This is a genomic window from Bacillus sp. G1(2015b) (genome assembly GCF_001482475.1).
Lineage (GTDB): Bacteria > Bacillota > Bacilli > Bacillales > Bacillaceae > Bacillus > Bacillus safensis.
In genome coordinates, this window is the sequence record NZ_LKIC01000001.1 from 173,015 (window position 1) to 403,700 (window position 230,686).

General features: G+C 42.4%; 185 protein-coding genes, 7 tRNA genes and 3 riboswitches (2 of these 195 cut by a window edge). Of the genes, 138 read left to right on the top strand and 54 right to left on the bottom strand.

Annotation, left to right across the window (positions count from 1 at the left end; translation table 11 throughout):
• Positions 1 to 544: the 5' portion of a carbon-nitrogen family hydrolase gene (locus tag AMR95_RS00875; protein ID WP_058837289.1), read on the bottom strand. Its footprint begins 242 nt before the window's first position; the window shows 544 of its 786 coding nt (coding positions 1-544); the start codon lies at positions 542 to 544; its stop codon lies beyond the left edge, outside the window.
• A gap of 249 nt (positions 545 to 793) precedes the next feature.
• Between AMR95_RS00875 and AMR95_RS00880 the strand changes: the two genes are divergently transcribed.
• Positions 794 to 1,750: an acetylxylan esterase gene (locus AMR95_RS00880; RefSeq protein WP_058837290.1), complete on the top strand. Its 957-nt coding sequence runs from the start codon at positions 794 to 796 to the stop codon at positions 1,748 to 1,750.
• Between the two features lie 35 nt (positions 1,751 to 1,785).
• Here AMR95_RS00880 and AMR95_RS00885 read toward each other — a convergent pair whose 3' ends face one another.
• Positions 1,786 to 2,100 (bottom strand): hypothetical protein, encoded by a 315-nt coding sequence (locus AMR95_RS00885; protein WP_024424319.1) that lies wholly within the window; start codon positions 2,098 to 2,100, stop codon positions 1,786 to 1,788.
• Positions 2,101 to 2,192: 92 nt separating this feature from the next.
• On the opposite strand from AMR95_RS00885, the gene AMR95_RS00890 reads away from it, so the two are divergent.
• From AMR95_RS00890 to AMR95_RS00910, 5 genes are all read left to right on the top strand, one after another.
• Positions 2,193 to 2,963: a nucleotidyltransferase domain-containing protein gene (locus tag AMR95_RS00890; RefSeq protein WP_058837291.1), complete on the top strand. Its 771-nt coding sequence runs from the start codon at positions 2,193 to 2,195 to the stop codon at positions 2,961 to 2,963.
• Between the two features lie 161 nt (positions 2,964 to 3,124).
• A complete protein-coding gene (locus tag AMR95_RS00895) occupies positions 3,125 to 4,042 on the top strand; it encodes a proline dehydrogenase family protein (RefSeq protein ID WP_058837292.1) in 918 nt (305 codons plus the stop codon).
• Positions 4,043 to 4,065: 23 nt separating this feature from the next.
• Entirely contained in the window at positions 4,066 to 5,613 is a 1,548-nt protein-coding gene (pruA, locus tag AMR95_RS00900) for an L-glutamate gamma-semialdehyde dehydrogenase (RefSeq protein WP_058837293.1), read from the top strand.
• Positions 5,614 to 5,739: 126 nt separating this feature from the next.
• Positions 5,740 to 6,972: a PucR family transcriptional regulator gene (locus AMR95_RS00905; protein ID WP_058837294.1), complete on the top strand. Its 1,233-nt coding sequence runs from the start codon at positions 5,740 to 5,742 to the stop codon at positions 6,970 to 6,972.
• A gap of 133 nt (positions 6,973 to 7,105) precedes the next feature.
• A complete protein-coding gene (locus tag AMR95_RS00910; RefSeq protein WP_039176390.1) occupies positions 7,106 to 8,404 on the top strand; it encodes an arsenic transporter in 1,299 nt (432 codons plus the stop codon).
• 119 nt (positions 8,405 to 8,523) lie between these two features.
• On the opposite strand, the gene AMR95_RS00915 is transcribed toward AMR95_RS00910, so the two are convergent.
• Positions 8,524 to 9,201, bottom strand: coding sequence for an amino acid ABC transporter permease (locus AMR95_RS00915; RefSeq protein WP_047203935.1), 678 nt, complete (start codon positions 9,199 to 9,201; stop codon positions 8,524 to 8,526).
• Between the two features lie 12 nt (positions 9,202 to 9,213).
• A complete protein-coding gene (locus AMR95_RS00920) occupies positions 9,214 to 10,020 on the bottom strand; it encodes a transporter substrate-binding domain-containing protein (protein ID WP_372556208.1) in 807 nt (268 codons plus the stop codon).
• Positions 10,021 to 10,267: 247 nt separating this feature from the next.
• Here AMR95_RS00920 and AMR95_RS00925 point away from each other — a divergent pair, with 247 nt between their 5' ends.
• A complete protein-coding gene (locus AMR95_RS00925; RefSeq protein WP_039182972.1) occupies positions 10,268 to 10,597 on the top strand; it encodes a YckD family protein in 330 nt (109 codons plus the stop codon).
• 42 nt (positions 10,598 to 10,639) lie between these two features.
• Here AMR95_RS00925 and AMR95_RS00930 read toward each other — a convergent pair whose 3' ends face one another.
• A complete protein-coding gene (locus AMR95_RS00930; protein WP_058837296.1) occupies positions 10,640 to 11,404 on the bottom strand; it encodes an MBL fold metallo-hydrolase in 765 nt (254 codons plus the stop codon).
• Positions 11,405 to 11,519: 115 nt separating this feature from the next.
• Here AMR95_RS00930 and AMR95_RS00935 point away from each other — a divergent pair, with 115 nt between their 5' ends.
• Positions 11,520 to 11,936 carry an Lrp/AsnC family transcriptional regulator gene (locus AMR95_RS00935; protein ID WP_039176401.1) on the top strand — a complete coding sequence of 139 codons (417 nt, stop codon included), beginning with the start codon at positions 11,520 to 11,522 and terminating at the stop codon, positions 11,934 to 11,936.
• A gap of 28 nt (positions 11,937 to 11,964) precedes the next feature.
• On the top strand, positions 11,965 to 12,771 hold the full coding sequence (locus tag AMR95_RS00940) for an aminoglycoside N(3)-acetyltransferase (protein WP_058837297.1): 807 nt from the start codon (positions 11,965 to 11,967) through the stop codon (positions 12,769 to 12,771).
• A 1-nt stretch (position 12,772) separates the two neighbouring features.
• On the opposite strand, the gene AMR95_RS00945 is transcribed toward AMR95_RS00940, so the two are convergent.
• The 3 genes from AMR95_RS00945 to AMR95_RS00955 all read right to left on the bottom strand — a co-directional run bounded on the left by AMR95_RS00945 (position 12,773) and on the right by AMR95_RS00955 (position 15,533).
• A complete protein-coding gene (locus AMR95_RS00945) occupies positions 12,773 to 13,159 on the bottom strand; it encodes a competence protein ComJ (RefSeq protein WP_058837298.1) in 387 nt (128 codons plus the stop codon).
• Positions 13,160 to 13,279: 120 nt separating this feature from the next.
• Positions 13,280 to 14,977, bottom strand: coding sequence for a methyl-accepting chemotaxis protein (locus AMR95_RS00950; RefSeq protein ID WP_058837299.1), 1,698 nt, complete (start codon positions 14,975 to 14,977; stop codon positions 13,280 to 13,282).
• Positions 14,978 to 15,104: 127 nt separating this feature from the next.
• Entirely contained in the window at positions 15,105 to 15,533 is a 429-nt protein-coding gene (locus tag AMR95_RS00955; RefSeq protein ID WP_039176411.1) for a NucA/NucB deoxyribonuclease domain-containing protein, read from the bottom strand.
• Between the two features lie 367 nt (positions 15,534 to 15,900).
• Between AMR95_RS00955 and AMR95_RS00965 the strand changes: the two genes are divergently transcribed.
• The 12 genes from AMR95_RS00965 to AMR95_RS01020 all read left to right on the top strand — a co-directional run bounded on the left by AMR95_RS00965 (position 15,901) and on the right by AMR95_RS01020 (position 68,864).
• Positions 15,901 to 17,970 carry a hydantoinase/oxoprolinase family protein gene (locus AMR95_RS00965; protein ID WP_058837300.1) on the top strand — a complete coding sequence of 690 codons (2,070 nt, stop codon included), beginning with the start codon at positions 15,901 to 15,903 and terminating at the stop codon, positions 17,968 to 17,970.
• Positions 17,960 to 19,948 carry a hydantoinase B/oxoprolinase family protein gene (locus tag AMR95_RS00970; RefSeq protein ID WP_058837301.1) on the top strand — a complete coding sequence of 663 codons (1,989 nt, stop codon included), beginning with the start codon at positions 17,960 to 17,962 and terminating at the stop codon, positions 19,946 to 19,948. The genes AMR95_RS00965 and AMR95_RS00970 overlap by 11 nt, the downstream gene beginning before the upstream one ends.
• Entirely contained in the window at positions 19,945 to 21,030 is a 1,086-nt protein-coding gene (locus AMR95_RS00975) for an ABC transporter substrate-binding protein (RefSeq protein WP_058837302.1), read from the top strand. Before AMR95_RS00970 ends, AMR95_RS00975 begins: the two co-directional genes overlap by 4 nt.
• 8 nt (positions 21,031 to 21,038) lie before the next feature.
• Positions 21,039 to 22,130, top strand: coding sequence for an ABC transporter ATP-binding protein (locus AMR95_RS00980; RefSeq protein ID WP_058837303.1), 1,092 nt, complete (start codon positions 21,039 to 21,041; stop codon positions 22,128 to 22,130).
• Complete coding sequence (locus tag AMR95_RS00985; protein WP_039176427.1) at positions 22,130 to 22,999, top strand: ABC transporter permease; 870 nt, start codon at positions 22,130 to 22,132, stop codon at positions 22,997 to 22,999. The genes AMR95_RS00980 and AMR95_RS00985 overlap by 1 nt, the downstream gene beginning before the upstream one ends.
• Positions 22,992 to 23,795, top strand: coding sequence for an ABC transporter permease (locus tag AMR95_RS00990; protein ID WP_024424298.1), 804 nt, complete (start codon positions 22,992 to 22,994; stop codon positions 23,793 to 23,795). Before AMR95_RS00985 ends, AMR95_RS00990 begins: the two co-directional genes overlap by 8 nt.
• Positions 23,796 to 24,163: 368 nt before the next feature.
• A riboswitch (cyclic di-GMP riboswitch) is annotated at positions 24,164 to 24,257 on the top strand.
• Positions 24,258 to 24,402: 145 nt separating this feature from the next.
• Positions 24,403 to 35,115 (top strand): non-ribosomal peptide synthetase, encoded by a 10,713-nt coding sequence (locus AMR95_RS00995; RefSeq protein WP_058837434.1) that lies wholly within the window; start codon positions 24,403 to 24,405, stop codon positions 35,113 to 35,115.
• Between the two features lie 21 nt (positions 35,116 to 35,136).
• Complete coding sequence (locus AMR95_RS01000; protein WP_058837304.1) at positions 35,137 to 45,831, top strand: non-ribosomal peptide synthetase; 10,695 nt, start codon at positions 35,137 to 35,139, stop codon at positions 45,829 to 45,831.
• Positions 45,832 to 45,877: 46 nt separating this feature from the next.
• Complete coding sequence (locus AMR95_RS01005; RefSeq protein WP_058837305.1) at positions 45,878 to 49,711, top strand: non-ribosomal peptide synthetase; 3,834 nt, start codon at positions 45,878 to 45,880, stop codon at positions 49,709 to 49,711.
• 63 nt (positions 49,712 to 49,774) lie between these two features.
• Positions 49,775 to 59,908, top strand: a complete 10,134-nt coding sequence (locus AMR95_RS01010) for a non-ribosomal peptide synthetase (RefSeq protein WP_058837306.1) — start codon at positions 49,775 to 49,777, stop codon at positions 59,906 to 59,908.
• A gap of 13 nt (positions 59,909 to 59,921) precedes the next feature.
• Positions 59,922 to 68,117, top strand: coding sequence for a non-ribosomal peptide synthetase (locus AMR95_RS01015; protein WP_058837307.1), 8,196 nt, complete (start codon positions 59,922 to 59,924; stop codon positions 68,115 to 68,117).
• A 6-nt stretch (positions 68,118 to 68,123) separates the two neighbouring features.
• Positions 68,124 to 68,864 (top strand): thioesterase II family protein, encoded by a 741-nt coding sequence (locus AMR95_RS01020; RefSeq protein ID WP_058837308.1) that lies wholly within the window; start codon positions 68,124 to 68,126, stop codon positions 68,862 to 68,864.
• 37 nt (positions 68,865 to 68,901) lie between these two features.
• Here AMR95_RS01020 and AMR95_RS01025 read toward each other — a convergent pair whose 3' ends face one another.
• Positions 68,902 to 69,816, bottom strand: coding sequence for a DMT family transporter (locus AMR95_RS01025; RefSeq protein WP_058837309.1), 915 nt, complete (start codon positions 69,814 to 69,816; stop codon positions 68,902 to 68,904).
• A 130-nt stretch (positions 69,817 to 69,946) separates the two neighbouring features.
• On the opposite strand from AMR95_RS01025, the gene AMR95_RS01030 reads away from it, so the two are divergent.
• Positions 69,947 to 71,284, top strand: a complete 1,338-nt coding sequence (locus AMR95_RS01030; RefSeq protein ID WP_058837310.1) for an aminotransferase-like domain-containing protein — start codon at positions 69,947 to 69,949, stop codon at positions 71,282 to 71,284.
• On the opposite strand, the gene AMR95_RS01035 is transcribed toward AMR95_RS01030, so the two are convergent.
• From AMR95_RS01035 to AMR95_RS01045, 3 genes are all read right to left on the bottom strand, one after another.
• Complete coding sequence (locus tag AMR95_RS01035) at positions 71,281 to 71,973, bottom strand: 4'-phosphopantetheinyl transferase family protein (protein ID WP_058837311.1); 693 nt, start codon at positions 71,971 to 71,973, stop codon at positions 71,281 to 71,283. The genes AMR95_RS01030 and AMR95_RS01035 overlap by 4 nt on opposite strands.
• 94 nt (positions 71,974 to 72,067) lie before the next feature.
• Complete coding sequence (locus AMR95_RS01040) at positions 72,068 to 72,658, bottom strand: hypothetical protein (RefSeq protein WP_058837312.1); 591 nt, start codon at positions 72,656 to 72,658, stop codon at positions 72,068 to 72,070.
• A gap of 84 nt (positions 72,659 to 72,742) precedes the next feature.
• A complete protein-coding gene (locus AMR95_RS01045; RefSeq protein WP_041089049.1) occupies positions 72,743 to 73,387 on the bottom strand; it encodes a YczE/YyaS/YitT family protein in 645 nt (214 codons plus the stop codon).
• Between the two features lie 534 nt (positions 73,388 to 73,921).
• On the opposite strand from AMR95_RS01045, the gene AMR95_RS01050 reads away from it, so the two are divergent.
• The 3 genes from AMR95_RS01050 to AMR95_RS01060 all read left to right on the top strand — a co-directional run bounded on the left by AMR95_RS01050 (position 73,922) and on the right by AMR95_RS01060 (position 78,927).
• On the top strand, positions 73,922 to 77,977 hold the full coding sequence (locus tag AMR95_RS01050; protein ID WP_058837313.1) for an isopeptide-forming domain-containing fimbrial protein: 4,056 nt from the start codon (positions 73,922 to 73,924) through the stop codon (positions 77,975 to 77,977).
• 6 nt (positions 77,978 to 77,983) lie between these two features.
• A complete protein-coding gene (locus AMR95_RS01055) occupies positions 77,984 to 78,544 on the top strand; it encodes a class D sortase (RefSeq protein WP_058837314.1) in 561 nt (186 codons plus the stop codon).
• A 98-nt stretch (positions 78,545 to 78,642) separates the two neighbouring features.
• Positions 78,643 to 78,927 (top strand): AbrB/MazE/SpoVT family DNA-binding domain-containing protein, encoded by a 285-nt coding sequence (locus AMR95_RS01060; protein WP_039176465.1) that lies wholly within the window; start codon positions 78,643 to 78,645, stop codon positions 78,925 to 78,927.
• A 40-nt stretch (positions 78,928 to 78,967) separates the two neighbouring features.
• Here AMR95_RS01060 and AMR95_RS01065 read toward each other — a convergent pair whose 3' ends face one another.
• Genes AMR95_RS01065 through tcyA form a run of 3 tightly spaced genes read right to left on the bottom strand, consistent with a single transcriptional unit; the run spans position 78,968 to position 81,218 of the window.
• A complete protein-coding gene (locus AMR95_RS01065) occupies positions 78,968 to 79,711 on the bottom strand; it encodes an amino acid ABC transporter ATP-binding protein (RefSeq protein ID WP_041089051.1) in 744 nt (247 codons plus the stop codon).
• 12 nt (positions 79,712 to 79,723) lie between these two features.
• Positions 79,724 to 80,416, bottom strand: coding sequence for an amino acid ABC transporter permease (locus tag AMR95_RS01070; protein WP_024424286.1), 693 nt, complete (start codon positions 80,414 to 80,416; stop codon positions 79,724 to 79,726).
• Positions 80,403 to 81,218 carry a cystine ABC transporter substrate-binding lipoprotein TcyA gene (gene tcyA / locus AMR95_RS01075; protein WP_039176473.1) on the bottom strand — a complete coding sequence of 272 codons (816 nt, stop codon included), beginning with the start codon at positions 81,216 to 81,218 and terminating at the stop codon, positions 80,403 to 80,405. The genes AMR95_RS01070 and tcyA overlap by 14 nt, the downstream gene beginning before the upstream one ends.
• A 314-nt stretch (positions 81,219 to 81,532) precedes the next feature.
• Between tcyA and AMR95_RS01080 the strand changes: the two genes are divergently transcribed.
• Positions 81,533 to 82,966, top strand: coding sequence for an amino acid permease (locus AMR95_RS01080; RefSeq protein WP_039176475.1), 1,434 nt, complete (start codon positions 81,533 to 81,535; stop codon positions 82,964 to 82,966).
• Between the two features lie 143 nt (positions 82,967 to 83,109).
• On the opposite strand, the gene AMR95_RS01085 is transcribed toward AMR95_RS01080, so the two are convergent.
• From AMR95_RS01085 to AMR95_RS01100, 4 genes are all read right to left on the bottom strand, one after another.
• The gene (locus AMR95_RS01085) at positions 83,110 to 84,663 is read right to left on the bottom strand and encodes an MFS transporter (protein WP_058837315.1); all 1,554 of its coding nucleotides are present in this window, start codon (positions 84,661 to 84,663) and stop codon (positions 83,110 to 83,112) included.
• A gap of 84 nt (positions 84,664 to 84,747) precedes the next feature.
• A complete protein-coding gene (locus AMR95_RS01090) occupies positions 84,748 to 85,602 on the bottom strand; it encodes an SDR family oxidoreductase (RefSeq protein WP_126682201.1) in 855 nt (284 codons plus the stop codon).
• Positions 85,603 to 85,625: 23 nt separating this feature from the next.
• On the bottom strand, positions 85,626 to 86,693 hold the full coding sequence (gene uxuA / locus AMR95_RS01095; protein ID WP_039176484.1) for a mannonate dehydratase: 1,068 nt from the start codon (positions 86,691 to 86,693) through the stop codon (positions 85,626 to 85,628).
• 37 nt (positions 86,694 to 86,730) lie between these two features.
• Positions 86,731 to 87,408, bottom strand: coding sequence for a GntR family transcriptional regulator (locus AMR95_RS01100; RefSeq protein ID WP_039176486.1), 678 nt, complete (start codon positions 87,406 to 87,408; stop codon positions 86,731 to 86,733).
• Positions 87,409 to 87,763: 355 nt separating this feature from the next.
• Between AMR95_RS01100 and AMR95_RS01105 the strand changes: the two genes are divergently transcribed.
• The 3 genes from AMR95_RS01105 (at position 87,764) to uxaC (ending at position 91,620) form a co-directional block, all read left to right on the top strand.
• Positions 87,764 to 88,930 carry a Gfo/Idh/MocA family protein gene (locus AMR95_RS01105; protein ID WP_058837317.1) on the top strand — a complete coding sequence of 389 codons (1,167 nt, stop codon included), beginning with the start codon at positions 87,764 to 87,766 and terminating at the stop codon, positions 88,928 to 88,930.
• A gap of 58 nt (positions 88,931 to 88,988) precedes the next feature.
• On the top strand, positions 88,989 to 90,086 hold the full coding sequence (locus tag AMR95_RS01110) for a Gfo/Idh/MocA family protein (RefSeq protein WP_039176497.1): 1,098 nt from the start codon (positions 88,989 to 88,991) through the stop codon (positions 90,084 to 90,086).
• 82 nt (positions 90,087 to 90,168) lie between these two features.
• The gene (gene uxaC, locus AMR95_RS01115) at positions 90,169 to 91,620 is read left to right on the top strand and encodes a glucuronate isomerase (protein ID WP_058837318.1); all 1,452 of its coding nucleotides are present in this window, start codon (positions 90,169 to 90,171) and stop codon (positions 91,618 to 91,620) included.
• Positions 91,621 to 91,691: 71 nt separating this feature from the next.
• On the opposite strand, the gene AMR95_RS01120 is transcribed toward uxaC, so the two are convergent.
• A complete protein-coding gene (locus tag AMR95_RS01120) occupies positions 91,692 to 93,185 on the bottom strand; it encodes a peptide MFS transporter (protein WP_058837319.1) in 1,494 nt (497 codons plus the stop codon).
• A gap of 263 nt (positions 93,186 to 93,448) precedes the next feature.
• Here AMR95_RS01120 and AMR95_RS01125 point away from each other — a divergent pair, with 263 nt between their 5' ends.
• The 10 genes from AMR95_RS01125 to AMR95_RS01170 all read left to right on the top strand — a co-directional run bounded on the left by AMR95_RS01125 (position 93,449) and on the right by AMR95_RS01170 (position 104,718).
• Positions 93,449 to 95,236 carry a right-handed parallel beta-helix repeat-containing protein gene (locus AMR95_RS01125; RefSeq protein WP_058837320.1) on the top strand — a complete coding sequence of 596 codons (1,788 nt, stop codon included), beginning with the start codon at positions 93,449 to 93,451 and terminating at the stop codon, positions 95,234 to 95,236.
• Positions 95,237 to 95,434: 198 nt separating this feature from the next.
• Positions 95,435 to 96,760 (top strand): LLM class flavin-dependent oxidoreductase, encoded by a 1,326-nt coding sequence (locus AMR95_RS01130; RefSeq protein ID WP_058837321.1) that lies wholly within the window; start codon positions 95,435 to 95,437, stop codon positions 96,758 to 96,760.
• Between the two features lie 16 nt (positions 96,761 to 96,776).
• Positions 96,777 to 97,280, top strand: coding sequence for a GNAT family N-acetyltransferase (locus AMR95_RS01135; RefSeq protein ID WP_058837322.1), 504 nt, complete (start codon positions 96,777 to 96,779; stop codon positions 97,278 to 97,280).
• A 22-nt stretch (positions 97,281 to 97,302) separates the two neighbouring features.
• On the top strand, positions 97,303 to 98,097 hold the full coding sequence (locus AMR95_RS01140) for an amino acid ABC transporter substrate-binding protein (RefSeq protein ID WP_058837323.1): 795 nt from the start codon (positions 97,303 to 97,305) through the stop codon (positions 98,095 to 98,097).
• A 24-nt stretch (positions 98,098 to 98,121) separates the two neighbouring features.
• Complete coding sequence (locus AMR95_RS01145) at positions 98,122 to 98,796, top strand: amino acid ABC transporter permease (protein WP_024427305.1); 675 nt, start codon at positions 98,122 to 98,124, stop codon at positions 98,794 to 98,796.
• Positions 98,797 to 98,808: 12 nt separating this feature from the next.
• On the top strand, positions 98,809 to 99,555 hold the full coding sequence (locus AMR95_RS01150; protein WP_039176505.1) for an amino acid ABC transporter ATP-binding protein: 747 nt from the start codon (positions 98,809 to 98,811) through the stop codon (positions 99,553 to 99,555).
• Between the two features lie 33 nt (positions 99,556 to 99,588).
• Positions 99,589 to 100,746, top strand: coding sequence for an amidohydrolase (locus AMR95_RS01155; RefSeq protein ID WP_058837324.1), 1,158 nt, complete (start codon positions 99,589 to 99,591; stop codon positions 100,744 to 100,746).
• Positions 100,737 to 102,071, top strand: a complete 1,335-nt coding sequence (locus AMR95_RS01160) for an MmgE/PrpD family protein (protein ID WP_058837325.1) — start codon at positions 100,737 to 100,739, stop codon at positions 102,069 to 102,071. Before AMR95_RS01155 ends, AMR95_RS01160 begins: the two co-directional genes overlap by 10 nt.
• Positions 102,072 to 102,608: 537 nt before the next feature.
• Positions 102,609 to 103,301 carry a response regulator transcription factor gene (locus tag AMR95_RS01165; protein ID WP_058837326.1) on the top strand — a complete coding sequence of 231 codons (693 nt, stop codon included), beginning with the start codon at positions 102,609 to 102,611 and terminating at the stop codon, positions 103,299 to 103,301.
• Positions 103,291 to 104,718, top strand: a complete 1,428-nt coding sequence (locus tag AMR95_RS01170) for a sensor histidine kinase (protein WP_058837327.1) — start codon at positions 103,291 to 103,293, stop codon at positions 104,716 to 104,718. The genes AMR95_RS01165 and AMR95_RS01170 overlap by 11 nt, the downstream gene beginning before the upstream one ends.
• Before the next feature lie 38 nt (positions 104,719 to 104,756).
• Here the strand turns inward: AMR95_RS01170 and AMR95_RS01175 are convergent, their stop codons facing one another.
• From AMR95_RS01175 to AMR95_RS01195, 5 genes are all read right to left on the bottom strand, one after another.
• Positions 104,757 to 105,602, bottom strand: coding sequence for a GAF domain-containing protein (locus AMR95_RS01175; protein WP_039176521.1), 846 nt, complete (start codon positions 105,600 to 105,602; stop codon positions 104,757 to 104,759).
• A gap of 164 nt (positions 105,603 to 105,766) precedes the next feature.
• Positions 105,767 to 107,143 (bottom strand): aspartate kinase, encoded by a 1,377-nt coding sequence (locus AMR95_RS01180; RefSeq protein WP_058837328.1) that lies wholly within the window; start codon positions 107,141 to 107,143, stop codon positions 105,767 to 105,769.
• A gap of 174 nt (positions 107,144 to 107,317) precedes the next feature.
• Entirely contained in the window at positions 107,318 to 108,751 is a 1,434-nt protein-coding gene (locus AMR95_RS01185) for an MDR family MFS transporter (RefSeq protein WP_039176526.1), read from the bottom strand.
• Between the two features lie 16 nt (positions 108,752 to 108,767).
• The gene (locus tag AMR95_RS01190; protein ID WP_228280305.1) at positions 108,768 to 109,634 is read right to left on the bottom strand and encodes a TetR/AcrR family transcriptional regulator; all 867 of its coding nucleotides are present in this window, start codon (positions 109,632 to 109,634) and stop codon (positions 108,768 to 108,770) included.
• Between the two features lie 138 nt (positions 109,635 to 109,772).
• The gene (locus tag AMR95_RS01195) at positions 109,773 to 110,150 is read right to left on the bottom strand and encodes a hypothetical protein (protein ID WP_039176531.1); all 378 of its coding nucleotides are present in this window, start codon (positions 110,148 to 110,150) and stop codon (positions 109,773 to 109,775) included.
• Between the two features lie 137 nt (positions 110,151 to 110,287).
• Here AMR95_RS01195 and AMR95_RS01200 point away from each other — a divergent pair, with 137 nt between their 5' ends.
• Positions 110,288 to 110,599 (top strand): ArsR/SmtB family transcription factor, encoded by a 312-nt coding sequence (locus AMR95_RS01200; protein ID WP_047202727.1) that lies wholly within the window; start codon positions 110,288 to 110,290, stop codon positions 110,597 to 110,599.
• Between the two features lie 31 nt (positions 110,600 to 110,630).
• On the opposite strand, the gene gabR is transcribed toward AMR95_RS01200, so the two are convergent.
• Positions 110,631 to 112,055, bottom strand: a complete 1,425-nt coding sequence (gene gabR, locus AMR95_RS01205) for a MocR-like transcriptional regulator GabR (RefSeq protein WP_058837330.1) — start codon at positions 112,053 to 112,055, stop codon at positions 110,631 to 110,633.
• Between the two features lie 109 nt (positions 112,056 to 112,164).
• Between gabR and gabT the strand changes: the two genes are divergently transcribed.
• The 3 genes from gabT to AMR95_RS01220 are packed head-to-tail and all read left to right on the top strand — an operon-like array spanning position 112,165 to position 116,260.
• Positions 112,165 to 113,481: a 4-aminobutyrate--2-oxoglutarate transaminase gene (gene gabT / locus AMR95_RS01210; RefSeq protein WP_058837331.1), complete on the top strand. Its 1,317-nt coding sequence runs from the start codon at positions 112,165 to 112,167 to the stop codon at positions 113,479 to 113,481.
• A 21-nt stretch (positions 113,482 to 113,502) separates the two neighbouring features.
• On the top strand, positions 113,503 to 114,891 hold the full coding sequence (locus AMR95_RS01215; protein ID WP_058837332.1) for an APC family permease: 1,389 nt from the start codon (positions 113,503 to 113,505) through the stop codon (positions 114,889 to 114,891).
• Positions 114,866 to 116,260: an NAD-dependent succinate-semialdehyde dehydrogenase gene (locus tag AMR95_RS01220; RefSeq protein WP_058837333.1), complete on the top strand. Its 1,395-nt coding sequence runs from the start codon at positions 114,866 to 114,868 to the stop codon at positions 116,258 to 116,260. The genes AMR95_RS01215 and AMR95_RS01220 overlap by 26 nt, the downstream gene beginning before the upstream one ends.
• A 44-nt stretch (positions 116,261 to 116,304) precedes the next feature.
• Here AMR95_RS01220 and AMR95_RS01225 read toward each other — a convergent pair whose 3' ends face one another.
• From AMR95_RS01225 to AMR95_RS01235, 3 genes are all read right to left on the bottom strand, one after another.
• Positions 116,305 to 116,901 carry an NAD(P)H-dependent oxidoreductase gene (locus AMR95_RS01225; RefSeq protein ID WP_058837334.1) on the bottom strand — a complete coding sequence of 199 codons (597 nt, stop codon included), beginning with the start codon at positions 116,899 to 116,901 and terminating at the stop codon, positions 116,305 to 116,307.
• Positions 116,902 to 117,066: 165 nt separating this feature from the next.
• The gene (locus AMR95_RS01230) at positions 117,067 to 117,681 is read right to left on the bottom strand and encodes a YcnI family copper-binding membrane protein (protein WP_041089100.1); all 615 of its coding nucleotides are present in this window, start codon (positions 117,679 to 117,681) and stop codon (positions 117,067 to 117,069) included.
• Between the two features lie 16 nt (positions 117,682 to 117,697).
• The gene (locus tag AMR95_RS01235) at positions 117,698 to 119,332 is read right to left on the bottom strand and encodes a copper resistance CopC/CopD family protein (protein WP_058837335.1); all 1,635 of its coding nucleotides are present in this window, start codon (positions 119,330 to 119,332) and stop codon (positions 117,698 to 117,700) included.
• A 507-nt stretch (positions 119,333 to 119,839) separates the two neighbouring features.
• Here AMR95_RS01235 and AMR95_RS01240 point away from each other — a divergent pair.
• From AMR95_RS01240 to AMR95_RS01260, 5 genes are all read left to right on the top strand, one after another.
• Positions 119,840 to 121,282, top strand: a complete 1,443-nt coding sequence (locus tag AMR95_RS01240; RefSeq protein ID WP_039176553.1) for a PTS mannitol transporter subunit IICB — start codon at positions 119,840 to 119,842, stop codon at positions 121,280 to 121,282.
• A 93-nt stretch (positions 121,283 to 121,375) separates the two neighbouring features.
• Positions 121,376 to 121,810, top strand: coding sequence for a PTS sugar transporter subunit IIA (locus tag AMR95_RS01245; RefSeq protein ID WP_012008933.1), 435 nt, complete (start codon positions 121,376 to 121,378; stop codon positions 121,808 to 121,810).
• Position 121,811: 1 nt separating this feature from the next.
• Positions 121,812 to 122,933: a mannitol-1-phosphate 5-dehydrogenase gene (locus AMR95_RS01250; protein ID WP_058837336.1), complete on the top strand. Its 1,122-nt coding sequence runs from the start codon at positions 121,812 to 121,814 to the stop codon at positions 122,931 to 122,933.
• A 101-nt stretch (positions 122,934 to 123,034) separates the two neighbouring features.
• Positions 123,035 to 124,783 (top strand): methyl-accepting chemotaxis protein, encoded by a 1,749-nt coding sequence (locus AMR95_RS01255; RefSeq protein ID WP_058837337.1) that lies wholly within the window; start codon positions 123,035 to 123,037, stop codon positions 124,781 to 124,783.
• A gap of 215 nt (positions 124,784 to 124,998) precedes the next feature.
• Entirely contained in the window at positions 124,999 to 125,391 is a 393-nt protein-coding gene (locus AMR95_RS01260; RefSeq protein WP_039176565.1) for a RidA family protein, read from the top strand.
• A 31-nt stretch (positions 125,392 to 125,422) separates the two neighbouring features.
• Here AMR95_RS01260 and AMR95_RS01265 read toward each other — a convergent pair whose 3' ends face one another.
• Genes AMR95_RS01265 through AMR95_RS01275 form a run of 3 tightly spaced genes read right to left on the bottom strand, consistent with a single transcriptional unit; the run spans position 125,423 to position 126,378 of the window.
• Positions 125,423 to 125,656, bottom strand: coding sequence for a DUF2651 family protein (locus AMR95_RS01265; protein ID WP_039176568.1), 234 nt, complete (start codon positions 125,654 to 125,656; stop codon positions 125,423 to 125,425).
• A gap of 25 nt (positions 125,657 to 125,681) precedes the next feature.
• A complete protein-coding gene (locus tag AMR95_RS01270) occupies positions 125,682 to 125,975 on the bottom strand; it encodes a DUF5316 family protein (protein ID WP_058837338.1) in 294 nt (97 codons plus the stop codon).
• Positions 125,976 to 126,000: 25 nt separating this feature from the next.
• Complete coding sequence (locus tag AMR95_RS01275) at positions 126,001 to 126,378, bottom strand: VOC family protein (RefSeq protein ID WP_041089114.1); 378 nt, start codon at positions 126,376 to 126,378, stop codon at positions 126,001 to 126,003.
• Positions 126,379 to 126,562: 184 nt separating this feature from the next.
• Between AMR95_RS01275 and AMR95_RS01280 the strand changes: the two genes are divergently transcribed.
• The 8 genes from AMR95_RS01280 to AMR95_RS01315 all read left to right on the top strand — a co-directional run bounded on the left by AMR95_RS01280 (position 126,563) and on the right by AMR95_RS01315 (position 133,261).
• On the top strand, positions 126,563 to 126,832 hold the full coding sequence (locus AMR95_RS01280; protein ID WP_080769491.1) for an excalibur calcium-binding domain-containing protein: 270 nt from the start codon (positions 126,563 to 126,565) through the stop codon (positions 126,830 to 126,832).
• A 127-nt stretch (positions 126,833 to 126,959) separates the two neighbouring features.
• Positions 126,960 to 127,715, top strand: coding sequence for a Cof-type HAD-IIB family hydrolase (locus AMR95_RS01285; RefSeq protein ID WP_082672183.1), 756 nt, complete (start codon positions 126,960 to 126,962; stop codon positions 127,713 to 127,715).
• 181 nt (positions 127,716 to 127,896) lie between these two features.
• Entirely contained in the window at positions 127,897 to 128,655 is a 759-nt protein-coding gene (locus tag AMR95_RS01290; RefSeq protein WP_058837339.1) for a LamB/YcsF family protein, read from the top strand.
• Between the two features lie 26 nt (positions 128,656 to 128,681).
• Positions 128,682 to 129,899 carry an NRAMP family divalent metal transporter gene (locus AMR95_RS01295; protein ID WP_058837340.1) on the top strand — a complete coding sequence of 406 codons (1,218 nt, stop codon included), beginning with the start codon at positions 128,682 to 128,684 and terminating at the stop codon, positions 129,897 to 129,899.
• Between the two features lie 5 nt (positions 129,900 to 129,904).
• Positions 129,905 to 130,696 (top strand): putative hydro-lyase, encoded by a 792-nt coding sequence (locus AMR95_RS01300; RefSeq protein ID WP_058837341.1) that lies wholly within the window; start codon positions 129,905 to 129,907, stop codon positions 130,694 to 130,696.
• Between the two features lie 18 nt (positions 130,697 to 130,714).
• Positions 130,715 to 131,461, top strand: coding sequence for a 5-oxoprolinase subunit PxpB (gene pxpB, locus AMR95_RS01305; protein ID WP_058837342.1), 747 nt, complete (start codon positions 130,715 to 130,717; stop codon positions 131,459 to 131,461).
• Positions 131,458 to 132,504, top strand: coding sequence for a biotin-dependent carboxyltransferase family protein (locus AMR95_RS01310; RefSeq protein WP_058837343.1), 1,047 nt, complete (start codon positions 131,458 to 131,460; stop codon positions 132,502 to 132,504). Before pxpB ends, AMR95_RS01310 begins: the two co-directional genes overlap by 4 nt.
• Positions 132,488 to 133,261 (top strand): IclR family transcriptional regulator, encoded by a 774-nt coding sequence (locus AMR95_RS01315; protein WP_058837344.1) that lies wholly within the window; start codon positions 132,488 to 132,490, stop codon positions 133,259 to 133,261. Before AMR95_RS01310 ends, AMR95_RS01315 begins: the two co-directional genes overlap by 17 nt.
• Before the next feature lie 34 nt (positions 133,262 to 133,295).
• Here the strand turns inward: AMR95_RS01315 and AMR95_RS01320 are convergent, their stop codons facing one another.
• On the bottom strand, positions 133,296 to 133,931 hold the full coding sequence (locus AMR95_RS01320) for an FMN-dependent NADH-azoreductase (RefSeq protein WP_024720223.1): 636 nt from the start codon (positions 133,929 to 133,931) through the stop codon (positions 133,296 to 133,298).
• A 406-nt stretch (positions 133,932 to 134,337) separates the two neighbouring features.
• On the opposite strand from AMR95_RS01320, the gene AMR95_RS01325 reads away from it, so the two are divergent.
• The 3 genes from AMR95_RS01325 to AMR95_RS01335 all read left to right on the top strand — a co-directional run bounded on the left by AMR95_RS01325 (position 134,338) and on the right by AMR95_RS01335 (position 138,359).
• Positions 134,338 to 134,970 (top strand): GDSL-type esterase/lipase family protein, encoded by a 633-nt coding sequence (locus AMR95_RS01325; protein WP_058837345.1) that lies wholly within the window; start codon positions 134,338 to 134,340, stop codon positions 134,968 to 134,970.
• 89 nt (positions 134,971 to 135,059) lie between these two features.
• The gene (locus AMR95_RS01330) at positions 135,060 to 136,142 is read left to right on the top strand and encodes a C45 family autoproteolytic acyltransferase/hydolase (RefSeq protein WP_058837346.1); all 1,083 of its coding nucleotides are present in this window, start codon (positions 135,060 to 135,062) and stop codon (positions 136,140 to 136,142) included.
• Between the two features lie 129 nt (positions 136,143 to 136,271).
• Positions 136,272 to 138,359, top strand: a complete 2,088-nt coding sequence (locus AMR95_RS01335; protein ID WP_058837347.1) for a BglG family transcription antiterminator — start codon at positions 136,272 to 136,274, stop codon at positions 138,357 to 138,359.
• Between the two features lie 16 nt (positions 138,360 to 138,375).
• Here AMR95_RS01335 and AMR95_RS01340 read toward each other — a convergent pair whose 3' ends face one another.
• Positions 138,376 to 138,987 carry a class I SAM-dependent methyltransferase gene (locus AMR95_RS01340; RefSeq protein WP_058837348.1) on the bottom strand — a complete coding sequence of 204 codons (612 nt, stop codon included), beginning with the start codon at positions 138,985 to 138,987 and terminating at the stop codon, positions 138,376 to 138,378.
• Between the two features lie 155 nt (positions 138,988 to 139,142).
• Here AMR95_RS01340 and AMR95_RS01345 point away from each other — a divergent pair, with 155 nt between their 5' ends.
• On the top strand, positions 139,143 to 140,012 hold the full coding sequence (locus AMR95_RS01345) for an SDR family oxidoreductase (RefSeq protein WP_058837349.1): 870 nt from the start codon (positions 139,143 to 139,145) through the stop codon (positions 140,010 to 140,012).
• 293 nt (positions 140,013 to 140,305) lie between these two features.
• Positions 140,306 to 140,728, top strand: a complete 423-nt coding sequence (locus tag AMR95_RS01350; protein WP_058837350.1) for a pyridoxamine 5'-phosphate oxidase family protein — start codon at positions 140,306 to 140,308, stop codon at positions 140,726 to 140,728.
• A 620-nt stretch (positions 140,729 to 141,348) separates the two neighbouring features.
• On the opposite strand, the gene AMR95_RS01360 is transcribed toward AMR95_RS01350, so the two are convergent.
• Together AMR95_RS01360 and AMR95_RS01365 are read right to left on the bottom strand one after the other, a co-directional pair.
• Entirely contained in the window at positions 141,349 to 141,531 is a 183-nt protein-coding gene (locus AMR95_RS01360; RefSeq protein WP_058837352.1) for a hypothetical protein, read from the bottom strand.
• Between the two features lie 13 nt (positions 141,532 to 141,544).
• Entirely contained in the window at positions 141,545 to 141,763 is a 219-nt protein-coding gene (locus tag AMR95_RS01365; RefSeq protein ID WP_058837353.1) for a hypothetical protein, read from the bottom strand.
• Positions 141,764 to 141,921: 158 nt separating this feature from the next.
• On the opposite strand from AMR95_RS01365, the gene AMR95_RS01370 reads away from it, so the two are divergent.
• A complete protein-coding gene (locus AMR95_RS01370) occupies positions 141,922 to 144,171 on the top strand; it encodes a hypothetical protein (protein WP_231746858.1) in 2,250 nt (749 codons plus the stop codon).
• A gap of 229 nt (positions 144,172 to 144,400) precedes the next feature.
• Here AMR95_RS01370 and AMR95_RS01375 read toward each other — a convergent pair whose 3' ends face one another.
• Both AMR95_RS01375 and AMR95_RS01380 read right to left on the bottom strand, forming a co-directional pair.
• Positions 144,401 to 144,697 (bottom strand): DUF3817 domain-containing protein, encoded by a 297-nt coding sequence (locus AMR95_RS01375; RefSeq protein WP_008347156.1) that lies wholly within the window; start codon positions 144,695 to 144,697, stop codon positions 144,401 to 144,403.
• 129 nt (positions 144,698 to 144,826) lie between these two features.
• Entirely contained in the window at positions 144,827 to 145,501 is a 675-nt protein-coding gene (locus AMR95_RS01380) for a GntR family transcriptional regulator (RefSeq protein ID WP_039182989.1), read from the bottom strand.
• A 154-nt stretch (positions 145,502 to 145,655) separates the two neighbouring features.
• Here AMR95_RS01380 and AMR95_RS01385 point away from each other — a divergent pair, with 154 nt between their 5' ends.
• The 16 genes from AMR95_RS01385 (at position 145,656) to AMR95_RS01460 (ending at position 166,304) form a co-directional block, all read left to right on the top strand.
• Positions 145,656 to 146,483 (top strand): AraC family ligand binding domain-containing protein, encoded by an 828-nt coding sequence (locus tag AMR95_RS01385; protein ID WP_058837355.1) that lies wholly within the window; start codon positions 145,656 to 145,658, stop codon positions 146,481 to 146,483.
• Entirely contained in the window at positions 146,480 to 147,412 is a 933-nt protein-coding gene (locus AMR95_RS01390) for a DMT family transporter (RefSeq protein ID WP_058837356.1), read from the top strand. Before AMR95_RS01385 ends, AMR95_RS01390 begins: the two co-directional genes overlap by 4 nt.
• Positions 147,413 to 147,509: 97 nt before the next feature.
• Positions 147,510 to 148,565, top strand: a complete 1,056-nt coding sequence (locus AMR95_RS01395; protein ID WP_058837357.1) for a tartrate dehydrogenase — start codon at positions 147,510 to 147,512, stop codon at positions 148,563 to 148,565.
• A gap of 72 nt (positions 148,566 to 148,637) precedes the next feature.
• Complete coding sequence (locus AMR95_RS01400; protein WP_039176652.1) at positions 148,638 to 150,824, top strand: DNA topoisomerase III; 2,187 nt, start codon at positions 148,638 to 148,640, stop codon at positions 150,822 to 150,824.
• Between the two features lie 196 nt (positions 150,825 to 151,020).
• The gene (locus AMR95_RS01405; RefSeq protein WP_058837358.1) at positions 151,021 to 152,103 is read left to right on the top strand and encodes a glycosyl hydrolase family 8; all 1,083 of its coding nucleotides are present in this window, start codon (positions 151,021 to 151,023) and stop codon (positions 152,101 to 152,103) included.
• Entirely contained in the window at positions 152,084 to 152,935 is an 852-nt protein-coding gene (locus AMR95_RS01410) for a GGDEF domain-containing protein (RefSeq protein ID WP_058837359.1), read from the top strand. The genes AMR95_RS01405 and AMR95_RS01410 overlap by 20 nt, the downstream gene beginning before the upstream one ends.
• Positions 152,925 to 154,637 (top strand): DUF2334 domain-containing protein, encoded by a 1,713-nt coding sequence (locus AMR95_RS01415; protein ID WP_058837360.1) that lies wholly within the window; start codon positions 152,925 to 152,927, stop codon positions 154,635 to 154,637. Before AMR95_RS01410 ends, AMR95_RS01415 begins: the two co-directional genes overlap by 11 nt.
• Positions 154,638 to 154,674: 37 nt before the next feature.
• Entirely contained in the window at positions 154,675 to 155,898 is a 1,224-nt protein-coding gene (locus AMR95_RS01420) for a glycosyltransferase family 2 protein (RefSeq protein WP_253293333.1), read from the top strand.
• 4 nt (positions 155,899 to 155,902) lie between these two features.
• On the top strand, positions 155,903 to 157,993 hold the full coding sequence (locus AMR95_RS01425) for a cellulose biosynthesis cyclic di-GMP-binding regulatory protein BcsB (protein WP_058837362.1): 2,091 nt from the start codon (positions 155,903 to 155,905) through the stop codon (positions 157,991 to 157,993).
• Positions 157,994 to 158,059: 66 nt separating this feature from the next.
• Positions 158,060 to 158,204, top strand: a riboswitch (cyclic di-AMP (ydaO/yuaA leader).
• Between the two features lie 112 nt (positions 158,205 to 158,316).
• Complete coding sequence (locus tag AMR95_RS01430; protein ID WP_039176669.1) at positions 158,317 to 160,143, top strand: APC family permease; 1,827 nt, start codon at positions 158,317 to 158,319, stop codon at positions 160,141 to 160,143.
• Between the two features lie 67 nt (positions 160,144 to 160,210).
• Complete coding sequence (locus AMR95_RS01435; RefSeq protein ID WP_058837363.1) at positions 160,211 to 161,932, top strand: pyruvate oxidase; 1,722 nt, start codon at positions 160,211 to 160,213, stop codon at positions 161,930 to 161,932.
• 192 nt (positions 161,933 to 162,124) lie between these two features.
• Positions 162,125 to 163,882 carry a T7SS effector LXG polymorphic toxin gene (locus tag AMR95_RS01440; RefSeq protein WP_082672186.1) on the top strand — a complete coding sequence of 586 codons (1,758 nt, stop codon included), beginning with the start codon at positions 162,125 to 162,127 and terminating at the stop codon, positions 163,880 to 163,882.
• Positions 163,883 to 163,901: 19 nt separating this feature from the next.
• Positions 163,902 to 164,447, top strand: coding sequence for a T6SS immunity protein Tdi1 domain-containing protein (locus tag AMR95_RS01445; protein ID WP_058837364.1), 546 nt, complete (start codon positions 163,902 to 163,904; stop codon positions 164,445 to 164,447).
• Between the two features lie 293 nt (positions 164,448 to 164,740).
• A complete protein-coding gene (locus tag AMR95_RS01450; RefSeq protein ID WP_058837365.1) occupies positions 164,741 to 165,250 on the top strand; it encodes a hypothetical protein in 510 nt (169 codons plus the stop codon).
• 294 nt (positions 165,251 to 165,544) lie between these two features.
• Positions 165,545 to 165,991 carry a toxin-antitoxin system YwqK family antitoxin gene (locus AMR95_RS01455; protein WP_058837366.1) on the top strand — a complete coding sequence of 149 codons (447 nt, stop codon included), beginning with the start codon at positions 165,545 to 165,547 and terminating at the stop codon, positions 165,989 to 165,991.
• Between the two features lie 88 nt (positions 165,992 to 166,079).
• On the top strand, positions 166,080 to 166,304 hold the full coding sequence (locus AMR95_RS01460; protein WP_039176676.1) for a hypothetical protein: 225 nt from the start codon (positions 166,080 to 166,082) through the stop codon (positions 166,302 to 166,304).
• Positions 166,305 to 166,343: 39 nt separating this feature from the next.
• Here AMR95_RS01460 and AMR95_RS01465 read toward each other — a convergent pair whose 3' ends face one another.
• The 4 genes from AMR95_RS01465 to AMR95_RS01480 all read right to left on the bottom strand — a co-directional run bounded on the left by AMR95_RS01465 (position 166,344) and on the right by AMR95_RS01480 (position 169,106).
• Positions 166,344 to 166,607 carry a hypothetical protein gene (locus AMR95_RS01465; RefSeq protein ID WP_058837367.1) on the bottom strand — a complete coding sequence of 88 codons (264 nt, stop codon included), beginning with the start codon at positions 166,605 to 166,607 and terminating at the stop codon, positions 166,344 to 166,346.
• 98 nt (positions 166,608 to 166,705) lie between these two features.
• Positions 166,706 to 167,275 carry a GNAT family N-acetyltransferase gene (locus tag AMR95_RS01470; RefSeq protein ID WP_039176679.1) on the bottom strand — a complete coding sequence of 190 codons (570 nt, stop codon included), beginning with the start codon at positions 167,273 to 167,275 and terminating at the stop codon, positions 166,706 to 166,708.
• Between the two features lie 71 nt (positions 167,276 to 167,346).
• A complete protein-coding gene (locus tag AMR95_RS01475; protein WP_058837368.1) occupies positions 167,347 to 168,624 on the bottom strand; it encodes an Nramp family divalent metal transporter in 1,278 nt (425 codons plus the stop codon).
• Between the two features lie 221 nt (positions 168,625 to 168,845).
• Positions 168,846 to 169,106: a GlsB/YeaQ/YmgE family stress response membrane protein gene (locus tag AMR95_RS01480; protein ID WP_039176683.1), complete on the bottom strand. Its 261-nt coding sequence runs from the start codon at positions 169,104 to 169,106 to the stop codon at positions 168,846 to 168,848.
• A gap of 156 nt (positions 169,107 to 169,262) precedes the next feature.
• On the opposite strand from AMR95_RS01480, the gene AMR95_RS01485 reads away from it, so the two are divergent.
• Positions 169,263 to 170,093, top strand: coding sequence for an EcsC family protein (locus AMR95_RS01485; protein WP_041089179.1), 831 nt, complete (start codon positions 169,263 to 169,265; stop codon positions 170,091 to 170,093).
• Between the two features lie 26 nt (positions 170,094 to 170,119).
• Here the strand turns inward: AMR95_RS01485 and AMR95_RS01490 are convergent, their stop codons facing one another.
• Positions 170,120 to 171,217 carry a TRAP transporter substrate-binding protein gene (locus AMR95_RS01490; protein WP_058837369.1) on the bottom strand — a complete coding sequence of 366 codons (1,098 nt, stop codon included), beginning with the start codon at positions 171,215 to 171,217 and terminating at the stop codon, positions 170,120 to 170,122.
• A gap of 67 nt (positions 171,218 to 171,284) precedes the next feature.
• Here AMR95_RS01490 and AMR95_RS01495 point away from each other — a divergent pair, with 67 nt between their 5' ends.
• From AMR95_RS01495 to AMR95_RS01530, 8 genes are all read left to right on the top strand, one after another.
• On the top strand, positions 171,285 to 172,904 hold the full coding sequence (locus AMR95_RS01495) for an ATP-binding protein (RefSeq protein WP_039182991.1): 1,620 nt from the start codon (positions 171,285 to 171,287) through the stop codon (positions 172,902 to 172,904).
• Positions 172,901 to 173,584, top strand: a complete 684-nt coding sequence (locus tag AMR95_RS01500) for a response regulator (RefSeq protein ID WP_008361849.1) — start codon at positions 172,901 to 172,903, stop codon at positions 173,582 to 173,584. Before AMR95_RS01495 ends, AMR95_RS01500 begins: the two co-directional genes overlap by 4 nt.
• Before the next feature lie 124 nt (positions 173,585 to 173,708).
• The gene (gene dctP, locus AMR95_RS01505) at positions 173,709 to 174,977 is read left to right on the top strand and encodes a C4-dicarboxylate transporter DctP (RefSeq protein ID WP_039176689.1); all 1,269 of its coding nucleotides are present in this window, start codon (positions 173,709 to 173,711) and stop codon (positions 174,975 to 174,977) included.
• Positions 174,978 to 175,175: 198 nt separating this feature from the next.
• Positions 175,176 to 176,198 carry an AI-2E family transporter gene (locus AMR95_RS01510; protein WP_039176691.1) on the top strand — a complete coding sequence of 341 codons (1,023 nt, stop codon included), beginning with the start codon at positions 175,176 to 175,178 and terminating at the stop codon, positions 176,196 to 176,198.
• A gap of 63 nt (positions 176,199 to 176,261) precedes the next feature.
• A riboswitch (cyclic di-AMP (ydaO/yuaA leader) is annotated at positions 176,262 to 176,395 on the top strand.
• A gap of 76 nt (positions 176,396 to 176,471) precedes the next feature.
• Positions 176,472 to 177,713 carry a dicarboxylate/amino acid:cation symporter gene (locus AMR95_RS01515; protein WP_058837370.1) on the top strand — a complete coding sequence of 414 codons (1,242 nt, stop codon included), beginning with the start codon at positions 176,472 to 176,474 and terminating at the stop codon, positions 177,711 to 177,713.
• Positions 177,714 to 177,840: 127 nt separating this feature from the next.
• The gene (locus tag AMR95_RS01520) at positions 177,841 to 178,767 is read left to right on the top strand and encodes an ABC transporter ATP-binding protein (RefSeq protein WP_058837371.1); all 927 of its coding nucleotides are present in this window, start codon (positions 177,841 to 177,843) and stop codon (positions 178,765 to 178,767) included.
• Positions 178,745 to 179,512, top strand: coding sequence for an ABC transporter permease (locus tag AMR95_RS01525; RefSeq protein ID WP_039176696.1), 768 nt, complete (start codon positions 178,745 to 178,747; stop codon positions 179,510 to 179,512). Before AMR95_RS01520 ends, AMR95_RS01525 begins: the two co-directional genes overlap by 23 nt.
• A gap of 117 nt (positions 179,513 to 179,629) precedes the next feature.
• Positions 179,630 to 179,965 carry a hypothetical protein gene (locus AMR95_RS01530; RefSeq protein WP_008359528.1) on the top strand — a complete coding sequence of 112 codons (336 nt, stop codon included), beginning with the start codon at positions 179,630 to 179,632 and terminating at the stop codon, positions 179,963 to 179,965.
• A 97-nt stretch (positions 179,966 to 180,062) separates the two neighbouring features.
• Here AMR95_RS01530 and fbpB read toward each other — a convergent pair whose 3' ends face one another.
• Positions 180,063 to 180,212: a Fur-regulated basic protein FbpB gene (gene fbpB / locus AMR95_RS18690; protein ID WP_064498175.1), complete on the bottom strand. Its 150-nt coding sequence runs from the start codon at positions 180,210 to 180,212 to the stop codon at positions 180,063 to 180,065.
• 308 nt (positions 180,213 to 180,520) lie between these two features.
• Positions 180,521 to 180,841, bottom strand: a complete 321-nt coding sequence (locus AMR95_RS01535; protein WP_012008983.1) for a thioredoxin family protein — start codon at positions 180,839 to 180,841, stop codon at positions 180,521 to 180,523.
• Positions 180,842 to 181,025: 184 nt separating this feature from the next.
• On the opposite strand from AMR95_RS01535, the gene AMR95_RS01540 reads away from it, so the two are divergent.
• The 7 genes from AMR95_RS01540 to AMR95_RS01570 all read left to right on the top strand — a co-directional run bounded on the left by AMR95_RS01540 (position 181,026) and on the right by AMR95_RS01570 (position 188,473).
• Entirely contained in the window at positions 181,026 to 182,108 is a 1,083-nt protein-coding gene (locus tag AMR95_RS01540; RefSeq protein WP_039176698.1) for a D-alanine--D-alanine ligase, read from the top strand.
• An 80-nt stretch (positions 182,109 to 182,188) separates the two neighbouring features.
• Entirely contained in the window at positions 182,189 to 183,553 is a 1,365-nt protein-coding gene (locus AMR95_RS01545; RefSeq protein ID WP_039176700.1) for a UDP-N-acetylmuramoyl-tripeptide--D-alanyl-D-alanine ligase, read from the top strand.
• A gap of 18 nt (positions 183,554 to 183,571) precedes the next feature.
• Positions 183,572 to 184,264, top strand: coding sequence for an alpha/beta hydrolase (locus AMR95_RS01550; protein ID WP_058837372.1), 693 nt, complete (start codon positions 183,572 to 183,574; stop codon positions 184,262 to 184,264).
• A gap of 127 nt (positions 184,265 to 184,391) precedes the next feature.
• Positions 184,392 to 184,730 (top strand): hypothetical protein, encoded by a 339-nt coding sequence (locus AMR95_RS01555; RefSeq protein ID WP_058837373.1) that lies wholly within the window; start codon positions 184,392 to 184,394, stop codon positions 184,728 to 184,730.
• 165 nt (positions 184,731 to 184,895) lie between these two features.
• Positions 184,896 to 186,395, top strand: a complete 1,500-nt coding sequence (gene cshA / locus AMR95_RS01560; protein WP_024427371.1) for a degradosome RNA helicase CshA — start codon at positions 184,896 to 184,898, stop codon at positions 186,393 to 186,395.
• Positions 186,396 to 186,507: 112 nt separating this feature from the next.
• Positions 186,508 to 186,987 (top strand): PH domain-containing protein, encoded by a 480-nt coding sequence (locus tag AMR95_RS01565; RefSeq protein WP_058837374.1) that lies wholly within the window; start codon positions 186,508 to 186,510, stop codon positions 186,985 to 186,987.
• The gene (locus AMR95_RS01570; RefSeq protein ID WP_039176705.1) at positions 186,977 to 188,473 is read left to right on the top strand and encodes a PH domain-containing protein; all 1,497 of its coding nucleotides are present in this window, start codon (positions 186,977 to 186,979) and stop codon (positions 188,471 to 188,473) included. The genes AMR95_RS01565 and AMR95_RS01570 overlap by 11 nt, the downstream gene beginning before the upstream one ends.
• 54 nt (positions 188,474 to 188,527) lie before the next feature.
• Here the strand turns inward: AMR95_RS01570 and AMR95_RS01575 are convergent, their stop codons facing one another.
• Entirely contained in the window at positions 188,528 to 189,133 is a 606-nt protein-coding gene (locus tag AMR95_RS01575; protein WP_058837375.1) for a rhomboid family intramembrane serine protease, read from the bottom strand.
• 95 nt (positions 189,134 to 189,228) lie between these two features.
• Here AMR95_RS01575 and acpS point away from each other — a divergent pair, with 95 nt between their 5' ends.
• From acpS to AMR95_RS01645, 14 genes are all read left to right on the top strand, one after another.
• On the top strand, positions 189,229 to 189,594 hold the full coding sequence (gene acpS / locus AMR95_RS01580) for a holo-ACP synthase (RefSeq protein ID WP_047202005.1): 366 nt from the start codon (positions 189,229 to 189,231) through the stop codon (positions 189,592 to 189,594).
• A 160-nt stretch (positions 189,595 to 189,754) separates the two neighbouring features.
• Positions 189,755 to 190,771 carry an outer membrane lipoprotein-sorting protein gene (locus AMR95_RS01585; protein ID WP_156414526.1) on the top strand — a complete coding sequence of 339 codons (1,017 nt, stop codon included), beginning with the start codon at positions 189,755 to 189,757 and terminating at the stop codon, positions 190,769 to 190,771.
• Between the two features lie 140 nt (positions 190,772 to 190,911).
• Positions 190,912 to 192,093, top strand: a complete 1,182-nt coding sequence (alr, locus tag AMR95_RS01590) for an alanine racemase (protein WP_058837377.1) — start codon at positions 190,912 to 190,914, stop codon at positions 192,091 to 192,093.
• Positions 192,094 to 192,387: 294 nt separating this feature from the next.
• Positions 192,388 to 192,669 carry a hypothetical protein gene (locus AMR95_RS01595; protein ID WP_003214273.1) on the top strand — a complete coding sequence of 94 codons (282 nt, stop codon included), beginning with the start codon at positions 192,388 to 192,390 and terminating at the stop codon, positions 192,667 to 192,669.
• Between the two features lie 4 nt (positions 192,670 to 192,673).
• A complete protein-coding gene (gene ndoA / locus AMR95_RS01600; RefSeq protein ID WP_024425388.1) occupies positions 192,674 to 193,024 on the top strand; it encodes a type II toxin-antitoxin system endoribonuclease NdoA in 351 nt (116 codons plus the stop codon).
• Between the two features lie 116 nt (positions 193,025 to 193,140).
• Positions 193,141 to 193,971, top strand: a complete 831-nt coding sequence (locus AMR95_RS01605) for an RsbT co-antagonist protein RsbRA (RefSeq protein WP_039176712.1) — start codon at positions 193,141 to 193,143, stop codon at positions 193,969 to 193,971.
• Positions 193,972 to 193,975: 4 nt separating this feature from the next.
• Positions 193,976 to 194,344: an RsbT antagonist protein RsbS gene (gene rsbS, locus AMR95_RS01610; RefSeq protein ID WP_003214235.1), complete on the top strand. Its 369-nt coding sequence runs from the start codon at positions 193,976 to 193,978 to the stop codon at positions 194,342 to 194,344.
• Between the two features lie 2 nt (positions 194,345 to 194,346).
• Complete coding sequence (locus AMR95_RS01615) at positions 194,347 to 194,748, top strand: anti-sigma regulatory factor (RefSeq protein ID WP_024425390.1); 402 nt, start codon at positions 194,347 to 194,349, stop codon at positions 194,746 to 194,748.
• Positions 194,749 to 194,758: 10 nt separating this feature from the next.
• Complete coding sequence (locus AMR95_RS01620; protein WP_047202007.1) at positions 194,759 to 195,766, top strand: PP2C family protein-serine/threonine phosphatase; 1,008 nt, start codon at positions 194,759 to 194,761, stop codon at positions 195,764 to 195,766.
• Positions 195,767 to 195,825: 59 nt separating this feature from the next.
• The gene (locus AMR95_RS01625; RefSeq protein WP_017358393.1) at positions 195,826 to 196,155 is read left to right on the top strand and encodes an anti-sigma factor antagonist; all 330 of its coding nucleotides are present in this window, start codon (positions 195,826 to 195,828) and stop codon (positions 196,153 to 196,155) included.
• Positions 196,152 to 196,640, top strand: coding sequence for an anti-sigma B factor RsbW (gene rsbW / locus AMR95_RS01630; RefSeq protein ID WP_003214356.1), 489 nt, complete (start codon positions 196,152 to 196,154; stop codon positions 196,638 to 196,640). Before AMR95_RS01625 ends, rsbW begins: the two co-directional genes overlap by 4 nt.
• Complete coding sequence (sigB, locus tag AMR95_RS01635) at positions 196,606 to 197,394, top strand: RNA polymerase sigma factor SigB (protein ID WP_024427378.1); 789 nt, start codon at positions 196,606 to 196,608, stop codon at positions 197,392 to 197,394. The genes rsbW and sigB overlap by 35 nt, the downstream gene beginning before the upstream one ends.
• Entirely contained in the window at positions 197,394 to 197,993 is a 600-nt protein-coding gene (locus tag AMR95_RS01640) for a PP2C family serine/threonine-protein phosphatase (RefSeq protein WP_039176718.1), read from the top strand. The genes sigB and AMR95_RS01640 overlap by 1 nt, the downstream gene beginning before the upstream one ends.
• A gap of 76 nt (positions 197,994 to 198,069) precedes the next feature.
• A complete protein-coding gene (locus tag AMR95_RS01645; protein WP_058837378.1) occupies positions 198,070 to 200,229 on the top strand; it encodes a Tex family protein in 2,160 nt (719 codons plus the stop codon).
• A 19-nt stretch (positions 200,230 to 200,248) separates the two neighbouring features.
• Here the strand turns inward: AMR95_RS01645 and cmpA are convergent, their stop codons facing one another.
• Positions 200,249 to 200,383 (bottom strand): cortex morphogenetic protein CmpA, encoded by a 135-nt coding sequence (gene cmpA, locus AMR95_RS19080; protein ID WP_008346893.1) that lies wholly within the window; start codon positions 200,381 to 200,383, stop codon positions 200,249 to 200,251.
• A 99-nt stretch (positions 200,384 to 200,482) separates the two neighbouring features.
• Here cmpA and AMR95_RS01650 point away from each other — a divergent pair, with 99 nt between their 5' ends.
• From AMR95_RS01650 to AMR95_RS01750, 21 genes are all read left to right on the top strand, one after another.
• The gene (locus AMR95_RS01650) at positions 200,483 to 200,956 is read left to right on the top strand and encodes a SprT family protein (protein ID WP_058837379.1); all 474 of its coding nucleotides are present in this window, start codon (positions 200,483 to 200,485) and stop codon (positions 200,954 to 200,956) included.
• A gap of 200 nt (positions 200,957 to 201,156) precedes the next feature.
• Complete coding sequence (locus tag AMR95_RS01655; protein ID WP_058837380.1) at positions 201,157 to 202,134, top strand: thiamine pyrophosphate-dependent dehydrogenase E1 component subunit alpha; 978 nt, start codon at positions 201,157 to 201,159, stop codon at positions 202,132 to 202,134.
• Positions 202,135 to 202,154: 20 nt separating this feature from the next.
• Positions 202,155 to 203,192 carry an alpha-ketoacid dehydrogenase subunit beta gene (locus AMR95_RS01660; RefSeq protein ID WP_008346887.1) on the top strand — a complete coding sequence of 346 codons (1,038 nt, stop codon included), beginning with the start codon at positions 202,155 to 202,157 and terminating at the stop codon, positions 203,190 to 203,192.
• A 17-nt stretch (positions 203,193 to 203,209) separates the two neighbouring features.
• On the top strand, positions 203,210 to 204,349 hold the full coding sequence (locus tag AMR95_RS01665) for a dihydrolipoamide acetyltransferase family protein (protein WP_058837381.1): 1,140 nt from the start codon (positions 203,210 to 203,212) through the stop codon (positions 204,347 to 204,349).
• A gap of 16 nt (positions 204,350 to 204,365) precedes the next feature.
• Complete coding sequence (lpdA, locus tag AMR95_RS01670; RefSeq protein WP_058837382.1) at positions 204,366 to 205,745, top strand: dihydrolipoyl dehydrogenase; 1,380 nt, start codon at positions 204,366 to 204,368, stop codon at positions 205,743 to 205,745.
• 103 nt (positions 205,746 to 205,848) lie between these two features.
• Positions 205,849 to 207,696, top strand: a complete 1,848-nt coding sequence (locus tag AMR95_RS01675; protein ID WP_058837383.1) for a sigma-54-dependent Fis family transcriptional regulator — start codon at positions 205,849 to 205,851, stop codon at positions 207,694 to 207,696.
• A 223-nt stretch (positions 207,697 to 207,919) separates the two neighbouring features.
• A tRNA-Asn gene (locus AMR95_RS01680) sits at positions 207,920 to 207,994 on the top strand.
• A 4-nt stretch (positions 207,995 to 207,998) separates the two neighbouring features.
• A tRNA-Ser gene (locus AMR95_RS01685) sits at positions 207,999 to 208,089 on the top strand.
• 9 nt (positions 208,090 to 208,098) lie between these two features.
• A tRNA-Glu gene (locus tag AMR95_RS01690) sits at positions 208,099 to 208,170 on the top strand.
• A 20-nt stretch (positions 208,171 to 208,190) separates the two neighbouring features.
• Positions 208,191 to 208,265, top strand: a tRNA-Gln gene (locus tag AMR95_RS01695).
• A gap of 31 nt (positions 208,266 to 208,296) precedes the next feature.
• Positions 208,297 to 208,372: transfer RNA gene (locus AMR95_RS01700), tRNA-Lys, on the top strand.
• A gap of 7 nt (positions 208,373 to 208,379) precedes the next feature.
• Positions 208,380 to 208,462: transfer RNA gene (locus AMR95_RS01705), tRNA-Leu, on the top strand.
• A 48-nt stretch (positions 208,463 to 208,510) separates the two neighbouring features.
• Positions 208,511 to 208,594 (top strand) — tRNA-Leu (locus AMR95_RS01710).
• A gap of 316 nt (positions 208,595 to 208,910) precedes the next feature.
• Entirely contained in the window at positions 208,911 to 209,216 is a 306-nt protein-coding gene (locus AMR95_RS01715) for a response regulator aspartate phosphatase (protein WP_058837384.1), read from the top strand.
• Between the two features lie 321 nt (positions 209,217 to 209,537).
• Positions 209,538 to 209,915, top strand: a complete 378-nt coding sequence (locus AMR95_RS01725) for a tetratricopeptide repeat protein (RefSeq protein WP_082672187.1) — start codon at positions 209,538 to 209,540, stop codon at positions 209,913 to 209,915.
• Positions 209,916 to 209,944: 29 nt separating this feature from the next.
• The gene (locus AMR95_RS19085) at positions 209,945 to 210,082 is read left to right on the top strand and encodes a hypothetical protein (RefSeq protein ID WP_156414527.1); all 138 of its coding nucleotides are present in this window, start codon (positions 209,945 to 209,947) and stop codon (positions 210,080 to 210,082) included.
• A gap of 89 nt (positions 210,083 to 210,171) precedes the next feature.
• Positions 210,172 to 210,552, top strand: coding sequence for a cystatin-like fold lipoprotein (locus AMR95_RS01730; RefSeq protein WP_058837387.1), 381 nt, complete (start codon positions 210,172 to 210,174; stop codon positions 210,550 to 210,552).
• A 103-nt stretch (positions 210,553 to 210,655) separates the two neighbouring features.
• Positions 210,656 to 211,486 carry a hypothetical protein gene (locus AMR95_RS01735; protein ID WP_058837388.1) on the top strand — a complete coding sequence of 277 codons (831 nt, stop codon included), beginning with the start codon at positions 210,656 to 210,658 and terminating at the stop codon, positions 211,484 to 211,486.
• A gap of 439 nt (positions 211,487 to 211,925) precedes the next feature.
• The gene (locus tag AMR95_RS01740; RefSeq protein ID WP_058837389.1) at positions 211,926 to 212,720 is read left to right on the top strand and encodes an alpha/beta fold hydrolase; all 795 of its coding nucleotides are present in this window, start codon (positions 211,926 to 211,928) and stop codon (positions 212,718 to 212,720) included.
• Positions 212,721 to 212,979: 259 nt separating this feature from the next.
• Positions 212,980 to 213,183, top strand: a complete 204-nt coding sequence (gene cspC / locus AMR95_RS01745; protein ID WP_008346765.1) for a cold shock protein CspC — start codon at positions 212,980 to 212,982, stop codon at positions 213,181 to 213,183.
• Positions 213,184 to 213,466: 283 nt separating this feature from the next.
• Positions 213,467 to 213,850, top strand: coding sequence for a hypothetical protein (locus AMR95_RS01750; RefSeq protein ID WP_058837390.1), 384 nt, complete (start codon positions 213,467 to 213,469; stop codon positions 213,848 to 213,850).
• Positions 213,851 to 213,971: 121 nt separating this feature from the next.
• On the opposite strand, the gene AMR95_RS01755 is transcribed toward AMR95_RS01750, so the two are convergent.
• Positions 213,972 to 215,021, bottom strand: coding sequence for an NAD(P)-dependent alcohol dehydrogenase (locus AMR95_RS01755; RefSeq protein WP_058837391.1), 1,050 nt, complete (start codon positions 215,019 to 215,021; stop codon positions 213,972 to 213,974).
• Positions 215,022 to 215,228: 207 nt separating this feature from the next.
• Between AMR95_RS01755 and AMR95_RS01760 the strand changes: the two genes are divergently transcribed.
• Positions 215,229 to 215,630, top strand: coding sequence for a MerR family transcriptional regulator (locus AMR95_RS01760; protein WP_058837392.1), 402 nt, complete (start codon positions 215,229 to 215,231; stop codon positions 215,628 to 215,630).
• Positions 215,631 to 215,673: 43 nt separating this feature from the next.
• On the opposite strand, the gene bglS is transcribed toward AMR95_RS01760, so the two are convergent.
• On the bottom strand, positions 215,674 to 216,402 hold the full coding sequence (gene bglS / locus AMR95_RS01765) for a beta-glucanase (protein ID WP_041089240.1): 729 nt from the start codon (positions 216,400 to 216,402) through the stop codon (positions 215,674 to 215,676).
• A 259-nt stretch (positions 216,403 to 216,661) separates the two neighbouring features.
• Here bglS and AMR95_RS01770 point away from each other — a divergent pair, with 259 nt between their 5' ends.
• Positions 216,662 to 217,234, top strand: coding sequence for a TetR/AcrR family transcriptional regulator (locus AMR95_RS01770; RefSeq protein ID WP_058837393.1), 573 nt, complete (start codon positions 216,662 to 216,664; stop codon positions 217,232 to 217,234).
• A gap of 79 nt (positions 217,235 to 217,313) precedes the next feature.
• Positions 217,314 to 218,753, top strand: a complete 1,440-nt coding sequence (locus AMR95_RS01775; RefSeq protein ID WP_058837394.1) for a DHA2 family efflux MFS transporter permease subunit — start codon at positions 217,314 to 217,316, stop codon at positions 218,751 to 218,753.
• A gap of 139 nt (positions 218,754 to 218,892) precedes the next feature.
• On the opposite strand, the gene AMR95_RS01780 is transcribed toward AMR95_RS01775, so the two are convergent.
• The 3 genes from AMR95_RS01780 to AMR95_RS01790 all read right to left on the bottom strand — a co-directional run bounded on the left by AMR95_RS01780 (position 218,893) and on the right by AMR95_RS01790 (position 222,740).
• A complete protein-coding gene (locus tag AMR95_RS01780; RefSeq protein ID WP_058837395.1) occupies positions 218,893 to 220,200 on the bottom strand; it encodes an aspartate aminotransferase family protein in 1,308 nt (435 codons plus the stop codon).
• 251 nt (positions 220,201 to 220,451) lie between these two features.
• On the bottom strand, positions 220,452 to 221,585 hold the full coding sequence (locus tag AMR95_RS01785) for an aminotransferase (RefSeq protein ID WP_058837396.1): 1,134 nt from the start codon (positions 221,583 to 221,585) through the stop codon (positions 220,452 to 220,454).
• Between the two features lie 99 nt (positions 221,586 to 221,684).
• Positions 221,685 to 222,740, bottom strand: coding sequence for an ornithine cyclodeaminase family protein (locus AMR95_RS01790; protein WP_058837397.1), 1,056 nt, complete (start codon positions 222,738 to 222,740; stop codon positions 221,685 to 221,687).
• A gap of 394 nt (positions 222,741 to 223,134) precedes the next feature.
• Here AMR95_RS01790 and AMR95_RS01795 point away from each other — a divergent pair, with 394 nt between their 5' ends.
• The 5 genes from AMR95_RS01795 (at position 223,135) to AMR95_RS01820 (ending at position 228,518) form a co-directional block, all read left to right on the top strand.
• Entirely contained in the window at positions 223,135 to 224,016 is an 882-nt protein-coding gene (locus tag AMR95_RS01795) for a LysR family transcriptional regulator (RefSeq protein ID WP_058837398.1), read from the top strand.
• Between the two features lie 283 nt (positions 224,017 to 224,299).
• Complete coding sequence (locus tag AMR95_RS01800) at positions 224,300 to 225,193, top strand: alpha/beta hydrolase (protein WP_058837399.1); 894 nt, start codon at positions 224,300 to 224,302, stop codon at positions 225,191 to 225,193.
• 140 nt (positions 225,194 to 225,333) lie between these two features.
• Positions 225,334 to 225,711: an MmcQ/YjbR family DNA-binding protein gene (locus tag AMR95_RS01805; RefSeq protein WP_058837436.1), complete on the top strand. Its 378-nt coding sequence runs from the start codon at positions 225,334 to 225,336 to the stop codon at positions 225,709 to 225,711.
• Positions 225,712 to 225,823: 112 nt separating this feature from the next.
• Positions 225,824 to 226,585 (top strand): SDR family NAD(P)-dependent oxidoreductase, encoded by a 762-nt coding sequence (locus AMR95_RS01810; RefSeq protein ID WP_058837400.1) that lies wholly within the window; start codon positions 225,824 to 225,826, stop codon positions 226,583 to 226,585.
• 784 nt (positions 226,586 to 227,369) lie between these two features.
• On the top strand, positions 227,370 to 228,518 hold the full coding sequence (locus AMR95_RS01820) for a type II asparaginase (protein WP_058837402.1): 1,149 nt from the start codon (positions 227,370 to 227,372) through the stop codon (positions 228,516 to 228,518).
• Between the two features lie 35 nt (positions 228,519 to 228,553).
• On the opposite strand, the gene AMR95_RS01825 is transcribed toward AMR95_RS01820, so the two are convergent.
• Complete coding sequence (locus AMR95_RS01825; RefSeq protein ID WP_058837403.1) at positions 228,554 to 229,447, bottom strand: alpha/beta fold hydrolase; 894 nt, start codon at positions 229,445 to 229,447, stop codon at positions 228,554 to 228,556.
• Between the two features lie 56 nt (positions 229,448 to 229,503).
• Complete coding sequence (locus AMR95_RS01830; RefSeq protein WP_058837404.1) at positions 229,504 to 229,956, bottom strand: MarR family winged helix-turn-helix transcriptional regulator; 453 nt, start codon at positions 229,954 to 229,956, stop codon at positions 229,504 to 229,506.
• Between the two features lie 309 nt (positions 229,957 to 230,265).
• On the opposite strand from AMR95_RS01830, the gene AMR95_RS01835 reads away from it, so the two are divergent.
• A protein-coding gene (locus AMR95_RS01835; RefSeq protein WP_058837405.1) for a TetR/AcrR family transcriptional regulator crosses the window boundary here: on the top strand, positions 230,266 to 230,686 show its 5' portion. Its footprint extends 185 nt past the window's final position; 421 of the gene's 606 nt are visible here — the first part of the coding sequence; the start codon lies at positions 230,266 to 230,268; the stop codon falls past the right edge of the window.

Here is a 230,686-nt window from a genome sequence, read left to right on the forward strand (position 1 = left end):
GCCAATGATCCACTCTGGCTGACGGCCATTGCGCTGTATTGACGAGGATCTTCGCCCCTTTGTTCACAAGTGTTCTAGAAAGCTGCGGGAAGCGGAGGTCATAGCAGATCATCGCGCCAATTTTCACATCTTCACTATAGTCAAATAAACCAAGCTGATCACCAGCGGTTAAATAGTTGTGCTCATCCATTAGACGGAACAAGTGAATTTTATCATAATCTAACAGAAGCTCACCTTGGCGGTTAAAGACATACATCGTGTTGGTGATGTTTTCATCTTCTGTTCGCTTATTTAAGACACTGCCTGCGATGAGATGTACTTGGTGCTTGCGGGCAAAGGAAGAGAAAAGTTGTTTTGTGCGTTCACCGTTTACATCCGCAAGTTGATCGGCTTGTTCAAGGGCGTAGCCGGTATTCCACATTTCAGGTAAAATGATCAGGTCAGGCTGCTCGTGAATTGCTTCTTCTAAGAAAGCTTCTGCTTTTTTAAAGTTCAATTCAGGTTCTCCAATTTGTACATCCATTTGGATAAGGGCGACTTTCATAGGGATTCCTCCTTTTTTCGCTATATGTCATGTGAAAATTCATGAACGATCGATCATCTTCATGAATATATTGTAAAGGATGATTCTGTCTGAGAACATCTAGTCTTTATGGTCAGTTTCTTTATCATAAAGGTTTCCATCATCTTTGCCAATAGAAATGTCAGAAGGTTTTGTTAAATGACTTTCTCAATCAAGAAATGAGTGGTATGATATATATATAACTAATAAAACAAAGGGGAATAGTAGGATATGCAATTGTTCGATTTATCATTAGAAGATCTAAAAAAATATAAACCAAAGAAAACAGCACGTCCTGATTTCTCAGACTTTTGGAAGGCATCGCTTGAAGAACTGCGTCAAGTGAAGGCAGATCCAGCGCTTGAACCTTATGACTATCCAGTGAAAGGCGTCAAAGTGTACCGCCTGACATATCAAAGCTTTGGCCATTCTAAAATTGAAGGCTTTTATGCTGTGCCTGATCAAACTGGTCCGCATCCAGCGCTCGTTCGTTTTCATGGCTATAATGCCAGCTATGATGGCGGCATTCACGACATCGTCAACTGGGCGCTGCACGGCTATGCAACATTTGGTATGCTCGTCCGCGGTCAAGGCGGCAGTGAAGATCAGGCAGTGACACCAGGCGGTCACGCTTTGGGATGGATGACAAAAGGCATTTTATCAAAGGAAACCTACTATTATCGAGGTGTTTATTTAGATACGGTTCGTGCACTCGAAGTCATTCAGTCCTTCCCAGAAGTGGATAAACAACGGATCGGCGTGATTGGTGGAAGCCAAGGGGGTGCATTAGCGGTAGCCGCTGCAGCCCTTTCAGACATTCCGAAGGTCGTCGTGGCAGATTACCCTTATTTATCAAACTTCGAGCGTGCAGTGGATGTGGCATTGGAGCAGCCTTATTTAGAAATCAATTCATACTTTCGAAGAAATAGTGATCCAAAAGTGGAAGAAAAGGCATTTGAGACATTAAGCTATTTTGATTTAATCAATTTAGCTGGATGGGTCAAACAGCCAACATTGATGGCGATCGGTCTGATTGACAAAATAACCCCGCCATCTACTGTGTTTGCGGCATACAACCATTTAGAAGCAGAAAAAGACCTGAAGATATATCGCTATTTTGGACACGAGTTTATCCCGGCTTTTCAAACAGAGAAGCTCGCCTTCTTACAAAAGCACTTGCTCAAATAAAAAAACAAAGAGGCCGCTCTAGGAGGGCCTCTTTTTTAATAACTCGTATTCTGCCTCGTTTTTTCATCAGGCACTAACGCTGTGATGATCAGGGCAAGAGCTGTGATGATATGCAGGATGAATCCGAGTATCGGAATCCAGGCGAGGCAGGATGTGATAATCCCAATGATGCTGCCAATCATTGGTCCTTGGTCTCGCTTCGATAAGACGAGTGTGATAATATGCAGAATAAGCATGACCATGAGCGGTGAATAGCCATTGCTAATAATAAATAGTCCTCCGATGACAGGGATGGCAAGACAGGCTTCAAAAATCCCGGTGATCCATTTCATGATGCGAGATATAGACATGAGATCCAACTCCTTTTTCATATATGTCTTATTCGTATTTTACCAAATCGTGATGAAGTCATGCAGATTTCTATAGAAAGAGTTGATGGTTGATGAGAGAGAGAATCAAGGCAGAGCTGAAAATCATCGAAGAAACGTATGACGTCAAGATTTGCCTCGCGGTCGAATCAGGCAGCAGAGCATGGGGATTCCCTTCGACTGATAGTGACTACGATGTTCGTTTTTTATATGTGCCTCGAAAAGAATGGTATTGGGCGATGGAAGAGCATCGTGATGTCATTGAACGGCCGATTGATGACATGCTTGATATCAGCGGCTGGGAGATTAGAAAGGCACTTCGCTTATTCAATAAATCGAATCCGTCCATCATGGAATGGCTGTCTTCTGACATCATCTATGCTGAATCCTTCTCTTTGGCAAAGCAGCTAAGAGAATTAAAGGATCGAGCGTTTTATCCCGCAGCATTGATGTATCATTACCTCAATATGGCGAAGCGGAATGAAAGCAGGCATTTACGAGGAGAGCAGGTGCGAATCAAGAAGTATTTCTATGTGCTTCGTCCGCTACTTGCCTGTCAGTGGATTGAACGCTACCGGACGGTTCCGCCGATGGACTTTCATGAACTGCTCGAGGAACTAGTGGAGGAAGGACCGCTTTTAGCGGAAATCCATGAGCTGCTCAAACGTAAAATGGACGGCGAAGAAATGGATGTAGAAAACCGCCTCGCTTATGTCCATCCATTTATCGACAAAGAGATCGAGCGATTTGATGAATTGGTGAAAAGCTACAATCAGCCGAAAGACAACCTGATGCAAGAATTAAATGAGCTGCTGCAGTCTACCCTTGATGAGGTGTGGGCGTAGGCAGGGAAGAGCCAGCCGGATCGCGGCAGGCTCTTTTTTATCTGTTATTGTGATAAAACCACAAAAAAAGTCAGAATTTTTGTCATCTTCAAATATTGTAGCGGACAGCTTATGAGCCTTACAATAAAGACATAGCTTACAAAGAGTGGGAGGTGCCCTTTATGGAGTCGGTCACAAGAAATTTCTTCTTGTTTTTGTCAAAGAGCAGTCTCTTGAACCATATTGCTCGTAATTGGGGAAGTGCTGTTGCATCTAAGAAAATCATCGGAGGGAAGGACTTTGAGAGTGCCATCCCTGTGATTAAGCGATTAAATGACCAAGGAATGGCTGTGACAGTTGATCACCTTGGTGAGTTTGTCACAAAGGCAGAGATTGCAAATGAACGGACGACTGAGTGTATTCAAACCATTCAGCGGATTGCAGAGGCGGGACTCAATTCTCACGTGTCACTCAAAATGACATCACTTGGCCTGGATATTGACGATGACCTTGTGTATCGCAATATGAAAAGGATTTTAGATACGGCAGAGAAGCACCGTATCATGGTGACAATCGATATGGAGGATGAACAGCGCTGTCAAAAAACGCTGGACATTTTTAAAGAGATGAAATCTCAATATGAGTATGTCAGTACGGTCTTGCAGGCGTATTTGTACAGAACAGAAAAGGATCTTGATGACCTAAATAAGCTGCAGCCATTTTTAAGACTGGTAAAGGGTGCCTATAAGGAATCCGCCGAAGTGGCGTATCCAAACAAAAAAGACGTCGATCAGAATTATCAAAAGCTGATCGAAAAGCAATTGCTCTCAGGGAACTATACAGCCATTGCGACACATGACGATCGAATGATTGAGTTCACGAAAAATATTGTGAAAAAACACAATATACAGACAAGTCAGTTCGAATTTCAAATGCTGTACGGCATGAGATCAGAAACGCAGCAAGCACTTGTGAAAGAAGGCTATCAAATGAGGGTCTATACTCCGTATGGACGAGAGTGGTATGGCTACTACATGAGACGTCTTGCAGAACGGCCGGCAAACATTGCCTTTGCTTTAAAAGGAATGACGAAAAAATAATTTGAAACGGGAGCGTGACAAAAATGACAACACCTTACAAGCATGAACCATTCACGGATTTTAGCCAGGAAGAAAACCGCAAAGCGTTTGAACAAGCATTAGCTAAAGTAACAGAATCACTTGGTCAAACCTATCCGCTCGTGATTAATGGAGAAAGAATTGAAACGAAGGACAAGATTGTTTCAATCAATCCAGCGAAAAAGGATGAAGTGGTTGGAACTGTATCAAAGGCCGGGAAGGAAGAGGCAGAACAAGCGGTTCAAGCAGCTGCGAAAGCATTTGAAACATGGCGTTATACGTCTCCTGAAGATAGAGCAGGCGTATTATTCCGTGCTGCGGCAAGCATTCGCCGTAAAAAGCATGAATATTCAGCCCTTCTTGTAAAAGAAGCAGGTAAGCCTTGGAATGAAGCGGATGCAGATACAGCAGAAGCAATTGACTTCCTAGAGTATTACGCTCGTCAAATGCTGGAGCTGGCGAAAGGCAAACCAGTGAACAGCCGCGAAGGGGAGCGCAATCAATATGTGTACACACCAACTGGCGTGACACTCGTCATTCCGCCGTGGAACTTCTTATTTGCCATCATGGCAGGAACAACAGTAGCGCCAATCGTCACTGGGAATACAGTTGTTTTAAAACCAGCAAGTGCGACGCCTGTCATTGCAGCCCGTTTTGTGGAAGAGCTTGAGCAAGCAGGACTTCCAAAGGGTGTTGTCAACTTTGTACCAGGAAGCGGAGCAGAGGTTGGGGATTACTTAGTAGATCATCCGAAAACAAGTCTGATTACATTCACTGGATCAAGAGAAGTAGGGACTCGTATCTTTGAACGCGCGGCAAAAGTGCAACCGGGCCAGCAGCATTTAAAACGTGTCATTGCTGAAATGGGCGGTAAGGATACAGTAGTTGTTGATGCGGATGCAGATGTTGAATTAGCGGCTAATGCCATTTTCACATCAGCCTTCGGGTTTTCAGGTCAAAAATGTTCAGCTGGATCGCGGGCAGTCGTCCACGAGAAGCTGTATGACCAAGTGGTTGAGCGAGTGAAGGAAATCACAGAAACGAAAACAACAGCCAATCCGCTTTCTGCGGATGTTTACATGGGACCTGTCATTGATCAAGCGTCCTTTGACAAGATCACGGATTATATCGAGGTTGGCAAACAGGAAGGCCGCTTAGTCACTGGCGGAACGAGTGATGATTCGGAAGGATACTTTATCCACCCGACCATTTTTGCAGATCTTGAGCCGACTTCCCGTTTAATGCAAGAAGAAATCTTTGGACCAGTGTTGGCTTTCTCGAAAGTCTCAAGCTTTGATGAAGCACTTGAGGTAGCCAATAACACAGAATACGGTTTAACAGGTGCTGTCATTACGAATAATCGTGATCACATCAACCGTGCGAAGCAGGAGTTCCATGTGGGGAACCTTTACTTTAACCGTAACTGCACAGGTGCCATCGTTGGTTACCACCCATTCGGCGGCTTCAAAATGTCAGGAACGGATTCAAAAGCAGGCGGTCCAGATTACCTAGCTCTGCACATGCAGGCAAAAACGATTAGTGAAATGTTTTAATATGGAAAAAGCATGAACCTGCACTGATGGGGTCATGCTTTTTTTGCCTGTCTGCGACTTGTTTCTATACAAATCTGACTGGAAAGAAGTATGATAAATGTATCACTTAATCAGGGAGCAATCGGGATGGAAGAGATATTAGAAAAGCTTCATACATTTTTTGATGTCGATAAATTAATTGCATTTATTAGCGGGTATTTAAAGAAGCCAGTCATTTTAGAAAGCACAGAGTGTCAGCTCCTTGCTTATAATTCTTACAGCATTCAGCAGTTTGACCCAGTCAATCAGCAAACGATTTTCTCCAAGGAATGTCCGGGGTCTGTGGTCGATTGGTTAAAGAAAACAGGGGTAATCGAGCGGCTTTTCGCGGAATCAAAGCCTTTTTATGTGAGCGGTCATGACGAGCTCGGATTTAATCGGCGGGTGGCTGTGAGTGCCAAGCATAAACAAGAGGTAGTAGGCTTTATTTGGGTGCAGGACATTGAGGATTCCCTTACTCAGGAAGAGCTGCAATTTTTACACGAAGCTTCCTTTCAGGTTGGAAAAGTGATATATAAGAATAAGAAACAGCTTGAGAAAAAGGAAGGCAAGATTGAAGAGTTTTTCAAAAAGGTCATGGATGATCATTTTTATACAGAAGAAGAGCTGAAATGGGAGGCTGAGAACTTAAGCATTCCACTGCCAGCCGTATTTACCGTCATGGTCGTGCACGCTGCCGATAACAAAAGTGAGACGGCAGAAGATGTGAAGGATGTCATTCGAACGTATTTGCAGCTAGAGGATAAAGTGAATCACGTCTATTCGGTTCAAGCAGATATCGTTGTTATATTAGGCAGCCTGTCAGATCGGCACTCACCGAAAGCGACTGCCGCTGATGTCATCGCACATCTGCAATCGAAAACGCATGCGCATCCCTCCCCTTTGTATATCGGAATGGGAAGAGAGTATCGTGATGTCATGAAAATGAGTACAAGTCGATTTGAAGCGATAGAGGTCGTCAAGGCAGTGAAAATTGTTGGAGGACAAGAACTGATTCCATACGATTATGAGAATTTAGGGGTCTTCCGGTTTTTAGACTCCATTTACAGTCATCAAAAAAAGAAAAACGACTTCAATCCAGATTTGTTACGTTTGAAGGAAAAAGACCGCGAAAGTCAAACTTCGTTTTTAAAAACGCTTGAAGTCTACTTATTGAATAACTGCAAGCTAAAGCCAGCAGCGGAGCAGTTGTTTATTCATCAAAATACATTAAACTATCGAATGAAACAAATTTTTGACATGACGTCGATCGACTTAAGTCATTTTAGCCAGCGGTGTGAGTTATTTATTGAATTGATGCTGATGAAAAAAGATCAATAATATATGATGGAATCCGCAGGTGCACGGGATCACCTGCGGATTTTCATGTGAAATGCGAAAATGGCATACAACTGATGTATTTCGTTGTATGATAGATAAAGATTTTATGAGAAAAATGAAAGGGGGGCCACCTTTGGGTTCAGTCACCTTAGCCATTTTGATTTTCATCATGACCCTCGTCCTTGTCATTTGGCAGCCAGGACGTGTCACCATAGGATGGTCAGCATGTGGGGGCGCCATTCTTGCGCTTGCCTTTGGCGTCGTTCATCTGGGCGATGTGTGGGAAGTTACGCAAATTGTATGGAACGCCACCTTTGCTTTTATTGGTATTATTATCATTTCGTTAATTTTAGATGAGATCGGCTTTTTTGAATGGGCTGCACTGCATATGGCAAAAGCCGCAAGAGGCAACGGTGTCCGCATGTTTATTTATTTAACATTGCTCGGCGCTGTTGTGGCTGCTTTTTTTGCCAACGATGGAGCGGCACTGATTTTGACCCCAATCGTCTTATCTGTCGTGAGAGCGTTGAAGCTGGATGAGCGCATGGTGCTACCTTTTGTGATGGCAAGCGGCTTTATTGCAGATACAACCTCCTTGCCATTTGTCATTAGTAACCTGGTCAATATCGTATCAGCCGACTATTTTCATATTGGTTTTCTAGAATATACAGCGAATATGTTCGTGCCAAACCTTGTGTCGCTTGGGGCGAGCATGCTGGTTCTGTATGTGTTTTACCGAAAGCTTATCCCAAAAACCTACGATCTGTCACAGGCGAAAGAGCCGGCATCAGCTATTCGAGATATCCGTATGTTCCGTTTGTCTTGGTATGTGCTCGGCTGTCTGCTTGTTGGTTATTTTGCGGGCGAGCTGATCGGTGTTCCAGTGTCCATTATTGTAGGCGGGATTGCCCTTGCTTTCTTGTGGCTGGCGAGAAGAAGTCCGCAAGTGGCGACAAAGCGAGTGATCAAAGAAGCGCCGTGGTCCATTGTATTTTTCTCGATCGGTATGTATGTCGTCGTATATGGACTGAAAAATGTTGGCCTTACTGAAATATTGGCGGCATGGATCGAGCAAGGGGCATCACATGGCTTGCTTGCAGGAACGATGTTTATGGGTGTACTTGCCGCAGTGCTGTCCTCTGTGATGAACAATCTGCCGACCGTTTTAATTGATGCGATTGCCATTGGACATACAGATACAGCAGGTGTCATGAGAGACGGACTGATTTATGCCAATGTTATCGGCTCCAACCTTGGACCGAAAATGACCCCAATCGGCTCATTGGCGACATTGCTGTGGCTTCATGTCTTAAAGAAAAAAGGCGTTCATATCTCTTGGGGGGCTTACATGAAAGCCGGAATCATCCTGACCATCCCAACCTTGATCCTCACTTTACTCGGATTATATGTGTGGTTATGGCTTATTCATTAATTATCGTGTATAACAAACCCTCGCATTCGCCCGCAGGTCTGCGCTCCGGTGCTTAGGGCTGCAAAGGTTTTCTATCATGCTGAAAAAGAGCAGATCCATGAGATCTGCTCTTTTTTTTGCTACAGATATTTCGCATAGCGTTTTTCTAAAAAGTCCTGAAGCAATGAGACGACACTGCAAATGCCCCAGTAAATGAGTGCGACCAAAATATACATGGTCATATAATCAAATTCTCGTCCGCCTACAATTTTTGCTTGCTGGAAGAGCTCTGGTACAGTAATCATCGCTGCCAGTGAGGAAGCTTTGATTAAATCAAGCATGACATTGGTCAATGGCGGCAAGGCGATGCGGACGGATTGAGGCAAAATGACACCGCGCATCGTTTGCCAATAGCTGAGACCTAATGATTTAGCCGCTTCCACCTGTCCACTTGGAACAGAGGAGAGGGCCGCCCGATTAATTTCTGCAATATAGGCAGCACTATTGAAGCTGAACCCAATAATGGCGGCAGTGACTGCTGTAAACTCAATGCCGATATAAGGGAACCCAAAATAAAGAATAAACAAAATCACCAGAATGGGCACGCCTCGCATGAATGAGATATACAGCCGTGCAGGCAGCTTAAGAATCCATGAATTCGCCATCCTGGCAAGAGCGATAAAAAAACCAAGAATGGTACCAAAAAACATGCTCACAAAGGAAATGAGCAGCGTCAGCCAGATGCCTTTCATGACAAACGGAAATGACGCCTTTGCCAGTGCAGGATTAAATATATATTCTAAATGAATATCTCCCACGATTGCGGCTCCTTATTTGGAAATGTCGACATCTTCGACATCAGCATCAATTTTCTTTGAGACGTCTGCATGATTAAAGAATTTCTCAGAAATCTTTTTCATTGTTCCGTCTTTTTTCATGTCGCTTAATACACGATTCAATTCTTTTTGAAGCTCTTTGTTGTCCTTCTTCATGACAAAACCTTGTTCATTCGGCATGTATTTCAAGTCAGGGTGAATCGTAATATTTAATTTAGGAAATGCAGCAAGAGCCAGTGTCTGCAAGTAATAATCATTTAAAATGACATCTGTTCGGCCGTTTGCAACATCCTTTAAGTATTGCTCGTTTGTCGCATTATCATAAATGACTTCCTTTGCACCGTACTTACGAGCGACATCCATGTAAATCGTCGTGGCAGCACCTGCTGCTTTCTTTCCTTTTAAATCTTTTAAAGTTTTAATGCCAGATAAATCATCTTTCCGTACGATAGCCGTTCCGTAGGAATACTTATAAGGGGTTGAAAAGGCAAACTTGTCTTTTCTGTCATCTGTGATGTCGATATCATTTGCAGCGGCATCCACTTGACCAGAATTAATGGCGCTCAGCATCCCGTCATAACCCATTTCTTTAAATTCTACTTTCACATCAAGACGTTTAAACGCTTCTTTGACAACTTCTACTTCATAGCCAGTTAATCGATCCTTGCCATTAGAAGTATCATGATAAGAAGTTGGATAAAGGGTGCCTGAAGTTGCAACCACGATTTTTCCTTTCTTTTTAATCTCATCCCACTTTGTGTCTCCAGATTGAGATGAGCCTGATTGGCTGCAAGCAGACATGATAAAGATGCAAGCAGATACAACAAGCATGATCCATATAGATTTTTTATGATAAAAACGACTCATTTAAGAATCCTCCTCTATTTTTGATACAAAACAAAACATAGCACGCTTTTTCTGATAGGACAACGTTTTCAGAAGAAAAGTGAAAAAGTAAGAATATTATAAGCAATTTGCGTGTTGAAATAATGTATAAAAAAGGAAAGTGAGCGCAAAATAAAGGCGAATAAAGGAGGGAACAACAATGATGAAAAAAATAAGCGGTTTGATCATCTTGTCGATGATGCTGTTATTTGGTTTTCAGATAGAAACGGCTCATGGAGAAACACCTCAAATGGAAAAGCGCCCGGTGACACACCAAGTGAAATTAACAGCAGAACAACAAAAACAAATTGAAATCCTTGAGCAGCAAATTCTTTCTAAACGAAAAGCAGTCATTGAGAAATATGTACAGTATGGCGTGTTAACAAAGGAACAAGGCACACACATCACGAAACGAATGGATGAGCATTACAATCATTTGAAAAAGAACGGATTTGTTCCATTGCTGAAAAAACCACAGCACCATCGCCCATAATAATGATAAAACCGGCAGCGAGGTGCCGGTTTTTTATTGTGATCAGAAGGTGAGACTTTCCCCATCTTGAGGGACAAAAATGGCTTGATCTGCATGATGCTCTTGAATGTAAGCTTCCAAAGCAGCTCTTGTTAACAAGCAATGATTCACAGCTTCAAGATGACAGGCGACAATTTGAGCTTTTGGCTGAGAACGGTGAATGTCTAAAATTTCTTCCTTAGTCATGGTAATCGGATCGCCTTCTAAAAATTGAGCAGCTCCGCTATTGACCACAATGACGTCTGGCTTGCATGTATTCACAACCTCTTTCGGTTCATCACACCAAATGGTATCACCTGCAATATAAAGGGTAGGTTCATCAGGGTGAGAGAAAACAAAACCGCTCACCTGCCCCATTCGCTTCGCCGTTTCTCCCGTCCCATGCTGTCCACCTGTACGTTTAATATGAACGCCGCAAATGTCCATTTCATCTTCAATGCATGTGACATGCTGAAATCCAGCTTCTTCAACTTCTTTTCGATCCTTCTCCGATTGAGTATAAATTGGCCCATCTTGAGCTAATTTCCTTTTGGCCTCGTCGTCAAAGTGGTCCACATGTAAATGAGAGAGTAAGACAGCATCTGGGTGTAACAGACTGTCTAAATCTATGTTTACGGGAAGCTCCACAATAGGGTTGTTCAAATGTTGATTGGCTGTATGAGGGAACGGTGGATATGTTCCTTTTGCTGCCAAAAAGGGATCGATTAAAAAAGTTGAATGACCATAGTGAAGGTATAAAGTAGCATTGCGAATGAGTGTAATTTTCATAAAAAGGCCTCCTTTTTTTCTGATTAAGTTTACAGTATATTAAAAGAGTTCTATGTGACAGAGGATCATGAAAGTCTTTTATCGGAAGGGCTTGATTTTTGAAAGAGGTGAGCCAATGCTAGACCAAACAGATATGAATATTTTAAAAGAACTATCAAAGAACAGCCGATTAACGATGAAAGCTCTAGGTGAAAAAGTTCATTTAACCGGCCAAGCTGTTGCAAATCGGGTGTTAAAGCTAGAAGAAGAAGGCGTGATCGAAGCATATACCATTTCAATTGATTGGCAGACGCAAAAGACGATTCAAACATTTTTGCAGCTCTATACCCGGAGTCATCATCATGAACCACTTCTGTCGTTTCTTTATGAAAAGGAAGAAATCAAGAATTTGTTCAAAATAAGTGGTGAGGGCTGTTATATGGCTGAAGGACATTTCTCGAGTCATGATGAGCTTGATCAGTTTTTAACGGAGCTGACAAATTACGCAAATTACAAACTGTCTATTGCGGTTAAACGTCTCATTCATCAATAATCGAAGAGACGCAGGAGGAAAAGGAACGATGCAAAAATTAATCGAAAATCAAGCTGAACCGATGACAAAGGAAACAATCAAAGCAGACTTGGAACAACTTGGTGTGAAAAAGGGCATGATTTTATGTGTTCACTCATCTTTATCATCCATCGGCTGGGTAAACGGAGGCGCTGTAGCCGTCATACAAGCATTGATGGAAACCTTAACAGAAGAGGGGACACTCATTATGCCGGCACAAACGTTAGAGCTTTCTGATCCTGCCGATTGGATTGATCCGCCTGTTCCTTATTCATGGTGGAAATCGATCAAAGAAACTATGCCTGCATTTGATCCAGCTTACACGACGCCAACAGCAATGGGAAAGGTAGCGGAAACATTTTGGAAATACCCAGGCGTGGCGAGAAGCAATCATCCCCATTTTTCATTCACAGCCTGGGGAAAAAGAAAACATGAAATTCTGAAACACCATGCACTTTCCTTTGGATTAGGAGAGCATTCGCCTCTTGGTCGCATGTATGATCTTCATGCTCAAGTGCTGCTGCTTGGTACAACATTTGAAAGCATGACAGCTTTTCATCTAGCTGAATATCGAATCCCCCAGCAGGACCTCATGACAAGAGGAGCCCCTATTTTAGAAAATGGGTGGAGGGTATGGAAAGAGTATCAAGATATCATCACAAGAGAAGAACTATTTGAACAGATTGGCTGCGATTTTCTGCAATCAGGAGGCATCCATCAGCACGATCAAATCGGACTTGCCAGTTCATATTTATTGCCAGTGAGAGAATCGGTAGACTATGCGGAAAAGTGGCTTGATTTATACGATCAGTCGTAATCTACACTGTTTGGAAATTTACATAATAAACGTCTTGATCAGGCTGCTGTGAGGTATAGCAGGTAAGCTGATAGTCTCCTTTTGGAATGGAGAAAGACAGTACATGAGCCATGACGCTTGTGATATAAACTTGATCCCTTGTATGCGTAAAGGGCACTGTTATAGCTCTATCAACTGATACTTGGGGCTCATCGCTATTTAATGTCACAATAATAGACGCCTTTCCATTATTGATTCCTTCAAAGGAAACTCCTTGATCTCCAGTTGCGAATCCTTGAAGAATGTCCTCATCTGTCCAATCAATGATAGGTGGTGTTTCGCTTCCGGTGTATACCGTGATTTGGTGGTAGGAGATAGATAGAGAATAGGTTTGATTTAAGAGATTCATATAAAAAACTCCTTTATTCATGGATTTTCGTTGAAACGTAAATGGTTGAAAGAGTCATTCTTGAGGAGAAAGTTAGGCAGCAAGACGATTGCAGCCGTCTTGCGCTATTTGTTGTGGGATCTAGATGTGAAATTGCGAGACCATTGCTTTTAAATCTCCTGCTAAATGGGCAAGTGCTTCTGATGAAGCTGTTACTTCTTCCATTGCAGCAAATTGTTCTTCTGTTAAACCTGCTACTTGCTGTGAATGTTCACTCGTTCGTTTAACGCCTTCTGTAATAGACGTAAAAGACTGTTTCGCATCGTTAGTATAAGCTGCGATTTTTTGTGATGCACTCGATAAATGCTTAATGCCATCTGCCATTTCTCTCATGGACTGCTGGATATCATGAAAAGATTCTTCTGTATGAGAGATAAGGACAGCCCCTTGAGCTGCTTCTTCTCTTACTTGTTTGATGGCATTCGTCGAATGAGTCATCTCTTTTTGTATTTCAGAAATGAGATGGGAAATCATGTTTGATGATGCTTGAGATTCTTCAGCGAGCTTTCTCACTTCGTCTGCGACAACAGCAAACCCTTTTCCATGCTCACCTGCCCGTGCTGCTTCAATTGCTGCATTAAGAGCTAGCAGGTTTGTCTGGCTGGCGATATCTGTAATGACTTTGGAAATATGATCAATTTCAGCTGAACGTGTTTCCAATGCTTGAATTGCTGTACCGTTTTCTTCAATTGATTTTGCAATAGATGTCATTTGTGAATGAACTTCACCGATATTGTGTACACCTTTTTGGGCAATTTCTTGTGCGAAGTGACTTCTTGAAGCCATTTGTCCGGCATTTTCAGTGATGTTTGCCAGCTCGTTTGATACTTGAATCATCATGTGTTCACTAGCTGTCATTTGAGCGGACTGTTCTTCTGAAGATTGTGCCACTTCTTGGATCGTGTGGGTGATTTTTTCTGATGCTGCACTCGTTTCTTCTGCGCTAGCTGACAGCTGTTCAGAGGATGTGGCCACTAATTCAGACGTGTTCATGACATTTAGAATCGTTTGATTTAGTTTTTCACGCATCTTATTGAAATGTCCAGCCAGATCAGACAATTCATCACCGGCAGTATCCGTCACATTGATGGTTAAATGACCTTCGCCTGCACTCTTAATGGCAGAAGCCAAATGCTTGAGACGTACCTGAATCCGCTTAGTGAAAATAGAAATAATGATGACTGAAACGATCAGACTTAACAAAAGGACGATGACAAATTGTATATAGAATGACTGAAGCATTTGTGAAATCATGCTTTGATTAGCGCCAGTATAAAAAATACCAATTGTTTCGCCTGCTTCATTTTTGATTGGCATATAAGCCGTTTGATAGTCTTTCCCAGCAACATTTGCTGTCCCGTAATAGTTTTCTCCTTTATCTAAAACAGTGGTCTTCACTTCAGGAGAGACTTCTGTACCTACAGCTCGTTTCCCGTTTAACATGACATTCGTAGCAACACGGGTATTTCCTTGAAAAATCGTGATGGTATCACCGGTATATTCGGCTAATTGGTCAACCAATGTGTCATGATCATTGATTTGCGTATTTCCTTTGAATAGCTTGTCTTCTTTAATCTGCCACGGGCCTGACACTTTTTCATTTAGGTAGGCGTAGCCTAGCTTTAAGTCACCTTTTGCTTTTTCAGTTGCCATTTGCTTAATGTTTTCTGTCATTTCGCGATTCACAACATAACCAACAACCGCAGAAAAGATGATGAGGACACTTAAAAAGATCAGCAAAATTTTGGCGCCTAGCCTCAGTTTTCCCTTTTTCTTCATGCTTTTTGACTCCTTTAGGTATAAGGTAGGATATCCCTCCTTAAGGATTATCGGCATGAAAAAAGTGTTTAAAATACCTGCAAGCAGTCATGTGAAAATTTTTTTAATATAGAAAAGGGAAAGGCGGCTAATCGATGATAAATTGAATTCTTGTGCCGTCAGGATCATCCGATAATTGATGACTAACCCACGAGCCTGCGCCTCTATTATCAGAAGGGCGTACATATTTGACAGAAGCTCCACTGCCTCCTTCTTTGCACATCGCCATTGGCCATTCGTCCCGATCATACCCGCGCTTTGTTGGAATGCCATGTAGTGATCGATCTCTCTGCTCATCACTATGTTTACGGTCAATTGTACAAATGGACGAATGACCTTCATCAATGGCTTCTTCTATGTGCTTGGCTGTTTCTGGATAGCGGTCTGATGGAAAATGAATGGTTTTGTCATAAGATGAATTCGCTGTCTCTTGTTTCCCTTGCTCTAGCTGGATATAGCCTGTTGCTACACCAATGACAATCAATAAAAGCAAGAGAATCATTTTAAGAAGTTTCATAGATGCTGGCTCTCTTTCTTGTTTGCGTATTTTGTAAACAGAAGTATAGCAGAATTACTTACCAATTTCTCCTGGTTTTGAAAAAACGTCTTTTAAAATTCAAAAAACAGTTTTTACCTGATTTCTTGCTTTTCATTTTTGTAGAAATTCATAAAAATTTTAATTTTGTGGGTCAGAAAACGAATATGCTCATCCAAAATGGCTTTATCACTGCTTTTTTGGCTAATTTCAAGAATTTAACACACAGAAATTTCAAAAAAATAAAATTGACTAGACCGATCTGCTTTAATAATATGGAGTCAAATATCAAAAAATGTCGTAATTTATCAAAATATGATTCTAATTACATTGCAGGAGGGAAGTACAAATGGCGGATGTCTCATACCGGCTCGGAATAGACATAGGCGGAACATTTACTGATTTATCGCTGATAAATGAAGCAACAGGGGAGCTGACTGAACTCAAAACGCCTACAGTGACTGATGACCCAGCCCAAGGAATTATCAATGGGTTAAATCTTCTAAAAAAAAGAGGTGTTGATTTATCCAACATCCAATACCTCGTTCACGGAATGACAATCGGTCTGAATACATTATTACAGCGAAAAGGAGCAGATTTAGCCCTTTTTGTGACAGAAGGATTTCAAGATATATTGTCACTTCAACGTTTACGACTACCCGTTCCTTATGACTTCAATTCTCGTTTGCCAGAACCATTGATACCACGGAAGCATGTATATCCAATCTCTGAAAGGTTGATACACGATGGTACGATCAAAAAACCTCTCCATCTGCAGCAATTAGATGATGCGGTCCAGCATGTTATATCTAAAAAGCTAGCAGGTATCGTCATTTCATTTTTACATAGTTATCAAAACCCAGTTCATGAATTACAGGCAAAAGCCTATATCAATCATCATTATCCACAGTTAGAAGTCCTTACCTCATCTGAATTATGGCCTCAAATGAGGGAATACGAGCGTACAGTGATGTCTGTTGTTAATTTGTATATTCAGCCAAAGGTGAAACAGTATTTGCAAACATTGAAAAGCCGTTTGAAGGAAGAAGGTGTACCAATTTCTCCATACATTACACAATCAAATGGTGGTTTAATGGATGCAGAAAGTGCGGCAACCTCGCCTGTTAAGACTCTCTTTTCTGGTCCGGCAGCTGGTGTCATCGGTGCGGCGAGAATTGCAGCATCAGCGAGTGAACCCAATCTGATCACTTTTGATGTTGGGGGGACGAGTGCAGATATCTCAATCATTCAAAATGGACAGCCTACAATGGCTCAATCCAATCAGCTTTCAGGCTTCCCAATCATTCTTCCATCTGTTGCGATGTATTCAATAGGAGCAGGAGGAGGTTCGGTAGCATGGATTGATCAGGGCGGACTTCTCAAAGCGGGGCCGGAATCAGTTGGCTCAAACCCGGGACCAGCTTCGTATGGAAAGGGAGAAAAAGCAGCTTTAACTGATGCGTTTCTCATATGCGGTTATCTCAATCAAGAACGTTTTGCCGGAGGACATTTACATTTACAACTATCTGCGGCGAAAAAGGCCTTTCAGCCAATTGCTGATCAGCTCAACAAAACGCTTGAAGAGGCGGCTGACCAGCTCATTCAAGTAGCCGTAGCCAATATGTACACAGAATTAAGCAATGTGATGGAGCAGCAAGGATTTGACCCTAGAGATTTTAGTTTGCTGGCGTTTGGCGGAGCAGGACCGGTTGTGGCGAATTTCCTTGCAAGAGAAATTCATGCGAAAAATGTAGTTGTTCCTCCAAGTCCTGGTACATTATGTGCGTTAGGTGCTTTAACAGCTGATTTTATCCATGATGCGGTGCTGTCGAAGAAAATATGTTTACAAGACTATTCGATCAACCAACTAAAACAAGATTATGAGAAGCTGTCACGAAAAGCGACTGATTGGGTCAGCCAGCAGAACATTCAGCATATCAATCAGACATCCATTCTCTTATTAGCAGACGCACGATATCAAGGGCAGGCATTTGAGATTGAATTGCCATTATCGATTGATTGGTTAAAGCAAGAACAAGACATCCACCAACTTATTGAAGCCTTTCACAAATTGCATCAGCGTCAATATGGTCATAGGGATGATCAGGCAAAAATCGAGTTTACTCATTTACGCGTTCGAGTCATAGGTGAGACGCCTCCGCTGCCTTTTTCACCTGTTCAAGAAAGCATGGGACAGTCTTTGAAACCAAATGAATATAGACGAATTTTTATAGAAGAAAAAGAATACGAAGCATCGGTTTATAATCGGGATACGCTGTCAGTAGGTTCTATTGTAAATGGGCCTGCCGTGATTGAGCAGGATGATACGACAACATTAATTTTGCCAAACTGGACAGGCAGTATTGATCCATCAGGTAACTTAGTGATTTCAAAGGAGGCGGCTTTACATGAGAACTGACCCAGCAAAGCTTGAGATGATGCGCAGTTATTTTAATGCGATTGCATCAGGTATGGGGCATGTCATTGAACGGACGTCGTTTACGACCTTCGTCAAAGAATCTGCTGACTTTGCGACAGCACTAGCCACACCTTCTGGAGATTTCTTTGTTTATCCGAAGACAGTGGGTGTGACGATCTTTTTAGGGCTGAGTCTAAAAAAAGCAATTGAAGAAAGCGGACAGATGCAGCCAGGAGACATTATCATCACTAATGATCCTTATACGACAGATGGTTTGGCGACTCACCTGCCAGATGTCCATATCATTAAGCCGATTTTTGTAGATGGTGAAATCGTAAGCTATGCTTGGTCTTTTGTTCATGTCAGTGATGTGGGTGGCCTTGTGCCTTCTAGTATTTCACCGACAGCAACGGATGTTCATCAAGAAGGATTAAGAATTCCGCCAGTAAAAATTTATGAAGGTGGGAAAGAGAATCAGGTCGTACGTACTTTTTTGAGAGCTAACAGCCGCGCTAGTCATCTAAACGATGGTGATATCAATGCGATGATTGCTGCAGTGAATACAGCAGATATTCGGTTAAAAGAAATGATTGAGAAATTTGGAAAAAACGAAGTGAAACAAGGAATGATAGACTTGCTGAAGCAAGCCGAGGATCGTGCTGGAAAGGTCATTGAAGCTATACCGGATGGAACGAGTGAATTTGCTGATTATTTAGATGATGATATGATTTCAGACGTCCCTATTCGGTTGAAAATCAAGCTAACGATCAAAGGCAAACGGCTGACGCTCGATTTTTCTGAGTGTGACCCGCAAGTAAAAACAGCCTTTAACCTTGTTACCAATGGTCAGAAGCATTCCTTTCTTTATCAAGGGTTGATTAATTACATCATTAGTAAGGATCCTTTTATACCGATTAATGGTGGAATAACGTATCCAATCGATGTGATCTCTCCTAAAGGAACGCTGGTGCATCCAGAATATCCAGCCTCTGTCGGGATTCGTCATTCGATTACGATGAGGCTGTACAATGTCGTGCTAGGTGCGATTGGTAAGCTGCTGCCTGAAGCAGTACCGGCAGCAGGTGCAGGTCAATCTGCCATTGTGGTTCTCTCTGTACCTGATGATCAAACGGGTGGCAGGAAAATGTCCGTTGTCGAACCATTAGGCGGAGGCGGCGGTGCTCAAAATGGTACTGATGGAGTTGACGGTATTGATCATTCGTCAGGCTTTTTGAAGAATACCCCAATTGAGAGTTTGGAACAGCATATTGATATTCATGTTCACCGATATGAGCTTCTGCCGAATACAGGTGGAGCTGGTGAAAATCGAGGCGGACATGCGATTGGTTTGGAATTTGAAATGATGAAGCCTGAATCGATGGTGACAGCACGAGGAATGGAACGGATGAAGTTTCAGCCTTGGGGTTTAATGGGCGGCCGAGCAGGAGCGGTTGGTGAGGTCAAGCTGATCACAGCTAATGGTGAGAAACAAGACCAGCCCAAAATAGATGTTCTGCGACTTGAAAAAGGCGATATCGTTCAATTGATTTCACCAAGTGGAGGCGGCTGGGGGAATCCATTTGCCAGAAAGAAAGAAAAAGTCCTTCAGGAAGTGGAAGCTGGTCTATTAAGTGAAGAAAGAGCGCTGCAGCAATATGGTGTTCAAGTGTATTTAGAGCAAAATGAATGGAAGATTGATGAGGAGCAGACGAGCAAGGTGCGTGAAAAGGCTGGTGATCCTGCAGCTACTGATGTGTGGGATTTCGGAGAACAAAGAGCAGCTTATGAGAAAGTATGGACGGACGAAGCCAGCAGTGAGCTAGCCGTTCAGCTGCGTTCCTATCCGGCTAATGAACGTACGCACTATAAACATGCAGTTCATCAATATTTCAGTCATAGAAATGAGCCGTTAACAAAGGAAGATATTACTCAAGCACTTCGTCAAATGAATGGACAAAAAGGGGGAAATGAATCATGAAAAGAAGATTAATCGCTATTGTTGCAGGTATCCTATCCATCGTTGTACTGCTGACCGCTTGTGGTGGAAATGGAAAGGATCAAGGCAAACAGCAGCAGACTGTGATTGTTGGCGTATATGGAGGCGATTGGGAAAAGAATATCAAACCAATCCTTGAAAAGTTTGAAAAAGATACGGGAATTAAAGTGCAGACCGTCTCTGGAGCGGATTCTGAATGGTTTACAAAATTAAAAGCGTCAAATGGGAAAAATCCACCATATGACTTACTAATCTTACAGCCTGACACGATTCAAAGAGGTATTGCAGCAAACGTTCTTGCGCCTATCGATGAAGATCAAGCGCCGAACGTCAAAAAGCTTTACCGTTCTGTCCAAAAGAAGCTGACTGTGAATGGAAAACAATATGCAGCAGGCTTTAGTATGGGGCAGCTTGGAATTGCTTATAGAAAAGATCTCGTCAAGCAGGAACCAAACAGCTGGACAGACCTATGGAGCAGTCAGTTGAAAGGGAAGGTAGCCATTTCATCTCCGACTTATTCAGCTGGTTTGCAATTTTTCTCTGCACTTGTTCATGCACAAGGGGGGACAGAATCAAATCCTAAGGATATTGATAAAGCATTTAAAAGTCTCGCGCAATTAAAAGGTCATGTCGCTGCTTTTCCGGATAACCCAGGATCGATTCAAACCTTGTTAGAACGTGGGGATGTCGCAGCTGTTCCCTATTGGGACGGGCGAGTATTTGCACTTGAAGAAGAAGGAATGGATATTGGTTTCTCATATCCGAAAGAAGGCGCTGTTGCAGCTGTAGCGAGCTGGGCTTTAACGAAAGGAAGTCAGCACGAAGAAGCGGCATACAAACTATTAAACTACTTGAGTGGAAAAGAAGCTCAGGAGGCTTTCTCGGAAAAATCTTATTATGGCATGTCGAATTCTGATGTGAAGTACAATGACAAGATTAAGGGGAAAGTGAAAGTTGGAGAAAATTATTACAGCAAGCTGACTTGGGTAGATTATGAAACAGCAACCTCTGAGCTTGGCAATTGGACAAATCGATGGAACGAAGTATTAGGCGGAGGAAAATAGGTGATCGCATGAGTGGAATTCATTTAGAACACATCAGTCAGCACTTCGGTGAGCAGATTGCTCTCAACGATGTCAGTCTTACTGTGAATGAGGGAGAGTTTTTCTCCCTTCTCGGTCCTAGCGGCTGCGGGAAATCAACGTTATTAAACATCATTGGCGGTTTTTTAGAACCAACAAAAGGCGTCGTCTATATTGGTGATCAGGATGTGACAGCTTTGCCGCCTTACCAAAGAAAAACAGGTATGGTCTTTCAAAGCTATGCACTCTTTCCGCATCTGACTGTATTTGATAATGTGGCGTACGGGCTTAAGGTTCAAAAGAAAAAGAAGGCGGAAATCAAAGAGAAAGTGATGGAAAGCTTGTCTCTTGTTCAATTAGAGGCATTTGCGAAACGGATGCCCCACCAATTAAGCGGTGGTCAGCAGCAGCGGGTAGCGATAGCAAGAGCGCTGGCGATTCAGCCGTCTGTTCTCCTTCTTGATGAACCGCTCAGCAACCTAGATGCCAAACTAAGAAAAAACATGCAGACAGAGCTGCGAAATATTCAAAGAAATGTTGGGATTACAACCATTCTTGTGACACATGATCAAGAGGAGGCCTTAAGCCTTTCTGATCGAGTTGGAATTTTAGGAGAGGGTAGAATTCAGCAGATTGGGACGCCTTTAGAGGTGTACCGCCAGCCAAACAATCGATTTGTAGCTGAATTCATCGGACAGGTGAATATCTTTGAGGCCGTGTACAATGAAGCTGATGCTGCATTTACGGTTCCGCATGTAACCCATTCAAACGGTCAGCATCTTCAGCTGCAGGCTGCGGCACATCAAGAGAAGAGGGAAAAGCAACTGCTTATGCTGCGTCCTGAAAGAATCAGCATCTCTTCTGAGCAGGAGAAAGTTCAGCCAAACCATGTATCAGGCGTGCTGTCAGATGTGAGTTATATTGGGCATTCATTACGTTTGGTTGTGGGGCTTGATAATAGTGAAATCATTGTCCATGCATCTGATGCTGCATTTCCCGAGCTGCCTGAAGTTGGAGAAACCGTCCATATCCATTGGCAGCCTGAAGATATCGTTTTCTTAGATTCGAAGGTGCATACGTGATGCGAATCAAGAAAAAGAATCAACGATTTCATTGGTTTATGCTGCTGCCAGCCTGTTTGTTTCTTGTTGTATTTTTACTAGCTCCGCTTGTGATGATGCTCGTTCTCAGTTTTCGCGATGTCGATTCGATGATGAATACATTACAAACGTATAGCTTTTCTCAATATATTCATGTGTTCACGACAGATGCATATGTAAAGGCGATTGGAAGTACTGTGTGGGTGGCTTTACAGACAACGGTGATTTGTTTATTGATGGCATACCCAGCAGCATACGTGCTTGTCAAGGCTCCTAATCCGCGTCTGCGGGCATTTTTCTATATCTTACTTGTGTCGCCGCTTTTGACAAGTGTTGTGATTCGGACGTTTGCATGGATTGTTCTTCTTTCGCAAAATGGTCTGATCAATGGCATGTTACTAGATTTACATGTGATTGAGAAGCCGCTCTCGATGCTGTGGAATATGAATGCGGTGATTATTGCCTATGTCCAAGTCATGCTGCCATTTGCAGTACTGCCGATCGCAACAAGTTTAACCGATATGGATCGTCACTTAAAACCGGCTTCTATGAGTCTTGGAGCTGGCCGGATTCGAACCTTTTTTCATGTCACCTTACCACTGACCATTCCTGGCATGGTGACAGGCGCGATCATCGTCTTCTCACTGGCAGCAGGAAGTTATATCACTCCGCTGTTAGTCGGCGGACGGATGCAGCCGCTGCTGCCGCTGTCAATTTATCAGCAGGTGATGCAGGTGTATAACCTGCCTCTTGCTGCAGCTATGTCCTTTACATTATTGGTTTGTGTGCTTGTGGTGGTCAGTCTACTAAGCTATTTATTGAAGCGTTGGGAGGCGAGGATGCATGCGTAAAAAGTCAATAGGTGACCGCTTGCTTTCTATCCTGATTTGGACTGCTGGGTCATTGGTTTATCTTTTTTTAACCATTCCTGTTCTTGTGATCGTCCTATCTGCTTTTAGTCCAAATGCCTTTCCTGAATTTCCACCGACTTCGTTCTCTGTTCGTTGGTTTCATGAGGTCGTGTCAAATCCAGAATGGATGGAATCGCTTCGGATCAGTGTGATTCTGCTATTCATCGTGACGCCTCTCACGGTTCTTTTAGGGACAATGGCTTCGTATGCTTTAGCAAGGCTTTCCTTTAAGGGAAAGGAGGCCGTCCAAGCTTTCATTCTGTCACCTCTCATGATTCCTCAAGTGGTGTTAGGGATTGCTATGCTTTACTTGTTTACGGCTATGGGCTTTACAGGGTCTTTGTGGGCGCTCGTCATTGGTCACGTCATCATTGGTTTTCCCTATGTGGTTCGAACGGTAGGTGTGAGTGTTTCGAATTTAGATCCGCGTCTTGAGCTGGCTTCAATGAATCTTGGCGCAGGACCCATTCGCACGTTTTTTCGAGTCACATTGCCTTTGATTAAGCCGGGAATCATTGCAGGCGGAGTGTTTTCAGCTGTGACGTCATTTGGGGAAATATCGATCAGTTTGTTCGTTTCCTCACCTCAAACCATCACAATTCCGGTCAGGACCTTTAATTACATTGAGCAGACCTTTGATCCAAGTGTCAATGCGATATCTGTCATATTTATTATCATTTCTATCATTGCGCTGCTCATTATTGAGAAAACGATTGGTCTGTCTAAGGTGATGTAAATATAATGAAGAAACAAGGAGTTGTCATTTGAAATGGCAGCTCTTTTTTTTGTTGTTTTTACAGTAAAAAAATTCATTTTTTTAGGGAATGTAGTTCTTAAGATTTAAGAATTTGCGGGAAACGAAAGGAGACCTCTATCCTAGATTTTCGGCCATATTTTCAATATTTAAGGGAAAATATGAAATTTTTGCGGTATTTAGTCGATTATTTTCGGTTGAACGCAACTATTATTAGTTATTTTCGGTAAATATCGTCAATTATCATGCGAACCCTTCGGTATAACGCATGAATCTTTACACCCATTTTTCGGTGAAAAAAACAATATTTTCATATAAAGTGGACGTAAATAGAAAATATCTAAAAGAAAAGAAGAAAAAGGCAAATCTATGGAAACATAGAGACGCAAAGCCATGTCCTAAGGTAAATGATTCTTTTTTTGCTAAGGTCGGCAGGCTACCGAATCAAAATGGGAGTCCCTCCGTTTTATTCGGGGTGGGCTCCTTTTCTGTTAAAGCGTCTATTTTAATGAAATAGACTTGGTTCTTTTGATATAGAGGGTGCAGGGTGAAATTGGTGGAGAAAACATAGAAGAGGCGGAGGATGAGAATGAATACAGTTTATTACCCCTTAACACATGCGCAAAAGCGAGTATTCTACACGGAAAGATTTTATCCAGGTACAAGTATTTCTAATTTGGGTGGATTCGCCAGGTTGAGATCAGCATCAGGTCTCAATCCTTCTTTGGTCGTCGATGTGCTTCAAGCGTATATTCGACAAACTGACTCTCTTCGGCTGAGACTCGTGTATCGAGATGAAGAGGAGGAGCCTGTTCAATATATCAAACCTTATGAAAAACAGCCGATTCGCATGGAGAAGGGCTGGAGTGAAGAGGAAGTAAGGGCTTGGGCGAACGAGCAAATTCGTGAGCCGATGCCATTGATTGACAGCCCCTTGATTGAATTTACGGTATTTCAAATCAATGATCAAGAGTGCTGGCTGTTCTGTAAAGCACATCATATTGTCGCGGATGGGATTTCTATCATTTTAATGGGAAATCGCATTATTGAGTTATATCATGACATGCTGCAAGGAGTAGAAATCTCGCCAGTTGAGGAGATTTCCTTCGTTGATCACATTATGAGTGAGCAGACCTATGAATCTTCTAAACGTTTTCAAAAAGATCAAGCTTTTTGGAATGAGCAATTTGCTCATATTCCAGACTTCGCATCTTTAAAACCGCATAAGGGATATGAGATGAGTTTACATGCGGAGCGATTTTCAGGGGATGTTCCAGATTCTTTAAAGGAGAAGCTTCGTGTCTTTTGTGAAGAACAGAAAGTCAGTATGCTTTCGATGTTTATGTCCACTGTCTATATTTACTTACATCGTTTTAGCGGTATGGAGGATGTTGTTCTTGGAACCTTTATGGGTAACCGGACGAATGCCAAAGAAAAAAAGATGATTGGGATGTTTGTATCGACGATTCCAATGCGTGCATCTGTTCAAGGGTCGCAATCGTTTGTTGATTTCGTAAAGCAGGTCATGGCGGATCAAATGAAGATCTTGCGACACCAAAAATACCCTTACAATCTTCTCATGAATGATTTGCGGGAAAGAGAAGGGTTTACAGGACGCCTTTTTGATATTTCTTTAGAATATCAGGTCATGCAGTGGCAGAAAAAAGAGAACCTGTCGTTCATTACTGAACCGATTTTTAGCGGGAGCGGAATGAATGATATTTCAATACATGTGAAAGACCGCTGGGATACTGATACATTGACCATTGATTTGGATTACCGTACAGATGTATTCACAGAAGAAGAAATGAGTAAGATGTTTGATCGATTCTTGATTTTACTAGAAGCGGCGGTCACTCAGCCTGATCAACTGATCGGGACACTGCCTTTACTTTCAGCAGGTGAACAAAAGGAACTGCTGCAATTATCTGAGGGAGAATCGTTTGAAAGACCAGCAGCAAAACCGGTTCATCACATGTTTGATGAGACAGCCAACAAATATGCAGATCGAACAGCTGTTGTAGCAGAAAATGGAACAATTACTTATGGAGAGCTGCAACAACAGGCAGAAAAGCTTGCACGTTTTCTACAAATGAAAGGTATCTCACGTGATGTGCCTGTTGCTGTTTTGATGGAGCGGAAGGTAGATGCCATGGTAGCAGTCTTCGGCATACTAAAGGCTGGCGGGGCATATGTACCAATTGATCCAGCATTACCTGAGGAGCGCATTCAATTTATTGTGGAGGATTCAGGTGCTTCTATCGTGTTAACGGAGGAATCGTTCATTCAAGAGTACTCAGCCCTCTCGGAAAAATTGATCGTGCAGCAGCAACTATTATTAGATGATGGACGGCTGCCTGAGCTTGTCGATCAGACGGCGCCCGAAGATTTAGCCTACATGATTTATACATCGGGTACGACTGGAAAGCCGAAGGGCGTCATGATTGAGCATCTTCAGCTTCATCATTTGGTCCATGCTTTGCATCATGAGATGTATCAAGGGGCGAATGAGGTTCAAATGGCGCTTCTAGCCCCATTCCATTTCGATGCATCGGTGAAACAAATATTTGCTGCCCTTTTATTTGGACATACGCTTCATATCATCCCTCGAGAAACGACGAGAAATGGCATGCAGCTAGCGGCTTATTACAGAAAACATCAAATTGAAGCGGCAGATGGAACTCCGGCGCATGTGCAGCTTTTACTTGCAGCGGATTTGGACGGTCTGTCATTGACGCACATGCTGATTGGGGGAGAAGCGCTGCCTGCGAAAGCAGCACGTTCACTTATCGAAGCGGTTCGTATGAGTCAGCCTGATTTTACTCTATGGAATGTGTATGGTCCAACTGAGACGTGTGTGGATGCGGCAGTTCATCGCCTGAATCTCAGTGAGCTGAGCGAATCAACTGAACAGCGTTATGTGTCGATTGGAAAACCGCTTGGTCATCATCGTATTTATATTTTAAATGAACATGATCAATTACAGGTGCCAGGGGCTGCAGGAGAACTTTGCATTGCCGGTATAGGTGTTGGGCGAGGCTATGTGAATCAGCCTGAATTGACGAAGAAGGTATTCACGGCAGATCCGTTTTCTCCGCATGAGCGGATGTATCGAACAGGGGATCTAGTCAGATGGCTTCCAGATGGCACGATTGATTATCTTGGCAGAATGGACGATCAAGTGAAAATAAGGGGTTACCGCATAGAAACAGGTGAGATTGAAGCGGTGATGGAGCAGGTAGATGGAATTGATAAGGCTGTCGTGCTAGTAGTTGATGAAGCGGATGGGGAAAAGGCGTTAAGTGCTTACTATCAAGCTCGTCATGATGGCGTGTCTGTTGACATGCTGCAAGCGGCTATCAAACATCAGCTCCCAGCTTACATGATGCCTCTTTATTTCAAAGAGCTCGATGCTTTTCCACTCACAGTCAGCGGCAAAGTCGACCGTCGTGCACTTGCTGCCTTAAAAGGTGATAGAGCGGTTCATGCTGTTTATACGGCACCTAGAAATGATATAGAAACGAAGCTTGTTCATTTGTGGGAAGACATTCTTGATCAAGAACAAATCGGTGTATATGATTCTTTCTTCGATCGAGGCGGGCATTCGCTCAAAGCGATGACCGTACTTACAAAGGTTCAGCGAGACTTTCAAGTGGAGGTGCCGCTCTCTGTTTTATTTGAACAGCAGACGATTGCTGCTCTTGCTACTTATATTGAGCAAGCAGAAAAGTCTACAGCAACGGAGATACCAAAAGCGCCGGCTGTAGATCATTATCCATTATCGCCTCCACAGCAGCGCGTCTATATGGTGAGTCAATTGGAGCAAAGCACTGCCTATCATATGCCTGCTGTTGTGAGGTTAAAAGGAGCTCTGCAGCTTGAGAAGCTGACTGAAGCCTTTGACAGACTGATCTCACGTCATGATATGCTGCGTACTTCTTTTCATACGATAAAAGGTGTCCCTCGTCAGCGGATCGCTTCATCCGTTTTCTTTGAAATAGAACAGCTGACAGGTGGTACGATGGAAGAAAACATGCAGCACTTTGTCAGACCTTTTGATCTTGAGTGTGCGCCACTTCTTCGAATAGGATTGCAGTCATTGCATGATCAGGAGCATTTGCTCTTTTTCGATATGCATCATCTGATTTCAGATGGTCTTTCGATCGATTTAATGCTGCGCGAGCTGTCAGATGCTTACGAGGGATCGGTGAAAGCACCATTAAAGCTTCAATATCAAGATTATGCTGTTTGGCAAGAGCATCAAGGCTTTCAAAAAGAAGAGGCATTCTGGCTGCAAGAATTTTCGGGGGATATCCCTGCTTTACAGCTGCTGACCGATTATCAGCGTCCAGCTGTCCAGTCTTTCGCAGGTGATCGTGTCATCAAAGAAATCGATGAGGCGTTAAAGAATCAATTACAGGAGATTGCAGCAAACCATCACACGACACTGTATACGGTGCTGCTTTCGGCTTACTATACATTGCTTGCGAAATATACGGGTCAAAAGGAATTTGTGGTCGGAACACCGGCAGCAGGGCGTGTGCATACAGATTTGAATGACATGATCGGTATGTTTGTCCAGACACTTGCTTTGCGGTCAGAGGTAGATCCGAATGGAACCATGTCTCAGTTGATTGAGCAAGTAAAGGAAAAGACGATGCATGCATTTGAGCATCAGCAATATCCGTTTGAGCGGCTGCTTGAAAAACTGAATGTGCCAAGAGATTTTAGCCGTCATCCATTGTTTGATACCGTCTTTACACTTGCGCCGGGTCATTCAACAGCCCAGCGTATTGGGGATATGCAGGTCGAGGTTGAAGAAACCAATTTCCATATTGCGAAATTTGATTTAACACTGCAAGCGATGGAGTCAGATCAAGGTTTATCCTTTGTACTCGATTACAGTACGGCGCTATTTAAACGAAGTACAGCAGAGCAGATGCTCAAACATTATGTTTATCTGCTGGAGCAAATGGTTCAAACGCCGCAGGAAGCTATTCAATCCTATCGCTTACTGTCTGAACAAGAAGCAGAAGCTCAGCTAAATAGGTGGAATCCGTTACCTGCGCCTTATCCAGCAGAAGAAACCATTGTGACGCAGTTTGAAGAACAGGTGCAGCAGCATGGTCATCAGCCTGCATTGCAATGTGAAGATGTGGTTCTTTCTTATCAAGGGCTGAATGACCGAGTGAATCAGCTGGCTCATTATTTGCGTGAAAATGGTTTTGAAAAAGGAATGAAAGCAGCCTTATTCTTTGAACGATCCAATGAAATGGTGCTCTCTGTTCTGGCTGTGCTTAAGGCGGGCGGAGTCTATGTACCAATTGATCCCGATTTCCCTGATGAGCGCGTGAAGCACTTTTTAACAGACAGCGGTGCACAATTCTTACTGACACATCAAGTGCTGCGCCATCGCTCGGTGCTCACTGCATTTGAGGGAACCATCATAGAAACAGAAAATCAAGCGATTGCTCAGCAGTCAGACAGCCCAATAGATGCTCATATTTTACCTGAGGACTTGGCGAATTTGACCTATACATCTGGTACAACCGGTAAACCTAAAGGAAATATGGTGACACACCGGAACATTTTGAGAACGGTGAAGCAATCGAATTATCTCACCATTCATCATGAAGATACGGTGATGAGCATCTCAAACTATGTATTTGATGCCTTTATGTTTGATGTGTTTGGTGCTTTATTAAACGGAGCAAAACTCATTGTTCTGCCAAAGGACCATATTTTAAACATGAATGAGCTTTCTGGAGCGATTGAGAAGGAAAAAGTCAGTATTTTAATGATCACTACAGCTCTTTTTCACTTACTCATCGATATGAAAAAAGGCAGCTTGAAGAACGTAAGAAAAGTGCTGTTTGGCGGGGAACGTGCTTCCGTGCCTCATGTGGTGACTGCACTTGAGACAGTGGGGAAAGACAAGCTTGTTCATATGTACGGCCCTTCTGAGAGCACAATTTTCACCACATATTATCCTGTGAACCACATTGAGAAGAAGGCGTTATCCATCCCAATCGGAAAGCCAGTGAGTCAAACGGCTGTTTATATTGTAGATGAATTTGGACATGTACAGCCGCCGGGCGTGGCAGGAGAGCTATGTGTCGCTGGTGATGGACTTGTGAAAGGATATTATAAGCAGCCAGAACTAACGAGCGAAAAGTTTGTCAAAAATCCTTTCCACCCTGGAGAGACCATGTATAAAACGGGCGATCTTGCACGCTGGCTGTCAAATGGAGATATTGAATTCATTGGACGGATCGATCATCAAGTGAAGATTCGCGGACAGCGTATCGAGCTTGGGGAAATTGAACATCAACTGCTGCAGCATCCTCAGGTGAAGGAAGCTGTCGTGATCGCTGCTCCGAATGACACGTTATGTGCGTATTTCACAGCAGAAGGGTCTGTCTCATTAACTGATTTGCGCGAGCAAGCAGGACGTGAACTGCCCGTGTATATGATGCCGGCATTTTTCATGCAATTAGAGGAGCTTCCTTTAACGAATAACGGCAAGGTCGATAGGCGGGCGCTGCCGGCACCTGATCTTAGTGAGCAGGGGGCAAATGAATACACCTCTCCTCAATCAGAAACAGAGCGTCTGCTGGCGAACATTTGGGAGGAAGTTCTTGAAGTACCGCGAATCGGCAAACACGATCATTTCTTTGAATGCGGGGGCCATTCGCTGCGCGGCATGAAAATGCTGAACAGGTTGTATGAAGAAATGCAGGTGGAGCTCACTTTGAAGTCTTTATTTGAATCCCCGACATTAGAAGCGTTCGCGCTTGCGGTAGATCAAGCGGACCAAACGGAGATCAAGCGAGTGGAAGTTGCCAAAGAGGCGGCCTATTATCCAGTGACATCTGCTCAGAAAAGACTGTTTGTTTTGGAGAAAATGACTGATGCGGAGCAAAGCTACCATATGCCGGCGGCCTTAAAGCTAGAAGGCGTCTTTGATGAAAAACGATTTGAAGAGGCAATTGATCAGATAGTCCAACGTCATGAAGCTTTCCGAACGAGCTTTGATTTTGTTCAGAATGAACCTGTTCAACGGATTGAAACAAATGTCTCAATAAACATTGAAAAAATTGAACAGAACGGCCGAGACATACAGCAATTGATGAATGACTTTATCAGGCCATTTGATGTAGAAAAAGCGCCTTTACTCAGAATAGGTCTAGTTTCCGTCTCCGTAAATGTCCATTATTTACTGATTGATATGCACCATATCATTTCAGATGGGGCGTCTGTTGGCATTTTAATTGAGGAGCTTTCAGCCCTGTATCGAGGAGACAAACTAGAGGAATTGCCTGTTCAATATAAGGATTATGCAGTTTGGTCAAAAAGTGAGGCATCTGCTGCGCAAAAAGCAGATGAAGAGGCATTCTGGCTGGATCAATTACAAGGAGAGCTGCCTGTACTGGCACTGCCGGAAGACCTGCCAAGGCCAAAAGTGCAAACATTCGCTGGAGATCGTGTCTCATTTACAATTGAAGGTTCGCTTAAATCAAAATTGGACGAACTCGTTAGAACGCTCAACAGTACGACCTATACAGTCCTGCTTGCTGGCTACAGTATTCTTTTAAGCAAGCTTTCAAGACAAGAGGATATCATCATTGGTTCTCCGGTTGTGGGTAGAACCCATCCTGATATTCAATCTGTGATTGGCATGTTTGTGAACACGCTGGCACTTAGAACAAGACCAGCAGGACATCAGACTGCTGCTGAATTTGCGTCAAATGTTCATCAGCTTGTGTTAGAGGCAAACGAGCATCAGCTGTACCCATTTGAAGAATTGGTAGATCAGGTGCAAACGGTTCGAGACACAAGCCGTCATCCAATTTTTGATGTGGTCTTCTCAATGGAAAATGCGGATATTCGTGATTTATCAATGGATGGGCTTTACGTTGTTCCACAGCCATTCGAGGAGAATATCGCCAAATTTGATTTGACCTTAACTGGAAACGAATCCGCAGATCAAATTGAGCTCGTGTTTGATTTTAATTGTTCTATCTTTCATAAGACGTCAATTGAAAAGTGGAAAGAATATTTCCTTCATTTGCTGGAACAAATGGTGTCAGCGCCAGATCAATCGTTAGATCAAATGAAATTATTGTCACCGCAGCAGCAGCAAAAACAGCTGAACGAATGGTCAGGACCTGTCCTAGACGTCCCGTCAGATCAAACCGTTCATGCCCTGATTGAGGCGAAGGCACAAGAAGCACCGCATCAAAAAGCAGCGACCTTCTGCGGAACGAGCTGGACGTATAAAGAGCTGAATAGCCGGGCGAATGTAGTCGCTTCAAGGCTCATCGCAAACGGCACAAAACCAGGAGACCGCGTCGGCATTTTCACCCGTCCATCTCTTGATATGACAGCTGCTGTCCTTGGTGTCCTCAAGGCAGGTGCGGCATTCGTTCCAATTGATGCGGATTATCCAGCGCAGCGTATTGCGTACATGCTGGAGGACTGCGGCGCAGAGATACTTCTGATGCAGAAAGGACTTACTGCACCATCTTCATTCACAGGTCATGTCCTGTTCATAGAAGATGCGGTAGAGGGAGAAGCTCACGAGATTCAGGTTCATGTGAAGCTGACAGATCTCGCTTATATGATTTACACGTCTGGGACGACGGGACAGCCGAAGGGTGTCATGGTCGAGCACCAGTCTCTTGTGAATCTTGCATTCTGGCATAATGATGCGTTCCAAGTGACGAACAAGGATCGAACTGCGAAATATGCCGGCTTTGGCTTTGACGCCTCCATTTGGGAGATGTTCCCGACGTGGATCGCCGGCGCAGAGCTGCACATTATTGACGAAGCAATTCGCCTCGATATGATCAAGCTCAATGCGTATTTTAATGAAGAAGGCATCTCCATTGCCTTCCTGCCAACGCAGTTATGTGAGCAGTTTATGTCAATGGACAACCATTCTCTACGCTATTTACTAACAGGTGGAGACAAGCTGAAACAGGTGAAGCCAGTACCATATCAACTCGTCAATAACTACGGTCCAACTGAAAATACGGTTGTAGCGACAAGTGGGGTCATCGACCCAGATCAAAGCACGATTCCGATTGGAACAGCGATTGCCAATACTCGTTTTTACATTATGGGTTCGTTATATGACCTATCGCCGGCAGGCGTACCGGGCGAGCTCGTAATTGCAGGAAAAGGACTAGCAAGAGGCTACTGGAATCTTCCAGAGGAAACAGATAAACGATTTGTCCCAGATCCATTTTATCCAGGCGAGCGCATGTACCGCACAGGCGATTTAGTGAAATGGACAGAGGATGGCGAGCTGATCTATCTCGGCAGAATAGACCATCAGGTCAACATCCGCGGCTTCCGTATTGAGCTGTCAGAAATTGAAGCCCAGCTTCTGACGTTGGATTCGGTCAAAGAAGCCGTCGTGACAACAGTCAAAGATGCGAGTGATCAGGATGCCCTTGCCGCTTACGTGATCACGGAGAGCGATACTGATACAGAGGACTTAAAAGAAAGCCTAAAACGAACGTTGCCTGAATACATGGTGCCATCATGGATCATCAAGCTAGACCAATTTCCAATGACGGCAAATGGAAAAGTTGATCTGAAAGCATTGCCAGCTCCTGATATCGAAGCGAACCAAACGATATACGAAGCACCAAGAGACGAAGTTGAAACACTGCTTTGCGGCATTTGGGAAGATGTCCTTGGCGTCAGCCAAGTCGGTATTCACGATCACTTCTTCTTCCTTGGCGGAGATTCGATTAAAGGTATCCAAATGGCAAGCAGACTCACGCAAGCAGGCTGGAAGCTCGATATGAAACTTCTATTCCAGTACCCGACGATTGCGGAACTGCGCCCATATATCGAGGAAGCCGATCTTCTCACAGCCGACCAATCACCTGTCGAAGGAGAAGTCATTTTAACACCGATTCAACGCTGGTTCTTTGAACGAAACTTTACGAATCAGCATCATTGGAACCAATCGGTTATGCTCCAAGCACCAAATGGTTTGGATGAGGAAATCGTTCAGCAAGTACTGGAACAGCTCATGATTCATCATGATGCCTTGCGACTGGTGTATCCGCTCGAAGAAGGGCGCGTCATCCAGCGTCATCGAGGAATCGAGGAAAAGAATGTGGCAATTGACGTGGCGGAAGTAAAAGGAGAGCTGTCGCAGCAAATCAAGCAGGTAGAAAAGCTGGCAAATGAAGTGCAGGTGAGTATATCGCTAGCACAGGGGCCTTTAGTGAGACCTGCTATTTTCCGAACGGATCAAGGGGATCATTTATTGCTTGCTGTACACCATCTTGTCATTGATGGGGTGTCATGGCGCATTTTCCTTGAAGATTTCATGGCTCTTTATGAACAGTCGAAGCGCGGGGAAACTCTTACCCTCCCTGAAAAAACACACTCCTTCCAAGAATATGCCCAGAAGCTGACTGAATACGCTGTGTCAGATGAGCTGCTATCGGAAAGAGCGTATTGGAAAAAGGTACTTGCGCATTCCGTTCCTCCGCTTCAAAAGGATCATGTCACGGAGGATCAACGAATGCTTCATACAGAGACCATTCGTTTTACATTGTCTGAAGAGGAAACGCACAGGCTGCTGACGGATGTACATGAAGCCTACCAAACAGAAATCAATGATATTTTGCTGACGGCATTAGGATTGTCCATGAAAGAGTGGACAGGTGAAGACAGGCACTTTATTCATCTTGAAGGGCACGGGAGAGAGGACATCCTCCCTGCGGTTAACGTGTCACGGACCATCGGCTGGTTTACTAGCATGTATCCTGTGTTACTGGATATGTCGCATGCAGACGATCTTTCTTATCAAATCAAGCATTTAAAAGAGGAACTCAGACACATTCCGAACAAGGGGATCGGCTATGGCGTTTTAAAATACTTAACGCCTGACAAGATGAAGGACGATATTGATTTTCAAGTCACACCAGATATCAGCTTTAACTATCTTGGCCAGTTTGATGAACAGATCGGTGGCGGTGAAATGAGACGCTCTGCATGGCATGCAGGACAATCGCTGAGCCCTGAATCCGAGAAACCTCATGCGCTAGATATTGTTGGTTTCGTAGAACAAGCAATGCTCCATGTGACGATTTCCTATCATCACCTTGAATTCGAAGAACGTACGATGGAACAGTTCAAGGAGCTCTTAGAAAAGAATGTGAAGACATTGATCTCACATTGTCTATCACAGGATGAGAGTCAAATCACACCTAGTGATGTGGGAGATGAGGATCTCACCATGGATGAACTTGAAAAGCTAATGGATCTATTTTAAGCAAAAAGAAGAGGTGGACTTATGAGCAAGCAGAAAATTCAAAAGGTATATCCTTTAACACCAATGCAAGAGGGCATGCTGTATCATGCCATGCTAGACCCTGATTCCTCCTCTTATTTCACACAGCTTGAGCTTGGAATAAGCGGAGATTTTGATCTCGATCTTTTTGAAAAGAGCCTCAATGAGCTCGTACGGACATATGACATTCTGCGTACAGCCTTTGTCTATCAGCAATTACAAAAGCCTCGTCAGGTTGTACTGGCTGAACGTCATTTAGATGTGTATAGAGAGGATCTATCGCATCTGAATGATCAAGAGCAGAAAAAGGTATTGGATCAATATAAAAAGCAAGTGAGAAAGCAAGGATTTCACTTAACGAATGATCTGTTGTTGAAAGTCGCTGTTTTTCAATTAAATGAAACAAACTGGCACCTGATTTGGAGCAACCATCACATCATCATGGATGGTTGGTCCATGGGTGTTTTGATGAAAAAACTGTTTCATTACTATGAATCTTATCGGAACGGCCGAACCCCAGATCGCTCACAAGGTAAGCCTTATGCGGACTATATCCAGTGGCTTGGAAAGCAAAACAAACAAGAAGCGGAAGACTATTGGAAGGAGCGGCTGGATGGTGCTGTTCAGCACCAAGGGCTGCTGCAGCAAAAAGAGGCGAACGGACAATATGACCATCAGGAATGGACGTTTACATGGGATGCACAAACGGTACAAGCCATTCAAGATGCGGCAAGACAATGCCAAGTGACAGCACCGAACCTTTTTCAGGCTGTCTGGTCCGTTCTTTTAAGCACCTATCATGCAGCAGATGATGTCACATTCGGAACAGTCGTATCGGGCAGACCTCCAAGTGTGTCTGGAATTGAGCAAATGGCAGGGCTGTTTATCAATACGATACCTGTTCGGGTGACATTGGATCAGGAACAGACCTTCAAACAGCTGTTTCAAAAGGTTCAGCAGCATGCTCTGGAAGCGGAAAACTATGATTTTATGCCGCTTTATGACATTCAGCAGAAAACAGCTGCTGGAGGAAAGCTCTTTGATCATTTGGTTGGGTTTGAAAACTATCCTTTAGATCAGGAGCTGTCTGGTGACACCATGTCTGCACGTCTCGGTTTTGCCATTGATGTAAAGGACGGATTTGAACAAACGAATTTCGATCTGAATCTTCTTGTCTATCCGGGTGAAACGTGGACATTGAAAATCAAATACAATGCGGTGGCGTTTGAAGAAAAAGTTATTGAAAATATATCGAAACATCTGACCAATCTCATAAAGCAAATCATTCAAAATCCTGACATGTATCTTCATGAAGTGACATGTATCACAGAAGAAGAAAAGCAGCAGATTGCAGCGTGGAATCAGACGGAGAGAGATTATCCGAAGCACCTGTCCATTCCCGAGCTGCTCAATGAGCGTATCAAAGCGCAGCCAAACCACCTGGCATTAGTCGAAGGCGAGCGAACATTCACATACGAAGAGCTTGGACAAGAAATTCGTCGTTTAGCCAGCAGCCTTGTAGAAAACGGCGTTCAGCCGGAGGATGCTGTCGCGGTGTATATGAACCGATCGGCAGATGCGGTGATCGCCATTTTAGCCATTTTACACGCAGGGGCTGCCTATGTGCCGATTGATCCAGCTCAGCCTGAGGAGAGAATCCGTTGGATGCTTGAAGACAGCGGCGCAGCCATTTTGCTCTATGCTGACAGCCAGCCGCCGGTTGATGAAAGCATCAAAGCAATTCATGTGACCGGCATGACTCATCACTCACAAGCGGAGTTATCAGTCGAGACGTCTCCATCTCAATTGGCATATATCATGTTCACATCGGGATCAACTGGACGGCCCAAAGGAGTGCAAATTGAGCATCAGCATATTGTGAGGTTAGCATGCTCTCAGGAGAAATTGGGCTTGAACACGTCGGATCGTATGGCGCATACAGGAGCTGTCAGCTTCGATGCGATTACCCTTGAAATCTTCACTACGCTTCTGAATGGGGCGACGCTTTATCCTGTTGACCGTGATACTTTATTGGATATACACCGATTCGAACAATTTATCCAAACACATCAAATCACGGCGCTCTTTTTAACGACTGGTTTATTTAATCAGCTCGCTCAGCAGCGGCCGCAAATGTTCAAAGGGTTAAAAACATTATTCACCGGCGGTGATGTGATCAATGAGAAAAGTGCGGAGCTTGTGAAAAAGCATCATCCATCACTTACCTTGCTGAATGTCTATGGTCCAACAGAAAATACAACCATCTCGACCATTTACGAAGTAAGAGGAGATGAAACGGGTCCGATCCCAATTGGTCAGCCGATCAATCATACGTCAGCTTATATTTTAGATGACTATCAAAGACTTCAGCCAATTGGAGCGCCAGGAGAGCTGTATGTAGGCGGGGATGGTGTTTCAAGAGGGTACATCAAACGTCCAGATTTGACTGATCAAGTATTCATGGCAGATCCTTTTAAGCCGTCAGGACGGATGTATCGAACAGGTGACTTGGCTAGATATGGTGCGGATGGTCAGATTGAATTCCTTGGCCGTGCAGATGATCAGGTGAAAATTCGAGGCTTCCGTATTGAGCTTGGTGAAATTGAAACGGTGCTTCGCCAAGAAACGGGTATCGATGATGCGGTTGTACTTGTTCAGCAGCTTTCTTCAGAAGAAAAAGAAATCATCGCCTACTTCACAGGAACGCTCACAGAAGAAGAGGTGCGAGATGTATTCAATCAAAAGCTGCCAGTTTATATGGTGCCGCACTATGTGATGAAGCTGGATACCTTTTCGCTGACAACGAACGGGAAATTAGATCGAAAAGCTTTACCAAAGCCGGACGAAGTGCATCGCGAAGAGATCAAAATCATGCCGCCTGAGACCGAGACAGAAAAGGTACTCGCTGACATTTGGGAGGAGCTTCTTGGAAAAACGATTGGGATAGACGAGCATTTCTTCATGGCTGGCGGGCACTCGCTCAAGGCGATGATGATGTCTGCGAAGGTTCAAGAAGCGCTTCAAAAGGAAGTGCCGATTCAAATGATTTTTGAGAAGCCGACGATTCGCTCATTAGCGGCTTACATCGATCAGGATGGTCAAGAAGATGCCGGACTTCCTATTTTACCAGCAGAGCAGGCGGGCGAATATCCGGTATCACCAGCTCAGCGCCGTTTATACATTTTGCAGACACTTGAGCCTGACAGCACGAATTATCATATTCCGATCGTCTTAACGCTTGAAGGAACACTCGAATATGAGCGGCTCAAATCAGCATTTAATCAGTTAATCCAAACGCATGAAATCTTAAGAACGAGTTTTCATATGAATGGAGAAGACATTGTCCAAAGGGTGCATGAATGGTCTGCATTTGACCTTCCTGTTCATGACATCAAGGAAGAAGAGGCTGAGGCATTTCTTGCTGAACGTCAATCGCCATTTGATTTAACAGCGGCACCCCTTTTACGAGCTCAGCTGCTAAAGGTCAGTGAGAATCGTCATCTTCTCGTTTTGGAAGCACATCATCTCATTACAGATGGCAGCTCCATGAAGACGTTCATTCAAGATTTGGCGAAGGCTTATGATGGAGAAGCTCTTGCTGAAAGAGCCATTCATTATAAAGATTACGCTGTCTGGCAGCTAAGTGAAGAAGAAACGGAGAAACTGAAGGAGCATGAAGCATATTGGCTGAAGCAATTTGAAGGAGATTTACCGGTTTTAGAGCTGCCAACTGATTATCCGCGTCCAGCAGAACGTGATTTTTCTGGAGAACGATTCATGTTTGGCTGTGATCAAGCAACGACTCAGCGCATTCATGAACTGCTTCAGAAAACCGATACGACCATGTATATGTTCTTGTTATCCGCCTTTCAAGTGCTGCTTGCCTCCTATAGCGGTCAGGAAGATATCATTGTGGGTTCGCCTGTTGCTGGACGGACACACCCTGATATCCAGGACATGCCGGGGATGTTTATCAACACCATTGCAATGCGCGGAAAACCAGAACAAACCAAAACATTTTTACAGCTGCTTGAAGAAATAAAAGAAACAAGTGTTGACGCTTTTGCACATCAAAGCTATCCACTGGAAGAGTTAATTGCACATCTTCCATTAGACCGTGATACAACTCGGAGCCCGCTTTTTAGCGTGTCATTTAACATGCAGAACATGGAGGTTCCAGCGCTAAAGCTCGGCGATCTGCACATTTCGCCTTATGCCATTCAGCATCACTCGGTCAAATTTGATTTATCTTTAGAAGCATTTGAACGCGAGGGAGCATTAAAACTGAGCTTTGACTATGCAGCGGCGTTATTTAAAGAAGAGACCGTCCGCCGGTTCGGAACTCACCTCCTAGCGATTATTCGTGAGGCGGTTCGCCATCCAGAGGAACAGATCGGCTTGCTCCGAATACTGGATCAGCATGAACAAATAGAGCGTCTGGAGAAAAAAGCCGAAGGGCCAACGAATCGTCATGAGCCATTCCATGTCCAATTTTCACGTCAGGCTAAGGAAACACCGGATGCTATCGCCGTCATGGATGATCAAAGAAAACTCACCTACCGTGAGCTGGAAGATATGTCACATGCACTTAGCTGTGAACTTAAGAAACGAGGCGTAGAGAAAGAAAAAACTGTGGCACTGATTCTTGACCGCTCTGTCTATGTGATCGTCTCCATGCTTGGTGTGATGAAAGCAGGAGGAGCGTTTGTCCCGATTGATCCGGCTTTTCCGGCTGAACGAATCCGCTACACATTAGAGGATTCAGGTGCACAAGTCATCGTAACAAATAGGTCTCTTGCTGATTCCTATCAAAATCGCAAGTCGATTCAAGTGGTTCAGGTTGAACAAGCAGTGCATCAAAGCCATCCGTTAGAATTGCCGGAAGTATCAGTTGATCAGCTTGCTTATGTGATTTACACATCTGGGACAACAGGGAAGCCGAAGGGAGTACAGCTCACGCATCGTAATCTATCACACTATGTCAACTGGCTGACAAATGAGGTGACATTGCAAGAATGTGATCGGACAGCACTGCTTTCTTCTTATGCATATGATCTTGGTTACACAAGCATTTTCCCTGTTTTAAAAGCAGGGGGGACACTCTATGTTCCTCGTGAAGAGGTGTATACAGACCCTGTACGTCTGATGCGTTTGATTGATGAACAAGAGCTGACTTATATCAAAATGACACCATCCTTATTTCATATGATGGCAGATTCTAAGGAACATTCATTTAACGCTTTACGCCTAGTGGTACTTGGAGGAGAACCGATCATTCCTGAGGATGTTGACACATTTATGAAGCAGCATCCATGCGTGGCAGTAATGAACCATTACGGTCCGACTGAGACAACCATTGGTACAGTGACCAAGCTGATCACACCGCAAGAGCTGGACGCTCTGAAGGAACGATCTTTGATCGGGCAGCCAATTGCACACACTAGAGCACTCGTATGCAATCAGCAGCAGCGTCTTGTCCCTTACGGCGCGCCGGGAGAGCTTTATATATCTGGGGAAGGCGTGTCGAGAGGATATTTGAATCAGCCTGAGTTAACAGCGGAACGTTTTCTTGAAAATCCATATGACCCTCAAGAGCGAATGTATCGAACAGGGGATTTGGTCAGACAGCATGCAAATGGAGATATTGAGTTTCTTGGAAGAGTCGATGATCAAGTGAAAATCCGCGGCTATCGCATTGAGAAACAGGAAATTGAGCATGCCGCACGTGCTCTGGCATCTATTCAAGAAGTCCATGTGAAAGTTCTGCACCCGTCCGGTTTGCCGGAGCTTGCACTCTATTACACAGCGCCTGAACACATTGGAACACTGGCGTTTAGAGAAAATCTTGCGGAGACACTGCCGGATTATATGATTCCAACGTACTTTGTGAAAGTCGATCACATTCCACTTACCCAAAATGGAAAGGTGGATGCGAAGTCTTTGCCGCTTCCGCATGAAGTGCATATGAACCGTACGGCGCATGTGGCACCAGAAACGGAACTTGAGCGGACGCTGTGTGACATTTGGTCAGAAGTTCTTGGGGTGGAACAAATGGGTGTTCTTGACCACTTCTTTGAATTAGGAGGTCATTCCCTCAAGGGCATGGTGCTCATTTCGAAGGTGCAAGCAAAGCTGAACAAGCATGTGCCGCTCAAAGTTCTGTTTGAAAAACCAACCATACGAGCGATGGCTGCCTACTTGGACGAAACGGATTCTTCGGTGGTTACATCCATTGAGCCGGCGGAAAAGCAAGATTTCTATCCCGTCTCTTCTGCTCAAAAGCGGATGTATGTACTGCAGCAGCTGCATCCAGATGCAGTCACTTATCATATGCCAGCTGTTTTAATGATGGAAGGCAGCCTTGATGTGAAGCAGCTAGAAGCAGCGCTTCAAGCCTTGATCGACAGACATGAATCGTTGCGGACCGCCTTTGTAGAAATTGACGGCGTACCCGTTCAAAAAGTCTATCGCCAAGTGCCGTTTACATTAGAGGTTGATGAAATCGAGGGCGATCAGGAGCAGTCTGTCATCGAGTCATTCATTACACCATTCTCACTACATCAAGCACCATTAATGAGGGCAAAAGTGGCGAAGCTTTCTGATGAGAAATATGTATTCATGATGGATATGCACCATATCATTGCAGATGGTGTCACACGCAGCCTGCTCATTCAAGAACTGGCAGAGCTGTATGAGAAAAAGACGTTACCGCCAGTTCAGCTGCATTACAAGGATTTTGCGGTATGGCAGCAGGAAGAAAATCAGCAGGCGCTGCTTGAGAAGCAGCGGCAGTATTGGCTGGAGCAATATGCACAGCCGCCAGAAGACTTAGCGCTGCCCCTTGATTTTCCGCGTCCTCAAGTTCAGTCATTTGAAGGAGGGCGAGTCGACAGATGGTTGTCTGCTGAAAAGGTGCAATCTATCAAAACGCTCATGGCGGAAAAAGGTGTGAGCTTGAACATGGTGATGCAAACGGCATTTGCCATTTTCCTTTCCAAATTAACTGGGCAGACAGATATCGTCATAGGCGCTGTAACCGCAGGACGTACGCATGCTTCAATCGAACGGGTTCCAGGCATGTTTGTCAATACGCTGGCTCTTCGAAACGAAGTGCAGCCAGAAGAAACGACAGCACAGCTGCTTGAAAAAATGAAAGATCGCAGCCTATCAGCCTATGAACATCAAGAATTCCCGTTTGAGGAATTGGTGGCTCAGTTAGATCTTCCGAAAGACACAAGCCGCAATCCATTGTTTAGTGTCATGCTGACTACAGATGACCGTGACCTGACGTTACCGGATTTGAATGGACTCAAGCTGTCACAAAAGCAGCAAGATACCGTTCATGCAAAATTTGATATAACGCTTGGTGTATTTGAAGAAAATGATCAAGTGGGCTTGCGCTTTGAGTATGCAGCGGCTCTGTTTAAAAAGAGCACCATTCAGTGCTGGAGCCGATATATTGAAAAAATCATAGACGATATGGTGACTAAGCTGAATCAGCCGATTTCAGCGCTATCTCTCATAACTGAAGAGGAAAAACGAGAGCTGATCAATGAATGGTCAGGACCAGACCTTGATGTTCCATCAGATCAAACCGTTCATGCCCTGATTGAGGCGAAGGCACAAGGAGCACCGCATCAAAAAGCGGCGACATTCTGTGGAAAGAGCTGGACGTATAAAGAGCTGAACAGCCGGGCGAATGTAGTCGCTTCAAGGCTCATCGCAAGCGGCACAAAACCAGGAGACCGCGTCGGCATTCTCACCCGCCCATCTCTTGACATGACAGCTGCTGTCCTTGGCGTTCTCAAGTCAGGTGCGGCATTTGTTCCGATTGATGCAGATTATCCAGCGCAGCGTATTGCATACATGCTGGAAGACTGCGGGGCAGAGGTACTTCTGATGCAGAAAGGACTTACTGCACCACCTTCATTCACAGGTCATATCCTGTTCATAGAAGATGCGGTAGAGGGAGAAGCTCACGAGATTCAGGTTCAGATCAAACCAACGGATCTTGCCTACATGATTTACACGTCTGGGACGACGGGACAGCCGAAGGGTGTCATGGTCGAGCACCAGTCTCTTGTGAATCTTGCATTCTGGCACAATGATGCGTTCCAAGTGACGAACAAGGATCGAACTGCGAAATATGCAGGCTTTGGCTTTGACGCCTCCATTTGGGAGATGTTCCCGACGTGGATCGCTGGCGCAGAGCTGCATATCATCGACGAAGCAATTCGCCTCGATATGATCAAGCTCAATGCGTATTTCAATGAAGAAGGCATCACCATTGCCTTCCTGCCAACACAGCTTTGTGAGCAGTTTATGTCAATGGACAACCATTCTCTACGTTACTTACTAACAGGCGGAGACAAGCTGAAACAGGTGAAGCCAGTTCCATATCAACTCGTCAATAACTACGGTCCAACTGAAAATACGGTCGTAGCGACAAGCGGAATGATCGATCCAGAACAAGGCACGCTTCCGATTGGAACAGCCATTGCCAATACTCGTTTTTACATCATGAGTTCGTTATATGACCTATCGCCGCCAGGCGTACCGGGCGAGCTCGTGATTGCAGGAAAAGGACTGGCAAGAGGCTACTGGAATCTTCCAGAGGAAACAGATAAACGATTTGTCCCAGATCCATTCTATCCAGGCGAGCGCATGTACCGCACAGGCGATTTAGTGAAATGGACAGAGGATGGCGAGCTGATCTATCTCGGCAGAATAGACCATCAGGTCAACATCCGCGGCTTCCGTATTGAGCTGTCAGAAATTGAAGCCCAGCTTCTGACGCTGGATTCGGTGAAAGAAGCCGTCGTGACAACAGTCAAAGATGCGAGTGATCAAGATGCACTTATCGCTTATGTCATCACGGCTGAAGAAACAACAGCCCTGAAAGAAAGCCTAAAACGAACGTTGCCAGAATACATGGTGCCATCATGGATCATCAAGCTAGACCAATTTCCAATGACGGCAAATGGAAAAGTTGATCTGAAAGCATTGCCAGCTCCTGATATCGAAGCGAACCAAACGATATACGAAGCACCAAGAGACGAAGTTGAAACACTGCTTTGCGGCATTTGGGAAGATGTCCTTGGCGTCAGTCAAGTCGGTATTCACGATCACTTCTTCTTCCTTGGCGGAGATTCGATTAAAGGTATCCAAATGGCAAGCAGACTCACGCAAGCAGGCTGGAAGCTCGATATGAAACTTCTATTCCAGTACCCGACGATTGCAGAGCTGCGCCCATATATCGAGGAAGCCGATCTTCTCACAGCCGACCAATCACCTGTCGAAGGAGAAGTCATTTTAACACCGATTCAGCGCTGGTTCTTTGAACGAGCATTCAGCGATCAGCACCATTGGAATCTCTCGATGATGCTTCATGCGCCAAATGGATTTGATCTTTCCATTACAGAACAAGTCATGCAAAAACTACTTTCACATCATGATGCACTGCGTATGGTATACAGGCAGGAACATAGCGGCATCCTGCAATACAACCAGCGGGAGCTACCGGAACCGATAGAGATTATTTCTCATGATGTCTCAAAAGAGCACGATGTGAAAAAGGCAATTTCCACATTTGCCAATGAGTATCAGCGTCAGCTGAACCTCGAAACAGGTCCATTGATGAAAGTGATTTGTTTCCATGCAGAAGATGGCGATCATTTACTCATTGTGACACACCATTTAGTTATTGACGGTGTCTCATGCCGAATTTTACTAGAGGACTTTATGTCTCTATATCAGCAGGCATCTCAGGGACAAGCCCTTGTCCTGCCGCTGAAAACTCATTCCTTTAAAGAATGGGCAGAGGTCATTGAACGTTATGCACAGTCACAGCCATTAAAAAGTCAGCGGGAGTATTGGGCAGAAATTGAAAGCAAACCATTAACCGCACTACCTGTTGATCATGAAGTGACGAAAAGAAGAGTTGCCGAAACCAAATCGGTTCAAATGCAGCTGACAGAAACAGAAACTGAGCATCTTTTGACCGATATTCATCTGCCGTACACAACGGAAATGAACGATATTCTTTTATGTGCTCTTGGTCTTGCTGTTCAAGAGTGGACAGGTGAGTCCCATGTACATGTGCAGCTTGAAGGTCATGGAAGAGAGGATATTTTATCAGGGCTGGATGTCTCTCGCACAATTGGCTGGTTTACGAGTATGTATCCAGTTGTTCTTGAAGCGAAGCCGGATCAGACCATAGCTGATGCTATTAAAGGAACGAAAGAAATGCTGCGCCGTGTGCCAAATAAAGGGATTGGCTATGGGATTTTAAAATACATGACAGCCACTGAACCGTCAGGGCACCATGTACATCCTGAAGTCAGCTTGAACTATCTTGGACAGATTGATCAGGAAGTGACGACAGAACTCTTTGGGCCGTCGAATTATGATATGGGACGACAAGCAAGCCCAGATTCGGAAGCTGTTTATAAGCTGAACCTTAGTGGTCTTGTTCAACACAATCGATTCATTTTGTCTTGCTCCTATTGTGCAAGTGAATATGAAGAACAGACGATACAGCAGTTCATGGCATTGTTGAAGGAAAAAATCCAATCCATCATCACCCATTGCTTAGCGCAGCACGAACGGGAATTTACGCCAAGTGACTTCTCTGCGGCTGACCTTGAAATGGATGAAATGGACGACATTTTTGACATGCTTGAGGAGAAATTGACTTAACAACACACGAGATCAGTCATAAAAATAGGAAGGGAGGATGAAATAGATGAGTCAATTTAAAAGGGATCAAGTTCAAGACATGTATTATCTGTCACCGATGCAAGAAGGAATGCTGTTTCATACCCTCCATCATCAAGAAAAGGGCTTCTATGTAGAGCAAATGGATATGAACGTTAAGGGCACACTGCATCATGACTTACTTGAGAAAAGCATGAATATCATCGTGGAGCGGTACGATATTTTTCGTACCGTGTTTCTCCACGAAAAAGTAAAGCGCCCTGTCCAAGTTGTGCTAAAGGAGCGTCCTTTTACACTTGATGTTGTGGACTTGCAAGATCTTTCTGAAGACGAACAGCTTGAACGTATCGAGAAATTCAAACAACAGGATCAGCTGAGAGGATTTGACCTCTCGAAGGATTCTCTCATGCGGGCATCTGTTTTCCAAACGGGTTCTGCCAGTTATCGCTGGATATGGAGCTATCATCATATCCTTCTGGATGGCTGGTGCTTTGGACTTGTGGTGCAGGAGTTGTTTGCGATTTACCATGCACTTTTACATGACGTTCCTTATAAGCTAGAACCGGTCAAACCATATAAAGAATATATAAAGTGGCTGGAAAAACAAGATAAACAAGCATCACTTCAATATTGGCAGCAATCATTAGCAGGGTTTGATGGACAATCAACCTTTAAAGAACAGCGAAAACAAACGAATGAACATGAATTAGGCGAAATTGAATGGTCCATGAGCAAAGAAGAAACGGCTGCTTTGTCAGAGTTAGCGCTGCAGCAAAATGCGACGTTAAGCAGTGCGCTTCAATCCGTTTGGTCAATTCTGCTGAGCAGGTATCAGCGGTCAAATGATGTGCTGTTTGGAACAGTTGTGTCAGGACGTCCGGCAGACTTGGCTGGCGTTGATAGGATGGTTGGATTGTTCATCAATGTCATCCCAAGAAGAATTCAGCTGACAGAGCACATGACATTTCGTGCACTCCTGTCAGAAACACAGCAGCAGTCTCTTGCAGCCGAGCCGCACCAATATATTCCGATTTATGATATTCAGGCAAAGACAGGTCAGCAGCAGCTCATTGATCATATTGTCGTTTTTGAAAATGTCCCAGCCGCAAAGAAGGACGAGCAAGAGGCACGGTTAGGGTTCACGGTGGAGAACATGAATGTCTATGAAAAATCAAACTATGATCTCAATCTGCTCGCATCGCCTGGAGAAGAATTGCTATTGAAGCTGGCCTTTAACAAAAGAGCGTTTGATCCTCAATTTGTTCACAAGTTAAAGGAACAGCTCAGTCTATTGATAAATGAGGCGGTCAAGCATCCCGATCAATCGGTTCATACACTCCCGCTCGTCACGAAGCAGGAAAAACAGCAGATTCTTGAGGAATGGAATGCACCTGAGCTTGAGCATGACCAGTTGTATTTGTCGAAATGGTTTGAGCATAATGTCCGCAAACAGCCGAACGCAGTGGCACTATCAGCAGAAGAGCAAACGATGACATATGCTGAGCTGAATGAACAAGCCAATCGATTGGCAAGGCATTTGCAAAAAAATGGGGCCGAACATCAAACGGTCATCGCCATTTTAGCTGATCGAACACCTGAACTCATTGTCAGTCTGCTTGCAGTCTTAAAAGCAGGCGCAGCCTATGTGCCAATTGATCCTGATTATCCAGAAAGCCGCATTCAATACATGCTTAAAGACAGCGGAGCGACGCATCTCCTGACTCACTCATCCTTTATTGGTCAGGCGAAGGGACTCGGGTTTACTGGTACGTATCTGTTTGCAGATGATCAGGAAATTTCACTTATGAGCTCAGAGAATCTGCCGCTAGAAGCAGGTTTACACGATACGGCATATATCATGTATACATCAGGTACAACGGGTCAGCCAAAAGGCATCATGACAACCCATTCCAATATTGCCCGGGTGGTCAAAAATACGAACTACTTAACCATTTCAGAAACAGATACACTGCTGTCGCTATCCAACAGCGTATTTGATGGCTTTACCTTTGATGTATATGGTGCGCTTTTAAACGGGGCGAAGCTTGTCTTGCCGAAAAAAGACACCATTTTAGATATGCATGAGCTGACGGAGCTCATTAAAAGAGAAAGCATTTCTGTCATGTTTGTTCCAACTGCTTTATTTCATCTTCTCGTTGATGAAGAAACCGATTGGATGCACAGTGTGCGCAAGGTGTTGTTCGGAGGGGAGCGTGCATCTGTACAGCATGTGAGAAAAGCCTTTGCTGTCATGGGAAAAGGCAGACTAATCAATGTCTACGGCCCAACCGAATCAACCGTTTTTGCCACCTATTATCCTGTAGATGAAGCTCCGCCGATAGAAGCGCATTCTATTCCAATCGGAAAGCCGATTAACCAAACGGGTGCTTATATATTGAGCCAGCAAGGACAGCTTCAGCCGATTGGAATGGTCGGAGAACTTTGTCTCAGCGGCAAAGGGCTTGCGAAGGGGTATTTGAATCGTCCTGATCTGACAAAAGAAGCCTTTATCACACATCCATTTGCTACGGGAGAAAGGCTGTATCGTACGGGAGATTTGGCTTATTTTCGAGCAGACGGTCTGATTGAGTATGCAGGCAGAGTGGACGATCAGGTGAAAATTCGCGGCCACCGAATTGAGCTGACAGAAATTGAAGCCCACCTTCTCATGCATCCAGGCGTAAAGCAAGCTGCCCTTATAACGGATCAGCATGGCTCGCAGCATACAAGACTGCTCGCCTATATGACATGTGAGGAGAAGTGGAAGGACAAAGTTGATGTGATCAAGTCAGGGCTGAAGGAGAAACTTCCGGCTTACATGCAGCCTCATGAGCTGATCAGACTTGAGAAAATGCCGCTGACACCAAATGGAAAAGTTGATAAACGTCAGCTGCCAAAGCCAGAAGCGCCTCAAGGAAACCGCCATGTGAAGCTTCCGGCAAATGAGGTAGAACAAAAGCTGCTTGTCATGTGGCGTGAAGTGCTTGAACGAGATGATATCAGTACAGATGACCATTTCTTTGAGCTTGGAGGACATTCTTTAAAAGCGATGTCGCTTTTATCAAAGGTGTCGAAGGAATTCGATGTTCAGGTGCCTATTCACTTGTTGTTTGAGACGCCTACAATTGAAGCCATCAGCCGTTATATTCAACAGCAGGATCATGAAGCTGCCGGCTATCTTGTATTCAATGAATCTCAAACGCCAACAGTCTTTGCTCTTCCGCCATTACCCGGCTATGGCTTTATCTATCAAGAAGCTGCCAAAACGCTCGATAGTCTTCGTTTGATCGCCTTTGATTTTATTGAAGCTGATCACCGCATGACGCAATACGTTCAGCATATTCAGCACCTTCAGCCTGAAGGGCCGCTGACTTTGATGGGTTACTCTGGCGGGTGCTATCTGGCCTTTGATCTCGTTCAAACGCTTGAACAAGCAGGGCGGACGGTGGAAAAGGTCATCATGATCGATTCCTATAAGAAAATTGGAGAAAGTGATTTAGAAGGACGACCCATCGAGGACGATATCGCAGCGATTGTTCATCAATCAAAGCAAAGTGAACTTGCCCAAGAAGAGCTCGTTCAAGAAGCGCTTGCTCAAAAAACGCGGGCTTATTATGAAACATTTGTTAAGGGGGTGAATCAAGGAAAGATACAAGCAGATATTGATTTCATCCAATCAAAAGAGCAAATTGAGATTCCAGACTGGATGGATCATTGGGAAAAGGCGACGACCGGTGCTTATCGCTATTATCAAGGCTACGGTCAACACGCTGACATGTTCAAAAACAAAGAGTGTGCAGCCCAAAATGCCCAGCTGATCCAAAAGATCGTGAATCAAAAAAATAGAGAAGCCGTTTTGTAAACTTTAGTTCAGGCAGGGGTGCATGTTGGCAGCCCTGCCTGTCAAAAAAGGAAAGGAACTCATATGAAACCATCAATTATAAATAAATCAAATGTACATGAATCAATGGATACGATTTTACAAGATGTACAGAGAACGATTTTACAAACCAACGAAATCGAACGCTTCGCTGTTTTTTCTCATGAAAAAACCATTCGACCGCGGCCATATCACCTCTCTCATTTATTTCTCGACAATCACATGGAGCAGGAGGCCGCAGCTGAATCGATACAGATGCAAATGGCTTCCCCTGCTTTAGCGGACATGCCGCCCGCCCTTTCTTATGGAGGGGATCTAGATGTTAAGGCAGGAGCCCAAACCTTGCAGGACGCCTTAACAGAGGCGGCAAAAACGAAAAATGGGCTGACTTATATCGTCAATAGTGAAAATGAACTCACACAATCCTACGCGCAGTTAAAGGAGGACGCCGAGCGGGTTCTGACAGGTTTGAGGGCTTTAGGACTTGAACCGGGTGATCCTGTATTCTTTCAGTTTTCATCCAATCATGCGATGGTAACAGCCTTTTGGGCGTGTGTGTTGGGAGGATTTGTTCCAACACTAGTGTCCGCTGCACCGACCTATCGGGAAATGAATGCCTCTGTGAAGAAGCTTCATCATGCGTGGAACCTGCTGGAGCATCCGCTCATTTTAACAGATGACTCGCTGGTTGATGAGGTGCAAGGCTTAGCTTTATTGTGGCATACAGACAAGTTACGTGTCGCAGCCGTTGAGCCGATGCTTTCTTTAGAAAGAGATATAGAAGCTTATCCAGCGTCACCGGATGATTCAGTCTTTTTTATCTTAACGTCTGGAAGCACAGGGATGCCCAAATGCGTAGAACATTCTCATCGAAGCGTACTGGCGAATGTCAAAGGAACAGTGGCAGCCAACGGGTTTACACAAAAGGATGTGTCGTTAGACTGGATGCCCTTAGATCATATTGGCGGTATTGTGATGTTTCACCTTGTCAATGTGTACACGGGCTGTGAGCAGGTTCGGGCAAGAACAGATGATTTTATCGCTCAGCCGCTGCGCTGGCTTGACTGGATGGACCGCTACCGTGCAACGAAGACATGGGCGCCTAACTTCGCATTTGCGATGATCAATGATTATGAGAAAGACATCTCGTCAGGATCTTGGGATCTTTCTGCTATGACCTGTATGATCAATGGGGCAGAAGCGGTCGTACCGAAGACGATTCACCGATTTTTACACTTGCTGGCTCCGCACGGCTTAAAGGGAGACGTCATTAGACCAGCATTCGGCATGTCTGAAATCTCTTCAGCCGTTGTCTTCTCTTTTGCGATAGAACGGGGAGATGAAAGCAGCGGGGTCCTAACCTTTGAGGAAACATCACTCACAGAGCAGCTAAGACCAGCGGAGGCACGTGAGACAGGAACCGTCAGCTTTACAGAGCTGGGAAGACCAATTCCGGGTATTACGATTCGTATCGTTAACCATCAGCATGAGCTTCTTCCCGAAGATCATATTGGGAGTGTGCAAATTAAAGGGCCGACGACAATGAAGGGCTATTACAAGAATGACGAAGCGGATCAAGAAGTTTTTCAAACAGACGGCTGGTTCCACACGGGGGATTTAGGTTTCCTGCACGAAGGAAGGCTGACATTAACCGGTAGAGAAAAAGACATGATCATCATCAACGGGAAAAATTATCACAACTATGAAATTGAAGTCATTGCAGAAGAAGTACCCGGCGTCGAAACGAGCTTTGTAGCCGCTTGTTCCGCTCGGATGGAAGCATCTGCATCCGACGAGCTGATTCTCTTTTTTACACCGAAGCTGTATGAACCTTCTTATATCATGAGGGCAAGTCAAAATATTAAATCCCAAATTGCAACAAAAATGGGGCTATCTGCATCGCGCGTGATCCCTGTCCAGAAGCATGCCTTTCCGAAAACAAGCTCTGGAAAAATAGAGAGGGCACAGCTCAAGAAGCGATGGCAGGAAGGCGAATTCGATGAAATCATCAAGGAGCTGGACATCAGACTTGAAAATGAACACACCTTGCCTGATTGGAGTTTACAAAAGAAGTGGATACCTGCTCCGCTCCATGAAGCTGAAACACAAACATTAGGGAACACGGTGATCTTTGCAGATACTTTAGGGCTGGCAGATCAATTGAGATCCCTTTCAAGCAATGAACAAACCTTTATTACGGTTGAACCGGGTCAAGCATTCACACAACTCACACATACACACTTCATCATCCACCCGAATCGGCCGTCTGACTACGAACAACTCTTTGAGACGCTCCGTTCGTATGGCGTTTCGGTGAAACAAATCATTCACCTTTGGAACTACACAACTCAAGAAGACACACTTCATGCAGCGTCGGCAAAAGAAGCTCAGAAAACTGGCAGCATGAGTGCATTATATGTAACAAAAGCGATCGCTGTCTATGAGGAACCGGTAGAGATCACCTTTGTCTCTGCTCATGCGATGAATTTACCGGAAGATCAAACACATGATGTGGAGAAAGCAACGACAGCAGGATTGATGACAGCTGTTCAGCATGAATGGCCGTTTATCAAGGTGCGGTGTCTTGATTTTTCTCTAGCAGAATCAGCTGCTGGTCGTTCTCATGCATCATCGATTATGACAGAGCTTACACATGACACAAGCCATCATATCGCCGCTTATCGCGAAGGTGTTCGTTATACTCCTCTTTTAACGCCGCTTCATCTGGAAAAAGAACAAAGGAGGAAGAAGCCGCCGTTTGAATCATCCGGGCTTTACGTGATAACAGGCGGGCTTGGCGGCATTGGGCGGTTGCTGAGTGAGCACCTGCTGACATCCTATCAAGCGCATCTTGTGCTGGTTGGAAGAAAGGCGAGAGAGGCTTTATCTGTGGAGCAGCAAGACGTATTGATTTCACTTGAGAAATTAGCGGAAAAGCGCGGCGGCACAGTTCTTTATGAAAAGGTGGACATCACTGACGCAAAAGCCATAGAAGCCTTGATCTCAAAACAGGAGGCAGCTTTAGGCAAAAGGCTGCATGGCGTCATTCATTTCGCTGGCATCATTCAAGAAGAGCTGCTTCGTGACATGACGTCTGTGTCATTACATGCGATGTACGAAGCGAAGGTATATGGCACGATTGCGCTACATGAAGCAGCTTCTAAACGGCAGAATGTCTTATTCCTTTCTAGCTCGTCAGCTCGAACGTTAAAGGGCGGGATGACCGTTGGCGCTTATTGCGCGGCCAATGAGTTCGTTGAACAATTTGCTCATTATCAGAGGCTCACCTCTACAGTAAAGCCGTATTGCTTTAGCTTTAGTATGTGGGATGAGACGGGAATGAGTGAAGGCTCAATGATCAAAGGCATGCTAAAAGAAAGAGGCTACCTCCCGATTCCAAAGCGGGCAGGCATTCAAACAATGCTGGCATGCTTGATGACAGATACTCCTCTCATTTATATCGGGTTGGATCGATCGAAGCAGGATATTCAAGAAATGATACAGGGGGATATTCAAACAGAACAGGCCGTATATGTCTTTTTCAAGACTGATCAAACAACGGCTATTGAAGAAAGGCTGTATCAGTCCATTTATACGTGTATACAGTCTCGTCTATCTGGGGAATGTTCCGTACATCTCTATCCTGAAGAATACTGGAAAGAAACAGAGGATGGGATGCCGGACGAAGTGCATTTCAATGAATTAATAAAGGAAAGTGGACAGGGTTCAGAGGACAGAGCACCTCAAACTGAGACGGAAAAACTCTTGGCGCGCATTTGGTCCGAACTGCTTGATGTTTCAAACATCAGCTGTGGTGATCATTTCTTTCTACTCGGAGGTCATTCGCTCAAGGCAACGCAAATGCTGTCAACTGTTAGGCAGAAAACGGGATTTGACGTGCCGCTCGCCGTTCTTTTTGAGCATACGAGACTTGGAGAGTTAGCGGACTGGATTGATTCATATGCCAAAGCCGATGAAGCGATTCCGATACGGAAAATAGAAAAGGGTCAGGAGCTTCCGATGTCCTATGCTCAGCAAAGACAGTGGTTTCTCTATCAATTACAGCCCGATCTAGCATTATACAATAATACGATTTCCTTTCGGATGAATGGACCTTTAGATGTAAAGGTGCTTCAGCACAGCCTGCAGCAAATGGTGCAAAGGCATGAATCGCTCAGAACATCCTTTGCGATGAACGGCGATGAACCGGTACAGATCATACATGAGCATATGACTCTTCCAGCGCTTGAGGTGGTAGATGTATCAGAGCTGGCATCACAGGAAGAAAAAGAACAAAAAGCGGCTGAATGGGCGAAAAGAGAAGCGGGCACACCTTTCCGCTTAGAGCAAGATGCACTTTTTCGCGCGAAATTAATTCGGCTGTCAGAAACAGATCATTTGCTGCTGATGTCCATTCACCACATCGTGTCAGATGGCTGGTCGATTGGCATTGCCGCAAGGGAGCTATCCGAATGGTATACAGCGATGATCGAGGGGAGGGAGCCTGATCTCTCACCACTGCCAATTCAATATGCAGATTACGCACTATGGCAGAAGGAGTATTTGACGGGAGAAACACTTCAGAAGCAGCTTTCCTATTGGAAGGAGCAATTTGCGGTACCTGTGGAAGAGTTGATGCTGCCGTATGACTACACGCGTCCGGCCGTTCAATCCTATAGGGGAAAAACGAAAAAATACCGCTTGTCGAAGCCGTTATCAGAACAGCTGGCGGTTCTTTCTAAGAAAACAGATAGCACCCTTTATATGACATTACTTTCGGCTTTCTCTACCTTGCTGCATCGATTGTCTTCACAGGATGAGTTTGTCATTGGATCCGTCATTGCCGGGAGAAATCGGACGGAGATGGAGCAGCTCATCGGATTTTTCGTGAATACGCTGGCACTTCGGATCGATCATAGCGGGAATCCGGCTTTCACAGAGCTATTAGAGCGAGTGAAGGAAACAACAATGGGTGCCTATGCACATCAAGATGTGCCGTTTGAGATGGTCGTAGATGAACTGAATATTGTACGTGAGGCTGGGAAGCAGCCGCTGTTTCAGGTCATGTTCGTTCTGCAAAACCTGCCTCTTGAAGCATCACCGATGGGTGAGGCGACATCCGTTTTAGCCATTGAAGATAACGATACGGCCAAGTTTGATCTATCCCTGTTTGTTTTTGAAGGGGCGGAAGGTCTTCAATTAAAACTAGAGTATGATGCAGACTTATTTTCTGACGACACGATGGAACGGTTGCTTCGTTACTACGAACAGCTGCTTGCGTGTATTTGTGAAAATCCAGCACAGCCGATCAGACAAATGAATTATCTGCCAGAGAAAGAGAAGCAGAAGCTGCTCTATGAATGGAGCGGCAAAACAGAACAACCAGCAGGCCCGCTTCTCATCACAGAAAGGTTTGAAGCACAGGTGAAAAAGACACCTCATGCGATTGCCCTCGAATCTGGGGAAGACCAGTGGACGTATCAGGAGTTACAAGAGAAAGTCAATCGGCTTGCCGCTTATCTGCAGCAGCGAGGAGTGAAGCCGCATGAACCAGTAGGGCTGCTGATCGACAGGTCGCCTGAAATGATTTTTGGGGTGCTGGCGATTGTGAAAGCAGGCGGGGCCTATGTCCCAATTGATCCTGAATATCCAGATGCACGAATTGATTATATGCTGAGGGATACAGGTATTCAGCTGTTACTAACAAAAAATGAATGGCTGAAACAAGTCTCGATCAGTCAAACCGAGCTCATTTGTCTTGATCAGGGATATGAAGAGTTTTTATCGGAGGGAGAACTCCAACCTGCTGCCCTCAAACCTGATGGACTCGCTTATATCAATTACACATCAGGATCAACCGGTCAGCCAAAAGGGGTTTTGATTCCGCATCAAGCGGTCATCCGGCTTGTATGTGAAACAGATTATGTCACCCTTGATGAACATACGCGTATTTTACAAATCGCTAGCTTTTCCTTTGATGCCTTTACGTATGAAATATGGGGAGCCCTGCTCAACGGAGGAAGGCTGATACTGACCGATCGAAATACGATTTTATCAATGGATACGCTGGCTGACACGCTGACATCTTACAAGATCACAACAGGATTTCTGACAGTGCCGCTGTTTAACCGATTAACAGAGGAACATCCAGAAGCTTTATCTGGATTCAATGCCTTATTGGTCGGTGGTGATGCTTTGTCAGCTGCTCATATCCGTAAAGCGCTGCCGTATTTACCTGAAGGCCTTTTAAACGGCTATGGACCAACTGAGAATACGACGTTCTCCTGTGTGCATCACATTCGGGCAGTGGATGAGGGGCAGGTGGCGGTTCCTATCGGTCAGCCAATTGCGTATTCACAAGCTTATGTACTAGACGACCAGCTGCAGCCGGTTCCGCAAGGTGTCATTGGAGAGATCTATGTAGGCGGTACAGGGCTTGCACTCGGTTACCTTGGAGATGAAGAAAAAACATCACAATCATTTATCCCGCATCCTTTCCAAGAAGGAGCGCGTTTATATAAAACAGGCGATATGGGCCGCTGGCTGCCAAACGGCATCATCGACTGCCTAGGAAGAATCGATCATCAGGTGAAAATTCGCGGACACCGCGTCGAATGCGGGGAAATTGAAGCCGCTATGCTGCGCTTTGAAGACATCATAGAATGTGCAGTCATTCCGCATCAGCATGAGAGTGGCCACAAGCGATTGATCGGTTATTTTGTCCAAAAGGGCAGCGTGACCACGCAAGACATTCGCCATCAATTAAAAGAAATACTGCCAGATTATATGGTGCCAAGCCTATTAATAGAGCTGGAGGAACTCCCGCTCACGGCAAATGGCAAGGTAGACCAAAAACGTCTCCCGCCGCCAGAGTGGAGACAGGAAGAAGTGGACAAACCGGCTGACAAGGCACTCAGTGAGGAAGAACGTGTACTGGAAAAAGTGTGGACTCAGCTGCTCGGCGCTCCTTCGATTGGCGTACATGATAACTACTTTGAGCTTGGCGGAGATTCGATTATTGTCATACAAATGGTGGCGCGCTTAGCACAGGAAGGCTACGTCATTCAGCCGAGAGATGTATTTGAAAAACAGACGATTTCACAACTGGCACTTGCTATGAAAAAGTCAGATGCTGCTGCGTTCTATGATCAGTCGCCTGTCACAGGAGCAGTTCGTCTACTTCCGATCCAATCATGGTTCTTTGAGCAATCATTGATAAACCAAGATTACTGGAATTTATCTGCGCATATGGAATTCAAGCAATCCATACAGCTCAAGCAGCTGACACAGGTTCTCTCAAAAATTGTCGATCATCACGATATGCTGAGAGCGATTTATACAAAAGCAGCAGATGGCTCGTGGATTCAAACCACTCGTGCGCCCGGCATCACCCCTTGTGTCACCTTCTTTGATCTGACGAGTGTTTCTCAGGAGGAAGCGCTGGAACAAATCCGCATGGAGACCGCCGCTTGTCAAGGAACGTTGTCATTAGAGCGAGGGGAAGTCATCAAAGCCGTTCTTTTTCACACAAGTGATGGTATGTCTGAACTCTTTATCGCTGCCCATCATCTTGTGATGGATGGAATCTCATGGCGCATCATACAGGAAGACCTATTAAATGGACTGAAGCAGCTTGCGGCAGGGCAGGAAATCGCGCTTGCAAAGAAAACTGCGTCCTATCAGCAGTGGGCAGAGGCTCTTTATGAATATGCACAAACCGATCAATTACAAGAGCAGGTTCCTTTTTGGCAAAATATCATCAGTCAAGAGGAAGAGGGTTCTCCTTTTCAAACACCTGCGCTTTTCAATATAGAAGAACATGCAGAGATCCTGTCTATTCAATTAACGAAGGATCAAACAGATATTTTACTAAGACAGGCATCTCAAGCGTATCGAACAGAGGTAAACGATTTACTTTTATCAGGACTCACGCAAGCCGTTGGAAAGCCGCTGCTTATTACGTTAGAAGGGCACGGACGCGAGGATTTATTTGAACAGATGGATTTGTCACGAACAGTCGGATGGTTTACAAGCTCTTATCCTATTTTTATTCCTTTTATTCAAACCGATGTTGAGAGACAAATCAAAGATGTCAAAGAAACCTTAAGAGCTGTGCCGCAAAAGGGAATAGGCTATGGCTTACTTCAATACATGACAGCATCTCGTTTACTCAAAAAGGCAGCGCCGCAGATGAGCTTTAATTACCTTGGACAGTTAGATCAAATAGACGGTGAGACACACCTTTATATAGCTGATGAACGAAATGGACATGTACATGATCCAAAAGCAGAAAGACAGCATTTGATCGATGTGTACGGATATGTTGTGAACGGTCAGCTTCAGATGAATTTTATGATCAATCGTGAACTGCTTCAGTATGAAGAGGTGCGCCTGTTACCTGAACGATTCAAAGAAAAAATGGAGGATATTCTGACGCATTGTGTAGAAACAAAAGGCGGTTTTACGCCATCTGATTTTCCAATGGTTCAGCTGACGCAAAAGCAAATCGATGATCTCCCAGACAATGTAGTGGATGTGTATCCACTATCTCCAATGCAGCAAGGGATGCTGTTTCATGCTTTATTAGATCAAGCGTCACAGGCGTATTTTGGTCAAGTGCATATGACGCTCGAAGGCTTAACGGACGGTGCAGCCTATGAAAAAGCCTGGAATCTGCTTATGGAACGTCATTCGATTTTGCGGACAACATTTGCTTGGGAAGGGCTAAAGGAGCCTGTTCAGTTGATTCAATCAGAAGGAAGCATTCACCTCACTCAGCACGATGTGCGCCACCTGAGTGAAACGGATCAGAAGGAAGCCATCGAGCAATATTTGCAAACAGATCGTTTAAAGGATTTCAAACTAGAAGATACGGATGAACCGCTGATTCGTATTGCTTTATTCCATCGTGATGAAAACACATGCACGTTTGTTTTTAGCTTTCATCATATTTTAATCGATGGTTGGAGCTTGTTCAGCTTTATTGAAGAATCCTTTTCTTTGTACCGCTCTCTTGTGGATGAACGGGAGGTGGATCTTCCTGCTGTCCGTCCATATAAAGATTTTATCGAGTGGCTGCAAAAGCAGGATCAAGAGAAGGCGCTAGCGTTCTGGAAACATTATATGTCAGGAGTAGAGGAGGCCACGCCACTTCCAGGAGACGATGGGCATGCTTCAGATGAAGATGCAGGTGTTGATCAGCTAAGTATCAAACTAACGCCCGAGATGCAGGAGAAACTCGAAAAGATGACAGGCAAGCAGAAGGTGACAATGAGCACCCTGATTCAGACAGCATGGGGGCTGCTTTTGCATCTTCATTCAGGATCTGATGATGTCGTGTTCGGAGTGACAGTATCAGGACGGCCGGCGGATTTACCACAGGTTGAAAGCATGACAGGGCTCTTTATTAACACATTGCCGCTCCGTTTGCCGATCACGCCAGAGTGGACCATTTCCAAGCTGCTGGCACATACGCAGGACACAGTTTTTCAGATGCGGGAATTCGAATATACCGTACTGCCAGATATTCAGCAGCTGACCCACATCCCGAATGGAGATTCATTGTTTAACAGCATTGTCGTGTTTGAAAACTATCCGATTGAATCTATCGAGCCATACGGAGTGCGTATTGTAGACATTGCGAGTCATGAAGAAACGAACTATGACCTGACCCTTGTGGCAGTTCCGGGAGATACGCTGGAGCTTCGGGTCACATATCGCCTCAATCAATATACAGAAAAGCAAATACAATCGTTGATGCAGCAGCTGATCCACACACTTGAAGCGATGACAGAACAAATGGAGACACCCCTTTCTTCCTTCACAATCGTGACGAATGAAGAAAAAGAGCGGATAATCACCGATTGGGCGAAAAACGCACAAGTCAGTGTGCTGTACCCAGATCAAGAAGAGGTCTATTCAGGTGTGCATGATCCTTCCTGTGAGACGGAAATATATGTCCTGAGCGAAGAGCATCAGCTCATGCCGATAGGATTCCCTGGAGATATTTTTATCGGCGCAAAGGATATCAAAGCACTTTGCGGGGAGCTTGCTGATTGGATGGAGACGCATAAAATTCCGCATCCATTCAAACATCAAACTGGCGAATCCCTCTATCCGACAGGGGATGTCGGCGTTTGGACTGAAAAAAATAAGATTCAGATTTTGGATTGGATGTAGGAGGAGAAGAACGATGTTAGTGAGTAGACGAAAAGGACATGCAGCAAATCATATCGTCAGAATCAACGGAAAACGGATGGATCTCAAAGCATTAGAGCAAGTCATGATGCTTCATTTTCCGCTTAAGGAATGTGCCATCATTCCGAAGAAAAATCAAGAAGGCAGTCTATCGCTTGTGCTATTTGCACAGGCGAAGGACCCTTCGCTGACAAGGGAGGACCTGATGAAAGGTCCACTTCACCCTCATGAAGTACCAGCTGCTCTTGTCTTATTACCTTCTTTGCCAAAGACAAAAAGTGGAGCAGTCGACACAGAGGCACTGCTTTCGATTGAAATCATAGATCAAGAGGAATTAAGAAAGATAGAAGAGCGCACCAAAGCTATAGATGGAGTAGAGGAAGCGGCCGCTTTCATTGAAAGTCAGTCAGAAAAACAAACGCCCTATCACTTAGATGACCTGTTTCCTAATCGACAGCGTACTCAAGGGAACGGAGCGCTTTCGAAAAATGAAGCGAGCGAGACAAAACAATCATCTGTACATGAGAAGCCGCCTGCACTTGTGTATGGCGGAGATGTGATCAAAAAGCCAGGCACACCTGTCACACTGACAGAGGTGCTGATTCGATCAGCTTTTATGTCACCAGACCGCGGGGTGACTTATTTGAAAGAAGACGGGCGTACGTTGACCCAAACCTATCCTGAATTACTAACAAGCGCTGAACGGGTTCTGTCCGGTTTAAGGGCAGCAGGACTGACAAACGGTGATCAAGTGTTACTTCAATTGAAAGATCATCAAGATTTTATCACGGTGTTCTGGGGCTGTATTCTCGGAGGAATCATTCCGACCCCGGTCTCCGTGCCGCCTGTTTATGATGAAATGAATCAAGGTGTGAATAAGCTGAAGGGCGTGTTTCAGCTGCAAAATGAACCTTTCATTATTACGAATGAAGCAAGTGCTGAGGACATTGCTGGGCTGCGTGAGACATTTGAAGCAAAGACCATGCCTATCTTAACAATTGAAGCATTGCTGGCGTATGAACCAGATGAACAGCATTATGAGCCTGAGCCGGATGAGCCTGTGCTGCAGCTGCTGTCTTCAGGAAGTACGGGTGTACCAAAGTGTATCCGTCATCATCATCAAAGCATTTTATCTAGAATTATTGCTTTTGAGCAGGTAAACGGCTTTACACATGAGGATGTGTCGCTTAACTGGATGCCACTTGATCATGTTGGTGGAATTGTCATGTTTCATGTACATGACGTCTACCTTGGCTGCCAGCAGATTAGTCCATCCATCGATCAATTTATCGAGCGGCCGATGGTGTGGCTCGATTGGGTAGAAACATACGGTGTGACAAGAACATGGGCGCCAAACTTTGCTTTTGCCATGATGAATGAATATGAGGAGGACATTCGTAAAGGGAGCTGGGACCTGTCTACTCTGACTTATATCATGAATGCAGCCGAAGCAGTTGTCCCGAAAGTCACACAGCGCTTCATGCACATCATGGGTCAGCACGGATTAAGCCGTCATGCGATGGTACCTGCTTACGGCATGTCAGAAACATCCTCAGCCATTGTTCAGTCAAAGAAATTTATGCGGAACGGTGAACAGGATGGCCAGCTGACGATTGTTCAAAATTCATTAACAAGTGAGATCGAATATGTGACGCACGATCATCCGAACAAGATGACGTTTACAGAAGTCGGCACACCGATTCCGTCTGTATGGATTCGAATTGTAGATGAGCATCACGAGGTGCTGCCAGAAGATCAGGTTGGGCGCTTGCAGGTGAAGAGTCCAACAATTATGATGGGCTACTATCAAAATGAGGAAGCCAATCAAGAAGTATTTGCGGAAAACGGCTGGTTTCACACGGGGGATTTAGGCTTTATTCACGAAGGGCGTCTCGTTCTGACAGGTCGAGAAAAAGACATCATTGTTATCAACGGCGCAAACTATTTAAATTACGAAATTGAAGCGGTTGTAGAAGAGGTGGACGGGGTTGAAGTCACCTTTGCTGCTGCGTACGGCATTTATAATACCGAATCAAGCAACGACACGCTTGCCGTCTTTTTTGTGTCACAAAGGGATTCAATAGAGGAACAAATCACGATGATTCAACAGGTTAGAGAGGCCATCATTCGAAAAATCGGCATAGAGCCTGATCACATCATTCCGGTGAAAAAAGATCAATTTCCGAAAACGGAGAGTGGGAAAATCCAGCGTGCCCAGTTAGGCGCAGCACTAAAAGATGGAGCCTTCCGTGACATTGAACAGGCACTGGATCTTGCTTCTGAAAATGAACAAACACTCCCAGATTGGTTTTTTAAACGCATTTGGGCTAAGGAGAATATCGGTCCAACTCAGTCTTTTGCTGACCATGTCCTCGTTTTCGAGGATGAAAAAGGACTTTATCAATCGCTTTACGTCCAATTTGAGCAAAAGAATCAGCCATATATTTCTGTGAGAAAAGGGCATGAATTTTTGCGTCTGTCTAAAGGGATGTATCAGATAAACCCGAGAATCAAGGGAGATTACGTCAGGCTCATTGCAGCACTTGAAGCAGATGAACTAAAGACCGGGCGCATGCTCCATCTGTGGAATGTGTCAGACAAAGAAGACATCGTTGATCCTGCGCATTTCAAAGAGCTGCATGCCAGCACCAATCAATCCATTTTGTACTTGTATCAAGCATTGAGACAAGCAAATAAAGAGCCCATCCGTTTTGTCGTTGTGACAAAAGGTGGACAATTTGTGCAGCCTGAAGACGATCTTCATGTGGAGAAAACGCCGCTTGTAGGTCTATTAAAAACCATTCCGCAAGAATGGGAAGGAGCAGAGGTGTCTCATCTTGATATTGAAGCGGAGAATGTAGAACAGGATGCCAAGCATATTGCGGATGAATTGTCTGCTATCCATATAAAAGCAGAAGTGTCTTACCGAAATGGGGACAGGTTCGTACCAAAGCTGGAAAAAGTTAATATGATGGAAGCACCTCAAACAGAAGGGTTTTTAGAATATGAAGGTCTTTATTTATTGACTGGAGGACTTGGCGGGATTGGGTTTGAGCTGTCTAAGCAGATGCTCCAATTTGGCTTAAAGCTCGTCTTGATTGGACGGACATCTCTGGAAGGCAGCTTGGAAAAGAAAGAAGCCTTCTCACAGTTAAAAGGTTTTGGTGACGTCATTTATGTCCAAGCGGATGTGACCAACTTATTTGACGTCGAACAGGCGAATTATGAAGCAGAAAAGCATTTTGGACAATCGATCCGAGGTGTGCTGCATTTGGCCGGTGCTGGCAATGTGTCTGAGCATTTTCAGCAGGCGGACAAGTATACACTGGCTCATACGTCAGAAGAGGATTTCACAAAAGAAATGTCAGGGAAAGCAGACGGGGCATGGGTGCTGCAGGAAGCCTTTAAGTATGATCCGACAATACCGCTTGTCTTTTTTGGATCGGTCAATGGCTTTTTTGGCGGCACGACATTTGGGGCATACTCTGCGGCCAACAGCTTTTTAGATGGACTCGCCCACGCTCTCAACTTTCAACAAGGAAGACGAGCGATTTCTTTGAACTTCAGTATGTGGGATAATCTCGGTTTGTCTAAGGGGCATACAGGAGCAGCTCTCACCGTTCGCAAGGGATTTCAATTGATTGGAAAGAAGCAAGGTCTCCATTCATTATGTCTAGGTGTTCGGCTGAATGAAGCGCATCTATTTATCGGACTGGACGGAGCAAACCCAGACATCGCCGGGTACCTTCAGCCAGCTCCAATACCGGTTTTTGAAAAAAAGCTTTTTTACACTGTTCAGCCTGGCAAAGAAGTGCATGTTGAAGAGATCAAGAGCGTCGCAGAAGGCAAATGGGACATTCAGCAAGTACAGGAAATACCGAAAAAACAAGATGGCTCTATTGATCATGAAGCTCTCAAATTGAATCATGACAAAAACGTACTAAGCCTTGAAAAGCAATTGCCAGAAACGAAGACAGAGCAGGTTCTTGCCGCCATCTGGGAGGATATTTTAGATGTAGATCGCGTGTACAAAGAGGATCAATTCTTCGACCTTGGCGGACATTCACTAAAAGCGACTCAAACCATTTCTCGGATCAATCATGAATTTTCAATGAAGGCGCCTTTAAAAATATTATTTGAAAGCACACATTTGGCACATCTGGCGCAAATGATTGATGACATCAAAGGGGCGCCAGCCGTTCAGGAAGCCAAAATTCCAAAGCTTGAAAAGAAAACAAGCTATGAGCTGTCACATGCCCAGAAGCGCATTTGGTTCTTATCCACATTAGAAAAGAGCCATCATTACAATATATTAGGTGCTTGGAAGCTGACAGGATCATTACACATTCAAGCATTAACAAAAGCGATTGGCCTTTTAACAAAGCGGCATGAAGCACTTCGGGCAACATTCGAATCACTTGGCGGCAAGCCGGTCCAACTCATTCGAGAAGACCTTCCGCCATCTGTGACTGTGGCAAATTTCTCGTTATTTAATGAAAAAACAAGAGCGAGAAGACTGAAGCAGCTCATTCAGCAAGAGGCAGAACGCGTCTATGATTTAGAAAGAGGACCTCTTGCGCAGTGGACAATAGTAGATATGGGCAAGGAGGAGTATTATCTTCTTTGCGCGCAGCATCACATCATTTCAGATGCATGGTCACTCAGCCTGCTCATTCAGGAATTAGAAGTGGCATATGACGCACTGCTTGCAGATGAAACGCCGCAGCTCCCAGCCTTAGAAATCGAATGGACAGATTATGTACATTGGGAAAATGAACAATTAAAGCATCATCAAGCAGACAAAACCTATTGGCTCAATACGTTACAAGGTGAACTTCCAGTGCTGGATCTGCCGTTTGACCGCCCTCGTCCGCCGGTTCAAACATTTAACGGTGCTACAGAGCAAATCGTATTGGATGAACCGCTTATCCGCCGCTTGCAGGCTTTGTCTAAGCAGCAGGGCACGACACTGTTCATGACGATGCTGTCTGCGTACTACGTCCTGCTTCACAAGCTGTCCGGACAGACAGATATCATTGTTGGATCGCCTATTGCAGGCCGGGATGCCAAGCAATCAGAGCAGCTCGTTGGGATGTTTGTGAATACACTTGCGCTGAGACAGGAAGTCTCAACAGCAGAGACGTTCGCCGATCTCTTGGAAAACGTGAAAGAGATGACATTGAAAGCGTTTGAACATCAGCATTATCCATTTGATAAGCTTGTCGATGACCTTTCGTTAGATCGAGATTTAAGCCGGTCACCTATTTTTCAGGCGGCCATGGGGTATGTCACCAATTCGCTTGATGTAAACCTAAAAGGGCTGACAAGTGAACATGTGGTGGTCCATCATACAGTATCTAAATTTGATCTCACCCTGCATGTATTTGAACAGGAAGAGCAGCTGTCGATTCATGTGGAATACAATACGGATTTATTTGATCAAGAGACCATCCATCGTTATATGAACTATTATCTCCATGTGCTAGACGGCATGACGGCTCAGCCTGAGCGTACATTTGCTGATTATTGCTTAATGGACAAAGCGGAACAGGCGGCGATGATTATAGGGAAAAATCAAACGGAAACGCCTTATCCAAAGCGTACGCTTCAAGAATTGTTTGAAGAGCAGGTGAAGCGTGATCCGCATCGTATTGCCTTGTCCTATATGGATGAGCATATGACGTATGAAGCCTTAGATAAGAAGGCGACAAAGCTTGCTACTTACTTGCAGTCAAAAGGAATTGGACCAGGCTCCCTTGTCCCGATGCTTTTTGATCGCTCCTTTGACATGATTGTGTCGGTACTAGGAATCATCAAATCTGGTGCTGCATATGTTCCGATGTCACCTGAATATCCTGATGCACGCATCCGTCTCATCGTTCGTGATACGCAAAGCGATGTGATCATCACCCAGTCTCATTTTGCAGACCGTCTAGTGGACTTTACATGTACAAAGATTGTCATGGACAAGCCAATACCAGAAACAAATGCAGTGTATCAAAGAGAATCATCGATCATAGGTGAAGACCAGATAGCCTATGTTAATTACACATCAGGCTCAACAGGTACACCAAAAGGCGTGATGCTTCCTCATGCAGGAGTTGTCCGCTTGGTTAGAGAAACAAATTATATAAAGCTCGGTCCAGATGACAAAATGCTTCAGCTCTCAAACTATGCTTTTGATGCCTTTACATTTGAATTATGGGGAATGCTGCTGAATGGCGGTCAGCTGATTCTGCTCCCAAAATATGCAGCACTGAATATGGACGAATTAACACAGTTCATCAAAACGCATCAAGTAACAGCCAACTGTCTGCCAACCGCTTTATTTAATCGATTGGTGGAGCATGATCCAAAAAGCGTGTCAGGCTACCGCACATTACTCGTTGGCGGGGAAGCCATGTCTAGTGAGCATGCACGAAAGGCACTGCCGCATATGGAAGGTGTGCTCGTCAATGCTTATGGTCCAACAGAAAACACGACCTTAGCCACAACACATCAAGTCACACACGTGCCAGCAGGTGCAAAATCAGTTCCAATTGGTGTGCCGGTGTCGAACTCAACTGTTGTCATACTAGACGATGCGCTCAACCCAGTACCAGCAGGAGTCAAAGGAGAAATTTATATCGGTGGAACTGGCCTTGCTAAAGGCTATCTTCATGATCCAGAACGGACAAAGGAGCGGTTTATTGACAATCCTTTCCCTGAACTAAAGGGAGACAAGCTGTATCGTTCAGGCGACCTTGGTACATGGCGGTCAGATGGCACCATTGAATACCTCGGCCGAAAAGATCATCTAGTGAAAATTAGAGGCTACCGAATTGAATGCGGAGAAATTGAGACAGCACTGCTCAAGCATCCACAAGTCAAAGAATGTACAGTCATCGCCAAAACGTATGGCAGCTCAAAACGGTTGGCAGCCTACCTTGTGACAAACGGAGACAATCCTGTTCCGGGCTGGAAAGCCTTTTTGCAGGAAAGCCTGCCAGGCTATATGATTCCAAGTTACTTTGTCGTACTGGATGAAATGCCGGTGACAACGAACGGGAAGGTTGATCAAAAAGCACTGCCAGAGCCAACAGAAACAATCTCCCTTTCCCAAGATGACGACAAACCGGTCACCGAAACGGAGGAGCGGATTGTCGCAGCTTTCAAGGAAGTGCTTGGTGTGAAGCAAGTTGGTATGCATGACTCCTTCTTTGATCTGGGCGGCGATTCCATTATGAGTATTCAGGCTGTCGCCAAATTAAAAGAAAAAGGTGTTCGTGTTGATCCAAAATGGATTTTTATGCACCCTGCGCCTGCGCAATTAGCCGCACATTTGGACGCAGTACCAGAAGCCGCTGAGAACGTCGAAAGGTCTCCGAAGGACTATGTGATCGAGCTGAAAAAAGGTGATCCAGCCGAACCAAGAATATTCTTTGCACCGCCTGCTGGTGGAACGGTGATGGGCTATATTGATGTTGCTAAGCTCATGACACATCAAGGTGCTGTGTACGCCTTGCAGTCTCCTGGCCTATATGAGGATGAAGAGCCGCAATTTCTCCATTACACGGAGCTTGTGACCCTTTTTATTGAAGCTATTGAAACGTTCTACCGTCCGGGCATTGACTATCTTGCAGGGCATTCAATGGGCGGGCATCTTGCCTACGGAATGAATCAGCGGCTCTCTCATGCAGGAAAAGCACCGAAAGGACTCATCATTTTAGATACGGTGCCAGTGCTAAGAGATGAGGCAGATCAGGCACTTCATGCCGATATGAACGAAGAAGAAGTGAAAATGCTCGCACTTGTCCTTGGAATGGGGAATCTGGTCGGCATTCACCCAGAAGCTTTACAAGGATTGAGCTTCCAGGAAGTGAAGCAGAAAATACTCAAAGAGGCAGAAAAGGATAAAGTTGTTCATCAATTCATGAATGATCAATATTTAGATAAATATTTGCAAATGCAAACGCATAATACGATCATGTCACAAGCCATTGAATTAGAAAAAGAACCATTCCCTGTGCCATTTTATATTGTCCAAAGCAGTGATCACGCAAGCGATTTCCAGAAGAAGTTCGCAGACTGGGAGGCTTATACGAAAGGATCGTGCTCGTATTACCACATCAAAGGAGACCATGTCACCATGATGAAAAGACCGCAGGCAGATGAACTGGCACGGATTCTTCAAACGATTATAAAGGGGTAAAGACGTATGAATCAGTTATTTAAAACCTTTGAAAAAAAATCAGATCTCATTCAGCTTATTTGTTTTCCTTTTGCCGGCGGATATTCCGCCTCATACCGTCCGCTCTTTGAACAGCTAAAAGACAAGGCCGAAGTCACAGCGGCAGAGCCTCCAGGGCACGGCACCAATCTCATGCCGCTTGAATCAAGCATTGACAAGCTGGCAGAGTTGTATAAAGAAGGGCTCACGAACAAATTGAACCGTCCATTTATTCTGTTCGGACATTCAATGGGCGGACTTGTAGTATACAGACTAACCCAGCTGCTAGAAAAGGAAGGGATTTATCCCGCAGCAGTGGTGATCTCAGCCATTCAGCCCCCGCAAACAAAACGGCAGATGCTGACGCATTTATCCAATGACGCATTTGTACAGCATATTGCCGAAATGGGCGGGATTCCAAAGGAATTACTAGAAAACAAACCAATGATGGATTACTTTACACCATCCTTGCGTGCAGACTACAGGGCACTAGAAACCTTTCAGCACACAGATCAATCGATCATCGACACACCTGTTTATTTATTCAATGGAAAGCAAGATGAGAAATGCATGAAGGATGCAAGCGGCTGGCTAAAATGGGCAAAAACCATCGAACGCACCGATTTCGATGGAGGCCACATGTACATCAACACACATCCCGAGCCATTTGCAGAGCAGATGAGACATGTGATTGAACTTGCAGCCAAGCAGCAATTGATCAGACATTAAAAAAGAAAGCGGCTCTCTTTAAAGAGGCCGCTTTTTCTTATGAATTCGGTTTCTTTACCACATTCCCGCCAATCACCCCGCCAATGACCAGCACCCCTCCGAGGAAATGATACCAATCAATCGTTTCGTGTAAAATGAGAACCCCGGCGGCGACTGTGATAAACGCGGATAAATTATTAAAGATGCTGACCTTTGCCGCTTCTAGGTGCGAGAGTGCATAGTTTGATAAATACGCCGTGAGAAGCGATGAAAGAATACCTAAAAAGAGCATAGACCATACAAAGGATGCATCTGTAAATGGACTGAAAAACTCCGGCAATGAGCCATTGATCGAATGCCGGATAAGCGCAGCGGCATTGAAAAAGACAAAGCCAAAGAAGGTCATCACAAAGGTGAGTTCGATCACATGGAATCGTTTTGTAATCACTCTAGCAAACACACTATATGCACTGGATGACAAGGCTGAAAGTAAAATCAGCACATAGCCGATGAAGTGAGAATGCTGGACATCAATTCCCTTCATGACAAAGAGAAGCATCACACCGCACACAGAAAGAAGGGTAAACAGCACTTGTATCCATGTCGCACGTTCCTTTAAAAACCAGGCTGCCAGCAGCATCGTCAAAATGGGAATCGTCGCTTGAATGATGCCAGCCTCTGAAGAAGATGTATACATCAATCCCCACACTTGAAAAGCAAAGAACAAAACAGGATAAAGCAAGGAAAACGGTACGATATAAATGAGATCACGCCATTGAATGGATATGCGATTCTTCTTTCGTAAAAATGGATACAGCAATAGAGCGGCTGCAAAAGAAACAGTAAAGCGGTGTGCCAATAAATCGATTGGGTTTGCTGATTCTAATGCTATTTTGACAAATAAAAAGGAAAAACCAATGATAGAGGCATATGCGATCGCAGCAGCATACGCTTTTTGTTTTGAAATATTCATAACGTGACTCCTTACATGAGCATGCATGCTTCAAATGAATTGACCGGTTCTGTTCTTCTATCGTAATCGGAACATCTAACGTGTACAATAAGAGAACATAATATCTGTACCGGTACAAGGAGGAAAAGGCGTGAGGAAATATGATCAGCTTGTCTTGAGTTTAAAAGAAAAAATGGATTCAGGGGAGTACAGCGCTGGAATGAAAATTCCCTCCATTCGCCACTTAGCGGCTCAATATGCAGTGAGTAAAAGCACTGTCATCAAAGCGCTAGACACATTGGAGCGTGAACATCTGCTGTATTCTGTAGAAAGAAGCGGCTATTATGTCGTGAAAACGAAGCAATCAGTTGGTAAGCAGGATGGCACATGGATTGATTTTGCTTCCTCTGCACCTGATCCCGTGGTGTTTCCGTATGTCGATTTTCAGCACTGCATCAATCAAGCGATCGATTTGTATCAAAACGACTTATTTATTTACGGCACAGCCAACGGTTTACCATCTCTGCTGCCAGTCATTTCAAAGCGATTAATGGATTATCAAGTGTTTGCTCAACCAGAACAGATCGTCATGACCTCTGGTATTCAGCTCGCGTTATCCATTTTAAGCACCATCCCTTTTCCGAATGAAAAACAAACTATACTTGTAGAACAGCCGGGTTATCACTTATATCTCCAATATTTAGAGAAAAACCAATTGCCTGTGCTCGGAATTCAGCGGACGGAAAAAGGGATCGATCTGATCGAATTAGAGCGTATCTTTCGAGAAGAGGAGATTCGTTTTTTCTATACGATGCCACGATTTCAAAACCCGCTTGGAACGAGTTTATCAAAGCAAGAAAAAAGAGCGATAGCAGCCCTTGCTGAGAAATATGATGTCTACATTGTTGAGGATGATTATATAGCAGATTTAGAATTTGATACAAAAAGAGACCCGATTTATTCATACGATCAGGCAGGAAAGGTTATTTATTTGAAAAGCTTTTCGAAAATCATCTTTCCAGGGCTGCGAACAGGAGCGGTCGTCTTACCTGAAGAACTGATTAGACCTTTTAGCGAACACAAACGGCTCATTGATATCGACAGCTCTATGCTGTCCCAGGCAGCTTTAGAAATATATTTAAAAAGCGGGATGTTTGAGCGGCATAGAGACAGAATGCGGGCGAGCTATCGAAATCGCTCTAAGCAGCTCGTAGCAAGTTTAAAAAATGATCAGGGCGCTTATCAGCTGGGAGAACAGGAGCCGGCTACCCATACACATGTACGTGTCGACCGGTCGATTCCCATGAACCAGCTCATTCAGCAGCTGAAAAAGGCATCTGTTTCCATTCAGCCAATTGACCGCCATTACCTGAAGGCCTATCAAAAGGACCCGATTTTTCAGCTAAACATCTGGCAGGTGAAAGAAGAGCAGATCACACGCGGAGTCGATCTATTAAAGACGGTATTTCAGCAAATCACGCGTTATTAAAGGCGGGACAGTACATCACTGCAAGTGAGTCTCTCAACGCTATCAGCCGCAGCAGACTTTCGTGTGCATACCGCCATTTGGTAGGCAGGATCAATTGAATATGTTTGAACAAAGCAAGGCGTTTCATGATCAGGTAATGTCAACGTAGCCTGTCCATCCTCTGAAAGACGGGCTGTAAAGGACGAAAGACCGTAGGATAATCCTTTTCCAGTCAGCTTGATAAAGGCCTCCTTCATTGACCATAGATGAAAGAAATAGGCTTCCTGCCGCTCTGCCGGCTGTGAGAGTAAATCCTGATACTCATCCGCTGAAAAAAATCGCTTGGCAATCGCCAGATCAATAGGTTTGATTTCCTCAATATCAATGCCAACAGGTGCATCATCTACTGCGCAAACGACCCAATCGCCAGAATGAGAAAGATTAAAATGAAAAGAAGGAAGCTGCCGGACAACAGGCTTGCCATTGCCCTCAGTTTCAAAAACGATCTGATCCATAGGCAGATCGTACATATCATGGATCGTTTGACGAACCAGCACCTCACCTAACAAGGTTCTTCTGGCATCGATCAAAAAACGAAAGCGATCAGCCGCAGCACGCTTTTCAGATGACACAAAGGACTTCAAACGCTCTATTTGTTGTTGTGCATTGATTTCATCTAAGTGTTGTAATTGGATAGCAAATATCTTCATAACGAACCTCTAATTTTTTACATTCATTGTACCATTGGAGAGTGACGTGCAAAAGGGTCCATTAATGTAAAAAGGACAGCGAGCCTCGCTGCTTTTATGTCTGTTTCATAATGTGTACACCATTCGGATCAATTGTCTCCATTTTATCAATATCCGTCATGACCACATCAAGCAGGGAAAGGCGTTCTCCTTTTTGCCAGTGAATGGGCTGATTCAAAGGTGATAGCAGCTGATCCACTTTAGGTGTCTGTGACAAATCAGGAATAGCAATTGTCATAGCATGCAGCGCATCGTTTCCAGTTTCAATGACATCTGTACGCCGCTGTAATTCAAGCCTTAAACGAAGAGGTGTCGAAAGAAACGTTCTCCGTTCCCCTTCTTGGACAGGCCAGTTTAATTCCTTAGCTTGTGCAAGCAGCTGATCATATTCTTCGTTTGAGACAAGAAAGCCGATGTGATCAAACAAGACTTTTTTACTATATCCGAATGTGATATTGATCTGACCTTTTCTCATTTCGATGATTCGAAAAGTCGGCTGCTTATATCTAAAATCATCCCATGTGAGCGGGGGATGAAAGGAACCATCCTTTGTGAAACGTCCTTTTACCTCAAAGCCCAGCGAACGATACGCTTGTTCTGTCTCTTCAACAAATGGTGTCCAGTAATGATAGTGGAAAAGCTGCATGAGATCTCCAACTCCTATGTGTGAATATTCTGTTTTTTTATTTTAACACAAGAAAAGCCATTCTGATTATAGAATGGCTTGTTCTCATCTAGTAAGGGTTTGAACAGGTTTTTCTGCTGTTTTTGTAATGAGCAGCTGCAGGAGTCGTGTCGATTGCGGCAAGGAAAAACGAAGGACAAGACCTGTGAAGATCGCAGTCAAAATCGTTCCAATGCCAATCGGTCCGCCGAGCATCCATGCAAATAAAAGCACTGTTAACTCAATGCCATTTCGAACCCACTGTACGTTCAGTCCCGTTTTCGCTGAGATGAGCAGCATTAATGAATCCCTTGGCCCAGCGCCAAGATTGGCTGAGACATAAATGCCAACACCGTATCCAGAAACTACAACACCCGTAATAAATACATATAAAGCCGGTAAATACCCATGTGGTGCAGGTAATATCGCATTAAAGAAATCAATAAACACACCAATCAGCACCATATTCAGTAAAGCGCCGATCTTTGGAAATGATTTCGTGAAAATAGAAGTCAGTGTCACAATAAGTGCACCAATGATAATGGACCATTGTCCAATTGTGAGTCCAAAATGCTGAAACAGTCCGTAGTGGAAAGCGTCCCAGGGACCAATCCCAAGGATCTTCCCTTTCACTGTCAGCGATAGTCCAAAAGCTAGTACGATCAATCCAACAAAATAAAAAAACCAACGTAAAAGATGTTCCCGCTTCAAAAGCATTCCCTTCTTTCTTAAACACTCGATTTCCATCGTAACATACTCTCACACCCCTTTAAATGGCTTTGCTCAATTGTAATCGCTTACTCCAAAAAGAATTTTTTTGATTTGTAAAGGTCAAAACATCAAAACAAACAGCAAGACTTTCGAATTGTTTTTTTTACCAAACCAAGCCATTAATTCCCTCCTTTTAAAAGAAAAAGAAAAAAATTCAATATATTTTGACAAAAAAATAATCTAAACCAATTAAAGAATAATTATCTTTAGATAGAAGAGATTGTATGTAAACTGTGTCATTAGACCTGTTGGAAAATACGGAGGTTTACGATAAAAAAAGATCATTTTATTGGAAAAAACATATGCAAATCAAACGTTGAGAGGCACCTGTTACTAAAGGTCTATTTTTGTCGAAATTAGTCATTTAGTCATGTTGTTACTTTTGAAATGTTACTGATATTCTTTACCAAAGTGTGGGAGGTGAACTGGTACATACCATTACGATATAAAGCAAGAAAAAGGGGAGGTCAAAAAATGAATATATTGAAAAGAACGAGTCAATTATTTCTTATATTAATGCTGATTGCTGGAAATTTATTAACAGTTTCACCGGTAGTGACGAAAGCCGCGGGGACGGTTGTTGTGAACAATACGGATTCCTATATGTTTGGGAGTAGACCGCTGGTTCTTCAGCAGCTTGATGGAAATAACCCAACAAACGTAAAAGCTAGTGTACAGGTGAAAGGAATCGATGTAGGTGCAGTGAATGGTGTTGCTGTAAGTGATCGAGAAAATGTTGTATATGCAACTGCAGATAATATCGGTAGCCCTAGTCTATATAAAATAAATGCGACCTCAGGGCAGGCAGAGATCGTAACCAAATTACCTGAAGGTGCTACTAATGCCGTTGTGTATCAAGATAAATATATATATTCTTATGCTTCTAATGGTGAGTATTTCCTTGGAACGTACGATTTAGTTACGGGTAAAAAAACGGCCAAAAAAATCGTAGGCTATGAGATTGGGTCTGGCGTTGGCGGAGACCTTGTCGTTGATAAGGACGGTTATCTTTGGTTCGCATCCAATGGCAGTGGTGCCATTGCACAAATGAACCCTGATACAGCAGAGGTCATTCGTGTCATTCCAATTAAAAATGCGGATGGTAAAACGATTGACGGAGGCGTTCGGGGAATTAGCTTTTTGCCAAATGGACAAATGCTATTACAGTCAGGATTAAATGAATCCATTGGTCATTCCACTCTTTTTACACTTGATGCGAAAACATTAAGTACAACATATATGGGCACTGTAGGTGATACATTATCTTACGACCTAGCTTCACGTGTAAAACCAGAATTTGATCCATATCCGCCAGAGCTTGAATCAGAAAAATCAGTTGTCTTACAGAAAAAAGCAGAGGGCAACACGGATGAGAAGCATCCAGAAGTAGGCGATACCCTTCTTTATACAATTAGAGCCAAAAATACAGTACAATACGGCATTCTTAAAAATCTAATCATTTCAGATCAGCTTCCAAGCAGTTTAAGCTATGTTGCAGGCTCACTTAAGGTAGATGGTGCCAGTGTAACAGATGCAAAAGATCAAGACAAAGGTGATTATACAAACGGCACTGTTGCAGGACAAGTAGGTGACGTGAAAGATACCGATTGGCACACTGTGACATTTGAAGCGACAGTAGGAAAAGGTCAGGCAGGCAAGGATATTAAAAATACTGCCAATGTAAAAGGGGAGAACACACCACCAGGCAATCCAACAACAGATATAGAAATCTATCCTCGAGATCCAAAGCTTGAATCAGAAAAATCGGCGGTCTTGCAGAAAAAAGCAGAGGGCAACACAGATGAGAAGCATCCAGAAGTAGGCGACACATTGCTTTATACCATCCAAGCCCGTAATGCTGTTGAAGATAGCTTCATTGAAGAACTTGTCATTTCTGATAATTTACCTCAAGGATTATCATATGTACCAAATTCACTTCAGGTAGATGGAAATCCAGTCACGGATACAAAAGATGATGACAACGGCGATATAACAGATGGAACTGTTACTGGAACGTTCGGTGAAGTGAAAGATGCGAAGTGGCATACAGTGACGTTCGAAGTGACGGTTAACAAAGGTCAGGCAGGCAAAGACATTCAAAATACAGCGAGTGTCACAGGCGGTAACACACCACCAGAGAAACCGACAACAAAAACAGAAATCTATCCTCGTGACCCGAAGCTAACGTCAGAAAAATCAGCCGTCTTACAGAAAAAAGCAGAAGGTAACACAGATGAGAAGCATCCAGAGGTTGGTGACACTCTTCTTTATACAATTAAAACAAAGAATACGAAAGAAGACAGTCTCGTTGAAAACTTAGTGATCTCAGATGAACTGCCGGAAGGATTGGCGTATGTACCGAATTCACTACAGGTGGATGGAGATACAGTCACAGACGCAAAGGATGACGATAACGGAGACTTTACAAACGGAGCCATTTCAGGACAATTTGGCGACATTAAGGATACAGATTGGCATACGGTGACGTTTGAAGTGACGGTTGAAAAAGGACAATCAGGCAAAGACATTCAAAATACAGCGAGTGTCACAGGGGGCAACACACCACCAGAGAAACCGACAACAAAAACAGAAATCTATCCGCGAGATCCAAAGCTTGAATCAGAAAAATCAGCGGTCTTGCAGAAAAAAGCAGAAGGTAACAAAGATGAGAAACATCCAGAAGTAGGCGATACCCTTCTTTATACGATTAAAACAAAGAATACGATAGAAGACAGTTTGATTAAAGATTTAGTCATTTCAGATCAATTACCAAAAGGACTGAAGTATGTCACTGGATCCCTGCAAATTGATGGAGAATCCGTCACGGACGTAAAAGACGATGATAGCGGAGACTACACAGATGGAAAGGTTACAGGATCTTTTGGTGATGTGAAGGATACGGACTGGCACAACGTGACGTTTGAAGTAACAGTTGAAAAGGGACAGGCTGGTCAAGACATTCAAAACACAGCTAGCGTCACAGGCGAAAACACACCGCCAGAAGAGCCATCAACAGAAACAAAAATTTACCCTCGTGACCCAAAACTAACATCAGAAAAATCAGCGGGCATTCAGAAAAAGGCAGAGGGCAACACAGATAAAAAGACACCACAGGTAGGCGATACCCTTCTTTATACGATCAAAACAAAGAATCTTGAAGAAGACAGCATCGTCAACAATCTCGTGATTTCTGATGAATTGCCAGAAGGTCTTCAATATGTCGAAGGTTCACTAAAAGTAGATGGACAAGCCGCAACAGATGCAAAAGATGACGATAACGGAGACTACACAAAAGGCACAGTAACCGGTCAATTTGGCGATATCAAAGATACAGACTGGCATACAGTGACCTTTGAAGCGAAAGTTGCAAAAGGCCAATCAGGTAAAAGCATTCAAAACACAGCGAAAGTAACAGGCGAAAACACGCCGCCAGAAGAGCCATCAACAGAAACAAAAATTGATCCAAGAGATCCAAAGCTTGAATCAGAAAAAACATCTGAAATCTCTCAAAAAGCAGAAGGCAATACAGATGAAAAACAAGTACAGACAGGCGACACGCTCCTTTACACCATCAAAACAAAAAATAGTGTAGAAGATAGTGTCATCAAAGATCTAGTCATCGCAGATAAACTGCCAGAAGGTCTTGAATATGTAGAAGGTTCACTAAAAGTAGATGGACAAGCCGCAACAGATGCAAAAGATGACGATAACGGAGACTATACAAAAGGCACAGTAACCGGTCAATTTGGCGATATCAAAGATACGGACTGGCATACAGTGACCTTTGAAGCGAAAGTCGCAAAAGGCCAATCAGGTAAAAGTATTCAAAACACAGCAAAAGTAACAGGCGAAAACACGCCGCCAGAAGAGCCATCAACCGAAACAGAAATTGATCCAAGAGATCCAAAGCTTGAATCAGAAAAAACATCTGAGATCTCTCAAAAAGCAAAAGGCAATACAGATGAAAAACAAGCACAGGCAGGCGACACGCTCCTTTACACCATCAAAACAAAAAATAGTGTAGAAGACAGTGTCATCAAAGATCTAGTCATCGCAGATAAACTGCCAGAAGGTCTTCAATATGTCGAAGGTTCGTTAAAAGTAGATGGACAAGCGGCCACAGATGCAAAAGATGATGACAATGGAGACTACACAAAAGGCACAGTAACCGGTCAATTTGGCGATATCAAAGATACGGACTGGCATACAGTCACATTTGAGGCGAAGGTTGCCAAAGGATCTGAAGGGAAAACCATTCAAAATATCGCAGTCGTAAGTGGTGAGAATGTAGACGATCCAGACAACCCTGAAAACTCAACAACTGTAGAACCACCGCATAAGCCAGAGGTGCCAGCAAATCCAGATACGCCTACTAATTCAGATACGCCTTCTAGTTCAGAAACGGAGACACCTGGTCATCATCTTCCGAATACTGCAACTGCGATGTACAACCTTTTACTAGCAGGTTTTGCACTCGTATTAATAGGTGCAGCTCTTATCGTCTGGAACAGAAGAAAAAGAAACGGATAACCGGTCATGTTTCAAAAATTCATCTCAGCGATATTGATCATAGCAGGGCTTTGTCTTGCGATTGTAGGATATTTGAATATCGTTGATGGGCAAAAAGAAGTAGATCAGTCATTTCAGTCTGCACAAGCAGCCATTCAGCAAAAGGGGAAAACAGATTCCCCTTTTGCGCCGCAGACTGGTGAAGCGATTGGGCTTTTGCACATCCCAAAGCTAAAAGCTGAGTTACCGATTGTAGAAGGAACAGATGCAGATGATTTAGCAAAAGGCGTTGGTCACTTTCACGAGAGTTATTTTCCAAACGAGCACGGACAAATCGTTTTATCAGGGCACCGTGATACGGTGTTTAGACGAACAGGAGAACTTGTGAAGGGAGATCAATTGATTATCGAGCTTTCATATGGACGTTTTGTCTATGAAATCGAGAAAACAAAGATAGTGAAGAAAGATGATCAAACAATTATTACGTTACAACAGGAAAAGGAAGAACTTATCCTCACCACATGTTACCCTTTTTCCTATATTGGTCCTGCACCAAACAGATATATCATATATGGGAAGCGTATTTAGTCACTGGAACAGCCTGCAGATTAACCGATTTGATCGCTTAATCCCTTCATATAGAGGGAATTGTCTATATCATATCTAGTGATGCAGGAGGGGGCAATTTGTTAAATAACGATTATGTTAAATATATAGATAAATTTGGGAGAATTGTTCTTCCGACAGAGATGAGAAAACGGTTGAACATTCATCCGCAAGATTTTATGGAGATTTATCGAGAAGAAGATCAAATAGTGATGAAGCCGTATTGGCAGGACAAACCTTGTATCGTAACAGGGCAAGTGACGTGTTCCAATAAGGTGCTATCCGGCGGTGTGGTCATCAGTCCAGAGGGAGCAAGGCTGCTCCTGCAAGATTTACTGGCGCTTCGCCTGCAAAAAGAGATATAAAAAAAGGCTGTCCTCACCACGTGAGAACAGCCTTTTTTCATCATACTGGATTCAAAATCCGGTTTAAGAATTGTTTTGTTCGTTCTTCCTTTGGTCGTTTGAAGATTTCTTCCGGAGGACCTTGTTCGACGATGACGCCGCCATCAATAAAAATCACTTCGTCTGCTACTTCTTGGGCAAACTTGATTTCATGTGTGACAACCGCCATGGTCCAGCCTTCCTTCGCTAGATCCTTCATGACCTTTAAAACTTCCCCGACAAGCTCAGGATCAAGTGCAGAGGTTGGTTCATCAAAAAGCATAAGCTCTGGCTGAATGGCAAGTGCACGGGCAATCCCGACACGCTGCTTTTGACCGCCTGAGAGCTGAAATGGATACAGGTCTTTTTTATCCTCAAGACCGACCTTTTGCAAGAGCTGAATGGCTTCTTTTCGAACCATTTCCTTTGGACGGCGCTGCACCTGGACAGGACCTTCCATGACATTTTCAAGCACTGTACGGTGAGGAAACAGGTGATAATCCTGAAACACCATTCCTGATTTCCGGCGTAGCTTCAGCAGATCAGCTGATTTATTTTTTTTCGAAAAATCAATCGAGAAATCATCGAAGGTAAAGGAGCCGCCATTTGGTATTTCAAGTGCATTTAAACAGCGAAGCATCGTTGTTTTCCCAGATCCAGATGGACCGAGAATGGCCACAACCTGCCCTTTGTTGATCGAAAAATCAATCGACTTTAAAATCTCATTTTCACCAAAGGATTTCTTTAAGCCTTTGACTGTTAGCATGTCGTTCCCTCCTTACCTTGCGACATATCGATCAAGTCGTTTTTCAATTTGATGCTGAACGAGCGATAGAATGAAGCAGAATACCCAATAGATGAGGGCTGCTTCCATATAAATAAACAAGATCTGATCCAAGTTCGCCGCAGCAATTTCCTGTGATTTACGGAACATCTCTGCCACGAGAATTTGGGAGGCAAGGGATGTATCCTTCACTAAGCTAATGAATGAATTAGACAGCGGTGGAATTGATACACGCACAGCCTGCGGTAAAATGACGCGGACGAGCGTTTTGCGATGTGTCATCCCAATGGAATAACCTGCTTCCCATTGTCCTTTTGGAACAGACAGGACGGATGCACGGATAATTTCCGACGCATACGCACCTACGTTTAAAGAAAAAGCAATAATGGCACTTGGATATGGATCCAGTGTGATATTAAATGTCGGAAAGAAATAGAAAATAATAAACAATTGCACAAAAAGCGGCGTTCCGCGAACGGCCGACACATAGATGGAGAAAATCCATCTGAGGGCTTTAATTTTAGACATTCTAGCAAGAGCTGTCACAAGCGCGATAAAAATACCAATAATAAAGGCAATGATGGCGAGGGGAATTGTATAATAAATCCCCTGCATCACCATTGGCCAAAAAGATTGCTGAAGAAGATCCCAAGGAATGACGACTCCTAGGATGTTATTTTGTAACATCTTCACCAAACCATTTCTTAGAAATCTTAGCGAGTGTACCGTCTTTTTTCATTTCTTTTAATGCGCCATTCACTTTGTCAACGACTTCGCCGCTGCCTTTTCTGAATGCGAAATAAGTTTCTTGAGGATCTCCTGTTTCAAATGCAACTTTTAGGTTTTTGTTACCGCTTGTTTTCAAGTAATTCAATACAGCCAATTTGTCATTGAACGTCAGATCAGCACGTCCTTGCTGAATCAATTGAATGGATTGTGCAAGACCTTCGACGCCTTCGATCTTAGCACCAGCATCTGTTGCTAGTTTGTTGTAGTTACTTGTTAACGATTGTGCTGCTTTTTTGCCTTTAACATCAGATAGTTTCTTGATGTCATTGTTATCTGATTTTGTCACAACAATAGCTTGAGATGTCGTGTATTTATCAGAGAAATCGTATTGATTTTCACGGCCAGTTTTCCCAACTTGGTTCGCTACCACGTCAAAACGTTTTGCATTCAGTCCAGCAAACATACTGTCCCATTGTGTTTCTTTGAATTCAGGTTTTAAGTCAAGGCGTTTTGCTACTTCAGTGATGACTTCTACATCGTAGCCAGTTAATTTATCTGTCTTTTTGTCATGGAAAGTGAAAGGAGCATAAGTACCCTCAGTTCCGATGGTTAATACACCTTTATCCTGAATGGATTTCCAAAGGTCTCCTGATTCCTTAGACCCAGATTGTTTATTCGCGTTGTCGCTTGCACCAGATCCACATGCCGTGATCAATGCAACACAAGCGCCTAAAATAATGGCAAAGAACATTTTTTTCATTTTATTCCCCACTTTTCTTGTTGGTATTTACAACATATGATCTTACAGAGAAGCAACCTAAAAGTAAAGCATTTGAAACTAGCTTGAGCGAATCTCACCAACTTTATGCCCGCAACCCATTTCTTTCAAACCTAAAAAGTCATTCAGTTTATTTGTGCGAACATTACTAAAATAAAGACTTTGAGACAGTGACCATAGAAGGAAGCATATTTATTATAAAAGATGTATAATTAGTAGGTTGTTTTGAAAATGGAATGAATCACATGGAGACATGTTTTAATAACAGAGCATCTTAGAAGAAGGAGGGCATCATTGTGGATGTTGGACAAAATCAGCCTGAACAATTGAAAAGGGCGATGACCTCCCGCCATTTATTTATGATTTCACTTGGCGGTGTCATTGGGACAGGCTTTTTCTTAGGAACGGGCTATACGATTGGACAAGCAGGGCCAGTCGGAGCCGTTCTTTCATATATTGTGGGCGGATTGATCATGTATTTAACCATGCTGTGTCTTGGGGAGCTGTCGGTTGCACTTCCTGTGTCGGGGTCGTTTCATACGTATGCGACGAAATTTGTCAGCCCGGCAGCGGGTTTTGCTGTCGGCTGGATTTATTGGCTCGGCTGGGCGGCAACGGTCGCCCTTGAGTTCTTATCAGCAGGACAGCTGATGAGGCGCTGGCTGCCGCAAGTAGATGTGTGGATTTGGTGTCTCATATTCGGACTCTGTCTTTTCTTATTAAATGCCCGGTCAGCAAAAGCGTTCGGGGAGTCGGAATTTTTCTTTTCTACCATTAAAATTATTGCAATTTTACTCTTTATTGGCGTAGGCGGAGCGGCGATGTTTGGGTTTATTGATACAACGAGCGGTGAACCCGCCCCTTACTTCAGCCATTTTGTGAATGATGGGCTGTTTCCAAATGGCCTGCTTGCCGTTGTGGTCACGATGATTACGGTGAATTTTTCGTTTCAGGGAACAGAGCTGATCGGTATTGCGGCAGGAGAAAGTGAAAACCCCGAGAAAACCGTTCCTCGTTCGATTCATCAAACCGTATGGCGTACACTTGTCTTTTTCGTCTTATCTATTTTCGTCTTAGCCGGTATGGTGCCTTGGAAGGAAGCCAGTGTGCTGCAAAGTCCATTTGTTACTGTGTTTGAGAGAACGGGCATTCCTTTTGCGGCAGACATCATGAACTTTGTCATTATTATTGCTTTATTATCTGTTGCGAACTCTGGCTTGTATGCATCGACGAGAATGCTGTATTCCTTATCGAAGGAAGGAATGGCAGGAAAAGCATTTAGACGCGTCAATCAGCGCGGCATACCGATGAATGCCTTACTGCTCACTTTCCTGTTTACAGGGATTTCGCTGTTATCCGGTTTTTTTGCAGAGAAAACGGTATTTGCCTGGATCGTGTCCATTGCCGGAATGAGTGCCCAGACAGGCTGGATCACGATTACATTATCACAGCTTCTTTTCCGTAGAAAATATTTGAAAGCAGGCGGAAAACTGGAAAACTTAAAATTTAAAACGCCTCTTTATCCGGTGCTGCCAATCATTGCGATTACACTGAATACCATCGTGTTGGTCAGCCTTGCCTTTGATCAAGAGCAGCGCATCGGGCTATATGTCGGCGTACCGCTCATGATCATTGGATATGTTGTCTACCATCGCTATGTGAAAAAGCATCAGGCACAAAGTGAGCCGCTGAAGCTGCAAATCCATGGAGATGATGAGATTCGGTTTTAAAATCAAAAAACACTAAATTTAAGAAATTTAAAAACACCTCTGATATCAATCTGAAGGTGTTTTTTTTTGAAGTGATTCTGGAACTTCTCATATCAATAGAAGTACTATTTAACTGAGCTGTAGTTCTCAACTAACAACAAAAGTTAGTTCATATCCTGCTGTTTAAAATCTTGTTGTTCAAAATTTTGGAGCTTATTCTGATATCCTACGTTATTATTACCCCAAAGCTTCTCGTAATCCCATACTGTTAGCGCTTTCAAAACACTTCTTGTTTCATCATCAGCCTGTTCCATTGAACCATTATTCTTTAACCTATTAATTTCATTAATCATAATGGAATGAGTTTTCTTAGATAATTTAAATTTAAATGAAATAACTAAACTAATCCCGACTAGCCCTACAGTTCCGAAAAACAGAATACCTACAATCCCATTTATTGCTGTCGTAGACTGTGTCGTCGCACTTGCAACGAATCCACTTTCCTGTAAAATAACTCCTACCAAGAATGTGGCTAAAGCTGTAGTACTCTTGCGTGTAAAAGTCATAATACCTGCAAATATTCCTTCTCTTCTTTTACGAGTGACCATTTCATCTACATCAGGAATGAAAGTGTAAATATTCCATGGTATATAATATAATCCACTCTTTCCGATGCCTAAAATAACAGAGAAAGCATACAGCGCTATAATCATATAAGTTGGTTGTGTGAAGTATAAAAATATATAACCACTGATACATGTAATAATAGCAGTATAAGATATTTTCAAAGATGGCGCAGGACCTATTTTAATCACGAGCCAACCAAACAATATGGTACATACCATTTGAAGTAATGAACCAATAGATAATAAATCGGCTGCGAGCACTGCATCTTTATTTAAAGAAAACACAACAAAGTAGACAAAGACAGCGTTTAAAATATCCATGGCAGTAAACGAACAAATATACATCGTGAGGTGCTGACGGAAACTTCTAATTCTAAAAGTAGATGTTAAGTCAATGATGACTTTTTTTATGGATTCTATAGCAGGTACTTTTTCTACACCATCAGGTTCTATCATGTCTTCTTCTATTTTACGTTCCCATGTTGTTCTATGTGTAATTAATAATGCAGCCATAAAAATAAAGGTGAAGATAATTCCATTGTAAAGAAAAACTTGAGGTGAATCTTTTCCGAATATTTCGAATAATCTGCCTGGAATAAAGGTAGCTAAAAATGTTCCTAGTCCTGAGTAGATTAATCTTATTGTTGAGAGCTTGGTCCGTGCATTAAAATCATTCGTCATTTCAGCTCCAAGTGTTTCAAATGGAATTAATACCATTGCTGCAAGGAATTCTAACAAAATATAAACCGTTAAATAGTACCAGTAATTCATATCAGAAATCCAAAGAAGAGAATAAATAACCATCAAAGGGCTTCCAATTAGTAAAAAGAACCTGCGTCGTCCAAATTTTTTCCCAAGTTTTGTACGACCAAAATTGTCAGTGATATGGCCCATAATTGGGCTTGCTATCGCATCAATAATACGAGCAATTGCAATAATAGATCCTGCTTCAACAGGGGTAAGACCACAGTATGTAATAAAAAAATATAACATCCATGCGCCTATGATAGCGAATGCTCCCCCTCCAAATAAATCCATTGTTCCATAACCAATATAATTTTTGAGTGTTAGTTTCCTGTTCTCAGTCTGCATTCTTATTTCTCCTTTCCAAGCCTACTTATAAATTTAAAAAAACATATAAAATAAAGATGTATGACAAGGAAAAAAATAAAAATATTAAACACCTGAATACGCCATAAAACCTCCATCAACAGGAATGGTCACGCCGGTAACAAATGCTGACATATGATCATCAACAAGCCATAATAGGGTACCAAGAAGATCTTCTGGCGTACCAAACCTTCTCATTGGTGTGTTCGAAATAATCTTATGAGACCTCTCTGTATAATCTCCTTCTTCAGTTAGGAGAAGGTTTTTATTTTGTGAGGTTAAAAAGAAGCCCGGTGCTATGGCATTTACTCTAATTCCTGCCTCGGCCATATGAACAGCTAACCATTTGGTGAAATTTTCAATTGCTGCTTTTGCCGCGCTATAAGCAGGCACTTTGGTCATTGGAGAAGGGGCACTCATAGATGACATGTTGATGACAACTGCTCCCTTTCGATGAACCATATTTTTAGTGAAAATTTGTGTAGGAATAAAAGTCCCCATAAAATTTAAATCAAATACATTTTGTACACTATCTGTACTTAAATGAAAAAAAGTATTTACCTTAGGATTAGTAAGGTCTTCTGTTTGAAATATTTCATTGGTTGTATTTGCACTGGAGTGGTTACCACCAGCTCCATTTATCAATATTGTACAATTGCCTAATTCCTCTGTTACAATTTTCTCGGCTTGTTCAACACTCTCTTTATTCAGAACATCACATTTAATCGCAATCGCTTTCCCGCCCATAAGGTTAATTTCTTCGGCTACCTTTTCACCTTTTTCGACTGTTCTATTTAAAATGGCCACAGACACGCCATGTCTAGCAAGTTCCTTTGCCATGGCGCTGCAAAGTACTCCACTTCCTCCTGTTATGACAGCTACTTTACCAGCTAAATTTTTATTTTCTTGTATGTTTACCATGTAGCTTCCTCCTTTGCTTCTTTTCATACAGAATGTTTATTTTGTAAAGCATCCCAAGCTCCCCACAAATACATAATTCCAAGTGCTCTATCATAAAGACCATATCCAGGCCTGCATTGTTCATCCCATATGTGTCTTCCATGATCGGGTCTACAATAACCTTTGAATCCGCTTTCATAATAAGCGTGTATAATAGCTGAAACATCTACTGATCCATCTTTTGATCGATGCGATGTTTCAACAAAGTCCCCGTTATCATATACACGTACATTTCTTATATGAGTAAATGGGATTCTATCAATAAATTCGTGAATCATAGAAACTAAATCATTTTCTAAGTTTGCTCCTAAAGATCCTGTACAGAGCGTTATACAATGATGTGGGCTATTATTTAGTTGTAAAATTTTTCTGATGTTTTTTTGGTTAGTTACTATTCGCGGTAGACCAAAGACAGGCCAAGGTGGATCGTCAGGATGAATAGCCATTTTAATATCATGAAGTTCTGCAATTGGAATAACCTGATCTAAAAAATATTTCAAGTTGTCCCATAAATCATCGTCTGTTACATTTCTGTAGGCTTCAAAAAGGTGGTGGAGGTGATTTAACCGCTCTGGTTCCCAACCTGGCATGGTTAAACTGGAGTTCTCACTAATTTTATTTACTAAGTCTTTCGGATCAATATCTTTAATTCGACTATGTTCATAAAATAGAGCTGTAGAGCCATCAGGAAGTGTTTTATTTAAGTCTGTACGGATCCAATCAAATACAGGCATAAAGTTATAACATATGACTTTAACACCGACCTTTGCTAGCTTCTGAATTGTTTTCTTATAATTTTCTATGTATCGATCTCTAGTTGGAAGTCCGAGCTTAATGTCTTCATGAACATTCACGCTTTCAACCACTTCAATATGAAGGTTATGTTTATCAGCTAATTTTTTCATTTCTACAATTCTTTCTAGTGGCCACTCTTCTCCTGCGGGCACATCATGCAGTGCCCAAACAATTCCTTCCACTCCTGGAATCTGCTTTATTTGTTCCAGTGTGATTGTGTCGTTTCCTTCGCCAAACCATCTAAATGTCATCCTCATCTACCATCACCCCTAAAATATAAGTAACAACCTATTTTTATTTAAAATAATTTGGATATTCTTTCTTCAATAATTCTTTATCAACAAGTGCAATTTTCAAATGCTCTTCCATGATTGTTTCAGCTTTATCAGCATCTTGATCTTGTATTGCTTTGAAGATATTTACATGTTGAGAAAAAATATTATCCCAATTATAATCTGTTACTAGCCTTAACATGCGACTCCTATTAAAGTGTACATTCATCTGTTGAATAACTAACCATGTTTTTTCTTTTTTACACCGCTTGAAAATAGTTCTATGAAACTCCTCATCTAATTCAAACATTTTTTTATAATCTTTTTTCTTAACGCAAATTTTTTGCATACTTAAATTCATATCTAAATCATTAATCAACTCTTCAGAAGGTTCCTGACAGGCTAGTCTAATCACTGCCTTCTCGAGATGTTCTCGCATAAACCGTGCTTCCTCCACAAGGTTCAAATCAATTAAAGAAACAAATGTACCTCGTTGAGGGTAGATACTTAATAATCCTTCTTGAGATAATTTTAAAAAGCTTTCTCTTACAGGAGTTCGACTAACATTAAATTGAATGGATATTTCTTTTTCAGAAATATTTGTCCCAGGTGGAAGCTTCAGGCTTAATATTTGATCTTTTAGCATATTGTAAACTTGTTCCCTCGTAGAGAGGTTTTGGTTTTTAAAATCAATATTCATTATTCTAATCTCCTTTCTCTAACATACTACCATACAAGTGCATTAGAATGGTAGACACTAATTTAATTTTTCTGAATATTACCCTGTGAGCATTTATAACTCTTGATGATTCTAACTATGTAAGCCATGATCAATCATAAAAGTGAGGGATATTAAAAAGAAAATTCAAAAAACTATACAAAATTCAAAAAGATTGAGTTATAATGTTTTTGAGCTACCATACTAGTATAACTAGAATATTAATAGAACGAACGGTACTCTGATCTATCAGTTAGGTGAATCATTCAGTTTTTTGAAAGCGCTATCTCATTATTAGAAGTGAAAATTTATCTTCTTGCAGAAGGGAAAGATTGATATGACCAACATCGCAATTATAGGAACTGGATCTATTGCAACTGCCCATATCGAGGCTTATCTTGCAATGCCTGAAATCAGTAAAATTGTAGCTTTAGCTGATATTTATCCTGAAAAAGCAATGTCTGCAGCAACAAAATATAACCTAGAAGCACGAGTTGTCGCTAACTACCAAGAGTTATTGAATGATCCTACGATTGATGCCGTTTCCATTTGTACACCTCCTTATATGCACGCAACCATTGCCATCGATTTTCTTAAAGCAGGCAAACATGTCTTAGTAGAAAAACCTATGGCTTCTTCTCTAAAAGAATGTGACGAAATGATAAAAGCATCTATTGAAAGCCAAAAGCTTTTATCCGTTGTTGCTCAAAACAGGTTTATGACGCCCATTATGAGATTAAAACATGTCCTTGATCAAAACCTCATTGGAAAAATCGCTCATACTCAAGTTGATTCTTTTTGGTGGCGTGGTCATAGTTACTATGATTTATGGTGGCGCGGTACATGGGAAAAAGAAGGTGGAGGTTGTACACTTAATCATGCTGTCCATCATATTGATATGTTGCAATGGATGTTAGGATTGCCGACTGACATTTTTGCAGCAACTAGTAATACCTTGCATGATAATGCAGAGGTTGAAGACCTTTCGATTGCTGTACTTCGCTATGGAAATGGCAGCTTAGCTCAAGTAACCAGTTCTGTTGTTCATCATGGAGAAGAACAACAATTGATTTTTCAAGGTGAAAAAGCTAGAGTATCTGTCCCATGGAAAGTAAATGCTCAAATAGCTAAAGAAAATGGGTTTCCTCAAGAGAAAAATGATGAGGATTTAGAAAATCGTATTCAGGAAGCTTTTAATCAATATCCGGAATTACTATTTGAAGGGCATAAAGGACAAATAAATAATTTTTTAATGGCTATCAAGGGTAACCAGAAGCTTTTAATTGATGGAACAGAAGGAAGAAAAACACTAGAACTTATTACAGCCATCTATAAATCTGCAAACCAAGGTGTTCATGTGAAGCTTCCTCTTTTAGCAGACGATCCTTTTTACACACGTGAAGGCATGCTCGCGAACGTTAAGCATTTTTATGAAAAACAAAGCAGTGTAGAAAATTTTTCAGACGATACGATAACCGTTGGAGGAAATTACGAGAAACTATGAGTCTAACGTTATAAATTATTAAAAATAAACTGGAAGCTAGCTAGAGGAGGAACAAATCATGCAGAAAAGTGATGGAATGAATTATGCTCCTAAGGGAAAAAGTGCCCCTGTTGTTACAGAAGGACAATTCGTAATAGCAGCTATAGGTCTTGATCATGGACACATCTATGCAATGTGCAATGGATTAACTGAGGCTGGGGCTACATTAAAATGGGTGTATGATCATGATCAGAAAAAAGTACAAGAATTTTGTAAAGCATATCCGGAGGTACAGGCAGCCAAAAGTGAGAAAGAAGTTCTCGAAGATCCTGATGTAAGGCTCGTGGCAGGCGCAGCCATTACATCTAAACGCTGTGATTTAGGGCTGCGTGTTTTAGATCATGGTAAGCATTACTTTACGGATAAATCACCTTTTACAACGTTAGAACAATTGGAGCTTGCTCGTAAAAAAACAGCTGAAACGGGGCTTAAATGGGCTGTTTATTATAGTGAACGTTTGCACGTGGAGAGTGCCGTATTTGCTGGTCAATTGATTGAACAAGGAGCCATTGGAAAAGTGGTACAAGTTCTTGGGACTGGCCCACATCGTAGTAATGTAGAAAGCAGACCAAGCTGGTTTTTTGAAAAGGAGTATTATGGAGGTATTCTATGTGATATTGGTAGTCACCAAATTGAACAATTCCTTTACTATTCTGGCGCAAAAGATGCAAAAGTTGTACATAGTAAAGTGGGCAATTATAAACATCATCAGTATCCAGAATTGGAAGACTTCGGCGATGCTACTTTAATTGCGGATAATGGGGCTACAAACTATTTTAGAGTAGACTGGCTGACTCCTGATGGCCTTAGCACTTGGGGGGATGGGCGTACATTCATTCTTGGAACAGATGGGTATATTGAAATTCGCAAATACGTAGACATAGCAAGGGATAAAACAGGAGACCATTTATACTTAGTAAATCAACAGACAGAGCAACATTTTTCTCTAAATGGAGAAGTAGGATTCCCTTACTTTGGTGAACTTATTTTAGATTGTTTAAACGATACTGAAAATGCTATGACTCAAGAGCATACTTTTAAAGCCGCAGAACTATGCTTAATTGCACAACGAGACGCAATCTATGTAAATACGGAGATTGAATTAAGTAAGATCTAAAAAAGTGAGGTGTTATTTTTGTTAATAACACCTTATTTCATTTAATTGAGATTTTCTAAACATAAGTATAGAGGTGACTATATTGTCTACATTCCTAAGCGAAGATATGATGCTTAATCACGAAAGTTCAAAAGTTCTTTATCATGATTACGCGAAAAATATGCCAATCTATGATTTTCATACGCATTTAATGGCTGATGACATTGCTGCTAACAAAAAATATGAAAATATGACTGATATTTGGCTTAATGGAGACCACTATAAATGGAGGGCTATGCGGTGGTTTGGTGTAGAAGAAAGATTGATCACGGGGAATGCAAGTGACAAGGAAAAATTCTTAGCTTGGGCCCAAACGGTTCCATATACAATAGGAAACCCTCTTTATCATTGGTCACATTTAGAATTAAGTCGTTATTTCAATATAAATGAGTTGTTCTCAGAAAAAAATGCACATAAAGTTTGGGATATCTGTAATGAGAGATTAAATGAAAGGAACATGTCCACAAATGGAATTTTAGAAAAATTTAATGTAAAAGTTGTATGTACGACTGATGATCCAATCGATACTTTAAAAATTCATCAAATCATACGTAAAGATGTAGGAATTACTACTAGGGTCCTACCTACATTTAGACCGGATCAAGCTTTAAATATTGAACAATCAAATTTTGTGAATTATATAGAAAAATTAGGTGAGTCAATCAACGGCGTTGTTTTAACATATGAAAACTTTATCGCTTCATTACATTCACGAATTGATTATTTTCACGCGAATGGATGCAGAATGTCTGATCATGGTTTTGAAATATTTCCATTTTCACCAGCTACTGAACAAGAAGTATCTTCTATATTTGTACGTGCGCTGCAAGGAAAAACACTATCCCAAGAGGATATCAATAAATTTAAAACAAACACTCTTCTTCACCTGAGTAAAAAATATCATTCTCTTCATTGGACCATGCAATTACACATAGGTGCTTTAAGGAATAATAACACACGAATGTTCAAGTTAACGGGAAAAGATAGTGGGTACGACTCTATGTCTGACTTCCACCTAGCAAGACATTTAAATGGTTTTTTGAATGAATTAGACAAAGATAACCTTTTACCTAAAACCATTATCTATAATTTAAATCCCGTTCATAATGCGATTGTGGCCTCTACTATAGGGAATTTTCAATCTTCTGATGCCAGAGCAAAAATTCAATTTGGATCTGGGTGGTGGTTTAATGATCAAAAAGACGGCATGCTAGATCAAATGAAAACATTATCTAATATAGGTTTGCTTAGCACTTTCGTAGGTATGCTTACAGACTCCAGAAGCTTTTTATCGTTCCCTCGCCATGAATATTTCAGAAGAATTTTATGTAATTTATTTGGGACTTGGATAGAAAATGGTGAGCTTCCAAGGGATTACGAATTTATAGGAAAAATAGTCAAAGATATTTGTTATCACAATGCCGTGAATTATTTTAACATCGAAATAAATGAGACAGTACCAATGAAAACGAATGAATCATGCAGTAAGATATAAAATTTCTATATGAAGACTGATCATCAATAAAGTGAAAAACTGGACATGATGTACTCATGTCCAGTTTTTTATTAATGAACGCCTTTCATCGCTTTCTTAATCACTGGTGTCAGTAATAGCATTACAACGCATAAAACGATGGCCAGCAATCCGATGATACCGAAATAGACGGTTTCTGGCACTTTATCAAACAGTTTGACTACTTGCGCATTGATCGCCTGTGCCATCGCATTTGAAAGGAACCAAAGGCTCATCGTTTGCGCTGAGAAGGCAGCAGGTGCCAGCTTTGTTGTCGCTGACAGTCCAACTGGTGATAAGCAGAGCTCTCCGATCACAACGAGGAAGAAGCTCAGAACGAGCCATAATGGGCTCACAAGTGTGTTCGGACCGGACATGTATGCAGGAATGATCATGATGATGAAGGATAACCCCGCAAACAGAAGGCCGAGTGAGAATTTAATCGGGGTAGACGGCTGTTTCTTCCCAAGTCTGACCCATAACCAAGCAAACACTGGAGACAGCAGCACAATAAAGATTGGGTTCAATGATTGGAACCATGAAGACGCTAGTGTCATCCCAAGAAAATTCAAGTTTGTTCGTTGATCTGCATATGTCGCTAAAATGTTTGAGCCTTGTTCTTGAATCGCCCAGAACATCACGGCAGCAAGGAACAATGGAATATAAGCGAGAACCCTGGATTGCTCCACTGCACTCGTCTTTTTACTGAAATACATGACAATGAAATAAACAATCGGAATGAGTAAACCAAGGGCACTGACAAACCAAGTGAATAGATTAATTGTGAGTGCGCCTGTTTGAATGCCAATGACAGCAAAAACTGCGAGCAAAATCACAACCAATGATCCGTAAATTTTGAAGTTCTTACGCTCGGCAGCTGATAATGGATTTGTCACATAAGTGCCGGCAAGACCAAGGTTCGGTTTTTTTGTGACCACAAATGTAATGAGTCCAACAAGCATCCCAACGGCAGCGAGTGAGAACCCGAGGTGGAAATTCACTTTTTGACCGAGTGTTCCGACAATTAATGGGGAGATAAAGCCACCCATGTTGATCCCCATGTAGAAAATACTAAATCCAGAGTCCCTGCGCGGGTCTGTTTTTGTATACAGGTCGCCAACAATGTTTGAAACGTTTGGCTTAAGAAGACCTGTCCCAATAATAATCAGTCCCATACTAATAAAGAGCGCTGTTGCTCCGCTTGGCAAAGCCAAAATCACGTGGCCAAGCATAATGAAAACTCCGCCATAAAACACCGTACTGGACGAACCAAATACCCGGTCGGCGAGCCATCCGCCAATAACTCCTGACATATAGACAAGCGCACCGTAGACCGACATGATCGAATTGGCTGTCGTCTGGTCAAAGCCTAGACCGCCTTTTGTCACCTCTGTGTACATATAATAAATAAGCAGTGCACGCATGCCATAATAGGAGAAACGCTCCCAAAATTCAGTGAAAAACAGTGTGTAAAGTCCTTTAGGATGTCCAAAAAACCCTTTTTGAGGAACACTTTTAACAATTTTATCGTGGTCAATTGTAGACATGGCATAGATCCTTTCTTAAAAAAAGAGATATGAGAAAAATGATATTCTTGTATAGTTCTTGTGTCAATATAAAACTATTCTAAAACAGGAAAATGTTAGTTCAATAGGCTTAAAGACTCAAAAAAATGAAAAATTCATTGAAGTAAAAATTATCGGAAAGTTATTCCGGAAGAATTTATTTAAAATTTGAATCAATGTACAAGCAAACCTTTACCACATGCATAGAATGACGAGAGAACATGTGTGAAAAGGAGTGATTTAGGTTGGGGGAATTGAATGAAGCTGATCTAAAAAAACCTGTTGTCAATGTACTAGATTTTGGCGTGATTGCTGACGGGAAAACGGATTGCACAGCCAAGCTCAATGAATGTTTAGAATGGACAAAAGCACAAGGGTATTCCCATGTCTGGCTGCCGAGCGGCACATATTTAATAGATGCGGTGTACAGAGGTGATTCATTTTTTCCTTTCCGAGGTGCAGGTATACGGGTGCCAAGTCATATATGCATTGAGATGGCTTCAGACGCTGTGATAAAGGTAAAACCAAATGATTCATGGGGGTATGCAGCCTTTTATATAGGAAAGGTTCAGAATGTGACCATCCGAGGCGGACGTATTGAAGGGGATCGTCATGAGCATGTATACAAGCCGCTACCCTCTGAACGAAAAACCCATGAATGGGGCTTTGGGGTGTGCATTGAAGGTGCCTCCCATGTCGAGGTGAATCATGTCCAAATAAAAAATTGTATGGGAGACGGCATTATTGTCAGTCCCCATGGTTTATTGACAGAGGGGGAACCGTACTCGCCTGCTGCATCTATTGATATTTCCGGCTGCACCATCACCGATTCGAGACGCAACAATATTTCGATTACAGGCTGTGATGGGGTCATTGTGGAGGACTGTCTCTTGGAAAGAGCAGGAGTAAATGGGGTCGAGCCGAGAATGGGCATTGATATTGAAGGCTATGGAGAAAATGCCGTTAATATGGAAGAACCGCTGAATATTCAGATTCGAAACAACATCGTCAGAGGAGGTGCTGCAAGCTCCATCTATAACTTTAATGGCTATGGTGTGATCATTGAAGGCAACCATACAGATAGCAGTATCTCCTATGGCTTCTCCACCGAAACGATCATTGCCAACAATATGATTCGTGCAGTGGGAGGAGGTGTTACAAAAGCAGGGATTACGAGCTTAGGCGTCTCACTTGGTCAAACGGAAAACAATGTGATTATTATTGGCAATATGATTGAGGGGTTTGAAAAAGGGATTGATGTGAGGGGAGACAGTGTTCACATTACAGGTAATAAAATTAGTCTTTTTGAAGATGCGGCTGTGTCCGTTTATATGGCGAATCGTATTCTAATAGAAGGAAACCATATTGAATCAGGAACGAGTACCGGAAAAAGGAGCGCCTCCCTGCGTATCTATCAATCGGATAGTGTCGTCTTTTCAAACAATACGGTCTATTCTGTTATCGATGCGGCCGTGGTGAGAGGAACGAATATCCTTATTCAGCACAATCAATTCAAAGAATTCAGCAGAGGAATCTGGGTGCAGGAAGGGGAAACAGGGATCAACGGCAACCACTTTATTCAAGAAGGACACCCGGAGCTAGATTCTTCCTATACGATCAGTGTCACCGAAAATGCAAAGGCTTTCATCTGGCAGAATCGCTTTAAAAACTATCAAAACTACGCTGTATACAGTAGCACGACAGGGGCATTAGAAATTAAAGACAATTCCTTTGAAGAAACATCCTTATATGTGGTGATGTATATTAAAAATGGTTCACCACAAATTGGAGATAACCGCTTCTATTTAAATCGATCGATCGGACAGCCGACAGCGATCTTTATTGACCAGGCTTCCTCAGCTCGTGTGCTGCGCAATAACATCATCAATCTATCTCCTCAAAAAGCGATTGCCGTCCGCACCGCAAATTCCACTCATTCTGTCATCGCTCACAACATGCTGGAGCGCAGTCAATTGTTGACACATACCACAGACCGGCTCATCGGAAATATTGAGATTGATACGCCATCATGAGCGTTTAAAATCCCTTATTTTGGAGGTTCAGAAGGCGGTTGACAATCCTGTAAAAAGGGCATATAGTAATAATTATTTTTCATTTTTCGCAACATTTGCCCTTTTTTTATTAATAAAACCGATTAATTCAATCAGAAAAATGTATCTTCTAAGGACTTCAGTTTGATACATGTAGGATATAGAAAGGATGAAGAACAAGTGTCACAGCCGAAAAGGAAGCTCAAGCTAGGCGTATTCATCGCAGGAACTGGACATCACGTTGCCTCTTGGAGACATCCGAATGCAGTACCAGACGCAGCCATGAACCTAGATTATTTTAAACAATTAGCGAAAAAGGCAGAGGAAGGAAAGCTGGATTTGCTCTTTTTAGCTGACAGTTTATCCATTAATCAAACCTCTCATCCGAACGTATTAACGAGATTTGAACCGCTCACGCTGCTTTCATCGATTGCTGAGTCTACTTCAACGATTGGTTTAGCAGCAACAGCTTCCACTACATACAGTGAGCCTTTCCATATTGCAAGACAGTTTGCCTCCCTTGATCATTTATCAGGCGGAAGAGCGGCATGGAATGTGGTCACATCTTCTATTGAAGAAACAGCGAAAAATTTTAGCGGAGAAGAGCATTTAGCACACCATAAACGTTATGAACGGGCAGAAGAGTTCGTCGAAGTCGTCAAAGGTCTCTGGGATTCTTGGGAGGAAGACGCCCTTGTCAGAAACAAGGAAACAGGAGAATTCTTCGAATCTAGTAAGCTTCATGAGCTCCAGCATAAAGGTGAGTTCTTCTCAGTCAGGGGGCCTCTCAACGTATCACGCACGCCGCAAGGGCAGCCCGTGATCATTCAAGCAGGATCTTCCGAAGATGGTCAAAAGCTTGCAGCAAAAACAGCAGAGCTCATTTTCACTGCACAAAACGATCTCGAAAAAGCGAAGGGATTTTATCAAAGCTTGAAGGGGAAAGTAGAGGCTGCTGGCCGTGCTAGAGAGGACGTCAGCATCATGCCGGGTATCTTCCCGATCATTGCTGAGACAGAGGAAGAAGCCCGAGCAAAATATGAAGAATTACAGGAGCTGATTGTTCCTGAGATTGGACTGAGCATTCTGCAAAATTACTTAGGCGGGATTGATCTGTCTCAGTATCCGTTAGACGGACCGCTTCCAGAGATTGATCCGAGCACGTCAAATGCTGTGAAAAGCCGTTTTGATCTCGTGATGAATATGGCGAGAAAGGATAACCTGACCATTCGCCAGCTCTATCAATCAGTTGCCGGCTCACGCGGTCATAATATTTTCATTGGAACGCCGGAGCAGCTGGCAGACGTGATGGAAACATGGCTGAATGAAGAAGCAGCAGACGGCTTTAATGTCATGCCGCCGCTCTTGCCAGAAGGGCTGGATGTGTTTGTAGACCGCGTCGTCCCAATCCTTCAGGAACGAGGCTTATTCAAAACCGATTACACAGGACAAACCTTACGAGAAAATCTCGGACTAACAGAGCCAAAAAATCGCTACACGACATAAGGTGAGGTGACTAACGTTGGGATACACGTTTCGTCTGGCAACAGAGGCAGATATAGAGGCGCTGCTTGAACTAACAACAAGAGCCTATGAGCCAATTCGTGAGCTCGGCATCCAGTTCCAAGCAGCACATGCCGATTTCGCTCTCGTTCAGAATAATGTACAAAAGAATCTTTGCTATGTGATGGAAGAGGACGGAGAGCTTCTATCCACCTTATCACTCCGTATGCCTTGGGGAGAGCAGCCAGGACCGTTCGGCGTCCCTCACATCTGGTGGTTTGCCTCAGAACCAGCCGCCAAAAAAGGGACAGGCTCTGCCTTGCTGGAATGGGTTGAAACCGAAGTACTAAGGGATACACTAAAGGTACCGTACGTGTCACTCGGTACAGCTGATAAGCACCCGTGGCTCGTAGAAATGTATGAGCGCAAAGGCTATGTCAGAGCAGGAGAAAAGGATTTAGGTAAAGGTCATATCACGATTTATTTTAAAAAACAATTAAGATCAGATATCACACAACCATAAGACGAAAGAAGGGTTTTCGAACATGAAAAACAAAAAGTGGCTAGTCGTTCTTTTTGCAGCAATGCTAGCAGTTTTAGCAGCTTGCGGTGGTAACAATCAGAGTGAAGGCAAAGACGAAAAAGTATTAAAAGTAGGCGCTACTGGACAAAGCTATCCATTTGCTTATAAAGACGATGGCAAGCTTGTCGGATTCGATGTTGAAGTAACAGAAGCCATTGCGAAAAAGCTTGGTTACAAACTAGACTGGCAGCTGAGCGAATTCAGCGGACTAATGGGACAGCTGACATCTGGTAAGCTCGATACGGTGTCAAACCAAGTTGCCATTACAGACGAGCGTAAACAAACATTTAACTTTACAGATACGTACGCATACGCAGGAACACAAATCATCGTGAAAAAAGATAACAACGACATCAAAGGTCTTGATGATTTAAAAGGAAAAACAGTGGCGGCGGTTCTTGGCTCTAACCATGCTAAAAACTTAGAGAGCAAAGACCCAGATAAGAAAATTAAGATTAAAACATATGAAACGCAAGACGGCGTATTAAATGAAGTGGCAAATGGCCGCGTAGATGCTTATGTCAACGGACGCAGTGTATTACTTGCTCAAATTGAAAAAACAGGTCTGCCGCTGAAAATCGTAGGCAACCCAATTGTGTATGAAGAAGTAGGCTACCCATTTGCGAAAGATAAAAAGCATGACAAACTAAGAGAAGAATTTAACAAAGCCATCAAAGAATTAAGAGAAGACGGGACACTTAAGAAATTGTCTGAGAAATATTTCAAAGACGATGTCACAGTGCCAATTAAAAAATAACAACAGCGGCGGTGAAGAGCAGACATGAACAAAATTGATTGGCAGTATATGGTGACGGTTTTTCCGACACTGCTTCAATACTTGCCGATAACGATCTTCATGGCGATTGTCTCCATGGTATTTGCCATTATCATTGGTGTGGTATTCGCTCTTATTACGAAAAACCGAATACCTGTTTTATACCAATTTGCCAAGCTGTATATTTCTTTCTTCAGAGCGGTTCCAACCTTGGTTCAGCTCTTTCTCATTTATTTTGGTCTCCCGCAGCTATTCCCTGCGATGACCTCAATGGATGCTTTAACAGCGGTCATTATCGGATTAAGTATTAAAAACTCAGCATACTTAGCAGAAATTTTCAGAGCGGCTCTGAACTCAGTGGATGAAGGGCAGCTTGAGGCATGCTTATCTGTCGGTATGACAAGATGGCAGTCTTACGTCAGAATTATTTTCCCGCAGGCCATCAGAAATGCGATTCCAGCGACGGGGAATACCTTTATTGGTCTTTTAAAAGAAACATCTCTTGCCTTTACGATTGGTGTGGCAGAAATGTTTGCACAAGGGAAGATGATTGCATCGGCGAACTATAAATACTTTGAAACCTATTTAGCCGTAGGGATTGTATATTGGGTGATGACGATTATTTATAGCTTCCTGCAGGACCTATTTGAACGAAAAATCAGCAAACCTTACCGGAATTAAGGAGGTGTGGACATGATCAAGCTCACCAATTTGAAGAAATCATTCGGCGACCTTGTCGTCTTAGACGGAATCAATCTCGACGTGCAAAAAGGGCAGGTTGTGGCCATTATCGGACCTTCTGGCTCCGGTAAATCCACCTTGCTGCGCTGCTTAAATTTATTAGAAACACCAGATGAAGGCACGATTGAAATTGGCGATGCGAAGCTCGATGCGTCTAAATATTCACGTAAAGAAGCCCATCACCTGCGTCAACAAACGGCCATGGTGTTTCAAAACTATAATTTATTTAAAAACAAGACAGCGCTACAAAACATTACAGAATCATTGCTTGTGACGAAAAAAATGACAAAGCAGCAGGCGAATGAAATCGGTATGAAACTGCTGAAGCAGGTAGGGTTAGAGCAAAAGGCTGACAGCTATCCAGTCACATTATCTGGCGGGCAGCAGCAGCGGATTGGGATTGCCCGCGCGTTAGCGGTTGATCCACATGCGATTTTGCTGGATGAACCAACGTCAGCGCTTGATCCAGAGCTTGTTTCAGGTGTGCTTCAAGTCATTAAATCCATTGCGATTCAAGAAACAACGATGATCATCGTTACACATGAAATGGCGTTTGCAAGAGAAGTGGCAGACCATGTGATTTTCATGGCAGATGGTCATATTATTGAGCAGGGCACGCCAACTGAGTTATTTGATGAAACGAAGAATGAACGGACGAAACGATTTATCCAAAAAGAAGCAGCGGCTGAAGAAGCATAAGCTGCTTTTTATTCTTTAGAGGGGTGATTGACAGTGAAATCATTAGGAAATGAAGCTTTAAACAAACGTTTAATCAACATTCGCCGAGCGCTTCATGAGCATCCAGAGCTGGCGTTTGAAGAATATGAAACGACAAAGAAACTGCGCCGCTGGTTAGAAGAGGAAGGGATCACTGTACTTGATATCCCAGCCCTGCAAACAGGCGTTGTCTGTGAAATCAAAGGAGAACAAGAAGGACCGGTGATTGCTCTGAGAGCTGATATTGACGCACTTCCGATTGAAGAAGCATCTGGCGAACCATTTTCTTCAAAGGTACCGGGCAAAATGCATGCATGCGGTCATGATTTCCATACAGCTTCTATTTTTGGGGCGGCTCTTTTATTAAAGGAGCGGAAACACGAAATCAAAGGAACGGTCCGAATTTTGTTCCAGCCGGCTGAGGAAGTTGCTCAAGGAGCGAAGCACGTTATAGAGGCAGGCGTTTTAGATGGAGTCGATGCGATTTTCGGTATGCACAACAAACCTGACCTGCCAGTCGGCACGATTGGCATTAGAGAAAAAGCATTGATGGCGAGTGTGGATCGGTTTGAAATCGATATTAAAGGAACGGGAGGTCATGCCGGAATTCCAAATCACACGGTGGACCCCATTGCCATCAGCGGGCAGATCACAAGTGCCCTTCAGCAAATCGTCAGCCGCCGCATCAGCTCCTTGCATCATGCGGTTGTCAGCATCACACGCATTCAAGGCGGTACATCATGGAATGTCATACCCGACCGTGTCGAGATGGAAGGAACGGTGCGGACGTTTGAGCCTGAAGTAAGAGCAATGATTCCAGAGCTCATGAAACAAATCGTCAACGGAATTGCAGAAGGATTTGGAGCAGAGGCTGAAGTGAGATGGCATCCTTATTTGCCTTCTGTCATGAATGATGAGCGTCTGACAAAGGTGGTAGAAGAAACGGCGGGCTCGCTTGACTTACGTGTCGTGCAGGCAGAGCAGTCACCGGGCGGAGAAGATTTTGCCCTTTATCAAGAACGCATTCCAGGCTTTTTTGTATGGATGGGGACCAGTGGTACGAAGGAATGGCATCACCCTGCGTTTACATTAAATGAAGACGCACTTCCGGTTGCTGCTGCTTTCTTTGCTGAGCTTGCCGTTCGGGCATTGGAGTCTCGATCATGGAATTAACAAAACAACTGGCAGAGGCAGTGCTTTCTGCTGATCCGCTGCAAGATGAACGGGCCATTCAAATGGCTAGAAATGGCCTGTTAGATGCTGCGGCATCAGCGCTTGCTGCGAAAGAGGATGAAGGGATTCAGAAGCTGATGCAGCTTGTTGAACAGGAAGGCGGAGCCGCTCAGATTCCTGTCATGGGACAAGGGAGGAAGGTGAGCCGCCAATCCGCAGCGATGCTGAACGGCTACCTCATCCATGCTCTTGATTATGATGATGTCCATTCAGATGTGAGAGGACACCCAAGTGCCGTCATCATTCCAGCGCTGCTTTCACAGCTGACAGACGGCAAAGGGTATGGCGAACGGTTTTTAGCTGCCTACATCATAGGTGTTGAAGTGATGGCAAGACTTGGCGAATCCATCGGCAAGGCGCATTATGAGCGGGGCTGGCATAATACGGGGACACTCGGTGCCATTGCGGCAGTATGTGCGATTGGCTATTTGAAGCAGGTCACACGAGAAGAACTGACGAAAGCAATCGGCTTTGCCGGAGCGCAATCAGCTGGAATGCGAAAGCAGTTTGGCTCTGATATGAAACCATTACAAGCCGGCTTAGCTGCTAAAACAGCCGTTTGGTCTATGGATTTAGCTTGTTCAGGTTTTGGCGGGAATGACTCGGCTCTTGATGGCGCACTCGGTTTCTTTTCACTCTATGGAGATCAGGAGCGTGCGGAAAGCCGTTTGCTAGAAGGCTATGGTTCTACATGGCGTATCGTTTCACCTGGGCTGTGGTTCAAAGTATATCCATTCTGCTCAGCAGCCCACCATGCAGCAGATGCGATCCAATCCTTAATGAAAGAGCGGTCTTTCTTGCCGGAGCAGGTAAAACAGGTCGATGTCATATTCCCGCCAGGCGGAGATGCAGCGCTTATTGAGCGAACACCTTTGACTGGGGAAGAAGGACGATTCAGTGTCGAATATGTCATCGCACTTGCAGTGTTTGGACAGACGCTTACGCTGGATGCCTTTACGAAAAAAAATATTCCATCAGACATGCGGATATGGATGAAACGGGTGAGCAGAGGATATGATCAAACGATAGAGCCCCATCCCGATGCTGTTCCAAAAGGACGCTTTACGATTGTGAAGCTCACCTTATCTGACGGCACCACTATCAGCAAACGAGTTGATGTACCTCAGGGAGCACCAGGCTGTGCGTTATCGAAAGAAGATATCATACAAAAGTTAAGCAGCGTCACAAGCGCATCACAAGCACAGCAGATTTTACAGGCGGTTGAAGAGGGAAACGACGCTGCGTATTTGAAGTTGCTGGCATGATAAAAAAGCTCATCGATAGAGATGAGCTTTCAGCGTGTAGACAAACCCTCGCATTCGGTGTCAGTTTTGCGCTCCGGTGCTCGCCCTTCCTAGACTGCAAAGGTTTTCTATCACGCTGAAAGGAAGACAAAGGGCTAAAATAAAGATCATTTTAGCCCTTTGTCAACAATCTGAAAGCTCATCAATAGAGATGAGCTTTTTTAAATAGATCTATCATAAACTGTCAGGAAGTTCTTTATCTAAATATATGAGAATTCCTCATGAGTTAAAGAACCATAAATGACAATGTCCTCATCTTGATATGTTGTAAAGTAATGTTGAATCATAACTCAACTAACATCTTGACCATCTTCTGCAATTCCATCATCAAAAAACTCAGGTGATTCACCGCAGTATTAGTTCTTTCAAAAAGTATGAATAAAAGATGACCAAACGATGATAAGTTCATGAAAACAGTGGAATCCAATTGAGATTTGAGAGGGAAGATGTAAAATAAAGCTACATAAAGAAAAACAATGGCAGCAGCGGAGGCTGATGATGAAAATATTAATGATTGAAGATAATCAGAGTGTTTGTACAATGACGGATATGTTTTTTCAACGAGAGGGATTTCAAGCTGAATTCGTTCATGATGGATTAGAAGGACTGAATCGCTTTCAGCAAGAGGAGAATTGGGATCTGCTCATCTTAGATGTCATGCTTCCTTCGATGGATGGTCTGACCATTTGTCAAAAGGTGCGTCAGATCAGTGATGTTCCGATTATCATGCTGACAGCAAAGGAAACCGAATCTGATCAAGTGCTTGGTTTTGATCTTGGGGCAGATGATTATGTGACCAAGCCCTTTAGCCCACTCACCTTGATGGCAAGAATTAGAGCGGTGAAACGACGCTTTGCTCATACAACGACTCAAGAAAAGGTGAATGAGGGTGAACGGCTGGAGACAGCACATTTTCAGTTGGATAAGAAAACGAGGGAAGTTTTCCTGGATGGAGAGCGAATAGAGAACCTCACACCGAAGGAATACGATCTGTTGTGCTTTTTTATTCAGCATCCTCGGCAAGTATTTTCACGAGAACAATTGCTTGAGCAAATTTGGGGATATCAATTTTATGGAGATGAACGAACGGTAGATGTCCATATTAAACGGCTGCGCCAAAAAATTGGGGACGGTCCTAAGCCCTTTTTGTATACAGTATGGGGCGTAGGGTATAAGTTCGATGAAGATTAAATATTTTTATCAGCTGCTGATCAGTCATCTTGGGTTATTGCTCATCGCCATTGTCATTATCAGCACCCTTTTATCTCATTTTGTGAAAGATATTGCCTATCAAAACAGAGTGAATGAAATGAGCTCCTATGGGAATGAAATCTTGCAAGATTATAAACGACTCCCTAAAAGCGAGATGACCTTTCGTCTGCGTCCATTTGAAGATATTCTTTCGACGAGGCAAATTCGTTTTTTCGTGTTTGATGAAAAAGGAGATATTCTGTCTCAGCAGCAAGAGATGCCGCCGCATGAAGTATTATTGACAAAGGATTTATGGGCCAAACTCTCAAAAGGAGAGCAAATCATTGACAAGCGAAGTGATTCACGCCGCCTTGATCAAGAGGCATCACTTGTGGCACTCCCTGTCATGGAGGATGGAAAGCTAAAGGGTGGAGTCGTCCTTATTGCCCCGATTCAAGGCGCTGAACAGCTCATCGCCCAAATGAATCGTTATCTGTATATCATCGTATTTGTGGCACTGACGATCACCTTTATTCTCAGCCTGTTCTTGTCTAAATTTCATGTGAACCGCATCAAAAAGTTGAGAGAGGCGACTGGAAAGATTGCGCAAGGTGATTACAACATCAAGCTTGAAAACAAACACCTTGATGAAATTGGCACACTTGGTGAGGATTTTAATATGATGACCAAGCGTCTTCAGCAATCAAGAGAGGAAATTGACCGGCTCGAAAAGCGCAGACGCCAATTCATCGCAGATGTGTCTCACGAATTGAAAACTCCGCTGACCACCATTCGAGGACTGGTGGAATGGCTGAACACAGCGGATGTGTCAGCAGAAGAGAAAGAGAAATGCTATTCCTTAATTACTGACGAGACAAAACGTATGCTGCGCCTCGTCAATGAAAATATGGATTATGAGAAAATTAGATCGAATCAAATTACCCTTCAGAAATTTCACTATCCACTCATTGACACATTTGAAGTGATGAAAGAGCAGCTGAGCCGAATCGCCGAAGAGAAAAACAATCAGCTGATCGTGGATGTTGATCCCAAGCTAAAGGTTTATGCGGATTATGACAGGCTCATTCAAATGCTTGTCAATATCACAAAGAACGCGATTCAATTCACAGAAGGCGGTCGTATTTATTTAAGAGGAAAACAAGGAAATCAAGAGACGATCATTGAAGTGGAAGACACAGGCATTGGCATTGCGCCAGATGAAGTCAAACACATATGGGAACGTTTTTATAAAGCGGATATCTCAAGAACGAATACACCGTATGGAGAATACGGATTGGGCTTGTCCATCGTGAAGCAGCTTGTGGACTTACATGAAGGGCATATTGATATGAAAAGTGAAAAAAACAATGGAACGACATTTACCATTCGACTGCCGTTTCCAGAAGAAAAGGGCTAAAATGAAGTTCATTTTAGCCCTTTTTGGTGAATCACCACTTATTCATTTTTGGTAAACGTTAACCCAATATGAGCAAGTGCCTGCGGTAAATCTTTTCGGATGGTGATGTCTTTAAACGATATATTGGATTGAATCGCACTTAAAGCAAGGTCTTGTTTAATGCCTGTTAAAACTGCCGAAATTCCTAAAAGTCTCAGCGTTTGTGCGTAGCTGACCAAATATTGAATGCTCTGTTCATTCAGGCTTTTTGTTCCCGATACATCAATAACCAAATGAGAGAGCGACAGCCTGTAGCTTTCCTGTAAAATGGTTTCCAAAATATGCTGAGCACGTGTCTCTTCAATATCACCAAGCAGAGGAAGCACGGCGACACCGTCAACAACTGGTACGATCGGTACAGACAATTGCTGAATCTGCCTGTTGGCACGGTCTAGCTCGAGAACGTAGCTTAATAAAGAAGCCATCGTTTCAAACATATACACATGCTCTTCTGTGAAATGATTTGGTCTCACATCAAGTCCGCAAATCGTTCCGTAGTTCGTCCCATCTGTGAAATCAATGGGAACCCCAATGAACGAGCCGCCTTGAAGATTTTTCGTGACCTCTAAGTATTTAAAACGGTCATCTTTCGAAATGTCAGGGATCACAAGTGTAGCCTGATGGTCGACCGCCAGCTTGCAAAATGTCTTTTCATAAGGAAGTTCTTCCCCTTCTTCAAGAAGCTGCTCGTCATGATTTAACACTTTTACAATTTGATTGGTGTTTTGATCATTTTTAGCGATAAACAGTGTATTCACACCAATGAATTGACTCATCATGTTTAAAATACTAGTAGAAGCATCATGAAAATTGCGAAACTGTTTTAATAGTTGTTGACGAGGCATTGTTTTAGGACTCCTTGTAGCTCCGATCATAGGTCGGAACGGATAGTTGATTTGTATCTATCATACAAAATCAAACGAGAAATAGATACACTTTAATGCGCAGAGAACTCGAATCGGTGAGAGGAAAAAAGACTGCCGGATCTTAAGATCTGGCAGCCTGCTGATTAAAGGGAGACAGGGACAGTAGACATAGAGAAAAATTCCTCATATAAGGCTTGAACAGCTTCTTTTTCTTGAGCCGCTTTGACGCCAAACATCATGCTGACCTCTGAAGAACCTTGATTGATCATTTCAATATTGACCTTCGCTTTTGACAGCGCTTTTGCCGCTCTTGCTGTTGTGCCAACATTATGACGCATCGCTTCTCCTACAACCATAATCAGCGAGAGATTCCGCTCTAAAACGACCTCATCTGCATCAAGCACGAGCTTTAAGCGGTCTAGCAGCTCTTCTTCAATATGCTGCTCCTCCAGCTGATCCTGCCGTAAAATAATGGTCATATCGTCAATGCCAGAAGGAACATGCTCATACGTAAGCCCATATTCCTCTAGTGTTTGCAGCACCTTACGTCCAAAACCGACTTCTCTGTTCATCAAATATTTACTAATGTAAATACTGCAAAATCCATTGTCTGAAGCGATTCCAACAACAGGTCCATTTGTATGGTCCCGCTGATTCACGATTTTTGTACCCTTTGCCGACGGGTTATTGGTGTTTTTAATCTGAACTGGAATGCCTGCACGGAAGGCCGGAATAAGTGCTTCATCATGGAACACAGAAAAACCAGCATAAGACAGCTCGCGCATTTCCCGATACGTCAGCTCTGTAATCTCTTTTGGATCATGAACAATCGTTGGATTAACAGCGTAGACAGCATCCACATCTGTAAAGTTTTCATACACGTCTGCCTTTAGACCGTTTGCCAAAATGGAACCGGTAATATCGGAGCCGCTTCGCGAAAAGGTAACGATGTCTCCTGCTAGGCTAAAGCCAAAAAAGCCAGGGAATATAATAATGCCAGAGCGCTCTCTTAATTTGTACAAATGATCATATGACTCCGGCAGGACTTGCGCTTGGCCAGGCTCATCGCTCACAAACAAACCAGCTTCCTTTGGATTCACATAATGAGCTTCCACACCCTGGTGGCGGAAATAGGCGGCAATGAGCTTAGCGTTATTGTCTTCACCGCTTGCTTTAATGGCATCAAGATAGCACTCAGGGCGAGATGAATCAGCCTGTAATAATGCGTCTAGATCTTGCCTGATGGTGTCGATAATGTCTTGACCTAATCCGAGTTCATCCGCTATTGAGGCATACCTCTCGATGACGGCTTCCTTTAAATCATGTGCTTCGCCTAAACGTAAATATTGTTCACCACAGCTAATTAATAGATCGGTGACCTTCGTATCCGTTGAATGCCGTTTTCCTGGTGCGGAAACAACGACTGCTTTTCGAGCTGGATCTGCTGTTACAATGTCAAATACCTTTTGCAGCTGCTTGCCAGATGCAAGTGAACTGCCACCAAATTTCACGACCTTCAATGCATACATCTCCTATAGTAAAAATTTTCTCACAAATTGAATAGTTCCTATTATCAACTCTTTTCCTTAAATTATCAAGGTTTTTCTTTGCTGAAAACACAAATGTATTTACAGAGAGGACGGTGTTGTATGATGATATGAAAAAAGAGCCGGCCATATGCCGAGCTCTTTTTCTTATGAAGAAGAGGAGGAGGAAGATATCTCCTGCTTCATCACTTTGTTATCACGTTTTGCCTTTAAGAAAAAGGAGAGAATGAGTCCAATGACTGCAATCAGACCAGAAATGAAAAATGACGTATTCATTCCATGAACGGCTGATTTTAATGGATTGGCCAATTCTGCATTTGCAGCAGAGCTGCTCATGATGGAAACAAGCACAGCCGTTCCAATGGAACCGCCTACTTGTCTCATCGTGTTATTCATCGCTGTCCCATGCGGGATCAAATGAGGCGGTAATGCGTTAATACCTGCCGTTGTCAGCGGCATCATGATCATCCCAACCCCGATTAAGCGAAGCGTATAGGCGACCGTAATGAGAGCGATCGATGAATCAAGGGTGAGCAGCATAAATGGCAGGGTGGTAACGGTGAGGATCGTAAATCCGCCTAATGCCAGCCCTCTTCCGCCGACTTTATCAAAAATCCGTCCAATAATCGGTGACAGGAGTCCCATGAAGAGAGCACCCGGCAATAAGATCAGCCCTGTATCAAGTGCAGACAGCCCTCTGACATTCTGCGTATAAAGCGGCAGAATCGTCTCTGTACCAATCAATAAAGCAAAGACAAGCATCCCGAGGAAAGTTGTTAAGCTAAAGATCGCAAATTTAAATACGCCAAACTCAAGCATCGGTCTTGTTAAGTTCGACTGGCGCAGGATAAAGAAGAACAAGCTCACGGCGCCGACAATCAGCGAAATGAGAACAGTTGCACTCGTCCATCCATATGTGCCGACACTAGAAAATCCGTAAAGCAGCCCGCCGAAACCGAAGGACGACAAGATGACAGATAACACATCAATACGTGTCTCTCTTTGCTGCGTCACATTTTTCATTAAGAAGAAAGCAAGAATGAGATCAATGATACCGATTGGCATAACAATATAAAACAGGGCCTTCCAGCTGAAGGAATCGACAATCCAGCCGCCAAGTGTTGGTCCAAGCGCTGGTGCGAACGATATGACAAGTCCGACCATGCCCATTGCCTGCCCACGTTTTTCTTTTGGGAAAATGGTTAAAAAGATCGTTTGCATCAGCGGCATTAAAATCCCTGCACCGGCTGCCTGTACGATACGCGCTGCAAGTAACACCGGGAAATTCGTAGCAAATGAAGCAAGAATTGTACCGGCTGTAAAGATGCTAAGTGCCGTTAAAACTAAAGAACGGCTCGAAAATTTCTCAATTAAGAAAGCCGTAATCGGGATGAGAATCCCGTTTGTCAGCATAAAGGCTGTTGTAAGCCACTGTCCTTTGCTGACCTCAATATTGAAGTCCTCCATGATATGTGGGATCGCTGGAATAAGAAGCGTTTGGTTTAATATCGCGACGAATGCCCCAACGAGAAAAATCCCAACAATCACAGATCGATTGTAAGATGTTGTTGATTGGTTCATGTTATCCCTTCTTTATCTATAAAATGATGCTTTTCAGCTGTGACACGTTTTGTGATAAAACGCTGTTTTTGCCTAAATAATCGAGCAGTGAGCTGATTAAAAAGGTTCTCGGTTGGTCCTTTGATAATTCCTGATTGAGCAGCTCATACGCAGAGAGGAGATCATTTTTTTCTTCTCCGTTTGGCCATGAGTGAAGCTCTTGTTTGATCTTTGTTAAGTACGAATTGACAAGTTTTTCTTCGTCATATTCGTCCTGTGAGGAAAGCAAATAAGAGTTCATCAGCTCGTCTGTTAACACAGGTTCAATGGAACAAGGCTTTTTCGATACACGATCCATCACACCGATGATCATTTCGGCAGCAATTTCTAATTGGATGTTTTTTTGCTCAATCGCCAGCATTAAGATGAATTCTCTCATTAATCCATTGAGAACAATCACTAAATCCCAGACATATGGAGCGACAGATTCACCATATGTACTTAAAATAATGTCTCTGTGCCGCTGCATGATAATGGAGCGTGTTTCACGTAAATGCTTAATGACAATGGGCGAATGCTGAGAAAAAGCTTCAAAGGACAGCATGTTCAAAAATTTATGATTCTCTTTAAACTCTTCAAGCTCAAGCTTGATCTTCTTTGTGAATTTTTCCTTTTTGGACAGCGTCGTTTCTGAATGAATGATGCGGGAAATCTCTCTCATTTTGCGCTGATTGTATTTAATCAGTTCTAATAGAAGAGCTTCCTTTGAATCAAACAGTTTATAAATAGACGCTTTGGATATTTTACAGGCATCGGCAATTGACTGCATGGAGACACTCATATAGCCTTTTTGAGAAAACAATTTCTTCGAAACCCGCAAAATCTCTTCTTGCTTTTCGTTCATCTTCTTAAGTCCTTTCCGAATCGGCAAAACCATATGGTCACAATGGAAACCGAGTGGTCACTTTGGCTATCATAACAAAACCAATGCCTTAAGACAAGAAAATGAACTTAAAAAATACCCGTCTGTATGACAGGTACTTTACCCTTCCGCATGTGCGACATATATTTTTGTTTTGCCGTGAAGTTCAACGACCAAAAGGTCTTCTCTCTCCTTCACAGAGTAAATAGCGGTCCCTTTTTGCAGCCTAGAAGCTGTACCATGTTCAAAATTTTTGGCGGCTGTTTTCTGAATGACACCTACTTGCTGATGTTTTGTGACGTGTAAGGATGTCGTCCAATCTACATTTGTTTCATACACGGTTCCTTCCCATTGAAATAAATCTGCCTGCTGATCCATAGCTAATAACTCTTCCGCACTAGGTGGTTTTGACTGGGAATGATATTGGACTGACTGGCAGGCGCATAAGGAAAACGTGAGCAGCAAGAGCAATAAACTAAACCATATGTTACGTATCAAAAAAGGTTCCTTCCCTTCAATACAGCGTTTCTTAAGTAATGGACGTGAATGAAGTTAAATCGTTACATGCCTAGTCAGTTCATGAGTTTTAGGTGAATGAGATTGTATGTTGGCACAAAATACGATACATTTATCGTATGACGAATCCAAACCATCCAAACAAAGAAGATATGAGACTGATTTCTGTGCTGCACGCATTGGCTGATCCAATCCGGTTAGAAATTGTCCGCTGCTTGGCAGAAGCGGGGGAGAGGACATGCGGCACGTATGAGATGAATATTGCCAAATCCACGCTTTCCCATCACTTCAAAGTGCTGAGGGAGGCAGGCGTTGTGAAAGTGAGAATTGACGGGAAGCACCGTTACTATTCTTTAAGAAAAGAAGACATCGACACCGCTTTTCCTGGACTCATGTCATCGATTCTAGCTGTAGATAAAAAGCGGTGGTAAGCCAGCTGTCTATAAAGAGCAGCTGGCTGTTTTATTTCCCGAAAATGGCATCATACAGCCGTTTCACTGCCGGCTGAATATCCTCTCGCCTCATATGCGAAAAGCCGAGGACGAGCGGGATAAAGCCTGGCTGATGCCCCGGCAATTGCTCATCAAGGGTAAAACGATCCATACCGTACATTTTCAGCTTCCTTTCTTTCGCTCGCTGTAAAATCTCATGCTGCGTCCGATTTGAACGGAACTCTGCGATAAAATGAAGCCCAGCATTTTCTCCAATAATCCGTACATTGTCAGCAAAAACCGTATTGAGCTCTTCAATGAGCTGCTTCCGTTTTTCCTCATATAAACCATTCATGCGTTTAATATGCCGTTGATACGCCCCATCTTTTATAAAATGAAGAAGGGTGTATTGTGTAAAAAGATTAGCAGTTTGAATGAAAAAATGCTGTTCCTCCTTATAGCGTCTCAATAAATGCTGAGGCAGCACCATATAGCTTAGCCGCAAGCCGGGCAGCAATGATTTTGAAAAGGTGCCCATATAAATGACTTTGTCATATCGATCGAGACTTTGCAGCGCTGGAATGCTGTCTGTGCCATATTTAAATTCACTGTCATAATCATCCTCAATGATGTAACGGTCTGGTTGATCAGCTGCCCAGTTTAACAGCTGAATGCGCCGGGAAATCGGCATAATCACCCCTGTTGGAAATTGATGTGAAGGGGTGATGATCAACACATTCGGCTGTTTCTTATAAATGTCGTTCATCCGCACACCTTTTTGATCAATGCCAATCGTTTCAATTTGATGATGATTGTTTTTCAGCATTTGATAGAGCCGGCGGTAGCCAGGGTTTTCTAGCCCATATACTTGATCGGCTGGAAGAATGCTTGATAACGAATGGATCAGTGACTGTGTGCCTGCACTTAAAATAAGCTGTTCTGGATAGCATTTGACTCCTCGCGCAAGTCCGATCAGCCGGGCAATCGTTTCCCTCAGCTCATACACACCTTGTGGATGCGGAAGCTCACCGAAGGCATCTTGGTGGAGATGGATCGCCTTTTGTTCGCTTTTCAGCCAGCTTTTAAATGGAAAGTTCGCTGTATCGACGGAGATATGTGAAAAAGAATACCAGTCGTCTCGTGCAATCGGTTCTTCCTTTAAATCTACAGGAAGAGAAGAGGGTTTTAGCTGACCAGATTCATGAAACGTTTCTAGTGACTCCACGAAAAAACCTTTGCGCTCAACCGAGTATAAATACCCCTCGGCAAGCAGCTGCTGATAGGCGCCATTCACTGAATTAACGCTGACGTTTAATGTATCGGCTAACTCTCGTTTGGACGGTAATTGATCGTGTGGCTGCAAGTTGCGATTTAAGATTTCTTCTTTGATTTTCATATAAATTTGATGATAAATATATCCGTTTTGCCCTGTTTGATCTAGTTGAATTGTCAGCATCTCACCATTCCATCCTCTCTGGTACCATGAAAAAAATGATATTGGTACTTTCTATCATACCAAAAAATATTCAGAATAATAAAAAAGGATATAAAGGGGATGGATGACAATGAGTCAAACGACAACAAACCGTTTTTCAACTGAAGAATGGCAGGGGAAAAGAGATCAATACGTCGCAAGAGGCGTGAGTAATGGCAACCGTCATCTTGCAGCGAAGGGGAAAGGAGCCGAGCTGTTCGATATTGATGGGAAGCGATTTATCGATTTTGCAGGCGCCATTGGCACATTAAACGTAGGACATTCACATCCAAAGGTGGTGGAAGCGGTCAAAGCACAGGCAGAGAGCCTGATTCATCCAGGTTTTAACGTGATGATGTACGAATCGTATATCGAATTGGCAGAGAAGCTTTGCCGCCTCACACCTGGAGACCATGATAAGAAAGCCATTTTCCTTAATTCGGGTGCAGAAGCTGTTGAAAATGCTGTGAAAATTGCACGTAAATATACGAAAAGACAGGCCGTTGTGTCGTTTACAAGAGGTTTTCACGGCAGAACGAATATGACAATGAGCATGACGAGCAAGGTCAAGCCATATAAATTTGGCTTCGGACCATTCGCATCTGAGGTGTACCAAGCACCGTACCCTTATTACTATCAAAAGCCTGAAGGATTAAGCGATGCCGCGTACGATGAGTACATCATTGATCAATTCAATCAATTCTTCGTCGCAGCTGTTGCACCAGAAACCGTTGCTTGTGTGGTCATGGAACCAGTCCAAGGGGAGGGCGGATTCATTGTGCCATCGAAGCGTTTCGTTCAACATGTTGCATCATTCTGTCAGCAGCACGGGATTGTCTTTGTTGCAGATGAAATCCAAACCGGATTTGCGAGAACAGGGAAATACTTTGCGATTGAGCACTTTGATGTGGTGCCGGACTTAATTACTGTGTCAAAATCTCTTGCTGCGGGGTTGCCGCTTAGTGGTGTCGTTGGCAGAAAAGAAATGCTTGATGCGGCAGATCCAGGGGAGCTCGGGGGAACATATGCAGGAAGTCCGTTAGGCTGTGTAGCAGCACTGGCTGTTCTTGATATCATTGAAACAGAACAATTGAATCAACGATCTGAACACATTGGACAAGTCATTGAGGACAAAGCAAATGATTGGAGAACAAAGTATCCGTTCATTGGGGAAGTCCGCCGATTAGGGGCAATGGCGGCGATTGAAATTGTGGAAGATCAAACAACACGTACACCAGATAAGAAAAGAGCCGCAGCGATTGCAGCATATGCAAATGAGCACGGGCTGCTTCTTTTAACGGCAGGGATTAATGGGAATATCATTCGCTTTTTAACACCACTTGTCATCACAGATGAGCTGCTTCACGAAGGACTAGGGATCATCGAGGACGCCTTCAAAGCACGCTAAACAACAAAGGGGGATGGTTGTATGCAAAAACAACAAATGGCAAAAACCATGTCGCAGTCTGACGTACTGTTTTTGTCCATTGGTGCAATGCTTGGCTGGGGCTGGGTTGTACTTTCGGGAGATTGGATTTTAACAGCTGGCTTTTTAGGCAGTGTGATTGCCTTTGTGATAGGAGGCATTCTCGTGATCTTTATTGGACTCACGTATGCCGAGCTTTCATCTGCAATTCCAGAGACAGGAGGAGGGCTCGTTTTTGTCCATCGGGCATTTGGGATGAAAGCAGCGTTCGTCTCAGCATGGGGCGTATTGTTTGGTTATGTGTCCGTGATTACGTTTGAAGCTGTTGCCTTGCCGACCGTCATTGATTATGTGATTCCAACAAAGCATGCTGGCTTTCTATGGAATATTGGTGGATGGGACGTGTATTTCACGTGGGTATTGATTGGATCTGGCGGTGCATTGTTTTTAACAGCACTGAATTACATTGGGGCTAAGCCTGCCGCCATTTTCCAGTCCGTGTTCACTGTGGCAATTATTCTGACAGGTTTTCTCCTTTTAGGCGGCGCAACATTTAATGGAGATTTTGCAAACCTTGAGCCGATGTTTCAAGGCGGGGTTGGCGGTCTCATGGCGGTATTAGTCATGATTCCCTTTTTATTCGTTGGGTTTGATGTCATTCCACAAGTAGCAGCGGAAATTCATGCACCAAAGAAAATCATTGGGAGAATTTTGATTATTTCTATCGTAAGCGCGGTCGTTTTTTATCTGCTTATTGTCTTTGGGGTAGCTGCTGGAATGTCAAAAGGACAGCTTGAAGCCTCTTCATTAGCGACAGCAGATGCCATGGTTCAGCTTCTCGGTCATCAAGCATTTGGAACAGTGCTGGTTATTGGCGGTGTAGCAGGGATTGTGACAAGCTGGAACGCTTTTATCATCGGGGCAAGCCGTATTCTATATGCCATGGCGGAAAGAGGCATGATTTCCAAATGGTTTGCGTATATTCATCCAAAGTATAAAACACCGACAAATGCGATTTTGTTTCTTGGGGCATTGGCCTTTTTTGCTCCATTATTAGGCCGTCCTGCCCTCGTGTGGATTGTGAATGCGGGCGGTGTCGGAATCATCGTTGGGTACTTAATTGTGTCCATCGCCTTTATGAGACTTCGCAAAATAGAACCCGAGCTTGAGCGTCCATACCGCATTAAATATTGGCGGACGACAGGCGTTCTAGCCATTGGACTGAGTCTTCTTTTTCTTGCATTTTACTTTCCAGGAATGCCGGCCTCCTTATCATGGCCAGCTGAATGGATTTTGCTTTTAGGTTGGGTACTCATTGGGTATATACTATATGTAATGAATCCAAGAACGAAGGAGACGGTAGAGCATGACAAACGAACTCAAAGTGTATAATCCTGCAACAGGAGAAGAAGTTGCTTCAGTTGCTCAGCATACAAAAGAACAGATCGAAGACGCAATTTCCCGCTCACACAAAGCATTCAAAGCATGGGCCAAAACATCAGCGCATGAGCGTGCCAATATCATTCGCAAGTGGTTTGATCTGATGATTGAACATAAAGAAAGGCTTGCGAAAATTATTACAGAAGAAAACGGGAAGCCGTATCAAGAAGCATTAGGGGAAATCGTCTATGCGGCTGGTTATATTGAATGGTACGCGGAGGAAGCAAAGCGAATCTATGGAAGAACCATCCCATCACATACGACAAGCAAACGCCTTTTCGTCACAAAACAGCCAGTTGGTCCTGTTGCTGCCATTACTCCGTGGAATTTCCCTGCGGCGATGATTACGAGAAAGGCAGCCCCAGCGCTTGCAGCAGGCTGTACGTTTATTGTCAAACCTGCTGAAGATACACCGCTGACAGCTATTGAACTAGTAAAATTAGGTCATGAAGCTGGTATTCCAGAGGATGCATTGCAATGGGTTGTCGGAGATGGCAAAGAAGTGGGTGAAATCTTCACAGATAGTCCATTGATTCGAAAAATCACGTTTACAGGCTCAACACCCGTCGGAAAGCATTTGATCAAAAACAGTGCCAGCACAGTCAAACATGTATCAATGGAGCTTGGCGGCCATGCCCCGCTTATCGTAGACAAGGACGCAAATCTTGAACTAGCTGTCAAACAAGCAGTGGCATCTAAGTTCCGGAATGCAGGACAAACCTGTGTCTGTGCCAACCGCTTAATTGTGCATGAAGACATTCATGAAGCATTTGCGCAAAGGTTCAGCAAAGAAGTAGAAAAGCTGAAAGTGGGAAATGGCTTTGAAGAAGGCACATCTATCGGTCCAATTATCAACAAGCGCGGCTTTGATAAAATTGTCGGTCAAATTCAAGATGCAGTGGATAAAGGGGCGAAAGTTCTTGTTGGCGGCGATACGCATTTCGACAATGACAAATCATATTATTTTGTTCAGCCAACGGTTCTTACACATGTGGACACTTCAATGAACATTATGCATGAAGAGACCTTTGGTCCAGTGGCGCCGATTACGACATTCAAAACATTAGATGAGGCAATTGAATTAGCCAACGATACACCCTTTGGCCTTGCCGCTTATTTCTTTACAGAAAATTATCGGAACGGGCTCTATATTTCTGAACATCTCGATTATGGAATTATTGGCTGGAATGATGGCGGTCCATCAGCTGTCCAAGCACCTTTTGGCGGTATGAAAGAGAGCGGAATAGGGCGAGAAGGCGGAATCGAAGGAATCGAACCATATTTAGAAACAAAATATGTATCAATTGGTTTAGACGAATAAACTTGAAAAAGACTGTCTGAGGAATCCCAGCAGTCTTTTTTATGTTATACAGCCGGCGGGAAAAGCTGGTCCACCGTTTCTTTCGTTTCTTTCAGAATTTCATGTATGTAATCTGCAGATGCCTGTTCCATACTGCTGAACAAAAGCCGTTCGACAGGCTGAACCCCAATAAGATTAAAGACTTCTGTATCCGTTGTCATGTGATGAGAGGAGGAGAAGCTCATATTGGAATCAAGAAAATTCCTCGGGGCATCGTGCGTGTTGATAATGACCCCTTTTTTGTGCCGAAGTAAATTTTCAATCACTCCATGCTCATTCTTCTGATAAGCAAAGCCCTCAGAAAAGACGCGCTCTACATAGCCCTTTAGCATAGCTGGCAAGCCTGTCCACCATATTGGAAAAATAAACGTCAGCACATCCGCTTGCTGAATCAGCTTCTGCTCTCTTTGAATGTCGATCGGGACATCACCGCATTTGATCGCAGCCTTTTCTGCAATGGTGAGCTCTGGCGGAAAACCTAGCGCATAGACATCACGAACAGTCACTTTATGACCATTGTTCAATAGAGTGCTCACAACAAGATCTAATAAGGTTTGATTTAAGCTTTGCTGGGGATGAGCAAAAATGATTACATGGTTCATCTCATAGCCTCCTATGTGGTCATCTGTCTCATTATGGCATGCGGCTTTATCCTATTCAATCCTATATTGGTAATAACAAGTTGGGAAAATGGAAAATAATTGATTTTAAATGTGTAAAGGAAGAAAAAGCGATCGTTTCTAAGAAAACGATCGCTCATACAGCTTTTATTTTTTTCTAAAAGCAAGTCCAAGTGCAATCAGCGCCACGACTAGAGCAGCAATGGACAGACCAAGGACAAGTGGTGAGGAAGAAGCAGAGGCTGTTTCAGAGGCCTTCTCTTCTTTTGGTTTTTCTTGACCGTGTGAATCCGTTACGGTATTAGATGCGACAATGTTTGTGATGGAATGAGGTTTATCAGCATCTTTATCGCCAGTCCATTCAACGACCGTTCCATCCTTATAATATTGATACGCATCCCATGCAGCTTCACCAGCTTTTTCAGGGTTTTTCGCTACAAAAACGAATTGCTGAAATTGTCCAGCAAGCACACCTTTACCGGTTGCTTCCCAAGTCACTCTTGTCACCTTGCCATCTTTCTCTTCAGTTGACGTTTTCCAGCCAGGTACAGGCTCATATTGCTGGAATTCTACGCCTTTAGGAATTGTCACGACAACCTTAGTCGTTGGACTGTCACTTTCAGAAGGAACCTTTAATGTATAGGTCTCCCAAGCATTTGTCGCAGACGTATCAGGCTTGACTGTTACGTGCGCACTCACAGGAATCGCCAATAAAAATGAAGCGAGAAGCATTGGTAATAAAGCTTTAACGTATTTTTTCATATGTGATGAACTCCTTTTAGTTTCTTCTAATAAAGGTGGTATCGATATTCTCAAAAGAACCAGTTAACGCATGGATTTCAATTTTCCATGTGCCTTTTTCATTTAATAAGAGATTTTCAGCAGAGAAATGACCGTTTTTTAATCGTTTCAGCTGAAATTCACTTGGTGTCTCATCACCGAATAAAGCCACCTTATGAATCTTGGCTGTCACAGATTGAATATCAGTCATCGTTTCACCATTCTTCTTTGTAAATGCCACTTCGAATGAGTTTTTCCCCGGGGCATTCGGGGTAATGCTCAAGGACACAATGTCACGATGCTCGACCTGATTTGCGCCAAAGAAAGGCTCAGGTGCAGGCGGAGGAGGGCTCGGAATATTAGTAAAGACAGCCGTTAATAACAAAATGGCGATCCCGATCATCCATTCAGCTCGTAAGGAAAAGCTGCGTTTCTGCTTTTTTTCCCATCTCAGCATCAAGTAATGCATAAGTCCAAGCAGGCCCATGATGATAAATAAACCAAGCTTGATTAAAAAGGTGCGTCCGTATGCTGATTGGAAAAGAGCGTCAAACGATTGCAAAATAAAGATGGCATTCACAAATCCTGAAAACACAATAAGTCCAACAGAGAGCAGTGCCCAAGGATGAAATGCTGCGAGCGTATTCCGTATGAGCGGCTCATCTTCATTTGGCAGTTTCTTCATCAATAGAAGGACAATGGCTGTTAAACCACCAACCCAAATCGAAGCAGAGACGAGATGGATGAAATCAAGTGATGTTGTGAGTATTTTATTGTCTGTTGCGGCTGGATGTCCGATTTGTGCTTTCAACCAAAGCAGCACTGTGAAGAGAAGCAGTGGAAACAGCCAAACACGAAAAGAAGAGAAGTCCCCTTTTCTCACCGCCACAATTGTCCAGATGGTGAGAAGTACAAATGACGCCATAAGCATCATCCACAGACTACCGCCAGAAGTGGACGCAATCGTTTCTTGTAAAAGCGAAGGCTGAAATGCCCCAAAAAAGGACACGTCTGCCGCTGACTTTGTCTGAATCGGCAGCTGGAACACAAGTGCTCCACCCATCATGATTAATGACAATGTCAAAATCCGCTTCATTCGTTTCGCCAATACAGGTGAAATCGCAGTCTTAAACCAAAGCAGTCCAAACAAAATGGTGCCAAGGAATAAGCTGAATGACGTATAAAGAAAGGCTTTATCAATAGTTGAAGCCACATCAATGGATTCATCCGTCTGACCTTGCTCTAATTGGTCAAAACCGCCAGCCGCTTTTCCAATACTAAACGGAATCATGCCAGAGACAGAGTGTCCATCCGCTGATACCGCATTCCACTGAATGGTGTAAATCCCTTTAGGTAAATTCTTTTTTAAAGCCGCTTCCATGATCTTTTGATCTTTAATGACCGTATCTCCTTTATCCACACGATCACCTTTTGCATTTAGCACCTTAATGGCATGAAACCCGCTTTCAATTCCTTCACTAAATGTGATCGAGACTGAAGGGGGCTGCTGATCCAGCTCTTCATTTGCCGCTGGGTTCGAGCTCACGACATATGCATGAGCAAATGCTTCCTTTGGAATGAAAAAAGCGAACATGACCATAAGAAGCAGAAGCCACTGACTATTTTTAAACAAGGTGAATAACCGCCTTTCTACCTATGAAAATGTCTCATGTATCAGAAAGAAAGCGGCAGTAAATTGTGAGTCACAGAAAAAACCGCTCTTCCTATTGTACCGCCCTCTCTAAAAGGTAAACGAAACAAACAGCAAGATGGTTCACTTTTTCTGTGTCATGTCTGCGCAGACATTTCTTAATTGAATAGGTTTGATCAATTATAAGACTATTCGATTTAAGAAGAGGAAACAAGAAGAGACCATTTGAAAGTTGTGAAATTCCCATGAATTTTGCTTCAAAACAACGGCAGATCAACCTTTTCACTCGTATTGTATTGAGGTCTGAGGGTGATTTCACATCATTTTTCAATTTTGTCACACACTATGTGACAAAGTGACATTTAGTTTCAATTGAAGAGAAAGTGAAAGCGTTTTACGATAGGCATAAGGGCTTCACTGAATCTTGTTCTTATATCTTTTGACCTATAAAGCCCTAAATAAAGGGAGAGAAGAAAGGAGTTTTCATAGATGCAGGAAAAAAGCGGATTTCGCGTAAAAGTACAGCGCTTTGGAAGCTATTTAAGCGGTATGATCATGCCGAATATTGGAGCGTTTATCGCTTGGGGACTCATCACCGCATTGTTCATTCCAAGTGGTTATTTTCCAAATGAACAATTAAATACACTCGTTGGTCCAATGATCAACTACTTGCTGCCGCTCTTAATCGGTTACACAGGCGGGAAGCTCGTATATGACCATCGAGGCGGGGTACTCGGTGCAACTGCTACGATCGGGGTTATTGTCGGTTCGGACATCCCAATGTTTTTAGGTGCGATGATCATGGGACCGCTTGGCGGGTATCTCATTAAGAAAATCGACCAGCTGTTTAAAGACCGAATCAGATCAGGTTTTGAAATGTTGATTAATAATTTTAGTGCAGGTATTCTAGGTGCCATTTTAGTCGCCATTGCTTTCTACGCCATCGGCCCAGTGGTACTAGGTCTGAATAAAGCCCTTGCGGCAGGTGTAGATATCATTGTCAATGCACATTTACTTCCGCTGGCAAGTATCTTCATTGAACCAGCAAAAGTATTGTTCTTAAACAATGCAATTAACCAAGGAATTTTAGGTCCATTAGGGGTGGAGCAAGCGGCGAAGACAGGACAGTCCGTTCTGTTCTTGCTTGAAACTAACCCAGGACCAGGTCTCGGTGTCCTTCTGGCCTACATGTTCTTTGGAAGAGGGACAGCAAAGCAGTCTGCACCGGGTGCGATTGTCATTCAATTCTTAGGGGGAATCCATGAGATTTACTTCCCATACATCTTAATGAAGCCAAAGCTCATTTTAGCGGTAATTGCTGGGGGAGCAAGCGGCGTTTTAACTTTTACACTGTTAAATGCGGGCCTAAAGGCTGTACCGTCACCAGGAAGTATCATCGCTCTTATGCTCATGTCACCAAAAGGCGGCCATCTTGCCGTTCTAGCAGGTGTTGTCGTGGCAGCGGTCGTATCATTCCTTGTCGCTTCTGTCATTTTGAAAGCGTCTAAAGCAGTGGATGAAGACTTAACAGCAGCAACAGAAAAAATGCAAGACATGAAAGGCAAGAAAAGTGCAGCAGCTGCTGCTCTTACAGCACAAAAAGAAGGTGCTGAAGCAAGCGAGCAAGCAGCATCTCCAGATGAAATCAATCCAGATGACGTGAACAAAATCATCTTTGCCTGTGATGCAGGAATGGGCTCAAGTGCGATGGGCGCATCCGTTTTAAAGAATAAAGTCAAAAAGGCAGAACTTGATATTGATGTGACAAATACATCCATCAGCAACATCCCAGATGATGCCGATGTGGTCTTTACTCATAAAGATTTAACAGATAGAGCGAAGGCAAAACTGCCAGGAGCTGTGCATATTTCAGTTGATAATTTCTTAAACAGTCCGAAATACGATGAGCTGATTGAGAAATTAAAAAAATAACATGACGAAACGGGTTGAGTCCAATTTTTCTAATTGAACTCCCCGTTTTGGTTGTTTTCTGATTTTCATTCTAAAAAAGGTGTGTGATCTTTCATGAAACAAGTACTTTCAAAAGACAATATTTTTCTAAACGAACAAGCGGGCTCTAAAGAAGAAGCCATTAAAAAAGCAGGAGAAGTCTTAGTGGCAAACGGTTATGTCACAAGTGATTATGTGGACAAAATGTTTGAAAGAGAAAATATTTCTTCTACATTTATGGGCAACGGAATTGCTATTCCTCATGGAACAGAGGATGCGAAAGCGGCTGTCCTTCATTCAGGGATTTCCATTATCCAAATTCCAGACGGCGTTGAATACGGCGAAGGAAATATTGCCAAAGTCGTATTTGGCATCGCTGGTAAAAACAATGAGCATCTCGATATTCTTTCTCAAATTGCGATTGTGTGTTCAGAAGAAGAAAACGTAGAGCGTATCATTCATGCAAAGGATCAGGATGAACTGATCGCCATCTTTAACGAGGTGAACTAACATGAAGGCACTTCATTTTGGAGCAGGAAATATTGGCAGAGGGTTTATCGGATCTTTGTTAAAAGCATCAGGCTTTGAGCTCGTTTTTACCGATGTAAATGAAGCGGTCATCAACGAGCTGAATGAAAAAGGAGAATACACGGTTGAACTCGCAGCACCAGGGCAGCAGCAAGAAGTAGTCGGTCCTGTGTCAGCCATCAATTCCGCAAAAGATCCAGCTGCTTTAATAGAGGCGATTGCAACAGCTGATCTCATTACAACAGCTGTTGGACCAGCCGTTTTGAACATCATTGCTTCGTCGATTGCTGAAGGTTTAAAACAGAAAAAGCCTGATCATATCATCAACATTGTGGCATGTGAAAATATGATTGGCGGCAGCTCTCATTTAAAGAAAGCCGTTGTCTCTCATTTAACAGCTGATGAACAAGAAGCGCTGTCACAAACAGTAGGTTTTCCAAACGCTGCGGTTGATCGCATTGTCCCAATTCAGCATCATGAGGACATATTGAAAGTATCAGTCGAGCCATTTTTCGAGTGGGTGATTGATGAGACAGGCTTTATTGGAGACGTTCCTCAAATTGACGGAGCGACCTTTGTACAAGATTTGACGCCATTTATTGAACGTAAACTCTTTACTGTCAACACAGGACATGCACTAGCTGCTTATGTCGGGTACGAGAAAGGTGTGCAAACGATTAAAGAAGCTGTCGATACACAAGAGATTCGTCAAGTGGTCGAAGGTGCACTTCACGAAACAGGCAGTTATTTAATCGACACATATGGCTTTCAAAAAGAAGAACATGATGCGTATATTCAAAAAATCATCAAACGATTTGAAAATGCCTTTATCTCTGACGAAGTCACGCGTGTCGCACGCTCTCCACTTAGAAAGCTCGGAGCAGATGACCGTTTAATCGGTCCAGCGAAAAAGATCAAACAGCCACAGTATTTAGTTAAAGGCATCGTGGCAGCTTTGGCTTACGACTTTACTGAAGATGAAGAAGCTGTTCGTCTGCAGGCATTACGAAAAGAAAAAGGCATTGAAGGTGTGCTGGAAGAGGTATGTGGACTCTCGCCAACAGACGATCTTTATCAAGCCATTCTTAAAGAAGCAACTCGATAATTTGAACATCCCTTTCCAACGTGCGAAAGGGATTTTCTTCTATGACTTTTTTTAATACTTTCCCCAGCTTGACGATATATAAAATAAGGGGGAATTTGTTTATGAAAAAGAAAGCGTTTGCGTCAAGAAGTGTCTTTTTTCAATTAATGTCTGCCATTATCGTGATCACGATTTTAACGGGCGGACTTGTTGGAACTACGGGATATTTGTTAGCGAAACATGTATTAATTGATGCAGGGAAAGCAGATTTAAAGCACATCGTCAGCGGAGCAATGGCCACACTTGAACAATTGAATGACCGTGTGGAGAAAAAAGAACTGACGCTTGAGCAGGCGCAAGAACAGGCCCGCCTTTACTTGAGCGGACCCAAAAATGACAACGGGAAGGGATACCAATCTCAAAAATCAGACTTTATGTATAAAAATAAAGGCTATCTGATCGCATATGGCACTGACTACTCAACCCAGGTCCATCCGGTCAACGACATCGGTGTCATTCCAGATAACACGACCAATCGTCAAAAAATGGTCGCTGGCGCCAATGCAAAAGATGAGGATGCACACTATGTGACCTATATGGATAAGGACGATGCAACCGGCGAAGAAAAGGAAAAGCTTGCCTATATGAGCCAGTTTACACCGTGGAATTGGAGTGTAGGCATCGCTGTCTTCCAGGACGAATTTTATAAAGAATTAGAGCAGATGAAGCTCTATATTATTCTCATTACAGCGGGTGTCGCCCTTCTGAGTTTAGGCGTCTTTTATTTAGCTGCCAGAGGAAAAGTCAGATTGCTCAAGCAAGTCACTGCTGCTTCAAAGGAAATTGCAGCGGGGAATATTGAACGCACGAGCTTAAAGGAAACAACGGATGAAATCGGACAGCTGGCAAAAGGCTTTAACCATATGTCAGGAGAGCTTAGAACACTGGTGAGCGGTTTACAGGAAACGAGCAGTCAGCTTGTGGAATCAGCGACAGATTTATCGGCGATATCTGAAGAAACCTCAGCCAGCAGTGAAGAAATTGGACGAGCCATCGGAGACATTTCGACTGGAACACTTCATCAAGCATCTGATCTTGAAGTAGCCAATCAACAAATGACCCAGTTTAATCAATCTATTGAGAATGTGAAAGAACAGAGTGATCAAATTAAACGGATTTCCGACCAATCGAGTCAATCATCACAGCAGGGCCAGCAAATCGTACAGCAATTAAAACAATCGAATGAACAATCGATTCAAGCGTCTCAAGGCATTAGAGCGGGAATCGAGCAGTTAAGTACAAAAGTACAGGATATTTCTCAAATCACAGATACGATTGAAAGCATTTCAAATGAGACCAATTTACTGGCACTGAATGCCAGCATTGAAGCAGCACGTGCAGGAGAGCACGGCAAAGGCTTCTCAGTTGTGGCGAGTGAAGTGCGGAATTTAGCTGAGCAGACAAAACAATCAGCCGTTCAAATTCAGCAAATGATCCAAGGCATTAAAGAAGAAACGACAACAACAGCTGGTATCATGTCTAACACAATGGATCGTTTTGCCGAGCTGGATGAAGCGGTGCATGCAACAGAACACGAATTCAATGCCATCTCTACATTGATTTCACAAACCATCGTTGAAACAAACGCGATGGCAAAAGAGCTGAATACACTGCTGGAGCAAAACGACCTTATCACAAAAGCCATGCACGGCGCAGCACATGTTTCTCAAGAAAACGCAGCGGCGATCGAAGAAATCACTGCATCCACAGACGAACAAGTGACAGCCATCTCTAATGTGGCAAAAGCAGCAGAAAGACTCAATGAACTTAGCATGCGGTTGAATCAGGACATTGCGCGTTATCGTCTATAATTCATTTTGACTATGTGGTACTATGAAGTTAATCAAAACCTTGCTCACGCAAACAAAAGGAGTGTTTCAGTCATGAAAAAGAAGATATTGATGTTCTTACCTTGTGGCTATGGATACTCTACTGCTGTTTTCTTTGAAGGTAGATAGAAATTGGTGAAGTCTGTCTACAAAACGAAGAAACTAGCAGAAAAATAAACGTGAGTGAGGGACATAACATGGAAAAAATCACGAGAAAAAACCCAGAAAGTATGCCGAAACCTGTTGGTAACTACAGTCATATTACAAGGGTGCCAAAGGGTGCGGGATTATTTGTTACATCGGGTCAGGTAGGGACAGATATAGATGGGCAGATCCCATCAAGCTTAAACGACCAAGTAACGAATACGTTTGAAAATATCAAAAAAATCCTTGAATCAGAGGGATTGAATGAAGAACATGTGATCAAGGTCAATATATGGGCAACAGAAGAAATAGACTGGGATCATCTATATCCTCAGTGGGATACGATTTTCAAAACAGCTTACCCATCAATGACGGTTGCGTATGTATCAGCTTTAGGATGGCCTGAGCTAAAAATTGAAATTGAACTATGGTGTGCGGATATATGATTTAAAAAAAGAACAGCGATGCTGTTCTTTTTTACTTGAGCCGCTTTGTAATCCATCCAGCAAAGAATGTAAAGACGGTATAGACAATAACCCAAATGAGAAAAGATTCATTCCCGCCAATATAGGTGAACATGAAGATCATGCTCGCTAACAGCACAATCAAAGTAGGCATCCAAACATTCTTCAAAAGGAGCGTACCGAAAATACCAATCAGCACAGAGATAATGGGGAAGCCAAATACAATGAATAAAATAAAAACAGCCATACGACTAACTCCTTTTAACAAGTGTTTACATCAAAACATAAAAGACCGACGCAGCCATGTGCGGAAGTGCAAAAATGATCAAAAGAAAAGCCGTATCAAGGCGCCACAAGCGGTGTTCTTTTGTTTCAGAATGATAGGCTGCTCGTGTCTCTTCTCCACTTGTCCAAGCACCCATTAGCACCCCAGACATCACGACCCCAATAATAGAGATTCCGCCACTGATAAACCCAATCCATTCAAGGTGCTGCAACAGGATAGCGGCGCTGCAAATCACAATCATTGAGCAAACACCGACGAAAAAAACATGTTTTTTTCTCATTTTGGTTCACTCCCTTCAAAAACAATTAGGAGATCGCATCACATATTTCAATGAAATGACCATCAGGATCAGACACATAAGCGACTGTTTGACCCCATGGTTTTTTTGCAGGTTCCTTGATGATCGGAACCCCTTTATCTTTCATTGAAGCAATTGTTTGATCCACATCATCCACAACAAAGCCAATCTCAAACGTTTGAGACGCTTGATTTGCTTCTGGGACAGGCAATCCGAGTGCCTCTTTGACATCCTGGCGTGAATTAATCGATAACGTCACGTCTCCAGTGTCAAACTCAACATAAGATTCAACCCTCAATTTTATTGGGAAACCAAGAACATGTTGATAGAAATGAATACTTGCCTCAACATCGTTTACATATAGAATGGTATATTTCATTTTCATGTGAAAAACTCCTCTCTTCATATACGTGTCAAAAACGGAAAGGTTTCCCACTCATTGTACCATATAGGATATAAGGTGTATTTCATACCAAAAAAATCAAAATAATTAGCTCAATAGTCTTGAAAAACAAAAAGTGGTGACATATGATAAAAATGTAAAATTAGAAAAAATAGGGGGATTTTACATGTTGAAAAAAATCATGGTAGCTGTCTTGTCTTTAGGTCTTTTACTAAGCTTTACACAAGTTGACACCCACACAGCAGATGCAAAAACGGTCAAGTCTTACAAAAACTGCAAAGCGCTGAACAAAGTATATAAAGGCGGCGTAGCAAAAAGCAAAAACACGAAAAACAAAGGCGGAAAAACAAAGTACAAGCCTTATGTATCAAAAGCACTTTATCAAAAAAATATGCGGCTTGACCGCGATAAAGACGGCATTGCGTGTGAACGCTAAGCACCTGTGAAAAGACCTGTCACAAGGTCTTTTTTCTATGGGATCAAACTCGTCCCTTTGTGCCAGCTTCATCTTTATATTAAAATAAAGATAGTTTCAAAAATCGATACAAAGTGGGGTACTCAATTTGTCAACACAAGCTCATAAGAAAGACATCCGATTGATTGCCATTGATATGGATGGTACGCTGTTAAACAGTGAGCACATCATTCCAGAGGAAAATAAACAAGCGATTAAAGAAGCTGAAGCAAAAGGGGTCCATGTAGTCATTAGCACAGGACGGACACTGATGACATGCCGAGAGCTGGTTGAGCCGCTCAAGTTATCTTCTTACCTTGTGACAGCAAACGGAAGTGAGATCTGGGATTCAAACTTCCAGCTGATCGAACGAGATCTGCTGCATCCTGATCACGTCCAAATGATGTGGGATTTAAAAAATAGGTACGAAACCGATTACTGGGCTTCGACTGTGGATAAGGTGTGGAGAGGTGAATTCCCAGAACGAATTCATGACCATGAATGGCTGAAATTTGGCTTTGATATTCATGATGATGAAGTTCGTGAGGAAGTCCTCAATACATTGAAAACAAATAAGCATCTAGAAATCACAAACTCAAGTCCAACGAATATCGAAGTCAATGCAGCCGGCATTAACAAAGCGGCAGCTCTTGCAAAAGTAGCAGAACGCATTGGCTGTACGATGGATAACGTCATGTCACTTGGCGACAGTCTCAATGATATGGCGATGATTCAAGAGGCCGGATTAGGCATTGCCATGGGAAATGCGCAGGAAGTGGTGAAAGAGGCCGCTGATTGGATTACAGCTCCTAATACAGAACATGGCGTTGCAAAAGCTATCCAACATTGGGTGCTGTCTAAATAGAATGCATTTCATACAAGAAAAAGTGAGAGGACTTTGCCTCTCGCTTTTTTTGTTTTCTCTAGTTCTATTGTTATGTTTTCTGCCAATTTCATGTGCAGTCTATGCAAAGTTGGTATAATCAGTATAAATTCGAATATTCGGACTTTATATTCCGTATTTCGGAACAACAAGGAGGGTTTCTATGTATCAAGTGGATATCAACTGTGATTTGGGAGAAAGCTTTGGTCAATACACAATCGGTGCAGACGAACAAATCTTAGAATATGTCACCTCAGCCAACATTGCTTGCGGTTTTCATGCAGGAGATCCAACGGTTATGAGAAAGACAGTCAGAATGGCACTGGGTAAAGGGGTCAAAATTGGTGCACATCCTGGTTTGCAAGATTTGGCCGGCTTTGGCAGACGTCCAATGGCTATCTCCGCAGAGGAAGCTTATGATCTTGTCATCTATCAAATTGGTGCGCTATCAGCCTTTCTCAAGGCCGAGGGCGGCACAATGCAGCATGTCAAACCACACGGCGCCCTCTACAACATGGCGGCTGAAAATACTGAATTATCTGAATCAATTGCGAAGGCTGTGTATGATGTGGATCCAAACCTTGTGTTATTTGGTCTGTCAGGGAGTGAACTTGCGTTAGCAGGTGAACGGATAGGTCTGCAAGTGGCTCATGAAGTTTTTTCTGATCGGACGTATCAAACAGACGGGACGCTGACATCGCGCCGCGAACCACATGCACTCATTGAAGAGGATGAACGTGCCGTCCAGCAGGTTGTTCGTATGGTGCGAGAAGGCAAGGTTCGTACAGTTCAAGGGGAAGATATCGAGCTCAAAGCAGATACGGTCTGCATTCACGGAGACGGCAGCCATGCGCTTCAATTTGCAAAAACCATTACAGCGAAGCTAAAAGAAGCCGGCATTCATCTCAAGGCCTTTCAATAAAAATCGTCATCAAAGGGGGAAACAGCATGAAAACAGAGAAAGTCAAACACGTGAAGGCACCAAAGGGGAATCGGTCTATGCTGATGGGCGCTGCCTTTTTAATGGCGACGTCCGCGATTGGACCGGGATTTTTAACACAAACGACCGTCTTCACACAGCAACTTGCGGCTAGCTTTGGATTTGTCATTTTGATCTCAATTTTATTAGATATTTTTGCACAAACAAATGTATGGCGCATCATTGCCGTGTCAGAAAAACGAGGTCAGGATATTGCAAATATGGTGCTCCCGGGTCTCGGGTATGTGCTCGCCTTTTTGATTGTCATTGGGGGACTTGCCTTTAACATCGGAAATATCGCTGGGGCTGGTCTTGGTTTTCAAGTGATCTTCGGTGTCGATCCGCGAATTGGCGCAGGGATCAGTGCTGTGATTGCCATTCTCATCTTTGTAATTAAAGAGGCTGGGAAAGCGATGGACCGTTTCACACAGGCAGCAGGCTTTGTCATGATTGGCCTGATGCTGTATGTGGCGATTTCAACAGCGCCGCCAATTGGAGAAGCGGCGGTGAGAACATTTGTCCCAGAGAAGATTGATATTTTATCCATTGTGACACTTGTGGGCGGAACAGTAGGCGGCTATATCGTCTTTGCTGGTGGGCATCGCTTGCTGGATGCAGGTATTAAGGGGAAGGAAGCACTGCCGCAAGTGACGAAAAGCTCTATTTTCGGTGTCTTAATTACTTCTGTCATGCGTGTAGCACTCTTTCTTGCCACATTAGGAGTTGTTTCAAAAGGCTTGCAGATAGATCCATCCAACCCGCCTGCCTCTGTTTTTCAATTAGCTTCAGGAAATATCGGATATAAAATGTTCGGGATTATTATGTGGGCTGCGGCGATTACATCCGTCATTGGAGCAGCATACACATCTGTTTCTTTCTTCAAAACCTTCTCGCCAAAAATTGAGCAAAACCAGCGTGGCATTATCATTGGTTTTATTGCTCTTTCAACCCTTTGTTTTATCACGATCGGAAGACCTGTGAACATCTTGATATTAGTTGGAGCGATCAATGCATTGATTTTGCCGCTCGCCCTTGGCACATTACTTGTTGCGGCTTATAAGAAAGACATTGTCGGAAATTATCGCCATCCTTTCTTTTTGACGGTGTCAGGTGCATTTGTTGTGGTCATCATGGCGATAATGGGCGGTTATACCATCATCAATGAAATCCCGAAACTATGGAGCTGATTCAGATGAATACTTACCAAACATATGAACCTTCACAAATTAGAGAATTGATTCGCGAAAAAAAGATCACAGGACCAACGGCTGGCTTTGCTGAGGGGTTTGCTCAAGCCAATTTAATGATTGTCAAAAAGGAACTTGCCTTTGATTTTCTTTTATTTTGTCAGCGGAATCCAGCTGCATGTCCCTTGCTTGATGTACTGGACCCGGGTGATCCAGTGCCAAGACGGTCGGCGCCTCAAGCGGATATTCGTACGGACTTTCCTAAGTACCGTATTTACCGAAAAGGGATTCTTGAAGAAGAGGTTACAGATATCTCTGCTTATTGGGAGGATGATATGGTTGCCTTTCTCATTGGATGCAGTTTTACGTTTGAGCACGCGCTTATGCTGAATGACATCCCTGTCCGCCATATTGAAGACGGTCATAACGTACCCATGTATCAAACGAATATAGCTTGTGAAAAAGCAGGAGTCTTTCATGGCCCAATGGTGGTCAGCATGAGACCCATTCCGGCGCATCAGGTCACAAGAAGTGTTCAAGTGACATCTCGATTTCCATCAGTCCATGGCGGCCCGATCCATATAGGGGACCCAGCGGTGATTGGTATTTCCGATGTGAACCAGCCTGACTTTGGAGAACCATCTGTGATCAAAGAAGGAGAAGTCCCGGTGTTTTGGGCATGTGGTGTGACGCCGCAAGCCATTGTCATGCATACAAAACCCGACATTGCGATCACTCATGCACCTGGGCATATGTTCATCACAGATCGAAGAGATCAAAAGCTCGGTGTACTGTAGAAAGAGAGGTGTCCTCAAGTGGCTTTTTCAACAATAAAAGATTCCATCACCTACCACCCGCTGGGAGATGCAGCGATCGTCATCCAAGCTGGAGCTGACATACATGAAGAGATTCATGCACGTGTTGAGCAGCTGTTTGCATGTATTGAACAGCACCCATTTGAAGGTTATGTAGAAGCGGTTCAAGCCTTTACAAACGTGACTGTTTTTTACGAGCCTTATACCGTTCATCAATCGGCCCAGCTTCAAACACAAGATCTGTCTCCGTACGAATGGGTCAAAGGCTATATTGAACAACTTCTTGAAGACAAATGGCAGGAGGGAGTTCAGGTAAAGCGCCGCATTGTGGACATTCCAGTCTGTTACGGAGGAGCGCTGGGCCCTGATTTAGAAGAGGTTGCCCGTATCAATGGTTTAACGCCAGAGGAAGTCGTACGTATTCACACTGCCGGGACGTATCTTGTCTATATGATTGGATTTGCCCCCGGGTTTCCGTTTTTAGGCGGGCTGTCTGAAAAGATCGCGGCACCACGCAGAGAAACACCAAGGATGTCCATTCCAAAAGGCTCTGTTGGTATTGCAGGAAAGCAGACAGGCGTTTATCCAATTTCCACACCCGGGGGCTGGCAGCTCATTGGACAAACCCCGCTGCCGCTTTTTCGCCCAGACGAGGAAATTCCGAGTCTATTGAAAGCAGGGGACGAGGTCAGATTTGTCCAAATGTCTGAAAAGGAATTTTTCAGCATGAAGGAGGCAGAACGTTGAGTATTCATGTCATCAAGCCAGGGATGTACACAACCATTCAAGATAAAGGGCGGCAAGGCTATCAAAAGTATGGCGTCTTAACGAGCGGCGGCATGGACCCGCTCTCACTTAGAATCGCCAACATTCTCACTGGCAACCAAGAAAACGAAGCCGTGCTGGAAGTCACGTTGATGGGGCCGGGTCCTGTGCTCACATGTGAGAAGGATCAGCTCATTGCAGTCACTGGTGCTGATGTAGAGATTGATATTGACGGAGAGCGGGCACCTTTATGGAAGCCGCTCTTTGTCCGATCAGGAAGCACGATCACCTTTGGTCTTTGTAAGAGAGGCTGCCGCGTTTACCTTGCTGTGGCAGGTGGATTTGATGTAGAGCCAGTCATGCAGAGCAAAAGCACCTATGTAAGAGCAGGGATCGGTGGACTGAAAGGGCGTCCTCTTGAAAAAGGCGACGTTCTACCCATTGGAGAGCCGTCTCTCGTAGCGGATCATTTGTTTGATAGGCTAAAATATAAAGTGAATCAGTCGGGATACGGCGCACCAGATTGGACAGTGAGTCACGATTATTTTTTGCCGCTGCGGAAATCGCCAGTGATTCGTGTGCTGGCAGGGAGGCATCTTTCTCATTTTCAAGAAACATCTCAAACCGCATTTTTTGAGCAGCCTTATCAGGTCACACCCCAATCAGATCGTATGGGCTGCCGGCTGAAGGGGGAGCCGGTTCATTTAAAAGAAAAGCTGGAATTGATCTCAGAAGCGGTCGCCTTTGGATCCATTCAAATTCCTCCCGATGGTCAGCCGATTATTCTGCTGGCAGATCGGCAAACGACAGGCGGATACCCGCGTATTGGAGAAGTAGCGACTGTAGATTTGCCGCTTATTGCACAGGCGATGCCTGGGGCAAAGCTGTATTTTGAACAAATAGATCGTCGGGATGCAGAGCAGGCATTATTTAAGCAAGAAGCAGAACTGAGAGAGCTTACCGCAAGAATCAAGCTGGAAGCATTCTCGTTTAGAAAAGGTGAAGAAGATGCAAAACACAAATAAAACGGTTGTGAAATCTATGGAGATTTTGCGGCTGTTTATCGCTCACGATCAATTAACATTAAATGAAATGATCGAGCTTTCCGGTATGCCGAAAACATCTGTCCATCGCATGGCGACCTCTTTAGCCGATATGGGGCTGTTAGAAAAGCAAGAAACAGGTGCTTATCGATTAGGCTTGATGTTCCTTGAATATGGTCAGCTTGTGGCGGACCGTCTTGATATTCGGAGGATTGCGAGACCATTTATGGAAAGCTTACGTGATGAAGTAGGAGAAGCTGTACAGCTCATTGTTCGCGAGGGTGACGAAGCCATTTACGTGGAAAAGATAGAAGGTACGCAGCCTGTTCGTCTCTACACCGCCGTCGGTAGACGTTCCCCCCTATATGCGGGTGCCTGTGCGAGAAGTATTCTTTCCTTTTTGCCAGAGAGCGAAAGACTTGCCTATATTGACTCAATTGAGCTGGGGAAGATCGGAATTGGGACTATTACAGACAAAGAGGTTCTAAGAAACATGCTGGAAGAATCAAATGCGCGGGGATATACGTTAAGTTATTCTGAGCTTGAAAACTATACAGCGGCCATTGGAGCTCCTATTTTCAATCATCTGGGGGAAGTGGCAGCAGGTATTAGCATTGCAGGATTTGAAGCGGGCTATCAAAAAGAACGCCTGCCTTACTTAATTCAACAGGTGAAAAAAGCCGCCAGTGATATTTCGAGAGAATTAGGCTTTTCATCCGAACAAATAAAAAGCCAATGACCGTCAAGATCATTGGCTTTTTCGCGTGCAGTTATTAGAAAGTTTTTCCTAAAGCTTTTGCACGTTCGATTGCATCTGCTTTAATTTGCTCTGCTTTCGCAGGCTCAGCATTGTGACCTTCAACGATAAGACCTTCGAAAGAAGGAATTCCGAAGAAGTTCGCAATTGTACCAAGGTAACGGTGACCTGCTTCAAGTTCAGCAGCAGGACCTTCAGTGTAGTATCCACCACGTGCTTGGATGTGAAGAGCTTTTTTGTCTGTTAATAAACCAACAGGACCTTGCTCAGTGTATTTGAATGTTTTACCAGCTACAGCAACAGAGTCGATGTATGCTTTAAGAACTGGTGGGAATGAGAAGTTCCAAAGTGGTGAAACAAATACATATTTGTCAGCAGAAACGAATTGATCACTTAATTCGTTTAGGCGAGCAACTTTTGCTTGCTCTTCAGCTGAAAGTGTATCGAAGCCAGCACCAGATTGAAGTTTGCCCCAGCCAGCAAATACATCTGCATCAATGTGAGGAATGTTTTCTTTGTACAAATCGATATGTACAACCTCGTCACTTGGGTTTGCTTCCTTATAAGATTCGATAAATGCCTTAGCAGTAGCCATACTGTAAGAAACTGTTTCATCATGCGGATGTGCAGTGATGTATAAAACTTTTGCCATGTTCATTCAATCCTTTCTGTTTCGGTTATTTTTTTAGCGTATCCCAAAGGTACGCTGAATATGTGGCATCTTTAATCATATTGGAATGCTATGAAAAAGATGTAACAAGCACAGTTACATAAAAACTGATATTTTCATTGTAATCACATTGTAGTTTGAAGTCAAGATATAAAGTCTCGAAATCAAGATAAAAAGTTTGTAAATTTTTCTGGAACGCATAAACACGCAGATTTCAGCGCAAAAAACCTACTCTTATTGAACAAAAAATCGTTCAATACCGCAAGTAAAGAGTTTGTAAAGGCGCTCCAGCTCAAAAAAAGATGGATGCCCCTAAGTCATCTGCTACAAGCATCTGTTCTCCAAATTCGTATATATAAGAGAAGGCAGGAGAGAGTGAGGGATAAGAGTGGGACGATCCTATGTTGCGATTGGAGATTCCTTAACAGTTGGGGTGGGGGCACGTTTATTTGGCGGAGGATTTACTCAGCGGTTTCGATGGCTGCTTGAAAAAAAGACGCATGCACCGGTCGAGCTGTCTGTATTTGCAAAGTCAGGGTTAACGACCGATGAGATTTTACAGCTCTTTAAACGGTCTGAGGTGAGATGTGCCATTGCAGCTGCTGACATCATCACCATTACAGGCTGTGGAAATGACCTTGTTCAAACTGTTCAGCAGTATGAAGAAGGTGAAGATGAAAAGAAACTGCTGCAAGCGGTCATGCATTGCCAGGCGAATTTTAGCAAGATGATTCAAGAAATTGCTCAGATCAAAAGAGGGCAGCATGAGCCCTATTGCGTATATCTCATGAATTTATATAATCCTTTTCCACAAATACCAATAGCCGGGCGGTGGCTTCAGCAATATAATCAACAACTTCGTTTGCTTGCTGCGAATCCACATGTAGAAGTTGTGGATGTATACAAAGCGTTTGAAGGGCATGAAAGAGCTTACTTATCGATTGATCAATTTCACCCGAATCCTAAGGGGTATGATGCAATGGCAGAAGCATTGTATCAACAATACTGTAAACAGCTGTAATCCGGTGGGATTGCAGTTTTTTTCATCCTTTTCAATAAATGACGGTTTCGATATGATAAAAGAAACGAAGGCGAAAGAGGTGTGCAGGCATGGAGGAGATCAATGCGTTTTTTCAAAAGATGACAGGAACGGCGTATGAAGTAGGAAAACAGCAGGCTCTCTGGTTGAAGGAGAACCAGCAACTGCAGACACAATATATTCGAACAGAACCGGTAACACAACAGGCTGTGAAGGAAACGAAGCAGCTGATCCGTCCTTTTCTTCCTCAATTAGATGAAGAGATTGCTGGGTTTTGTGATGAAATGCAATTAGATGAGCGTTATTTGACCTTTTTCTATTCATCACATCTTCAGCCAGGCTGTTCCCATTGTGTGAGGCAGGGGAATATGGCAGCCGGTCAACAAACGGTCATGCTTCGTAACTATGATTTCTCCCCGATTTTTGATGATATGCGTCTTGTGACGACACATGTGAAAGGCTTGGCATGTCATACAGGTTCGTCGCTGCTCTTGTTTGGCAGATCTGATGGAATGAATGAGCATGGTCTTGCTGTGACTTTCTCCGCTTGCGGTCCGCCGGTTGGCAATGAACCCGGTTTAAAGCCTCCAGCAGTCGCCGGTTTGCAGGTGTATCATGTGATTCGCTCTGTTCTGGAATCCTGTCAAACGGTCGAGGAAGCCATTCACTCAATCCAGGAAATGCCCGTTGCTTCAAATGTTCATATCATGCTTGCGGATCGAAAAGGAGAGGCGGCTGTGATTGAAATCATCGATGGTCAAAAAAGGGTGAGAAGACCGGAGACAGGTTATATTGCCGCAACGAATCATCCGGTAGCTGATCAAACAGCAAAAGGGATGACCAAACATCATTCTATTGTCAGATACGATATGTTAATGGAGGCTTTAAAAGAACAACGATCAAATGATTCTCTTGTGAAGCTGTTCCAGACAGAATATCCTGATGGTCTAACTGTGCACAATTATGAAGAGCTGTTTGGAACGATGCGAACCGTCATGTTCCGTCCGGAAGAAGGCACAATCGATTATTGCTTTGGCTCTCCAGTGTACAATCCGACTTATTCTTTAAAAGCCGGGGGTTCACTGCCTTTTCATGAACAAAAGGTACAATTTCATCAAAAGGATTATGGACCGTCATTTTGGAGGAGTGTCTAATGATCCCTTGTTTATATTTTGTCACAGCCGCTGTGCCAAATTCAGATCAACTTAAGATTGCATCGCTCGTTGAAAGCGTTTTATATTAAGGTGTGACAATAGACCTATTTATACAGAAGGAGGCATTTCATGTACATAACGGCACGAGAACAGAAAGTCATTAAATACATCATTCAGCAAAATCGTTATGTCACCATTCGTGAGATAGCCGATTCTGTTCAGGTGAGTACAAGAACGATCCATAGAGAACTAAAATCTATTAAACCAATTTTGAAAGATTATCATCTTTCATTAGATAAACAGCCGGGAAAAGGCTTAAAGGCAGTTGGCGAACAGGAGGATAAACAGCGGCTTCTTGCTCATATGTCAAGTGAGGATCAAATTGAATATAGCTCGGATGAACGAAAGCTCTTAATCCTATGTGCGCTGCTTGAAGCGAAGGAACCGGTGAAATTATACACACTCGCAGCTGACTTGCAGGTAACAAATGCGACGATCAGCTATGATTTAGATGAACTGACGGAGTGGATTGCTCCATACGGTTTGCAGCTTATCCGCAAGCGCGGGTACGGCATTGAATTAAAAGGGCCGGAGGAAGCAAAACGGAAAATTGTCGGCAATCTCATTGTTGACCGGCTCGACATTCAATTGTTTTTAGAAACGATTGAAATGAATATCAAACATCGAACGAAAGCAACGGAAAAGGTGTTTGGCGTTGTCAGCAGAGGTCAGCTGCTCAAGGTAGAAAGACTGCTCTTTCATTTGAAGGATCGGCTGTCACTTTCCTTATCTGATAGTGCCTATATCGCACTTGTTGTTCACTTAACCTATGCTATTGAACGTATTCAGCTTGGGGAAACCATTCGAATGGAAGAGGAAGAGCTGCTGGAATTAAAGCGGACGAAGGAGTTTGAATCATCACTCCGAATGGCAAGAGCGCTTGAACGCATGTTTAATGTGGAGATCCCTGAAGCGGAGGTCGGATATATGACCATCCACCTTCGCAGTGCAAATCGCAGCTTTGGGGCAGAATACCGTATTGATGAAATCGAGCTGGATATCGCGCTGAGAACGAAAAAGCTCATTGATTTTATTTCAAATAAAACCGGCTATCATCTTAATGAAAATGATTCATTGTATGAGGGACTCGTATCTCATCTCGAACCTGCCATGAACCGTCTAAAGGAAAAGATGAGAATCTATAATCCGCTCACACAACAAATTAAAAAAGACTACTTTTTGCTGTTTATGGCGATTGAAGAAGGAGTCGAGCGCTTCTTTCCTGAGATTGAATTTCCAGAGGATGAAATTGCCTTTATTGTGCTTCACTTTGGCTCAGTGCTTGAAATCAAAAAAGAAGAAACAAAAATTCATGCGCTTGTTGTTTGCTCAAGCGGAATCGGTTCCTCAAAAATGCTCGCCTCCCGGTTGAAAAAAGAATTGCCGGAGATCGCCAAATTCGATCTATCCTCCTTGATAGAGCTAAAGGAAATCGATGCATCGAGCTATGACATGATTGTTTCGACCGTTCCGATACCATATGAGCATATCGATTACATTATGGTCAGTCCCCTCCTAAACGAGGATGATGCCATGCGTGTGAAGGCTCATATTAAACGGAAGATTCCTTATATCATCGAGAAAAAAAGAACAAAAGAATCTCCTAAAGAATTGGTGCAAGAAACCGTTAATATGATGACGGTTGCAGAGCAGGTGACGAATTATATGTTTGTGATTCGCAGCATCCTGTCCCGTTTTACCATTGAAAAAAGAAAGACGATGCCGAAGCATGATGAAACCATCAGGCAGCTGCTTCGTCAGCTTGAAGAGGAAGGGCTTATCACACATGCGGATGATGTAGCGAGCGGCCTTTTGGAACGTGAACAGCAAGGCGGCTTAGGCATACCTGGTACTGAATTTGCTCTTTATCATTTAAAGCATGCATTCATCAAGGAACCAATCTTTCATATTTATGATCTTGATCAAGCATACGAGGTTAAAAGCATGGATGGCGGGCAGCAGCAGATGTCACGAATGCTCATGATGCTGGCGCCGCAAGAGCTTGGCAAGGAAGGGTCAGAAATGTTTAGTCTGATCAGTTCATCCATCATTGAAAGTGAAGAAAGCATGGCGCTTTATGGACAAGGGACAAAGGAACACATTGAACAGAAATTACATCAGCTTTTCTATCAATTTGTCAAAGAGGCAAAGTGGTAAGAAAAAGGCCGAGAGCTTAGTCGCTTCTCGGCTTTTTTGCTGTGACACAGACAGCAAGGGTAGGACGAATTTCTTCATACTCAATAGAAAATGGGTCAAACCCTGCAAACTGCATGTCATTTAATATGCTTTCACCCATCTCTTTTGTCCGGTTGGCGTCAGCTCCTTTTTCTCTTGGCTGCATGACAATAACGAGTGTTCCGCCTGGTTTCAAGGTGTGGTAAAGATTGAGTAAGCCCGTCTTTGGATCATCCCAAATTGTAAAATTGTTAACAGACAGCACTTTGTCATACTGCTCTCCGGGAAGGCGTGTTTTCTCGATTTTTCCGACATACAATCGGACCTGTTTGTTTTTTGCTCGTTTGCTGACGCGGGACTGTGCTTGCTCCTGCATGGTTGAAGAAGCATCCAGCCCATCAATGTGAAGATCTTGATAATGCTTGAGCATATGTTTGATGCTGTAGCCGGGTCCATAGCCAATCTCCAAAATGTTTTCACCATCAGTCAGATCTAAGTGGCGGATGGCCCACTGATTCAATGCTTTATTTTCATTTGCCATAATGAATCCAGCGATGCTTCCGAGCCAGCCTTTTGGTCTGCTAAAGGTTTTTGAAAGGGTAGACAGCATGTGCGAACGCTCCTTTTTGATGATCATGTAACCGATTTTTCTTCTCTTCAAACATGCTGATTTTCGGAACACATCTGTACAGCTTCATGATGTTTGAGTGGAAAAATGAGGTGGTAATGAAAGGATACATCAACAAATCAAGGAGGAGCTTACACATGGATTTACGTGAATATTTAACAAATGGCATTCCGCGCCAAACGCAGGATCAGCAGCCAGGCAGTGAAAGAGAAATGAATCCAGCGCCGATCTTTGAGGATGAATCATATCAAGGTTCTGGCAAGCTAAAAGGAAAAGTGGCACTGGTTACAGGCGGAGATAGTGGAATCGGACGGGCAGTATCTGTTGCCTATGCAAAAGAAGGAGCACATGTCGCCATTGTGTATTTAAATGAACATGAGGATGCAGAAGATACGCAAAAACGTGTAGAACAGGAAGGCGTCAAATGCTTAACGATTGCAGGAGATGTCGGTGACGAAGCCTTTTGCGAGAAAGCAGTAGAAAAAACAGTTGAAGCCTTCGGGCAATTAGATATTTTAGTAAATAATGCGGCTGAACAGCATCCGCAAGAACGTATTCAAGATATTTCAAGTGAACAGCTTCACCAAACCTTTAGAACCAACTTCTATTCCTATTTCTATTTTACGAAAAAGGCACTGGATTATTTAAAACCGGGAAGCTCCATTATTAACACAACATCAATTAACCCATATAGAGGTAACCCAGTGCTAATTGATTATACGGCGACAAAAGGAGCCATTAACGGCTTTACGCGTTCTATGGCACAATCGCTTGTGAAAGATGGGATTCGGGTAAACGGTGTAGCGCCAGGTCCAATTTGGACGCCGCTCATTCCATCTACATTTGATGAAGACAGCGTGGAAAGCTTCGGGGCAGAAACCCCGATGGGAAGACCAGGACAGCCTGTTGAGCATGTCGGCTGCTTTGTGCTGCTGGCTTCTGACGAATCGTCTTATATGACAGGACAGACACTTCACGTCAATGGCGGTTCTTTTATGAATACATGATCTACGCGGCACCGCCCAGCTTTGATTGGGCGGTGTTTTTAGTATTTCTTGCGATTTTTCTGCACAGATGTGACAGACCATACGATAATGCCCACAACAACTGCAGCAATGACAAGTGAACTCAAATGGAACAACGTTTCATGATGCATGTTCAACTTCTCCCTTCATTGAACCTGTTTTCTATAGCATCAGCCAGAAAGTATCTTTTTATGAAAAACACATTTCTTTGTTTAATGAATGGGCTGTCGTGGAAACCTACGAATACGGATGAAATTTTGAAGGAGTGAAACGATATGTATCAAGAAGAATTAAAACAAAAGGTATTAAACCTATTAGATGAACAAAAGGTCGGAACATTGGCGACTGTTGAACAGGATAAGCCGCATACTCGCTACATGACGTTTTTCCATGAAGGTCTAACGTTATATACACCAACGAGTAAAGAAACACATAAAGCAGATGAAATTGAAAAAAATCCGAATGTGCATATTCTCATTGGATATTCAGGCGAAGGATTCGGTGATACTTATGCAGAAATTGCAGGCACCGCAACATTAACCGATGATCCGGAATTGATCGACCGCCTTTGGTCTGATGAGATGGAGAAATGGTTTAAAGGAAAAGATGACCCGAATCTAGTGATTCTGAAGATTGACCCAACCTCCATTCGTTATATGAATGAAGGAAGCCGTACACCAGCAGAATTATCACTTTAACACTTGCGTAAGCAGGGGGAATGTGTTATAGTTTGATATTAAGTGTTGAAATAAGCAAATAAATAAAGAAAGTAAACTTTCTTTTTTCTATAACATAATGAGAAGCAATAGAGCTTCTACTTGATAAGAACGAGACGCTGTCAAAGCGAACAAACTTATTCTTTTCCTTCTGCACCCGCCCCCCTATATAAGCGGAAGAATGGAAAAAAGACGTTTTGATTTACAATTCACACTGGCGCGGCTTCGGAGCCGTAAGGACGAATGAGAGGTAGGGCTTTCGTTGTCTTGTTATCCAGAACTTCCATGGCGTTTACTTTCAAACGTAGGTTCACTCGGAACACATATGACACACTGATATGATCGAATCTTAATTCATACACTCCGTAACGGAGATTAAACATTGATTATTTATTTGCATGAAAAGAGTAAGCAACAGGCTGCCATCTATTTGGCAGCCTTTTTCATTTGGTCAAACAAGAGGACCCCAAAACCAACGAGCCCAAGAAAAGGGAAGATGAAGATACAAACCAATCGCATAGCGTCCGCTCCAAAAGGGTTCGATACTAGCAGCAGACCGATGAATGCACAGATGATCAGAGTGAATAAAGCGGGCTTCATGATCATTTTCTTTGCCCTTTCTTCTGATACTGCCAAATCCGTTCAATAAAAAAGAACATCACTGCAAACAAGATAGAAAACATGAACATATCCAGCAGTGTCACGCCTCGATTTGGGTGAACAAGACCAAACCAAACGAATTGCAGAACAAAAGAGATCGCAAAATATAGAATTAATTTTTTCATCTTTTTCCTCTTTTCACTTATTTTTTTGACCCTTAAGCCACATCAGCCAAATGATGAAAGAACCAATCACACATGAGAGCAAAGTGCTAGGCGGCAAGGTGTGCCAGCTAGTCAGCCCCTTTACAAAACACATATAAAAAAAGAAAATGGAAATGGATACGAGTACCCATTGCTTGAGCCAGCGAGGGACACGCAGCCACGCCGCTAGAATGATTGATGATAGCTTATCCAATGAGAGAACTCCTTTTTTGAATCTGATTGGATTTTATCGTAAACAACAAAGTTTGTAAAATATGGATTTCAAAGGCTTTGATGGTATTCTTCTAGCGTGAAACATTTTCGCTGTACTGACGTATAAGTGAAAGGAACCTCATGAAAGGAAGCGATCAAGTGAAAAGAATACCAGTCATCTTCCTCAGATATATTGTCTTCTTTATTCCAGCAATCATTCTTAGTTTCTTGGTGTGGAACCATTACCAAGATGATTTGTCAGCAGGGAAAGTAACAGAGAATAACGTCAAAGGAATGTTCACATTTGATGAAGGCAAACGAGTGGTGAGTGCTGTATCAAAAGACCAGCAGCTCCATTTTGCAATGGTTGATCCTCAATCAGGGAAAAGAATGAGTGAATGGACCACAGAAAGTGATTCGTTTAATGAAATGCTGCCATCCATTCAAGGAAACAATCTCTTGCTTGCTTTAAAGAATAAAGACGGGCAGCTGATGATTGAGAAATTAACACCAAGCGGAGAAAAGAAAGAGCTCGTTCAAAATAACCTGCAGATTCCCTCATTTTTAAAAACGAATACATACCAATGGAATGGACGGCTCGTATTTACAGGAGAAATGGACGGTGCCGCTGCAGTCATCGGTGAGCTAAAGAACGGTCAGTTTCATGTGCACAATCTGAACGAGCTAAAGTTGCCGGCAAGGCCTGTCTCCATGGATGTTGTCATGAATTCCTTTAGAGGGCAGACGCCGATTCCTATATTTGAAGTAGCCTTGAAAAATGATCAAAAGGCTTATGTCAGCGGCATTTCAAACGAGAAGCATCAGCTTGGGGTTTATGTCTCCAAAAACGCTGAACCGTTTAGCCTCATTGACGATAAAGTGGAGAAGCAGCTGGAGAAAACAATCGGGACATCACAAAACTTTGCAGTTGCTGTCGAATCTAACTATCCAAAAAGGGCAAGGAAAGTGAATGCAGAAGGAAGGCTTGGGGAAGTCGTTCCAACGCCAAAGCCAATATACCAAACGTATGTGTACCAGCTTAATGAGGAAGAAGTGCTGATTGCAGGCTCTACAGCAAAGGATGAAGCAAAAGGTAAGCTGACGGGTTATATTTATAACCATCGCACGAATAAGGCGGTGTCTGCTAGCAAGCTGTTTCAATCATTGTCTTATGAATCTTTACAAAAAGAAGGGATCTCTTTCAATAAAAATGTGAAGAGCGATTGGCTCTATTATTCATTTGACAATCAATTAACGGGTGCATTTGAGACGAAAAGCAAAGAGCTAAAGGAATTTCCTTTGCAAAAGGTCATCTCAATTGAAAACGCCAGTCCAGCCCACCAAACGTCTGTTGATACCTTTATGCAATATGTAATGAAGGGCGGACCGCTCATTCTTAACTGGGCGATATGGATCTTGATCCCGCTGTTATTATTTGTACTAGCGATCTTCCTGCCGCCGATTTTGAGACTGGTGAGAAGAAACAAGATAAAGGACAGTGTCACATTACAAGCCTATATTGTGTCCGTGAAAGAAACGGGCACCTATATCAACGAACAGCCAGTTGTCAGCATGCGGCTTCAATTTGAATATGAAGGGCAAAGTATAGAAAAGACGGTTAAAACGGTTGTATCCTACATCCAGATACCACAGCCAGGCCAGTCTATTGTCATTCACTATGATCCGAAGAAGCAAAAGGCAATGCTTTTAAAAGAGGGTGACTTCTCGCAGCCAAGTGAGCCAAAGTTCATCAAAGGCGCTGTTTTAAGAAATATAGAATCATATGGAACCGTAGGACGGGGCACCGTCTTATCACTCACATTTGAATTAGATCAGAAAACGTATATCATTCCGATGATTCAAGCCGCTGGTTTTGAATTTAGAACAGGAGAAAAAGCCGATCTCGTCGACATCAATGGCCAGCTGAAAATGGCTGCCTATGGCTATGAAGTTCGGAATCGATCGGGGAAAGATATGACGTTAACTGGAACCATCCAGCGTGTGAAGCAATATCCAATTGCCATCCATGAACAAAAGCCTATTCAGCTGGATGTGACAGTGTCAAACGGAGATCAGTCCATTACCAAAACGGTCAGCCAGTTTATCCCTGATCATATGCAGGTCGCAGTGGGCACTCAAATCACGATCCAGACAAAGAAAGAAGAGCTGGATAGAGAAATGAGCCTTATGCAAGAGAAACAAGGAAGTGCAAAAGTGACCAATGTCGAATTTGCTGGCGTCATCGGCAATCTGCCGTTAGCAATCATTCAAGTTGAGAGAAATGGCATGATGTATGAAGTGAAACAGCCAATCGATCCAATCACCAGTGTCTTGCCTGGTGATGAATTATGGGTGGCATATCACGATATGACGCGTCAAGCAGCCATTGTGAAATATGCATCAATATAAAAAAGCGTTCCTTTTAGGAACGCTTCAGCGTGTAGACAAACCCTCGCATTCGTTGTCAGGTCTGCGCTTCGGTGCTCACGAATGTCAAATTTGCTCCGCAAAGGTAGCCGTCCTTCCTAGACTGCAAAGGTTTTCTATCACGCTGAAAAGAAGACAAAGGGCTAAAATCAAAATCATTTTAGCCCTTTGTCAACAATCTGAAGCGTTCCTTTAAGGAACGCTTTTTCTATTAAGCTTTTGTATCATATTGGCGGAGCACCTTATCGTAGGCGAAATTGCCGAAAGGAATGAATGCCGCAAAAAAACCGGCGATGGACCATTTCAAATGCCAGCGAACTTTAAATGTCACATATGCCAAAATGAGCATATAGATGACAAACAATGCGCCGTGAAGAGAGCCTACAATGGTGACTGCCATCGGAATATCCGCAAAATATTTTAGAGGCATGGCAATTAAAAGAAGGGTTAAAAGAGACATACCCTCAATAAAACCCGCCTGTCGCAGACGGCTAATACTTGTATGCATATACAAATCCTCCTGTATAAAAGCTAGTTTCTCATCTTCTAATATAAACGAAAGATCGTCTGGACATGCTGAAATCTACGAAAAATTCAAAATATGTTCATGGATTGCTTAAAAAATGGGAAAAGTCCTTTACTGTTTGTTTGTTTCAGAGAGTACTTGCTTTAAGTGCATCACATCATGTAATAAATGCTCAGTCATTGCTTGAACCGCTTCTGTGGAGCGGCGCTTTTTTATTTCAGAATAGATCGCTGCATGCTCTCTTTGAATGGTTTCAGCACGAGCTCCGCCGCTAAAATGGAAAATGCGGCAATAGTGAATGAGTGCATTCACGTGATTCAATTGTTTGGATAAACGGTCATTGTGACTCGCCAAAATGATTTTTTGATGAAAGGATTCATGTAACTGGACGATCTCTTTAGATGGCAGCTCCTGCTTGATCGCTTCGTCCGCCTCCGTGAGAACCTGCTCAATTTCATCCATTTCTCTTTGCGTGGCTTCCTTACAGGCAAGCTCAACAGCAAGTGTTTCTAAGGCCACCCGAATTTGATAGAGCTCCTCGACATCTTTTTCTGTTAACGTATAGACTGAATAGCCTGATCGATGATCCGCGATTAAAAGCTCGTCTTTTTCTAACAGCCTCATCGCCTCTCTTACAGGTGAACGGCTTACGCCAAATTGCTTGGCAAGCTGTGTTTCATTGATGCGCTCTCCTGGCTGAAACTGGCCATCAAAAATCATTTGCTTCAGCTGTTCATAAAATTGCATGTGATACGGTGTTGGTCTTTCCATCTCGAATGAATTCATCCCATCATTCCCTCTTTTGTACATCATCTTTTGTCTCATGTTATCCAAGTTTTTCCCTCTAGGCAAGCCTGCATCGAAAAGTCAATATCGTACAATCCAAGAGAAAAAGGGTGTGCTACACTAATGATGAGTTCAGTGAAAAGAGGGGATCGACATGAGAACATTAGAGGAACGAACAGTCCATTTTGACCAGGACTTGCAAATAGAGGCGTATCGCTTTCATGCCATCATCAAAAAGTTCCCAAAACATTTTCATACATACTATGTGATTGGATTTATTGAAGGCGGTCAAAGACGTATGTTCTGCCAAAATCAAGAATACATCATTGGAAAAGGAGATATCCTTCTTTTCAATCCGTACGATAATCACGGATGTGAACAATTTGATCACAAGCCGCTAGATTATCGCAGCTTAAATATTGAACCAGAGTTGCTGGAGAAGATCTTTCAGCACAAGCCGCATTTTAAAGCCCCTGTGGTTTCACAAAGTGAACTAGCAAAGCAATTATATGATCTTCATCAAATGATCACAGAAGAAGCTCCTGCTTTGAATAAACAGGAAGCCTTTTACTTTTTGATGAAGCAGTTGATCGAAACCTATTCTGATATACCAGAGGAAAAAGCATCAGCAGCCAATGCCAATGCCAATGAACAAAAAGTCCAAGACGTACAGCAATATATTGAAACACATCTCACGGAAAATATATCGTTAGATGACTTAGGTGAGCTCGTGTCCATGAACAAATATTCATTGCTGCGTGCTTTTACAAAGTTCAGAGGAATTACGCCGTATCGTTATTTACAGACAATCAGGGTGAACTATGCGAAGGAACTACTCGCCCAAGGAATGAAGCCAATAGATGTAGCTGCTGCCGCTGGATTTTCTGATCAAAGTCATTTGACTCATTTCTTTTCGGAATTTATTGGGCTTACGCCAGGGCAGTATCAGCAAATTTTTGAAAAGCAGGTAACAGCAAAATGAAAAATAAACAGCTTCTTGGTCATCTAGCAGCCATGTTCACCATTTTTTTATGGGGATCTACCTTTATATCAACCAAAATATTATTAACGGCTTTTTCTCCAACAGAGATTTTATTTTTTCGTTTTTTCCTTGGGTACCTTACCCTGATGATCATTTATCCAGTCACCATGAAGGTACAGCGTAGAAAGCATGAAGGGATGTTTGCGCTCGCAGGGTTATGCGGTGTGGTCTTATACTATTTTTTGGAAAATGTTGCACTTACCTATACGTTCGCTTCGAATGCAGGTGTCATCAGCTCCGTTGTCCCATTTTTCTCTTTTCTATTGTCTTATTTTTTATTAAAAGATGAGCCGCTGCACAGCCGCTTTTTTATAGGCTTTTTCATCGCGATGATAGGAATTGTACTGATTAGCTTTAATGGGATGACGACGTTCCAATTGAATCCGCTCGGTGATGCTTTAGCATTTATGGCTACCATCGTCTGGGCATTTTATTCCATTTTATCGAAAATGATCAATCAATATGGCTACCATATTATTCAGGTGACAAGACGTGTCTTCTTTTACGGGCTGCTATGGATGATTCCGCTGATCTGGCATTTTAAGATTCGTTTAGACTGGGAGCGGTTCACGAATCCATCGTTTGCCTTCCACTTGCTGTTTTTAGGCGTCTTTGCATCAGCTATTTGTTTTCTGACATGGAGCTTTTCCGTGAAGACGATCGGTGTGGTGAAATCAAGTGTGTATATTTATGGAGTGCCCATTATCACGATGATCATTTCAATGATCGTTCTTCACGAGAGTCTGACCTTCATGTCGGCACTAGGAACGGTACTGACCTTAGGAGGTTTGCTGCTTTCAGATAAAAAAGGTGCGGGAAGAAAGAAACAGAAGTCCCCGATACTGGTGCAGGATAAAAAGGCGCTTTGATCAAAAAGCGTCTTTTGTCCATTGTAAGAACAGGCACTCTTTAGTAAACTCAAATTAAACGGTCGACGGTCGACCGATGACAAAGGGGGAAAAATCAATGAAGCATGTTTCAATTGCAGCGATACCAGGAGACGGAGTTGGAAAGGAAGTTGTGCCTGAAGCCATCCGAGTTTTGAAAGCGATATCAGAGGTGCATGGCGGTCTGTCTTTCACCTTTCAGGATTTTCCGTGGAGCTGTGAATATTATTTAGAGCATGGCGAAATGATGCCAAAGGATGGATTGGAACAACTAAAAGCCTTTGACAGCATTTTCTTAGGGGCCGTCGGAGATGCCAATTTAGTGCCGGATCATGTATCACTTTGGGGATTGCTCATTAAAATTAGACGTGAATTTGAGCAGGTGATCAACGTTAGACCTGCAAAACAGCTGAGCGGAATTCGCTCACCGCTTGCTCAGCCAAAGGATTTCGATCTTCTTGTTGTAAGAGAAAACGGTGAAGGTGAATATAGTGAAATTGGGGGCCGTATCTATCAAGGAGAAGATCAGCTTGCCATTCAAAATGCTGTTTTCTCCAGAAAAGGGACAGAGCGAGCCATGCGTTTTGCCTTTCAATTAGCAAAAAAGAGAAGAAAGCATGTGACAAGTGCAACCAAATCGAATGGAATCGTTCATACAATGCCATTTTGGGATGAAGTGTTTCAAGACGTAGCAAAGAATTATCCAGAGGTGACAGCAGACTCACAGCACATTGATGCACTCTCAGCCTTCTTTGTGACAAGACCTGAGAAATTTGATGTGATTGTCGCCAGTAATTTATTTGGTGATATTTTAACTGATCTTGGAGCTGCCATTATGGGAAGTATTGGCGTGGCGCCTGCCGCCAACATCAATGTGAATGGCAAATATCCGTCTATGTTTGAGCCTGTACACGGATCAGCCCCAGACATTGCAGGAAAAGGGATTGCCAACCCAATCGGTCAAATTTGGACGGCTAAACTCATGCTTGATCATTTCGGAGAAGAAGAACTGGGCACACACCTCCTCGAAATCATCGAGTCAGTCACAGCAGACGGCTTTTTAACAGCAGACATCGGCGGAGCCTATCAAACACAAGAAATCACCAACGAAATCATCAAGCGCTTGAAGAAATAATCCGTCATTAGAACCGCATCTCCACGTCTGCTATAATAAAAGGATGGATAGAAGAAAGAGATGTGAAATCTAGTGTCAAAAACAGTTGTATTAGCAGAGAAACCTTCAGTAGGACGTGACTTAGCACGTGTACTGAAGTGTCATAAAAAAGGAAATGGTTTTTTAGAAGGAGATCAATACATTGTGACGTGGGCTCTTGGCCATTTGGTCACACTGGCTGATCCAGAAGGCTACGGAAAAGAATTTCAATCCTGGCGTTTAGAGGATTTGCCGATCATTCCAGAGCCGCTCAAGCTTGTCGTCATGAAAAAGACAGGCAAACAATTTCAAGCAGTGAAAGCGCAGCTTGCAAGAAAAGATGTAAAAGACATTGTCATCGCAACAGATGCTGGACGTGAAGGGGAGCTAGTCGCAAGATGGATTCTTGAAAAAGCGCATGTGAAAAAGCCACTGAAACGACTATGGATCTCATCTGTTACGGACAAAGCCATCCAAGAAGGCTTCAAACGATTAAAAGATGGCAGAGAATATGATAATCTGTATCGCTCGGCTGTTGCACGTGCAGAGGCAGACTGGATTGTAGGGATCAACGCAACAAGAGCGCTGACGACCAAGTTCAATGCACAGCTTTCCTGCGGACGGGTACAAACACCAACGATTGCCATGATCGCCAAACGAGAAGAAGACATTCAGCAATTTCAGCCGAAGCCGTTCTATGGAATGACTGCACAAGTAGATGGGCTTACGTTGACATGGCAGGATGCCAAAACAAAGCAAAACCGCACATTCCAAGAGAATGTCATAAAAGAGCGTTTGGCAGGCTGCAAAGGAAAACCAGCAGTGATCGATGCATTGAAAAAAACAGCGAAAAAAGCTTTTGCTCCAGGGCTGTATGACCTGACTGAATTGCAGCGTGATGCACATAAACGCTACGGCTTCTCAGCAAAAGAAACCTTGTCTACGCTTCAGCGATTGTATGAGCAGCATAAGCTTGTGACATATCCGCGTACAGATTCAAGATTTATTTCAGCGGATATCGTTCCTACATTAAAAGATCGTTTAAAAGGAATGAACGTCAGACCGTACGCACAGCATGTGAACCGCATTTTACAATCAGGCGTGAAAGCGCACAAAGGCTTCGTCAACGATGCAAAAGTGTCAGATCACCATGCGATCATTCCAACCGAGGAAGAGCTGTATCCTGGTGCACTAAGTGATAAAGAGCGTAAATTATATGATCTTATTGCCAAACGATTCCTTGCTGTACTGATGAATCCTTTTGAATACGAGGAAACAACGGTGATTGCCAAGATAGGCAGTGAAACGTTCACGGCAAAAGGAAAAACCGTACAATCAGCCGGCTGGAAAGCCGTGTATGATGATTCCTATGAAGACGAGGAATCAGCCGAAGCAGATCAGCATCTGCCGCTGCTCTCAGAAGGGCAGTCACTTGAAGTACGCCAGCTGAAAGAAACAAATGGAGAAACGAAACCTCCTGCCCGTTTTAATGAAGCAACTCTGCTATCTGCTATGGAGAACCCAGCGGCATTTATGCAAAATCAGGAAAAGGACTTAGTGAAAACCCTCGGTGAAACAGGCGGACTAGGAACAGTGGCCACAAGAGCCGATATCATTGAAAAACTGTTCAACAGCTTCTTAATCGAGAAAAAGGGCAAAGACATTTTCATCACATCGAAAGGGAAACAGCTGCTTTCCTTAGTGCCTGAAGACTTAAAGTCTCCTGCGTTAACAGCGGAATGGGAACAAAAGCTTTCTAAAATCGCAAAAGGACAGCTGAAGGCTTCTCAATTCATGAGTGAAATGAAGTCCTATGCAAAACAAGCCGTATCTGAAATCAAACAAACGAATCAAACCTTTAAGCATGACAATGTCACTGGCACCCATTGTCCTGACTGCGGAAAACTTATGCTGAAAGTGAACGGAAAACATGGCACAATGCTCGTGTGCCAAGACCGAGAATGCGGCCACCGTAAAAATGTAGCGAAGAAAACAAACGCACGCTGCCCGAACTGTCATAAAAAGCTCGAGCTGCGCGGAGAAGGTGATGGCAAAATCTTTGCTTGTGTGTGCGGCCATAGAGAAAAACTGTCTGTTTTCGAAAAACGCAAATCACAATCCAATCAAAAGAAAGCCAGTAAGCACGATGTGTCAAAATATATGAAGAAACAAAAGAAAGTGGAAGAACCAATCAATAACGCACTGGCTGAGCAATTAAAGAAATTAAAATTAGATCAATAGTAGTATATAAACCCATGCTGAAATGCATGGGTTTTTCTGTGCAATCAAGTATATCGGCATATGGTTTTTCTGAAAATGGGAATATGTATGCAAAAAGACTCGTAATTTGGTATAAAATATTTATTTAAATTTTAACAAAAACACTCTATAATAAATCGTTGGATGCTAAGAGAACGGGAGTTGAAAGGGGACACGAATGGTTACAGCCATACATCGCACGGCTATTGTTTTACTCATTGTTTTTTTATTAGGCGGATGTACCTGGGAACAGCAGAAGGAATCAGCTGATCCAGTATCTCCACAGCCTGTATTGCCTGGAGAATATTTTATCACTCATCACCTCATGACAGATCAAGGCATGATTCGCACTTCATTAGCAGAGCAGCACATCTACTTATCTGAGTCGCTTGGACTTTGGATGGATTATCTTGTTCGAAAAAAAGATCAAAATTCTTTTGACCAACAATTTGGTGTCCTGCAAGATGAATTTTTACTAGATGATCACCTTCTCAGCTGGCAAATCGAATCTGATCAAAAAAGTAAAGCCAATGCTCTAGTTGATGACTTACGGGTAGTGGCGGCACTTCAAAAGGCAGATCGTTTATGGAAGAATGCAGCGTATCAAACCACAGCAAAAGAAATCGCACAAGCGTTAAAAGACAAGAATATGTATAGAGGCATCTTGTCCGATTATTATGATGCGTCAACAAACCGAACTTCACACACAATCACACTCTCATATTTAGACCCAAAAGCAATCAAAGAATTGGAATCCCTCAAAATATTCACGAAACAAATGACGAGTAACCAATTGACCATTCTAAAACAAGCACCGAGAAAAAAAGGATTCTTTCCTAAATCCTATGATATAAAGAAAAAAGCCTATTCATTTGATCGAGAAATCAATATGATTGATCAACTCTATACGGCTCTACATGCCGATCGTGCAAAGGTGAGTACGTCTGCGATCATGAAATGGCTGAAAACGACTTTTAAAAAAGAAGGAAAGCTGTACGGTAGATATAAACTGAGCACATTGCAGCCATCGGTGACGTATGAATCGCCTTCTGTATATGCACTGGTCATCTTGTATGCTCTTAAACGAAACGAACCGGAATTCGCAAAAGAGGTTTATGACCGCATGAAAGAATTACAAATTCAAGATCCTCTCAAGGATTATTATGGAGGATACATGAACGAAAAAGACACACACTCATTTGACAACTTATTGCCTCTCATTGCAGAAAGGGAGCTTTTTAATGAATCGGTTATTCAGTAATACGTATCGTTTATATTATTCTCTGCTCCTCACGTTTGCAGGTCTTATTTTGTTTATGAGCTACCTTGGCTTGCATGATGCAGAGAGCTTTTTGATGATCACACTGACTTTTGTCGTGTTAGGATGCGGGATTTTATTTGGCATCTTACCAGCATTAATTTTTACCTTGCTGATGTTGTTCTTTATTGGAAGTACTATGTTCTTTACAGAGCTTGGTCACACAAATCCTTTCTTTTCCAATCGAACATTGCAGGATGTGGTGGTATGGGGCGTAGCCCTTCTCTTTTTCGCGATTTCAGCAGGAAGCTTGCATGAGCGGATCAAGACGATGCGTCACACCATTGAACAACAAAAGCAGGCGATGAAACAATTTGTGGCGATTGACTCGACAACTGGATTTGACAATGCAGATCGGATGAAGCTGGAATTATCCGAGGAAATGAAACGGGCAGAACGTTACAAACAGCCATTCGTTTTTATCCTTCTTCATATCCATTATGCAGCGGAATTCAAATCGTTATATGGAGAAAAAGAAATGCAGCACCTATTTCAGCAATTAAGTATCAAGATTCGCGAAAGTGTCAGAGAAACGGATAAGAAATTTCGATTATCCGAAGAAAGAATAGGCTTGCTGCTTACTCACACACCAGAAGAGAATGTCTCTGTCGTCCTTGAGAAGCTAAAAGATAAATTGCAAAAGCATGTGCTGTTAAACGGTCGTGAAGTCACCCTGACTTTTCATGTCTGTCATTTAACAAGCAGTTCGGATTATCGTACGCCAGAGCAATTTTTAGAAGAACTAGAAAAAGAGATGATGATGAATGAACTTTAATTCTTTGATGAAATGCTGTTTGCTGCTTGCTCTTTTTTTGATTCTTTCTTTTAAATACATGGCTTCAGCCGACGCACTTGCCAAGCCAGATACCCTGATCGTTTATTCGACAGAATCGGGGGAAGCGACACCAGCAGTGCATATGCTGGATCTACTCGCCGGACATTTTTCCAAACAGCTGACGATTGTATCTGATGAACATTTGGCTGAAAAGAAGATCAGTGAATTTCAGCAAGTCATCTACCTAGGGGAAATAAAGAGAACCTTACCGAAGCAGACCGTTCGTATGATGAATGAAGCACAGAAGGTAATAGCCATTGGATACAATGCGGAACAGCTTCGCCCATTCTCCAATCTTACTTTTCACAAACAAGATCACACGAGTCAAATCAAATATACAGATGATCAATCTTACCGTCAGCTAGAGAAAAGTATCAGTGCGTTAACGGTTCAAGGGGCCGACTTGCAAAGTGAATTTTTATTGAAGAAGCATGAAGCTGATCTTCCATTTGTGATCCAAACAAAGGAAGGTGCCGACTATATTGGAATTTTAAATGTCGTGCAGCAGAACGAGCTGCTTGCAGAAGTGCTGGAAAAACGCCTGTCTTCTTCTCATCAGCTGACCACAAAGTACTTAAGGTTTGGGAACATCAGTCCTGTCTCTGACGAGAAGAAGCTGCTTGAGCTTGGACAATACGTATCCACTCGGCATATTCCGTTTCTGTTAGCGGTAACCCCTGTATGGGTGGATCGAACAACAGGTGATGAAGTGACACTGAGTGACCGCCCGCAGCTCGTAAAAGTGTTAAAACAATTGCAAAGCAATGGAGCCAGCATCATTCTTCATGGATTTAGCCGTACGTACCGAACGGAGGATTCTGGTCAGGACTTTGAGTTCTGGGATGCAAAGAATGATCAGTCCATTACATCAAATGACCCAAAAAAAGCCGAGAAGAAGCAAAGTGAAAGCCATTTTTCGAATGAAAAAGACTTCCATGCTTATACGAGATCGAATCAGCAGCAAGAAATCATCTATACAGAAGAAAAAATCACAAAGGGCATTGACCTTCTTGCGCAGCAAGGTCTATATCCACTGGCATTCGAAGTACCGCGTGATGCCATATCCCAACAAGGCTACGAAGTGATATCTAGGCATATGTCCAGTCTGTTTGGACAGGTACAGTTGTCGGATCATACGTGGAAAACAGCCGGTGCTCCGCCGCTGGTGACGAAGCCCGCTATGCTTCACGGCATGACCTTATATCCTCAGCAATCAGTAGAGCCAGCATCTGACCAAGAAGGTTCAAATATTTTAACAGAGCAAAAGATTCAATCCATCCAGCATCTTCAATCAGCCGCAATCGGGCTGTCCTATGATGTGGAATCAGGAATAGATGGACTGCAAAATCTGATGACGCAGATGGATGCAATTCCTTCTAGTGAATGGCTGGATTTAAAGAAAACAAAACAGACGGTCCAAACATCACATGTGCAGATCAAAACATCAGGGAATGGACATATTCAAGTAGAACAATCCAATAGAGCAGAAACCAAAACAGTCAAACGAAGCGGCATGGAAAATATGCTGCGAATTCTCACAGTCGTGGTGATGCTGTTTATTGCGGCATTTGCTTTTTACACATTGTATTTAAGACTGACAATGAAAAAACGAATTTTTAAGGAGAGAAAATTAGGTGGCTGATGTCTTATTTTATCTTTCATTAATATTGATTTGGATCATGCTCCTATACCACATGTTTCTCATGCAGGGCGGCTTTCAGCACTACCTGACATACGAAAAAGTGCTGCCTGAATGGACGAAACAGGGGAAAGAGCTGCCGACCGTCAGCATTCTAATTCCTGCTCATAATGAAGAAGTTGTCATCCGACAAACGCTAAAAGCAATGGTCCAGCTATCCTACCCTAAACATCTCCTTGAAATCATTGTGATTAATGACAATTCCTCTGATGGCACAGGGGACATCGTGAGGTCATTCAGTGAGCAATATGATCATGTCCATATGATTGAAACAAAGCCGCCATTTGCCGGAAAGGGAAAATCCACTGCATTGAATGAAGGCTTAAAGGCTTCAACAGGAGAAGTCATCTGCGTATACGATGCAGATAACATGCCTGAACAAAAGGCTGTCTATCACTTGGTTCTTGGTTTATTGAACGACCCAAAGGCAGGCGCTGTTGTCGGGAAATTCAGGGTCATCAATGCAGCCAAAAATCTCCTGACCAAATTTATTAATATTGAGACCATCTGCTTCCAATGGATGGCGCAGGGCGGAAGATGGAAGTGGTTTGGCATTGCGACAATACCAGGCACCAACTTCGCCATCCGCCGGCACATTTTAGAAGAACTTGGCGGCTGGGATGTTCATGCGCTGGCTGAGGACACCGAATTAACGATTCGTGTCTATAACCTTGGCTATGTCATTCGATTTTTCCCGGCAGCGATCACTTGGGAACAAGAGCCTGAGACGTGGAAAGTCTGGTGGCGGCAAAGAACACGCTGGGCACGAGGCAATCAATATGTTGTACTCAAATTTTTAAAGCAGTTTATGAAGCTGAAACGAAAACGAATGATTTTCGATTTGTTTTATTTCTTCTTTACGTATTTCTTATTTTTCTTCGGTGTCCTGCTCTCAAATGGGATCTTTATCGTGAACCTATTTGTTGACCTTCACTTATCTGTAGGAGCTGTTGCACTGATCCTGTGGGGATTGGCCTTCTTCCTCTTTCTAACAGAAGTGATGATTACATTAAGCATTGAGAAAACAGAGCTCACCAAACAAAATATACTCATTGTGGCGCTCATGTACTTCACTTATTCTCAAGTATGGATTGCGCTAGTCGTGTACTCTTTATTTGTAGAGACAAAGAGCCGTTTATTCAAACAAGAAGTAAAATGGTACAAAACCGAGCGTTACGATCAACAACAAAAGAAAAGCGGGTGACAAATTGAAATCGGTAAAATGGATGATTTTTATATTGGTGATATCCCTTGCCATTCAGCCTTTTTTCATGGCGGGGCAAGCACTGGCGCAATCAAATCGAGTACAAGTGAAAGATGACTGGATTCGCTCATCAAAAGGAAGTCAAACAGAAACGCAAGCATTATCAGAAGATGTAGTGACCTTGTATGGACAAGAAGACCGCACTGAATTTTCCTATCAAATAGAGAAAGAAAAAGTAGAGTCTAGCACCCTTACATTGAATATAGAGGCATCACCATTACTCATTTCGCCATCATCGTTCACAGTCATGATTGATGGAGAGATTGAAAAGACCATTCCCGTATCAGGGAAAAACCAAAAGAAATCGATTCAAATCAAATTGAACAAATCGCAATTGAAAAAAGGTTCTCATCGGATTCAGCTCGCATTTTATGGCGTGTTAAAAGAAGGTGTGTGTATCAACCAAGAGACACCTGCCAATTGGCTGAAAGTATATCCTGAAAGTGAGCTGGATTTCAAAGGAACTCAAACGACAGACGTGACGTTAGACAGCTTCCCTTCACCTTTCATTCAAACAGGTGATCAGAAAGAACAAACAGATATTGTGATTCCAAATTCACCGGAAGCAGCTGAATTAGAAGCGGCTGTGAAAGTATACCGTACGTTGAAAAACAAAGACCGCCAAGCAGACCTCAAAATCGTCCAAGAAAAGGACCTCAAGCAAATCGCGCATCCAACGATTGCTGTTGGAGCGAAAGGAAATTGGGAGGGACGAGTGAAATCGATCGAGCAAGCTGCGAAAATGAAAACAGCAAGCAACCAGCTTACGTTAGCAGTGAGAACACTGACTGGGAAGAAAAAAGAACAGCCCATTTTATTTGTCACTGCTGAACAGCCAAAGACAATTGCTGAAAAAATCAATGTCCTGACTCAACCAGAACTGACCGATCAGCTCACTGGGACAGATTTGCTGCTTCAAAAGGTTACTGCTAAAGCATCAAAACCATCTCATCAAATTCGTTTAAAAGATTTTGGTGGTGATGATGTAACGGTTGGAACCAAAAAGACGGCCTCGGATCATTACTATTATCCGAAAGCATTGATCGCTAATCAAAAATCTGGTGCAAAGTTAAATCTATCATTTAAAAAAACTGATACAGCGAACAAAGCGGAACGCTTAACAGTCATGATTAATAATGAACCACACGATGTACCGTTAACAAAACTAGGAAACAAAGATGAGAATGGATTCTATCATGTGTCAATTCCAGTAGATTCACAAGTGCTCCAAAAGAATGAATATATTGATTTGCAATTTGTCACTACAGGCTTTAAAAACATGGAGTCCTGCAGACATACGGATGAAGAAAGCTGGATTTACATTGATAAGAATAGCTCTCTTCAAATACCAGAAGGGACAGCTAGTGATACACCGGATTTAGCTGCATGGCCGCTTCCTTTCACATCAAAAACACAGCAAGGAAAAACATTGATCATCATGCCAAATCAAATCAAGCAAGAAACGATCAATCAAATGGCGATGCTGACAGAATCATTTAGTCAGCCGGAAGCTGCTCAATATCAATTGATCAAAGCTTCAAATGTGACAAATGATCAATTGAAAAATCACTCTCTTATTTTCATCGGGGGCATTCAAACGTTCTCTCTTTTAAAAGAAAAAGCAGACGATCTCATCGTTCCAGTGACAAAGGATCAGTATGATGTATCCTCCTTTGATATGATCAACGAAACGACTGCTCGTATTGTATGGACGCAGCCATCTGTATGGAATAAAGAACAAACAATGACCGTCTTTTCAGGAATGAAAGCAGCTGACGCTGATCTTTCACATGAAGTGCTTCATTTCCTGCAAACAAATACGGAAACGGCAACAGTTGCCATCGAGAGCAAAAACAAAGACATGTTCTCTAATTATCAAACGGTCAGCAGCACAACAAATGATCTCAAAAAAGGTGAAAAGCAAGGCGTCGGTGATTCTTGGATTTATTTTGCATGTATCGCTGTGCTAATTATTTTTGTGGTCGGAATGATTATTTATTTCGTACGAAAAAACCGCAAAAAGACTGATAGATAAACGATCAAAAGACCTTGAAAAAATGTCTTTACTTTGGTGTCAAACGGGAGTATGATCTCTTTTATAAAAGACCAATCGCTGAATCATTTCGATGAGCGGGGGAACCATTAGTGGTGCAGGACACCACGTGGGGTGAATCCTTTTTAGGTAGGGCAAAGTCTCATGCGCCCGAATCCGTCAGCTAACCTCGTAAGCGTTAAAGAGAGCAAAGACCAACCTGTGATCTAAACAATAGACGCAGGGGCATTCTATTGCCTCTGTGTCTTTTTGGCGATCCATCTTTTGTAACTTAAATCGTTTGACACTAAAGGAGCGGGCATCACATGTACAGTTTGATGAAGCGTATTTTAATTGGGAAACCATTAAAATCACAGGCAGCAGGAGAACAAAAACTATCAAAAATCAAAGCGTTGGCATTATTGTCATCAGACGCATTGTCATCCGTTGCATACGGTACAGAACAAATCTTGATTGTTCTTTCAGTCGTTAGTGCAGCAGCATTTTGGTACTCACTCCCGATTGCAGGTTGTGTATTAATTCTTTTAATGGCGTTAATTCTATCTTACCGCCAGATTATTTATGCTTATCCAGAAGGCGGGGGGGCCTATGTCGTCTCTAGCCGAAACTTAGGTGAAAAGCCAGGACTGATCGCTGGCGGATCATTGCTTGTAGATTATATTTTGACTGTAGCAGTGAGCATATCAGCGGGTACCGATGCCATCACATCAGCTTTTCCGGCACTATATCCATATCATGTGCTGATTTCAATTGTATTGGTCATCTTGATTATGGTGCTCAACCTTCGTGGATTGACAGAATCAGCATCTATTTTGGCTTATCCCGTATACTTGTTTGTCATATCACTCCTTATATTAATTGGAGTCGGGGGCTTTAAATTATTAACAGGAGGCGTTCCTCCAGCACCTGAGCATACTGCAATAGGTACACACGTACCTGGCATTACATTATTTCTTTTATTAAAAGCATTTTCGTCTGGCTGTTCTGCACTGACTGGAGTAGAAGCCATTTCAAATACCATTCCATCCTTTAAAAAACCAGCTGCACAAAATGCAGCGAGAACATTATTGATGATGGGTGGCTTACTAGCTGTATTATTTGTTGGCGTGACATTGCTTGCGTTTGGTTTTGGCATCTCACCAAAGCCAGAAGAAACAGTTGTATCACAAATTGCATCAGATACATTTGGACGTACATTTTTCTATTATGTCATTCAGGCTGTCACAGCTTTAATCTTGATATTAGCGGCAAACACCGGCTTCTCCGCCTTTCCTTTATTGGCGGTCAACTTAGCAAAGGATAAATATATGCCGCGCATGTTTACAGTAAGAGGGGATCGTCTCGGTTACTCTAATGGCATTATCTTTTTAGGTGTAGCTTCCATGCTGCTCATTTGGTTGTTTGATGGGAAAACGGAACACCTTATCCCGCTATATGCTGTCGGTGTATTTATTCCATTTACCTTGTCACAGACAGGTATGTGTGTGAAATGGATTCGTGAAAAACCGCAGGGCTGGAAAACGAAAATGCCTATTAATATAGTCGGAGCACTGATTTCCTTCACGGTTCTCATGATTCTTATTTTGACCAAGTTTCATCTTGTATGGCCAGTATTTGTTTTCATGCCAATTGTGCTATTCATCTTTCATTCCATTAAAAAGCATTACTTGTCTGTCGGAGAACAACTGCGTTTAATGAATGAAGCAGAGCCTGTTGAGATTAAAGGGAATGTGGTCATTGTGCCAATTGCCGGTGTAACACGTGTCGTTGAGCAATCTGTTCAATATGCAAAATCCTTATCAGAGCAAGTCATAGCAGTTCATGTATCCTTTGATAAAGAAAAAGATAAGAAAATTGAAGCGGATTGGGAAAAACTGAACAGCGGTGTGCGGCTTGTGATGCTGCATTCGTCTTATCGAAGCCTTATTCATCCGCTCGATAAATTCCTTGAAACGGTTGAGGCAAAAGCAAATGCGCATCAATATAAAGTGATGGTGCTCGTACCTCAATTTATCCCGAAAAAAAGATGGCACACGATCTTGCATAACCAATCTGCCTTCTTATTAAGATTCCGTCTGTTATGGAAGCGGGATATAGTGGTCGCCACCCTTCCATATCATTTTAAAAAGTAGCAGCAAGTTGAAACGTTTGATCAAAAGGGTGCGGTGGTATGGAGTAAGAAAAAAGGAGTTTTCTCACATGCCGCAAAGAACCGCAGGAAAAGAAGTAACAGCGCTACTGGAAGAGTGGGGCGTAAAACATATTTATGGAATGCCCGGCGACAGCATAAACGAATTGATTGAAGAGCTTAGGCATGAATCAAGCCAAATACAATTTATACAAACGAGACATGAAGAAGTGGCGGCACTTTCAGCGGCGACTGATGCCAAACTAACAGGTAAGCTCGGTGTCTGCTTATCCATCGCTGGACCGGGTGCTGTCCACTTATTAAATGGACTATACGATGCAAAAGCAGATGGCGCACCCGTTTTAGCAATTGCAGGGCAGGTTGCGTCAACTGAAGTAGGGAGAGACGCCTTTCAAGAAATCAAATTAGAGCGGATGTTTGACGACGTTGCTGTCTTTAATCAGCAGGTACAAACAGCAGAAGCTCTGCCTGATTTATTGAATCAAGCCATTAAAGCAGCTTATACTCACAAAGGTGTGGCAGTTCTCACTGTATCGGATGACTTATTTTCTCAAAAAATTAAGCGCAAGCCTGTTTATACATCTCCTCTTTATGTTGAGGGAGAAGTACGGCCAAAGAAAGATCAACTGCTAAAGGCAGCACAGCTAATTAACAATGCGAAGAAGCCAGTCATCTTAGCAGGTAAAGGATTACGAAATGCAAAAGAAGAGCTTCTTTCATTTGCAGAAAAGGCTGCTGCGCCTATTGTCATCACACTTCCTGCAAAAGGTGTTGTGCCAGACAGGCACCCATATTTTTTAGGAAACCTAGGTCAAATCGGAACGAAGCCAGCATATGAAGCGATGGAAGAGTGTGATCTCTTAATTATGCTTGGAACTTCCTTTCCATATAGAGACTACTTACCAGAAGACACAGCTGCCATTCAACTGGATATTAAACCAGATCAAATCGGTAAAAGATATCCGGTAGACGTAGGTATCGTGAGTGACAGCAAGAGTGGTTTGCATGAACTGACCTCCTACATTGAATATAAAGAGCAGCGTGGTTTCCTTGAAGCTTGTACTGAGCATATGATGAAATGGCGAGAAGAAATGGATAAGGAAAAATCCGTTGCCACATCACCGCTTAAACCTCAGCAAGTCATTGCTAGGTTAGAAGAAGCAGTCGAAGACGACGCTATTCTTTCTGTTGATGTAGGGAATGTGACCGTATGGATGGCTCGCCATTTTGAAATGAAACAGCAAGATTTCATCATCTCCAGCTGGCTTGCCACAATGGGTTGTGGTTTGCCTGGTGCTATCTCTGCTAAGTTAAATGAACCGAATCGCCAAGCGATTGCTGTCTGTGGCGATGGTGGCTTCACAATGGTCATGCAAGACTTTGTGACAGCGGTAAAATATAAACTGCCAATCGTTGTTGTGATTTTAAACAACAACAACCTTGGAATGATTGAATATGAACAACAAGTAAAAGGAAACATCAATTATGGTATAGAGCTGGAAGATATTGATTTTGCTAAGTTTGCAGAAGCATGTGGCGGCAAAGGAATCTCCGTGTCATCACATGAAGAACTAGCTCCAGCCTTTGATACAGCTCTTCAATCAGATAAACCTGTCATTATTGATGTTGCTGTCACCAATGAACCGCCGTTACCTGGAAAAATTACGTACACACAAGCAGCCGGTTTTAGTAAGTATTTACTGAAAAAATTCTTCGAAAAAGGCGAGCTGGATATCCCTCCACTCAAGAAAAGTTTAAAACGCTTTTTCTAAACAAAACGTAGTCGGTCCTCTCAAAAGAGGACTGACTTTTTTGTGATGAAAGGAAAAACATTTCAATTATCACTTGTTTTATTTCCTCTATAAATATATGGAAATTATTTTTGTAACTTAAAGCCTATTTTTCCAATTCGCTGAGAAAGGTAAAATAGACTTTATGATCAATAATGGAGGGAGTGACTTCTTCTGGGGAAGATACTTGATGCAAAAGCACTAACCAGTGCCATGGACACAAGGGCAAAACACTATCAGGAACTCCGCGAACAAATGGTAGATTTAAAAAAGGCATTACAAGGTGTTGCCAACCTCGGTGATGATTTTACTGGGAAAGGTGCCGATAACATTAAAAGCTTTTATAAAGAACTAGCGGGTAATGTTGACATGTTTATCAATTTTATTGATAAGCAAAAAGCCTTTCATGAAGGTGTTTCTGGAACACTGGATGATACGAGCTTTGGCGGCGATACCTTTGTAGAGGAACACTTTTTAGACAACGCAGTACATATGGGCATCAAGAATGCCAAAAGCATTGTAAAGGATCAAAAAAAGGCACTCAAAACGATTTTTCAAGACATTGATGATCTCATTTCTCTAGAAGTATTTGATAGTCAAACCTTTGATGAAAAAATAGAAGATGCGGAAGATGAACGAAAAAAGACAGTCAAAGATTTAAGAGAGCTTGATCAAAATTTAAAAGATGAATATGCTTTGTCAGAGACAGAGCAGCAAGCTACAATGGCATTGTACGCTGAAATGATGAATGCGACAAATGATGGAAAAGCGATTTCGCCTATGAATTTTGACAAGAAAGCGTATCACAATAGCGAAATCTACAAGGCAAAAAGCGATATTGAAAAGCAAACTTCTGAATATCTGAAAATCAAAAAAGAACAAGAAGAAGCCCGAGAGATCGCAAAAGAACAAGAAGCCCTCGCCAACCGTCCTTGGTATGAAAAAGCGCTCGATTACGGTGGAAATATCGTCAATGAACTGACAGGTGTGAACGATGCAAAACGTGCCGCAACAGGTGTTGATCCGATCACAGGCGAGGAACTCACCGCAGGTCAGCGAGTCGCGGCAGGAGGCATGGCAGCAGCCGGTTACATCCCAATCGTTGGCTGGGCAGGACGCATTTTCAAAGGCGGAAAGGCTGTCTATAAAACCACCCAAGCCACATCAGCCGCAGTCAGAGCAGTCGACATCTACAAGACATCACAAAAATCCTTTGACGCCCTGAAAACATCTCAAAAAGGTTTATATGGTCTCACCGCAACCAACGGCTTCAGCGAAGCAATCACAGGCCGCGATATGTTTGGAAATAAGGTCTCGAAAGAACAGCAGGAAGCAAGTATGAATGCGGCTCTGGGGATGCTTTTGCCGTTCGGAGTGAAAGGGTTTCATGGTAAGATGGGAGTTAAGAGTTCGGGTAATGTAAAGCATTTAGAAAATGCACCTAGAATAAAAGAAATTGAAGTTAATTTTAAAAGAAATGTTAAGCATGATTCTGAAGAGTTCGCAAGACAATTAAAAGACCAAGAAAAAGGTATGAATGAGTTAACGGTTGACGAGTATCTGAAAAATAGAGATAGATATATTGCTGAAGGAAGAGCGATAGAAGGAAATGCAGCTCAAAAAATGGCTAGACAAGAAGCACTTAAAGATAAAATTGCTGAACTACGAAAACAAGGACTTTCCAGAGCAACTGCGACAAAGCAAGCAACGGAATGGCTGGAAACAAAAGCAGCACTGCATAATCCAGATCAAATAGCTGGAGGAAGAGCAGACATTATTGGAGGTTTAGGGGACAAAAAAGTAAACTCCTCGATAGGTTCACAATGGAAATATAGAATTGATGTTGCTGATGAGCAAATTAGGGGAATTGCTAAGAATATGTCACCAGAACAGTTAAAGAATACTTACTTAAATGTGAAATTAACTCAATAATTAAAGGAGGGTATTTTAATTGGAAACTATATTTAGTGATTATATAAAATATGACACAGTTGATGAAGATGTTATTTTAAAATATAAGAATAAAATTCCTGAAGAATTAATAGAAACGTGGAAAAAATTTGGTTTTGGTAGTTTCGTAAATAACTTTTTAAAAGTTATTAATCCAGACGATTATTTAGATATTTTAGAGAGAAGTTATCTAAGGTATCAGCAGGCGATTCCTATTTTTACTACTGCAATGGGTGATATTATAGTATGGGAAAAAGATAAGTATCTAAATTTATTAAACTTTAGAAAAGGATATGTCCATGTTGTTTCATCAGGATTTGAATTCTTTTTTGATGACTTAAAAGATAATGAATTCATGAACGATGAATTAATGTGGCAGCCTTATCCTGAAGCGATTAGTAAATACAGTGCCCCTGGGTATGACGAGTGCTTTGGATACACCCCTCTATTAAGTTTAGGCGGAGCAGAAAAAGTAGAGAATCTAAAAAAAGTCAAATTGAAGGAACATATTCTTATTATTACTGAATTTATGGGGCCAATTGAGTAAAGTTCAAGATTATGTTACAAAATTAACTATAAGCACTTGATTGCCTTAGGCAACAGGTGTTTTTTATTTCTATAAGCAATTTAAAACTTGGACGATATTGGCTGATTCATGATGGTTGTACTATCATGGAATTAATAAGCGGGACAAGTGAGGGTGTTTGCTAAGCAAGGAATTAAATACGAAGAAGTTATGAAGATAGGAAATTGGGAATTAATATTTAGTAAACCCCGCGGAGACGGATTACTACCTGTAATAAAGCATGCTGTGTATATGCCTTAGAAGGAGACATGATGATGTTAAAAGTAACAGGATACACAGACAGTCAGTCTATAAATATTGAATATGATCTTTATACACCGATTAATATAGAATTTGGTAGTTGGAATATATCAAAAGAGCCAACGATATATTGGCGAACTGGAGATTTCAAGAAATCTTTAATTGAAATAGGTATAGGGAAATATACAGGTAGCCTTCGTTCAATTACACTAACATTAAGTGAAAATGTACACAAAATGGAAAATCTTGAATTGAATAAGAAAAATATAAATGTGATTAAAGGAGTACCAAATTTTCAAGTAGAAGAACATAATGATAAGACCTATATAGATGAGAAAGGTAAATTAGACGTATATATAGGGTTAGATAAGGTTTTAATTTCATTTTCAGAAAATGATACAGTGTCTGTTTTACAAAACGATACAGTAGGATTTGCTTTAGACAAAGATGAGGTAGTATGTGGCATTATCATAAGTGGTATGTTAGAACATGAAAAGAAAACATTAGAAGATGCATTGAATTAGCGAATTATGAAATACAAAAAAACTTGATGGCTAAAAAACTTTCGAGGTTTTTGTGTTTCAGGGGAAAAGTGGATTTAAAACCTTCTGCTATTGATTCTGGTGATACAGTAAATAACATAGTTAAGTTCAATGACAGAACATTTTTCAAAGTGAATCCTTTTTGAAACAGATGCAAATTTTGAATGCAAAAGAAAGTGTTAGGAATGATTTCTTGAGCAGTGGGTAAGGAGATTTCATTTTAGTTAACCTAGATTTTCATTTTGCTGAAAGTTAGAAAACTGAAAGGGTTTTTATATGTTAAATGATATATTGTCAAAGAAGATAGTTATAGAAAGTGGTACTGAGTTTGAAAAATCTCTAGAGTATGGGGGACCCTACGAACTAGCAATTGTGGAATATACTTCAGGAGGGGAAGAACAACTCTTTACTGGACTAGCCTATGATAGGTACGAAAACGGAAATCTTGAAAGTTATTTCTATGTAGAGAAAGGTATTAAACAGGGGAAGTATGTGGAATTTTATCCAAATGGCTTTGTGAAAAAAATAGGGTATATGAGGAAGAACGCTGTGGATGGATATCAAGTCGAGTTTTTTGAGAATGGAAATATAAAGTATGAATGTGAGTGTATTGCTGGTCGAGAGCTGACTTATATAAAATATGATAAAGAAGGTAATGTGACAGAGCTTAAGGAAGAACCTAGTGAATCAGATTTCATTTATGCTGAAAAGTTCAATGATTAATCAATGTTCAAATGAATTTTCAGTTAAAGAAGCTTAAAATGAGAAGAAAGCAGATAAAAACATTTCAAATCGTAAAGGAGTTAAAACCATGCTATGGATTTTCGCACAAAACCAGCAAAGTTTCGTTCATGTCCACGAAGTCTCAGTAACCGGCAAAAAGATTGAAGGAATGATCGCAGGAGGCGATACTTGGGTAAAGACTCTCGGCAAGTATGACTCAAATGATCGAGCGTCAGAGATCCTACAAGACATTGTGAAAACAATTGAATCCAATCAAGATGCCACCGTGACTTACAGAATGCCAAATCAATAAAAAAGAAACCACCTTTCCATTGAAAAAGGTGGTTTTTGTTTATGATGGTGTTTTTGTAAAGGCTAAAAATAAAGGGATGCTTGTGCCGACAAGGGTTGTGGCAAATAGGAACATACCGCAAATGAATAGAAAATGGCTGGCTGAAAAGACAAGTGCCAGAATGAGAAAAACGATGCTGAGTCCTGCCATGCTATATGATGGGACAAAGCGGCGTTTGTAGGTGGCTTTCTTTGTTAAGAATGAGAAGAAAATGCCAAATAATAAAGGGACGATCCATAAGTAAAATAAAATAATAAGAGACATACTTCATACCTCGATTTTTCCTTCTATTTTATCAGATGCTGATCGCAACGGATACCACAAAGCTTCACTTTGTAAAATAATTCATGCAATCGACACAATTAAGTGGGTTGATTCATAGAATGCGTTTTTTCTTTCATATATTCAGGCTGCAAGAGCGCGTATACACAATGATCCGTAAAGCGGTCGCCCAGCCATTCACATTGTCTCAAAATGCCTTCAAGCGAAAAGGATAACCGTTCTGCGATGCGTCTGCTCTTCTGGTTATCGACAGCAGCCCTGATTTCAATGCGGTGCAGTCCACATTCTTCAAATAAATATTGAATGACTGCTTTGCATGCTTTTGTCATGATGCCTTTTCCTTGATAGCCTTCTCCGAGCCAATAGCCAATTGAAACAGTCCTGTTGATCCAATGAATTTGGTGGGTGCCAATGATCCCGACAAGCTCTCCATGTGACCAGATGCCCGCTTGAAAACCGTTGTTCTGCAAGGCTTGCTGCATTGCGCCTTGAATGAATGCCATGCTGTCTTCCTCTGTCTGTGTTGAATCCACCCAAAGCATCCATTCGCGTAAATGCTCTCTTGACCGCTGGATGAGCAAATATAGACTTCTTGCGTCTCTTGGCTCAAGCAGCCGCATGGATATCTCTTGATCTTGATAAAAAAACATGTGCCCACATCCTCTCAGGGGAATTTTACCATAACCATATGAAAAGAAAAAGACAGCATCACGACTGTCTTTTACATAAACGTATCTACAATTAAAAAGAGATTGAGTGTGACAACAAGAGCTGCTATCACCCAAGATATTCCTGTCACCCAGCGGGCATTCGTCAATTCGCCCATAATTCGTTTTTTACTTGTAAATAAAATGAGCGGAATTAAAGCAAAGGCAATACCAAATGATAAGACCACCTGACTCATCACAAGTGCTGATGTCGGATTCACCCCAGATGCAATGATCACAATAGGGGGAATCATGGTAATCAGCCGGCGGACATACAGTGGAATGCGGTATTGAATAAAACCCTGCATAATGATATCGCCTGACAATGTACCGACAGAAGAGCTGGATAGTCCGGCTACAAGCAGGCCTACACCAAATAAGATAGCTGATACAGGACCTGCAAGTGTGCTAAAATGCTGGAACGCAACATCCAGATCTTCAACAAAGAGACCATTTTTATAAAATAGAGCGGCTGCCACAATCAACATACTGGCATTGATGGCTCCAGCAACTAACATCGCAATGAGGATATCGAAAAACTCAAAGCGAAAAATCTGTTTTTTCTCCTTTTCTGTTCTGCCGACGACTCTTCTTTGGGTTAATGCTGAATGTAAATAGATCGCGTGCGGCATCACAGTGGCACCTAAAATTCCAGCTGCAAGCAGTACACTATCTGTGCCATCAAATTTTGGAATGAAAAGCCCGCCTGCGACACTTGCCATATCTGGCTTGGCGACAAAGGTTTGCACGGCGAAAGCGATCACGACAACGAAGAGCATGCCTGTAATGCCAGCTTCTAATGCGCGATATCCCCGTCTTTGCAATTCTAAAATCGCAAATGATCCAATGGCTGCAATAATAGATGCTTCAAGCAAAGGAATCCGAAAGAGCAAGTATAAACCAAGTGCCGCTCCAATAAACTCAGCTAAATCTGTGGCAATAATGACGAGTTCGCCCTGAATCCATAAACCGATGGATACAGGTTTTGGAAACTCTTCACGTGCGATTTCAGGTAAGTTTTTACCTGTCGCTATTCCAAGCTTTGCAGACAAGGATTGGATGAGCAAAGCCATAAGATTTGATATGAGAATGACCCATAAGAGGAGATATCCATATTTGGAGCCAGCGGCAATGTTGGTGGCAAAATTCCCTGGATCAATATATGCAATGGCAGCGATAAAAGCAGGGCCTAGAAAAGGAAGAAGCCTTCTAAATCCTTTGACCTTTCCTTCAAGTGCACGCTCAGCTGCCGCTGACATGTGTGCTTGTGCCTCGATGTATTTGTTTGTCATATGTCATCACCTAGATTCTACAAAGTTTTGCTTGGGCACAAAAAGTTTCCTTCATGCAATTTTTAATCATCATATGCCTATCTTCATGAAAAGTCAACTATCTGAACTAATAGGTTTGTTTATCATATGTAAGTGAAAAAAATAGATACCTTGTCAACGCGCAACATAAAAAACACCGCCCCTTAGACGGTGTCCCTACTGCTTCCTCTGCTATTCGTTTTTTAAGATACCCTTGATCCTACGCTGCGGAAGATCAGGCTTAAAATAATGACAAAGATTGCTGCTCCTAAGATCGCTGGAATGATCGCAAAGCCTGCCAGACTAGGACCCCACGTTCCAAGTAATCCATGACCAATCCAAGCGCCTACAAGCCCGGCAATCATTGAACCGATCCATCCTCCTGGTACACTGCCTCCAGCGAGTGCACTCCCAATGAGACCGATGACAATCGCCACAACCAATGAAATTAGAAATCCTAACATGTTGATCACTCCTCTTTTGTTTGTTTATTAAGCAATAACCGTTTTGAAAAAGATTAAAACCTTTCGGAACCGCTTCAATGTTCTATACGTATGATGGACAAGGATTGTGTATAATAACAGACAAATACTTCAGCGGCATCTAAGGAGGCATATGACATGGAGGAAAGAGAATGGCTAAAGGCACAATTAAAGGAGATTGAAAAGTGGGAGAAAGACCAGCAAAAGGTATGGTTTTGGGAGAAACTCAGCCGTCTTCCATTTCAAATGCTGGACAAGCTGACGCCTGCTTTTATTCAGAAAAAAATCGGTGTACTGCTAGACGAAATGGGCCATTACATTCAATCCGGCGGTGCCTATTTGACATCGGAAAAAGGCATCATTCATCAATTTCAAAAGAAGTGTGCCGATGAATCCATTCAGCGCATAGAGGATATTGGAAAGGCCCCGATCGAAATGATGGATGCCATTAGTGAGCATATGGGGAAAAACAGAACAAATCTCGCGACGGTACAAGGGGCGACAACTGGTGTTGGCGGAATGTTTACACTAGCCGCTGATATTCCTGCGGTACTCGGTCTCTCTCTGAAAACATTACAGGATATTGCCGTCACCTATGGCTATGATCCTAAAAACAAAGAGGAGCGGGTATTCATCATTAAATGCTTGCAGTTGAACTCTGCGGATGTCGTTGGAAAGAAATCGATTCTAAAAGAGCTGAAAAGCTATCATGCATCTGAAGGGAAGCATGAGAACATGATTTCCCAAATCCAAGGGTGGCGTGAGGTTGTCTATAATTACCGAGATTCGTTTGGCTGGAAGAAACTGTTTCAGCTTGTGCCCATCGCTGGGATTTTGTTTGGTGCCGTTTCGAACCGCTCACAATTAAAAGGAATTGCCGAAACAGGCATGATGCAATACCGAAAGCGAAGAATTTTAACAAGATTAGAAGAGCTCACCGAGCAAGAACAGAGTGAGTCCGGCGCATAAAAAAATCCCTTATCAAAGGGATTTTTTTATTTGCTCTCATCCTCTTCCTGAAAAGCATGAATAGGTGAGTGTTCATAACGTGCACGAAGTTCGCGGATCTGTTTGATGAGGGTGGAGCCAATCGTTTTTTCGGCTTCGTCATACAAAGGATCAAGGGCTTTCATCCATTTTTGTCTTTCAGCTGGCGTCAATTCATGAATGGCAATCGGCGATTCATGTTTAATGTCCTCCAGCTGATCTTTGTTCATCTGTTCTGCATGCTTTTCATTCCAAGCTGTTGTTTCTTCCATGGCTTCAAGTAAAATTCGTTTCGTTTCGGGTGTCTGGCGGTCAAAGAAGGATTGATCTGTTAAGACCACATAGCCTAAATACCCGTGATTGCTGATCGTCATATAGTCTTGTATATGATAGAATTTTTTTGAATAAATATTTGAAATGGTATTTTCTTCACCGTCTACTTTTTTGGTTTCTAATAGCTGAAATGTTGAATTAAATGATTCCTGATAGGGCTTTGCACCAAGAAGTTTAAATTGTTTCTCAATCATGTCGCTTTGCATTATGCGGAGAGACTGGTTTTTTAAATCAGCCGGCTGTTTGATGGGTCCTTTATTTGAGGTAATTTGCTTAAAGCCATTTGTCCAATAAGCCATTCCCTTTAATCCATCTTTTTGCAGCGTGCCAAACAACCTTTGTCCAATTGCACCGTGCAGGCCTTCTTGAACCGCGCTGTAATTTGAAAAAGCAAAGGGAAGATCAAGTGCCAGCCACTCAGGGGACAGCATGCCGAGCTTTGAGGTAGACGGAGCGATAAATTGAACTTGATTCTCTTTGAGTGCATTAATTTCTTCAATATCAGAATAAAGGCTCCCGTTGGAGAAAATTTGAATGCTGATCTTTCCATCCGATTTTTCGTGCACAAGCTCAGCAAATTTCTTTGCAGCAAGTCCTTTAGGTGTATTGTCTGCCACGACATGACTGAATTTGAACACAAGCTGGTCCTTCAGTCCGGTTTGTTCATCATCAAAGGTTGTCGCTGATTTTGGCATCATATGATAAAAGCCAAAGTATAAAGCGGTTACAAAACCGATCATGAGTAATAGCGTATAAGCGAGTAAATTCTTCATGCGTCAGATCCCCCTTATGTCAAGCATACTTGACAGAGGAAGAATTCGTAAAGATACAGGTGAAAAAATGATGAGAAATCGATTGAAATTGCAACAATTATCTATTAGATGGAAGCTTACCATCCTCACATATTTCGTTGTCATTTTCGCCCTTTTAATCGGAGGCATTGTCCTTGTCGGGGGAATTCAGCAAACAGAGGAACGGGAGCTTCGAAAGAGACTCATGAACACGGCGAGAACTGTGGCTGAGATGAATGAGGTGAAGCAGGCGTTAGCTGATCAGACAAAGGAACGTGATCGATTACAGCATGCAATCGAAGAAATTCGGATTATTCAAGACGCTGACTACATTGTCGTGATGGATATGGATCATGTGAGATTAACGCATCCAGTAAAAACAAGGATTGGCCAGCGCTCAGAAGGAACAGATGAAGAGCCGGCTTTTGCAGAGCATATTTATTTCTCAGAAGCAGAGGGAGAGCTTGGAACAGCCATCAGAGCTTTTTATCCAGTGAAGGATGATCAATTTAATCAAACAGGGGTTGTGCTTGTAGGAAGAACCCTGCCAAGTATGGCAGATATATTAGGAGAAATGAAGCGGGATATCCTCATGATTCTCCTGCTGACGCTCAGTTTTGGGCTTGTAGGTTCATTTTTGCTCGCCCGCCATATTAAACAGCAAATGTTTAAGCTGGAGCCGCATGAGATTGTTAGAATGCTGGAGGAACGCACTGCAACCTTTCACTCTATTAATGAAGGGGTCATCGCCATAGATAATCAGCACATGATCACCATTTTTAATGAGAAGGCGAAGCAGATTTTTGGCGTGACAGGTGATGTCGTGGGCCAGAATATTTGGGGTGTGCTCTCTGATACACGACTTCCTGAGATCATCGATCGCGCAGAACCCGTCTACAATGAAGAAATTCATATGAGCGGAAAGAGGATCATGAGCAGCCGGATTCCGATTGTGATGAAAAAGAAGATCATCGGAGCGGTCGCCATTTTTCAGGACCGGACGGAAGCGGCAAAATTGGCGGAAGAGCTCACAGGAGTTAAAAACTTTGTGGACGGTTTGCGGGTGCAAAACCATGAGCATATGAATAAGCTTCATACGATTGCTGGGCTGATTCAGCTTGGTAAAGCCGATCAGGCGCTCGATCTAGCCTTTCAAACGACAGAGGAGCAGGAACATGTGACGGACTTTCTTCATCGCGTCATTCAGCATGATGCGGTCGCAGGGTTATTGATGAGCAAAATCAGAAGGGGCAAGGAGCTTGGCATCAAGGTCGAAGTAGATGAACATAGCAGCCTCCGTCATTTCCCTGAGCGGCTTGATCAGCATGATATGACAAAGCTGCTCGGAAATCTCATTGAGAACGCCTTTGCTTCGTATGATACTGTAGAAAGAGACACAAAAGTCATTTCCATTAGCATCGATCAAACGGAGGATGTCCTCGCGATTTTAATTGAAGACAATGGCTCCGGAATCGAAGAGGAATTAATTCCTTATCTTTTCGATAAAGGCTTCACACACGGCAAAGAGGGCGGAACAGGCTATGGCCTGTATATTGTAAAAACGATTATCGACAAAGGGATGGGAAATGTAGAAGTCACATCAAGCATCGGCATTGGTACCACCTTCTCAATCGAATTCCCAATGACCATAGAGGAGAGAGACAGATGACTCAGATTAAGGTGCTGTTAATTGAAGATGACCCGATGGTGCAAGAAGTGAATAAAGAATTCATTATGAGTGTTCCTGGCTTTCAAGTAGCAGCTGTCGCTGGAAATGGGGAGCAGGGCATCCAGCTGATTAAAGAGATTCGTCCAGATCTCGTGGTACTTGATGTGTATATGCCAAAAAAGGATGGCGTCAAAACGCTGCAAGACATCAGAAAACAGAAGATGCAGGTGGATGTGATTGTGATTTCAGCAGCGAAGGACAAAGAGACCATCGGCATCATGCTTCAAAATGGTGCGCGGGATTATATTATTAAACCATTCAAATTTGAACGAATGAAAGAATCTCTTGAAAGCTATAAGGCGTTTAAATCAAAAATTCGAACCGCCGCGGAATTTTCTCAGGAGATGCTCGATGATATCATACGAAAGCCTGCTGTTAAGCAGGAAGATACTTGGCTTCCTAAAGGGTTGAATGTGCATACGATGAACGAAATTAAAGCGTATATGGGCTTGCAGGAAGGCGCGCAATCTGCGGAGGAAGTTGCCAATGCACTTGGCATTGCCCGTGTCACGGCACGCCGGTATTTAGACTTCCTCGTAAAAGAAGGCGAGCTGAAATTAGATATGCAATATGGCGGGGTAGGACGGCCCGTGAATAAATATATCGTACATTCTGACTAAGAGACCAAAAAGACCAAAATGTACGATATGTCCATAAGCTTCACAGTCTTTGATGAAATCGCTATCATTTACCTACAGATAATAGTTAAGCGTTTACATCAAAGGGTGAGGGAGTTGATTTTTTATGAAAAGGCTTTTGAAAAACCTGACATTTCAGGTGATTGCAGCTGTCATCATCGGGATCATTGTCGGGATGGTGTGGCCAAACGTCGGAAAAGAAATGAAGCCGCTTGGTGATACCTTTATCAATGCCGTTAAAATGGTCATTGCACCAATTATTTTCTTAACCATTGTTCTTGGTATTGCCAAGATGGGGGATATGAAAAAGGTTGGAAAAGTTGGGGGAAAAGCATTTATTTATTTTGAAGTCGTCACGACACTTGCTCTGGTCATCGGTCTTTTTGTTGTGAATATCATGAAGCCAGGTGCAGGTCTTGACTATAGCAAGCTTGAAAAAGGGGATGTCTCACAATATACCCAAAATGGGGGACAGGGCATCGACTGGATGGAATTTGTCACACACATCGTGCCATCTAACATGGTTGATGCTTTCGCAAAGGGTGATATTTTACAGGTCTTATTCTTCTCTATTTTATTCGGTGTTGCGCTCGCTGCACTTGGCGAGAAGGGGAAAGGCATCATCGAATGGCTTGATAAGCTGTCACTCGTTTTCTTTAAAATCATTGGATATATCATGCGTGCTGCGCCGCTTGGTGCATTTGGGGCAATGGCCTATACGATCGGACACTTTGGGCTGGCATCGATTAAACCGCTCGCGAGTCTGATGCTCTCCGTTTATATGACGATGTTCATATTCATTTTTGTTGTGCTGAATATCATTTGTAGAATGTATGGTTTTAGTCTGTTCAGCTATCTGCGATTTATCAAGGATGAAATTTTGATTGTTCTTGGCACAAGCTCTTCAGAATCTGTGCTACCAAGAATGATGGATAAAATGGAACGCTACGGCTGCTCTAAATCTGTTGTTGGTCTTGTTATTCCAACAGGCTATTCCTTTAATCTAGACGGAACATCAATCTATTTATCGATGGCCGTCGTCTTCTTGGCACAAGTGTTTGGTGTAGACCTGTCCATCGGTCAGCAGATCACGATTATCCTTGTTCTGATGCTGACATCAAAGGGAGCTGCTGGGGTGACAGGAAGCGGATTTATCGTGCTTGCCTCTACACTTGCAGCACTACAGGTTATTCCGCTTGAAGGGCTTGCACTGCTGCTTGGGGTTGACCGGTTCATGAGCGAAGGAAGAGCCATCACAAACCTCATTGGTAATGGAATCGCAACAATTGTTGTCGCGAAGAGTGAAGGTGAATTTGACGAATCGAAGAGCAAAACAGCACTTCAGGAAATGCGGAATATGAAGCAGGCTGTTTAGTATAAAAACAACCAAAAACCGAAACCTTATGTTCTACATAGGTTCGGTTTTTTCTTGTGTAAAAAATAAAATCAATAAAATGACTACGAATCGTAAGACCTCGTTGACCTTTTATTATATAATTTACAGAAAGATCCGATATAATGTATATCAGATACGATGAAAAATAGACTTTAGTCCTGGCAGGTGTGTAACGTAATGGCGGCATTTTTAAAATTGTTCGAAAAACCCGGTGTTAAGCGGTTTTTAGTATTTGTAGTATTAGCCACAGCATTATATCTATTAAGAGGAATGATGAATTTAATTCTTCTGACCTTCATTTTCACCTTTTTGATGAATCGGTTAGAAGAGGTCATTAGAGGCTTTTTAAATCGCTTCCTGAAAATAGGACAGAAATCGGTCATTACTATTTTGTATATTCTTCTGGCTGGTGGTTTGACATTTGGCGGTTTCGTTTTTGTACCAATCATCGCCAAACAGGTGGAGCAGCTATTCCATTTAGGAAAGAAAATCGCAGATCATCCACAAGATTTACCCTTCTTTGACGTCATCACGAACGTATTTGGTGATTTCAAAATATCAGCTTTCTTTGAGAAAGGGTTTAATTTCCTCTATACATACTTAACTGATTTCAGCACGTTCAGTATCCAGGTCATTATGTCCTTAATATTAAGCATGTTCTTCCTGTTCGAAAAGGAACGCCTCATTCAATTTATGAACAAGTTCAAAACGAGTAAAATCTCCGTGTTCTATCATGAAATTGCCTTCTTTGGACGTAAATTTTCCCGAACGTTTGGAAAAGTACTCGAAGCACAGTTTATTATTGCAACCGTTAATTGTGTGCTAACGACAATTGCGCTGGGCATTATGGGTTTCCCGCAGTTATTTGGCTTAGCGGTCATGGTCTTTTTGCTAGGCTTAATCCCAGTAGCGGGTGTGGTTATCTCTCTTATTCCACTCAGCATCATTGCGTATACACTTGGAGGCGGAATGTATGTCCTCTATATTGTGCTGGTGATCGTGATTATCCATGCCATTGAAGCTTATTTCTTAAATCCGAAGCTCATGTCAGCTAAAACAGAACTCCCTATTTTCTTCACGTTTATTGTGCTGATCTTCTCTGAACACTATATTGGCATTTGGGGACTTATTATCGGTATCCCAATCTTTGTGTTTATTTTAGATATTCTTGAGGTCACAAATAGGGAAGAAAGTAATTAAAAAGTTCATATGAACCTGTTTACAATTTTCTAAAAATAAGGTATAAATGGTATGAAAATATCATATTACCACACGCTTAATCCTTCTAAAGGAATGGGGGACCCATGTTTTTGGGGTGAATTTTTCTTATCTGAGAAAAAAGGACATCTCTTCGTCCTAACCCGTCAGCTAACCTCATCAGCGTGAAGAGAGTAGACAGTGGTACACGTATGGACACGCAGGCCCACGAGAAGACTCTCTCGTGGGCTTTTTGACGAGGAAGGGGAGATTTTATTGAAGCTAGCGACGAAAATTATTATTGCCTTGTTTGTAGGTGCCATCACAGGATTGCTGCTTAACCTTTTTGCTCCAAATGTATTCAAAGTGTTAGATCCGTATTTATTTACACCTCTAGGTCAAATCTTCTTAAATCTGATTAAAATGCTGGTTGTGCCCATTGTATTCTTTTCGATCACGCTTGGTGTAGCAGGCCTTGGTGATCCGAAAAAGCTAGGCAGAATCGGCGCAAAAACCATTACTTACTTCCTGCTCACTACGACTTTTGCCATCATCATTGGCATTTCATTAGCTGTGTTAATCAAGCCGGGAGCCTTCGGCAATTTTGATACAAAAGCAGCTGATTATTCCGCAGAGGAAGCCCCATCAATGGCAGAAACACTACTCAACATTATTCCAACCAATCCAGTCCAATCGTTAGTTGAAGGAGATATGCTTCAAATTATCGTCTTCTGTGTATTTTTAGGTCTTGGCATCGCCATGCTCGGTAAAAAAACGGAAGGCTTGCTAAAGCTGTTTGAACAAGGAAATGAATTAATGATGTATCTTGTCGGTGTTGTGATGAAATTTGCACCATACGGGACATTCGGTTTGATTGCAACCGCCATCGGCAGTCAGGGGCTGGATGCCATGAAAGCGATGGGACTTTACTTCTCGGTCGTGTTAATTGCGCTCATCCTGCATTTCTTCCTGACATATGGTTCAACCGTTGCGATCTTAGCTAAACGAAATCCGATGGAATTCTTTAAAGGATTTTCCCCGGCGATGGTTGTTGCATTTAGTACATCAAGCAGTAACGCAGTGCTGCCGGTTTCAATGGAAACAGCGCAAAAGCGTTTAAAGGTACCAGAGTCGATTTCAAGCTTTGTGCAGCCGCTTGGTGCAACTATTAATATGGATGGAACGGCCATTATGCAAGGTGTTGCGACCATTTTTATCGCTCAAGTATATGGGGTTGAACTGACGCTTGTTCAAATGCTGACGGTTGTGTTAACGGCTGTATTAGCAAGTGTCGGTACAGCAGGCGTGCCAGGGGTAGGGCTCATCATGCTGGCCATGGTTTTAAATTCCGTGAATCTTCCTGTTGAGGGAATAGCGCTGATCCTTGGCATAGACCGCTTATTAGATATGGCAAGGACCGTAGTGAATATTACAGGTGACGCAGCATGTGCGGTGATTGTTTCTGAAACCGAAAAGAAACATGAAAAAGAAGCGCCGACACCTAACTTATCACTGTAATAAGCAAGAAGGGCTGAGTGGATCAGCCCTTTTTTTCATGGATTGATTTGTCTAGCGTGATATACTTTTTACAGGATGAGCGGTCGTAACTGCCGCCATAGGCTTTACATCAGAAGGAGGAACCACTTTGCAGTCTGCTGTTTTAAAAGTAGAGAAAGTCGACAAACAAATTGGCCGGAAAATGATCTTGCAGGATATATCTATGGAAATTGGGCGGGGAGAAATTGTCGGATTACTTGGCCCCAACGGGTCTGGAAAAACAACCTTGATTCGATTGATCGTTGGCTTGATGAAAAAAAACAATGGCCGCATCATGATCAATGGATATTCACAAGATGAGGACTTTCTCCAGGCGATGTCATCTGTTGGTGCAATCATAGAAAACCCAGAATTTTATTCGTATTTAACAGGCTTTGAAAACCTTGAAATGTATGCAGCGATGCACGACGGGGTGACGGAGGAACGCATTCAGGAAGTAGTGGAAAGAGTTCGTCTGGAGGATGCCATTCATCAGAAGGTCAAGACGTATTCGCTAGGGATGAAACAAAGGCTTGGGATTGCACAAGCTATTTTGCATCGGCCGAACCTGCTCATTTTAGACGAACCGACAAATGGGCTAGACCCTGCAGGCATGAAGGAATTCCGGGAGCACTTGCAAATGCTCGTAAAGGAAGAAGGAACCTCCGTATTATTTGCGACGCATTTATTGCATGAGGTAGAGGAGCTATGTGACCGCATGATCATCATTCAAAAGGGACAGATCAAAGCTAGCACTCATCTCCTTGATATGGAAGGGAAAGAGCAGGTGCTGATGAATATTCAGCCAGTAGAAAAGGCGGTTTCATGGCTTGACGCACAGGAGTATACATATGAACGAGACGGAGCGCGTGTACTGCTTCAACTGGACAAAGAACGTGTGCCAGAGCTAAACAAACAGCTTGTGCTGGCGGGGTTTGATGTACTTGAAATGACGCCTCAAAAGCAATCAATTGAAGAGGCGTTTATGAAATGGACGGAAGGCGGGAAGACAGATGCTGAACCTCATCAAAAATGAGCATAAGAAAATTATGAGGAAAAAAATCACATTCATTGCTCTTGGGTTGATCGTTGTATTTCAACTAGCAATGGCTCTCACCTTGAAACGAGTCATATCAAGCTTTGGTGGACAAGACACAGTCGCAAACTATTTTGCTTATTCCACGAATGTCGTGTTTATTTTACAGGTGCTTGCTGTCGTTATTGGCGCGACCTTGATCTCAACAGAGTTTCAGAAAAGGACGATCAAGTTTTTATTGATCAGGCCAAAAACAAGACTGCACATTTTTCTGTCAAAATACATCACACTTCTGCTGACAGTCATTTATTTGTTTGTTTTTTATTATGTGTTAGCTTTTCTATTTGGTCTTATTTTCTTCGGTACTGATTTTGATGAAAGAACGGGGCAATTATTTCAGCATACGTTTGCCGTCATTGGATCTCAGTGGGTGGAAGTGGTCATGATGGCAAGCTTTGCTTTTATGTGTTCCAGTTTGTTTAGAAACAGTCTTGTTGCACTTGTGACCTCGTTTTTTGTTTTATATGCGGCGAAATCACTTGTACCGATCATGTCGCTCTTAGAAAATCAGTGGGGGAAAATCCTTCTTTTTGCGAATACGGACTTTACTCAGTACAGCTTTCAAGGACCGCCGCCTTTTCATGGGATGAGCCTTTTGTTTTCTCTATTTATAGTGGGGGCGCATTTTGTTTTCTTTGTTGGATCGGCTTGGATTCTTTTTTGGAAACGTGATGTAAATGTGTAAAAATTGTGTCAAATAACAAGAAAAATTCGTGACATCTTTGTGAAAACGAGTCTGTATTTCACGATAACCGGCTGATTTTGTCTTATAATAAGAAGGAGTCATGGAGGTGGCACTATCGTGAAAAATTTCATTACGGCTTTACCAATTTTGTTGCTGCTGTCGTTTTCGTTTGTGTCTTTTGCCTTCCAGTTTGATCATCTTGTTTATTTCAGACTAGCGCTGGGGATCTTTTCGTTAGCCGGTCTTTTCTTTCTGTATACACTTAAAAGAAACATGAAATGGTTCATGGTTTATTTATATGCGAGCTGGATCATTCTTGCTGCCGTTACAACATTTGAGGAACCAGTCTTTTCTCAATTTTTCTTCGGTGGTTTAACGATGACAATGGGTTATCTCACATATATGCTCATTTATTTAGGAATGAAGCAGGACCGTGTAGCGAAATCACATTAAAACAAAAGCCGATAAAATCGAATAACAGATTTTATCGGCTTTTTTATTTTATTGAAGCAGACAAAAGAGCAGCCAGTGATGACTGCTCCTCTTGTAGTTATGATTCACGCCCAGCAGCTGTAAGCTGCTTCTGGTGTTTTTTGTCGATGGTTTCGTATATACTTTCCATCATTTGAGGATCGCGCATGATCGCCTTTTTGTTCTCTTCAATCAATTGCTGATAGGTTTTGATCTTCTTCTTAGACATGTGACTCATCGCTCCTTTATTAGAATGACCGTCTATAGGATTTCACATAGATGAAATTGATAATCATTTTCAATTAGCAACTCCATTATACAAAGACAAATGTCATAAGTAAAGATTCAATTCAGAAAATTCACGTAACCGACATATTCCAAGCTGTATCGACGCTGCATTCTTTCCCAGGAAATAATTTTGTCATGACTTGTCGTAAGGGAAAACATCAATTTGAAACGTTTTGGCTGCGAAGCTCGTCTTATGAAGAGATTAAAAAAGAAAAAAGACACCAGCAAAAGTTTGCTGATGTCCTTCAATTAAGAAACGTGCTCTTGAAGAAACTCTGTCACTTCTTCAGGCGATTTTGCGTTTGCACTGTGTAAATGCCCTGTTTTTTCACCATTTTTGAAAATTAACAAGCTTGGAATACCCATTACCTGATACGTTTCCGCTAATTCAGGGAAATCATCTTTATTTATTTCAAACCATTCATGGTGAGCATAAGCTTCTAGGATGTCTGGAATGAACATGTCCATTCTTGTGCAGTCAGGACACCATGTTGCAAAGAATTTAACGATGACTTCTTTGTCTGATTGAATTATTTCATTGAATTGTTCAGTACTTGTGATTTTTTTCAATTTGTCACAACTCCTTTTCAATGTCATTTTAATATAAAATAAAGGCGAATGACATACAAATGCTCGGGAGGCGCTTACAACCTTTACAAATCATTTCAATTACGTAACAACAAAAATTAATTAGAGCATTTTTGCTTGAAAGTGATAAGATAGTAAAGATGAATTTTAGTGGGGGGAGTATCCATTGAAAATAAGTTTAGGATTGATTTACGGCGGAAAGTCAGCCGAACATAATGTATCACTGCAAACAGCCCTTGCAGTTACAAAAGCACTTAACACTGAGAAGTTCGATATACATCCAATTTATATTACAGAAGAGGGTGAATGGTTAAGAGGAGAAAAACTCACTGAACCAGTATCAAACGTCAAAATGCTTCAATTTGAACAGAACGCAAAGACGTTTTTACCAACTTCTTTAAATGAAAGCATGTTTCCACAGCCTGCAACGGTTGATGAGAAAATTGATGTTGTCTTCCCGTTGCTGCACGGACCTAATGGAGAAGATGGCACAATGCAAGGATTACTTGAACTGTTAAATATCCCGTATGTCGGCAACGGCGTTCTTGCGTCTGCTGCGGGTATGGATAAAGTCATGATGAAAGATGTTTTTGCACAAGCAGGACTTGCACAAGCAAAGCACCTTTCCTTCAATAAAAAAGACTTTGAGAAAGCGACAACAGAAAGCTTAGAACAAGTGGAACAAGTACTTGGCTATCCATGCTTTGTGAAACCTGCCAATATGGGATCAAGTGTTGGAATTAGCAAATGCCGCAGCAAAGAAGAGCTGCAGACTGCATTCGACCTCGCTTTCCAATATGATCGTCGTGTGGTCGTAGAAGAAGGCGTTGTTGGAAGAGAAATTGAGATTGGTGTATTAGGCAATGATGAGCCAAAATGCTCTGTCGTTGGTGAGATTGCACCTAAAACAGATTTTTATGATTACAAAGCAAAATATGAAGATGGCGATACAGATTTGATCATTCCTGCGAGTGTGTCAGAGGATGAATATAAGACGATTCATGACATGGCAATTAAGGCATTTAAAGCCCTTGATGGATCTGGTCTCGTACGTGCAGACTTCTTCCTTACAGAAAAAGGTGAAGTGTTGATCAATGAAGTGAATACAATGCCTGGATTCACACCTTTTAGTATGTTCCCATTACTTTGGAAGCACACTGGTGTAGAGTATCCAGAGTTGATTGAAAAGCTGGTGTCACTTGCAATTGAACGCCATCAAGAAAAACAAACCATTAAAACAACTTTTTAATGTGAGCAGCAAGCAGACACTATCCTTAGGTAGTGTCTCTTTTCCTTCAAACGTGAAATGAGAAAGAGAGGCGAAAAATCATGATCAAACGTACAGTGAAACAAATCGCCCAAATGGCTGGTGGAACCCTATCTAATCAAGCTTTTGGCGAAGAGCAGATTCACGGAGTGACAACAGATACACGAAAAGTATCAGACGGCGCACTGTTTATCCCGCTTATTGGAGAACATTTTAACGGTCACACATTTGCTTCAAAAGCAGTAGAGCTTGGAGCATCAGCTGTTCTATGGAATCAAAAAGAAGCCAATCCGCCAGAAGGCGTTCCTGTTATTCTTGTAGAGGATACACTAGCTGCGCTTCAACAGCTGGCGAAATCATACTTAAAAGAAGAAAATCCTCGTGTTGTCGGTATTACAGGAAGTAATGGGAAAACCACAACAAAAGACATGATTCATTCCGTCTTGCAAACAGCGTATCAAGTTCATAAAACAGACGGTAACTTTAATAATCATATCGGTCTTCCGCTCACCATTCTTGCAATGCCAGAAGGAACCGATATTGCGGTTTTGGAGATGGGTATGAGTGCAAAAGGCGAAATCGAATTTTTATCAGACCTCGCTGAGCCGGATGCAGCAGTCATCACAAATATCGGGGAATCTCATATGCAAGATTTAGGATCAAGAGAAGCCATTGCCGATGCAAAATATGAGATCGTAAAAGGCTTAAAAGAAGACGGCGTCTTTTATTACCTAGGTGATGAGCCATTGCTTCGAGAAAGATCAAGTTCACTTTCTCAGCGTGTAAAAACCTTTGGAGAAGCAGAGGACTGTGATATCAAGGTAACGCACATCAACCAGCTTGCAGAAGGAACAGAATTTCAAGTAGAAGGGTATGCCCAGGGTTTTCTCATTCCTGTATTAGGGAAACATAATGTGAAGAATGCACTTGCTGCTATTGCAATAGGTCAGCATTTTGGGCTGAATGAAAGACAAATTGCCCAAGGACTGATGCAAACGAAGTTGACAGGGATGCGGCTTGAGCTGTTTAAAACAGACAAGGGAATCACCGTCATCAATGATGCGTATAATGCAAGTCCGACTTCAATGAAAGCGGCCATTGATCTTGTGGGGGATATGGACGGCTTTGCCAACCGTATTCTTGTACTTGGAGATATGCTCGAAATGGGCAGCGAAGAAGAAACGTATCATTATGAACTTGGCCGTTACATCAAGCCAGAATTTATTGATCATGTCATGACGTATGGCCGCCTAGGTGCATTTATTGCTGAAGGAGCGAAAAAATCATTCGGGGCTGAGCACGTATTCTCCTTTATGGACAAAGAGGACCTGAAGAAAAAACTAGCTGAAGTGGCAGGGCCTGACGATGTTGTGCTTGTCAAAGCCTCACGCGGTATGAGATTGGAAGAAGTCATTACTGCACTATAAAAGTGAGAAGGTGACAGAATGATTGGCTGTTTATGTATTCACGGTTTTACTGGTGCCCCTTATGAAGTAGAACCGCTGGCGCAATATTTAAAACAGGCGGCAGATTGGAATGTGCAGTCTGTCACGCTTCCAGGGCATGGGGATGAGCTGCAGTTAAAAGGCATTCTTTATCAAGAATGGATAGCGACAGCTGAACTCGAACTTCTATCCCTTTACCGGACTTGTGACACCGTGTATTTGGTCGGCTTTTCTATGGGCGGAATGATTGCTTCTTACTTAGCGGCGAAGTACCCAGTTGCCCGCCTTGTCCTTTTAAGTGCTGCGGCCAAATATGTGAACCCAAAACAAATGATGCAAGACACACGGCAGATGGTAAAGGAGTCCCTGTCAGGGATCGTTGATACAAACCCTTTATATGATCGATATCGCCATAAGCTCACAAGCACGCCGCTGTCAGCTGCGATAGAATTTATGAAGCTGGTAAAGCAAACGAAGAATTCGCTTGAGAAGCTTCATCTGCCTGTGTTAATTGTTCAAGGTGAAAGCGACGGGATTGTGCCTGCTTCAAGTGCAGAATTTATTTATCATAAAGTCCCGTCTCGCCAGAAAGAAATGTTTTATTTGCCGGATTGTAAACATCATGTTTGCCATGAGCCATGTGCCCAGCAATTGTTTGAGAAAGTAGAACATTTTCTAAAAAAAGCAATTTAATATATAGAAAAGCTAAAATGTGGCTAAACTAATATAAATTGAATCCCACTTGTTAAAATTTGCATCATTTTTGTCGAATGAGTGACAGGTCTATGGTACAATAGGAAAGAAAAGGTGGTTGATTCGGTTGTTTCAATATGATGGAAAAACCTTTATCCCGCAGTCTAATTCGAGTAACGGAGAAGTATCAGCAGGAACCATATTTCAATATCGTCAGGACGGGAATATATTAACGGGCACATATCAAGGCGGCAGTATTGTATCTGGCGTACTTGTAGGAACTGTGAATGAGGATGGAACACTTCATTTTAGATACCACCATGTAAGCAAGGACGGCAGCATGAGAAGCGGGTCTTGCGACTCCACTCCTAAGCACTTGGATAACGGAAAAATCCAACTGTTTGAAAAGTGGAAATGGATGGACGGAGATCAAAGTGAAGGTGAATCTGTCATTGTCGAGCAGTAGATATATCCATTTCTGTCTTGTTGAAAAACAAATAGTGTAATGGTAAGATATAAGGTAGGGTAATTCGGGCTTTGTATATAATGGACCTGTCCTTTCAGAAAAGGGCAGTTTTTAATGATCATTCACGAGATTACTGAAACAGCAATTAGAAGGAGTTTGAATAAATTGACTATAACGTTTCAAGATTTTCAATTAAGCGAAAGTCTCATGAAGGCTATTAACCGCATGGGATTTGAAGAAGCAACACCGATTCAAGCAGAAACGATTCCTCTCGGTCTTCAAAATAAAGATGTCATCGGACAAGCACAAACAGGTACAGGAAAAACTGCAGCATTTGGTATTCCTCTGGTTGAAAAAATCGACCCAGCGTCTCCAAATATCCAAGCGATTATCATTGCGCCAACAAGAGAATTAGCGATTCAAGTATCCGAAGAGCTATATAAAATCGGCCAAGACAAGCGTGCACGCGTACTTCCGATTTACGGTGGACAAGATATCGGCCGTCAAATCCGTTCGCTCAAGAAAAATCCTCATATCATCGTAGGGACTCCAGGACGTTTACTCGATCACATTAACCGTCGTACAATGCGTCTTCAAAATGTTGAAACAGTCGTGCTAGATGAAGCAGACGAAATGCTAAACATGGGTTTCATCGAAGACATTGAAGCGATCCTTTCAAATGTACCAAGTGAACACCAAACACTTTTATTCTCTGCGACAATGCCTGCACCAATTAAGCGCATTGCAGAGCGTTTCATGACAAACCCAGAACACGTAAAAGTAAAAGCGAAAGAAATGACTGTATCTAACATCCAACAGTTCTATTTGGATATTCACGAACGTAAGAAGTTTGATACATTGACTCGTCTTCTTGACATTCAATCACCTGAGCTTTCAATTGTCTTCGGCCGTACGAAACGCCGTGTTGACGAATTGACTGAAGCACTTAACCTAAGAGGTTATACAGCTGAAGGAATTCATGGTGACCTGACTCAAGCAAAACGTATGGTTGCGCTTCGTAAATTCAAAGAAGGTTCAATCGATGTGCTTGTCGCAACAGACGTTGCAGCACGTGGACTTGATATCTCAGGCGTCACACACGTGTATAACTTCGACGTGCCGCAAGATCCAGAAAGCTATGTACACCGTATTGGACGTACTGGACGTGCTGGACGTACAGGTATGGCGATGACATTCATCACACCACGTGAAAAAGATATGCTTCGTGCGATTGAGCAAACGACTAAACGTAAAATGGATCGTATGAAAGAACCTACACTTGATGAGGCAATTGAAGGACAACAGCAAGTAACAGTTGACCGTCTACGCACGATCATCAGTGAAAACAACTTGAACTTCTACATGACAGCTGCTGCTGAATTGCTGGAAGATCATGATTCTGTAACAGTGGTTGCGGCTGCCATCAAAATGATGACAAAAGAGCCGGATGCAACGCCTGTTCGTTTGACAGATGAAGCACCAATGATTTCAAAACGTCATCGTAACAACCGCAGCTCTTCTAAACGCAGAGACGGCGGCGGTGGCGGAGGCTACCGTGGAAAAGGCAAGAACAGCCGTTCATCTTATGGTGATAAAAAGCGTTCTTCAAATGACCGCAATCGTTCTTCTAACGATCGTCGTCAAAAGAAATCTTATAACAACTAATACAAGAGCGAATCCTTTGCAGGGTTCGCTTTTTTTAACAGGCTAAAATTGAAACTTTTTAGGCTTTGTTACGTAATATATTGATAGAAAAGTAAGAGAATGGGGGAAGAATGTGAGAAAACAGCCGCAACGTCAAATTAGTCTAAATGGTTTAAAGGTATGGCGTCTTCAAAATGGAATTATCTCATTGATTTTCTTACTCATCATCATTGGGGTATTTGTTACTAGCTACTATTTACAATGGCCATATTGGATTGGAGCGATCCTTTCTGGTTTATGGGTCTTACAGGTCATCTTTGGCATTTGGCTCATACCAAAAATCCGCCATCACATCTGGCGCTACGAAGTATTCGAAAATGAAATTGAAATACAGCATGGACTCATTCGTGTCACACGTGTCATTGTGCCGATGGTTCGTGTACAGCATGTTGATACATCACAAGGACCGCTCTTAAGGCGCTACCGTTTAGCCTCTGTTCAAATTTCGACTGCTGCCACAGTTCATGATATACCGGCGCTAGAATTAGAAGAGGCAGATGAGCTTCGTGATTACATATCTCGTTTAGCAAGGGTGACGGAAGATGATGTCTGAACCAAAACGTGTACATCCTATCTCGATGTTCATTGATTTTATATCAGATGCTGTATCCATGATTAAAAACTTCATTATCCCTTTTTTCGTATTGATTTTTGTGAACTCGAATTCGAGCATCCGCTTTTATGCATTTATCATTCTTGGTGTGCTTCTTTTATGGAAAGCCGTTTATACCATTTTAGAATGGAGACGATTCACCTACCGGATGGAAGACGATGAATTTCGTGTGGAATCGGGCGTAATTACGAAAAAGAAAAAATATATCTCATTAGAACGAATTCAAACAGTCAATACAAGTGAAGGCATTTTCCAGCGGATTTTTGGTTTAGTACGGGTTCAAATCGAAACGGCAGGCGGTACGGATGGTCCAGAAGTGAGCCTGACCGCGATTACAAAAGCAGAAGCGGAACAATTAAAGCAGTCGATTTTCAACCGGAAGAAAAGCTTGCAGGAAGAAGAAATGACGGATGAAGCAGGAGATCTGCATGGCCATTTGGCTGCCCAGAAACCTGTGCAGGAAGAAATCAATGTCTCCTATCGTATGGGTGTGCCAGAATTGCTTTTGGCTGCGACCACTTCAAGCGGTATCGGGGTCATTATATCTGGGTGTCTTGCCATCTACACGCAAATAGATGAAATTCTCCCTTTGGACGGGTTCTTCAAGAAGTTCTCTTTTTTAAGTCATGCGAGCGTTGAAATTTATGCGATTTTGATATTTCTTGCCGTATTGATCGCGTGGATCCTGAGTGTTGGGGTAACAGCGCTTCAGTATGCGAATTTTGCTGCAAAACGAAAAGGGAATGACATCATCATTACAAGAGGACTCATCGAGAGACATCAAATGACCATTCCACTTGCGAGAATTCAAGCAGTGAAGATCAAAGAGAATATTATCCGTGAGCCTTTTGGCTTTGCGACAGTGATGCTTGTTAGTGCAGGAGGTTCGATTACAGAGAAAGAAACCTCTTCCGTCTTATTTCCGCTCATTCGGAAGAAAAAAATAAATGAATTGCTGTCCCAATTCACGGATCATTATCATGTTGCACCAGAAACAGAGCTGAAAAAGGTGCCAAAGCGTTCACTCAAACGCTACCTGATCTCATATGGCTTTGTGCCGTTACTTGTAGGTGTTATCCTGTCGGTGCGCTTTCCGCCATGGGGGTATTTAGGACTCATTCCGTTACCACTTGCTCTATTCTTTGGCTATTTAGCTTATAAACAATCAGGATATACAATCAAAGATTCATTGATTCAACTGACATCAAGAGGCATTGGCAAGACCACTGGCATTGTCTTGAGAAAACGAATGCAAAACTATACGATGACGCAATCCTTTTTCCAAAAGAAAGGCCGGGTCGCAAGTATTCACACCTTTGTAAAATCCTCCGCGCTGCTTGATTCCTTTGGTGTGCATCACCTTGAGGAAGAAGATGCTGCACGTGTATTTGATTGGTATTCGTATGAAAAAAATCAATCGTCTTAAACGAAAAATGTCGATCAGCTCCAGCTCAAGGAGGGATCGACATTTTTTATGAGATTAATAGCGTCTTTTTTTCGAATGGAAGAACAGCGTAATAGGTGCTAGAATCATACCGCCGATCAATCCAAATAAGTGAGCCATGATATTGATATTCGAATTGACGAAGGTCATGATGACAGAAACAGCAAGAATCGTTAAAATCACTTGTGAATTGCCGCGGTCCATCATGTGCGGGTTAAATAGGACAAGGTATAGATACACCCCAAATAAACCAAAGATCGCACCAGAAGCGCCAACGTGTACATACTCTAAAGGCTCCACCCAATAGGTCCCGAGATTGCCAATGAACCCTGCACCAAGATAAATGATTAAAAATCGAACCTTCCCGAGCAAATGTTCAAGCGCTGGGGCGAATAAGAAAAGGGACATAGAATTAAATAAAATATGCGTGAGACTTCCGTGGAGAAAAATAGGTGTGACGAGCCGCCACCATTCCCCAGCCGCTACACCATAGTTGAAACCGACGAGATGATCTTGTCCAAGCTGTATAATAGGGATAGGAATCGCAAATATAAGCCACAGGCCGATTTGTAAAGCAAGGATCGCTGTTACGATTGGATACGATCTAATAAATTGTTGAAAGCTCTCCGTTCGAATAAACATAACAAACCCCTTTTTGACTAGATATTGGTAAGTTTATAGTAACACGTTTATGAAGCGAACACTCAAATTAGTACGAGTATCATAGGAGGTACCTCATGATCAAAGGAATAGGCATTGATATTGTAGAGATTGACCGGTTATCGCGAGTGCTCAGCAGACAGCCCCGTTTACCAGAACGAATTTTGACTTTAAGTGAACAGGATGTCTTTCGTACACTCAGTGAAAAAAGACAGCTGGAATTTTTGGCAGGACGTTTTGCGGCAAAGGAAGCTTTCGCTAAAGCATACGGAACCGGAATCGGTCAGCATTTAAGCTTTCATGACATAGACATTCAAAAAGACGATAATGGAAAACCCTTCATCAAAAGCGAGAAAGCGGAGGGAGATCAGGTTCATGTGTCCATTACTCATACAAAGGAATATGCTGCTGCACAAGTTTTAATTGAAAGGTTGTCAAGCTAGTCTGCATATTGTTTGTCCCCCCTTCATATATTGGGTAGTGCGATAAGGAAGGGCGAGTTGCTAACAGGCTTTGATGGTTCGCGGTACGCAGTTAACTTTTGAGGCGTACTGTTAAAGTCAAACAAGCGGTTTCTTCCTTTTAACACAATTAACGAAGGGGTTGAAAAGGGTGAGAAAAAGCTTTGTTTTGCTTGTAACGGGAATCCTTTTTGTACTGATTCTCTCCGCATGCGGTCAAAAATCTCAGCAGGATATCGTTGGAGATTTAAACAAAAAGGCAGAGGAAATGACATCATACAAAGCCAAAGCAAAAATGACCATTGAGACAGGAAATGAACCGCAGGAGTACCAGGTAGAAATTTGGTACAAAAAGCCGGAGCTTTACCGTGTCTATTTAGAAAATCCGAAAAAGGATCAGAGTCAAGTCATTTTAAGAAACGGCAATGGTGTGTTTGTGCTGACACCTTCATTGAACAAGAGTTTCCGTTTCCATAGCGATTGGCCGAATAATAGCAGTCAAGTCTATTTATTCGAATCACTCGTGAAGGACATTAAGAATGACAGTGCAGCTCAGTTCAAAGCGAAAGAGTCAAAGTATGTATTCGAAACGAAGACCAATTATCAGCACAATCAAATGCTGCCTACCCAAGAGATTACCTTTCATAAGAAAACAATGGCGCCTGCCAGTGTAAAAGTGCTGGATAGCGACAAAAAGCCAATGGTGAAAGTGGAATTCTCTCACTTTGAATTCAATAAATCCTTTGACAAAGATGCATTTGATGAGAAGAAAAACATGACACTCTCTCAAATGGATGTTGCCACAAGTGCAGACCCATCTGACAGCTTTGCGGTGAAAACACCAGTTGATATGCCAGAAGGCGTGAAGAAGATGGAAGAGAAAGAAATGACGACAGATGCTGGGAAGCGTTATGTGATTACGTACGGCGGCAAGAAATCCTTCACACTCATTCAGGAAAAAGCGAGAGTAGCTGAAGCATCTACGCCTGTCACGATGAACGGCGAGCCGGTCGATCTTGGTATGACAGTAGGGGTTCTGACAGATCAATCTCTCTCATGGACATCTGACGGAGTTGACTACTTAATTTCCTCAAGTGATCTATCGAAAGAAGAGCTGTTGATGGTCGCAAAGAGTGTAGAAGGCCAGTCAGCTAAATAAATGAGGTTCTCAGGCCGAAAGCCTAATAAATGAAGCATCAGCCCTGTGCAAGGGCTGATTTTCTTTGATTTGTTTCACATTATTCTTGATTTTTAGTATCATATGAGGGGATTGAATCATTCAATAGGGAAGTGTGACTGATGGACACAAATGCCTTTTATAGAGACACATGGGCAGAAATTAATTTAACAGCAATCAAGCACAATGTTTCACATATGAAAGATCATATCGGTCAAAATGTTCAACTGATGGCTGTTGTGAAAGCCAATGCATATGGACATGGAGATATAGAAGTGGCAAGAGCTGCCCTCAAAGCAGGTGCAGACTTGTTAGCTGTAGCCTTTTTAGATGAGGCCATTTCTTTAAGAAATAAAGGTATCAAAGCACCGATTCTTATACTCGGCGCAGTGCCGCCGGAGTATGTCAAAACCGCTGTTCGATACAATGTAATTATGACCGCTTACTCCACCAGGTGGCTGAGGGAAGTCGTCGATATGGTGAAAGGGCAGATGGGACAACCCATTCGTTTTCATTTGAAAATAGACAGCGGAATGAACCGTTTAGGTGTGAAAACGTTAGAGCAAGTGAATGAAGTAAAGAAGCTTGTCAGCGAGCATTCTTATTTACAGCTGGAAGGAGTATTTACTCACTTTGCGACCGCGGATGAAAAGGATGAGAACTATTTTGATCGGCAGGTCGACACCTTTCAAACCTTGCTTCAGCCGCTTCATACGGAAAAACTGCTTGTTCATTGTGCCAATAGTGCAGCAGGATTAAGGTTTAAAGAAGTTTTATTTAATATGGTTCGCTTCGGCATCAGTATGTACGGGCTGTCGCCGTCAGAGGAAATCAAAGATGAACTTCCTTTCAAGCTGGAAGAAGCCATGTCGCTTCATACAAAGCTTGCCCATGTAAAGCTCATTCAAAAGGGTGAGAGTGTCAGCTATGGGGCGACGTATACAGCTAATCAAGATACGTGGATCGGTACGGTACCAGTCGGCTATGCAGACGGGTGGATCCGGAAGCTGGCAGGCACGGAAGTACTTGTTGGCGGAAAGCGCCGGAAGATTGCCGGAAGGGTATGTATGGATCAATTCATGGTTGAACTGAAAGAGAACCTTCCAGTAGGGGAGCCAGTCGTTTTGATTGGTGGACAAGGTGAAGAAATGGTATCAGTCGATGAAATTGCAAAAAGGCTTGAAACCATTAACTATGAAGTCACATGCTCCATTGGACACCGCGTCCCAAGAGTATATATAGAGGACGGCAAAAGGGTGCATGTGTGGAATCCGCTGCTTCAAGGCGGGCCAAGCTTTTTCTAAACAGCTTTCACAGGAACGATCGTCAAACTGACATCGTTCCTTTTTATTCTACAAAGAAGGGGTAAACATTCTCCCTTTTTTAGAGATTTTGGAAATACCGTATGATTTTCGGAAAAAAGCGTATAATGTGAAAGAGGAACTCCATTATCATCTTTGATTTACGGGTGAACAGCCGCTTCATGTTCTAATAAGAAATCATGAAAAAACAGCTTTGCTTGCGCATTGAATAATGGTATGATTAGTCTTGGAATGGATCGAAACGGTATCCGTAAGTTTTGTGGAGGTGTATGTTTTTTGTCTGAATCCAGCGCAACAAACGAAATGAAGATTCGACTACCGGAGGCTTTGATGTCTGAAATCGAACGAGTAGCAGAGCAGGATAAGGTAACAAGAAATGAATTGATCTACCGAGCGACAAAAACGTATATTCGTGAACGTAATATTCGACAAAATCGTGAATCGATGAGACGCGGCTACATGGAGATGGCGAAAATTAATCTGAATATCTCTTCAGAGGCACAATACGCAGAATTTGAGGCTGAGAATACAGTTGAGCGATTAGTCAGCGGGGGTTAAACATTTGATTGTTAAACGCGGTGATGTTTACTTTGCTGATTTATCTCCTGTTGTTGGCTCCGAGCAGGGCGGGGTTCGCCCAGTATTGGTGATTCAAAATGACATTGGAAATCGCTTCAGCCCGACTGCTATCGTTGCAGCCATAACAGCCCAAATACAAAAAGCGAAATTACCGACTCACGTCGAAATTGATGCAAAGCGCTACGGCTTTGAACGAGATTCTGTCATTCTCTTGGAGCAGATTCGTACAATCGATAAACAAAGATTGACAGATAAAATCACACATCTTGATGATGAGATGATGGAGAAGGTTGATGAAGCCTTACAAGTTAGTTTGGCTCTTATTGATTTTTAATATGGTGAGATTTGGTTGCTCTCTTGGGAGCAACTTTTTTTTGTGTTCAATTTTTATTAACGTTATAATGAAGAAAGAATAAAAGAAGTGCTGTTTATGTACGTAGGGGGTAAAACATGTCGAATCATATCGTGTTAGCTTTCGCAAGGGAGCATCAAGAGGAATTACAAAAAGAGTGGACGGACATTTTTAGACGACTCGGAGAAAAAGAAACGGACATGATGCTGAACGACAAAATGTATGAAACCATCTGTTCGGAATATGTTCAACTGATCATTACATCTCTTTCAGAGGGGTATAATGAGGATTTTGAAGAAAAAGTGCAAACTCTTGCTTTAAACATTGTTCAAATGGGTATATCACTTAAGTTACTGGCAAATGGTCTAACTGAAATCCGTACACATTTATATCAAAAAATGAACGATGACAAAGATACAACAGAAGAAAGTCATGACCTCATCTGGCAAATCGACCAATTCATCACACCAATTCATAACGAGATCTTAAACCAGTATTCCATCTCATGGGAGAAAACAGTCAGCCTTCAAAAAATTGCGCTGCAGGAACTTTCTGCCCCGCTGATCCCTGTATTTGAGCACATCACCGTCATGCCGCTTGTTGGAACAATTGATACAGATCGTGCGAAAAAAATTATGGAGAACCTGCTCAATGGTGTCGTCAAACATCGCTCACAGGTCGTCTTAATTGATATTACAGGTGTCCCTGTCGTTGATACAATGGTAGCCCACCATATCATTCAAGCGTCTGAGGCTGTGAGATTAGTAGGTGCGAAGTGTTTGCTTGTCGGTATTCGCCCAGAAATAGCCCAAACCATTGTGAACCTTGGAATTGATTTATCGCAAGTTACAACAAAGAATACCCTTCAAAAAGGAATTCAAACTGCTTTGGAAATGACAAATCGAAAAATTGTTTCATTGGAGGGATAACCTAGTGAGAAATCACCCGAAGATTCCAATCTTAAAACTATATAACTGTCTTCTGATTTCAATACAGTGGGAGCTTGATGATCAGACGGCTCTCCACTTTCAAGAAGACTTGCTGAATAAAATTCATGAAACAGGAGCAAACGGTGTTGTCATTGACCTCACATCCGTCGACATGATTGATTCCTTTATTGCAAAGGTATTAGGCGATGTCATCACGATGTCCAAGCTCATGGGGGCAAAAGTTGTATTAACAGGAATACAGCCGGCAGTCGCTGTGACGCTGATTGAACTTGGAATATCGCTTGAAGAAATTCAGACAGCACTAGATCTTGAACAAGGGCTTGAGACACTGAAGCGGGAATTGGGGGAATAGATATGAAAGACCAATCCTGTGTAAGAATATTGACGGAATGGGACATAGTCGCAGCAAGACAATTGGGGCGCAATGTTGCAAAAGAACTTGGATTTGGAACAGTTGACCAAGCAAGAATTACGACGGCCATTTCAGAATTAGCTCGAAACATCTATTTATACGCTGGTAAAGGTCAGATTTGTATAGACGAAGTGATGGAGCGCGGAAAGCGTGGACTCAAAGTCATCGCAGCCGATGAGGGGCCGGGTATCATGGATATACGTAAAGTAATGGAAGACGGATTTTCAACATCAGGCGGACTCGGAGCAGGTCTTCCGGGTGTCAGAAGACTGATGGATGAATTTAAATTAGACTCTGCACCAGAACAAGGAACGGAGATACAAGCTGTTAAGTGGCTTCGCTAGGAGGGAAACCATGGATTTTAAGGAGGTAATGGAGCAGCGGTACCATCAGCTGCTCAGTCGTTATATCAGTGATTTAACTGAAACATCGCTTTATCAAGCTCAAAAATTTAGCCGTAAAACCATTGAGCATCAAATACCTCCTGAAGAAATAGTGAGTGTTCACCGAAAAGTGATTCAGGAGCTTTACCCTGATTTGCCGGAAGATGTTTTTCATTCACTAGACTTCTTAATTGAAGTCATGATTGGGTACGGACTTGCCTACCAAGAACATTTAACACTCAGAGGCATCCAGCAAGAAATAAAATCTGAAATCGAAATTGCTGCAAATGTTCAGCAAACCCTTCTGGAAACGAAAATTCCAGAAGGAGATACCTTTGATATTGGTGCGATTAGTGTACCGGCAAAACAGATGAGTGGAGATTATTACCACTTTGTAACGGATCACGATACAATCAATATCGCGATCGCAGATGTCATTGGAAAGGGAATCCCGGCTGCGCTCTGTATGTCGATGATTAAATATGCGATGGATTCCTTACCAGAGTCAGGGAGTGGCCCAACAAAGGTGCTGAAAACCCTGAATCGTGTTGTCGAGCAAAATGTAGACCCAAGTATGTTTATCACAATGTTCTATGGCAGCTATAATAAAGAAACGCATGAGTTTAAATATGCATCGGCTGGTCATGAGCCGGGCTTTTTCTATTGCAAAAAAGAGGACAAATTTTACGATTTAGAAGCGAAAGGGCTTGTCCTTGGGATTGCACCAGACTTTGATTACAGACAGTATGAGAAGCATTTAGACATAGGAGACATGGTGATCTTATTCTCTGATGGGGTCACAGAATCCAAGTCAGAGGAGGGTTTCCTAGAGCGGGAGGACATCAAAGCACTCATATCAGAGCACCTATCCTACTCAGCTCAAGAAATGGTGGATGCCATCTACGCCAGCTTACTCAAACTGCAGGATTTTCAGCTGCACGATGACTTTACATTACTTGTTCTCAAAAGAAAGGTTTAGAAAGTGAACATGCGGGTATATAAAACTTTAGGAAACAAGAATTTCGAGGTGAATGCATAATGAATATGTCTGTAAAAGAGCATCAAATAGATCAAAAAACGAAAATCAGTGTCAGCGGAGAAATCGATGTGTACTCCGCTCCTCAGCTAAGAGAAACGCTCATGCCTAAAGCAGAGGCGGGAGAGCATCTTGAAATCTGTCTAAAGGATGTTACGTATATGGATAGTACAGGTTTAGGTGTATTCGTTGGGCTGTTTAAAGCGGCTCAAAAAGCAGGTGGAACATTAAAGCTTGAGAACTTGTCAGAACGGCTTGTAAGGTTGTTTGAAATCACTGGATTAAAGGACATCATTGACATTTCTGCAAAGTCAGAGGGTGGGGTACAATGAACGAATCAGTAGATCTAATCGAGATGAAAATACCGGCAAAACCAGAATATGTAGGCATCATTCGTTTGACTCTTTCAGGTGTAGCGAGCCGAATGGGCTATGCCTATGAAGAGATTGAAGACTTAAAGATTGCCGTCAGTGAGGCCTGCACAAATGCAGTTCAGCATGCCTACAAAGGTGAAAACGGCGAAGATGGAGAGGTAGCTGTTCGCTTTCTTGTCTACGAGGATCGTCTAGAAATCATTGTCGCTGACAAAGGCGGTAGCTTTGACTTTAAGCAAAAACAGGAAGACTTGGGACCGTACACATCTGCTCATACGGTGGATCAATTGGCAGAAGGAGGTCTTGGTTTATACTTAATGCAAACATTGATGGATGAAGTCGAGGTGCAAGCAAACTCCGGAGTTACCGTGGCGATGACAAAGTTTTTAAACAGGGAGCGAGTTGACCATGACACAACCATCCAAAACTATGAAACTAACTAAAGATGAAGTAGATCGCCTCATCCAAAGCTATCAAACCAATCAAGACGAGCAGGCGCAGCTCACGCTGGTCGAATGCTATACAAACTTGGTTGATATGCTGGCGAAAAAATATTCTAAAGGAAAAAGCTTTCATGAGGATCTCAGACAAGTTGGAATGATTGGTTTACTTGGCGCTATTAAACGATACGACCCGCTCGTCGGTAAATCATTTGAAGCCTTTGCTATTCCAACCATCATCGGGGAAATCAAACGCTTTTTACGAGATAAGACATGGAGTGTCCATGTACCAAGGCGGATCAAAGAGCTTGGACCAAGAATCAAAATGGCAGTCGATCATTTGACAACAGAGACACAGAAATCACCTAAAGTCCAAGAAATTGCAGAATACCTAGATGTAACAGAAGAAGAAGTACTTGAAACCATGGAGATGGGCAAAAGCTATCAAGCACTGTCTGTTGACCAAGGCGTAGAGGCTGATTCTGAAGGAAGTACTGTGACGATTTTAGACGTTGTCGGCTCACAGGAAGAAGGCTACGAACGTGTGAACCAAAAAATGATGCTTGAGAGTGTGCTTCATGTGCTGTCGGATAGAGAAAAAGAGATTATCAATCTGACTTACTTGCAAAATAAGAGTCAGAAAGAGACAGGCGATTTACTTGGCATATCCCAAATGCATGTATCGAGACTGCAGCGGAAGGCAGTGAAAAAACTGCGAGATGCATTATCAGAAGATGCGTCTATGGAGCTAGGGTAATGAAACAGATTGAACAGCATGAGCATGTAAACGCAATTATCTATCAATCGAATAAAGAAGGAAAACCATGCTGCGGGGACAGTTTTTTTATTAAAGCAGATGATGAAGAACTAATTTGTGCTGTAGCAGACGGATTAGGCAGCGGCCAGTACGCCAATGAATCATCTTCTTTAGTCAGCGAAATTGTCGAAGAATATGGACATGAGGATGTGGCGACCCTCATCGACAGATGCAATCAGGCCATGAAAAATAAACGCGGTGCCACAGCTGCGATCTTAAAGGTGAATTTTTCCCAGCAGCAATTTACCTATTGTTCGGTTGGTAATATTCGTTTTATCTTGAATGCACCTTCTGGCGACTATATCTATCCACTTCCGACATCAGGATACTTATCAGGGAAACCTAGAAAATATAAAACATACACCTATTCCTACGAAAAAGGATCGATATTCATTATGTATTCAGACGGACTGAATGTGCCAAACATGCGCATGTGTTTAAAGCATGGACATTCAGTTGAAGACATCGCCAAACAGCTTGAAACATACACACAAGACAAAAAGGACGATCTCACCTATGTACTTGGTCAGCTCACGTAAAATAGCTGACCTTTTTTCTGTTTTGCCGGTTTTTTTGATACACTAAAAGAGAAGACACAGTGAGAGGATGCAAAGTATGAAGACATCTGACTTTTTATTGAAACAAATTGCGACAGAATTAAAGCTTTCAACGAAACAAATTGAAAGTGTGATCAAGCTTTTAGAGGATGGCAACACCGTCCCGTTTATTGCCCGTTATCGGAAAGAGCAGACAGGCTCACTGGATGAGGTGCAAATTCAAACCATTTCAGAGCGCTATACATATATCCAAAATGTCACGAATCGAAAAGAAGAAGTCATTCGCTTAATTGCTGAACAAGACAAACTAACCGATGAATTAAAACAGAAAATTGAACAAGCTCATAAACTGCAAGAGGTCGAAGATTTATACCGGCCATTCAAACAAAAGCGCAAAACAAAAGCGAATGTAGCCAAAGCAAAAGGGCTGGAGCCGCTGGCGGAATATTTACTCACGCTGCCAAGCGATCAGATCGAGAAGAAGGCAGCTGCTTTTATGAATGAAGAAAAAGAAGTGACGAATGTAGAAGAGGCACTTGAGGGTGCGCAGCACATCATTGCTGAACAATTGGCAGATGATCCTGATATGCGAAAATGGATTCGCAGTGAAACGTACCAAAAGGGCAGTCTGGTCACATCAGGAAAAGACGTCGAAAGCGATGAGAAAAACGTCTATGAAATGTATTACGATTATCAAGAGCCAATCAAAAAGATTGTCCCGCACCGTGTACTAGCGGTCAACCGTGGGGAGAAAGAGGGCATTTTAAAGGCAGCCATTGAACCACCTGCTGAAAATATTCGCTTCTATCTCGACAAACAAGTTCTAAAAGGCAAACAGACGACGGCGAGACCGTTTATTGAAGCAGCAATCGATGATGCATATAAACGTCTCATTCAGCCTTCCATCGAACGAGAAATACGAAAAGAGCTGACAGAAAAAGCAGAGGAACAAGCGATTCATATTTTTGCTGAAAACTTAAGAAAACTGCTGCTTCAACCGCCGATGAAAGGGAAGCGTGTACTTGGAGTCGATCCCGCATTTCGGACAGGCTGTAAATTAGCCGTCGTGGATGATACGGGCAAAGTCCATCATATTGGCGTCATTTACCCGCATCCGCCCGTGCAGAAAAAAGCGGAAGCGAAACAAAAATTGAAAGAGATCATTCAATCATCAAACATTGAAGTCATTGCGATTGGAAACGGAACAGCCTCAAGAGAGACTGAACAATTTATTGCAGACTTGATTCAAGAGCTGGATCAGCCGGTGTCCTATTTGATCGTGAATGAAGCAGGAGCAAGTGTATACTCCGCATCTGCACTTGCGCGAGAAGAGTTTCCAGATCTGCAAGTCGAAGAACGAAGCGCCATCTCAATCGCTAGAAGATTACAAGATCCTTTAGCAGAACTCGTGAAAATTGATCCGAAGTCTGTTGGTGTGGGCCAATACCAGCATGACGTCAGCCAGAAGCAATTAAACAGCTCGTTAACCTTTGTGGTAGAAACAGTCGTCAACCAAGTTGGTGTAAACGTCAATACCGCCTCACAGGCGCTGCTGCAATATGTATCAGGCCTTTCAAAAGCCGTCGCTGGGAATATCATCAAAAGACGCGAAGAGATTGGGAGATTCACAAGCAGAAAAGAATTGAAGGATATTCCAAGGCTCGGTGCTAAAACATATGAGCAGTGTATCGGTTTCTTGCGCATTACAGACGGACAAGATCCGCTTGACCGTACAGGCATTCACCCAGAGAGCTATAAAGAAACAAAACAGTTTTTACGCATGATCAACATGACGCCAGACGATCTTGGCACAGAGCAGTTAAAAGAGAAAATTGCTGAAGTGAAACTGGACGAAGCAGCAGAACAGCTAGATATTGGGACAATTACACTTCAAGATATCATCGATCAGCTCACAAGACCTGAGCGTGATCCGCGGGATGAAGTACCAAAGCCGCTGCTCAAAACAGATGTATTGAAATTGGAAGACTTGAAGCAAGGAATGGAGCTGCAAGGTACGGTAAGAAACGTCGTAGACTTCGGCGCATTCGTTGATATTGGCGTAAAGCAGGATGGGCTTGTGCATATTTCCAAACTAAGCAATCGTTTTGTGAAGCATCCGCTTGACGTTGTATCAGTTGGTGACATTGTGACCGTATGGGTGGACTCCGTTGACCAGGCAAAAGGCCGCGTCGCCCTCTCCATGTTGAAACCAGAGTAAACAAAAAACGAGGCGCACCTTAGGATGGGGTGTGCCTTGATGTGACTGAATGTTTTTTTCTATAGAAGTACCAGCATTGATTCAGCAATTTGATTTGATAATGATTTTTCTCATAAAATGCCTTCTGCATCTGATTTTTCAGCCAGTTGGGCATCGCCCATTCCTCCTTTGATCTAAACAGTGGGTGTATCTTCAATGTATGCATAGGGGAAATTGTCCCGTTCGAGGTTTTTATAGAAAGGAACGATCTTGATTGAACGAGAGAGAGTTACAGCAGTTAACAGAGCACATTTCCCAGCAGTTCTTTGGCAAGACATTCCGCCATCAGGCTGTTTTTAATGACCGGTTAAAAACGACAGGCGGGCGATATTTACTTGGTATACACAATATTGAACTGAACCGCCGATACCTAGAGGAGCATGGACGAGAAGAATTAATCGGGATCATCAAGCATGAGCTGTGTCATTATCATCTGCATCTTGAGGGAAAGGGCTATCAGCATCGCGACCGTGATTTTAAAGCGTTATTAAAACAAGTAGAAGCCCCGCGTTTTTGTACACCGCTTAAGACTGTACAAAAGAAGCGGCGTGCGGGGAAACGCCATGAATACATTTGCACAGGATGCGGCCGGTCTTTTATCAGGAAAAGACGGTTTGATACCTCTCGTTATGTATGCGGCGTCTGCAAAGGGAAATTAAAGTGGCAGAGCACAACCGATTCATTGTGATAAGCATTCCTCTAAGGGGGTGCTTTTTTTATTCGATTAGATGTGTGGACATATGGAGACAAAAAGAGACGCATGTCTCATTTTGTCTCTTTTTTCATCGGTGTGATTCGGTCAAAGCCAAAGTGTTCAAGTATCTTCATGTTGGCACGATTTTTGCTTGTATAGAAGTGCAAGCAAAAAAGGATAGGAGGTTTTACCAAATGGAAAAGGCATTGACTAAAGAAAAAGCCATATGGATGTATCAAAAAATGCAGGAAATCCGCCAATTTGAAGATCGAGTACACGCGCTTTTTACAAAAGGAATCTTGCCAGGGTTTGTCCATCTTTATGCTGGCGAAGAAGCTGTTGCCGTAGGAGTCTGTGCACATCTGAATGAAAAAGACAGTATTACAAGTACCCACCGCGGCCACGGCCATTGTATAGCGAAGGGCTGTGATCTAAAAGGAATGATGGCAGAAATCTATGGAAAAGCCACAGGTCTTTGTAAAGGCAAAGGCGGATCCATGCACATTGCAGATTTTGATAAAGGAATGCTTGGTGCCAACGGAATTGTTGGAGGCGGCTTTCCTCTTGCGTGCGGGGCAGCCCTCACAGCCAAATATAAAAAGACAGAAAATGTAAGCGTTTGCTTTTTTGGAGATGGTGCAAACAATCAAGGGACTTTCCACGAAGGAATCAATCTCGCGGCCATCTGGAAACTGCCCGTCATTTTCATCGCAGAAAACAATGGGTACGGAGAAGCGACACCATTTTCCTATGCTTCAAGCTGCAAATCAATCGTCGATCGAGCGGCCGGTTATGACATTCCTGGGATTCAAGTAGACGGAAAAGATGTGATGGCCGTTTATCAAGCCGCAGAACAAGCAATTGAACGAGCGAAAAATGGAGAAGGTCCGACATTGATTGAATGCATGACATATCGGAATTATGGCCATTTCGAAGGAGATGCCCAACGTTACAAAACCAATCAAGAAAAAACAGAACATCAAGAAGAGAGAGATGCGATCACTCTTTTTAAAAATGAATTGATCAAGCAGCAGCTGCTGACGAATGGAGAGCTATCAAATATTGAAACGACTGTAACAGAAGCGATAGATGAAGCCGTTCAATTCAGTGAAGAAAGTGAATATCCAGATCAGACCGAATTATTGACCGACGTGTATGTTTCGTATCAATAAATCAGAAGGAGGAGAGGAAAATGACAAGAGAAATCAGCATGTCTAGTGCATTGAATGAAGCGATTAAGCTTGCCATGAGAAGAGACGAGGATGTCATTTTAATGGGGGAAGATGTTGCTGGAGGCGCTCATGTAGATCACTTACAAGATGATGAAGCATGGGGCGGCGTGCTCGGTGTAACGAAAGGAATCGTTCAGGAGTTTGGACGTGAGCGAGTCCTTGACACACCGATTAGTGAAGCTGGCTATGTAGGTGCGGCCATGGCAGCTGCTTCCACAGGGCTAAGGCCAATTGCGGAGCTCATGTTTAATGATTTTATCGGGACCTGTCTGGACCAAGTGCTGAATCAAGGGGCTAAATTTCGATACATGTTTGGTGGAAAAGCAGAGGTGCCAATCACAATCAGAACGACACATGGAGCGGGTTTTAGAGCAGCTGCTCAGCATTCGCAAAGCTTGTATGCGCTATTTACAAGCATCCCTGGATTGAAAGTGGTGGTGCCTTCTTCACCATACGATGCCAAAGGATTGCTGCTGGCAGCCATCGAGGATCAGGACCCTGTCATCTTTTTTGAAGACAAAACGCTTTACAATATCACAGGAGATGTTCCGGAGCGATATTACACGTTGCCGCTTGGTAAAGCAGATGTGAAAAGAGAAGGATCAGATGTGACCATTTTTGCAGTAGGCAAACAAGTTCATACAGCACTCGAAGCAGCAGAGCAATTAGCTGCGCAAGGAATTGAAGCAGAGGTGATTGATCCTAGAAGCTTGTCGCCGCTCGATGAAGAGGCCATTCTGACTTCAGTAGAGAAAACAAATCGGCTTGTCATTGTGGATGAAGCAAATCCAAGATGCGGAATTGCCGCAGATATTTCTTCTCTGGTTGCGGATAAAGGATTCGATTTACTCGACGCACCAATAAAAAAAGTGACGGCTCCTCATACACCGGTCCCATTTTCACCACCGCTTGAAGATATCTATTTGCCGACACCTGATAAGGTTGTGAACACTGTCTTAGAGATGGTTGGAAAAAGTCATGACAAGATCTTGAACTAAAGAAAGGAGAGAGGGAGATGGCTGTCGAGGTTGTGATGCCGAAATTGGGCATGTCAATGAAAGAAGGAACGGTATCTGTCTGGAATAAAGAGATCGGAGAGACCGTGAATAAAGGGGAAAGCATTGCAAGCATCAACTCTGAAAAAATTGAAATGGAGATCGAATCACCTGCAGAAGGAACCATATTGGATATAAAAGTGTCTGAGGGAGAAGGTGTACCGCCTGGCACGGTCATCTGCTATATCGGTGAAGGAAATGAACAGGTCGAGGAAAAGAAAGAAAAAGACCTGCCGCCAAAACAAAAGAAAGAGAGAATAAAAATCTCCCCTGTTGCACGTAAGATTGCTCAAAGTGCTAATTTGGATATTCATACACTAGTGGGAACAGGTCCAGATGGGAGAATCACGAAAGCGGATGTGCTTCGGGCACTTCCTGATGAAAAAGAAAAAGAAAAACAACATAATGAACCAACAAAGCATCAGCCAGCCAGCATGATGCGGAAAACCATTGCCTCGCGAATGATGGAAAGCCTGCAAACAAGTGCACAATTAACAATAACGATGAAAGCAGATGTGACAAAACTTACAGCTTTACAGTCTGAGTTGAACGAAACAGCTGGAGCACAACACGATATGAAATTAACCATGACCGATTTTGTAGCCAAAGCAGTGATTCTTTCTCTGCAAAAGCACCCTGCAATGAACAGTCAATATCAACATGATAGAGTCGAAACTTTTGAGCATGTACATCTTGGAATCGCTGCTGCTTTAGATCACGGGCTGGCAGTGCCGGTTATTCGGCATGCGGAAAAGCTTTCACTTATTGAGCTGGCGAAGAGCATCAAATCGTATGGCAAAAAAGCACGTGAAGGCAAACTTCTCCACGATGAAATTGAAGGCTCTACCTTTACAATCACTAACCTAGGTGCTTATGGTGTGGAACATTTCACCCCGATTTTGAATCCGCCGGAAGCAGGTATTCTTGGCGTTGGAAAAGCGGATCAAATGCCTGTTTATCAGGGGAATGAATTATGTAAAGGGACGATCCTGCCACTCAGTCTGACATTTGACCATCGCGTGCTGGACGGGGCGCCGGCATCACAATTTTTATCAACTGTTAAAGCGTATTTAGAAAATCCAGTATCCATTCTTTTATAGGAAGCAGGTGAAATGAATGACGCTTGTCATTATAGGAGGCGGGCCAGCAGGATATGTGGCGGCAATAACAGCCGCCCGTTTTGACAGAGAGGTTGTACTAATCGACCAAGGCCTGTTAGGAGGTACCTGCCTGAATGAAGGCTGTATCCCAACGAAAGCACTTTTACAAAGCGCTGATATGTACGAGCATGTGAAATCAGCTGGTCATTTTGGAATTGAGCTTCCAGAAAATGACCCTATCATTCATTGGGATGCCGTTCAAAAGCGGAAACGGTCAGTCGTGAAGCAGCTGACTGATGGCGTTCGTTATTTGATGAATAAAAACAAAATCAGCGTGTTAAATGGGAAAGCATCATTTCTTTCGGCACATGAGCTATTGATAGAAAGTGAAGGGACATCTGAAATCATTCAAGCAAAACAAATCATTATTGCTTCAGGATCAGAACCTGCTGCTTTGCCTTTCGCCCCATTTGACAGGGAGTGGATCATTGATAGTAAGGATGCCATGACGCTCCCTTCAATACCAGATTCGCTTTGTATCATTGGCGGAGGGGTGATCGGCTGTGAGTTTGCAAGCATCTTTAGCAGAATGGGATCAAAGGTTGTCATGGTTGAACAGGCAGCACACATTTTACCTGAAGAAGATCACGATACCGCTAACTGTCTTCACGATCAGCTTCAAAAAGCTGGTGTGGAGATTTTGACATCAGCAACAGTCAAACAGCTTGATGCAATCTCAAAAAAAGTGGTGGTTGAGAAGGATCATGGAGAGCGCTGTGACATCAAGGCCGATCATTGTTTAGTCGCCATTGGCAGAAAGCCGAGGCTGGGAGAGCTGAATCTTGAGCAGGTCGGCATAGAATTTGACAGAAACGGCATCTGCGTCAATGAGCATATGCAAACCAATCTCCCGCATATCTATGCGTGCGGTGATGTGACAGGCGGTGTTCAGCTTGCTCATGCTGCTTTTCATGAAGGAACGATTGCGGCATCACATGCATCAGGTGAAGATGTAAAGGTCAATGAACAAGTGATTCCAAGGTGCATCTACACGTCTCCAGAAATCGCGAGTGTCGGTTTAAATGAAGAGAGTGCTAGAAAACAATATGGGGAGATTCGGCTAGGGAAATTCGCATTTTCTGCAAATGGAAAAGCACTCATTTTAAATCAGCCAGCTGGTCAAGTGAAGGTCATTGTCGAACCGGAATATCAAGAAATTTTAGGTGTATCCATTATCGGGCCAAATGCCACAGAACTAATTGGACAAGCGGCAGTGATGATGCATACAGAGTTGACAGCTGATACATTAGAGCAGTTTATTGCGGCACATCCGACACTCTCTGAGGCGATACACGAAGCCTTGCTGCAAACAACTGGACGAGCGGTGCACTGCTGATAGAGAAACATTTTATCCGAATGAATTCCTGGGTCAGTCAATAATTGAAAGCGCTTTTATAATTATCTATAATGGATAAAAAGCCCCCAGAGGAGAGGATGGAATGAATCCGACGCCTTGTTATTTAAATACTTGGAAACGTTTTGTTCGTGAAGGTTTACTTGATAGGTCTCGTCTGGATAAGAGAGTGATGGAGTCATGGCACAGATGTAAACAGGCAAATGTGAACCCGTATTTAGATAAAGGACAGTCGTTGTTAGAAAAGGAATTATTCAGTATACAAAAAAAGAAGTACTCACTATTCCTAAATGCCGCTCTTCCTTACTTAAATAAAATTAGTCAGCAATTAAAAGAATCGGACATGATGGCCTTACTCATCGATGCAGATGGCTATGTGCTAAGTCTGACAGGAAGCCAAAGGACACTGGTAGAAGCGAAAAAAATAAATTTTATGGAGGGCGCGCGCTGGACCGAAGCCGATGTGGGGACGAACGCTATTGGAACGGCACTGGTCATTGGGGAAGCTGTAGCGATCAACGGAACTGAGCATTTTTCAGTCGCTTCCCACCATTGGAGTTGTTCAGCGGCCCCTATTCGTGACGCAGACGGCACGATCATAGGAGTCATTGATATCTCCTGTATGGCGGATCAAAGGCATCCTTTTATGCTTGGGATGGCTTCAACAGTTGCATATGCTATAGAGAGAGAAATTCAGGTCCAGCAAAAAAGGAAAGAGATGGAGCTGGTCAGTCATTGTCTCCAGCAGGTAGAAGCGGACGAGCCGTATGTTGTCTGTAATGAGAAAAAGCAGATTGTTTTGGCAAGCAAACCGATTAGAGATCGATTTTCAGACTGGTACGGAATGGATGTTGAGCTGCTCATGGCTGATACATTTGTTACACGAGACAAGTGTCTCATTCAGTCAGAACAAGACGGAGAGCTGCTTGGGATGTCTTTTTCTCTTGAAGAAGCAGAGAAGAGAAATATCACCGTTTCTTTTCCTCAATTTCCCGGGGAATCTGGAACAAGTACAGTATTTCAGCAGACGCTGAGCGAATTGAAACGAGCGGCACAAACAGATGTAAATGTATATATTTGGGGAGAAACAGGTACAGGGAAAGAACTGGCCGCTCGAGCGATTCACTTAGCTAGTGAAAGACATAAAGGACCGTTTATTGCCGTTAATTGTGGAGCCATACCAGAAAGCCTGTTAGAAAGCGAACTATTTGGTTATGCTGAAGGAGCTTTTACAGGGGCAAAACGTCATGGAGGAAAGGGGAAATTTGAACAGGCGCAGAAAGGAACGCTCTTTTTAGACGAAATTGGCGAAATCCCTTATGCGATGCAAGTGGCGCTTCTTAGGGTCATTGAAGAAAGAAAAGTCGTACCGCTCGGCGGGACACACGAAATCCCTTTGGATATTAGAATCATTACAGCGACACACCGGAATATGAACGAACTGCTGAAGGAAGGAAAAATACGTGAAGATTTGTATTACCGTCTTCATGTCTATCCAATAAACATCCCGCCGCTTAGAGAAAGAAAAGAAGACATTGTTGATTTCTATCGCTATTACCAAAAGAAACACCAATGGAATGCGACATTTCCTGAATCTTTTTTTCGTAAGCTAGAAGCGTACCACTGGCCAGGAAACATACGAGAGCTTTTTAATCTGTTTGAACATATAAGGGTACTATTTCCTAAAGGAGGATGGATTGGTGAATCGCAATATGCGGCGTTATTAGAGGCGATGGATCAGAAAAAGCAGAAGCTGCATCTACCAGAGTATACCGAGAATCCAAAAGAACTCACGCTAAGGGAACGCATTCAAAAGCAAACGGTGATTGAAGCATTGCACAAAACAAAAGGTCATGTGTCAGAAGCAGCGAGGCTGGCAGAGGTGCCAAGAAGCACCTTTTACAAGTGGATGCGAAAGTATAAGCTGTCATGAACTCATAGGGAGCGCAGCAGCAAGGAGACCTTGGTCTTTCAGTTAGAGGTCGGGGTCTTTCTGTCATGTCTAAACAGAAAACAAAAAGGAAGGAAGAAAGGCTTGACTGTTATATTAGTATATGTTAAATTATAAAAGCCGTCGCTAATGAGACAGGAATGAAACACTTAAAAATTCTTGACACATTTTTCTGGCATAGATATAATGAAACATGTCTTATTATTCCGCAGTAGCTCAGTGGTAGAGCTATCGGCTGTTAACCGATCGGTCGTAGGTTCGAGTCCTACCTGCGGAGCCATAATGGAGAAGTACTCAAGTGGCTGAAGAGGCGCCCCTGCTAAGGGTGTAGGTCGTGTAAGCGGCGCGAGGGTTCAAATCCCTCCTTCTCCGCCATTATTGTATGGCCCGTTGGTCAAGCGGTTAAGACACCGCCCTTTCACGGCGGTAACACGGGTTCGAATCCCGTACGGGTCATGTTTTGTTTTTTGATTCGTTGGGCTATAGCCAAGCGGTAAGGCAACGGACTTTGACTCCGTCATGCGTTGGTTCGAATCCAGCTAGCCCAGCCATTTTATATATATGTTTTTCTGCATAGCAGATGAGCCATTAGCTCAGTTGGTAGAGCATCTGACTTTTAATCAGAGGGTCGAAGGTTCGAGTCCTTCATGGCTCACCATTGTCACGCGGGTGTGGCGGAATTGGCAGACGCGCTAGACTTAGGATCTAGTGTCTTTATGACGTGGGGGTTCAAGTCCCTTCACCCGCATTGTTTTTTCAAACAGTGCACTTATGAATATATGAGCACATCATACACGCGGTCGTGGCGGAATGGCAGACGCGCTAGGTTGAGGGCCTAGTGGGTGAATAACCCGTGGAGGTTCAAGTCCTCTCGGCCGCATCTAAGAAACCAAAGGTTGTAGACCTTTGGTTTTTTTTTATTTTTTATAACTTCTAAATGAATCTGTTTGTATTAAATAAATGTTTTTTTGCTTGTTAGAAATAAGTGACGATATATGTTGTTGTCCGAATAGACGCATATCCTAGCCTATATGATCTTCTTCTGTTGATCAATTAGTAGAGCGACATGAGATGTCTAATTTCTTGCAGCTAATAACGTTTATATTTTCAAAGAGTCTTCCGCTTTCACCGATATTTATAAATATGGGTTCTATTGTAATGAAAGATACTTTTAAAGGTCTACAAGATTTGGGAAATTGGAAATTTTTCAAAGGGAAGCATGTCAAAACACGGCAATTAAAAACAACTTAATAAATGAAGCGAAAGAAATAAAAAGAGAAGTTGAGCAGCTGATAATGAATATGGAAGAAAACCAAGATGTATTGTTGTATTATCAGCTGTTGGATTTTAGACATGAATTAATGCTCTCTTATATGAATGCAAAGGGATTAAAAGAAGTTAATGAAACATACGAACAATTGCGACAAAATGAAGGGAATCTTACAGGCATGTTGGAATACTATTTCTTCTTTTTTATGGGGATATATGAATTCAGAAGGTGAGTTAACCACAGTCATAAGTGCTTACAGAATAGCGGAGACCAAATTAAACGATATTGAAGATGAGATTGAACATGCTGAATTCTACTTTAAGATTTCAGAAGTTTATTATTATATGAAGCAAACCTATTTTTCTTTGAATTATGCTAAAAAGTCTCTTAGAATTTACAGTAATTATGATACCTACCATGGCCATATTATCCATGTTCAATGCGTTATAGCTGGAATTTTGATGGACATCTTAGATTATGAGGGAGCACTTAGTCAATTTAAAGAAAAAAAGCCAAAAAATAAACAAAGAGTATTTAGAAGGTACATCTTAATTTGGGGATTTGCTGTAATGCTCGTGGAGATTATGAAGCAGCAGAAAGATATTTAAAGAGTGCTCTTGAAATTTTTGAAGAAGGTAATCACAGTTTTTTGCCGAAAACAATATTTAATATGGCTCATGCTTTATGCAGGGATAACAAAAGGACTGAAGCTAAGATTTATGTAAAAAAGGGTATTTCTTTGGCTCAAAAGAATAATGACGTTGAGTATTATATATCTAAATCTAATATTCTTCAAGGTCTCTATGTAAAAGAAGCAAAACATTTGTTAGACCAATGTTTTGCTTTCTTTAAAAGTAGACAAATGTATGGTGATATTGAAGACTTTGCATTAGAAGCGGCTGAATACTTATCATATTGTCAATTTAGCTAGAACAGAAATTAAAAAAGGAGAAATCATATATGAAAATGATTATCTTGGCATTAATGATAGTCGTGAGCATAGCGATCTCGGGTGATTTATCAAAAAATGATAGTGCTTACTATAATAAAATATTTAGTGGAGAATCAAAAATTTTAGCTGAGCGTGTAGGAAGTTAATAAGGTTTACAAGTTATTCAACTGAAAATGTTCTTTAAATATCCATTTTTCGATTATTAATAAGAACATGGAGAAAAGAGGTGTGAATTTTGAAGAACCTTTTTATTTCCCTTAATATAGTTGCCTTTCTTTTGTTAACTGCGTGTGGAGGAAATAAATACGATGATGCGATTGATAATGTAATAAAAAAATATAAACATTCTTTAATTGAGAGTGGATATGATACGGAAGAAGTTGAAAGGGATAATGCCTTAGTTCGTGTATATGATGGTGGTAAATATATTAAGTTTGTTTTTTATAATGATGGTTCCTTGAACTATACCTCGTATATATACTATGAAAAAATGGGAGATGATTACGAAGAAATGGCTAATATGCCCGCTAATGGAGATGGGGATCGACTTGGTTTGTATATGAAAACACCTGATTATGAAGAAGTTAAAGGGAAAGAAACAAAATTGGAAAAGTAGATTTCATGTCTATCCCTTTTCTTCTATGGAAAAGTATTTACAATTTGGTATTTATATGTAAAAATTGTTTTGTGTGTAAAAATTATAGGGAGTGTGATTTTACGTGAAAAGATTTCTAGGCGGTCTTGTTTTCATGCTGGTCTTTGCGTTGGCAATTACGACTGTTTCGACTAGTATTTCTGCAACTTCTGCAAATAAAGGAGTAACACCTCAGTCAGTTTTAGAGTCATATCTTCAAGCTGTTAAAGAACAAAATGTTGATAAGATCATGAGTTATGTTATTGATGAGAGGGACTTAACAGTTGCTGATTATAAAGAGATGATGAGTTATGAAAAATTAAATAACTATGAAATAGTAAAATCAGAAACTTTGAGTGATGGTACTCATTATTATGTCGTCAATTCTTCTTATGAAGGGGGATTAGTAAAGGACGTTCCTCTGGAAGTCAAGAAGGTTGGTACTGAATGGAAAGTGAATATTAACACTGATACATTAAGCAGTGATGATAATAAAACATTGCAACAAGGTAGCGATCAATACTATGAGAATGTTTTCTCTATAATTGAAAATCAAGATCCAGTGATGAAAACAATGGATGTCTTGATGTGGTGGGATTTTTCGAAAAGACAAGGTGGTAAAACTTTTTACTCTAACTCAAAATTTAGTGTTCCTGGCATACACAAATATGTAATTCTCGGCATTGATACACAATTGAGTACAAAACCTAATAATACAGGTATCAACTACGCTGTTGTACGTAAAGGAGTATTGGGAGATACTGTATGGGGTACTAAATATGTTAAAGGTCATTTTATGGGTGAAAATAAGAGGATAAAGTTAAATGGAAACACCATGACTTTTAAAGGGGCAAACTTGCGTTTTATTCCTAATGCTCCTGGCGTCTACGCTGGTATTGGTGGATTAGATTGGTAAGAAAATTTTGAGTAGACTTTTATGTCTGCTCTTTTTTGTGATTAATCATTTCTGAAAAAATGGTGAAAATCACTGAATTATGAGAGAAGGTATCAACAAATTATATTACAATATTAATTTTTCGAAATAAAAGTGTCCTTTTATTGTCCAACTTTTATTGGGATTAATGATACTGAACATAAATAGTCTGTCTTAATTGTAATAAAATCAACTTTTCGTAAGTGATAACAAAAATTTTCTAGGTTGAGGGCCTAGTGGGTGAATCAAGTCCTCTCGGCCGCATCAAGAAACCAAAGGTGGTAGACCTTTGGTTTTTTTGCTTTCTAATTAGTTTTAACAGTTATATATGATAGTTTACGATGATAACAAGTTTAGTGAAAAAAGAATTTTTCTAAAATTGTGATAAAATATTGAAGAGTAGGAAAGGGGAAATAAAAACATGTCAATTTATCATAAAGTCATTGGAGAAGGGTATCCAATCGTGATCTTGCATGGTTGGACACTTGACCATCAGGTAATGTTACATGCATTGGAACCGATATTCGAAAAACGAAGCGGTTGGAAGAGAATATACATAGATTTACCAGGTATGGGACGTTCAAAGCCACATCCGTCTATTCAGAACTCTGATGATGTGCTAGAAGCGATATTGTGTCTTTTGGACGAGATTATCCCTGATGAACAGTTTATTGTTTGTGGTTATTCATATGGAGGGTACATCGCCAGAGGTATCGTTCGTTCACGTCAGGAAACCGTTCGTGGATTGCTGCTTGTGGCGCCAATGACTATACCAGAATTCGATAAAAGAGTCGTACCAGAAGCGACGGTTTTAAAAAGTGACAGCAGCTTCATATCACAATTATCTTCAGAGGAGGCAGATGAATTTTGCTCTATGATAGTTGTGCAAGGAAAAATGGAATGGGAGAGGTTTCGAGATGAAATTTTACTTCCTTCTAAACAAACAAATCATGATTTCATCAACAACATTCATCAAAATGGATATGGTTTTACCTTCGATATTTCAACTGATCTTAAGTATCCAACGCTCATTATCACAGGGCGCCAGGACAATGTAGTCGGATACCACGATGTATGGCGGCTCATCGAAGATTATCCAAGAGCCACTTTTGCGGTGCTTGATATGGCTGGTCACAACCTACAAATTGAACAACCCGATACATTTAACTCATTAGTTGATAATTGGTTAAATAGACTTGAGTTGGAAAGTCTTTAGTAAGGTACAACTTATTATAAAAATTCAAGCTTTATGATTAACATGTCTATACCTTTTACCATCATCCCCCTGTCTAATGATGTACTTATGTTTCTTCTAATCAACAAATTGCAATTATTTCCGATTCATGCTATAATGAAAAGTAATTATTTTTGTTCGGCGTAAAGGATAGTATGAAGATTGACTTTTCGTCTTGAGGGTACTTTGGGCAAGGATAGTATAATACATTGTGTGGTAAACGCACGAGGAGGCAACAATCATGGAACAAGGTACAGTAAAATGGTTTAACGCAGAAAAAGGTTTTGGATTTATCGAACGTGAAGAAGGCGACGATGTATTCGTACATTTCTCAGCTATCCAAGGCGACGGATTCAAATCTTTAGACGAAGGTCAAAAAGTATCATTTGACGTAGAGCAAGGTTCTCGTGGAGCTCAAGCTGCTAACGTTCAAAAAATTGCTTAATCTTCATTCTTCTAAAACAGGTTCTCTACGGAGAGCCTGTTTTTTTGCATGAAAAAACCCTACTCAACGTACAAGTAGGGAGATGGTACAAGGTATTCGTCAAAATTTCATGCTTCAAAGGTTAGTTTAGTATAACATACTGGATTGACAATATGCGGAATTTCCATAAATTATTTTATTTTCTTCTAAACATAATCCTGAACGTAAAAAATAGCCTTTGAATATTTAGTTTATTTTGGTATATTTTATTATAAAATGTAAGATCAAATAAGGGGATATCGAAATGTTAAAACGATTCTTATTCATTTTTTCAACGCTCCTCATGGCGATTGCAGTATTGTTCATCGCCGCAAAGGATTCAACTGGGAAGAACACGATTTCGTTAGATGACCCATTACCCTTCATGCTGTCACTAGGGATGGTCGTTTTCTTGTTTATTCCTCCTCTGGTGATGTCGTTTTTTGATCATATTGTGGTTAGATTGATATCTGGAATCTATCAATGTTTTATCGTGTTCTCATTCTTTGTCTTAATCCCTATAGGCTTTTTTATTCCAAACGGGGGAATGACTATTTTGATTTCAATTTTAGGTTTTTTGGTTAGCTTGTCCAGTATGGTTGTTACATTTATGCGAGGTCATCATAAAGAAAAAGAAGTTAGCATATAGCGATCCATTAAAAAGCCACGACTCAATAGAGAAGTGGCTTTTAGATGTTTGATCAAAAATCATAGAATTCTCATCGGTCAGCCATAAAGCAACCAAACATCGTCATTTCAAAGAATCTCAATCACAACGTAGCAATATCAATCACAAAGCGGTAACGCACATCACTTTTCAGCACCCGCTCATACGCTTCATCAACTTGATTCGCGTTGATGACCTCAATTTGTGGAGCGATGTTGTGAGCAGCTGCGAAATCGAGCATTTCTTGTGTTTCTTGGATGCCGCCAACGAGTGAACCAGCAATGCTGCGGCGACCGGAAATTAATGAAAAGACGTGGAATTGATCCGGCTTAGGCGGTGCACCGACGTTCACCAAGGTTCCATCTACACGAAGTAAGGACAGATAGGCATCCACATTAATGTTGGCAGAGACAGTATTGAGAATGAGGTCATACTGACCGGCTAGTGTCTGAAACGTTTCAGGATCACTTGTAGCAAAATAGTCTTTTGCGCCAAATGATAGTGCTTCTTCTTTTTTATTCAAAGAGCGGCTTAAAACCGTCACATCAGCGCCCAGAGCACTCGCGAATTGAATGGCAACATGGCCGAGTCCGCCCATTCCGACGATAGCAACCTTTTTGCCAGGGCCTGCCTTCCAGTGCTTTAATGGAGAATAAGTTGTAATGCCAGCACAGAGAAGAGGGCTTGCGGCATCAAGAGGCAGTTGATCAGGAATGCTGACGACAAATCGTTCAGTCACGACAATTTTTTGACTGTAGCCGCCATAAGTCGGTTCCCCGTCATAGTCACGACTGTTATACGTTTGGACGACCCCTTTTGTGCAATACTGCTCGTCTCCATTTTGACAATATTCACAGGTGCCGCAGGAATCCACAAAGCAGCCAACACCTACACGGTCTCCGATATGAAACTTCGTCACATCATCTCCTACAGCTGCAACGACGCCAGTAATCTCATGACCAGGAACCATTGGGAAAATACCGCCGCCCCATTCATCAAAAGCGCTGTGGATATCTGAATGACAGATCCCGCTAAATTGAATATCAATTAAAATATCATGTGGACGAAGTGCTCTTCGTTCAATGGTCGTCCGTTCAAAATTCGCTTTTGCGTGTGAAACACTTAAAACATTTGATTGGTGCGTCTGACACATTCTTGATCATCCTTTCAAAAATAAGATTCGATTCTTTCTTCTATACTGTACTTCTTAAAGTGAACTATAAGTCAACAGAAAACCTTTTGTAATAACGAATTCAACATTCTTGAATCAAGAATTGAGTCAAAAGCATCTTGCTTTCTTTTTCAAAATGGAGATGATGAGGAAAGGGAGATCGGATGTAAGAGAAAGAGGGAGGGCACAATGAAAATAGCACAAGCAGCAAAACAGCTCGCTTTATCCACTGCGACACTTAGATATTACGAAAATATTGGTTTGATTAGGGAAATCAAACGTGATGATCATGGGATTCGTGATTATACAGAGGATGATCTTCAATGGATTGAATTTATCAAGTGTATGAGAAATGCTGGGCTCTCGATTGATGCGCTTAGAGAATATACAGCCTTATTTTTTGAGGATGATGATCATACGTTATCTTCGCGAAAAAACATTTTGGTCAATGAACGAGAAAGACTTGTCCAAAAACAAAAGGAAATCGAAGAGACCATTAAACGATTGGATTTCAAAATAGAAAGTTATGAAGATATTATCCACAATCATGAGAAAAAACTCGCTCATCAGCTGAAAACTAGTTCAAATTAAACGAAGAAAAACCTGTGACAAGTCACAGGTTTTTTTGATAGAGTTATCTTTTTGTGTAACGCACCCAGTTATAATGTGCGTGGAGTGGTGTAACACCGTTGTAGGAACCAAGCCATTCATCGACACCTGCACCATTCCACAGGTTCATCATAATTTTCCCTGGTGTTTGAGGAATTTGTGTGGTGGCGGTATGCTTTAATTGTCCATCGACATACCATTTGATAGAGTTTGGCTGCCAGTCAAATGCATACGTGTGATAAGAGTTCGCTGCATCGAAACCAAGGTTGACGATCTTTTCATGATTTCCTACACCATTGGTATAGTAGTTAAACTGTACCTTTGTCGTATCTTTTCCTAGAAATTCAATGTCAATCTCATCCCAAGGCGTGCCATCAGTCGGTCCCGTATAAGTGAAGAAAGAAGAGACGATCCCCACATTTTTGGCGGGCTTCATGTTGACTTCATATAGCCCATAGCCGTACGTTTGAACGGAGCGGTTTTCTCCGCAGTCAAACTTGTTATAGGAGGGACTTGTGAGCGATAAACGCATTTCACCTGCTGAGGTCATCGACACATTATTTGCACGCCACGTACAGTTAAACATGTTTCCATTCGAGTATCCATCGGCTTTTTGCCATAACCCCGTATTATAGTTGTTAAAAGGTTCATAAAACGATCCACCCGTTTGTGCCGAGGCACCCACAGTAAATGTGGACAAACTCAAGACTAATCCAGTGACAACCAGCATCAACATTCGTTTCATACGGTACATATTCGCATTCTCCTCTCCTTTTATGGAAGCGCTTTCTTTATTGATCATACATGATTCTTTCAAAAGGGAAAATCGGTCTAAATAATGATAAACTGTGTGCATCATTTAATAGAATTGAAAGAAAAAAATAATGATTGACAATGCGGACAGTTGTCCGTAAGATAATATCGGGACAATTGTCCTAAGAAAAACCTAAAGTGTTTTGATTTAACACATAGAGATGAGTGTCATGTGGATGAAGGTAAAGAAGGTGTGTATCGTGGAAAAGGATATTGGTGAGGAAATTGAAGAGATCGCATTCTCCTTGTTTCAAGAATTTGGTGTAGAAAATGTCAGCATGCATAAAATTGCGAAAACAGCTGGTGTTGGACAGGGCACTCTATACCGCCGCTACGCCAATAAAAGTGATCTATGCCTTTCTATCCTTGGGGAGAGATTTGAACAGCTGATCCCAGCTTTGCATCTTTACTTGAGCAAAATAAGTGATCAGCCGGTCCGTGAACGATTACGCTATGTTCTCGAAGAAATTCATCTGATCGTCGGTCACCATTTAGACTGGATTCGGATGCTCACAATCTCTGGGAATTTAGAGCAGACAAGTAAAGTGTATGATAGTCATTACAGTCAATCACTCAGACAAATCATTCGTGAATTGCTTGAAGAAGCGAGAGAAAAGGGAGAAGCGAATATAAAGGATATAGAACTGACAACGTTATGTATGTCTTCTCCAATGACGCCTGAGCTCATGTTTTATATACATGAATCTGGCTATTCGATCGACAAAATTGCTCAATTTGCTGCAGAAAAACAGATTTTATCCGTCTTTCAATAGACATGAAAGTGGCTCATTTCTGACCACCCTGACTTCCTAAGGTTCATCTAAATTGAAAAAGAAAAGGAGCCAACTTAATATGAACAAACAGCAAGCAGCAGCTTCTGAAATTCGAACGCTGCCCATTATTATTTCTTTTATCACAGCTGGATTTATTGGCCTGTTCAGTGAAACGGCATTAAACATGGCGCTGAGAAGTTTAACGTTAGACTTTGGAATTGAAGCGACGACTGCTCAGTGGCTGACAACAGGATATTTATTAACACTTGGTATTCTCGTACCGATTTCAGGACTCATTCTTCAATGGTTTACGACAAGGCAGCTTTTCATTACGTCGCTCGTCTTTTCGATCATCGGAACATTTATTGCGGCGGTTGCGCCGGTCTTTAGTATTTTAATGGTAGCACGTGTCGTGCAGGCAGTCGGTACAGCATTGCTTCTGCCATTGATGTTTAATACGATTTTGGTCATCATCCCGCCTCATAAACGAGGCAGATCAATGGGGATTATTGGTCTTGTGATTATGTTTGCACCAGCTGTCGGCCCGACAGTCTCTGGTCTTATTTTGAAATCGTTGACTTGGCATTGGATTTTCTGGATTTCACTACCTTTATTAATGGCTGCACTTGTCTTTGGTTTTATCTTTATGCAAAATATTACAGAACCAACAAGACCGAAAATCGACATCTTATCGATTGTGCTTTCAACCATTGGTTTCGGTGGAATAGTATATGGCTTTAGCAGTGCCGGTGAAGGGGGCGGCTGGAGCAGTATGCATGTCATCGTTGCAATTGTAGTTGGTGTCATAGGGATTCTCGTGTTCTCTTTAAGACAGTTGAACATGAAAGAACCAATGCTGAACTTAAGCCCGTTTAAATATCCGATGTTTGTCATTGGTTTACTTCTGATTTTAGTGTGTATGATGGTAATGCTGTCTGCTATGATGATTTTGCCATTGTATCTGCAAACGTCCTTGGCGCTTTCTACATTTACAGCAGGTTTAATGCTGTTGCCAGGTGGAATTATCAACGGACTGCTCTCTCCAATCATGGGTGGTCTATTTGATAAGTTCGGTCCAAAATGGCTTGTCATTCCAGGTCTTGTCATTGTCGCAGCGACGATGTTTGGCTTTACGAATCTCAGTGTGAATACGTCAATTGGTTTCATTGTAACCCTTCATATTACCTTAATGATCGGAATCGCAATGATCATGATGCCTGCTCAAACCAATGGATTAAATCAGCTTCCGCCAGAGCTATATCCGCATGGTACAGCGATTATGAATACTTTGCAGCAAGTGTCAGGAGCCATTGGTACTGCGATCGGTATCTCGATCCTTTCATCAGGAGCTCGCAGCTTTATGGAAAATGTATCTGATCCCGCAAATCCGGTGAATCAGCTGCTCGCCTTTACAAATGGTGTCCAGCATGCATTTATCTTTGCCGTGATCATGACCGTCATTGGATTGATTATTGCTTTCTTCATTAAACGAGTGAAGGTAGAACAGCAAGTATCATAAGAGAAATGAAAAGCACTGAGGACATAGCGCCGCAGTGCTTTTTTTCAATAAATTAGTCTTTCATCAAATAATGATATCATTAAATATGAAAAAAAGAGTCGTACATAGAATAGCGGTGAATACTCGAAACGGCTTCTACTTAAAATTCTTTCTCAAATTGGTGCAATGCCTTTTCTAATTTTGAAAGCCCATCGTCAATCTGTTCTTTTGTGACGGTCAGAGGAGGGATCATTCTAATCACTTCTCCTTCGTTACCGCATAAGTAAAAGAGAACTCCCTGCTCAAGGGAATAATCTAAAATCTTCATGACGGCGCTTCCATCGGGTTTTTTTGTTTTTGGGTTTATCATTTCAATTCCAATCATTAAGCCTACCGAGCGTATCTCTCCAATGATCGGGTGATTTTTTTTCATTTGTTTTAGTTTTTCAGCAGCATATTGACCAACCACTTTTGCATTATCTAGTAATCTTTCTTCTTTCATTATTTCAAGAGTGGTCAACGCTACCGAACAGGCAATTGGATTTCCACCGAACGTTGTTCCATGACTTCCAGCAGGCCATTTGCTCATCAGTTCTTTTGAAGCTACTGTGGCACTTAAAGGTAGACCAGAAGCTATTCCTTTAGCGATAGCCATAATGTCTGGGGTGACTTCAAATGTCTGAGCAGCAAACCACTCTCCTGTGCGTCCAAAGCCAGTTTGTACTTCATCAAAAATAAGCAGTATACCATGCTGATCGCATATTTCGCGGATCTTTTTCAGCCACCCTTTAGGAGGGATGATGTAGCCGCCTTCTCCCAATACAGGTTCTAATATGACGCAGGCTACTTCTTCAGGTGTCACTTGGTGTTTAAATAATTCTTCAAAATGTTTTTCTAATTCGTTAATGCAGAAAGTTTCTGGGTCTTTACCTTCGGGGCATGTCTGCATATTAGCGTAAGGCAGATGATAAGTCAGGTGAGACGGATTTATATATTTTCTATATTTACTTTTTGATGTTGATACGCTTAAAGCACCTAAAGAACGGCCATGAAAGCACCCCGTAAAAGAAATAGCATAAGGTCTCTTTGTTGCATATTTAGCCAATTTTAAAGCTCCCTCAATTGCTTCAGCGCCACTATTGGCAAAGAAAAAACAATTTAAATCTCCTGGCAGAATTTCACCTAGAGATTTGGCCAGCTTTAAAATGGATTCATACATAATGACTCCCGAAGGGCCATGAGTTAAATGATCTGCTGCATCCTTGATACTTTGTACAATTTTAGGATGGCGATGTCCTGTATTAGCTACTGCAATTCCGGAAGTAAAATCTAAATAGGCTTTCCCATCCAGCCCGTAGTAATAACAACCTTCTTCTTTTACCACAGGTAAGTTTGGATGATCTTTGGCCATGCTAGGTGCTAAATAATCACTCATGTTCTCAACTAAGGAACTCCAGTTGTTGCTCATAAAATCTCCCCCCTTAAGCTTTTTACACCCCTACCTTTCCTCTGTTGCAGGTGTAGAATAACACGAAAATAATTAACTGAAAATTTTAACTTATTTATGGTAACTATTGAAATTAATGATGTGAGATAATCTGACAAGATGAGATTTTTAAATATCTTTTAACTTTACAAAAAAAACCGAACTAACCATTATTAGCAGTTCGGTTTTTTGTACGATCAGATATTCCAAATATCTATCTTAATGGTTTTTAATCAGCTATTTACTTTAAGGGTACGCAAATATTCAGAGAATTTCTCAAGACCTGCTTTTAATACATCTGTTGAACATGCGTAACCGATACGAACGTAACCTTCCATATCAAAGCAAGAACCTGGCGTTAAGAATGTGCCATTCGTTTTAAATAGGTCAACGCAAAATTCTTCTGATGAAATAGGGTAATCGTATTTCAGCATAGATGTTGTGCCTGCACGTGGCTTTACGTAGGAGATTGAAGGTTCGTTTTGAACCCACTCATCTAAAATAGCCAGGTTATCTTTGATAATTTTGCGGCTTCTCCCTAGGACTTTGTCGTAGTTTTTAAGAGCATGAACGGCTAACATATCGTCAAGCACACCACAGCTGATTGTTGTGTAATCACGGTGTTTTATGCATTCAGCGATCACATCACTTGGACCTGCAATCCAGCCAAGGCGCAAGCCGGCTAATGAAAATACTTTTGACATACTTGATGTACTGATTCCTCTTTCATATAAATCAGCAACAGATGGCACAACAAGGTTATCTTCCTGTAATAGGTTTCTGTATACTTCGTCGCACAGCAAGTAAGCATCACTTGAGCGTGCAATTTCTACAATTTCTTCAAGCATTTCTCTCTCAATAATAGCACCTGAAGGATTATTCGGATTGTTGATAATAATCAATTTTGTTTTTTCGTTAATCAGAGACTTTAATTCGTTTAGATCCGGCAGGAAGTTATTTTCTGGTCTCAATGGCAGCAGATCTACATTCGCGCCAAATGAAGCAGGCACATCATATAACTGCTGGTATGTTGGGTGTACAGCAATTACATGATCTCCTGGCTCAATAAGAGAATAGAGCACTAAGAAGTTTGCACCAATTGCTCCATTCATGACAAGTACATTATCAGCTTCAACTGTCTCATACAGGCCAGATACTAAGCTTTTAAACTCTGGAGATCCTTCAATATGTCCGTATGTTAATTTTTTCTTTCCGACTTCATTGAAAAAATCTGCCGAATTTGTGCCGTCAATCCCAATCAACTCATTTACAGTGAAAGATTCAACACATGTTTCCGCGATATTATAAACGGCCTCTTGCTCGTATAAATTCATCCAATGTTCTACAGCAAATGTTTTAATATTCATCCGATTAACTCCTTTGTAAGTATGATCTTATTTTTTGAACATAGTCTTTTGGTAAAGAATACTTTCTAAAATCTGCTTATTTAAAAGGCTATCGATCAGTTACAGCTTTGTCGACATCCCAATTTGTTTTTCTTCTGCCTGTTCTAGAACATAGCTCGCTGTCAATAGATCTTGAAGAGAGATGCCTGTACTGTCAAAAACTGTGATGTCTTCTGGAGAAATGCGTCCTGGTGCTTGATTTGTAATCACTCCTCCAATTTCCGAAATGATGCTATCTTTTGCGATGATGCCTTTTTTGAATGCAGTTTCAAATTCTCCTACCGTAACAGACTGTTCATGGTCATCAACGAATATGCGAGCATCAGTTAAAATATTTTCATCAATTTCCTGTTTTCCTGCCATGTCTGCACCCACACATGAAAAATGAGTACCTGGCATTACCCATTCTTTTAGAATAATTGGTTGGCGTGCTGGAGTAGCTGTAATAATAATATCTGCATTTCTCGTAGCTGTTTCAATATCATTAACCGGCGTATACTCAATCTCTATCTTTTGAAGCATTTCTTCATAAACTTCCGGGTTTTGTTCTTTAGTTTGAGCTAACAGCTCTTTTAACTTGCCTTTGATGTCTGCACAAAACTGACCAGCTCGGTCAAATGAATGAGCATTATACACTCGAACTCTTTTGATATGGTTCATTGTCATTAAAACAGCTAAGATTTGATAAGCTGCAACATGACCTGATCCTACCATAAGCAATTCTTCTGAATCTTTTCTTGCTAAATATTTAGCTCCAATTCCACCAGCTGCTCCGGTGCGCATCATGGTCATATACTCACCGCTCAAGATACCGATTGGAAGGCCTGTACGGCTGTCAAGAACTAAGACAGTTCCAACAACAGCAGGAAGGTTTTTAGAAGGGTTGTCACCGAACCAGGAAACAAGTTTTAAACCGAAAATGCCTGCTCCTGACAATTCTCCTGATTTAATATCCATGTCCGCTTTACCAGGTTCGAACTCGTGAAACACCATTGGGAATAAAGAAGCTTCTTTATTTTCTTTTAAGACGTAAGCTTTTTCTACGATATCGATTACAATTTTCATATCAAGAATAGCTTTGATATCTTCATGATTTAATACTTTAAATGGGTACATAATATTCTCCCTTTCCCTTACTTCGTTAAGCTCTTTATCAAATCTATCACAGGATGAAACAAGCTAAAAATTAATTAATTTAATAGTATGCATTAGAAAACTTTAGCGATATATCATAACCTTAAGAGTAAGGAGATGATTTGGTTTTTTATTGGTATTTTAAATTAGGCGATTCAATAGTTACCAATAAAAAATGAATGATTCGTATCAAACTTTTAGATTTTCTCGTTAAAATTTTTGATATAATGATTTGATTGCTATTCTCTTCAGCGCATCTTGTCTATGGGGTTATATGGTTAACCTTATATCCTATGTGAAAGATGATTATTTTATATACTTTTGGTTAGTAGCTTTTGTAGGCTATAAAAAATATAGATAGTGAGATGAAGGTTAAATGGAACTCAGGAATCTAAAAACTTTTCAAGTAGTAGCCAATGAATTGAATATGACCAAAGCTGCAAAGATCTTAAAATATACTCAACCCACTATTACTTTGCAAATTCAAGTATTAGAAAGGGAACTAAACCATTCTCTATTCACCCGTATTGGAAAAAAAACGTTTTTGACGCCTGCTGGAAAAAAATTAAAGCAGCATACAGATAGATTATTTGAATTAATGGAATATATGGAAAGAGACATGGAAGAGTTAAATGGTCCTTCCGGAAGTCTAACTGTGACAGCTTCAGAATATTATTGTACGAATCACCTTTCCCTACTGCTTAGTTCTTATACAAAATTGCATAAACAAGTTAAGCTGCGCCTCATGCCAGCAAACAGCCTTATAGCTGTCGATAAAATTTTAAATAATGAAGCAGATATTGGGATTGTTGCAGGGGAAGTTGATTCCTCAGAATTAGAAAAGTTTGTTTTAGAAAGGGAAAAGGCGGTGTTGGTTGTCTCCGCCGATCTTACAAAAAACCGCTCTAAAGAAGAGATTATAGAATCTTTTCCGTTTCTTGCTTATCATGAACATTGCGGTTTTAGCTCAATTACAGAGCAGTGTTTTTCTGAAATTAACACCCGTCCATCTTCTATCATTGAATGCGGGGGAAGTGATGAAACGATTAGGCGGGCAGTTTTAAATAAAACCGGAATCGCCTTGCTTGGTGAAAATATGATTAAAGAAGAATTAGCAGAGGGTATTCTTATCCCATTGCATTACTGTGAAAACCCAATTGAAACATCTGTCGTATATTTAAAAAGTCGTTCAGAAGGACCAACCATTCAATCTTTCTGTGAATTGCTCAAAGAAACTTGGTTTGCAGTTACAGATTGATCGTATTTTAGGTTTTTTGCGTAATATAAAAACGGGTTTTCCACGTTTACATTGAACATGGAAAACTCGTTTTCTTCTTTTTTCATTCTCTTAGTATCGTGTGTTAAATTCAGTGCGTTACTTAGCTTTATTGATAAGTTTAGCTAATAAACGTATACCTTCTTCAATGTCTTCTTTTTTTATTTTGATTATTCCAGTAAGGTGCTGCTGATTCAGTAGAAGGAAAAGAGGAAAAAGGAACGAATGAGTTAAGAAGAAATGAATAAGATAGGAGTCTGAGATCATGAACTTAGAAGAACAAATCAAAATCGCTGCTTCATTACGCCAGCCATCTGAAGGTTCATTAGCGAGTCAATCGGAACTAAAGCCAGTAAATCCTCCTGATGTGAACAAAATGGAATATGACATTCCAACAAGTGCTGGCGAAACAAAGGTGTGGGTGTTTAAGCCAGTGAACACATCAAAGCAGCCGCTTCCTGTTTTTGTGAATTTACATGGTGGCGGATTTATCATGGGCAGTGCTGAAATGGATAATCCATGGTGTCCAGTCATTGCAGACCGGGCGCAATGTATCGTGGTCAATGTCGAGTATCAGCTTGCTCCTGAGCACCCTTTCCCAGCGGCTCTTCATGAATGCTACGATGTACTGAAGTGGTTGTATGAACACCCTGACGAGCTTCAAATCGATCGGAATGCATTAGCCGTTGGCGGACATAGTGCAGGAGGAAATTTGGCAACGGCTGCTTGTCTATTGAATATTCAAAAAGGAAATACACTCCCAATTGTTTATCAGGTGCTCGATTATCCGCCGCTTGATCTAGCCACTGATCCAGCAGAAAAGCCAGCGTTTGATGAAGCAATTCCAGTTGAATTGGCGAGACTTTTTAATTCCTTCTATCTGCAAGGCCAAGATCCGCGCAATCCGCTCGTTTCTCCGGTTTTTGCAGATCGTTCATCCTTGGCACAAATGCCTCCAGCACTCGTCATCACAGCAGAGAAGGATTCGCTGGCTGAAGAAGCTGAGCAATATGCTGCCAAGTTAAAAGAAGCTGGGATAGACGTCACGTATAAACAATTTAAAGGAGTTCCACACGGCTTCACGCACGCCGGAGATTTAGCCATAGCTGAAGAAGCTTGGCATTTGATGGGGGATCAACTAAAGAAGGCGTTTGAATAAAAAAAGCAGTGTGATTCAAAAGCACAGGAGACAACGGGCCTGTGCTTTTCTTATTGTTTCTGAAAAAAAGCGTCAGATATCTTTCCTCATTGTCGATATAATAGAGAAAATAGATGATTTCTAAAAAAGGAGCTAATGAAATGAAAAAAGAACAGCTGCAGGCATTTTGTCTTTCCTTAAAAGGAACAACCCATGATTATCAACCTGAGTGGCAGGCAGATCGTTATCATATTGGCGGAAAGATGTTTGCTATGATGGGGGGAGATGCGAATCGAAAGCCTGTCATCACTTTAAAATGTGATCCTCTTCGTGCTGAAGAACTAAGAGAGATGCATGAAGGAATTATCCCTGGCTACTATATGAATAAGACTCATTGGAATTCCATTTACCTTGATGCAGACATTCCATCCTCATTTGTAGAGGAGTTAATCGAACATTCCTATCAATTGGTTTTTCAAAAATTAACAAAAAAATCTCAGCATGATATCCTCCAAAATGATTCAAAAGGAAGTAACTGAGGAGCTGTATCTAAGTTGACATGATGCCCTTTGACTCTCTTCAAAATTGACTTGAGTGAAACGCTGTCGTTATAATTTAACCAGTTAGAAGACGCGAATAGGGGGATGTAAAATGGGCTATACAGTCATTACAGGAGCAAGCTCAGGTATTGGATATGAGGCGGCTCTCGCCTTTGCAGCACGAGGGGAAAATCTTATATTAGCTGCACGCCGGCTCAATAAACTCCAAGAATTGAAGAAAAAGATTCATGATCAATATCCCGATATCAAAGTAGTCATACAGTCAGTTGATTTAACAAACATAGAGCAAGTGTATTCATTTTATGAATCATTGTCAGATTATGAGCTGGATACGTTCATAAATAATGCGGGTTTTGGTCATTTTGGCTCTATAGGAGAACAAGATTTAAGTAAAATTGGAGATATGCTTCATCTGAATATAGAAGCATTAACGATTCTATCCACCTTATTTGTTCGTGATTATGAGCAAGTAGAGGGAGCTCAGCTCATTAACATTTCTTCACGAGCAGGCTATACAGTCGTTGGCAATGCCGTCACCTATTCAGCAACGAAGTTTTACGTGAGCGCCTTTACAGAAGGACTGGCCCTAGAATTGAAAGAAAAAGGTGCCAAATTAAAGGCAAAAGTTTTAGCGCCATCCGCGACAGAATCAGAATTTGCAAAGCGCTCATTGGATGTAGACGAATTTGAATATGAAGGCAATTTCAAGAAATATCATACATCAAAAGAAATGGCTGCTTGTATGCTTGAGCTTTATGACAGTGAAAAAACAGTCGGTATTGTGGACGGAAAGACATTCGAATTTGAATTGAAAGATCTAATCTTTTCACACGCAGGTTCAATGAAGAAATAACGATTCCCATCACTGAGGTAGATATCCTCAGTGATTTTTTTTTGGCATGATTGACTGAATGGTCAAGCATAGGAGGTATGTAACAAGATATATACCCTTCGTCTCTATTTAGAACAGGAGCTTGTACGTCCTGCGCATTAGGTGTTTTTTTCATGCATCCTTTGATAAAACAAGGAATCACAGGTCCAGTAGATAAGACTGCTCATGATGATGATGGGTAAAGATGCCTGGCTCCCAATACCATCAATGAAAAAAAGCATGACAACCATTGCAATTAGTAAATAAGCAGCTAAATAAAGAGGATAAAAAGCCTTTGGCTGCAAAGAAAACAATAACTGCAAAGGAACCGCAAAGACGAAATAATAAACAAAAAAGATAGGAATGTAAAATATCAGAAACGCAGGCTCAGCTTGAATAGGTGGAAATAAGCAGACAAACAAGCCGAGTAAAGTAGAGCTGATGAATAGTGTGATTAGGATTTTGTAAAAGGGTGGAAGCGAATGCAAAATGTATACTCCTTTTTTGTAAAATTTACTATATTTTATCATAAATTCATTATCAAGACATCGGTTATTTTTAAAATACGCCACCTTCAATACTCAATTTAATTACAGCAAATTTAGGTATTAAGAATTGAATAAACTCTTAATATCATGCCCTTTTTACCTTTATTTGGTTCTATATCTTTAGCCTCATGCCGATGAATGAAGGTATGGTATAAAGTAAAGCCTATAGAAAGAGATTTAGCCATGAAATCCATCAAATGAGGAAAAGAGATGATCCAATGAACATGACAAAATGGTTAGGTGCTGTCCTTCTTTCTGTTTTATTACTAGTGACAGCAGCTTGTGCGAACACAGGCACTCAAGAGAATAGTCAAAGCGAAAAAGAAAACGTATCCAGTGAAACAAAAGAGAAAAACAATGCGGTTGAAACAGGGAATAAGTCCTTATCAAATATTAAGGTATTAGCCACAGGCGGGACGATTGCTGGCAGTTCAGACAGTGATACAGATACGACGGGCTATAAATCTGGTGCACTTGGCATCGATAAAGTCATTGCTTCAGTTCCACAGCTGAAGGATATTGCAAATGTCACTGGTGAGCAGGTTGCGAATGTTGGAAGTGAAAATGTTGATGACGCTCTTCTTTTAAAATTAGCCAAACGAGTCAATGAGCTATTAAAAGATGATCAAGTGGATGGCATTGTCATCACGCATGGAACAGATACACTTGAAGAAACAGCTTACTTTTTAAATCTGGTGGTCAAAAGTGATAAGCCTGTTGTGGTTGTTGGCTCAATGAGACCAGCATCGGCTATCAGTGCAGATGGTCCGCTTAACTTGTATCAGGCGGTGAAAATTGCATCCACCAAAGAAGCGAAGGGCAAAGGGGTCATGGTCACATTAAATGATCGAATTGCATCAGCTCGTTTTGTTACGAAAACAAACACAACCACAACTGATGCCTTCAAGTCACTTGAGCAAGGATACATCGGAGTAGTTACTGGTGAAGTGGTGTCCTTTTATAACGAACCGACAAGAAAACATACAACTGAAAGCGATTTTGATGTATCGAAGATAAAAGAATTGCCACAAGTTGATATTTTATACGGCTATCAAAATGATCAAAAATATATGTATGATGCTGCAGTAAAAGCAGGAGCAAAAGGGATTGTTGTAGCCGCAGCAGGAAATGGAACGATGTCAACAGAAGCCATCAAAGGAGCAACAGATGCAGTGAAAAAAGATGTGGTTCTCGTGCGATCAAGCCGTACGGGTAATGGAATTGTCACCCATGAAAAAACGGATGATGAACATCACTTTGTGTCGTCTGATTCATTAAACCCGCAAAAAGCACGTATTCTGCTCATGCTGGCACTGACGAAGACAAAGGATCCAGATAAAGTGCAGAGGTATTATGAACAATATTAATGAAGAAAAAGACCCGAGTCATATTGGGTCTTTTTTTATGCATGTTTCTGATGTTCAGCACGCTCCTTTAAAGAGCGTAAAATATCTCGCCAAATATCGTCTACATCAGTAAGAAAGTGCCCTGCTTGATCTATATAATGCGTTTTGACGTTTGGAATCGCCTGAGCTATTTTTTCTATTTCTACAAATGGAGCCATCGTATCTTCTTTTCCATGCCAGACATCAACAGGGATTTGAATATCTTTCATATCGAATGCCCATGGTTTCGAAAGTAAAATGGGTTCACGAATACACTCATCCACCGATTGACGAGTCGCTTCGTGTAAATGTGTCATCATCATTTCTAACTGCTCATCGGTTTGAAGGAATTGCCGATCCCACGGATGTAAATGCTTGTTCCCGTTTTTGGCCAGCTTCTTAAATTTCTCTGGTTTGTTCTCAATCATTTTTTTCTGGGAACGATAGCTTGTTTTCAATAGCCAAGGAAACTTCTTACTAAGGAAAAAGGCTAATTTATTTTCTTTCAGCATGCTTTTTGGCGGTTTTCCACCCTCAAAAGGAGTTGTACTTGAGATCAGAGCGGCAGAAAGAACGCGATCCGGCAATTGATAGGCACAACCAGCAGCGAATGCACCGCCTCCAGATACACCCATCACTGAAAAATGTTGAATACCAAGATTATCTGCCACTTCCTGCACGTCTTTTGCCCAGTCTAAAATTGTGCGATCGGGTAGTGGGGTGGATAAACCAAATCCAGGTCGATCCAAACAGATGAGACGAATGCCGAGCTTTTGAGAGATTGGATCATCATCTAAAAACATCACTCTTGATCCAGGTGTTCCATGAAAAAAGAAAATTGGAAACCCCTCAAGATCACCGTATTGAGTCAAACCGATGTGCCGGCCATCTTGTAAATGAATGCTTCTCATATTTTCAACCCCTTAATAGTTTAGTTAACTTAAATGTTGGGGAGAGAAACACCGTATTAAGGCGCTTCTTTCGCAATCTGATAGATTTTTTCGCATAGAGATAGTAATGTTTTTAAATCTTCTTTTGGAAGCTTTGCATAGTATTTTTGAATTAGATGCAATTGAATGTCTTCTGTATTCTTGTGATAGTCATGGCCCTTTTGAGCACAATCAACAATGATTTCTCTTCGGTTATGCGGATTAATTTCTCGTGTGACATAGCCGAGCTGCTCAAGCCTTGATACAAGCTGGCTAGCTGCACTGGCAGAAATCGAAAAGTAATCAGCTAATTCATTGATCGTTCTCGTTTTCGTACGCAGCAACTCAAGCGTCAGCTCTTGTTTGGCTGATAAATCTGCATACTCATGTTTTAAAAATCGCTGATACTCTTCTACATAAATTGAGCCTAGAGCATTCGAGTATTCTATGATTTTTTTACTGTAATGAATAATTTCCTCATCCAATGACATCACCTCTATTCTATTATAGGCAATTTTTATATTTAAGTGAAGTTAAATATAAAGTGAAATTAAATGAATGATGAACACGTAGTAGGTCAAGGCAGTCATGAAAAGGCCGCAGAAGAAAGATGCGTATAAGTCCTTTTTAGTGATAACGCAGATGACTGTTTTGTTTGTTTTCACATGAATTACGCCTTATGAATCGATGCCTTTTTCATTGTATTATGAGGAAAATCCATTTATAATGAAAAAATAAACCAACTGGTCGGTTTTATTTTTTCACATTAAGAAATGTAGGGTAGAAAGGGATTGTGACACATGACAAGTACACAAAGCGGGGCTGGAAAGAGTGAGAAGACGAAGCAAAAAATCGTCACCGCTTCTCGTGATTTATTCGCGAAAAAAGGTTATTCAGAAACATCCGTACGCGATATTTTAGAGGCTGCTGAGGTGAGTAAAGGCAATCTCTATCATCATTTCAAAGGAAAAGAGTTTTTGTTTCTTCATATTATGGAAGAGGATCATCGTGTGATGATGGAAACGTGGCATGAGGAAAAGAAAACACTGAACCGAGCTATTGATAAGCTTGCCGGATTTGCAGAGCTGCTCAGTCAAATAGGGATTAACTACCCATTAATGAGAGCAAGTGAGGAATTTTGTGCCAGCGCCTTTACATCAGACGAAGTCATGGAACGGCTGAACAAGATTGATGTCGATTTTGATGATGTGATGAGAGATA

Excerpts from the sequence above, each read along its gene's own strand:
- AMR95_RS01625 (WP_017358393.1), top strand. The coding sequence starts at position 195,826 with ATGAATATGTCTGTAAAAGAGCATCAAATAGATCAAAAAACGAAAATC.
- alr (WP_058837377.1), top strand. The coding sequence starts at position 190,912 with ATGGACACAAATGCCTTTTATAGAGACACATGGGCAGAAATTAATTTA.
- AMR95_RS01360 (WP_058837352.1), bottom strand. The coding sequence starts at position 141,531 with ATGAAAAAATTAATTCTATATTTTGCGATCTCTTTTGTTCTGCAATTC.
- AMR95_RS01220 (WP_058837333.1), top strand. The coding sequence starts at position 114,866 with ATGACAAACGAACTCAAAGTGTATAATCCTGCAACAGGAGAAGAAGTT.
- AMR95_RS00905 (WP_058837294.1), top strand. The coding sequence starts at position 5,740 with ATGGAAGAGATATTAGAAAAGCTTCATACATTTTTTGATGTCGATAAA.
- AMR95_RS01620 (WP_047202007.1), top strand. The coding sequence starts at position 194,759 with ATGGATTTTAAGGAGGTAATGGAGCAGCGGTACCATCAGCTGCTCAGT.
- AMR95_RS01200 (WP_047202727.1), top strand. The coding sequence starts at position 110,288 with ATGACGAATCCAAACCATCCAAACAAAGAAGATATGAGACTGATTTCT.
- AMR95_RS01830 (WP_058837404.1), bottom strand. The coding sequence starts at position 229,956 with ATGTCATTGGATGAGGAAATTATTCATTACAGTAAAAAAATCATAGAA.
- AMR95_RS01230 (WP_041089100.1), bottom strand. The coding sequence starts at position 117,681 with ATGAAAAAATACGTTAAAGCTTTATTACCAATGCTTCTCGCTTCATTT.
- AMR95_RS00925 (WP_039182972.1), top strand. The coding sequence starts at position 10,268 with ATGAAAAAAATAAGCGGTTTGATCATCTTGTCGATGATGCTGTTATTT.
- AMR95_RS01435 (WP_058837363.1), top strand. The coding sequence starts at position 160,211 with ATGCCGCAAAGAACCGCAGGAAAAGAAGTAACAGCGCTACTGGAAGAG.
- AMR95_RS01055 (WP_058837314.1), top strand. The coding sequence starts at position 77,984 with ATGTTTCAAAAATTCATCTCAGCGATATTGATCATAGCAGGGCTTTGT.
- AMR95_RS01410 (WP_058837359.1), top strand. The coding sequence starts at position 152,084 with ATGAATCGGTTATTCAGTAATACGTATCGTTTATATTATTCTCTGCTC.
- AMR95_RS01005 (WP_058837305.1), top strand. The coding sequence starts at position 45,878 with ATGAGTCAATTTAAAAGGGATCAAGTTCAAGACATGTATTATCTGTCA.
- AMR95_RS01040 (WP_058837312.1), bottom strand. The coding sequence starts at position 72,658 with ATGCAGCTTTTCCACTATCATTACTGGACACCATTTGTTGAAGAGACA.
- AMR95_RS01740 (WP_058837389.1), top strand. The coding sequence starts at position 211,926 with ATGTCAATTTATCATAAAGTCATTGGAGAAGGGTATCCAATCGTGATC.
- AMR95_RS01185 (WP_039176526.1), bottom strand. The coding sequence starts at position 108,751 with ATGAACCAATCAACAACATCTTACAATCGATCTGTGATTGTTGGGATT.
- AMR95_RS19085 (WP_156414527.1), top strand. The coding sequence starts at position 209,945 with ATGAAAATGATTATCTTGGCATTAATGATAGTCGTGAGCATAGCGATC.
- AMR95_RS01390 (WP_058837356.1), top strand. The coding sequence starts at position 146,480 with ATGAAAAATAAACAGCTTCTTGGTCATCTAGCAGCCATGTTCACCATT.
- AMR95_RS01320 (WP_024720223.1), bottom strand. The coding sequence starts at position 133,931 with ATGGCAAAAGTTTTATACATCACTGCACATCCGCATGATGAAACAGTT.
- AMR95_RS01255 (WP_058837337.1), top strand. The coding sequence starts at position 123,035 with ATGAAAAAGAAAGCGTTTGCGTCAAGAAGTGTCTTTTTTCAATTAATG.
- AMR95_RS00920 (WP_372556208.1), bottom strand. The coding sequence starts at position 10,020 with ATGTCTGCTTGCAGCCAATCAGGCTCATCTCAATCTGGAGACACAAAG.
- AMR95_RS01785 (WP_058837396.1), bottom strand. The coding sequence starts at position 221,585 with ATGAATATTAAAACATTTGCTGTAGAACATTGGATGAATTTATACGAG.
- AMR95_RS00885 (WP_024424319.1), bottom strand. The coding sequence starts at position 2,100 with ATGTCTATATCTCGCATCATGAAATGGATCACCGGGATTTTTGAAGCC.
- AMR95_RS01795 (WP_058837398.1), top strand. The coding sequence starts at position 223,135 with ATGGAACTCAGGAATCTAAAAACTTTTCAAGTAGTAGCCAATGAATTG.
- cspC (WP_008346765.1), top strand. The coding sequence starts at position 212,980 with ATGGAACAAGGTACAGTAAAATGGTTTAACGCAGAAAAAGGTTTTGGA.
- AMR95_RS01275 (WP_041089114.1), bottom strand. The coding sequence starts at position 126,378 with ATGAAAATGAAATATACCATTCTATATGTAAACGATGTTGAGGCAAGT.
- AMR95_RS00970 (WP_058837301.1), top strand. The coding sequence starts at position 17,960 with ATGAGAACTGACCCAGCAAAGCTTGAGATGATGCGCAGTTATTTTAAT.
- AMR95_RS01290 (WP_058837339.1), top strand. The coding sequence starts at position 127,897 with ATGTATCAAGTGGATATCAACTGTGATTTGGGAGAAAGCTTTGGTCAA.
- AMR95_RS01110 (WP_039176497.1), top strand. The coding sequence starts at position 88,989 with ATGCAGAAAAGTGATGGAATGAATTATGCTCCTAAGGGAAAAAGTGCC.
- AMR95_RS01000 (WP_058837304.1), top strand. The coding sequence starts at position 35,137 with ATGAGCAAGCAGAAAATTCAAAAGGTATATCCTTTAACACCAATGCAA.
- AMR95_RS01510 (WP_039176691.1), top strand. The coding sequence starts at position 175,176 with ATGGCGGCATTTTTAAAATTGTTCGAAAAACCCGGTGTTAAGCGGTTT.
- AMR95_RS01780 (WP_058837395.1), bottom strand. The coding sequence starts at position 220,200 with ATGAGCAACAACTGGAGTTCCTTAGTTGAGAACATGAGTGATTATTTA.
- AMR95_RS01485 (WP_041089179.1), top strand. The coding sequence starts at position 169,263 with ATGGAGGAAAGAGAATGGCTAAAGGCACAATTAAAGGAGATTGAAAAG.
- AMR95_RS01465 (WP_058837367.1), bottom strand. The coding sequence starts at position 166,607 with ATGTCTCTTATTATTTTATTTTACTTATGGATCGTCCCTTTATTATTT.
- tcyA (WP_039176473.1), bottom strand. The coding sequence starts at position 81,218 with ATGAAAAAAATGTTCTTTGCCATTATTTTAGGCGCTTGTGTTGCATTG.
- AMR95_RS00950 (WP_058837299.1), bottom strand. The coding sequence starts at position 14,977 with ATGAAGAAAAAGGGAAAACTGAGGCTAGGCGCCAAAATTTTGCTGATC.
- AMR95_RS01050 (WP_058837313.1), top strand. The coding sequence starts at position 73,922 with ATGAATATATTGAAAAGAACGAGTCAATTATTTCTTATATTAATGCTG.
- AMR95_RS00990 (WP_024424298.1), top strand. The coding sequence starts at position 22,992 with ATGCGTAAAAAGTCAATAGGTGACCGCTTGCTTTCTATCCTGATTTGG.
- AMR95_RS01490 (WP_058837369.1), bottom strand. The coding sequence starts at position 171,217 with ATGAAGAATTTACTCGCTTATACGCTATTACTCATGATCGGTTTTGTA.
- AMR95_RS01190 (WP_228280305.1), bottom strand. The coding sequence starts at position 109,634 with ATGAACGAAAAGCAAGAAGAGATTTTGCGGGTTTCGAAGAAATTGTTT.
- AMR95_RS01385 (WP_058837355.1), top strand. The coding sequence starts at position 145,656 with ATGAGAACATTAGAGGAACGAACAGTCCATTTTGACCAGGACTTGCAA.
- bglS (WP_041089240.1), bottom strand. The coding sequence starts at position 216,402 with ATGTACCGTATGAAACGAATGTTGATGCTGGTTGTCACTGGATTAGTC.
- AMR95_RS01375 (WP_008347156.1), bottom strand. The coding sequence starts at position 144,697 with ATGCATACAAGTATTAGCCGTCTGCGACAGGCGGGTTTTATTGAGGGT.
- AMR95_RS01755 (WP_058837391.1), bottom strand. The coding sequence starts at position 215,021 with ATGTGTCAGACGCACCAATCAAATGTTTTAAGTGTTTCACACGCAAAA.
- AMR95_RS01105 (WP_058837317.1), top strand. The coding sequence starts at position 87,764 with ATGACCAACATCGCAATTATAGGAACTGGATCTATTGCAACTGCCCAT.
- AMR95_RS01270 (WP_058837338.1), bottom strand. The coding sequence starts at position 125,975 with ATGAGAAAAAAACATGTTTTTTTCGTCGGTGTTTGCTCAATGATTGTG.
- AMR95_RS01300 (WP_058837341.1), top strand. The coding sequence starts at position 129,905 with ATGAATACTTACCAAACATATGAACCTTCACAAATTAGAGAATTGATT.
- AMR95_RS01665 (WP_058837381.1), top strand. The coding sequence starts at position 203,210 with ATGGCTGTCGAGGTTGTGATGCCGAAATTGGGCATGTCAATGAAAGAA.
- AMR95_RS01760 (WP_058837392.1), top strand. The coding sequence starts at position 215,229 with ATGAAAATAGCACAAGCAGCAAAACAGCTCGCTTTATCCACTGCGACA.
- AMR95_RS01655 (WP_058837380.1), top strand. The coding sequence starts at position 201,157 with ATGGAAAAGGCATTGACTAAAGAAAAAGCCATATGGATGTATCAAAAA.
- AMR95_RS01165 (WP_058837326.1), top strand. The coding sequence starts at position 102,609 with ATGAAAATATTAATGATTGAAGATAATCAGAGTGTTTGTACAATGACG.
- AMR95_RS01240 (WP_039176553.1), top strand. The coding sequence starts at position 119,840 with ATGCAGGAAAAAAGCGGATTTCGCGTAAAAGTACAGCGCTTTGGAAGC.
- AMR95_RS01475 (WP_058837368.1), bottom strand. The coding sequence starts at position 168,624 with ATGACAAACAAATACATCGAGGCACAAGCACACATGTCAGCGGCAGCT.
- AMR95_RS01775 (WP_058837394.1), top strand. The coding sequence starts at position 217,314 with ATGAACAAACAGCAAGCAGCAGCTTCTGAAATTCGAACGCTGCCCATT.
- AMR95_RS01605 (WP_039176712.1), top strand. The coding sequence starts at position 193,141 with ATGTCGAATCATATCGTGTTAGCTTTCGCAAGGGAGCATCAAGAGGAA.
- AMR95_RS01340 (WP_058837348.1), bottom strand. The coding sequence starts at position 138,987 with ATGCTGTCTACCCTTTCAAAAACCTTTAGCAGACCAAAAGGCTGGCTC.
- AMR95_RS01550 (WP_058837372.1), top strand. The coding sequence starts at position 183,572 with ATGATTGGCTGTTTATGTATTCACGGTTTTACTGGTGCCCCTTATGAA.
- cmpA (WP_008346893.1), bottom strand. The coding sequence starts at position 200,383 with ATGCCCAACTGGCTGAAAAATCAGATGCAGAAGGCATTTTATGAGAAA.
- AMR95_RS00975 (WP_058837302.1), top strand. The coding sequence starts at position 19,945 with ATGAAAAGAAGATTAATCGCTATTGTTGCAGGTATCCTATCCATCGTT.
- AMR95_RS01495 (WP_039182991.1), top strand. The coding sequence starts at position 171,285 with ATGATGAGAAATCGATTGAAATTGCAACAATTATCTATTAGATGGAAG.
- AMR95_RS00995 (WP_058837434.1), top strand. The coding sequence starts at position 24,403 with ATGAATACAGTTTATTACCCCTTAACACATGCGCAAAAGCGAGTATTC.
- AMR95_RS01480 (WP_039176683.1), bottom strand. The coding sequence starts at position 169,106 with ATGTTAGGATTTCTAATTTCATTGGTTGTGGCGATTGTCATCGGTCTC.
- rsbW (WP_003214356.1), top strand. The coding sequence starts at position 196,152 with ATGAACGAATCAGTAGATCTAATCGAGATGAAAATACCGGCAAAACCA.
- AMR95_RS01645 (WP_058837378.1), top strand. The coding sequence starts at position 198,070 with ATGAAGACATCTGACTTTTTATTGAAACAAATTGCGACAGAATTAAAG.
- AMR95_RS01805 (WP_058837436.1), top strand. The coding sequence starts at position 225,334 with ATGAAAAAAGAACAGCTGCAGGCATTTTGTCTTTCCTTAAAAGGAACA.
- AMR95_RS01575 (WP_058837375.1), bottom strand. The coding sequence starts at position 189,133 with ATGTTTATTCGAACGGAGAGCTTTCAACAATTTATTAGATCGTATCCA.
- AMR95_RS01460 (WP_039176676.1), top strand. The coding sequence starts at position 166,080 with ATGCTATGGATTTTCGCACAAAACCAGCAAAGTTTCGTTCATGTCCAC.
- fbpB (WP_064498175.1), bottom strand. The coding sequence starts at position 180,212 with ATGTCTAAGAAGAAGATCAAAACCTATCAGCAATTGATTGAAGAGAAC.
- AMR95_RS01250 (WP_058837336.1), top strand. The coding sequence starts at position 121,812 with ATGAAGGCACTTCATTTTGGAGCAGGAAATATTGGCAGAGGGTTTATC.
- AMR95_RS01345 (WP_058837349.1), top strand. The coding sequence starts at position 139,143 with ATGGATTTACGTGAATATTTAACAAATGGCATTCCGCGCCAAACGCAG.
- gabR (WP_058837330.1), bottom strand. The coding sequence starts at position 112,055 with ATGCTGACAATTCAACTAGATCAAACAGGGCAAAACGGATATATTTAT.
- AMR95_RS01015 (WP_058837307.1), top strand. The coding sequence starts at position 59,922 with ATGTTAGTGAGTAGACGAAAAGGACATGCAGCAAATCATATCGTCAGA.
- AMR95_RS01010 (WP_058837306.1), top strand. The coding sequence starts at position 49,775 with ATGAAACCATCAATTATAAATAAATCAAATGTACATGAATCAATGGAT.
- AMR95_RS00985 (WP_039176427.1), top strand. The coding sequence starts at position 22,130 with ATGCGAATCAAGAAAAAGAATCAACGATTTCATTGGTTTATGCTGCTG.
- AMR95_RS00895 (WP_058837292.1), top strand. The coding sequence starts at position 3,125 with ATGGAGTCGGTCACAAGAAATTTCTTCTTGTTTTTGTCAAAGAGCAGT.
- AMR95_RS01335 (WP_058837347.1), top strand. The coding sequence starts at position 136,272 with ATGTACATAACGGCACGAGAACAGAAAGTCATTAAATACATCATTCAG.
- AMR95_RS01100 (WP_039176486.1), bottom strand. The coding sequence starts at position 87,408 with ATGAATATTGATTTTAAAAACCAAAACCTCTCTACGAGGGAACAAGTT.
- AMR95_RS01215 (WP_058837332.1), top strand. The coding sequence starts at position 113,503 with ATGCAAAAACAACAAATGGCAAAAACCATGTCGCAGTCTGACGTACTG.
- AMR95_RS00965 (WP_058837300.1), top strand. The coding sequence starts at position 15,901 with ATGGCGGATGTCTCATACCGGCTCGGAATAGACATAGGCGGAACATTT.
- AMR95_RS00980 (WP_058837303.1), top strand. The coding sequence starts at position 21,039 with ATGAGTGGAATTCATTTAGAACACATCAGTCAGCACTTCGGTGAGCAG.
- AMR95_RS01545 (WP_039176700.1), top strand. The coding sequence starts at position 182,189 with ATGATCAAACGTACAGTGAAACAAATCGCCCAAATGGCTGGTGGAACC.
- AMR95_RS01615 (WP_024425390.1), top strand. The coding sequence starts at position 194,347 with ATGAAAGACCAATCCTGTGTAAGAATATTGACGGAATGGGACATAGTC.
- AMR95_RS01395 (WP_058837357.1), top strand. The coding sequence starts at position 147,510 with ATGAAGCATGTTTCAATTGCAGCGATACCAGGAGACGGAGTTGGAAAG.
- uxuA (WP_039176484.1), bottom strand. The coding sequence starts at position 86,693 with ATGAGGATGACATTTAGATGGTTTGGCGAAGGAAACGACACAATCACA.
- AMR95_RS01820 (WP_058837402.1), top strand. The coding sequence starts at position 227,370 with ATGAACATGACAAAATGGTTAGGTGCTGTCCTTCTTTCTGTTTTATTA.
- sigB (WP_024427378.1), top strand. The coding sequence starts at position 196,606 with ATGACACAACCATCCAAAACTATGAAACTAACTAAAGATGAAGTAGAT.
- AMR95_RS01120 (WP_058837319.1), bottom strand. The coding sequence starts at position 93,185 with ATGTCTACAATTGACCACGATAAAATTGTTAAAAGTGTTCCTCAAAAA.
- AMR95_RS01750 (WP_058837390.1), top strand. The coding sequence starts at position 213,467 with ATGTTAAAACGATTCTTATTCATTTTTTCAACGCTCCTCATGGCGATT.
- AMR95_RS00935 (WP_039176401.1), top strand. The coding sequence starts at position 11,520 with ATGCTAGACCAAACAGATATGAATATTTTAAAAGAACTATCAAAGAAC.
- AMR95_RS01470 (WP_039176679.1), bottom strand. The coding sequence starts at position 167,275 with ATGTTTTTTTATCAAGATCAAGAGATATCCATGCGGCTGCTTGAGCCA.
- AMR95_RS01500 (WP_008361849.1), top strand. The coding sequence starts at position 172,901 with ATGACTCAGATTAAGGTGCTGTTAATTGAAGATGACCCGATGGTGCAA.
- AMR95_RS00890 (WP_058837291.1), top strand. The coding sequence starts at position 2,193 with ATGAGAGAGAGAATCAAGGCAGAGCTGAAAATCATCGAAGAAACGTAT.
- pruA (WP_058837293.1), top strand. The coding sequence starts at position 4,066 with ATGACAACACCTTACAAGCATGAACCATTCACGGATTTTAGCCAGGAA.
- AMR95_RS01790 (WP_058837397.1), bottom strand. The coding sequence starts at position 222,740 with ATGTACCCATTTAAAGTATTAAATCATGAAGATATCAAAGCTATTCTT.
- lpdA (WP_058837382.1), top strand. The coding sequence starts at position 204,366 with ATGACGCTTGTCATTATAGGAGGCGGGCCAGCAGGATATGTGGCGGCA.
- AMR95_RS01640 (WP_039176718.1), top strand. The coding sequence starts at position 197,394 with ATGAAACAGATTGAACAGCATGAGCATGTAAACGCAATTATCTATCAA.
- AMR95_RS01420 (WP_253293333.1), top strand. The coding sequence starts at position 154,675 with ATGCTCCTATACCACATGTTTCTCATGCAGGGCGGCTTTCAGCACTAC.
- AMR95_RS01035 (WP_058837311.1), bottom strand. The coding sequence starts at position 71,973 with ATGAAGATATTTGCTATCCAATTACAACACTTAGATGAAATCAATGCA.
- AMR95_RS01225 (WP_058837334.1), bottom strand. The coding sequence starts at position 116,901 with ATGAACCATGTAATCATTTTTGCTCATCCCCAGCAAAGCTTAAATCAA.
- AMR95_RS01170 (WP_058837327.1), top strand. The coding sequence starts at position 103,291 with ATGAAGATTAAATATTTTTATCAGCTGCTGATCAGTCATCTTGGGTTA.
- AMR95_RS01140 (WP_058837323.1), top strand. The coding sequence starts at position 97,303 with ATGAAAAACAAAAAGTGGCTAGTCGTTCTTTTTGCAGCAATGCTAGCA.
- AMR95_RS01380 (WP_039182989.1), bottom strand. The coding sequence starts at position 145,501 with ATGAATTCATTCGAGATGGAAAGACCAACACCGTATCACATGCAATTT.
- AMR95_RS00955 (WP_039176411.1), bottom strand. The coding sequence starts at position 15,533 with ATGAAACTTCTTAAAATGATTCTCTTGCTTTTATTGATTGTCATTGGT.
- AMR95_RS01280 (WP_080769491.1), top strand. The coding sequence starts at position 126,563 with ATGTTGAAAAAAATCATGGTAGCTGTCTTGTCTTTAGGTCTTTTACTA.
- AMR95_RS01245 (WP_012008933.1), top strand. The coding sequence starts at position 121,376 with ATGAAACAAGTACTTTCAAAAGACAATATTTTTCTAAACGAACAAGCG.
- AMR95_RS01260 (WP_039176565.1), top strand. The coding sequence starts at position 124,999 with ATGGAAAAAATCACGAGAAAAAACCCAGAAAGTATGCCGAAACCTGTT.
- AMR95_RS01085 (WP_058837315.1), bottom strand. The coding sequence starts at position 84,663 with ATGCAGACTGAGAACAGGAAACTAACACTCAAAAATTATATTGGTTAT.
- AMR95_RS00940 (WP_058837297.1), top strand. The coding sequence starts at position 11,965 with ATGCAAAAATTAATCGAAAATCAAGCTGAACCGATGACAAAGGAAACA.
- AMR95_RS01020 (WP_058837308.1), top strand. The coding sequence starts at position 68,124 with ATGAATCAGTTATTTAAAACCTTTGAAAAAAAATCAGATCTCATTCAG.
- AMR95_RS01350 (WP_058837350.1), top strand. The coding sequence starts at position 140,306 with ATGTATCAAGAAGAATTAAAACAAAAGGTATTAAACCTATTAGATGAA.
- AMR95_RS01525 (WP_039176696.1), top strand. The coding sequence starts at position 178,745 with ATGCTGAACCTCATCAAAAATGAGCATAAGAAAATTATGAGGAAAAAA.
- AMR95_RS01295 (WP_058837340.1), top strand. The coding sequence starts at position 128,682 with ATGAAAACAGAGAAAGTCAAACACGTGAAGGCACCAAAGGGGAATCGG.
- AMR95_RS01810 (WP_058837400.1), top strand. The coding sequence starts at position 225,824 with ATGGGCTATACAGTCATTACAGGAGCAAGCTCAGGTATTGGATATGAG.
- AMR95_RS01315 (WP_058837344.1), top strand. The coding sequence starts at position 132,488 with ATGCAAAACACAAATAAAACGGTTGTGAAATCTATGGAGATTTTGCGG.
- AMR95_RS00930 (WP_058837296.1), bottom strand. The coding sequence starts at position 11,404 with ATGAAAATTACACTCATTCGCAATGCTACTTTATACCTTCACTATGGT.
- AMR95_RS01145 (WP_024427305.1), top strand. The coding sequence starts at position 98,122 with ATGAACAAAATTGATTGGCAGTATATGGTGACGGTTTTTCCGACACTG.
- AMR95_RS01800 (WP_058837399.1), top strand. The coding sequence starts at position 224,300 with ATGAACTTAGAAGAACAAATCAAAATCGCTGCTTCATTACGCCAGCCA.
- AMR95_RS01065 (WP_041089051.1), bottom strand. The coding sequence starts at position 79,711 with ATGCTAACAGTCAAAGGCTTAAAGAAATCCTTTGGTGAAAATGAGATT.
- AMR95_RS00880 (WP_058837290.1), top strand. The coding sequence starts at position 794 with ATGCAATTGTTCGATTTATCATTAGAAGATCTAAAAAAATATAAACCA.
- AMR95_RS01415 (WP_058837360.1), top strand. The coding sequence starts at position 152,925 with ATGAACTTTAATTCTTTGATGAAATGCTGTTTGCTGCTTGCTCTTTTT.
- AMR95_RS00945 (WP_058837298.1), bottom strand. The coding sequence starts at position 13,159 with ATGAATCTCTTAAATCAAACCTATTCTCTATCTATCTCCTACCACCAA.
- AMR95_RS01570 (WP_039176705.1), top strand. The coding sequence starts at position 186,977 with ATGATGTCTGAACCAAAACGTGTACATCCTATCTCGATGTTCATTGAT.
- AMR95_RS01150 (WP_039176505.1), top strand. The coding sequence starts at position 98,809 with ATGATCAAGCTCACCAATTTGAAGAAATCATTCGGCGACCTTGTCGTC.
- dctP (WP_039176689.1), top strand. The coding sequence starts at position 173,709 with ATGAAAAGGCTTTTGAAAAACCTGACATTTCAGGTGATTGCAGCTGTC.
- AMR95_RS01265 (WP_039176568.1), bottom strand. The coding sequence starts at position 125,656 with ATGGCTGTTTTTATTTTATTCATTGTATTTGGCTTCCCCATTATCTCT.
- AMR95_RS01175 (WP_039176521.1), bottom strand. The coding sequence starts at position 105,602 with ATGCCTCGTCAACAACTATTAAAACAGTTTCGCAATTTTCATGATGCT.
- AMR95_RS01160 (WP_058837325.1), top strand. The coding sequence starts at position 100,737 with ATGGAATTAACAAAACAACTGGCAGAGGCAGTGCTTTCTGCTGATCCG.
- AMR95_RS01430 (WP_039176669.1), top strand. The coding sequence starts at position 158,317 with ATGTACAGTTTGATGAAGCGTATTTTAATTGGGAAACCATTAAAATCA.
- AMR95_RS01660 (WP_008346887.1), top strand. The coding sequence starts at position 202,155 with ATGACAAGAGAAATCAGCATGTCTAGTGCATTGAATGAAGCGATTAAG.
- AMR95_RS01675 (WP_058837383.1), top strand. The coding sequence starts at position 205,849 with ATGAATCCGACGCCTTGTTATTTAAATACTTGGAAACGTTTTGTTCGT.
- AMR95_RS01090 (WP_126682201.1), bottom strand. The coding sequence starts at position 85,602 with ATGGTAAACATACAAGAAAATAAAAATTTAGCTGGTAAAGTAGCTGTC.
- AMR95_RS01330 (WP_058837346.1), top strand. The coding sequence starts at position 135,060 with ATGGAGGAGATCAATGCGTTTTTTCAAAAGATGACAGGAACGGCGTAT.
- AMR95_RS01405 (WP_058837358.1), top strand. The coding sequence starts at position 151,021 with ATGGTTACAGCCATACATCGCACGGCTATTGTTTTACTCATTGTTTTT.
- gabT (WP_058837331.1), top strand. The coding sequence starts at position 112,165 with ATGAGTCAAACGACAACAAACCGTTTTTCAACTGAAGAATGGCAGGGG.
- AMR95_RS01070 (WP_024424286.1), bottom strand. The coding sequence starts at position 80,416 with ATGTTACAAAATAACATCCTAGGAGTCGTCATTCCTTGGGATCTTCTT.
- AMR95_RS01450 (WP_058837365.1), top strand. The coding sequence starts at position 164,741 with ATGTTAAAAGTAACAGGATACACAGACAGTCAGTCTATAAATATTGAA.
- acpS (WP_047202005.1), top strand. The coding sequence starts at position 189,229 with ATGATCAAAGGAATAGGCATTGATATTGTAGAGATTGACCGGTTATCG.
- AMR95_RS01025 (WP_058837309.1), bottom strand. The coding sequence starts at position 69,816 with ATGAATATTTCAAAACAAAAAGCGTATGCTGCTGCGATCGCATATGCC.
- AMR95_RS01825 (WP_058837403.1), bottom strand. The coding sequence starts at position 229,447 with ATGAGAAGCATTCATTTACAAGATGGCCGGCACATCGGTTTGACTCAA.
- AMR95_RS01455 (WP_058837366.1), top strand. The coding sequence starts at position 165,545 with ATGTTAAATGATATATTGTCAAAGAAGATAGTTATAGAAAGTGGTACT.